We start from the raw sequence: 230686 nt of genomic DNA, 5'->3' as shown, positions 1-230686 counted from the left end.
TTACTAGTGGTTGATGCAATGACTGGACAGGATGCAGTTAACGTGGCTGAAAACTTCGACAATGCTTTAGGAGTCGATGGCATTGCATTAACTAAATTAGATGGAGATGCTCGTGGTGGTGCGGCTTTATCCATTCGTGAGGTAACAGGTAAACCGATTAAATTTGCTGGTATGGGTGAGAAATTAGATGATTTAGAACCATTCCATCCTGATCGCATGGCTTCGAGAATCTTAGGTATGGGTGATGTGTTAAGTTTAATTGAGAAAGCCGAACAGAGCATGGATGCTGATAAGGCTAAAGAATTAGAGCAGAAACTACGTAAAGAAGAGTTTACTTTAGAGGATTTCAAAGAACAGATGGGACAAGTTCGAAATATGGGGCCTTTAGATCAGATCATGGATATGATTCCTGGCATGGGAAAAGTGAAGAAGCTAAAAGGAATGGATATGGATGAGAGCCATTTAGATCAAATTGAAGCAATCATCAATTCTATGACTCCAGAAGAGCGAAGAGAGCCTAGTATTATTAATGGTAGCCGTCGTCGAAGAATTGCTAAAGGAAGCGGTACTAAAGTCCAGGATGTAAACCGTTTATTAAAACAATTTAAACAGACTAAGAAGATGATGAAGCAGTTTGGAGATATGCAAAAAGGCATGAAAAAAGGTGGAGGCGGACTTGGTGGTAAGTTTCCATTCTTTTAGAATAGATTTATTTAGCTAATAATATTCAATCATTTTAAGGAGGTGATAAATATGGCAGTTAAGATTAGATTAAAAAGAATGGGTGCGAAACGGAATCCTTCTTATAGATTGGTAGTTGCTGATTCTCGTAAGCCTCGTGATGGTAGATTCATTGAAGAACTAGGCTATTATAACCCAACGACTGAACCTAAGACAGTTAAGATTGATGAGGAGAGAGCTTTGGAATGGTTGCAGAATGGAGCGAAACCTTCAGACACAATTAAGACACTGTTCAAAAGAGAGGGTATCATGAAAAAATTTGATGAATTAAAGAGGTAGTAGACATCAGTTTGTTACTTTAGGAGGTGTCTGATATTTTGAAAGAATTAGTAGAGTTAATTTCTCGTTCGATTGTTGATAATCCTAAGCAAGTAAAGGTTAATGAAGTCGAGGGTGCTAAATCAGTAATTCTGGAATTACAGGTAGCTGAAGAGGATATGGGGAAAGTTATTGGTAAGAGAGGTAGAATAGCTAAAGCCATTAGAACTGTAGTTAAAGCAGCAGCTACTAAAGAAGGAAAACGAGTAATTGTAGAAATTATTCAATAATAATTACTTAAATGAGAGAGCTAGAGGTAAAACTCTAGCTCTATTAGTCATTAGAGTATCATTTTTTTAGAATAGTTTAAACTAAGTAATGTATTGTAATTAGAATTCAAGAGGTGTTTTTTATGACAGAAGATTTAATTACTATTGGACGAATAACCAAACATCAAGGCAATAAAGGCGAAGTAAGGGTGATGCCTTTAACTGATTATCCAGAGAGATTTGAGTTATTAGAGAGAGTAGTTTTAGAAAAAGATAGTCAACAACAGGAAGTAATTATTGAAAGTTTGCGGTATCATAAACAGTTTGTAATTTTAAAGTTTGTTGGGTTTGATGATATAGGTGCTGCAATTGAATTGAAAGATGCATTAGTTAAGATTGCACCTGAGGAAGCAATTGAACTTCCAGAAGAGCACTATTACTTGCATGATATCTTAGGTTTAGAAGTGGTTACTGTTGAAGGAAGAGTCTTAGGAGAGATTAAAGATATCTTAGAAACTGGCAGCAATGATGTATATGTAGTTAGGTCAAAGCAAGATGAATATCTAATCCCAGCTTTAAAAAAGGTAGTTACAAAAGTAGATTTGGAAACAGGTAAGATGACTATTAAGCCAATTAAAGGTTTATTATAAGGTGATTATTTATGATTAAGTTTGATATATTGAGTATTTTTCCAGAGATATTTAATGGTCCTTTAAATGAAAGTATTCTAAAGAAAGCTCAAGAGCAAAGTTTAATTGATGTAAAGGTTACCGATATTCGTGACTTTGCATTGAATAAACATAAGAATGTCGACGATTATTCTTATGGCGGTGGTGCTGGCATGGTAATGAAGCCCGAACCAATCTTTAGGGCAGTAGAGGCAGTAAAGAGTAGGGATAGTAAGACTATCTTTATGTCGCCGCAAGGTAAAGTATTTAATCAAGATATAGCTAAAAGATTAGCTGAAGAAGAGCACCTAGTTATTCTCTGTGGTAGATATGAAGGGGTAGATGAGAGAGTAAGGAAGGAATTAATAGATGAAGAGATCTCTATTGGAGACTATGTTTTGACCGGAGGTGAATTTCCAGCGCTAGTCTTAATTGATGCTGTAGCAAGGATGGTTCCAGGAGTTCTAGGAACAGAGGAATCTGCTATTGAAGACTCATTCTATCAAGGTATCTTAGACTATCCACATTATACTCGTCCTAGGGAATTTAGAGGGTTAGAGGTGCCAGCAATATTATTAAGTGGGAATCATCAAAAGATAGCTGAATGGCGTCAAAAAGAAGCACTAAAAAGAACTATTATTAGACGCCCTGACTTATTAGAAGATATAGATTTAACTAGTGAAGAGAAAGAGTTATTGAATAAAATTAAAGATTCAAAGGAAGAAAAGGAGCTTGGAGGTGAAATTTAATTTCTAATTTGTATTTAAGCTTAGTACATAATCCAGTTTATAATAAAAATTTTAAAGAGATTACAACTACAGTAACTAACTTAGATTTACATGATATAGCACGAGCTAGTCGAACTTATAATTTAAATAAATATTATATTGTAAATCACCTTGATTCACAACAAGAATTAGTAGCAAGAATGAGAGAGTATTGGGCTAGTGACTTTGGCGCAGAATATAATCCAGATCGGCAAGAAGCCTTCTCTATTTTAGATGTTAAATCTAACGTAGGAGAGGTTATTCAAGATATAGAAGAAGAGGTCGGAATTGAGCCAGTAGTAGTTACTACTGATGCTCGCAAATATGATAATACTATCAGTTATCAGGATTTAAGAGACAGGATTCATAATCAAGATGAACCGTACTTGGTCTTATTAGGAACCGGTTGGGGTTTGACTAAAGAAGTAATGGAGAGTGCAGACTATATTTTAGAACCTGTCTATGGTAGAGGGGAATATAATCATCTTTCCGTACGAAGTGCTGCATCAATAATTTTAGATAGATTAGTAGGAGAAACATGGTGGGACTAATTTAAAATTTTTACTTGTGATTACTAGTCTTTTATGTTATAATATAGGCTGTATGACCACAGACGGTCCTCTATCTTTTAGGTAAGGTACGAACGTCTTAGAGGAAGGAGGGAACATAATGCAAGACTTAATCAAAGCTGTAGAGGAAGAAAATATGAAAGATGATATTCCTGAATTTAAAGCTGGCGATACTGTTAAGGTAGATGTTAAGGTCGTTGAAGGTGGTAAAGAAAGAATTCAGGTATTTGAAGGTATTGTTCTTCAGAGAAAAGGTGGAGGAGTACGAGAGACTTTCACTGTCAGAAAAATTTCTCATGGAATCGGTGTAGAGAGGATCTTTCCTCTTCATTCTCCAAATATTGCTAAGATAGAAGTTGTTAAACGAGGAGATGTAAATCGTTCTAAGTTATTCTATCTTCGTGAGCGTAGGGGTAAAGCAGCTAGAGTTAGAGAAAAGAAGAATTATTAAGGCGAGATAAAGGAGAGGACTGGCGTTATGCTTGTCCTCTTTTATATATTTTAGATTTTGAAAGGATGAAGGTAATGGAGATGTCAAAAGCAGAATTTAAAGAGTATTTAGAAGCAATAATTATTGCTATAATATTATCGTTCTTAATCATAACTTTTATTATTCAAGCTTTCTATATTCCTTCCGGGTCTATGCGTCCTACATTGAAGCCTGGGGACAGACTCTTTGTTAATAAATTCATTTACCGCTTTGAAGATCCAGAACGCCTAGATATTATTGTCTTTAAATATCCGGTCGACCCACGGAAGAAGTTTATAAAGCGAGTAATTGGTCTACCTGGTGATCGGGTAAGAATCGAAGATGGCACAGTCTATGTTAATGGTAATCCCCTCAAAGAGGATTATACTTTAAGTCAAGGGTATAGCGATTATCAAAAAGTGAAGGTTCCGCCCAAGAATTATTTTGTACTTGGGGATAATCGTAATAATAGTGAGGATAGTAGATTCTGGGGATTTGTACCACGCCAGAATATTGTTGGCGAGGCATGGATTAGATTTTGGCCTCTAAATAGAATCGGTTTAATTAATTGAGAAAGCAGGTGACAAAATGATTAACTGGTATCCAGGTCATATGGCAAAAGCAAAAAGAAAATTAGAAGAAAGCTTAAAGTTAATCGATGTAGTAATTGAGTTATTAGATGCAAGAATTCCGATGAGTAGTAGAAACCCTGATATTGATGAGATTTTAGAAGATAAAAAACGAATTATTGCTCTCAATAAGATGGATTTAGCTGATAGAAAGATTACTAAAGCATGGACTAAGCATTTAAGTCAAATAGCTCCAACTATAGCTATTAATTCCCTTAACGGGCAACGAGTCAACTTAATCATTAATCAAGCTCAGAATTTAATGACTAAAAAGTTAGACAAACTAGTAGAGCAAGGAAGGAAGAAACGTGATATAAGAATGATGATTGTTGGTGTTCCTAATGTTGGTAAATCACAGTTGATTAATCAACTTAGTCAAAGAGGCAGCACTAGAACTGGAAATCGTCCTGGGGTGACTCGTGGTCAACAATGGGTGAAGATCAGAGATGGTTTTGAATTATTAGACACACCAGGAATCTTATGGCCCAAGTTCGAAGATGAAGAAGTAGGATTTAAATTAGCAGCTACGGGAGCCATCAAAGAAGACATTTATGATGCCGAAACGATTGCGTATAAATTACTAAAAATTTTAAAGGTAATGATTCCTGATACCTTAGAAGATAGATTTAATTTAGATTATGTTAGTAACGATACCTTAACATTAATGGAAGATATCGGACGTAAACGTGGTTGTTTAATGACTGGTGGTAAAGTTGATCGTGAACGTACTGGTAATATAATTTTACAGGAATTTAGAAAAGGTGAATTAGGTCGAGTTAGTTTAGAACTGCCAGAGGATAGATAACAGACTACAGTTAAGCGAGTATTATAATTGAATTTCGGGCATAAATTTGCAGGCGGTATCAATTAATTATGTAAGAGCCCTAGTTAGAAAATCAGTTTTGGAGTGACTAAATATGAATTTAGAAGATTTATCAATTAAAGAGATTAAAGCTGAATTAAAAAAGAAAGAGTTGAATAGAATTACTGATGATTTAATTGAACAGTTAGAGGCTGATGGTAGAAAAGGAGTTAAGACTCTATCTAAGCGTTATCGAAATAAGAAGTTACGAGCTAAGCAAGAAAAGGAAAAGTTTCAACGGATGCAGAAATTTGAAAAAAAGTTATTTGCAAAAGGATACGAATTAATCGGTGGAGTAGACGAAGCTGGTAGAGGTCCTCTGGCTGGACCAGTAGTTGCTTCAGTAGTGATTCTACCGCAAGATATATTTATTCCGGGGTTAGATGACTCTAAAAAGCTTTCAGAATCAAAACGAGAAGAGTTGTTTGATATTATTCAGGATGAAGCGATAGATATAGGTGTAGGAATCGTTGATTCAACACGCATAGATGAGATTAATATTCGTAATGCTACATTTCAGGCGATGCAAGAAGCAATTATTAGTTTAGAAACAAAGGTCGACTATCTATTAGTTGACGGGGAAGAGATTCCAGGTCTTAGTACTGAGCAGAGGAAGCTAATCGATGGTGATGCTCGAAGCATATCGATAGCTGCTGCTTCAATTATTGCGAAAGTGACAAGAGACCGTATGCTAGTAGAGTACGATAAAGAATATCCAGAGTATGGTTTTACTCAACATAAAGGTTATGGTACTGTGGAACATATTGCTGCTTTAAATGAGCATGGTCCTTGTGAGGTACATAGGTATTCTTTTAGCAAAGTTAAAGAATCAGCTTTGGGAGAAGATTTTTATCTATTCAAGGAAGGTTTAGAAGAAGCCAATTCAATAGTTGAATTAGAAGTGGTTGCTAGTACAATTAAAGACTGTGAAGAATTATTAATAGATGTAGAATTAGAAGAATTGCGCAATATCTTTTTAAGACAGAAGAAAGAGTTAAGGTGATTTAAATGCAGTTAAAAGCTGGAGATATCTTGACTGGTACAGTATTAGAGGTTAAGGAGAAGACGGCGGTAATTAATTTTGGGAATTATGCTTTGGAAGCAAGAGTCTTAACTGATTTAAAAGTGGAAGAACGGGTCAAAGTACAGGTTAAAGGGAAGTATAAGAATACTGTGATATTGAAAGTATTAAAGAGAAATTATGATGGAGAAATAGGTAAAAATTCAATAGATGTTCGTGTTTGAAGCTATATTTGCTTATAAAGCAGGTATAGCTTTTTTGTTAGAGGTAAACAGTTTAATCTTACAATTAAATTCCAAGAATAAGAAGGAAGAGAGGTTGATTTGTTGAAGTTTTAATGTAGTCGTTAACATAATTAAAATGTAATTTTAATCGTGAAAAGAGGTGTCAGTTAGAAATTATATGATTAATAATTTACCAGTTAAAATAGTTGACCGATACATAATTAAAGAGATCTTATTACCATTTCTAGCTGGCGTAGCTATTATTGGAGTTATTATGCTAAGTAGTTTTTTATTTCAAATGACCGATTTAATTATAATTAAGAATGTTTCTTGGGTGGTTGTATTGAAGCTATTAAGTTATCAGTTGCCAGAAATTATAGTACAAACTTTTCCCATTGCTATTCTACTTGCAACTATGGTAGGGCTAGGGAGATTGAGTAGTGATAACGAATTTACAGCATTGCGAATGGGTGGTATTAGTATTTATCGTTTTATTATACCATTACTTATTTTAGGCATCTTAATAAGTGGAATGACGTATTTTTTAAATGAAAGAGTAGTACCTTGGTCAAATCATAAAGCACAAAATATCATTCGTAGATCGATTTTAAAAGAGAGTATGCCTGGTATTGAAGATGATGTCTTCTTTAAAGGGCCTAATAATAGACTCTTTTATGTGAAAGAATATCTTGAAAAAGAAGCTACTCTAAAGAAGATAGTTATCTTTGATTATGGAAAGACAGAGAATTATCCTAAAGTAATTACCGCTGAGACTGGAATTATTAATAATAATAGTTGGCAATTAAAGAATGGTATTATCCATAAATATGATGAAAAAGGACATCTAACCTTAGAGACACAGTTTAAGGTTATGGATATAGAGATAACTAAAGGTGTAGAAAACTTTTTTGGAGAACAGAAGACTCCCTCGGAAATGAGTAGAGCAGAACTAAAGAAAGAAATTGATTTATTTAAAAATAGTGGATTACAAGTAGATTCCTTACTGGTAGATTATCATTTGAAGCTAGCTAAGCCGTTAATTGTTTTTCTTTTTATTTTATTGGGAACACCGTTAAGCCTTAGTACTAAGGACAGTCGCGCAATTAATATAGTCTTAACGATTGCGATTGTCTTTTTATATTATCTAATTCTATCGTTAGCTCGTTCATTTGGGCGTAACGGATTCTTACCACCATTATTGGCAGCGTGGTTACCTAATATAATTTTTGGTTTACTAGGTGTAATATTACTTGTTTGGAGGGATGCCTGCAAATCTTTCTTTAATGGCTTAACTAGTAGAGTATTATCTAGTTTTTTAGTTATTTTAACTTTGATATGTATTATGTAAGTGATTCGAGTGAGTCTAATGGATTGGAGATAATAGATTAGAATGAAGTATTAAATGCTCAACTATTGCACAATAGTTGAGTATTTTTTAAATTAATAAGAGGAAAATAATTATTAAACTAGAATAAAATTACATATAGAGGTGAAAAAAGAATGCTCAATAAGCAAGAATTAGGTAAATACGGTGAAGAAATAGCAACTAAATACTTAAAAGAAAATAGCTATCAAATTGTGCAAAGAAATTATCGTTGTCGATTTGGAGAGATCGATATTATTGCTTATAAAGATAATTATCTTATTTTTGTTGAAGTAAAGACTAAGCAAAATGATAAATTCGGTTCTCCCCAAGCGGAAGTTAATCTTCGAAAACAAAAGAAACTACAGCAGTTAGCCCGTTACTATATTAGTCAAAACCAAGACCAAAATATTGACTTCAGATTTGATGTAATTGGGATTATGTATCGAGGAGTAGAAGATTATAAGTTGTCTCATTTGGAGAATGCATTTTTAGTATAATAAAAAAGGAGTGAAAAAATGATTGCAAAAGTGGTAAGTAGCGCAGTATTAGGTATAGAAGCATATTTAGTTGATGTAGAAATAGATTTAGCTAAAGGATTACCTGCTTTTAATTTAGTAGGATTACCCGATGCAGCAGTCAAAGAAGCACGAGAAAGAGTAAGGGCAGCAATTAAGAATTCAGCATTTCAATTTCCGGTTAAACGAATCACAGCAAATTTGGCACCAGCAGATATTAAAAAGGAAGGAGCTGCATATGACTTACCAATTGCTATTGGTATTTTAGCAGCTCAAGGTATAGTGGAAGAAGAATCATTAAAAGATTATGTAGTAGTCGGCGAGTTATCTTTAACAGGAGAATTGCGAAGCATTAAAGGAGCTTTACCGATGGCTATTCAAGCTAAGGAAGAAGGAAAGGTAGGTATTATATTACCACCTTCTAATGCTAAAGAGGCAGCAGTGGTAGAAGGGATTGAAGTTATTCCAGTCAATTCTTTATTGGAAACGATTGATTTTTTAAATAATAATGAGATTAAGAATAGAATAGATGTTAATTATAGACTGGATTTAGAACCGGATTATAAAGTCGATTTTGCCGAAGTAAAAGGACAAGCAGCAGCCAAACGAGCTTTAGAAATAGCTGCCGCTGGAGGACATAACGTAATCATGATTGGGCCTCCTGGATCAGGAAAGACGATGTTAGCAAGACGGATTCCAACAATCTTACCTAACTTATCGTTAGATGAAGCTATAGAATTAACTAAGATCCATAGTATATTAGGGTTATTATCTACAGATGAAGCTTTAATTAGTCGCCGTCCTTTTAGAAGTCCTCATCATACTACCTCTAATGCTGGTATGATTGGAGGAGGTAGGATCCCACAGCCAGGAGAGGTTAGTCTATCTCACCATGGAGTCTTATTCTTAGATGAGTTGCCAGAGTTTAATCGTAATGTATTAGAAGTCTTAAGACAGCCTTTAGAAGCAAACGAAGTTACGATTTCACGTTCATTAACAACTTTAACCTACCCGGCCAATATAATGCTAGTAGCTGCTATGAATCCGTGTCCTTGTGGTTTTTTTGGCGATGCAAGTCAGAAGTGTAGTTGTAGTCATTATCAAGTTGAAAGGTACTTAAATAAAGTTTCTGGGCCTTTATTAGACAGGATAGATATTCATATAGAAGTACCGCGTTTAGACCCCGATGTACTTGCTAGTTCACCAACTGGAGAGAGTTCAGCTGAGATTAGATCACGGGTTAATCAGGTGCGACAAATTCAGCAGCAGCGATTTGAAGGTGAAGAGATTAATTGTAATGCTGAAATGAGTGGGAAATTATTAGAAGAACATTGTAACTTGACTAAAGAAGGTCAAAAATTATTAAGATCTGCTATTGAGCGATTAAATTTAAGTGCTAGGGCTTATGATCGCATTCTAAAATTAGGAAGAACGATAGCAGATTTAGATAACGAGAGTATGATTGAGGTTGACCATATAGCAGAAGCGATTCAGTATCGTGATTTAGATAGGAAATTATTTGTTAGTTAATATCTTTAAGGGAAGGAATTTTTAGCTGAATACTAAAAAGTATAATATTATTTTGTTAAGACATAAGAGTCGATTAAATTTATTAGATTTAAAAATTATTGACGCAGTAAATTTAGTCTGTTATAATTTTAAATAACATATAAAAATTCATTTATATGTTAAAAGGATAAGAAAGAAATAAACTTTAAATGATAGAAGGAGATAAAAAGATATGAGAGAAAAAAATAAAGTTTTTTCATCCTGTGTAATGTGTCAAGGAGGAAAATGTGGTATAGAGGTTACTATAGAAGACAATAAAGTAATCAAAATTACTGGTAATAAATCACACCCTTTTAATGAAGGCCAACTATGTCCAAAAGGGTTAGCGGGTTTAGAACAACTCTATGATTCTGATCGTCTTTTAAAACCTAAAAAGAAGATTGATAAAAATAACTGGGAAGCAATAGAATGGGATGAAGCTTTGCAAATAATAGTAGAGAGAATGAATCATATTAAAGATAAATATGGTCCAGAGTCTTTCCTTTTTATGTGGGGACCGACGCCACCTTATAAAGAGTTATTCCAAGGTTTAGCTAAATCTTATGGAACTCCTAATCAATTTGCTCATACTAGTATTTGTGATGCTAATCGACGTTTAGCTAAAAAATTAACTTATAATGATTACCGTCCTTTACCCGATTTTAAAAATTCAGATTATATTCTTCTATTTGGAGCTAATCCTTTGGAGGCTCATAAATGGTTTTATTTCTTTAAAGATGTTAAAAATGCTGTAAAAAGAGGTGCTAAGCTAGTAGTAATTGATCCGCGACAGACTAAGAGCGCTAAAAATGCTGATTTATGGGTGTCAGTCAAGCCGGGAACTGATGGAGCATTAGCGTTAAGCTTAGCTCAAGTAATCATTGAAGAAAAGTTATATAATCAGGAGTTTATTGATAAGTATAGTAGAGGCTTTACTAGTTTTAAAGCTGAAGTAATGCAGAAGAAATATAATCCGGAAAATGTGTCACAAATTACTGGTGTTAACACAGAGACGATCTATACTATTGCGCGTCGATTTGCTAAAAGCAAGCGGCAATTGGCTGATTCATGGACTGGATTAGATAATCAAAGACAAGGAATAGATGCTCACCGAGCAGTTGCTTGCTTGAATGCTTTAGTAGGTAGTGTAGATGCACCAGGGGGGATGGTTTTTAGAGAAGAAGGTAGATTAAAATCTCCTAAATTCACAAATAATATTAAAGCTAAACCATTACATGAAGAAGTAGGTTTTAGCAATTTAACGGCCAGTTATGGTTGTAGAGGTTTGATTCCTGAGGCTATTTTAAACCCTGGTCATGTTCCTACAGGGCCGTTATTAGAAGAAAAGATTACTTCTTTATATAATGGGCAGGGAATAAAAGGAGCTTTTATTTACTTTACTAACCCGATATTAGCTGATGCTAATAGTGAAAGATGGAGAAAGGCTCTAAGCCATTTAGATTTTGCGGTAGGTTATGATATTTATCAGACTGATACTCTAGAAGCATTTCCAGTTGGAAGTATTATTTTACCGGATACTACTTATTTAGAAAGACGCGAAGTGGTTAAACAATACTCTAATGGAGCACTTTTAACTATGTATCAAAAGGTTGTTGAACCACAATATAATGCCAAGTCAGGATACTGGACTTTTGTTAAGTTAGGCAAATTATTAGGATATGATTCGTTCCAAAATTTTGATGAAGATGATATAGAATCTTATTTAAAGATGAGGCTAGATATAGAACAAATCGATGGTAGTAGAGTTCAACTAGAAGAACTTAAAAGAAAAGGGATTTGGTTAGCTAATAACTATGATGAACCTAAATATTATCGTTATGGGCGGCTTTTGAATGGTAAGTTTAATTTTACTTTAGATGAAGATATGGAATCTGATTTAGTTAAAGAATTTTTACAGGTCGGTGGTAATCAAGCTCCTGTTTATGAATTGCAAACTGATAATGATAAGCTGAAGTTAATTACTACCGGTAAATTACGATGTCATACGCATAGTACTACTCAAAACTTACCAACTTTGATGAATCGAGAAGGCAAGAACTTTTTGTTGATTAATCCAGAAGATGCAAAAGAACGAGAAATTCGAGATGGAGAAGAGGTAGTAGTTAGCTCCGAAATTGATAGAGTAACTTTAACTGCCAAAGTAACTAGTGAAATTAGACCAGGAGTGGTACAAGCTTCTCATGGATTTGGTCATACTTCCGAAAATTTAAGAGTAGCTAAAGGTCAAGGGGCAAATATTAATCGTTTGGTTGATAATCTTAAGCTTGACCCGATCAGTGGAGTTTCATATTTAAATGAAACAACAGTAACAATTAATTCTATTTAAATGATAAAAACTTAATTTTAAATTTGTTTGACTAAGAATAATTTATATGTTATATTTGTAATAGTTATATAAAAGTTTTTTTATATGAAAGGAAGAAGCCTAACATGAAAGAAGAAGAATTAGTAAAATTTTTAAAAGTATTAGCTGATGAAACTAGATTAAGAATAATTGAACTTTTATCTTGTGGTGAGCTTTGTGTCTGTGAGTTACAAGAAGAATTGGCTATGTCACAGCCAAGAATTTCTCATCATTTAAAAATACTAAAGGAAGCAGAAATGGTGAATACTAATCGAGATGGTAAATGGATTTACTATTCATTAAATGAAAAAATTTTCAAGTTATTTAAAGCCATAGCTCAAAAATCAGGAGAATTAAAAGAAAATTATACTCAGGCTGAACCTAGCCAGAAATGTAGAGAAGAGAAGTAAGAATAGTTTTTTAATGAACATATCAAAGGTGTTTTATATGTAGCTTCTTTTACATTTATAAATTTTATGTGTAAATTTAATACTTTACGAGGAGGAATTATTAAAATGAGTAAAATTAAAGTAGAAGTATATGAACCGCCGATGTGTTGTTCCACAGGAGTATGTGGCCCGGATGTAGATGATGAATTAGTTCAGTTTAATGACGCACTAAAACAGTTAGAAAAGGAAGGGGTTGAAGTAGAAAGAAATTCGATGAATCATAATCCTTTTGCTTTTCAGCAGAACCAATCAATTTTGGATGCAGTAAATAATAAAGGAACAGATGATTTACCGATTACTACCGTTAATGGTAAAATAATTGAAATGAGAGAATATCCAACTTTAGAAAAATTAAGAGCAGAAATCAATAAGATTAGGGAGGAAGAATAATGACTTTAGAGGATACAAAGTATATCTTCTTCTCCGGTAAAGGAGGAGTAGGCAAGACATCTATGGCGTCGACTACTGCTGTTTATTATGCTGATCAGGGATTAGATACTATTTTAGTAACGACTGATCCGGCCGCTAATTTATCAGATGTTTTTGAGCAAGAGATCGGTCATCAAGTAACAGAAATTGAAGGAATTGATAATCTATCAGCGATGGAGATCGATTCTAAAGAGGCAACAGAAGAGTATAAAGAAAAGACTCTAGCTCCGATGCGTGATATATTTAATGAAGAAATGTTAGAAGTAGTTGAAGAACAGTTGAATTCGCCTTGTACTGAAGAGATGGCCTCTTTTGATAGGTTTATTGACTTCATGGATGATGATCAATACGATGTGGTTATCTTTGATACAGCACCAACGGGCCATACAATTAGATTATTGGAATTACCGGTTGATTGGAGTAAGCATATCGAAGAAAGCGCTGAAGGTAGCGGTCAAACCTGCATGGGGCCGGTACAGACTATTCAGGATTCTAAAGAGAAGTATGACCGGGCGATTGAGTTGTTAAAAGATGAGGAAAGAACAGAGTTTATCTTTGTAATGCAGCCTGAAGGCAGCTCCATTCGCGAAACTGCACGTTCCAGTAGTGAGCTATCAGAGATCGGAATTGCTACTAGTTCAATAATCGTTAATGGAATCTTACCAGAAGAAGAGTGTAAGAATCCTTTCTTTAAGAAGCGAGGAGAGATGCAGCAGAAATATCTAGCAGAGATAGATGAAAAGTTTGATTTGCCAGCTAAAAAGATGGAATTATTAGATCAGGAAATTAAAGGAATAGAGGTTTTAAGAAAGGTCGCTAATATGCTCTATAAGGAGGCAGCTTAAATGAAGGAAGCAGCTAAAGTACTATTACCACAAGAGAAAGAAACGCGTTTGCTCTTTTTTGCTGGCAAAGGAGGTGTAGGTAAGACATCTTTATCTTCAGTAACTGCTGTTTATTTAGCACGAGAAGGTTATAAGACTTTGCTCTTAACGACTGACCCTGCTTCACATTTAGAAGATGTTTTTGAACAGGAAGTAAAAGGTGAAGTTACGGAAGTAGATGGCGTTGATAATTTAGACATAGTTAAGATCGATCCCAAAGAAGTAACTGAAGAATATAAAGAGAATGTCTTAGCTGACGCTAAAGAGAAGAATTATTCAGAAGAGATGTTAATGGGACTTAAAGAAGAGCTTGATTCTCCATGTACAGAGGAGATGGCTTCCTTTAATAAATTTATTGATTATACAGAAGCTGATAAGTATGAAGTAATTGTCTTTGATACTGCCCCGACCGGTCATACTTTACGCTTATTAGAGTTACCGATGAATTGGGAGCAACAATTAGAGTTTAAGACCTCGATCAATACAAGTACTGAAGCTGATTTAGAATCACAGAAAAGGTTTAAACGAGTTATTGCTAAATTACAGGATAAAGAACAGACTACTTTTGCTTTTGTGGTTTATCCGGAAACCACTCCGATTTTAGAAGCACACCGAGCAGTGGAAGAGTTAGAGACGGTTGATGTAGAGACCCAATTAGTTATTGCTAATCAGATTTTGCCAAAAGAGCACTGTACTACGCCTTACTTCAAAAAAAGAAGTAAGATGCAGGACGAACAGCTAGAAGTTATGAAAGAGAAGTTTTCTGCTCCGATTATTAAGATGCCGCTTTTAGCTGAGGAGATTCAAGGATTAGAAACTTTAATCGAAGCAGGAGAAAAGTTATATGAAGAATAGGTAAGATTGAATTGAAAAAAGGAGCTTGAATGTCAGTGAAGATTATAATTAGTTCTGAACTGAAAAATTATGCACAAAAGAAAGATTTAGCTTTGATTATAAGAGAACAAAAGATTAATAGCTGTTGTGGAGGAAAGTTGACTTCTGTATCAACTCAGGGGGCTAAGACTCCTCCGCAAGTAATTAAGGGAAGACCAGCGAAAGAAAATTTAGCAGATTATAAAGAGTTAACTAAATCAAATATTATACTTTATATACATCATGAAATAATGGATAGCCATACTAAACTGGAGTTAGATATTAAAAGGTTTTTAGGAATTATCAGATTTATAGTGGAAGGGTCATAAGCATTAACCAGCCGGGGAATTTTCGCCGTTCTAAATTTTCATTAAATGTTAAGGAGGAATAATTATGAGTCAAGAAAAAAAAGAAGTTAAAGAAGAAACAGAAGGATTAGGCTTTTTTGAGAAGTATCTAACGTTATGGGTTGCTATCTGTATAGTTGCTGGAATTTTAATTGGAAAATTATTTCCTGCTTTTCCGGATACTTTAAGCAAGTTTGAGTATGCCCAGGTATCAATTCCGGTAGCAATCTTAATCTGGTTTATGATCTATCCAATGATGGTTCAGATTGATTTTAGCAGTATTTTGGAAGCTGGAAAACGGCCTAAAGGATTAGGTTTGACTTTAACAGTTAACTGGTTAATTAAACCTTTTACGATGGCCTTTTTTGCTTGGTTATTCTTTAAGAATATCTTCGGAGCTTTTATTACACCAGAATTAGCAGATCAATATATAGCTGGAGCGATCTTGTTAGGAGCTGCACCATGTACTGCTATGGTCTTTGTTTGGAGTTATTTAACCGATGGTGATGCTAGTTATACTCTAGTTCAGGTAGCGGTCAATGACTTAGTTTTAGTCTTTGCTTATGCTCCGCTGGTTATGTTACTATTGGGAGTAACTAATTTTTCAGTTCCTTATGATACGGTATTCTTATCTGTAGTACTCTATATTGTGATTCCATTAGTGGCCGGTTATCTGTCTCGAAAGTATTTGATTAAGAATAAAGGAATTGACTGGTTTGAAAATGTCTATCTTAAGAGTCTAGATAACTTTACAATTATCGGATTATTATTAACTTTAATTATTCTATTCTCTTTCCAGGGCGATATTATCTTAAATAATCCGCTTGATATATTATTGATTGCCATCCCGCTTACAATTCAGACCTTCTTTATCTTTGTAATCGGTTATGGTGGAGCTAAGTTGTTGAATTTAGAGCATTCAGTGGCAGCCCCGGCCAGTATGATTGGGGCTAGTAACTTCTTTGAACTGGCTGTAGCTACTGCTATTTCAATATTCGGTTTGCAATCGGGAGCGGCTTTAGCAACAGTAGTTGGTGTATTAGTTGAAGTACCGGTTATGCTAGGTTTAGTTGCTATAGCCAATCGAACTAGACATTGGTTTCCGCAAAAATCAAAAGCATAAGATTATTTATTAAGGACCTACGTTAATGTGGGTCCTTTTCTTATACAAAAAATGAAAATAATGTTATTTTATCTTGACAACTATATTACCATATAGTAATATAGTTGTATAGTAATTAATATCTAATATATCAAGATAATAAAAACGACGAGAGAGGAGTGCTTAAAATTAGTAATAAAAGTATTCATGAATTTCGTGCCAATATAGCTAAAGCATTAGCTCATCGAACTAGAATGGAAATTGTTGATCTTTTAGCTGAAAAAAAAGAAAGATGTGTAGGTGAATTAACAGAAATATTAGATGTTAGTCAATCGGCTGTATCAAAACATCTAAGCACTTTAAAACAGGCGGGGATTATTGCTTCTAGAAAGGAAGGTTTGAAAAATTATTATTACTTAGAAGCTCCCTGTATTGTTGATTTTTTTGCTTGTCTCGATGATATACTTATAAAAGAATTAGATCAAAGAAAAAAAGAGATAAAAAATATAAAAGGATTAAAATAACTAAGTTGTAAGAGAGGAGGGAGAAAACTGAGTATTTATTTAGATTAATGCAGCTACTTCTTTTCCAAAACCAGAGAAAGTTTATCGGGCAATGGATAATTGTCAAAGAAAAATTGGTGTAAGTCCCGGTCGGGGTAGCTACCGGAAGGCAGTAAAAGCTGAAAAAATTGTTCAGGAAACAAGAAAACTTTTAGTTCAACTTTTTAATATTGAAGATCCTGAAAGTGTTGTTTTTACTACTAATGTTACAGAATCTTTGAATTTAGTTCTGAAAGTTTTTTTAAAAGAAGGAGGGGAATTAATATGGGCAAAGTATTTATCGGCTTAGACGAAGATGATCAACTTCAATTGGAAAGAATATGTCTTGATAAAGATCCTCAGGAAGCTTTAGAATTTATTTTAGAAAAAGTTGCTCCCAAGGTTGAAAAACAGGAAAGAGAAAAGATGAAGCATCCAACTACAAGTTAAATTACTTAGGAGGGATTAATTTTGGATGAAATTATCATTTATACAAAACTAGGATGTCCATATTGTAAAAAAGCGATGCAGGATTATAAAAGAAAAGCATAAAGCTACCAAAGTACCTGTTATCATAAAGAATGGGGAATTGCTTTCTGTTGGTTATAATGGTAAAGGTTGAAAAATTTAAATAAAGCCGGCCGTGAGCCGGTTTTTCAATCGTATATGAAATTATGTTTTTCTTTAAATTACGGATAACTTTATTATGGGAGGTTGTTTAAATGTCAAAAAATAAAAAAATTATAATTTTATTTGTGATAACTCTTTTGTTAGTAGGAAGTTATATGATAAAAAAATCATTAAATAATGAAAGTACTTTAGCAGTAGAGTCTTTAAATGATAAAATAGAAAAGGCTTATCAACAGGATTTACCTATGGTCATATATTTTACTTATACAGGGATTATTTAAAGAAGAAGATGCAATTAATTTAATAAAAAAGGCGGTTAGAAATTAATGAACAATCTCATATCACAGAACCCTTCGTATTTATTGGTTTTTTTGGGAGGAATAGGTAGTGGGTTGAGCCCGTGCACGTTACCAACGGTAGCGTTAGTAGTTGCTTACGTAGGTGGATTTAGTAAAAAGAGTAAATTATATTCTTTTTTTCTATCATTATCGTTTGTAATGGGTCTTTCTTTGACAATGGCCGTGATGGGAGTAATTACTAGTGCTATAGGTAGCTTATTAACAGATTATACAGTAATAAATTATGTTGCTGCCTTTATTTCAATTTTAATGGGGATTATTTTGTTAGATGTAATTTCTATTGAATTACCAGGTTTTAAAGGTGCAGAAAGGAATTATAAAGGATTTATAGGGGCATTTTTATTAGGGATTCCTTTTGCTATAGTAGCTTCTCCTTGTACTATGCCAATAACGGCTACTTTACTTACCTATACAGCAGTAAAAGGGAATCTGCTATTTGGAGCTATTTTTATGTTTCTTTATTCAATAGGCAGGAGTGTTCCGTTATTATTAGCCGGTACATTTACTGGATTTTTGAAACGAATTCAGAAATTTGAATCTTTAAGTGTTAAAATACAAAAAGTTAGTGGAGTTATTTTACTTTTATTAGGTTTTTACTTATGGTGGAATGCTATTTGATAATTGAATATCTAAAAACAAATCTTTATTTTAGGATGAATTTACTTGACATATTTCATAAAGTGAATTATACTTATATTAGAATATATTAATATAGTTATTATAATTGAATCTAATCTACTAGCAAAGGAGTTTTAAAAAATGTCAACATTAATTAGCAAACTGACAAGTGAACTATTCAAAGCTTTAGCTCATCCGACAAGAGTTCAAATTTTGAGTCTTTTAAGGAAAGGGGAGTTATGTGTCTGTGATATTTATGAAGCCTTAGAACTTAGTCAATCTAATATTTCTCAGCATTTAAAGGTTTTAAAGGACCAAGACCTTGTTGAAAGTCGTAAAGATGGAGTTATGGTCTTATATAAAGTAAAAGATGATGAAATTTGGGAGATATTAGATTCGGCGAAGAGTCTATTAGTGAAACAGATTAATAAAACGAAACTTGCTTTAGAAGAGGAAGAATAATCTATTCTCACCTAATATATTAGCAATTTATTATATAATGATGTTATTAGTATTATGAAGAATGAGGAGGGGTCTTATGTTAACAGAATTTGCTGATTTAGTAGTCTATAACTGGTTAAATTTAAGTCCAAAGGCACATTTAGCGGAGGCGTTACATTTCTTTATCTATGATACACTTAAAATTATTCTATTATTAAGCGTTATGATCTTTGTGATTTCTATTATTCGTAGTTTCTTTCAACCAGAGAAGGTTAAGAAATTATTAAGTGGGAAACGATTATTTGTAGGTAATGCCATGGCTGCCTTTTTAGGGGTAGTATCACCTTTTTGTTCTTGTTCTACAGTACCGATCTTTATTGGTTTTGTTGAATCCGGGGTACCATTAGGAGTAACATTTTCATTTTTAATTACTTCACCAATCGTTAATGAGATAGCATTAGTATTACTTTATTCAATCTTTGGTTTTAAAATAGCAGCTCTATACTTAATTAGTGGAGTAACTGTAGGAATAGTAGGTGGAATATTAATCGGTTATTTAGGCTTAGAAGAATATGTAGAAAGTTATGTTTATGAAATTGAAATGGAAGATGAAGAAGTTTCAACAATGACATGGAAAGATAGAATTGATTATGCTAAATATCAGGTAAAAGACATAGTAGGTAGGATTTGGAAGTTCGTTATGATTGGAATAGCAATTGGTGGTTTGATTCATGGTTATGTACCAACAGGAGCTTTAGCTAATTATGCTGGCCCAGATAATCCATTTGCTGTTATTGTAGCCGTTATCTTTGGAGTTCCACTCTATTCTAATGCAGTAGGTACGATTCCAATTGTAGAAGCACTGATGAATAAAGGAGTAGCTACAGGAACAGCTTTAAGTTTTATGATGGCAACTGTAGCTCTATCTTTACCAGAAATGGTTATTTTGCGTAAAGTTCTTAAACCAAAATTAATTAAGATATTTGTGGCTATTGTTGGAGTATCGATTATTGGTGTAGGCTATCTGTTTAATATAGTGATTTAGTTAAGGCTAACAATAGTTGATAGTTGAAAGTGGATAGTTGTCTGTGTCAGGATCTGATCATTGACACTGATTGCTGACACTGTTAAAAAGGAGGTGAGTTTAAAGGTGGAGATTAAAGTTTATGGACCAGGTTGTCGTAATTGTGAGAAGTTAAAAGAAAATGTAATTAATGCTTTAGCTGAACTAGATGTTGCTGCTAATGTAGAGAAAGTAGAGGATATGAGTGAGATTGCTAAAGCCGGGATACTAAGTACACCTGGATTAGAGATTAATGGCGAGGTTAAAGTTAAAGGTCAAGTACCTAAAGTAGCAAAGATTAAAGAATTAATTAAAGCTGAACTGTAAATTTAAATTCCTGCCTGTAATGAGCATGATGCAGGCAGGAAAATTTAGTGATTTCTTAAAAAATGATTAGACACAGACTAGAGATTAAGTATAGAATGATTTTAACTGAGGTAAGAAATACATAGAGGATTATGAACTCTTATAAGTAATAGGCTTATTTAGGCGATGATATTCAAAGATTAAGAAAGAGGTGAAATGAGATGGAGGTTTATTTTGATAATGCAGCGACATCTTATCCGAAACCGGATATTGTTTATGATAAAATGTCTGAATTTTTTAAAAATAATGGCGTTAGCGCTGGGAGAGGCGCTTATCAAAAAGCTTTTCAAGCAGAACAGGCTATCTTTGGTACTCGTAAGAGTTTAGCTCAATTATTTAATGTATCAGATCCTACTCGAATTGTCTTTACTCATAACGTCACGGAAGCAATTAACTTGGCTTTAAAGGGGCTTTTAGAAGCAGGCGACCACGTAATTACTACTAGCTTAGAACATAATGCTATTTGGCGACCTTTAAAAGAGCTAGAAAGAGACCGAGGAATAGAGATTACTAAGATTGAATGTAATAGTAGTGGTCAAATTGATATAGATGAAATTGAAAATGAAATTAAAGATAATACAAAGTTAATTGCTTGTTTACATGCTTCCAATGTAGTAGGTACTATATTACCTGCAATCGAAATGGGTAAGATAGCCAAAGGAGCAGGAATTTATTTCTTATTAGATACAGCTCAAACAGCGGGAGTGTATCCTATCGATGTACAAGAAATGAATATTGATTTTTTAGCTTTTACTGGTCATAAAGGGTTGTTAGGACCTACAGGAACCGGAGGACTATATATTAGTGAAGGAATAGATTTAAAACCACTAAAGACAGGAGGTACTGGTAATAATTCTACTTCTGAATATGCACCTAAGGAGCTGCCGAATCGCTATGAGGCAGGCACTATTAATACCGTAGGGTTAATTGGCTTAGGAGCTGGGGTAGAGTATATTTTAGATACAGGAATCAAACAGATTAGAGCAAAAGAAGTAGAATTGATAGAGTATGCTCTAACTGAGTTAGAGAAAATAGAAGGTTTAATACTTTATGGTGAAAAAGGTGTCTCAAAAAGAGTCGGAGTTATTTCTTTTAATTTAGAAGGGTTAGATCATGCAGAGGTAGCTTATAAATTAGATAGTGAATATAGCATTATGGTTAGGTCTGGTCTGCATTGTGCTCCTAATGCGCACAAAACGATTAGTAGTTTTGAATTAGGTGGTGCTGTTAGAATTGGAATTGGTTATTTTAATACTAAAGCAGAGATTGATTACTTAATTAAGGCTTTGCAAGAAATAAAATAGGTGTTAGTGTCGGGGTGAGTGTAAGTAAAAGTAAAGAAACTGAGGTTTATTTAGTTAATAAGATTTTCAGTAGAAAAGAGGGGGAGAGGAGATGTTTTTAAAGAAGATTGAAATAGAAGCGATTAGAAGATGTGGTGCGGATAAAACTAAGATAAGATTTAGAACTCGTCCTTCCACAGATATTAGTGAAATACTACCATATTTAAATGCTACTTATCCAGATAGTATCTATTATGCTAAAAAGCCTAGCTTAGAATTAAAAAAAGATGATGCTGTTATTTTGTTAGAATCAGAAGCAATTGTCTTAAATGAACTAAGTAATACTACCCAAGGGATTAAGTTTGTAGATTGGGTGAAAGATGAGATTAATCGTGTTTATAAAAATAAAGATCAGATAGAACCTGATTATACTTCGAAAGAAAATCTAAGTGTTCCTGAATTATATAAGAACTTACCACAATTAAATTGTGGCAAATGTGGAGAAGTAACCTGTCTAGCTTTTGCTACTAAATTTGTTAAAGGAGAATATCAACTAGAAGATTGTAGTCCATTACTTACAGCAAAATATAAAAAAGTTAAAAAGAGATTAGAAGATTATATTTAAAAATGGTTACATTATTTTTTTTAAGATTAATATTATTATTTCACCATATATAAATATTAAAATTAAAGAGACTTAATTAAAAAAGGAGCGGATAATAGTGAAAAAGAATAAAAAGTTATTATTGCTTATTTTAGGGTTATTAGGTTTTTTAGTACAAGGTGATAATACTGTCGTTTCTCCAATTTTACCAGGAATTGCAGGAGAACTTAGTTTGGATATACCTAAGGCAGCAACAGCAATTACTGCCTATATGCTGCCATTTGGATTGTTTTCTTTAATTTATGGACCATTAGCAGATAAATTTGGCAAATCATATATAATCAATATTACTGCTTTTGGAACTGCTGTATTTAGTAGTTTAAGTGGTTTAGCTTTTTCCTATTTTTCTTTAGTAGGATTTAGAGCAATTAACGGCATCTTTGCTGCGGGAATTATTCCTATAGCCTTATCTTTATTAGGAGATATCTTTGAAAAGAAAGAAAAACAGAATGCTATAGGTGCTTTTATGGGACTTATCTTTTTAGGGCAAGGAGCTGCGACAGCAATTGGTGGTGTTTTAGCTCAATTTGGAAGTTGGCGCTGGGTATTCTTTGTTTATGGAATATTGGAATTAATTGTAGCAATAATGATGTATCGTAAGATTAAAGATAGAAAAAGAATACAGCATAATGAACAAGGTATAATAAATTATTATACTTCAATTTTAAATAAAAAATTAGTTAAACCGATTCTTCTATCAATCTTCTTCGTAGGTTATACTGTTTTTGGTACTTTTTCTTATTTAGGTTCTTATTTAGATGAACAGTTCCATTATAAAGTTTTAACTATTGGTTTAATCTTAACTGGATTTGGTATTGCATCAGTAATTGGTGGTAAAAAATCAGGAGATATTAGAGATAAGATAGGTTTCAAAATTATATTAATTGGTGGGTTAGTTGCTAGTTTATCATTATTTTTATTTAGATACTTAACAAATCCATGGTTATTCTTCTTAAGTTTAGCTGGCTTTGGACTTGGATTTGTCTTCCTACAATCAACTTTAGTAACTACTGCTCAACAGATTGGAGCACCGCGAACAGGAACAGTTATGGCTTTAGTTGCTTTTTGTATGATCACTGGTGGAGGAGTAGGTACTGCAGTTAATGGAATTCTCCTAAATAATTTTGGTTATATGACTATATTTAATATTGCAGCTATTATTTTGGTTTTGTTAGGATTAATTTCTGGTTATATATTAGATAGAAACGAAGAGGAAATTAGTAAAGTTACGATGACTTCTCATGAAGGTTAGAACCTATAAAAGATTAATTATAATTAGTTTGAATTAGAATTTTAATAAAAATGATACTATCTTACAAACTTAGTTTCAATTTTGACATAACCACCGAGGAAATTTTTATTTCTTTGGTGGTTTAATAATTTATTTAACTATTATGTATAACTTATGTTATAATAAAGAAGATAGGGGGAATCTTAAAATGAAGCAGAATAAAATTTCCATTACAGTAATTTTAATATTAAGTTTAATAATAGTTGGTAGTCTTATTTTTGGTTACAAATTTTTAGTTACTGAAAACGATTATCCATTTGTCTCGTTCAATGAGCGAATTGCAAAATCTGATTTGAAATTAGTTAAAGCGAATAATACGAAAAAAAGTGACCCTCTTCGTGTATCACTTGCTTCTATTACGTCAACTAAAGAAAGTGTAACTTATTATGAAGAATTGTTGGTTTTATTAGAGAAAAAATTAAATATGCCTGTTGAGATAGTGCAACGAAAAACGTATAGTGAAGTTAATGAATTATTACGTGCTGGAGAGATAGATATGGCATTTATTTGCACTTTTAGTTATGTTAGTGGTCACGACTCTTTTGGTTTAGAATTATTAGCAGCTCCCCAAAAAGATGGAGTGGCAAAATATTGTTCTTATATTTTAGTTAGACAGGATAGTGGAATTGATAGTTTTACTGATTTACAAGGAAAGCGATTTGCTTTTACTGATCCGATGTCTACTACAGGTTACACTTATCCAATGGCACTTCTTAAAAGAAGAGGAATGAATCCTGAAAATTATTTTAGTTCTTATATATTCACTTATAGTCATGATAACTCAATTAAAGCTGTTACGGAAGGAATAGTAGATGGAGCTGCAGTGGACCATATGGTCTACCAACAGCTTTTAAAGACAAACTTACAAGGTAAAGATAATTTAAAGGTAGTTAAAGAATCTCCAAAATTTACTACACCTCCAGTTGTAGTTAGACCAGGTTTAGATGTGGAAATCAAACAGAACTTACAAGAGTTTTTCATGACGCTAGATGAGTCTCCAAATGGAAAAGAAATATTAAAGAATATGGGTTTAGATGCTTATAAAAAAGTTAGTGATAGTGATTATAATAGTGTACGAAAATTAAGGAGAGAATTAAAAGAATGATAAATCAAATACGTTCTAATTTATTTAAGTCTTTCTTTAACTTAGTAGGAGTCAAAGGTAAAATCATGGGGATTGCTATTATTTTAATTTTGTTATTAGCATCATTATTAATTTTAGAATCAGGAGATATATTTACGCAAGTGTTGAGAAATGATTTAGAGAAGCAGGGAGTTTCCTTGGCTCGATATATGGCAGTTCGCAGTGAGGATTTCTTATTAACTAATAACCTTTTTGGCTTACACCAATTGATTAAAGATGTAATGCAGAACAATCAGGAATTAGCTTATATTTTAGTTATTAACTCGCAAGGAGAATTAGTAGCAGATAGTTTTGGAAGTAAAATTCCTAAAGGATTAATTAGTTTTAATCAGATAAATTCAAATCAAGGTTATAGTAGTAAGACTTTTAAAAATGAAGATGGAATTATTCATGATATAGCAGTACCTATTTGGCAGGGACGTTATGGAATAGTTAGGCTCGGAGTTAGCGAAATCTATATTAATCAAGCATTAATTAAACTAAAATATTTACTTTGGTTTAGTACAATATTGGTTTCGCTTTTAGGAGTTGCTATTGCTTATTTTTTAGCAAATTTAATTAATGAGCCATTAAGTGAATTGGTTATTGCTACAGAAAAAGTTGGGTCAGGAAAGCTTGACTATAGAGTGTCTTTAGATTGGGCTGAGGATGAATTAGGGAAGTTAGGCCAAGCTTTTAATCAGATGACTGTCAAGTTACAAAGAGCAGCTATTGAACGGCAAAAATTATGGAAACAGTTACAGAAAAAAGAGGAAAGAAGACAGTATTTATTAAATAAGGTAATTATGGCTCAAGAAGAAGAAAGAAAAAGAATTGCTAGAGAATTACATGATGAAACTAGTCAAGCATTGACCAGTTTAAATTTAGCTTTAGCTAATTTAGAGAATACTGATGAACAAGAAGAATTTAATGAAAGAATAAAGATGATGAAAAAGACGATAGCTAAAGTCTTAGATGAGATTAATTTGCTAGCTCGGCAGTTGCGACCTAGTATTTTAGATAATTTAGGTTTAGCAGCGGCTATTGAAAATTATATTAAGGAATCATCCGAATATTGGGGTAAAGATATAGGGTTGCATATTAATGGTTTAATTAATACTAAATTTCCAAAAGAAGTAGAGATTACAGTTTATCGAATTGTACAAGAAGCATTGACTAATGCTCTTCGCTATGCAGATGCTGACAATATTAGTGTTATAATGAATAATAATGATGGGAATCTATTGATTATTGTAGAGGATGATGGATGTGGTTTTAATTTAGAGGATTTTAGAACTAGTAATCAAACTCAAGAACATTTAGGTCTTTTTGGAATGCAAGAACGTGCTGATCTATTAGGTGGGGAACTAACAATTGAAACAGGAGAAGGGATTGGAACTACAATTTATGTTAATATACCGGTCGATAATAAATCAGTAATTGAGGAGGAGTTTGATGATTAAAGTTTTAGTAAGTGATGATCATTCATTGGTTCGAAAAGGGATCATGACTCTTCTTGATAATGAATCAGATATTAAAGTAGTTGGGGAAGCTACTAATGGGAAAGAAGCAGTAAAAAAAGCTCGGAAGCTCAAACCAGACGTAATTTTAATGGATCTATCTATGCCTGGAATTGACGGCATGGAGGCTACGCGTAAGATTACTGCTAGTAATTTAAAAAGCAAAGTGCTTATTTTAACTGTCCATGAAGAAGAAGGATACTTTAAAGAAGCCTTAGAAGCAGGTGGTTCAGGTTATATATTAAAGAAAGCAGCTGATGTTGAATTATTGTCTGCTATTAGAGCTGTTTATAGAGAAGAGGTCTTTATCTATCCTTCAATGACAAAAATTTTACTAAGTAATTATTTAACAACAGAAGATAATAATAAAATAAATAAAAAAAACAGAGATCAGAAAGAAAAATGTTTATCTTGTCAACAAGAAAATAAAAATGAAATAGATGAAAATCAAGATCAAGATGATAATTATTCTTTATTAAGTAATAGGGAAAGAGAAGTATTTGAATTAGTAGCTAAAGGTTATACTAATAAACAGATAGGCCAAAAATTAGTAATTAGCGTAAAGACAGTTGAAACCCATAAATTTAGAATGATGAAAAAGTTGGAGTTGAATAAACGTTCTGAAATAGTTCGCTTGGCTATAAAAAAAGGAATATTATAGTTATTAAAGAGAGTTTGTAAGGGAATTCCCTTATAAACTCTCTTTATATATATTATTTAAGTGATTTCACTTACAAAGTTAAATGATTCTCCTTATAAAAATTATTTGTGATTTACTATACAATAAGGTTAAAGAAATAAAAATGACAAAAATCATAAGGAGGGGGCAAAATAAGGATTAATATTATATTCTTTCCTAAATTCTTAAGTTTTTTTATTAACAATGACAAAAATAACTAAGGGGGGACAATTGTGAAATTAACTAGAAGAAGCTTTTTGAAGGTTTCAGCAGCTACTACTGGTGGACTTGCTGCTTTAGGTGCTACTGGATGCAAACGTAATCCGGTTTTGAATTCTTTAACTGAAGACGAGTCAGGTTCAATTGATGGAGGAGAATGGAAAGCTACTACCTGTCAGGGGTGTACTACCTGGTGTCCAGTTGAAGTAAAGGTTGTCGATGGTAGAGCAATTAAAGTTAAAGGGAATAGGTATTCTAAGGCTCATAATGGAAATGTATGTCCTAGGGGTCATATGTCATTACAACAGGTCTATGATCCGGATAGGATTAAAGTTCCAATGAAACGGACTAATCCTAAGAAAGGTAGAAATGAAGATCCAAAATTTGTACCAATCACTTGGGATGAAGCTATTGAAGAAATAGCTGATAAGATGTTAGAACTACGAAAGAATAATGAGACACATAAGTATGTTACTTTTCGAGGTAGATATACTTATATGAGAGATATTTTATATGGAAAGTTTACTAAAATTTTTGGTTCTCCAAATGGTATTTCTCATAGTGCTATCTGTGCAGAAGCAGAGAAGTTTGGATCATACTATACTGAGTCATACTGGGGCTATAGAGATTATGACTTAGAAAATACGAAATATGTATTACTTTGGGGAGCAGATCCATTGGCTTCTAACCGGCAGGTGCCACATTCTATTAATGCTTGGGGAGATGTGCTTGATCAAGCAGGAGTGGCTGTTATGGATCCGAGGCTTTCTGCAACTGCTGCTAAAGCTGATGAATGGTTACCGGTTATTCCTGGTGAAGATGGAGCTTTGGCTATAGCAATGGCACATGTTATTTTAGCGAAAGGCCTTTGGAATAGAGAATTTGTTGGTGATTTTGTTGATGGTAAGAATAGATTTAAGACAGGGGAAGAAGTTGATGAATCTACCTTTAAAGAGAATTATACTAATGGTGTAGTTAAGTGGTGGAATTTAGAACTAAAAGATAAAACACCTCAGTGGGCAGCAAAACGTTCTGGAATTCCTGCTGAACAGATTGAAAGAGTTGCTACTGACTTTGCTAAAGCAGGACCGAATGTTATCTCATGGTTAGCTCCTGGAGCGTCAATGCATGTTCGAGGTGGCTATACTGCTATGGCAGCCCATGCCCTTAATGGATTAGTCGGTTCAGTTGATAATAAAGGTGGAAGTATTAGACATTCAGATATTCCAGTGGATGACTTCCCTGGTTATAAGAAGTATCTTGATAAAGTCGCTAAAAAAGGTTTAGAACATCATAAGATGGACCAAAGAGGATATAAAGAATTTCCTGCATTAAAGAAAGGTAAATCAGGTAAAGGAGTTGTTACTAATAACGCAGCCGATGCTATATTAGATGAAGATCCTTATGAAATTAAAGTAGCAATCGGTTATTGGAATAACTTTGCTTTCTCTTGTTCTGGAACTGATAGATGGGAAGAAGCATTAGCTAAACTTCCTTTCTTTGTTCATATAACAACTAATCCAGCGGAAATGACTCAATTTGCTGATATTGTTTTACCGGCAGCTCAACATAAATATGAGAAATTTGGTTATGTAAAGTCTAAAGCTAATACTTATGCTTATGTGACTATGAATCAGCCAGTTATTGAACCACTTTGGGATGTAAAGATGGATGAAACCGAAGTTCCTTGGCTAATAGCTGAGAAGATGGCTGAAAAAGGTTATGATAAGTTACTTAAGTACTTTAAAGAAGAAATTAAAGACCCAGAAACAGGAAAGTCTCCAACTAATGAACGTGAATTTAGTGAATATGCTCTTAAGATTCGTACTCGACCTTTGTGGGATCCTAAGATTAAAGTTAATGGTGACCAGATAAATGGTTGGGAAGAGTTGAGAAAGCTTGGAGTTTGGAATTCAGAACCATATAAGTTTAAGCAAAATTGGGATGATTTTGGTACTAAAACAGGTAAGTTTGAATTCTATAGTGAGACCTTAAAGAAAGCTTTAGGAAAGCATGCTAAGAAACATCATACTGATATTGATGATATCTTAGAGACATGTAAGTATGAAGCCAGAGGAGAACTAGCTTTTGTTCCTCATTATGAAGAAGCATACCGTTGGGGAGAAGAAAGAGAATATCCATTCATCTTCTTTGAACATCGATCCCGACTTAATCGAGAAGCCCGGTCGGCTAACTGTAATTGGTACCAAGAGCTAAAAGATGTTGACCCAGGTGATGAAGCATGGAATGATGTAGCTAAGATAAACCCTAAGGATGCTAGAAGATTAGGAATTAAGACTGGAGATAAGATTAAACTTATTTCACCAACAGGTGAGATTGAATGTGAAGCTAAATTATGGGAAGGTGTTCGTCCCGGAACAGTAGGTAAATGTTATGGACAAGGTCATTGGGCTTACGGTAAAGTAGCTAGCGAAGACTATAAGAATAAATTGCCACGTGGAGGAAATAATAACGAAATTCTTCCACCAGATTATGAACGATTAAGTGGAAGTACAGCTCGTCACGGTGGAGTTGCTAGAATTAAAATCGAAAAAATATAATTATCTACGGAGGTGAATTAAATGGCTAAATATGTAATGGTAATCGATCTTCATAAATGCGCTGGATGTGGGGCTTGTGTAATAAGTTGTAAGAATGAGAATAATGTACAGGAAGGATTCTATTGGGGACACTATACTCATAAAACCGTTGGTAAATTCCCAAATGTAAGCTATGAATTTATTCCAACTTTATGTAATCATTGTGATAATGCACCTTGTGTAGAAGTCTGTCCTGTAGGAGCTATGCATAAAGATGAGGACGGAACAGGGTTGACTCTTCATGATCCTGATAAATGTATTGGTTGTAAAAGATGTCAAAAAGCAGATCCATATGGAGTTATTAATTATAATAAGACAAAAGCTCATCCATTCTGGAGGGACAACGAAAAAATTATACCAAAGGTAACATCTTCTGGGAAAGAAGTTGCTAAAGCAGTAGGGGAAATTCCTCCATATTATAACCCTGCTCGAGCTAATACTACAGATCGTGGAAAGACGTATGATGGTATTAGAAGAAAAGGTGTTGTAGAAAAGTGTTTACTCTGTGATCATCGAGTTAAGAAAGGTTTAGAGCCGTATTGTGCAACTGCTTGTCCTGCAGATGCAAGAATAATCGGTGATTTAGATGATAAAAATAGTGAAGTAAGTAGATTATTAAAGAAGTATAATTCTTTCCGACTTAAAGAAAACTTAGGAACTAAGCCAAGAGTATATTATATTAGAGATTTTAATGCAAAGAAATAAGTAATTTGTTAGTTATAGTGAGGGGGAGGGAACTCCCCTACTATACTTTCTAGAGGAGGTAATTTAATTGAATTTAAAAGAAGTTTTATCTTTACAGAAAGCTAGGGAGAATACTTATAAACTACTATCTACTCTTTTTTATCTTCCAGAAGAGGATCTATTTGAAAGTCAGGTATTAGATAATTTAATAACTTCAACAGAGGTTATATTTGATGACTTAAGGGAATATGCAGTTTCTTTACAAGATGAGGGGAAAAAGATTTCTAATATTGAAGATTTAAAGGTTGACTATTCAAAGTTATTTGTAGGCCCTTTTGATTTATTTGCGCCTCCTTATGGTTCAATCTATTTAGAAAAAGAACGAAAAGTAATGGGGGATTCCACAATAAATGTATTAAACAAATATAAACAGGCTGGATTGAAGGTTGCAGACGACTTTAAAGACGCCCCTGATCATATCATAATGGAGTTAGAATTTATGTACTTTTTAACTTTTAATCAGATTGAAGCTATAAATTCTTCGGATTTTTCATCTACTTTGCACTATTTAGAAATGCAGAGAGACTTTTTAGGAAATCATTTACGAGTATGGATATCTGAATTTACTGATAGAATATTAAACAATACTAATACTGAATTTTATAAAATTCTGGCTAAGTTAACTGAAAACTTTATAATTAACGATTATGAACAGTTTATAGATAGAATAACTGATGAAGTTGATTTATTAAAGAATAATTAGTAATCATTAATTCGATTTTAACCTAGGAGTGAAGAATGTGTTCTATCTAAACAAGTTATTTGATTTAGTTAGTGATTTAAGTTTTGAAGCAATAAAAGTTAAAAGTCATTTATGTACTAAAGTTCGTTCTCCCCATAGTCAATGCCAAAAGTGTATTGAAATTTGTCCTCAAGATGCTATTACTATAGAACAGAAAGTGAGTGTTGACCAAGAAAAATGTGATAAATGTGGTCATTGTTATAATGTTTGTCCTGTAGGGGTTTTTGTTATTCAAGAAGGTTCTGATTCGAAATTGATTAGTGAAGCTGCAGGTATTGCTGATTTTACTCAAGAACTTATTATCTCTTGTCAGAAAGTAAGAGTGAAACGAAATGAAAGAAAAAAAGAGATAAAAGTTAAATGTTTAGCTAGGTTATCAGAAGAAATTTTAATTAGTATTTTTAAATTAGATTATAGGTATCTATTATTAAAGAATGGAAAATGTGATCAATGTGAATTAAATGGTTTAGAGTTAATAAAGAAGACTGTTAAAAATAGCAATAATATTTTAAGTTTATTTGATAATGAAAAGCGCATTTGGTTAAATGAAATAGAGAATAATCAGATTCCGAATCATATATTAAGATCTTCAATTTTGAATGAAGACGATGTTAAGGGAGATACAAACAAAGATTGTACTAAAGATGCTAATACTGAAGTCATTAATCGAAGACAATTATTTAATGTCTTAAAGTCAGAGATAAAAAAGAGCTTTAATAAGAATAATGAAGATTCTAATAGAGATGAGAGTAGTTTTAGAGAAAAAGAAATTCCAGTAAATAGAAAGATGTTATTAGATTTTATGCAGGAATTTTCTGAAGAACAACTTATAAATTCTACAAAAAAACAGACTATATTTTGGGACTTAGAGTTAGCAGCAGATTGTGATTTTTGTGGGAGTTGTGTCACATTATGTCCAACTTCTGCTTTAGAGATAATTAAGGAAGAAGAAAGAAAAGAAATATTATTTACTCCTGCTTTCTGTACCGGTTGTAAGTTGTGTCAAGAAATATGTGTTTTAGATGCAATTAGACTTTCTAATCAAAGAGACTTAAAAACAATTTTAAATAATGAGCAAGTTAGTGTACAAAAGGGAGTAAAAAAAGTTTGTTCTGGTTGTGGTGATGAATTTTTCGCTACTGAAGATGAAAAGAATAAATGTTTTGGTTGTGCTTATCAAGCGAATTTAATGAATTAAAAACAATTAAATTAAGGAGCATGAGTGAGATAATTTTAATTTAAAGAGGGAGGGATTGATATGTTTGGATTAGGTGTTCCAGAGTTAATATTAATCTTAGTAATAGCTTTAGTTATCTTTGGGCCTAGCAAATTACCTGAAATTGGTCAGTCGGTAGGTAAAGGAATTAAAGAGTTTAAAAAAGCAACCGAAGATGTAACAGAAGAGGTTAAAGAGTTAGATAATGGAGAATAAAAAACAAATTGATATTATGTATAGGTAAGGATAAATGGATTTAAAATTTAATTAATATGGTACAACCACAAAAAGGTCACCTTTCGCGGCAGAATACATTTTTCGAAACATCTAAGGTTCGTATCCGCCAAAAATAAGGCTTCCTAATCTATAGGACGTCCTGTCCTGAGATTAGCTCACCACATCCTGCGACCCAGTCGATTCGGTAGTACTGATGCTAACCATGCGTATTTAAAACGAAAGTATCAGTGAGGTTCGGCCATATTTTCGGCTCCTACTCACCAAGATGTTGACCGAAAAATGTACAAACTTAAACTGTTCTTGTACGTTTTGTTTCAATACGGAGTGCTTGTAGCGAAATTTGCTCAATATGACCTTTTTATGTTCTAACCATTAATATTAATTATCTTTGAATTAAGATTGCCTAAAGGTATAAGTCCCATGGTATCTTAAATGCGATAGGGTATGATGTGAAAAGATTATGCCTCCTAATTTGGAAAGGAGATAGTAATACTTAAATGCTCCTTTTGGTTAAGGAGCATTTTTATTTTGAGAGAAGAAGAAAAGAAGATTCCAGTGAAATTACAGAAATACATTAAAGGAAAAATAGTTTATTTGAAATGATTTTTTACTTTTTAGCAAGTTACTCTACCTTTAGCTAAAAAAGGAATTATTGCTGGGATTTTATTAACTTGGATTAGAGCTATTGGTGAGTTTGGAGCTACTATAATCTTAGTGTATCACCCATATTCTTTACCGATTAAAATTTGGGTACAATTTACCAGTGGAGGTTTACAGACGGCTTTACCATTAGTAATTGGTTTAATTTTAATTGTAATTATAATTTTAATTATTTTAAGATTAATTATTGGTGAATTGAAGTTAAAGGCATTTTAAAGTAGGTGATTAGATGTTAAAGGTTAATGTATATAAAAAATTAGGTGATTTTGAGTTAGATGTAAAGTTTGAATTAAATAATGAAATTTTAGTCTTATTTGGGCCGAGTGGCTGTGGTAAAACTACTACTTTAGAGTTGATTGCTGGTTTAAAGGTACCAGATCGAGGTGAAATATCTAATCAAGAAGTTACTTTTTTTTCTAAGCTAGCAAATAATAGTAAAGAAGATTTACCTATTAATAAAAGAAGGATCGGTTATGTTTTTCAAGATTATAGTCTTTTTCCACACATGACAGCCTTTGAAAATATAGCTTATGGTATTCAGGGTAGTATTTTTTCAGAACAAGAAATTAAAGAAAAAGTTAATGAATTATTGGCGGAATTAAGATTAAAAGGCTTGGCTGATCATTATCCAGAAGAGTTATCTGGAGGACAACAACAAAGAGTAGCAATTGCTAGGGCATTAATTGTTGAACCGGATATATTATTATTAGATGAGCCTTTTTCGGCTTTGGATACTTTAGTGCGAGAGAAACTTAGACAAGACTTATTAAGAATTCATGCTGAATTTGAAATTCCAATTATTTATGTTACGCATAATTTAACAGATGTTTTTGAATTAGCTGATCAAGTGGCAGTTTATAATGAAGGTACAATAGAACAATTTGGGACTAAGGAAGAGGTCTTTTATAGACCCCAAACAAGAAATGTAGCTCGATTTGTTGAAAGTAAAAATATATTTGATATGTCAGTAGTAACAAAATATGATTCAGAAATAGTTTTAAATAATGAAAAATTTTCTATAATAATTCCTGATGATAGTTCTTTGAAAATTGGAGAAGAAGTGATAATTACTATTAGACCAGAGTTTATACAAATTATTTCTAATGACTTAGAGAGAAGGAATAAAAATTTATATGCCGGCCAAATAATTAAAATTTTAAATAAAGGGTCAATAGTGCGATTATTTATTAAAGTTTTTAGTAAAAAAGGCTTTGATTTTATAGTTGATTTTGCTTATGATAGTAATTTCAAGCTTGCAGTTGGAGATAACATTGATGTTTATCTTCCAGCAAATAAGATTCATATTATTTCTAAAAATTAATTCTAAATTAAGAATAATTATAGAGAGTAGGTGCTGACTAATGCAAGACAATTATAGACGAGAAATTGATTATTTAAGAGTGTCAGTTATTGATCGTTGTAATTTAAGATGCTTTTATTGTATGCCAGAAGCTGGAGTTGAATTAAAAGGTTGTAATGATATCCTTCGTTATGAAGAATTATATAAGATAATAAAAGCTGCTACTGAATTGGGAATTAGCAAAGTACGATTAACTGGTGGAGAACCTTTAGTAAGGAAGGAATCTTTGCTAAAGTAATCCATGGGGGTAAAGTACAACCTAGAGATAATATTAAAGTTTTCAAAAATAATTTAAAATAAAGTTATGGATATAAAGAAAGGAGAAAAAATAATGATTGATATTGATATAGCGTTAGAAAAAGTTTTGAATAGAGTTGAAATTAATAATAGCATTAGAGTACCTATTTTAGAATCTATAGGACTTATAATTGCAGAAGAGATATATGCTAATGATACTATACCTCCATTTGATAAATCGGCAATGGATGGTTATGCGGTCAAATATAGAGATACAATTGGGAGCACGAAAGTTGATTCAAACTTATTAAACTTAGTTGGTGAAGTTCCTGCTGGTCACCCTAGTGATTATTATTTAAAATCAGGAGAAGCATTAAAGATAATGACAGGGGCGCCTATTCCAAAAGGAGCTGATGCTGTTTTAAGAAAAGAAAGGGCTCATTTAAAATGTAATCAAATAGAAGTTTTAGCAGAGGTGTCTAAGGGTAAAGATATATGTCCTGCTGGTGAAGATGTAGAGCAGGGAGAGTTAATCTTCTCTCCTGGAACGAAAATAACACCAGCGGTAGTTGGGATGTTAGCAACACTAGGTTATGATGAAGTTACTGTCTATCGACAGCCAGAAGTAGCAATCTTAGCAACTGGTGATGAACTGGTAGATATTAATGATGATTTAAAAGCGGGTAAGATTAGAAATAGTAACACCTATTCTATAGCAGCCCAGGTTAAAACATACGGTAGTAAATTTAAAATTTTAGGAATCGGTAGAGATAATTTGACTAAATTGAAAGAAAAGATAAAATTAGGTTTAGAATCTGATATTTTAATTACTACCGGAGGAGTTTCGGTTGGTGAATATGATCTTATACAAGATGTTTATCAAGAATTAGGGATAGATATATTATTTAAAAAGGTAGCTATGAAACCAGGAAAACCAGTAACATTTGGAGTTTATAACGATAAACTTATTTTTGGATTACCAGGTAACCCTGCCGCGGCAATGGTTGGATTTGAAATTTTTGTTAGACCGACATTACTAAAATTGATAGGGCAACAAGACTTAAAATTAAAAAGGGTTACTGCAAAACTAAAAGAAAATGTTAAAAAGAAAAAAGGAAGAAGACACTATCTTAGAACGGTCCTTACTAAAACAGACAATGAATATTTTGTGAGTAAAGCAGGAACACAAGGTTCTGGAGTACTTCATACATTCGCTAATGCTAATAGTCTAACAGTTATTCCACAAAATATAGAGTACTTAGCAAAGGGTAGTGAAGTAGAAGTACTAACATTAGATAATTGGTTTTGATTTTTGGTTTAATCTAATATATTTTAAAGATGGAGGAATAATTATGTCAGATATACAGATGTCATTAGTTGAACACTTAACTGAATTAAGAAAAAGGTTACTGCTTTCTATTAGTGCTTTAATTGTCTTTTCAATAGGTAGTTATCTATTTGCAGAAAGAATTATAGATATTTTAACTCATCCAGTTGGGAAAGAGTTGGTCTATCTTACTCCTCCGGAAGCTTTTTTTACGCAATTAAAAATTTCTTTCTTCACAGGCTTTTTAGTAGCTCTACCAATTATTCTTTATCAAGTTTGGAAATTTATTCTACCAGGACTTAAAAATAACGAAATGAAATACTTACTGATATTAGTACCGTTATCATACTTGTTCTTTGTAGGTGGTGCAGCTTTTGGATTTTTTGTAGTAATTCCTTTTGGGATTAAGTTCTTTTTAGGTTTTACATCTAATAATTTAGAAGCAATGTTTTCTTTAAGTAAATATATTTCTTTTATTATTAGTATTTTAATTCCATTTGGTGTAGTCTTTGAGTTGCCACTATTAATAACTTTATTAGTTAAACTAAATTTAATTACTTCTGAATTTTTAACTAGTAATCGAAGATACGTAATAGTTAGTATCTTCGTTTTTGCTGCTATATTGACGCCACCAGATATTATTTCACAAACTATGATGGCTTTACCATTGATTTTACTTTATGAAGGAAGTATTATTGTAGCTAAAATAATTGAATAATATTAACTTGTTGAATAAATAAACTTACTTTTAAATGATAATAGAGTGGTGACAAAATTTTATTATAAACATAAAAAACTAAAGGCTTCTAGAATTCATAATTAGAAATTTAGAAGTCTTTTTTATTTTTAACGGATACGAACCTTAGATGTTTTGAAAAATGTATTCTGCCGCGATAGCAGACTTAGATAGCAAAAGTTTTTGGAGGAATTTTCAGACAATTATAGAACTAAGTATATATAACTTCTTTTTTAAAAAAATGTAAGCGGTGGTAATAATTATGATCAAGACTTTAGATGATAAGAAGTATTGGTTAGGGTTAATAAAATTGCAGGGTTTAGGGCCAAGGATAATTAAGAACTTATTAGATTACTTTGGTGATGCTAAAACTATCTGGGAGGCTGGGCGAAAAGAACTCTGTCGAGTAAATCAAGTAGGGAGTAAGCGTAGTAAACAGATAGTAAGAGATAGAGAGAGTATTGATTTAGATTATGAGTTGCAGATTTTAAAAGATACAGGGATTAAATATTTGACATTAACAGATAAAGAGTATCCATTCTTATTAAAGAATATTCATGACCCTCCTCCAGTATTATTTTATAAAGGGAGTATAGAACCAGACGATACTATTAGTTTGGCTGTTGTTGGTTCAAGAAAGTGTACTAATTATGGAAGGACGATTGCTAAGAGGTTAGCTGCTGCTTTAGCAGAAAAAGGATTTACTGTTGTTAGTGGTCTAGCACGTGGTATAGATACTTGTAGTCATCAAGGAGCATTAAGTAAAGGTAGGACTATAGCAGTACTTGGTTCTGGGCTTGATGTTGTATATCCTCCGGAGAATGATAATTTAATGAAAGAAATTATTAATAATGGTGCCGTTATTTCTTCATTTCCATTGGCAACTGCTCCTAATAGGGAGAACTTTCCACAGCGAAATAGAATTATTAGTGGTTTGACTTTAGGAACTATTGTAGTAGAAGCAGCTCAGAAAAGTGGTTCTCTAATTACTGCTAATTTTGCCTTGGAACAAGGCCGAGAAGTATTTGCAATCCCTGGCGATATCACTAAGGAACAGAGCTTTGGTACTAATCAATTAATTCAAAACGGTGCTAAGCTAGTTCAGAATATAGATGATATTTTAACTGAACTACCATTAGAAGATTGGTTAAAAGGCATTAATAGAGAAGAACAAACTATTAAAAGCGAAGAAAAGGCAATTGAGAGTAGAGAAAAGAAATCTGATTTATCAAGTGAAGAAGCAGAAGTCTATAATCAATTAAGTTCCGAACCTCAGGAGTTTAATGAAGTTTTACAAGCAATAGATTTATCACCTGGAAAATTAAATTCAATTCTATTGAAATTAGAACTAAGAGGAATAGTAATTCAATTATCTGGTAATAGATTTAAACATAACTGTTAAAATTCCAACTTAATAAGCCCAGTTATTGTAAATTGGAACGGAGTAGTTTGCAAATATATTAAAAAACTCATATAATATATTTTACAAGTGAATTATAAACTCATATAATATAGTAAGAATAACTTTTAGATTTTAGGGTAAAATCTATTCTGAATATAGGAGGGAGGAACTAGTATAGCTAATTTTAGCTATTACTGGGTTTCTGATGAATGAAAATGTAATTGAAATCGTAAGCTATTTAGTAAAACGAATTATGCATAATGAAGATATAATAGAGAATGAAAAGAAATTAATTCAAAGATTGCTTAATCAGGGGTATGAAATTGATGATATAGATATGGCTTTTGAATTAATTTTTACTTCCGATTTACCTCAAAATGATAATGAAGAAGGTAGATTGGAGTTTAATGATGCACACCGAGTGTTGGATTTTAAAGAAAGGTTTAAGTTATCACTACCGGTGCAAGGAGTATTAATTAGACTTTCTACACTAAGTTTAATTAGTGACGAAGAATTAGAGAAGATATTAGAAAAGACGTTGCACTTTAGAGAACCTGAAATTGGTTTAAAGAATTTATGGCGGGTATTACAAAAAGTCATTAATAATCCAGCACGGTTATCATTAATTATTGAAAATTCACCAGAGTTTAAGTCGATTAACGAAGAACACAAAAGATACATTAATTAAATAGTTGATTTTGGAGGTGGAAATATGGCTAAAAATTTAGTAATTGTAGAGTCCCCAGCAAAGGCTAAAACGATAAGTAAATTTTTAGGTAAAGATTTTAGTGTAGAAGCTTCTATGGGACATGTGATTGATCTTCCTAAGAGTCAATTAGGAGTTAATATAGAAGAAAATTTTGAGCCTAAATATATAACTATTCGGGGTAAAGGAGATGTATTAAAGAAGTTAAGGAGAGCTACTAAAAAGAGCGAACAAGTCTTTTTAGCAACAGACCCTGACCGAGAAGGAGAAGCAATTTCTTGGCATTTGAGTCGCGCTTTAAAATTAGATGATGAAGAGAATTGTCGGATTGAATTTAATGAGATTACAAAGCAAGCGATTCAAAATGCAATTAAAGAACCAAGGAAAGTAGATAAAGACCGAGTTGATGCTCAACAAGCTAGAAGATTATTAGATAGATTAGTAGGTTATAAGCTAAGTCCATTATTATGGAAGAAAGTAAGAAGAGGATTAAGTGCTGGTCGAGTTCAATCAGTAGCAGTTAAGATAATCTGTGAACGTGAGGAAGAGATTGATGCATTCGAGCCAGAAGAATATTGGACATTAGATGCTGATTTCAAGAAAAAAGAGAGTGATAACGGAAAATTTGAAGCTAAGTTATATCGAATTGAAGGTAAGAAGTTTAAACTAAATAATGAAGAAGAAACTAATAAAGCAGTAGAAGAAATAAAGAAGAATAAATTTATTGTTCAAAAGATAAAGGAAAGAAAGAGGCGAAGAAACCCATCGCCTCCTCTAACGACAAGTAGCTTACAACAGCGTGCTGCTAGTAGTTTAGGGTTTAGTGCTAAAAAGACTATGTTTCTTGCTCAACAGCTATATGAAGGTTTAGATATAGGAGCAGAAGGAACAATAGGTCTTATTACCTATATCAGAACTGATTCTACAAGAATTTCAAAAGACGCACAACAAGCAGTAAGGAAGTATATTGTAGATAACTATGGTGCTAAGTATAGACCTAAAAAACCTAAAAATTACAAGACGAAGTCCGGTGCTCAAGATGCCCACGAAGCAATTCGACCTACTTCAGTCTTTAGGTCTCCTAAGAAAATTAAAAAATATTTGAATCGGGACCAATATCGTCTTTACAAGTTAATTTGGGAGAAGTTTGTAGCTAGTCAGATGAGTCCAGCAATTTATAAGACTTTAAGTATTAATATTGAAGCTGGAAAGTATCTATTTAGAGCTAATGGGTCGCAGACTTTATTCAAAGGATTCTTAGCAGTTGACAGTTTTAAAAACAATAAAAAAGATACCGAGTTACCTGAATTAGAAAAAGGAGCCGAAATTAGTCTGTTAAAGTTAAAGCCAGACCAACACTTTACTAAACCTCCTCCTAGATACACAGAGGCTAAATTAGTAAAGACCTTAGAAGAACAAGGAATTGGTAGACCTAGTACATATGCACCAACGGTTGGTACGATTCAAGATCGTGGTTATGTTAATAAAGAAGGTAAGCATTTTGTGCCGACGGATTTAGGGAAGATAGTTAATAAACTTTTAAGTGAACATTTCCCTGATGTAACAGATATTGAATTTACAGCAAGTTTAGAAGAGCAGTTAGATAGAGTAGAGGAAGGGAAAGAGGATTGGAGAAAAGTATTAAAAGACTTCTACCATCCTTTTGCTGATAGATTAGATTCTGCTTATGAAAATATGGAAAAAGTTCAACTTGAAGAAGAAGTTACTGATGAGGTTTGTGAAAAATGCGGTAAGAATATGGTAGTTAAACATGGTAGGTATGGTAAGTTTCTAGCATGTCCTGGTTTTCCAGACTGTAGAAATACTAAACCGTATTTAATTAAAACAGGAGTTGACTGTATAAAGTGTGAGGATGGGGAGATTGTACAAAGAAAAAGTAAAAAAGGGCGTACTTTTTATGGATGTAGTAATTATCCTGATTGTGAATTTATGGTTTGGTATAAGCCAACAGAATATAAATGTCCTGAATGCGATGCCTTTTTAATGGAAAAAACGACTAAAAAGCGTGGAACTGAATATTTATGTGCTGCGGAAGAATGTGATTTTAAAACGACTCCTGATGAATTAAAGGATAACAAGGAAGATTAAATGGTAGTGATTAGTTTTTTTATGTTCTTGCATAAATTTTTATGATATGATAGTATATATTATCAAGAGAATAAATTTGTATTCGATGTAATATAGTTATTAATATAGGTTCTGTTGGGAGAGGGGGAATAAAATGTTTGAAGCTACAACTGTAGTTGCTGTTAAGAAAGGTAATCAAGTAGCGATTGCTGGTGATGGGCAAGTTACTATGCAACATACTGTAATGAAGCATGGCGCTAGAAAAGTTAGGCGATTATATAATGACCAGGTAATAGCTGGTTTTGCTGGTTCGGCTGCTGATGGTTTTACTCTTTTTGAGAAATTTGAAACTAAGATTGAAGAGTTTCATGGTAATTTACAGAGAGCAGCAGTAGAGTTAGCTAAAGAATGGCGAACAGATAAGATGTTAAGAAAACTAGAAGCATTACTTATTGTTGCTAATGAAGATAATCTATTGGTGATCTCTGGAAATGGTGATGTAATAGAACCAGATGATGGAGTGACTGCTATTGGGTCGGGTGGCTCCTATGCATTAGCAGCTGCAAGAGCATTAATTAAGTATTCGGAATTAGAACCAGCTGAGATTGCTAAGGAAGCTTTAACTATTGCTGGTGATATCTGCATCTATACTAATGATAATATTACGGTAGAGGAAGTTTAGGTCTGTAAAAGGAGGTCGGCTTATGAAAGATTTAACCCCTAAGAAGATAGTCCAAGAGTTAGATAAATATATTGTTGGTCAACATGAAGCTAAGAAGTCAGTGGCAGTAGCTTTAAGAAATAGATATAGAAGGCGTCAACTAAAGGATAACCTTAAAGATGAGGTTATGCCTAAGAACATATTAATGATGGGGCCAACAGGTGTTGGTAAGACCGAAATTGCAAGGAGATTAGCTAAATTAGCTAGGGCACCTTTTATAAAGATAGAAGTGACTAAGTTCACAGAAGTAGGTTATGTTGGTCGTGATGTAGAATCTATGGTTCGTGATTTAGTTCAGACTGCTATTAGGATGATAAAAAAAGAAAAGATGGAAGAAGTAGAAGATAAAGCTGCTAAATTAGCAGAAGATCGTATTTTAGAAAAATTACTTCCATTACCTAAGAAAGATAAGGGGGATAATCCTTTAAGCACATTGTTTGGTGGCTTTGGCAGTGAAGAGGAAGAAAAAGATAATGCTGAAAACAAAGAGTATCTACAGCGTTTGAAAAAACGAAGAGAAAAGTTAAGAGAAGATTTAAGAGAAGGCAAGTTAGAGGATAGAATGGTCGAAATAGAGGTAGAAGAGAATAACTCTCAAATGATAGAGATTTTTTCAGGTTCTGGGGTAGAAGAGATGGGAGTTAATTTTCAATACTTGTTTGGCGGAGTCTTTCCTAATCAGAAGAAAGAAAGGAAAGCAACTATCAAAGAAGCAAGGGAAATCTTGCAGCAACAAGAAGCCCAGAAGTTAATAGATATGGATGAAGTATCTTCAGAAGCGATTGACCGAGTTGAAGAAGCAGGAATTATCTTTTTAGATGAGGTTGATAAGATTGCAGGGAATGGTGCTGGTTCCAATCCTGATGTCTCTCGTGAAGGTGTTCAGAGAGATATTTTGCCGATTGTAGAAGGGTCAACAGTTATGACTAAATATGGTCCAGTTAAAACAGATCATATCTTCTTTATTGCTGCTGGTGCTTTTCATGTTTCTAAGCCTACAGATTTGATTCCTGAATTACAAGGGAGATTCCCGATTAGGGTAGAGTTAGAAAGCTTAACAGAAGATAACTTTAAAGAGATTTTGACTGAACCCGAAAATGCTCTAACAAAACAGTATGTAGCATTACTAAGGACTGAAGGGTTAGAGATAGAATTTACAACTAAGGCTATTGAAGAAATAGCAAAAATATCTTTTCAAGTTAATGAAGAAACTGAGAATATTGGTGCTCGGCGCCTACATACGGTCTTAGAAAAGCTACTTGAGGACATTTCTTTTGAAGCACCTGATGTTGATGAAGACTATTTTAAAATTGACGAAATTTATGTTGAAGAAAAATTAGAGGATATAGTTAAAAATAAAGACTTAAGTAAATATATTCTTTAAAGGATTTAGCAAAAGAATTTTATTGTGAACTTTTTCGCATTGATTATCGTTTACTTTAAACTAGTAGTTATAGCTACTATTGGTTATAATAAATGTACAAGCTATTTTACAACTTATAAGATTAAAGTTTTAAAGGGTTAATTAAAAGTTTAAAGGAGGAAGTTACTATGGAGGCATTATTAGAAGAGACACGAAAGATTAATAAGTTGCTACAAAAATCAGCAATACATCCAGTAGATTTTGCAGAAATGGCTAAAGTATTAAGTAAATCTATTAAAGCTAACGTATACGTTGTCAGTCGAAAAGGAAAAATTTTGGGTCATGCATTGATTAATGAATTTGAGTGTGATTTGATGATAGAAGAAGTAATTAACGAAGGGAAATTCCCAGAAGATTACAATCAGTGGATATTAGATATTCATGAAACACAAGCCAATTACGAACAACAATCAGGTAATTGTGCATTTGCAATGGATGCTGAATGTATGTTTACTCAAAAATTAACTACTATTATTCCGATTAATGGTGGAGGAGAAAGATTAGGAACATTAATTATTGCAAGGTTTGATGAAGAGTTCGATTCTAACGACTTAGTATTGGCTGAATACGGAGCAACAGTAGTAGGGATGGAAATTCTGCGAGCTAGAAGTGAAAGAATAGAAGAAGAAGCACGTAAAAAAGCCGCTGTACATGTAGCGTTAGAGACATTATCGTATTCAGAATTAGAGGCTGTAGAACATATCTTTGATGAATTAGATGGAGAAGAAGGATTGTTAGTAGCTAGTAAAGTTGCTGACCGAGTAGGAATTACTCGTTCGGTAATTGTTAATGCATTGAGAAAGTTTGAAAGTGCAGGAGTAATTGAATCCCGATCTTTAGGAATGAAAGGAACATACATTAAGGTTTTAAATGGTCGGTTATTAGAAGAACTAGAAAAGTTAAAGCCTTAAATGATTATCTAAAGTTTAATACTAGATTTAAACGTTAGAAGCTCCAACTTCTCTTGTGAATTTTGAGAAGTTGGAGCTTAATTTGTTATTGATGATAAAAATTAGTTCTTAAATAGTAATTAGGCAGGAGATTAATATGTTTTGTCGAAAAATAATAACAAGGAAATAGTATTGACGAGATGAGATAAGAATTTAGAAATAAATTTGAGATTTTGTTATTTTTCTTATAAATTAAGAAGGAATTAATTTGAAAATGGTAGAAGTATGTAAATGAATAAGTAATGTTTTGTCGATTGGGAAATAATGTGAATACACTCACTAGATTTAGATGAGGGGGGTTAGTTATGAATGATTATTTAAGTAGTCAGACAACGACTATATTAAGCAAGGCTTTAGATGGTATTCAGTTACGACACCAAGCTATTGCCAATAATCTAGCTAATGTTGATACTCCGGAATATAAAAGAAGAGATGTGGATTTTAAGAGTGAGTTAAAAGCAGCATTAGAGCAAGATGATTTAAAATTGAATAAGACAGACAATATGCATCTGACAACTAATAATAAGATAAGTCAGTTCAAACCTAAGGTGCAGGTCGAAAATGATACAAGTATGCGTAATGACAAAAATAATGTTGACATAGATTATGAAATGGCAGCTTTAGCTAAGAATACGCTAGAGTATCAAGCAGTTACAAAATTATTATCTATGAAGTTCAAGAATTTAGGGAATGTAATTAATAAAGTTAAATAAATAAGGGGGTAAAAATATGGGGCTTTTTAATGGTCTTAATATTAGTGCTTCAGGAATGACGGCGCAAAGATTACGAATGGATTTGATTTCTAATAATATTGCTAATATAAATACGACGCGCACTGAAGATGGCGGTCCTTATAAGAAAAAGATGCCAGTCTTTAAGGCTAAAGGTCAGACTAAGTTTAGTTTACCAGAATTAGATACTGATGCTAAAGGAGTAGGTAATGGTGTAGAAGTAAGTACTATTCGTGAAAGTACTAAACCGCCAAAATTAGTCTATAATCCTAATCATCCTGATGCAAACGAAGCTGGGTATGTTAAGATGCCGAATATAAACCTTGCATCACAGATGGTAAATATGATTTCAGCTAGTAGAGCTTATGAAGCAAATGTGACAGCTTTAAACTCTTCTAAGAACATGTTCAAGAGTGCTTTAAAGATTGGGGGGATAAGATAAGAGGAGGGATATTTAGATGAAAGTAAGTGACTTGCAATTAAATAAACTAGCTATGGACTCTAAGTTAGGTCAAAATAATAAATCGAATAGTAATGATACTTCATTTAAAGAAGTATTTAATAACGCTTTACATAAAGTTAATAACTTACAAAAGGAAGCGGATGTAATGGCAGAAAAGTTAGCAACTGGTGAAGTAGATAGTGTTCATCAAGTGATGACTGCTGCTACCAAAGCTAAGCTTTCATTAGATTTAACAATAGAGGTCCGTAATAAGGTTGTAGAAGCATATAAGGATATTATGCGGATGCAGATTTGATACTTTGTTGGGAAATTGAGGTGTGAATATGCTTGAAAATCTAACACAATTAAAAGAGCAAGGTGAAAATACATGGAATAACTTAGACACTAAAGCTAAAGTTATAATTGTCTCTGCAGCTATAGTGTCGATCATTGCTCTATTATTATTGACTAATTGGGCTAGTAATCCTAGTTATGTGACCTTATTTAATAATTTAAATGTTGAGGATGCTGGTGCAATCACCACTAAATTGAAAGAAAAACAGATTAATTATAAAATAGGAAATAATGGGACTAGCATATTAGTTCCAGCTAAAAAAGTACACCAATTAAGATTAGATTTGGCTAGTGAAGGTTTACCAACAGGTGGAGTTGTTGGTTTTGAATTATTTGATAAGACAAGATTGGGGAGTACTGATTTTGAACAGAAGGTAAATTTCTATCGAGCTCTTTCTGGAGAACTAACAAGAAGCATTATGCATTTAGATAATGTAGAGTTTGCTAAGGTGCAGATTAGCGCTCCTAAGGAGAGTTTGTATTTAGATGAAGCGAAGAAAGCTAAAGCCTCTGTGTTACTTAAATTAAAGCCCTATGCTGAATTAGATTTAAAGCAGATTAAAGGTATTACTAACTTGGTTGCTAGCGGAGTAGAAGGCTTAAAAACTAATAATGTTACAGTTGTAGATACAAAAGGAAATTTATTAAGTGCTAAGTTAAATCAGGAAGGTGCGTCTAGCGTTTCTGAATTTAGCTCTAAAAGACTAAAGTTAGAGCAACAGTTCGAAAATGAATTACAGACAGCTTTAACGACAATGTTGTCAAGAGTATTAGGACCTGACAATGTAGTTGTTAGAGTCAATGCTAATTTGAATTTTGATAAAAGAAAGGTGCAAAGCAAGATTTACGAACCAGTTGTTGATGGTGAGGGAATAGTTAGAAGTGAAGAATCAAAGCAGGTAACTTATAGTGGTGAAGATGCTAGTCCACAAGGTGTCCCTGGTATGGAATCGAATGTTCCTCAGTATAAAGCTAGTGAAGAACAAGGTACTAATTATAGTCAAAAAGAAAGCACAATTAATTATGAAATAAATGAAAAAGTAGAAAATTATGTTCAGGCTACTGGTGATGTAGAAAAACTATCAGTAGCAGTCATGGTTAATAAAGATTTATCACCGCCCCAGAAGGAATCTATTCGTCAATCGGTAGCAGCTACTGTAGGCTATAATCAAACGAGAGGGGACCAATTAACTATAACTAGTTTTAAATTTGATAAAAGTTTGGAACAAGAGATTGCAAATGAAATGAAAGCCGCAGAGGCAGCTGACCAAAAGAGATGGATTATTATCGGTATTATTATATTAATAATAATTATTATTGCTTCGTTAATTATTCGTAATATGATGACTAATTCTAAAGTTGAGAAAGAATCTGAAATAGATGTAGTTGTTGGTGATGAGCCAGAAACAGAATCAGCAGCTACCGAAGAAGAGTTATCACCGGAAGAAAAGATGCGCAAAGAGATGAAAGATGAGATTTCCCAGTTGATGAAAAAGCAACCAGATGAAGTTGCAAGATTATTGAAGACCTGGTTGACTGAGGATTGATTTAATAGAAGGAGTGATTGGTTTTGGCCAATATTGATAGACTATCTGGAAAATCGAAAGCAGCAATCCTGTTGGTTTCAATGGGACCAGACCTTTCTGCGGAAGTAATGAAGCATTTAAATGAAGAAGAGATTGAAGAATTAACTTTAGAGATTGCTAACTTAAACCAAGTTTCTTCAGATGTTAAAGATGATGTTTTAGATGAGTTTCATCAAATGTGTGTTGCTTATGATTACTTAAATCAAGGTGGAATCGATTATGCTAAAGAAGTTTTAGAAAAGGCTTTAGGCAAGTCAAAAGCTGAAAATGTGATTAATCGATTAACGGCTTCTTTGCAGGTAAGACCTTTTGAGCAATTGAGAAAGACTGATCCAGCACAGTTGTTGAACTTCATTCAAAACGAACATCCGCAGACGATTGCTTTAATTATGGCTTATCTTGCACCAGATCAAGCATCTAGTATCTTATCAGCACTCTCTTCTGAGCAACAGACTGAAGTTGCAAAACGGATTGCTGTTATGGATAGAACTTCACCGGAAGTAATTAAAGAAGTTGAAAGGGTTCTAGAACAAAAGTTATCTTCTTTAATGACAGATGAATACTCAACAGCCGGGGGATTAGATTCAATAGTTGATATCTTAAACTTAGTTGATCGTGGAACAGAAAAGACAATTTTAGAAGAGTTAGATGAGGATGATCCAGAATTAGCTGAAGATATTAAACAGAGAATGTTTGTGTTTGAAGATATAGTTCTATTAACAGACCGAGCTATTCAAATGGTATTAAGAGAAATAGATATGGAAGACTTAGGTTTAGCATTAAAAACGGTTGGAGACGAAGTTAGTGAGAAAATATTTAGTAATTTATCTAATAGAGCTGCTAATATGCTTAAGGAAGATATGGAATTCATGGGGCCAGTTCGAATTCGTGATGTAGAGGAAGCACAACAGCGAATAGTTAATGAGATTAGACGATTAGAAGAAGCCGGCGATATTGTCATTGACCGCGGTGGAGGAGATGAGTTAGTTGTCTAATGTAATTAAGTCTTTTCAAATTAATAAGAAAGAAGAAGAAAGTGTCCAGTTATTTAAAGAAGAAAAACAGAATAAAGATGCAAAATCAGATAGTAATTTAACGGAGCAAAATCTTCATAACCAAGAACAACAAGTGACTAAACAAGATGAAGAAAAGTTTAAAAAAAGACAAGCAGCAATGACAGCTGAGGCTAAAAGAGAAGCAGAAATGATTATTGAAGAAGCCAAAAAAGAGGCAAAAAGAATAAAAGAAATGGCTCAGCATGAAGCAGAAGAAATAAAGAATGAAGCTTATCAATCAGGTTTGCAGCAAGGTAAAGCGGAAGTGATGGAGCAAGGATGGGACGAAATTAAAAGTTTAATTAATAGATTGGAAAATGCTACAGATGAATTAGAAGCAGAGACTAAGGAAAAGCTAGATGGATTAAGTGATGAAGTATTAGAATTAACACTTGCTATAACTAAGAAGGTAATTAAACAAGAATTAAGTCTAGACCAGACGATAATTAACAATTTAGTAGAAGAAGCTTTAAGTCTTTTAAATGGAGAAAAAGAGGTAATTGTCAAGGTTAACCTAGCAGATTTAAATGTGATTAAAAGTTATAAGGAGAGGTTATTAAGCCTTAATTCTAATTTAGAGGAAGTGAGATTTGTTGTTGATAATGAGATTGAAGTAGGAGGTTGTATAGTAGAAACTGATTTTGGAGGTTTAGACGCTACTATTACTTCGCAATTAGACAAGATAGCTAATAGATTATTGGAAGTGAACAATTATGGGTAAGCTTCTAGATGGTACAAAATTAGCAGCAGAATTGGAGACTATGTCTCCAATTAATAATTTCGGTAAGATTAGGCGAGTAATCGGGCTGATTATTGAATCTCAAGGTCCAAATGTAACTTTAGGTGAGATATGTTTAATTAAATCGCAGTTTAATTCTGAGCCTGTTCAAGCAGAAGTAGTTGGCTTTAAAGATAATAAAGTATTATTAATGCCACTAGGTGAGATGGAAGGGATTGGGCCAGGCTGTAGGGTTGAGGCGACTGGAAAATCACTTAAGGTTAAAGTAGGAGAAGAATTATTAGGTCATGTACTAGATGGTTTAGGGAAGCCATTGACTGATTTGAATTTAGATGAGTTAACAACAGAGTATTCAGCACATAATACTCCTCCTGATCCTTTAACTAGACAGCGAATTACGACACCGCTGCCAGTCGGTATTAGGAGTATTGATGGTTTATTAACTTGTGGTCGTGGTCAGAGATTAGGTATCTTTGCTGGAAGTGGAGTAGGGAAGAGTACTCTTTTAGGGATGATAGCTAGGAATACAGAAGCTGATATTAATGTAATTGGATTGATTGGAGAGCGAGGGCGTGAAGTAAGAGAGTTTATTGAAAAAGACTTAGGAGAAGAAGGATTAGCAAGGTCAGTAGTAGTAGCTGCTACTTCTGACCAACCAGCTTTAGTAAGATTAAAAGGAGCTTTAGTAGCTACTGCTATTGCAGAGTATTTCCGTGACCAAGGTAAAGATGTAATGTTAATGATGGATTCAGTAACTAGATTTGCAATGGCTCAGCGAGAAGTAGGACTAGCTGTGGGAGAACCACCAGCTACTCGTGGTTATACACCATCGGTCTTTGCTACTTTACCTAAGTTATTAGAACGAGCTGGTACTAATGAAGTAGGGACTATTACTGGACTGTATACTGTTTTAGTAGAAGGAGACGATATGAATGAACCAATAGCTGATGCAGTAAGAGGTATCTTAGATGGTCATATTGCTCTAAGTAGAGATTTGGCATCTCAGAATCATTATCCAGCTATTGATGTTTTGGAAAGTGTAAGTCGAGTAATGAATGATATCATTACTAAAGAGCATCAAGAAGCTGCAAAACAGTTAAAAGAGACTTTAGCTACTTATGAAGAATCGAAAGATTTAGTAAGTATTGGTGCCTATGAAGAAGGCACTAATCCTAAATTAGATTATGCTCTTACTAAGTTGGATGAAATTAATAACTTTTTACGTCAAGGTATTGATGAGGATACTGGCTATCAGAATGGAATTGAGGAGTTGAAGTCGATCTTTAAATAAAATTAACCTGATAAATAGGGGTTGATTAAAATGCAAAAGTTTAATTTCAAATTAGAAAAAGTTTTAAGTTATAAAGAACAACAAGAAGAGATGTTCCAACAAGAGTTAGCTCAGATTAAAGTTAAATTAAAGGAAGCGAATGATGACCTAAATAGATTAGTGCATAATAAAGAAGAACTACAGATTAAAATAAAAGAACAAGAAAAAGGCAAGATTGATTTACAAAAAGCTATAAATTATCGGGATTATATTGAAGTTTTGAAGGTTAAGATCAAAGAGCAAGAAGAAGTAGTTAGTGAGATTGAAGCTATTTTAGAAGAATGCCGCCAAAAGCTATTGGAGAAGAAGAAAGAATGTGAGATGCTAAAGAAATTAAAAGAAAGGAAGTTTACAGAGTATCAGACTGAATTCTTCCGCAAGGAACAGAAGAACATTGATGAATTAGCTACTAATAACTTTAATCGTAATGTGGAAGAGATAGAGGCTGTAGGAGGAATTTAAATGAAAAAGAAGATATCTCTGGCTATAATAATTTTAATTATATTAGCAAGTGGTATAGCTTTTGGTCTGCAAAAGTTTGGAGTTATGGATTTAAAGGGAATGGCTTTTAAGAAGGCCAAAACTATTCCTGTAGTTAAAGAGGTTATCGCTAGCAAAGATATTCAAAAAGCCTTGCAAAAAAAGATTAATGCTAGCAAAGATAAATTACAAGAACTTCAAAAGAATAATCAAAGTCTTAAAAGTAAGTTGCAGAGCAAAGAGTCAGAGTTAAAAGCTAAATTAGAAGAGCTTAAAAGTCTTAAACAGAAGCTTAATAATCTACAAGTAAAGAAAGAGAAGGAAGCAAATAAGGTAAAGAATTTAGTCGACATTTATGAAGCAATGAGTTCTCAAAAGGCAGGAGAAGTAATTGTAGAATTGAATGATGAATTAGCAACTAAATTATTAAAGAGATTAGACTCTGAAAAAGCAGGAGAAATATTGAATCAATTATCACCTGAGGATGCAGCAAAATATTCAGAGTTATTATCAAACTAATGGATTAAATTAACTAAATATTTAGAAAGGAGGTGAGAAGTAAAGTGTCGAAAATGGCTCTATTACAACTGAATAGTTCGAATATGACAAATCAACAATCACCAAACGCATCTAGCAAGAATAAGATAAATAAGGATGAAAGCTTTTTAACTCACTTGAATAATATTAACAAACAGAATGATGAAAATGATGAACTAGAAAAGGAAAGAATAGAAGGAGCAAAGAGTGAGGAATTTGATGATGAATTAGGTCCAAAATTAAATGGCCTAAAATTGAATGAAGAAGAAATAGAAGAATTAAAGGAATTATTATCTAAGAATGACATTGAATTATCAACAAAGGAGTTAAAAGGCCTATTAGAGTCTATTGGTAGTCTTTATCAACAACTAATGAATTTAAAAGTGAATCATTTATCATATGAAAATTCATTTTCTCCAAAAGACTTTAAAACCTTAAAGAATGACTTATCTAAATTAATTATGAACCTTAGTAATCAGATTAATAATTTAGAAGGGTCAAACTTTAAAAATCTTAAAGACTTTAAGGTTAAAACGTTACAGCAAATTTTAGAGAAGTTAGTAAAAGTTGAACAACCGCTGAAAGATTTGTTAAATAAGAATCAAAACTCTAAAAAAGCTTTACAGTTCTTTAACAGTCTAAAGAGTACAAAAAGGAAGTTAAATAAGCTATTAAAGAAATATGGAATTTCCGGTAAAGAGGTAGAATTGACTAAAGAAAGTAATCAAATTAATAGTGAAAACAAAGAAACAAGTAATAATCAGAAACTAAAATCTAATAACTCTAAAACTGGAAATAACAGTGGTGAACTAAACAAGCACTCAAATAGTAAAAGTCAAAATAAGAAAGAAGGACAAGTGAATAAACAGAACCAGGTCAATAAGCGTTCAGTATCTACAAATGATTCACTTGAAAACAAGAGCAAAGTAAAGGATAACAAAGCTAAATTTATGAACTTAAATAATAAAGGGAAAAATCAGGATTTGAAAACAGGAATTAAAATGGAGTTAAACAGAGATAATCCAAAATTGAAGTCAACGATGTTAGAAGAGAATAAAGTTAATGTCGAGGAACAGGTTGGACTTAAGCAAAGAGTTTTGAACCAAACTACTTTTAATACTAATAGCATCTTCAATCGGGTAGACCAAACAAAGATCATTAATCAAATTAATCGACAATTAGAGCAGATGCAGTCGCTTGGCAAGAACCAATTAACTCTAAAGTTAGAACCAGAGTTTTTAGGTAAACTGAATTTAAAATTAGTAATGAATGAAGGAATAATGACTGCAAAATTAATGGCAGAAAATAATCAAGTTAAGAAGATTATTGAAGCCCAACTTCCTAGGCTGAAGAGTTCTTTGGCCGAAAAGAATATTGAGTTAGGGGAAGTAGTTGTAGATGTAGGTGCTGAAGATAATTTTAGCAGCTCACAAAGACAACAACAGTTTAATCAGCAACAAGGCTTTAGCAGACAGAGGCAAGATACTAATAGTTTGGATATTGATTCTATACCATTGAATGAAGCAAAAGAGATTCAGAATTTAATGGAGAATAGAAGCATAGGTAGTGATTCTATTGATTATGTTATTTAACTTAGGAGGTGATTAAATGGCAGGAGTAGATGCAGTTTCTGGTAACTATATTGCTGGTGAAAGAACTCAGATTAAGAATGATAGCTCAAAGATGGGTAAAGATGAATTCTTGAAGTTGTTAGTTACTCAGTTGAAGTATCAGGATCCATTAAAGCCGATGGATAATAAAGCATTTATTGCTCAGACAGCACAGTTTTCTTCATTGGAGCAGATGAATAATATGAATAAAAATTTGAATAAATTTTTAGAAATGCAGCAGTTATCACAGGTAGGTGGATTAGTTAATAAGAAAGTTACAGTGCTAGACCCTGACACTGGTGAAGAAGTAACAGGAACTATAGAGAAGATAAGGATGACTGATGAAGGTCCTAAATTAGTGATAGCTGGGAAAGAGTATGATTCCGGAAGTATTAATGAGATTTTAGGTTAAGAATGAAAGGGGGATTAGTAATGAATAATAAAGTATACTCTAATCGACCGATAGCCCCTATTCAAAAACCACAGAAGAAGCAGAATAGGAAGATTGATAAGAAGAATAGCAGCAATTCATTTAATAAGGTATTACAGCAGAAGCTAAAACATAAGAGTGGGATTAAATTCTCGGGTCATGCTAAGAAACGACTAAATTCTCGTGATATTAATTTAACTGCTCAAGACTTAAATAAGTTACAAACAGCAGTTAATAAGGCGGAGAGTAAAGGCGCTAAGGAGTCTTTAATCTTAGTCAATAACGTTGCGTATGTAGTCAGTGTTGAGAATAAGACGGTAATTACTGCGGTTGATGAAGGTAATATGAAAGAGAATGTCTTTACTAATATTGATAGTGCTGTGATGATGGATTAATTTGGAATAATGGCTGGACCTCTAAGAGGAAGCCATTAAGAGTCGTGGACTGATAGAAGCGGCTCAAATACAAGTAAAATACTTTAGGAGGTCGATTAAGTTATGATGCGTTCAATGTACGCTGGTGTGTCTGGACTTAAGGTTCACCAAACTAAGATGGATGTAATCGGTAATAATATTTCGAATGTAAATACAGTTGGCTATAAAGGTAGTCGCGTTACATTTAAAGAGATGTTAAGTCAAACAATAAAAGGTGCATCTGCTCCTCAAAATGGTAAAGGTGGTACTAATGCACAGCAGATTGGGTTAGGAGTTACGTTAGGTAGTATCGATACTAATATGGGACAAGGTAACTTACAATCAACAGGTAAGATGACTGACGTTGCTATTCAAGGTGAAGGCTTTTTTATAGTTAATGATGGACAGCAAGAGCTATATACTAGAGCCGGGGCATTATCTTTTGACCAAGAAGGGAAATTAGTTAATTCAGCTAATGGTTATCGAATTCAAGGCTGGGTAGCTGATGAGAGTGGTGATATTAATAAGACTGGTTCTGATAATATGACAGATATTGCTTTAGACCAGACCATGAATGCTGATGCAACCAAGAATATTGTTTATAATGGTAATCTTAATGCTGCGGCAGAAAATGATTTAGTTGCTAGTCCTGGTAAATTTTTAATAAGTGATGGTGGTGGAAATACTGATAATATAAATGTAGATTTGAAGAAGACAGAAAACTATAATGAATGGAAATTTACACTTACTGCTGATGATGCTACTACTACATTTTCTTCATCAGGTACTAATAAGTTAACTGGATATATAACTTTGGATGAAGAAGGACAAGTTGTTGAAATTGATGATACAAAAGGTGTTGGTGGAACATCATTTACAGGAGCAAGTGGTATTAGTATATCGAGTGTAGCTGGTGGTGGTAATACATCATTAGATTTACCAGTATCCAATGATGATATTAATTCTAATTCAATATTTACAGCTAATAACTCAGGTGAAATTGTTGATGGTAAATATACATTAAACGCTAAGCGAACGATTACTACGGATGTGTTTGACTCCCAAGGAACAAGACATACAGTAAGCCTAACAGCTAAAAAGACAAGTTATAATACTTGGACAATTAAAGAAAGTGATGCCAATGTAAGTGGTGCGACTGCTAATGCAGGTACTGGACAATGGTTTGGTGGTTCTAGCCATACAATTACTTTTGATGCTGAGGGGAACGTAGTAGGTGGCGGAACTGTTGACCTAACTTTTGATCCTAATGGTGGTGCCGCTGATGGTCAGGCTGTTACTTTAGATTTTGCAGAGTTTACTCAGTTTGCTGGCGATATGACAGCTGATTTTGATACTGCAGATGGCTATCCACAAGGAGATTTACAAAGCTTTACTATCGATGGTTCAGGAACTATAACCGGTTCATATGATAATGGTTATAATAAGACATTAGCTAAGGTTGGAATAGCTAACTTCAGTAATCCTGCTGGATTGTCTAAAGAAGGTGATACTCTTTATAAGACCTCTAATAACTCTGGAGAAGCCCAGGTTGGTTTAGCTGGTACGGGAGGTCGTGGAATGGTAGCTCCCGGAACTTTAGAGATGTCAAATGTCGATTTAGCACAACAATTTACAGAAATGATTACTGCTCAGCGTGGATTCCAATCTAATTCAAAGATAATTAGTACTTCAGATCAGATGTTGCAGACTTTGGTTAACTTGAAGAGATAATTGATTAAGTGGGAGTAGTTGAATTAAATTTAAGTACAGTGTGGGTGTCAAGGTGAGGCTAAGGCTGACACCGACACTGACTACTGTCACTAAATAAAAGAGGTGATGTTTTTGATCAAAGTGACTAAGTTAAATGGTGCTGAATTAGTGGTTAATGCGGATTTAATAGAGATGATTGAAGCCAATCCTGATACTGTTATCTCTTTGACTTCTGGACGTAAGATAGTTGTTAAAGAAGATGCAGATTCAATTATAGATAAAGTAATTCGGTATAAGAGAGAAATAGATGAAGGATTTAAGGAGATATGTTCTAGAAATGAGGTGAGATAATGAAACTAGATTTAGCAACTGTAGGTGGCTTTGCTGTAGGATTAGTTTTGATTATCGGAGCAATAATCCTTGGTGGTCAGCCAATTATCTTTGTTAGTTTTAGTTCGCTATTAATTGTAGTAGGAGGAACATTAGCAGCAGCTACAGCAAGTTACTCTTTTAAACATATTCAAGATTTAATTAAGATCTTGAAGATAGCCTTTTATGAACAAAGCATGGACCCACAAGAAGTTATCTCCATTTTAGTAAGTTTTGCTGAAAAGGCAAGAAGAGAAGGGTTATTAGCTTTAGAGGATGAGACTCAAGATTTGGATGAACCATTCTTACAAAAGGGAATTCAATTGGTAGTGGATGGGACAGATTCAGAGCTAGTAAGAAGTATTTTAGAAACAGAATTAGCTTTTTTAGATGAACGTCATGCTACTAGTCGTGGTATCTTTGGTACTATGGCTGAACTGGCACCTGCTTTTGGAATGATGGGAACGTTAATTGGTTTAATTCAGATGTTAAGTACTTTAGATGACCCTCAAAATGTAGGCGGTGGTTTAGCAACTGCCTTGATTACTACTTTTTATGGTACATTTATGGCTAACTTAATCTTTATACCTCTATCTAAAAAATTAAAGATGAAGAGTGAAGAAGAGATTTTAGTAAAAGAAGTAATGATTGAAGGAATTTTATCGATTCAAGCTGGGGAAAACCCAAGAATCGTTGAAGAGAAGTTGAAGGCCTTCTTATCAGGCTCGATTCGTGAAACGTTAGAAGAAGAAGAATTGAATGCAGAAGGAGAAATGGCGGTGGGAAGTAATGCCGCGTCGTAAAAAGAAACGTTCACAGGAAGATAACGGTGGAGGAGATAATTGGTTAGTTACATATGGCGATATGATGACTCTTTTATTAGCATTTTTTGTACTTTTATACTCTTTTTCATCGATAAATGTAGAAAAATTCCAAATGGTTATTGAGGCTCTTAAGGGGAAGTTAGGTGTTTTAGAAGGGGGGAAGACTATCTCTTCAGCGAAATTAATTACTGCCGGGGTTGATAGAAAAGAGATAGGCTTACAACGTTTTAATCAGATTGCCCAAAAGATTGCCCAGTATATAAAAGATGAAAACTTACAAGAAGAGATTAAGTTAGAAATGACAGACCGGGGGTTAACTATTAGATTTACCGGTAAAGTCTTATTTGATTTAGGTGAAGCTAAAATCAAGAAGAATTCATATAATATATTAGATAAGATAGCAGGTATTATTGATAAAGTACCTAATCAAATCATGGTGGAAGGTCATACTGATGACTTGCCTATTAATAATTCAAGGTTTCCTTCGAATTGGGAATTATCGACTGCTCGAGCCACTAATGTAGTTAGACATTTTATTGAAAATAATGGAATTGACCCGGCCAAACTATCGGCAGCAGGTTATGCTAAATATAAACCAATTAAACCGAATACTAATGCTAAAAATAGATCTCTAAATAGAAGAGTAGATGTTATTGTTTTAAAAAAGGAATTTGGTAAGCAAGGTAAGGGAAAAGGGGGCAATGTCAATGAGTGAGGAAGGACAAAACTTTAAATTAATGGTAGTATTAATGGTTGTCTTATCATTAGTTATTGCAGCAGGAACTTCTTACTTTATGTTGAAGCAGTTAGGGGGAGGAATCAAAACGACTGAAGCTAAAAGATCAGTTACTAAATTAGGCCCTACTCATAAAGTAGGAGATTTTATAGTGAATTTAGCTGGAGGAAGTAGATACGTTAGACTAAACCTCTCATTAGAAGTTAGTAATGAAGAAGTAATTAGTGAACTTAAGAAGCGTAAGCCACAGGTAAGAGATGCTATAATTTCAATTTTACGTAATAAAGAACAAGATGACATAAATAGTCAAGCAGGAACTCGTGATTTGAGGGAGGAAATTAGAAAGAGTTTGAATAAGTTTATACCTAAGGGAGAGGTAACTAATGTCTTCTTCACAGAGTTTGTTGTTCAGTAGGGGGTGAAATTATATGGCCAATGATAGGGTATTATCTCAAAATGAAATAGATAACTTGTTAAATGACCTTAATTCAGGTAAGGTAGAGGCCGAAGAGATTAAGGAAGAAAGTAATAAAAAGTCAGTACAGGTATATGATTTTAAACGACCTGATAAACTTTCCAAAGATCAGTTAAGAACATTACGAATGATTTATGAAAACTTTGCTAGGTTAGTAACGACTACACTTTCTACTCAGTTGAGAACAATGGTGCGTATTGAATTAAATTCTATTGAACAGTTATCTTATGATGAATTCATACGTTCTCTTCCTCAACCGACGATTATGAGTGTATGTGATTTCAATCCTTTACCTGGGGAATTTATTTTAGAGGTCAATCCTAAAGTAGGGTATGCCATTATTGAGAGATTATTTGGTGGAAAAGGTACAGCTCCTGATGATATTCGTGACTTTACTGATATTGAAGAGATGGTGTTAAAGAGAGTAATAAAGAATAGTTTAGGTGCTCTAATAGAGGCTTGGGAGAATGTAGTTGAATTAAAACCTAGAATTAAATCTTTAGAATCAAACCCACAGTTTACTCAGATAGTACCTAGTAATGATATGGTTATTTTGGCTACCTTTGATGCTCAAATAGCAGAAGCTGAGGGATTAATTAATGTCTGTATTCCTTATATTGTATTAGAACCAATAGTTGATAAATTGAATGCTCAATATTGGTTTTCAACTGCTAGGGAAGGTAGTAATAAAGAGAGTGTAAGAAAGTTAAAGAATAGATTAAATAAGGCAACATTACCAGTAGTAATTAACTTAGCTAGCACAACGATTACTGTTGCAGATTTATTAGACTTACAAGTAGGAGATGTGATAAAATTAGATGAAAAGGCTGACCAAGAAGCTAAAATAAAGATTGGTAGCAAAGATAAGTTTAAAGGAAGGCCAGGAGTTATAGGTAGTAAGTTAGCTGTAGAAATTAGTGGTGTTTTGGATGAAGGAGAGGAGGGTCAAGATGAGTGATGAGACTCTATCACAAGAAGAAATTAATGCTTTATTGGCATCAAATAATGATGATGAAAATGATGTAGATAGTGAAGATAATGAACGCGATGAAGAAAATATAAATAATGAGGAAGATAAGAATACTGAAAGCAAATCTAATGACGGAAGAGATTATGGTGTAGAATTGACAGATGTTGAGAAAGATGCTATTGGTGAGATTGGAAATATTTCAATGGGGTCGGCTGCTACCGCATTATATAGTCTATTAAATAAAACAGTAGAAATTACTGCTCCTAAAGTGAGTTTGAGCATTCTAAGTGAGTTAATTAATAAGTATGAAAGGCCATGTGTTTTAGTTGATGTAGAATACGTAGAAGGGTTAGAAGGGCTTAACATGCTTATAATTCAAGAGAGAGATGCAGCAATCATTTCTGACCTGATGATGGGAGGAGATGGTAGCGAGCCTGATGAAGAATTAAATGAGTTGCATCTAAGTGCAGTTAGTGAAGCCATGAATCAGATGATGGGTTCTGCTTCTACTTCTATGTCAGCAGTCATGCAAGGTGATAAGGTTAATATATCACCACCTAATGCTGAATTATTAACTTTAAATAGTGATGAAATTAAAGACCGTGATTTTAATGTTGAAGAACCGATAATTAGAGTAGCCTTTGATTTGAATATCGGTGATTTAATAGATAGTGAAATTGTACAGCTAATGCCGGTCGATTTTGCTAAAGAGTTAGTGGAATACTTAGTTAACCCACCTGAGGAAGAAGAGACAGCTTCAGCCCAGGCAGATGCTATAGTTGAGGAGAATGTAGATGAACCAGTTTCTAAGCAGGTTGCAAATAGTAAACAGCAAGAGCAAACAGCAAATACCCAACAACCTGTACAGAATAATCAACATCCTCAACCACAGATGCAGACGAATCAACAAGCGCAGCAGATGCAACAACAGATGGAGGCAAGTAAGAGTGGGGCTGTTAATAGACAAGATAATGTTGATGTCCAATCTGTACAGTTTTCTCAGTTAGGTAATGGACAAGCAACTGGAATGCAGAATAATATAAATCTGATTCAAGATGTACCTTTAGAGGTTACTGTTAGATTAGGAAAGACTAAGATGCTAATTAAAGATATTTTAGAGTTAGGGAATGGTTCAGTAATTGAATTAGATAAATTAGCAGGAGAAGCAGTTGACCTTTTAGTTAATGGGAAACTAGTAGCTAAAGGAGAGGTAGTAGTAATTGATGAGAACTTTGGTTTCCGAGTTACTGATATAGTTAGTCCTATGGAAAGGATTAATAGTTTGTAGGAGGGGTTTGATGAAAAGAACAGTCTTAATAGCTGATGATGCTGCTTTTATGCGGGTAATGCTTAAAGATATACTAGTGGAGGCTGGTTTCGAAGTAGTAGGAGAGGCCGAGAATGGAATAGAAGCTATAGAATTATATAAGAAGTATGAACCTACCTTGGTAACAATGGATATTACGATGCCCGATAAAGACGGAATAACAGCAGTTAAAGAAATTTTAAATGAAGATCCAACTGCTAATATATTGATCTGTAGTGCTATGGGACAACAAGCAATGGTAGTAGAAGCTATTCAAGCTGGAGCTAAAGATTTTGTTGTTAAACCTTTTCAGGCTGAAAGAGTTTTAGGAGCGGTTGAGAAAATATTAGATTAGATAGAGGTGTTAAGATGGATTTTTCCTGGCAATTACTTAAAACACTATTTTACTTGAGCTTCATTATTATTCTATTCTTTATAATTATTAAATTTATTAAAAGCCAGAGTAATTTGCAAGGGTTTAATCAAAACTTAAGAGTTTTAGAAAGGCTTCATTTTAATTCTAATCAATTTCTATGTCTGACAAAGGTCATTAATGAACTTTGGATATTAGGAGTTAGTGAAGGACAGATTGAGTTGTTGGCGAAAATAGATAATCCAGAGGAAGTAGAAGAGATAACTAATAAAGTGGTTAATGGAAAGGGAATGAATTGGCAAGAAGGATTTATGAACTGGTTTAATAGGGATGAAGATAATCATGTTTAAAAATAGAAAGAGATCTATTTTAGTAGTATTAGGATTATTACTATTATTAGTCATTGGTTACCAAGAAGTCGTAGAGGCAGCTCCAACTTTTCAACTGCCAGATATTAGTTTAAATATAGATAATGCTAATAATAATCAAGATTTAGTCTTACCGTTACAGATTCTTTTATTATTAACAGTACTATCATTAGCACCTGCTATTTTAATAATGTTAACTTCATTTACTCGTATTATTGTGGTCCTATCTTTAATTAGAAGGGCTTTGGCAACTCAACGGATGCCTCCTAACCAAGTAATCATTGGGTTAGCAATCTTTTTAACTATATTTATTATGGCTCCAGTCTTTACGCAAGTATATGATAATGCTATACAGCCGTACTTAGCTGATGAGATTAATCAACAAGAATTATATAGACAAGCGATAAAGCCATTGAGAGGATTTATGTTTAAACAGACTCGGGAAAAAGATTTAGCTCTTTTTGTAGATATAGCAAAGGTCTCTAGACCCAAAAATCAAGCAGATATTCCAACTTATGTCTTAATACCGGCTTATATTATTAGTGAATTACGGATTGCTTTTCAAATCGGATTCATAATTTACCTACCTTTTATAGTTATTGATATGATAGTAGCCAGTACGTTAATGTCTATGGGAATGATGATGTTACCGCCAGTAATGATTTCATTACCGTTTAAGATACTACTATTTGTATTAGTAGATGGTTGGTATTTAGTTATTAAATCATTAGTTATGACGTTTAATTAGTTAGTAGAGGGGAGCTTATTAGATGACGGAACAGTTGGTAATTGATTTAGGTAGAACTGCATTAATGAAAGTCTTAATGGTAACAGCTCCTATGTTAGGCTTAGGTCTTTTAACCGGTCTACTAGTCAGTATATTTCAGGCTACTACTCAAATTCAAGAACAAACTTTAGCTTTTATTCCAAAAATTCTTGCGGTTTTAGGAGCAATTATAGTATTTGGTCCTTGGATGTTAAATGTGCTTTTAGATTTTGTTCGGAACTTATTTATAAATATACCTAGTTATGTTGGGTAGTAAAGGAGATAGCTATGGATTTAGCGATTATGCAGATCATATATCAAAGAGTCTTAATTTTGATGAGGGTTACTGGTCTATTTATAATTACTCCTTTTTATGGTAGTCGAACTATTCCTACTCGTATTAGACTCGGATTAGCGTTATTAATAACTTTTATCTTAGGGAATGTGCTCTCTAATAATAATTTAGAACTACCAAGTAATTTAATATATCTAACATTTGATATGTTGACTGAATTTAGTATTGGACTTGTTTTAGGACTTATAGCTCTATTAATATTTGTTAGTATTCAATTAGCAGGTCAATTTATGGATATGCGAATGGGTTTTGCTCTAGCTAATGTAATGGACCCACAGAATGGAAATCCAAGTGCTTTAACAGGGCAATTTAAAAATATTTTGGCTACATTACTCTTTTTGGTAATTAATGGGCACCATCATTTGTTACAGGCTTTAGATAAAAGTTTTCTTATTATTCCTTTAACTAAAGCAGAGTTATCTAATGCGTTATTTATGAAATTGCTAAAGATTATTGGTCAATTATTCCCACTAGCCTTTAAGATTGCTCTACCATTAGTAGCAGTCTGATTTTTAACTGATATAGCTTTTGGCTTAGTAGCTAGAGCAGTACCTCAGATTAATATCTTTGTAGTCGGTCTCCCTACTAAAATATTAGTAGGAATTTTATTGTTATCTTTAACAATGCCGATTTATATTTCACTCTTGAAAGAGTTGTTTAGAGATATGTTTATTAATATGAATGATATAATTAATATTTTAGGTAGTTAAGGGGGGATTAATATGCCAGCTGAAGAAAAGACCGAAGAGGCGACCCCCAAACGGCGTCAAGAGGCTCGAGAAGAGGGACAGGTGGCCAAAAGTCAAGATTTATCTATGGCATTTACCTTATTATTTAGTTTTATTGTCCTTTTCTTTTTAATGAATAGTATGATTGTTGAATTATCAGAATTTATGACTAAGTTCTTGAGTGATTATTTAACTTTAGCCTTAACTGCTCGTAATTTTCATACTTTATTATTAGAAATAATGCGTTTTATTCTTCAATTAATAGCCCCGATTATGGTTGTAACTGCGGTGATTGGTAGCGCTTTAGGAATTTTTCAAACTGGATTTCTTTTTACACCAAAAGCAATTCAACCTAAGATTAGTAAGTTGAATCCAATTTCTGGTTTTAAGAATATGTTTTCTAAAAAGACATTTGTAGAGTTTTTAAAGTCATTATTAAAGATAAGCATTGTTGGAGTAATTGCATACTTGACAATTAAGAGCAGATTATCAGATATATTGTTATTAGGAAAGATGAGTTTAGACCAAGCACTTAGGTTAATTGGCGGGATAGTTTATTCGTTGGCAATTAAGATTAGTATTATATTAATTATATTAGGAGTCGGTGATTTTATATATCAAAAATGGCAGCATGAACAGGATTTAAAGATGACAAAGCAGCAAGTAAAAGAAGAAAGGAAGCAGACTGAAGGTAGTCCAGAGGTACAGAAACGAATTAAAGAGGAACAACAGAAGTTAGCTATGAATAGGATGATGTCTGATATTCCTGATGCTGATGTAGTAATTACTAACCCGACTCATATTGCAGTAGCAATCAAATTTGATATGGATACAATGGAAGCGCCAGTAATAATTGGTAAAGGTAAAGGGGAAGTCGCCCAAAAAATTAAAGAAAAGGCTAAAGAACATGATATAGAGATTGTAGAAGAGAAGCCTTTAGCAAGAGCATTGTATGCAGAAGCTGAAATCGGTCAAGAGATTCCGGTAGAGTTATATCAGGCAGTAGCTGAAATATTAGCTTATGTATACCAATTAAATAACGAAAGGGGGTATTAGATTTGTCTACTCCAGCGGATAGGCTACCTCAAGGTGGCATTAATCAATATAATGATATTATTTTTGCATTGGCTGTTGTTACTATCGTAATTATGTTCATTATTCCGGTTCCTACTTTTTTATTAGATCTACTTTTAACTTGTAACATTGCCTTTGGATTAACGGTCCTTTTGGTCTCGATGTATACCAAGGAACCATTAGAATTTTCGGTCTTTCCTTCGTTATTATTAATAGCAACCTTATTTCGTTTAGCACTTAATGTGTCGACAACAAGACTTATTTTGGGAGAAGGATATGCTGGCGAGGTAGTTGCAAGCTTCGGAGAGTTTGTAGTAGGCGGGAATTATGTAGTAGGATTTGTCATCTTTATTATCCTAGTAGTTATTCAGTTTGTAGTAATCACTAAGGGTGCGGAAAGAGTAGCTGAGGTAGCAGCTCGATTTACATTAGATGCTATGCCAGGAAAACAGATGAGTATTGATGCTGATTTGAATGCTGGCTTAATTACTGAAGCAGAAGCAAGAGAACAGCGAAAGAAGATACGTAATGAAGCTGACTTTTATGGTGCCATGGATGGTGCTAGTAAGTTCGTTAAAGGTGATGCGATTGCCGGAATTATAATTACTTTAATAAATGTTATTGGAGGTTTAGTAATTGGTGTCTTACAACAAGGGATGCCGATTACAGAGGCATTACAGACTTATACTTTATTGACGGTAGGTGATGGATTAGTTAGTCAGATTCCAGCTCTCTTAATTTCAACGGCGACCGGTATTGTAGTGACTAGAGCTGCCTCTGAATCTAACTTAGGAACTGATCTATCTAATCAAATCTTTGCTCAACCGAAGAGCCTATTAATTGTTTCGGGATTATTAGTAATTTTAGCCTTTGTAGGTGGATTACCAACCATTCCGTTCCTAATATTAGCAGTAATCTTAGGTGGTTTAGGTTATGTTTTATATCAGACTGAACAGGAATTAACTGAAGAAATCGCAGCAACTGAAGAGGAAGAGGAAATAGCTCAATATCAAGAACAAGAAAGTATTGATGAACTATTACGGGTAGACCCAATGGAAGTAGAAGTCGGTTATAATCTGATTCCCTTAGTAGTACCCGAACAAGGGGGAGATCTTTTAGATAGAGTATCGATGATTCGACGTCAATGTGCATTAGAATTAGGAATTATTATTCCACCAATTCGTATCCGAGATAATATGCAATTAGAACCGAATCGTTATCGAGTTAATTTACGGGGGATTAAGATTGCTCAGCATGAAATTATGATTAATCATTATATGGCTATGGATTCTGGAATGGTAACTGAGGAGTTAGATGGTATTGAAACGACAGAACCAGCATTTGGTTTACCGGCTATGTGGATAACTGAAGAACAGAAAGAAAAAGCAGAATTAGCGGGATATACGGTAGTAGACCCCCCTTCTGTAGTAGCAACTCATTTAACAGAACTGATTAAGCAACATGCTCACGAATTATTAGGTAGACAAGAAGTAAAGGAATTAATTGATAATTTAAGAGAAGATTATTCGGCAGTAGTTGATGAATTAATCCCAGATCTAATGTCTATCGGTGAAATTCAGAAGGTTTTACAGAACTTATTACGAGAAGGAGTACCAGTTAGGGATTTAGTAACAATCTTAGAGACATTAGCTGACCAAGCACGTAATACAAATGATACTGATATTTTAACAGAGTATGTACGGCAAGCATTATCAAGACAGATCTCCGAACTATATAAAGATGAAAACAATAATATTAATGTTCTTACTTTAGCTCCAGAACTAGAAGAAAAGATTTCTAATTCAATTGAACATACTGAACAGGGATCATATGTAACTATGGATCCTAATGCAGCACAACAATTATTTAATAATTTATCACAGCAGATTCAACAGATGATGTCACAAGGTTATGATCCGATCGTTCTTACTTCGCCGGTAATTAGATATCATTTCAAGAACTTAACAGAACAGGTTGCGTCGGATTTGACTGTACTATCATTTAATGAACTAGAACCAAATTTAAATGTACAAACCGTAGGGATGGTGAGCTTATAAATGGAAGTTAAACGTTATCGTGGTGAGAATATGCAGGAAGCTATGTTTAAGGTTAAAGCTGATTTAGGAGCAGATGCTATTATTCTGCATACTCGCAAGTTCAAAAAAGGTGGTTTTCTCGGTTTCTTTGGTAAGAAGATAGTGGAAGTAATAGCTACTATTGATAAACAAGAAGAGAACCAAAAGTACGAAAAGTTACAACAAGAATTAAATCAGATGAAGCAGATGATGAATAATTTTTTAAATGAATTAGAAAGTAAGCAGTTAACAGCTTCTTACAACCATCTACCCGAATCCTTACAACAGATAACTGATAAATTATTGACTTGTGGAGTTAAAGAAGAATTAGCAACTGAAATTTTACGGTCAATTACCGATGAATTAGAACCACAGGACTTTGGTGATCATAGTAAAACTAAAGAAATTCTAGCCACAGAATTAGAAAAAAGACTAGCTAAGGTATCTCCAGTAGAACTTGATAGTAAGACACCTAAAGTGGTTGCTTTAATAGGACCTACTGGAGTAGGAAAGACAACAACAATAGCTAAATTAGCAGCAAATTTTAACTTGATTAAGAATAAGAATGTAGCATTAATAACTGCAGATACTTATCGAGTAGCTGCAGTAGAACAGTTAAAGACTTATAGTGAAATCATAGGTTCTTCTTTAGAAGTAGTCTTTACGCCCTCAGAGCTCAATCGTTCGATAGATAAGTTTATGGATAAAGATATAGTCTTAATTGATACGGCTGGTAGAAGCCAGAAGAATCAAATGCAGATGTCTGAATTAAATGCATTGATAGATAGTGCTAAGATTGATGAAAAATATTTGGTATTAAGTGCAACTACTAAATTTAATGATATTATTGATATTATTTTAAATTTTGAGAGTATAGGTATAGATAAGTTTATCTTTACTAAATTAGATGAAACTAATAACTTAGGCATTCTCTTAAATGTAGTAGAAGAGTTTGATAAGCCTTTATCGTATATAACTAACGGTCAAAATGTACCAGAAGATATAGAAGTGCTGGATCCTAAAAAGATAGTTGATAACTTTTTAAAGGAGCAATTATGATGAGAGACCAGGCTCATAAATTAAGAGAGTTGGTTAGGGGAAGAGAGAATAAGAAGTCAAAACAGAATCAGCAAGAGAATTTAACCAAAACCTATGCTATTACTAGTGGTAAAGGTGGAGTTGGCAAGACAAATTTTACTGTTAACTTATCATTAGCACTTAAATCAGAAGGAAAGAAAGTAGCTATTATTGATGCCGACTTAGGAATGGCGAATATAGATGTTGTCTTAGGGGTAGCTCCTCAGTATAATTTAAATCATATGATTAGTGGACAGAAAGAAATAACAGAAATTATTATGAAGGGACCTAAAGGATTAGACATCATTCCTGGGATTTCAGGTGTAGAAGAATTAGCTAATCTATCAGATTATCAATTACAAAATTTTATTAAGGGTTGGCAGATATTAGAGGATAAGTACGATATTATCTTAATAGATACTGGAGCTGGAGTTTCTAAGAGTGTAGTTAATTTTATCTTAGCAGCTGATGAAATTATTGTGATTTCTACTCCAGAGCCAACTTCAGTAACTGATGCTTATGGTATTATAAAGGTTATTGCTAAGCGACAGAAGAATTCTCGAGTTAATTTAGTAATTAATCAAATTGAGAATTCAAAAGAAGGAGAGAATGTTTCTAAACGCTTAAGTAAGGTGGCCAAAGACTTTTTAGAGGTTAATTTAAGTATATTAGGGATGATTCCTAGTGATAAGAATGTGGTTAAAGCTGTAAAGAAACAGAAACCTTTTATATTAGAGTTTCCTAACTGTAAAGCGGCTAATGCGATTAATGAGATTAAGAATGAATTGTTAGATATTGAAGTAGAAGAGAAGTCAGGGGGAATTAAAGGTTTCTTTAGTAAATTGATTGGTTTATCTTAGATATAGCTAATGAATACAGGGAGGAATAAGTAGTGGCAAATTTAAAACTGCAGGTTAATCAATCGGTAGAATTACATGTTAAATCTGGAGTGTATAATGGAGAGTATTTAAGCCAAGTAACAAGAATAGATAACCAGGAAATTCAAGTTACATTACCGATTAAGAAGGAGACATTAATACCGTTACCAGTAGGAACCAAATTAGAAGTAATTTATACAGACCAAGTTGCTAAGTATAAATTCGACACGCAAGTTCTGTCAAGGCAGATGGAAGGGAATATAGGCACTTGCAAATTACAATACCCATCTAAAGTTGAGAAGATCCAAAGAAGAGATTTTGTACGTGTCCCTATTAGAGAGACTGTTTACTATCGGCGCTTAATTGTAGATAGTATAAATGGTCAGATAAATGATTTAATAAACTTAGGTTATGATGAAGCGGAACAGAATGATTTTCAAGAAGCTGTAACTGAAGATATAAGTGGGGGAGGAGTATTATTAGTAGTTGATAAGTATATTCCTCTGGATGTATTTATAGAATTGAAATTTGATGTAAAAGAATTAAATTTTCAAAAAGTATTAGGAAAAGTAGTAAGGATTGATGAATTGCCTAATCGTTCAGATAGATTAGGTTTAGGCATTGAATTTATTAATTTTAATCGTTCTAAACAGGATGAGATAGTACAGTGGGGTCTACAGAAACAATTAGAATTACATAGAAAAGGGCTTTTGTAATTTATATCGAATTATATAATAATAAGATTCATTTAATATTGAAATGGAACAATATCAGCTTAAAAGACATTTAGAGTATAATTAACTGATTATGCAAGAGGTTTAGTAAGATGGTGAAGGGGAGGTGAGATTTCGGTGGATAATTCTAAGTATTTAGATGATTTTATAGTTGAAGCAAATGAATATTTACAAATTTTAAATAAATATTTATTAGAATTAGAAGAGGCAGGAGAGAAATTCAAAGAAGTTGATGAATTGTTTAGAGCTGTTCATTCTTTAAAAGGAATGGCTGGAGCTATGAATTTCGGGTTGTTAGTTGATTTGACTCATTCTTTAGAGAATATATTTGATTTAATTCGTAAAGAAGAGATTTTAATTGATTCAGAACTTATTAATATCTTATTTTCTGCTTTAGATCAACTAGAGTTGATTATTCAAGAAATCAGTCAGAATGGCAAGTTTAAACCTGAAAATTTTCAAATGAAGGTTGAAGAATTAATTTCACAACTAGATAATCATGAATGTAAATCGAAATCAAAGGGTCCTCAGAATAAGAATGGGCTTTATTTAGATAAAGAAGATATATTAAAGATTAAAGAAGAATTAGAAGATAATAAGAATTGTTTAGAGATTAATATTGAATTGAATGCAGATACACAATTAAAATCAGCACGGGCTTTTATGATAATTAATCAGATGCAAAGTAGAGGAAGAATTATCAAGAGTGATCCAGAATTGGCATTAATTGAAGCCGGAGAATTAGATTGTTCAGTTTTTAGATTATTATTATCTACACTTAAGTCTACTTCAGAGATAGAATCAGTAATTAGTGATGAAGCTGACCTTGCTAAATTAGAAGTTAATAAATTAGATATAGATGATTTGAATATAGCACAAGATAGTTCAACTGGTACTAATGCTGAAGAAAGAGCAAATAACTTTAACTTAACTTCTACAGTGAGAGTAGATGTTGGTCGCTTAGATGAATTGATGAATTTAGTAGGAGAATTAATGATTAATAAGTCTCAGATTAATGAGTTGAACTATGATTCTAAACATTTACAAGAAAGAGAAGCAATGGAGAATGTAGACCGAGTAACAGATAAATTACATAGAATTATCATGGATTTGCGAATGACTCCTTTAAATAGGGTTACTAATAGATTGCCAAGAATGGCACGAGATTTAGCCAAAGAGATGAATAAAAAGATTGATTTGGAAATTGAAGGACAAGAAACTGAATTAGATAGGGTTATTATCGAAGAGTTAAGTGATCCATTAATACATTTGCTTAGAAACTGCATTGACCATGGTATAGAAACTCCTAAAGAGCGAATAGAAAGAGGGAAAGATGAAATAGGTACTATTTCTATTATAGCAACCCAAAAAGGAAACACAGTAGAAATAGTTATCAAAGATGATGGAGCAGGGATAAACATAGAAAGTATCAAAGAGAAAGTAATTGAAAATGGATTAGTTAACCATGAGAGGTTAACAGAGATGAGTGATAATGAAATTGTTGATTTAATCTTTGCACCAGGGTTAAGTACGGCTCAAGGAGTAACAGATATTTCTGGTCGAGGTGTAGGAATGGATGTAGTAAAAAATACTATTGAATCATTAGGTGGTCAAATTAAAGTTAAATCAGAATTAGGAATAGGAACGGAGTTCATTATTAGGCTACCACTAACTTTAGCTATAGTTGAAGCTTTATTGATTAAAGTTAAAGAAGAGACTTATGTGTTGCCGCTGAGTATTATAGATGAAGTTTATGATCTATCTAAACAAGATATTAAATACATGCAAGGTAAGGAGTTCTTCATCCTAAGAGATGAAATGATTCCTGTAGTTTATTTACATGATAAATTAGGCTTTAAAGAATCTGATTTAAGATCAAAAGATGAATTTCCGATGCTTATAGTCTCAGATGGCGAAGAAAGAGTAGGGATAATAGTAGACGAACTGATTAGCCAGCAAAAGATAGTAGTTAAGCCTTTAGGTGGTTTTTTAGATGCAATTCTCACCAATGTTTCTGGAGCTACAATCTTAGGAACTGGTGAAGTCGTACTAATCTTAGATGTCAGGAATATTGCTAGTTGAAAAAGTTTCAAGCATATTTAACATAGAATTTTTGGCGTCAGCAATTAAGTATGTAATAGTCCTAATCGAGATAAAATTTTATAATTAAATTTTGCGAGGGCTTGAGTTAGAAAGGAGGGGTAGGGTATGCAATTAGTTGCTTTTAGATTGAATGATGAGGAGTATGGAGTTGAAATTTTAGAGACACAAGAGATTATAGAGATGCAGAGAATAACTAAGATACCTAATGCTCCCAATTTTGTAGAAGGGATAATTAGCCTACGTGGTGAGATTATTCCGATTATCGATCTTAGAAAAAGGTTTAATTTGGATATTAGCAATGAAGAAGAACAAAGGATTATAATTGTAGAAACTGAAGGGAATAAAGTAGGGATGATTGTTGATGAGGTAAAAGAGGTATTAAGTATTTCTAAAGATACAGTTAAGCCTCCTCCAAAGATAGCTGGTGGAATTAATAAAAAGTACTTAGAAGGTGTAATCAAAATAGATGATAAGTTATTAGTCTTACTAAATTTGACTAAAATTTTAGATCCAGAAGAGATAAAAGAGATGGAGAAGATTGACTTAGATAAGGAAAAGTTAAATTAAGGAGGTTTGTTAATAATGGACAATGAAAAGCAAACGGAAGTTAAAGAGCTTTCAGCACTCCAGTTAGATGCGTTAAAAGAAGTTGCTAATATAGGAGCAGGGAATGCAGCTACAGCTTTTTCGCAAATTTTAGAGCAGAAGATAGATATGAGTGTTCCAGAAGTCAGTATCTTACCATTAAATGAAGTACCTGAAATTTTAGGAGGACCTGATACTTTAATTGCGGGTATCTTAGTTAAAGTAGTAGGTGATGCATCTGGGAAGATATTATTTGCTTTAGAGGAAGAGAGTGCTGATCGTTTAACAAATATGTTATTGGATGAAAGATTAGCGTTAGAGAGTGAAAATAAGACTGAGAAGATCGAAAATTCTACTTTAGAAGAGATGGGAAATATTTTAACTAATTCTTATTTGAATGCTTTAAGTCAAATGACAGATTTTTCTTTACTGCCTTCAGTACCAGCTTTAGCTTTTGATATGGCAGGGGCAATTTTAGAAGTTGCATTCTTACAGGTAGGTCATATTGGGGATTACGCTTTGGTAGTTGAAACTGAATTTTGGAATGGAGATGAGAGTATAGAAGGACATTTCTTCTTTATTCCCACTCCTGAATCATTGAATAAAATTCTAGCCCAACTTGGAGTTAACTAAATATGAAGAAGATTAGAGTAAAGATGGCAGATTTGAATGTTGGAAAAGAAGATGATATTTTGATAACTTCTGGTTTAGGTTCTTGTGTTGGAATTGCTTTGTATGACCCGCGGACTAAAGTTGGAGGGTTAGCCCATATAATGTTACCCAAAGCCCCTAATAATCGTAAGAATAATAATCCAGCTAAATATGCAGATACAGCAATAAGGCTATTATTAGATGAATTAGAGCGTGCTAGAGCAAGTAAAAGAAGATTAGTTGCTAAGATAGCTGGTGGAGCACAAATGTTTAAGTTTGATAATGCTAATTCTCAAATGCAGATTGGAGCTCGTAACGCTGAAGCTGTTAAAGAGATATTGAAAAAAGAAAAGATAAAGCTATTAGCAGAAGACGTTGGAAAAGATTACGGACGAACTATGGAATTTCATTTGAAAGATAATAAAGTACTAATTAAGACAGTTAAAGGTGAAGACCAGGTTTTATAAGAGGGAGTTGAAAAGGTTGAAAGGCTTAATTAAGCTTTTATCGGTTATGTTTGCTATAGTTGCTTTTTTGTTAGTTGCGATAGTAGCAATTGCAAATAGATTGCTATTCTTAATTATAATTAAAAGAAGTATATTAGCTGCTATATTTTTCGGTGTATTTGGAGGTTTAATTGGTTATTTAGTAATGAAATCAACGACAAGTGACAACCTAAAGAATAAAGATATAGCAAATCAAAATCAAGGGCAACAAGAGGTTAAACCTAAGCAACAGATGAATTCAGTTTCCCAGCAGACAGCTGCTCAACAGTATAATCAACAGAATCGAGATATTGAAGACGAAGAAAGAGAAGATAATTTTCAACCTTTAAACTTAGAAGAGGTAGATTATCAAGAGTTAGAAGAAGTTAATGAATTAGAAGAAGAAGAACTTACAGGACAAGACCCGGAACAATTAGCTCAAATGATTAAGAATATGAAAGATACTTAGTCGCTAAAAAGGAGGGGTAAAGATAGTCAACCAAAGAACTGAGGAAGAGCAAGAATTATGGATTGAGTTTAAAGATAATGGGAACCAGAAAGCAAAAGAGCAACTAATCCTTCGGTTTATACCGTTAGTAAAATATGTTGCTAATCGAGTTGTAATTAATCTACCGGATACTTTTGAATTCGGAGATCTTGAGAATTATGGAGTCATTGGATTAATTGATGCTATTGAAAGATTTGACTATCGTCGACAAGTTAAGTTTTCAACCTATGCTATTGCTCGAATTCGGGGGAGTATTATTGATCAAGTTAGAAGGTTAGATTGGGTTCCTACTTCAGTTCGGCGTAAAGCCAAGAAGGTGGCTAGAATTCATTCCGAATTAGCTAATGAACTAAAGAGAATGCCTACTGATGAGGAGATAAGGAAGAGGTTAAATTTAGATGTAGAAGAGTATAATAAATTAATGAAAGAAGTGAATATTCCCCAGGAAACATCCCTAGATAGTTTTATTACTAGTAACCAAACTGAAGGGATCACTTTAATTGAAGTTATAGCAGATGAAGAGACCGCTAATCCAGAAAAAAGCTTGACCTATGAAGAAATAAAAGAAGTTTTAGGTGCAGCAATCGATAAATTAAAAGATAAGGAACGAATAGTAGTAACTCTATACTACTATGAAGGTTTAAATTTAACAGAAATCGGTGAAGTTTTAGACTTGACGACGGCAAGGGTGTCACAGTTACATACTAAAGCGATTTATCGGTTAAGAGGATATTTAAGTAGAAAGAAAGAAACGTTAATTTAACAGTGTGGATGAGATTAGTAAACTTTTTTAGGGGGGTGATAGAAGTAGTGAGGATTGAAGCCAAAGATCGAGATGAGGCTATAGAGAAGGCGTTAAAAAAGTTGCAAGGTGACGGGCAAGAAGGTTTGGTCGAAGATGATTTAGTAGTAGAGTTGGTTGAAGAGAATAGTGGTTTTCTTGGGATTGGGAAGAAGAAAATATTTGAGATTGATGTGCTTGAAAAGGAAAATAGAAGTGAAGATGGAAGTGAAGATGATGGTGAAGAGGAAGAGATAGAATCAGAAGATGGCAAATTAACTTTTAAGGTGGATGAAGAGGGAATCTTTATTCAAGTTAAACTACCAGTAGGGGATGGAAGTCGGGTTGTTTTAAGAGATATAGAAGAATTATTAGAAGCTAAAGAGATTGAAGATGTAGATTATGATAAAGTTAGTGAGATATTGGCAGAAGGAATTGAAAAGACTGTTAAGGTCGCTCCTCGGAAGCAAGAATTAGATAAAGATGCTGAAATTATAGTAGAAATTAGTAATGACCAGATGGCCGCTCATTTATCAGTAATTACTCCCCTAGGAGGAGAAGAAGCTACTTTAGATAGAGTAGAAACTGTACTAGAAGAAACGGGAATTGAATATGGCCTTAGAGAAGAAAGGTTAAATGAACTTTTTAATGAAGATGGTGTTATAGATAAGGAAATAGAGGAAGTATTAATTGCTGAAGGGACTGAGCCTATAGCAGGAGAAGATGCAGAGATTGATTTTAAATTTGATTTAGAAAGTCAAGAACGAAAGGTTCAGCAATTAGAAGATGGTTCGGTTGATTATCGCAACTTAGGACGGATTAATAATGTAGAAGCTGGAAGTGTATTAGCAACTAAGAGCCCTCCTAAACCTGGAACACCAGGCATGAATGTAAGGGGAGAAGAGGTAGAACCTGAAGCTCCAACTGATCTTAAGATTCCAGGGGGAAAGAATACTACTTTAAGTGAAGATGGTCTTACTTTACGCTCTGATATTGAAGGTCAAGTCTTTTATAAAGGAGATAAAATAGAGGTTATCGAGGTTCATACTGTTAATGGTGACCTAGATCTATCTACAGGAAATGTTAAATTTGTAGGAACAGTCATTGTTAAAGGTGATATTAAGGATAGTATGAAAGTTAAGGCAAAACATGATATTCATGTACAAGGTAGTGTGCATGCAGCCCAATTAGAAGCTGGTGGTGAAGTTACTATTAAAAACGGTTTCATAGGTAAGAATAAAGGTAAGATTGAAGCAGATGGAGATGTTAAGGCTAAATTTATAGAGAATGGAAAAGTAGTTACTGAACAGAATTTAATAGTTAGTGAGGCAATTATGCATAGTGACATTGATGCTGCTGAAGCGATTAAAGTAGTGAACAAAGGATTAATAGTAGGTGGCATGGTCAGAGCAGGAAGGGAGATAGATGCTAAAGTAGTTGGTTCTAATTTAGCTACTAAGACTAAGCTGTTTGTTGGTGTAACTCCAGCTTTGCGCGACCAATATCATGAGTTGACGGAGGAATTGGATAATTACCAAGTAGAACTAGATGAGGCTTTAAAGTCAATTAATTATATTAAAAAGCGCCAGGAAGAGAATGGTGGTCAACTATCGGAGAAAGAACGTGAATTATTAAGTCAGAAGACGAGAATTAGATTTCAGTTGTCGAAGAATATAGAAGATCTAAAGAAGGAAAAGAAGAGGTTAGATAAGCGATTAGAAGAAGGAAGGCATGGGCGAGTAAAAGTACAAGATAAGCTTTATTCAGGGGTAGAAATTACTATTGGTACCGAAGTCAAAAAGATTGGCAAGCAAATTTCTAATGTACAGTACTATGTAGAAGATGGTGAGATTAAAAGAGGATCTTATGCTTAAGTAGGTGGTGTTGTATATGGTAAAGTCAATTAATCCTCATACGCAAATTCCTCGCTCTTTAAAAGCTAGTAAGATACAGCAAATCAAACAACAACAACCACAGGCTCAACAGCAGGAATTAGTTAATCAAATGGCGAAGAATAATGAGCAGAAACAGACTAAAGTTAATGAGTCAGAAGAGACTAGTCAAGAGAAGATAAGAGATGAAGGAGACGAAAGTAAAGGGCAGCAGAAAAAAAGAGATTCAAAAGAGGATCAAGAAGGAACTGAAGATAGAAAGAAGAGCAGAAGAGGAAAGTATATTGATATCAAAGTATAGTTTAGATTAATTTGAGGTGAAAATGTTGGAAGTATTAATCTTTATATTAGGTATTAGCTTTATCTTAGTCTCTCTTTTTTTAACCTATCACCAAGATAAGTTAATTAATGATGAAATACTAACTGACTATATTCAACTTAATAAAGAGTTAAAAAAGAGGGAACAAAAGTTAGAAGAATTGATAAAAGATTTAGATAATAGGTTCGATAATACTTTAGATAAAATAGAGAGTAAAGAGTTAGAATTGAAAAGTTCGCTACAAGAGAAGAGAGCAAATGGAGATAGAGATGAAAAATTTACTGATACTTTAGAATCAAAAATGAATATGCAGTCTAAGCCAAAAAGTCCAGCACAAAGATTAAAAGAATTAAAAGCAGCACAAGATAATGAGCAACCAAAAGAGGAGAATGCTATTAATTCGTCTAATGAACAATATCAACAGATTGCTAAATTGTTTAAAGAAGGATTTGATTTAGCTCAAATTGCCCAAAGATTAGATTTAGGTCAACGAGAAGTTGAGTTAATTTGGAAGCTTAATAATCGAGGTGAAGGTTAATTGTTACAAAGAGTTATCTTAATGCGTAGAGCACTATTAATGGTTGGAATTATTTTAGTCTTGCTTTCATTAGGATTATTTTTAAAAGACAATCCGGATGCTGAATCTAATAAAGATTTATTAGCTAATAATAGATCAGTAATTATCAGAGAAGCTAGGAAGTTAGGAATGGAATTCCCTAATCAGCTTAGCAAAGATGAAGTAAAAAAACAGTTAGAACGATTAGATATAAAAATTGAACAAAATCCTTCTAGTTTAAGATCCGATTTAGAAGAAAAGGAACAGGAAGGTTTTATTACTTTAAAGATTGAGAAAGGAGCAACGGCTAATCAAGTTGCTAGTAAATTACAACAGATAAATCTTATTAAGGATAAAGCGGCATTATTAAAGTTATTTGATAGTCTGAATGTTACTAATAAAATTTTAGCTGGGGAGTACAGATTTAAAAGAAATGATTCTTTAGAGAATATATTATTAACTATAATCGACAGTTAGTCATTGCAAAGAGTTGGCTAATTGTCGATTATTATTTTTTCTAAAATGGTATTGATATTATCTCTTCTTTGTGTTATACTACCTAATGGTGTATGTTAATAATGCACCAAATCACACACACTTTCTGATTTCTATTAGGGTGCCTAGTTATATAAATTAGGTTTAATAGGAAAGTGACGAAAGTGGAGGATTAAAACCGGAGAGGAGGTGTTGTTAATGTCTGTTGTAACGATGAAACAGATGTTAGAATCAGGAGTTCATTTCGGTCATCAAACTAAGCGTTGGAATCCAAAAATGAAGCCTTATCTTTTTACAGAGAGAAATGGTATCTACATTATTGATTTGCAGCAAACAGTTAAGTTAGTTGAAGTTGCGTATAACTTTGTACGTGATCTTGCAAGTGAAGGAAAAGAAATCTTATTTGTAGGTACTAAAAAACAGGCAAAAGAGACTATTAAGCGTGAAGCTGAAAGATGCGGTATGCCTTATGTAAGCGAAAGATGGTTAGGTGGTATGTTAACTAACTATCAAACTATTCGTAAGCGTATTGATCGCTTAAATGAGTTAGAGCAAATGGAAGAAGATGGATTGTTTGAGGTTCTACCTAAGAAAGAAGTGATGGAGTTAGAAAAGGAACGTGATAAATTACTTAGATTTTTAGGTGGAATTAGAGATATGAATGGACTGCCAGATGCTATTTATGTGGTCGACCCTCGGAAAGAGGAGATTGCTGTAGCAGAAGCTAAAAAATTAGGAATTCCAATTGTAGCTATTGTAGATTCAAATTGTGATCCTGATTTGATAGATTATATAATTCCAGGGAACGATGATGCAATTAGAGCTGTTAAATTATTAACTGGAGCTATGGCTGATGCTGTTTTAGAAGGGAATCAAGGCGTACAAGAAGAGCTTGAGCAAACTGAAGCAGTAGAAGCTAATGACGAAGAAGCAGATGTAGAAAATCAATAATTGAATCTAACATAAATAAGGGTGTTATATGAGGGGGAACCCTTATAACGCCCTTTTCTTAAGCCTAATTTTAAAGGAGGGTATAAAGTGGGAATTTCAGCAGCAGATGTTAAGGAATTGAGAGAGAAGACGAACGCTGGAATTTTAGACTGTAAGAAAGCATTGACTGAAACTGACGGTGATATGGATGCAGCTGTTAAGTACTTAAGAGAAAAAGGAATTGCTGATGCAGAGAAGAAGGCAGGACGTACAGCAGCCGAAGGTTTAGTTGATTCTTATATACATATGGGCGGTAAGATTGGAGTATTATTAGAAGTAAATTGTGAAACAGACTTTGTTGCTAAGAACGAAGCATTCAAAGAATTAGTTAATAATATTGCAATGCATATTGCCGCTGCTAATCCAGCTTATTTATCTAGAGAAGATGTTTCAGAAGATGTTATTGCTAAAGAAAAAGAGGTGCTTAAGACACAAGCACTTAATGATGGTAAGCCGGAACATATTGTAGAACAGATAGTGGAGGGTAGATTGAATAAGTTCTATTCTCAAAATTGTCTATTAGAGCAGCCTTATATTCGTGATGATGAGAAGACGGTTCAAGAATTAATTACAGAAAAGATTGCAGAGCTAGGTGAAAATATTAATATTAGAAGGTTTACTCGTTACGAGTTAGGTGAAGGTATTGAAGTTGAAGAAGAAGACTTTGCTGCCGAGGTAATGAATGAAGTTGAAAAGTAAAGAGTAAATTTAATAAAGAGAACACATTAATGTGTTCTCTTTTTAAATAAAATTATACTACAAAAAAAGGGATTTCATTATGCATATAGAAATGTAATGAAAGACTGGGGGTTTTTTGATGGCCAAAGCGAAATTTTCGCGAGTTATTATTAAATTAAGTGGTGAAGCATTAAGTGGTAATCAAGAATATGGAATTGATCCACAGTTTATTAATTCAATTGCTCAAGAAATTAAAGAGGTATTAAAGACAGGAGTAGAGATCGCAATAGTAGTTGGTGGCGGAAATATCTTTCGTGGTGTAGCCGGTAGTGCCAAAGGAATGGACCGCGGTACTGCTGATTATATGGGTATGTTAGCTACAGTAATCAACTCTTTAGCTTTACAGGACGCATTAGAAAAATTAAAGATAGAAACTCGGGTGCAGACTGCTATTAGCATGCGACAAGTAGCTGAACCTTATATTCGACGTCGAGCTATGCGCCACCTAGAGAAAGGAAGAGTAGTTATTTTTGCAGCTGGAACAGGAAATCCTTTCTTTTCTACCGATACAACAGCGGCCTTAAGAGCAGCAGAAATTGGAGCTGATGCCATCTTGATGGCTAAAAGTGTTGATGGGGTTTATGATTCTGATCCAGATGAGAATCCAGATGCTATTAAGTTTAAAGAACTAGATTATATTGATGTAATCAATCGTGGTTTAGGAGTAATGGATTCAACTGCTGTTTCTTTATGTATGGATAATAAAATACCAATAGTAGTCTTTGGATTAAAAGAGATGGAAAATATAAAGCGTGTAGTCTTAGGTGAAGAGATTGGAACATTCGTTAGATAAGATAAAAGTTATTAGCGAGGGAGGATTAAAATGATTAATCAGGTTTTAAAGAAGACTCAAAATCAGATGGATGAAGTAATTCAAAAAACTAAAGATAGTTTTGCTCAGATTAGAACTGGGCGGGCTAAACCGTCTTTAGTAGAAGGAATTACTGTTAATTATTATGGTACACCAACCCCAATTAATCAGATGGCTAAGGTTTCTGCTCCTGAGCCTAGGCAGTTACTGATTCAACCTTGGGATACTAATGGTTTAGAGGAGATAGAAAAAGCAATTTTAAAATCAGATTTAGGTCTAAATCCTAATAATGATGGTGAAGTTATTAGAATCAATATTCCTCAGTTGACTGAAGAAAGAAGAAAAGAATTCGTACAGTTAGCAAAAGAAAAAGCAGAAGATAAAAGAATAGCTATTCGCAACTTAAGACGGGAAGCTAATGATGAATTAGAAAAGTTAGAAAGCAATGGAGAAATTTCAGAAGATAATTATCATCGCGGATTAGAAAACATACAAGAATTGACTGATGAATATATTAAAAAGATTGATGATTTATTAGCAAAAAAGGAAGATGAAATTTTAGAAATTTAATTAGTTTTATAGAGATTAACTACTGTATTATGAAATGATTTAAGTAATCTACATACTAAAAGTTATAGTTAGAACTCCACCTAGCAATAAGTAAGATGATTAAATAATGAATCTAGATGGGTAACAGGCTAGTGATTTTATTTAGTAGTTGCTGATAAAGATTATAAGAAAGGGGGTGGGGTCTAGAATGGCTTTTAGTATTACTGATGAATGCAGTGCGTGTGGTATCTGTGCTGATGAATGTCCAGTAGAGGCTATTGCAGAAGGCGATGATATCTTTAGTATAGATGCAGATGAATGTACTGATTGTGGTGTTTGTGCTGAAGAGTGTCCATTAGAAGCTATTGTTGAAGAATAGACTTAAGTTTATCATAACCCCCTCTAAAGATAGAGGGGGTTATGTTGTCAGTAATAGGAGGTAAGAGGATGCACTCATGGTTTGATAAGTTAAATCAACAAGAACAGGATTTAGAAAGATTACGGGAAGAAGTTTTGGCAGGGAATTTACCAAAGCATATTGCAGTTATTATGGATGGAAATGGCAGGTGGGCAAATGAAAAAGGATTACCACGGACAGTTGGCCATAAAAAAGGAGTAAAAAAATTAAAAGAAGTAATTATGTTAATAAATAAATTAGGTATAGAATATTTAACGGTTTTTGCTTTTTCCACAGAGAATTGGAAGAGACCTAAAAAAGAGGTCAAATTTTTAATGAAACTTTTTAATCAAGCTTTTAATAATGAACTCGATGAATTACATAGTAATGGAGTAAAAGTAAGGGTATTAGGTAGAAGAGAAGGACTACCACCTAATATTAAAGATAAAGTTAGAGAAATTACTGAATTAACCAAAGATAATCAAGGCTTAAATTTAAATATTGCTTTAAACTATGGAGGGCGAGCAGAAATTATTGATGCTGTAAAGAGCTTAGCCTCTGAAGTGAGTGATGGAGAGATAGAATTAACAGAAATAACAGAGGAGAGATTAAATAATAAATTATATACTGAGGGAATGCCTGACCCTGAATTACTAATTAGGTCTAGTGGTGAATTGCGTATTAGTAATTTTTTACTATGGCAGTTAGCTTATACAGAATTCTATTTTACTGATACATTTTGGCCAGAATTTGATGAAAAAGAATTGTTGCTCGCAATAGCAGAATATCAGGAGAGAGAGAGAAGGTTTGGAGGATTAGATGATTAAATCAGATTAGAAAAGAGATAGTAGGTGATATACTTTGTTAAGCAAGAGAGTTATTAGTGCCATAATTGGAATTCCATTACTTATTCTCGTTTTATATCAAGGTGGAATATTACTTTTATTAGCAGTTATGCTATTAGCAGGTCTAGGGTTAAATGAGTTTTATGATTTAGTAAAGGCTAAAGGGGTAACGCCTAATAAGGTTTTGGGGATATTTAGTGGTCTACTTTTGTTGCTCTTTACATATTTAAATAGTAAGCAAGTAATTTTAGATTTTACTCCTTATTTGGGTATAGTTAGTATTTTGATTCTTGGATTAATAATTAATTTATTTATAAATAAGGGTAGAAAATCTTCATCTATTTTAAGTATAGCAACAACTATATTAGGAGTAATATATGTTTCTGGTTTGCTTCTGTATTTAATTTTAATTTATCATTTTAATTGGAATGGTTTAGCAGTAGGTAGGCGTTTAATCTGGTTACCGATTTTATCTACGTGGGCGACTGATACTTTTGCCTACTTTACAGGGATTAATTTTGGTCGCAATAAATTAGCACCTAAGATTAGTCCTAATAAGACTATAGAAGGTGCTTTAGGAGGAATGGTTGGAAGTATATTAGTAGTACTAGTTTATGGAATTTGGGTTCCTTTTGGTTTGGGGAATCGAATTATTTTGGGGATATTACTTGCTGTATCAGCACAGGTTGGCGACTTGGTAGAATCGTCTTTTAAAAGGGATGCTCAGATTAAAGATTCAGGCAATATAATTCCAGGACATGGTGGGGTTTTAGATAGGTTTGATAGTCTTTTATTTGCTTTGCCAATAATGTATTATTATTTGTATTTTTTAGGTTAAAGTATTTGGGGGTTGAAGGCTAGTGAAGCCAATTTATAAAGTAAGCTTAGGAATCATATTTGCTGTTTTATTGAGTGTCTTATTCTTCAAATATGTTTTAATCTATTTATTGCCATTTGTTATTGGGTTTATAATTGCTTCTTTAATTGAACCAATTATTAAGTTGTTAGAAGATAAGACTAATTTAAGTAGAGGGTTTGCTGTTACAATCTGTTTAGGAGTCATATTAATAATTATTATTTTAATTATCACTCTCTTCTTATCGAGATTATTTATTGAATTAGATAAGTTAGCTAATAATTTTCCTGATTTTAAAACTTTAGGTAATCAAGTTGAATGGATTGTAAAACAGAATCAGAATTTAAGTAGAATATTGAATGAATTAAAATTACCTAAAGCAGCTAAGGAAGCAATTACTACAAATCTACAGAATATATATCAACAGCTAAGAAATATGATTAAATTAGGTATTACTTCGTTTTTGAACTTAATTAAAAGTTTACCTAAGTTAATAACAATATTATTTATTAGTTTAATATCTACATTCTTTATCAGTCGTGATAAAGATTTAATTAGTGATACTATTTTGGATGTAGCCCCTAAACCATGGGGTAAGAAGATTAAAAGATTAGAAAATGAAATTATGGATGCTGCTATAGGTTTTATAAGAGCAGAGTTAATTTTAATTTCAATTACTACTTCACTTTCAATTGGAGGATTATTAATTTTAGGTAGTAATTATGCGATTATTTTAGGACTTTTAGCTGGAGTTTTGGACTTAGTTCCAGTAATCGGGCCAAGTCTAGTATTTATTCCTTGGGCCCTTTATGCTATATTTATAGGAAATTCTAATTTCGGAATTGCTTTATTAATTCTTTATTCTTTAATAGTAGTGATTAGACAGTTAACTGAAGCTAAAATTATTGGTGAAAATATTGGTTTACATCCGTTAGCTACGCTAATTTCTATCTATTTAGGAGTACAATTGTTAGGAATAAGTGGATTCTTCATTGGGCCAGCAGTTTTAATTGTTCTTAAAGCAGTAATAAGGGTGGGATTTATATCAATATTAATTGAATAAAAATTGGAGGAGTTGGAATGAAAGCAATTGCTATTTTAGGATCTACTGGTTCTATTGGTACGCAGACGTTAGAGGTGATTAGAAATTTAGAATTAGATTGTGAAATAATAGCTTTAACTGCTAATAGTAATATAGAGAAGTTGGAAGCGCAGGCAAGAGAATTTGAGCCGCAGTTTGCTGTCTTGATGAATGAAGAAGCGGCAAAAGAGTTAGAATATAAATTGTCTGATTTAAAGACTGAGGTATTAGTAGGGCAAGAGGGATTAGTTGAAGTATCAACTTATCAGAAGGTGGATTTAGTTATTAATTCTGTAGTGGGAGCCGCTGGTTTAGTCCCTACTTTAGAAGCGATAAAAGCCAAGAAAAATATTGGATTAGCTAATAAAGAAACATTAGTAACTGCTGGTGAACTGGTTATGTCGGCTGCTGAAGAATATGGGGTGCAGCTTTTACCGATTGATAGTGAACATAATGCCATCTTTCAAGCTTTGAAGGGAGAGAAAGAAAAAGCGGTTGAAAAGTTAATCTTGACAGCGTCGGGAGGTCCATTTAGAGGGAGTACAGCCCAAAATTTAGCAGAAGTAACAGTAGAAGAGGCATTAAATCATCCAAATTGGGATATGGGTGGAAAGATTACTATTGACTCTGCTACTTTAATGAATAAAGGGCTAGAAGTAATCGAAGCTAAATGGTTATTTGGAGTCGATTTTGATGATATTGAGGTTGTAGTTCATCCTCAAAGCATCATACATTCGTTAGTACAGTTTAGGGATAATTCAATCTTAGCAGAGTTAGGCATACCTGATATGAAGGTTCCAATTCAATATGTATTAACTTATCCTGAACGAGTTGCAAATAACTGGGAGCGGTTAGATTTAGCAGAAGTTGCAACTTTAGATTTTGAAAAACCAGATTATGAATTATTTCCTTGCTTAAATTATGCTTATGAAGCAGGTAAGCGAGGAGGAACTTTACCAGCGGTCTTAAATGCTGCTAATGAGATTGCAGTGGCTAGTTTTTTGGCAGGTGACTTAAAGTTTATAGAGATTCCTAAGTTAATTAAGAGAGTGATGAATGCTCATCAGGTTATCAGTCAACCAGATTTACAGACTATATTAAATGCGGATAAGTGGGCTAGAGCGCAGAGTCAAAAGGAGGTTGAGGCTTTTTGCTAACAGTTATATCCTTTATAATTGTAATTAGTATTTTGGTTTTTGTTCATGAGTTTGGGCATTTTATCGTAGCTAAAAAGACGGGAGTCTTAGTAGAAGAGTTTGCTATTGGTATGGGGCCAAAGATAATTGGGGCTCAAAAAGGAGAGACTTTATATTCGATTCGTTTACTTCCTTTAGGAGGATACTGTAAGATGACCGGTGAATTTCCAGTAGACGAAGAGGAAGATGAGATAGAAGATATTCAAAAGTACCGTAAAGCTTATCAAAATGGAAGATGTCTCTTTCAGAAATCAGTCTGGGAAAGAGCAGCAGTTATCTTTACTGGTCCATTAATGAACTTTATCTTAGCTATTTTGGTCTTTGCATTAAGTTTTTCGGTCTTTGGTGTACCGGTGTCTGGTTCATCTTCAACAGTAATTGGGTCAATAGTTCCACAAAGGCCAGCTGAGCAGGTGGGGCTTAAAGTCAATGATGAAATCACTGCAATAAATAACAATCCAGTGGATAGTTGGCAAGAATTAGCTAATGAAATTAATAAACACCCGGGAGAAGAAATTACAGTAACGGTCGAAAGAAAAGGTGAAATAAAAGAGTTTAAGGTTACTCCGGTAAAAGATCCTGACCGAGATGTAGGTATTATTGGTATTGTACCCAAGTTAATTAGAGAAAAAGTAGGATTATTGGATTCTATAAAATTAGGTTTAATGCAGACTTTTAGAGTTACAGTTGGAATTATAAGTGGCGTCTGGGGAATGATTACTGGACAGATGTCTCCGGAAGTAGCAGGTCCAGTCAAGATTGCACAAATGGTTGGAGATGCAGCTAAGATTAGTGTTTTGAGAGTGATGAATCTAATGGCAATTTTAAGTGTTAATTTAGGGATTTTAAATTTATTACCATTCCCTGCTTTAGATGGAGGTAGATTGGTCTTTTTAGGGGTAGAAGTTGTTCGTGGTAAAGCAATCGACCCAGAAAAAGAAGGTTTTGTTCATTTTATTGGATTAGTAGTCTTATTAGCTTTTATTGCAGTTGTAGTTTATAAAGATATAGTAAGTATCTTTTAATTTTTGAGGTGATATTTATGGCTAAGCAGAAGAAACGAAAGGGAAGTAAGTGGTTAGACCCTAATAAAGAAGGGCAGGGCCATGGACGACGTTCTAATAGGTATTGTAAACGCTGTGGGCAGACAGTACAAGAGGTAAGAATATTGAAGCATGAAAATATTTGTGAGGATTGTGTAGAAGAATTAAGAGAGAAGCAAGGTGGCGAATATGCTTGTAAAGGATGCGGTAAAGTAGCTCCGAAACAAGTCCAAGAGAATGATGGTTATTGTAAAGAATGTTGTTGTCGTGCTTGTGGGAAGCCTGATCCAGAATTTGTACAGAAGCATGGTTTTTGTGAAACATGCTTTGAATTAATAGGGACTAATTGTCGGAAATGTGGTAAAGAAGCTCAGGCACAGGTGCAGCGAAATGATGGTTATTGTGATGACTGTGCAGAATAAACTATTAGTTAGTCAAAAGGGGAGGAGGGTTTAATGCTAGAATCTCATGTAACATTAGAGACTTTAATTACTGATAGTGTTGCTAGAAAACACTTGCCGAAAGCGGGTCTGCGCCACGCAGTAGTAACAGCAGAGTATGCCTTTGAACTAGCCCATGAACGGGGGCTATGTCTCGATGTAGCCACAAAGGCTGGCCTTTTACATGACATAGGCCATACTAATTGGGAAAGTCAAGGTGAATGGGATTATGAATCCTATAATTACTATGATATACATACTATTAAAGGGGCTGAAAGGGCTCATGAATTATTGATATTTAAAGAAGAGGATTTGGGGAAAGCTAGAGATATTGCTCTTGCTATTCTCTTTCATAGTGCATCAAGTCCGATTAGTAAGAATATTGCTCTGACTCCGATGCAGCAATTGGTATTTGATGCTGATGATATGGATGAAGCTAAAGATGAAGTAAGGCATAATTTAGAGATAGATTTTGATGAAGCTTTGGAACGAGTACGTAGATTAGATATGTTAATTTATAGACGACTAAAAAACTGTAATCGACAGTGTAAAGACTGTGATGGTAGAGTAGGTGAGTTAAGTAATGGCAAGAAGAGATAGTAAGCAGGTCAGCATGGGTGGCGTTAAGATTGGGGGGGATGCCCCTATCTCTGTTCAATCTATGACTAATACTGATACTAGGGATGTAGAAGCAACAGTAAGGCAGATTCATTCCTTAGAAGAAGTAGGTTGTGAATTAATCAGAATAGCAGTTCCAGATATGGTGGCAGCCAATAAAGTAGATAAGATTAAAGCCAAGATTAATATCCCTTTAATTGCAGACATTCATTTTAACCATAAATTAGCATTAAGAGTATTAGAATTAGGAATCGATGGTTTGCGAATTAATCCCGGAAATATTGGCTCAGAGGAAAAAGTTAGAGAATTAGCTAAGTTGGCTAAAGATAAAGGAGTACCAATTAGGATAGGTGTCAATGCTGGTTCATTAGAAAAAGAGTTATTAGTAAAGTATGGTGCTCCTACAGCAGAAGCAATGGTAGAAAGTGCTTTAAGACATGTAAGGTTACTAGAGGAGTATGAGTTTACGGATATTATAATTTCACTTAAATCTTCTGATGTGTTGATGACTTTAAGAGCTTATCAATTAATGGCTGATAAAGTTGACTATCCATTACATTTAGGAATTACAGAAGCAGGAACAGAATGGGCAGGAACTATTAAATCAGCCGTAGGTTTAGGAAGTATCTTAAGTAGAGGATTAGGAGATACGATTAGAGTCTCTTTAACAGGTGACCCGGTTGAAGAAGTTAAGGTTGGTTATGAGATTCTAAAGTCACTTGGTTTACGTCAAAAAGGACCGCAAATAATTTCTTGTCCTACATGTGGGCGGTGTGAGATTAATTTAATAGATGTGGCCAATGAAGTAGAAAGTAAGATTCGAGATTTAGATACTAATATCAAGGTAGCGATAATGGGTTGTGTAGTTAATGGACCAGGTGAAGCAAGAGAAGCAGATATAGGGATAGCTGGCGGAAAAAAAGAAGGATTGCTTTTTAAAGAGGGTGAAGTAGTTAAGAAAGTTGCTGGTGAGGAGTTAGTGGATACTTTATTAGTTGAGGTTGAGGCTGAGGCTGATGCTAAGGCTAAGGCTGAGGAATAGATTTTAATTGTTTAAACTGACACCGACACCGACACTGACACTGATTATTAAATAGAAATGGTAAAATATTGACAAATACTGTCTTATCTGATAAAGTTGAAATGATAGGTTATAATAATTAGATTAATAGTATTTAACTAGGAATTTAGTTTATAAATTTGATAGTTTTATAGGAGGTTATTGATTTATGAAGATGTCACAGGCTTATATACCAACTTTGAAAGAAACACCGGCGGAAGCGGAGGTAGTTAGTCATCAACTAATGTTAAGAGCAGGGATGATGAGAAAGCTTAGCTCGGGTATTTATACATATTTACCGCTAGGACAAAAGGTAATTCAAAAAGTTGAAGAGATAGTTAGAGAAGAGATGAATAGAGAGGGAGCTCAAGAGTTACTATTACCAGCTTTACAGCCAGCGAAATTGTGGAAGGAATCTGAACGGTGGGAGGATTATGGTCCGGAATTAATGCGTTTAAATGATAGACACAATCGTGATTTCTGTTTAGGACCTACTCACGAAGAGGTTATAACTGATTTAGTTCGTGATGAGGTGCGTTCTTATAAGGATTTACCTTTAAATTTATATCAGATTCAGACTAAGTTTCGAGATGAGATTAGACCTCGTTTTGGTGTTTTAAGAGGTAGAGAGTTTATTATGAAAGATGCTTATAGTTTTGATATAAATGAAGAGGCGTTAGAGGAAAGTTATCAAAAGATGTACGATGCATATAGCCGGATTTTTGCTAGATGTGGTTTAGAATTCAGACCGGTAGCGGCTGATAATGGTGCTATTGGTGGTAGTGAATCACATGAATTTATGGTTTTAGCTGATTCTGGTGAAGATACTGTAGTATTCTGTAATGATTGTGATTATGCTGCCAATTTAGAATTAGCTATATCAGATGTTGAATTTGCTATTGGTGACCAAGAGGTTGCAGAATTAGATAAGGTAGAGACACCAGGAGCAGATACTATTGAAGCCTTAGCTGAATTCTTAGAATGTTCAACGAAGCAGTTGATTAAGACTTTAGCTTATGAAACAGATGAAGGTTATGTATTAGCTTTAGTCAGAGGAGATTATCAATTAAATGAAGTTAAATTAAGAAATGTATTAGGAGTACCAAATTTAGAAATGGCTGATGGTGAAGAATTGTTCTCTGCAACTAGGATTGTAACTGGTTTTGCTGGAGCAATAGATATTCCAAATGATGTAAAGGTGATAGCAGACCCTTCAGTAATGGAGATAGTTAATGGTGTAACAGGTGCTAATGAAGCTGACTATCATTATGTAAATGTCAACCCTCAGCGTGATTTTACAGTCGATGAAGTAGTTGATATTAGAGAGATTAAAGAAAATGAAGCCTGTGTTGAATGTGGAGGAGATTTAACATTAACTAAAGGAATTGAAGTTGGACAGGTCTTTAAGTTAGGAACTAAGTATAGTGAATCAATGGGAGCAACATATTTAGATAATAATGGTAAGGCACAACCAATGGTAATGGGCTGTTATGGTATAGGTATTACTCGTACTGTGGCTGCGGCTATTGAACAGAATCATGATGATTATGGGATTATTTGGCCAGTGGCTATTGCTCCTTATGAGGTTTCTATTTTAGTTTTAGGTGATGGTGAAGTATTAGAGACAGGAGATCAAATTTATAATGATTTACAACAAGAAGGTATAGATGTGCTATTTGATGACCGTAAGGAAAGAGCAGGAGTTAAGTTTAATGATGCAGACCTAATTGGTTCTCCAGTTAGAATCACTATTGGCTCTCGTTCTTTAGCAGAAGGTAATGTAGAATTGAAGGTTAGAAGCACTGGTGAAGAATTAAAAGTTTCAGTAGATGAAGTTGTAGATACTATTAAGGAATTATTATCTAAATTGGGTTAGATTGGGATAGAGTAGCCTTAAATTTGATTTAGGAGGTTGATTAATGGAGATAGCCGCCATTATTCCTGCTTATAATGAAGAGAGAACTATCGCCCAAGTAGTTAATGTAGTAAAAAAACATCATCTTATTGATACAACGATTGTAGTTAGTGATGGGTCAACCGATGAGACTGCTAATGTTGCCCGGGAGCAAGAGGTTAAAGTTATTGAATTGGAGGATAATATTGGTAAAGGGGGAGCGATGAAGGTAGGAGTAGATAGTACTAAAGCTGAATTGATCCTCTTTTTAGATGCTGATTTAGTAGGTTTGACCGAGAAACATATTAACAGTTTATTACGACCATTAATTGAAGAAGATGTAGATATGACTATCGGACTCTTTGCCAAAGGAAGAGTAGCAACTGATCTAGCACAAAAGATTGCGCCATTTTTGTCGGGACAACGTGGTGTTAAAAGAAAGATACTACAGGATATCTCTAATTTGGATATGACAAGGTTTGGGGTTGAGGTTGCATTAACACAATATGTAAAAGAAAATGAAGTGCAGATTAAGGAAGTAGTTTTAGAAGATTTAACCCATGTGATGAAAGAAGAAAAGTTAGGTTTTTTAAAAGGATTTAAAGCTAGAATGAAGATGTATTGGGAAGTATTAAAAAATATTCCTAATCGTAAGAAGAATAAGATAGATTAATAGATGTTGTTGCTTGCTTAATCAAGCAACAACATCTATTAATTTTAGGGAGTGTGATCTAAATTTTAAGCCAAATTGAGATATTTTTGAGATTATTATTAGCAACATTATTAGGTGGATTAATTGGTTGGGAGAGAGAGAGTAATTCAAGACCGGCAGGATTTAGAACTAATATACTGGTCTGTGTTGGCGCAGCATTAATAATGGTGGTGTCGATTGGGTTATATCATCTTTTTCAATCCTCTAGGGCAGCGGACCCCTCGCGAATTGCTGCTCAAGTAGTAAGTGGAATAGGTTTTTTAGGAGCAGGAACGATTATTAGAGAGGGTTTTTCAGTTAAAGGGTTGACTACTGCTGCTAGCTTATGGGCTGTAGCGGGAGTTGGACTAGCAGTAGGAGCAGGTTTTTACTTTAGTGCAATCAGTGGAACTGTTTTGATCTTCTTAACTTTGAGTATTCTAAATACTATTGAGCATAATATTGCTCAAAAAAGTGGCTTGCGAAATTTAAGAGTTAAAGTCTTTGACCAACCAGGAGAAGTAGGTAAGATAGGTTCGGTTTTAGGTGACTATAATGTTCATATTGTTGATGTAAGTATCGATCATATTCGGAATGAACCAAATATTTATGTTAATTTACAAGTGAGAGTTCCAGATGACCTTAACCAAAATCAAGTAATTCAGCATTTAGCTCAAACTACCGGAGTTATTCAGGTAGAATGGAAAGAGGGCGGAAGCTAAAGGAGTGTTCGAATGAGTCGGATATATATTAAGCCAGCTAAAGAGAGTAAGATTTTAAGGGAAGTAATTACTGAATTAGTTAACCAATTTGATGAAGAGGTACTTACACAAATTAAGTTTAAAAAAGTAGTATTACAGCTACAAGATGAAAGATTAGAAATCTATGGTAAAGCGGCTAAATATTTAAGAAAGAAAGGTTTAGAAGAGGTACTAGTTAAACTAATTAAAGCTAGAGTTAATGGTTTAAAGTCGATAGAATGTCGATTTAATTACTTTGAGGCTAATAGAACTTTAAGAGAAAGATTAGAAGATTATTGGGAAGAGTTAGTGCAGGAAGTCAAAAGTAATTTTTCAATGACTAACGGCTGGTTATTAAATGCTAAATGGCAAATTATTGATAAACAAAAATTAATGATTGAAATTAAGAATAAATTAGGAATTGAGAAGTTGCGGAATAAGAAATGTGATCAATTAATTTCTGAATTAATAGCAGATGAATTAGGTTCTAAATTGCAAGTTGAATTTGAGTTAGGCGATTTTAGTGCAGAAACAGAAAGATTAGCTAAAGAACGTCAAAAAGAGAATGATGATTATATTAAGAGTCTAATGGCTGCGGTTGATTCACAGGCACCAGGTGGTTCTAAGAAGAATAAAGCGTCAAAATCGAAGATTGTTATGGGTAAGAAGATTAAGAGTGATAGCACAATTATTAAAGAAATACAGAATGAAGAAAGAAGTGTTACATTAAAAGGGCAAGTTATAGATTTAGAAGTTAGAGAATTGAGGAGCGGTAGAAATTTAGTCATTTTTGCTTTAACTGATACTACCGATTCAATTACTGCCAAAGTATTTGAAGAAAAAGACGGTAAAGTAGCAGCAGAAGTCTCTAAAGGAGACTGGCTCATAATTAGGGGAAGGGCTCAAATTGATAAATATACCCAGGAGTTAACAGTAATGCCTCGAGATATAAATAGATTTAAACCAGAGGTTAAGACTGATGATGCACAAAAGAAGAGGATTGAATTACATCTTCATACGAAGATGAGTGCGATGGATTCGGTAGTTGATGTAGGTGAAGTGATTAATCGAGCTGATGAATGGGGACATTCTGCCATTGCCATCACAGACCACGGTGTTGTGCAGGCTTTTCCTGAGGCTTATAATGCTTCCCAAGGTAAAGATATTAAGGTAATTTATGGTTTGGAGGCCTACTTGGTGGATGATGGTGAGCCAATTATCTTAAATCCAATTGATAAATCAATAATGGATGAGACATTTGTTGTCTTTGATTTAGAAACAACTGGCTTTAATCCTCATAATAATGAAATTATAGAGATTGGGGCTGTTAAATTAAAAGAGGGAGAAGTAGTTGAGTCTTACCAGACATTTATCAATCCGAGACGAGAGATTCCAGATAAAATTACTGAATTAACTGGAATCACTAATGATATGGTAGTTGACGCACCGAAATTGGAAGAGGTAATAGATGACTTTTTAGAATTTATTGGGGACCATACGATCGTTGCTCATAATCTTTCGTTCGACCTTAGTTTTATTGAAGATAAATTAAGAAGATTAGATAGATCTAAATTAACTAATCCAGGTTTAGATACTTTAAATTTATCGCGAGCTTTATTGCCAGAAATGAAGAGTCATAAACTCAATAAACTGGCTGATAGATTTAATAAAACATTAGATAACCATCACCGAGCCAGTGATGATGCTCAAGTCACAGGAGAAATCTTATTAGAATTAATAGCATTAATGGAAGAAGAGGAGATCACTAACTTAATAAAGATTAATCAATTAGTAAGTGAAATTGATCATAAGCGAATCTATCCTCATCACACAACTATCTTAGTTAAGAATCAAAAAGGGCTTAAGAACCTTTATAAATTAGTTTCTAAGTCTCATATAGATACTTTTTATAAAAAACCACGAATTCTTAAGAGTGATTTGTTGGAGAAGAGGAAAGGGTTAATTATTGGTTCAGCTTGTGAGGCAGGACAGCTATATAAAGCTGTATTAAATGGAAAACCGGATAATGAACTTGAAAAATTAGCTAAATTTTATGATTATTTAGAGCTACAGCCGGTAGGTAATAATAAGTTCTTATTAGAAAAAGGAGAGGTCGATTCTTTAGAAGACTTAGAAGAGATTAATCAGAAGATCTATCAACTAGGAAAGAAATTAGGTAAACCTGTGGTTGCTGCTGGAGATGTTCACTTCTTAGATCCAAAGGATAGTATTTATCGACAGATATTGATGGAAGGTCAAGGTTTTGATGATGCAGCAGACCAAGCACCCTTATACTTTAGAACGACAGATGAAATGTTAGATGAGTTTTCATATTTTGATGAAGAAGTGGCTAAAGAATTAGTAATCGATAATCCTAAAAAGATAGCGAATATGACTGAAGAAATCGAAATAATTCCTGATCAACTATTTACACCAACGATTGAGGGAGCCGATGAAGAGGTTAGAAATATGGCTTATGAAAAGGCCAAATTATGGTATGGAGATCCTTTGCCTGAACTTGTGGAAAAGAGATTAGAGCGAGAGCTTAATTCTATTATTGGGAACGGTTATGCAGTTATCTATTTGACCTCGCAGAAATTAGTTAAGAAATCATTAGATGATGGTTATTTGGTCGGCTCTCGAGGGTCAGTAGGTTCTTCATTTGCGGCGACAATGACAGATATCACCGAGGTTAATCCGTTACCACCTCATTATAGATGTCCCGAGTGCAAACACTCTGAATTTATTACGGATGGTTCTATTGGCGTAGGGGTTGACCTTGAAGATAAGGACTGCCCGGAATGTGGTGTTAAGCTTATCAAAGATGGATATGATATTCCGTTTGAGGTCTTTTTAGGTTTTGAAGGAGATAAGGTGCCTGATATTGATCTTAACTTTTCTGGTGAATATCAGCCAGAAGTGCATAAGTACACTGAGACATTGTTTGGCAAAGATTATGTCTATAGAGCTGGAACTATATCTACTATTGCTAACCGAACAGCTTATGGTTTTGTTAAAGGTTATGCTGATGATAACGGCTTGATTCTAAGAAAGGCCGAAACTACTCGTTTAGTTTCTGGTTGTACAGGAGTAAGAAGAACTACCGGACAGCATCCTGGTGGGCAGATAGTTGTACCACAAGACAAGGAAATTTATGACTTTACTCCGGTACAAAAACCGGCCAATGATATGAGCACAGATACTTTGACAACTCATTTTGATTTCCACTCTATTCATGATAATCTCTTAAAGTTAGATATTCTTGGTCATGATGATCCAACCAGTATTAGAATGTTACAGGATATTACCGGAATTGATCCCCAAGATATTCCTTTGGATGATCCGGATACTATGGCGATCTTTTCAGGTTTAGAGTCATTAGGAGTTACGGAAGATGATATCGGAACTACAGTTGGAACTCTAGGAATTCCTGAGTTTGGGACTAGTTTTGTGCGGCAGATGCTAGAGGATACAAGACCTACTACTTTTGCTGAATTAGTAAGAATTAGTGGTCTTTCTCATGGTACTGACGTATGGTTAAATAATGCTCAAGATTTAATTAAAGAAGGTACTGCTGAATTAGCAGAAGTAATCTCCGTTAGAGATGACATCATGAACTATTTAATCCAGAAAGGGGTAGAACCTAATCAAGCTTTCTGGATTATGGAACATGTTCGTAAAGGGAAAGGTTTAACTGAAGAAGAGGAAGCGGCAATGATAGAGCAAGATGTACCACAATGGTATATTAAGTCCTGTAAAACGATTAAATATATGTTCCCTAAAGCTCACGCTGTTGCTTATGTTATGATGGCTTTTAGAATTGCTTACTTTAAAGTGCATCATCCAGAAGCCTTTTATAATACTTACTTTACGATTAAGGCTGATGATTTTGATGCACAGATAGTAATCCAAGGAGAAGAATTTATCAAAAAGAAGATTACAGAGATTAGAAGTAAAGGTAATGATGCTACCCAAAAGGATAAGAATACATTAACGGTATTAGAGATAGTAATTGAAGCGATGCAAAGGGGTATTGAATTTACTAATGTCCATCTTTATGATTCTAAAATAAATGAGTTTAAAATTACTGATGAAGGATTACGACCTCCGCTAATTACTTTACAAGGTTTAGGGTCTAGTGCAGCAGAAAGTATTATTCAAGCTAGGAATGAAGAAAAGTTTACTTCTATTGAAGATTTAAGTAATCGGGCTAGTGTTAGCAAGACAGTTATTGAAGTAATGAAAGAGCATGGCTGTTTAGAGGGTCTACCAGAAACTAATCAATTGTCATTATTTGGTTAATTTGCATTTTGACTTGCAAAGATTTATAGAATATGCTAAAATGTTATGTGGACATAATGTATATATTTTCAGTAGTTTAGGGTAAGAGTGGGAGGTAGGTCAACCCACTCTTTCCTTGTTATATAAGAATTATACCTTGTACATATCATTGATAATATGCTTGTTAGAGCCAGTAGACGTATACCAGAATAATGTAAAGGGTTTAGGAAAGAATAAATAGCAAAGGAGGGAGTAGTCAAATGGGAAGGAAGATGGAAAATTACGTTTTTGATTTGGCTAAGCCAGTTGTTGAAGAGTATAATTTAGAATTAGTAGCTGTTGAATACCAAAAAGAAGGACAAAATTGGGTTTTAAGAGTATTTATTGATGATGAAGATGGGATTACTTTAGACCATTGCCAGGATGTAAGTAAAGAGTTGAGTGCCCAATTAGATATTGAAGATCCAATTAATGAGTCATACATATTAGAGGTTTCATCCCCAGGGTTAGACCGCCCATTACGAAAGGATGAAGATTTTGATAGATTTGCTGGACATTTGGTTGATGTTTCTACATATGCTCCAATTAATGGTGAACGAGACTTTACTGGTGAATTATTAGGTTTAGATGATAGTATGGTTAAGTTAAAGATGGATGATGGCAGTGATATTATTGAAATTCCTAAGGCTAAGATTGCAAAAGCTAATTTAGCTTTGGAATTTTAGGGCTTTATTAAGGGAGGCGTTAGCATGAACGTAGAATTAATTCGAGCACTAGAGGATATTGAGAAAGATAAGGGGATTCCAAAAGAAAGGCTGTTACAAGCGATTAGAGCAGCGCTTGAATCAGCTTATAAGAAGAATTTTGGTTCAAAACAGAATGTTGAAATCGAGATTGAAGAAAATACTGGGGAAGTAAATGTTTACTCCAATAAGCAAGTCGTAGAGGAGGTAACTGATCCTAATTTAGAAATCTCTTTAACTGAAGCACAGAAGATTAATCCTGATTATGAATTAGAAGACGTAGTTGGAATAGAGGTAACACCAAGTAATTTTGGTCGTATTGCTGCTCAGACTGCAAAACAGGTAGTTATTCAGCGAATTCGTGAAGCAGAACGAGAGATTGTTTATGAAGAGTTTGCTAATCTAGAAGGTGATATTCTGACTGGTATCATACAGAGACACCATAATAGTAATGTGATTGTTGATTTAGGAAGGACTGAGGCACTCTTAATTCCACCGGAACAGATTCCTAATGAAACTTATGAGTCAAACGAAAGAATTAAGATTTATATTGTAGAAGTAGAGCAGGGTAATAAAGGACCAAAGATTTTAGTATCACGAACTCACCCTGGGCTTTTAAAGCGATTATTTGAATTAGAAGTGCCAGAAATTCATGATGGGATTGTAGAGATTAAAGGGGTAGCTAGAGAAGCAGGTTTTAGATCTAAAATCGCTGTTTACTCTAATGACCCAGAGGTTGATGCTATTGGGGCTTGTGTAGGTCCTAACGGAATGCGAGTGCAGGCTGTAGTTGAGGAACTAAATGGTGAAAAGATAGATATTATTGAGTGGAATGAAGAACCTAAAGAATTGATTGCTAATGCGTTAAGTCCGGCTGAGGTAATTGGAGTTGCTACTGATGAAGAGGAACAAGTAGCACAAGTAGTTGTACCTGATTATCAATTATCATTAGCAATTGGTAAAGAAGGTCAAAATGCTAGATTAGCTGCGAAGTTAACTGGTTGGAAGATCGATATTAAGAGTGAGTCACAGGTTGGTGAAGAATCACTAGAGGAATTAAAGAAGGATGAGCAGATTGAGGATGAAGTTGAAGGATTTGATTTTACTGAAATCGATTTAAGCGAATACCTTGATTAAGGGGAAGACGCTTTAATATAGATTTTTTGATGTAGATTGTGGTGTGTTTGTCTAAATTAGTTGGAGGTGCGTAAGTTATGGGGAAGATTCGAGTTTATAAGTTAGCCCAAGATTTGGGACTATCTAGCTCAGAAATATTAGATTTATTAAGTGAATTAGGTGTAGATGCGAGTAGTCATATGAGTACAGTAGATGATGAAACAGCTGACTTGCTAACAGAGATGGTCTCTGATGAAAGTCAATCAGAAGCAGCAGCTCAAGAAGGGAATGAAACAGGAGAAATAGATAATAGCGTAGAGCAAGATATAGAAGAAGAGAATATAATTGAAATTGAAGGGACTTTAACGGTTAAAGAGTTAGCCGAAAAATTAGATATAGAGCCTAATTCTTTAATTCAGAATTTAATTGGTTTAGGTATTATGGCTACAATTAATCAAGAACTAGACCAAGATACGATTGAAATTATTCTTGATGATTATGGATACACAGCAAAATTTGGTGTAGAAAGTGAAGAGGAAGAAGAAATTTCTCTTAATGAATTAGTGCAGGATATAGAAGATAAGCCGGAAGATTTACAAGCAAGACCACCAGTAGTTACAGTAATGGGACACGTAGACCATGGAAAGACAACACTTTTAGATGCGATTAGAGAAACAAATGTAACTGAAAGTGAAGCCGGAGGTATTACTCAGCATATTGGTGCTTATCAGGTAGAAATAAGTGGGGATAAGGTTACGTTTTTAGATACTCCGGGCCATGAGGCTTTTACATCTATGCGAGCCAGAGGAGCACAAGCAACTGACATTACAATTTTAATTGTAGCTGCTGATGATGGAATTATGCCGCAAACAGTAGAAGCTATTAATCACGCCCAGGCGGCTGAAGTACCAATTATTGTTGCTATTAATAAGATTGATAAACCTAATGCTCAGCCGGATAGAGTTAAACAAGAGTTGACTGAACATGGATTAGTGCCTGAAGAGTGGGGTGGAAATACTATATGCGTTCCAATCTCTGCGCTTAAGAAACAGAATCTTGATGAATTATTAGAGATGGTAACCTTAGTATCAGAAATGGAAGAGTTAAAAGCTAATCCAGACCGCTTAGCTAACGGAGTAATTGTAGAAGCAGAATTAGATAAAGGCAGAGGTGCAGTAGCTACAGTCTTAGTTCAAAATGGAACTTTAAAAGTAGGAGATCCACTAGTAGCTGGATTGGCTTATGGGCGAGTCAGGGCAATGATTAATGACCAAGGGGCAAGGGTAGAAGAGGCTACACCTGCGACTCCAGTAGAAGTTTTAGGATTTAATTCTGTACCACAAGCTGGTGATCTTTTACAGGTCTTAGAAAATGAAAAAGTAGTTAGAACATTAGCTGAAGACCGTCAGGATATTAAGCGACAGCAAGATTTAGGTAAGAATAAGACAGTTACGTTAGATGATCTCTTTGATCAGATTCAGCAAGGAGAAATCAAGGATTTAAATATCATTGTTAAAGGTGATGTGCAAGGTTCAGTAGAGGCAATCAAAGAAGCTTTATTACAGCTTAGTACTGATGAAGTACAGGTTAATATCGTACATAGCGGTGTTGGTGCGATACGCGAGGCCGATATTATGTTAGCTACAGCATCTAATGCAATTGTAATTGGGTTTAATGTTAGACCGGACAATAATGCACGACATGTAGCAGAGAAGGAACAAGTTGATGTAAGAACTTATCGAGTTATTTATAAAGCTTTAGAGGATATTAGAGCTGCTATGGAAGGGCTATTAGATCCGGATTATAAGGAAGTAATATTAGGAAGAGTAGAAGTTAGAGATACATTTAGTGTACCGAAAGTTGGTACTATTGCTGGTTCTTATGTAACCAATGGTAAAGTAAGTCGTAATGCTAAAGCTAGATTATTAAGAGATGGCGTCGTTATCTTTGAAGGAGATATTGCTTCGTTAAAGCGATTTAAAGATGATGCCAAAGAGGTAGCTGAAGGATATGAATGTGGGATTGGTTTAGAGAACTTTAATGATATTAAAATTGGAGATGTTATTGAAGTTTATGACTATGAAGAAGTGAAACGTACCCTTTAATTTAGAGGAGTTGATTTCTATGGCTAATCACCGTCCCCGAAGAGTAGCAGAACTAATCAAAAAAGAAATTAGTCAAATGTTATTACATGATGAGATTAAAGACCCACGTATTGGTTTTGTAACCATTACTGATGTTGAAGTTTCTGGAGACCTTCGTCATGCTAAAGTATTTGTCAGTGTTTATGATAAGGACCCGAAGGTGAAAGAAGATACGATGGAAGGATTAGAGAATGCCGTTGGCTATGTTCGGCGGGAGTTAGGACAGCGGATTCGTCTTCGTCACACACCGGAGATATTATTTAGGTATGATGATTCTATTAAGAGAGGAACTAGAATCTTCAAAATATTAGAGGATTTAGATCAGGAAAATGAAGAATAAAGGACTTGATTTTTAATGAAAAAGTATCAACATTTAATTAATTTAATAGAGAAGCATGATAATTTTTTGTTAACTGCTCACGTTAATCCAGATGGAGATAGTATTGGTTCTCTCTTAGGATTACAATATCTATTAGAACCCTATGCTCAAAAGATAGATATTCTTTTAGCTGATCCAGTACCACAATATTTAAGATTCTTAAATGGAGCTAACGATATCTATTTAGTTAATGATTTACCAGATGAGATTAAAGCGGAAGATTATGACCTGTATTTCATACTAGATTGTAGTGCTTTAGATAGAATTGGTCAAGTTAAAGATTTCTTTGTTCCAGAAGTAAGGAAGATTAATATTGACCATCATAGTGACAATAGTAATTATGGTGCTTATAATTATGTTGATGCTACGGTTTCAGCTACTGGAGAGTTAATTTATAATTTAGCAGTAGAGTTAGGGAGTAATTTTCAATTTGATTTTGGAATGGCAATTGCTACTGCTATTATTACCGATACTGGTAATTTTAGATATTCTAATACTTCTCCAGAGACACATCGTATTATTGCTGATATGTTAGAGTTAGGGGTGGATACCCAAGAGATAATTAAGAATGTCTATGAGACCGAAAGCTATAGTAGTATGAAACTGAAAGGCAAAGTATTAACTAATCTTGAAGTAACTGCCAATGGACAGGTAGCTTGGACAGTGGTAGATGAACCAATGTTAGCTAAATTAGGAGCTGCTTGGGAGGATACAGAAGGGTTAGTTAATTATCCGCGGAGTCTGAAGGGAGTTGAGGTAGGAGTTCTATTCAAAGGGGTAGAGCCAGAAAAGACTAGAGTTAGTCTTAGGTCAAACAATTATTTTCCGGTCAATGAGTTTGCCCATCAATTTGGGGGTGGAGGTCATCCCCGGGCTGCTGGTTGTACCATTCAAGCTCCATTAGCAGAGGCTAAAGACACTTTGTTAGAAAAGCTACAAATGAAACTTAAGCAGATAAAAGATGATTAATTTGTTCTTTAAAGGGGAGACTAAGATGGAAGTCATTAGAGATGGAAGTATTAAGAATGAAATAGAAGACGTAGTGGTGGCTTTAGGAACTTTTGATGGAGTCCATTACGGCCATCAACAGATCATTAATGAAACAATAACTGATGCAAAGAAATCAAACTGTAAAAGTGCTTTATTTACTTTTGCTCCCCACCCTTTAAGTATTTTAAGTTCTAAAGCGGCTCCAGGTTTAATCACTAATTGGGAACAAAAGAGTAGAATATTAAGCGATTTGGGATTAGATAAAATCTATCTTAAAGAATTTAATTCTGATTTTGCTAAATTAAACTTTCGAACTTTTGTTGAGGATTACTTAGTAAAAGGAGTTAATGCTAAAAAAGTAGTTGTAGGTCAAGACTTTAGATTCGGGTATAAAGGTTTAGGGAATGTCGAACGATTAAAAGAACTAGGTTTAGAATTAGGATTTAAAGTCAAGGTGCTAGGACAAGTAACTGTAGAGGAAGAGATTGTTAGTAGTACTTATATTCGTGGTTTAATTGCAACAGGACAAGTAGAGAAAGTCAAAACTTACTTAACTCGTAATTACTCACTAATTGGGAAAGTCATTAATGGAGACCAGCGTGGTAGAGAGTTAGGCTTTCCTACTGCAAATTTAAAACCGGTAACTGACTATATAACCCCTGCTTCCGGTGTGTATGCAGTTTATGTTCATATAGTAGGTAAGAAGTTAGCTGGAGTAGCTCATCTAGGACCACGGCCAACCTTTGATAACGATGACTTTACAATTGAGGTTCATATTTTAAATTTTAATGATGATCTTTATCAACGGGAGATTGAAGTAGAGTTTATAGAGAGGATAAGGGGAGAATTAAATTTTAATGATCAACAAGGTTTAATTAAACAGATTAAAGATGATATAGCTACAGCTAAGCAGATCTTAATTTAGAAAGCAGTTTACAAGTGAAGTACTTTATGTTAAAATTATATAGGAGTTTGAACCATTGACTAGGGATAACGATTCACCAACGTCGTTCTTGGTTAATGGGGATCATAATTTAAGGAGGTGAAGTTTAATGCTAATTGAAGCAAAGAAAGAGGAAATTATTGAAAAGTTCAGTCGTCATGAAGGCGATACTGGATCTCCAGAGGTACAGGTTGCACTTTTAACAGCTCGTATTGAAGAATTAACTGAGCATTTAAAAGAGCATAATAAAGATCACAGTTCAAGACGTGGTCTATTAAAGATGGTTGGGAGACGTAAGCGATTGCTTAAGTATTTAAGAGAGAATGCTATTGAGAGATACCGAGCTTTAATTGATGAGTTAGGTATTAGAGGTTAATAAATAATTAAGAGCGGGGATTTCCCGCTCTTATTTGTATAAGTATTTTTTGCTATAAATAAAATGTTTAAAAATACATAAAATACTAAGTAAAAAGGAGCGTTGATAAATGAAGAAAGAATGGCAAGTAGAATTCGGTGGTAGGGAATTAACTATCGAAACCGGCAAATTAGCTAAGCAGGCTAATGGTTCTGTTTTAGTTAAGTATGGAGAGACAGTTGTCTTAGTAACTGCTACTATGTCAGACCCTCGGCCAGGAATTAGTTATTTTCCACTAATGATTAACTATGAAGAAAGACTATACGCTGCTGGAAAGATACCAGGTGGTTTTATTAAGCGTGAAGGTAGGCCTAGTGAAATGGCTACTTTGACTTCAAGATTAATCGATAGACCACTGCGACCTTTATTTCCAAAAGGTTTTAGAGACGACGTACAGATTGTAGCTACAGTTTTATCAGTGGATAATGATAATGCACCTGATATAGCTGCTATGATTGGAGCTTCAGCTGCGTTGACTATTTCTGATATTCCGTTTGATGGACCGATTGGTGGGGTTAATATAGGTATGATTGATGGTGAATTCGTAGTTAACCCTACGTTAGAACAGAAAGAGGAAAGCCCACTGGACTTAGTTGTTGCTGGCAATAAAGACGGAGTAATGATGGTTGAAGCTGGTGCTGATGAGGTTAAGGAAGATAAGATGATCGAAGCTATTGAATTTGGACAAGAAGTAAATCAAAAGGTAATTAAATTACAAGAAGAGATGGCAGCCGAGGTAGGAAAAGAAAAAGCAGAAGTAGAATTAGTTACTACAGATGATCCAGAACTTGAAGCAGAAGTTAGAGAATATGTAGGCGATAAAATTAAAGATGCTGCTCAGACAGAAGAGAAGAGTGAAAGAAATGATAATGTTGACCAAGTCAAGGCAGAAATAACAGATTATTTTGAAGAAAAATTTGCTGAAGAAGAAGATAAAGATTATAAGATGCAAGTAGTTCATAATACATTAGATAAGCTTCTAAAAGAGGCTATACGTAGTTTAGTCTTAGATGAAGGAGTTAGAGTAGATGGACGAGCTGTAGATGAAGTTCGACCAATCTGGTGTGAAGTAGGAATCCTACCACGGGCTCATGGTTCAGGAGTCTTTACTAGAGGACAAACTCAAGCTATGACAGTAGCGACTTTAGGTGCTGTTGGTGATGAGCAGATTTTAGATGGATTAGAAAATGCTGAATCGAAGCGGTATATGCATCATTATAACTTCCCATCCTTTAGTGTTGGTGAGACAGGACCAATTAGAGGACCAGGACGTCGTGAGATAGGACACGGTGCTTTAGGTGAGAGAGCATTGAGGCCAATGATTCCAAGTCATGAGGAATTTCCTTATACTATTCGTATGGTCTCTGAAGTCTTAGAATCAAACGGTTCTACTTCTCAGGCTAGTATCTGTGGTAGTACTTTAGCTTTAATGGATGCTGGGGTGCCAATTAAAAAGCCAGTGGCAGGTATAGCTATGGGTCTTATGAAAGAAGGAGAAAAGGTTCAAATTTTATCTGATATCCAAGGAATTGAAGACTTTAATGGAGACATGGACTTTAAAGTAGCAGGAACTGAAGATGGAATCACTGCTTTACAGATGGATATTAAGATTAAAGGAGTCCCTAAAGATATTTTAGTTAAGGCTTTAGAACAGGCTCGTAAAGGACGACTTCATATCCTTAATGAGATGTTAAAAGTCATTTCTGAATCAAGAGAAGACTTATCTCCATATGCACCAAGTATCATAACTATTGAGATTGATCCTGAGAAGATTAGAGATGTAATTGGACCTGGAGGTAAGACGATTAAGAAGATTGTTGATGAGAATGATGTTAATATAGATATCGAGGATGACGGAACAGTCTTTATTTCTGCTGAAAATCAAGAAGGTGGGCAGAATGCTAAAAGGATAATAGAGAAGATAACAGAAGATGTGGAGGTTGGTAAGCTTTATTTAGGAGAAGTAAAGAAAGTTACTAACTTTGGTGCTTTTGTTGAAGTCTTACCTGGAAAAGAAGGTTTAGTTCACATTTCTGAGTTAGCAGATTATCATGTTAAGAAAGTAGAGGATATCTTAGAACTAGGTGATGAAGTGTTAGTAAAAGTAATTGGTATTGATGATAGAGACCGTATTAATTTATCACGAATTGAAGCTATTAAGCAGCAAGAACAAGAAGAAGATAGATAAGTTTTCTAATTTTATCTATCTTTCTCCTTAGACATAAACTGGAGTTATTCTAGTTTATGTTTTTTATGCTTTGCAATCGAACATTCATTCTAATAGGTGAGGTGAAAAGATGAAATTAGGAGCCCATATGTCAATTGCTGGTGGAGTTGATAAAGCAGTAGATAGAGCAAAAGAATTAGGGATAAATACTTTTCAGATCTTTTCTAAAAATCCACGGGGGTGGAAAGGAAAAGAGTTAAGTCAAGACCAAGTTAAATGTTTTAAGAAGAAGGTTAAAACAGGGGAGATATTATCTGTAGTAGTTCATGTGAATTATTTGATTAATTTAGCTACTCCTAAAGACGAGTTACATGAGAAGTCTAAAACAGCACTTAAAGATGATATTCAGCGGGCTGACCTTTTGAATGCTGATTACTTAGTTCTACATCCTGGAAATCATACTGGATCAGGAGTTGGGGCAGGGATTAAGCGAGTCAATCAAGCTTTAAAAGAAGTGATTGCTGAGACTGAACCAGAAGTAAAATTATTATTAGAGAATGTAGCAGGAGCCGGAACAGAAGTAGGGGCTAACTTTGATGAATTAGCAAAGATGGCAGATGGTATTTCTTTAGGACGAGTAGGTATCTGTTTAGATACCTGTCATGCTTTTGCTGCTGGTTATGACTTAAGTACAGAAGAAGGTTTGGAAGATCTTATAAATGAGATTGAAGAGACATTTGGTGTAGAAAACCTATCGGTAATCCACACTAATGATTCTAAAGGAGAATTAGGAAATAATAAAGACCGTCATTATCATATTGGTCAAGGTAAGATTGGTTTAGATGGATTCGATAATTTAGTTAATCATCCACAATTGAGAGATAAAGCCTTTATTATTGAAACACCGGTTGATGAATTTGGTAATGATGAGATAAATCTAAAGCAAATTAGTGATCTAAGAGAATAATTTGGGGTGATTTGATGGAAGTTTTAGATTACTTTACTTCAGAAGTGAAAAATGAATTAAAAGAAGTGATAAAGACGGCTAAAGGGCAGGAAGTTTACTGCATTGGACGTTTGACAGGTGAAAAAGAGGTTATTGATGAAATAGAAGTAGTAGCTAGAGGTAATAAGACGGCTGTTCCAGTACCAGCTGCCAAGTTGAAACCAGGAGAAGTAGTAATTCACAATCACCCTAGTGGTAATTTAAGCCCTTCTCAACCTGATCTTAACCTTGCGGCTAAATTTGGAGCTCAAAGTATTGGTTTTATTATTGTTAATAATTTAGTTGATGAACTTTATGTAGTAGTTGAGCCAGGATTAGAACCTGAAGTGAAGGAGGTCCCAGTATCAGAGATTAGTGATATCTTTGCTACTGGCAACCTTTTAGATAATGCTCTACCTAATTATGAGTATCGCTATCAACAACAGACTATGGCTGAGGTAATAAGTAAAGCCTTTAACCGACAGACCCATCTCTTAGTAGAAGCCGGAACAGGTACCGGTAAGTCTTTAGCTTATTTAATTCCTAGTATCTATTGGGCAACACAGAATGATCAAAAAGTTGTGGTCTCTACTAATACTATTAATTTACAAGAGCAATTAATTAATAAAGATATTCCTTTTTTAAAGAAGACATTAGATTTAGACTTTAAAGCGGTCTTAGTTAAGGGGAGAAGGAATTATGTCTGTCTAAGAAAGGTCTATAGCTTACAGGAGATAGCTGATCAGGTATTCGAAAATAAGGAACGCGATTCATATATTCAACTGCTAGATTGGGTTCAAGATGCTCAAACTGGATGTCGTTCAGAACTTGTCTTTCAGCCAGAATACTCTGTATGGGAGAAAGTTGCTTCAGAGAGCGATACTTGCTTGCGGAGTAATTGTTCCTATCATGGTGAATGCTTCTTTACTAAAGCAAGGATGAAGAGTATTAATGCCGACCTTTTGATTGTGAACCATCATTTGTTGTTTGCTGATATTGCTGTACGTAAAGAAGAAGGTATGGACCTTGAGGTAGCTGTCTTACCGAAGTATAAGCATATTGTATTAGATGAAGCACATAATGTAGAAGAAGTAGCTACTAACTATTTAGGAAAGCGAATTAGCAAGCAGCAACTACTTAAGTATTTATATGATTTACACACTAAAGAGGCGAAGAAAGGAATTCAAGGTTTCTTAATGGAGGTTAGATTTAGAGTTAACCAAGCACGGAGTGAGATTAATAAAGATCGTAGATTAGAGTTACAAAGACTGATTGATAATATATTACAACCATTAGTATTAAAAGTAACCGATCGAACTAATAATTTCTTTAATAGATTAATTAATTTCAAGAAAGGTTTAGAATCTGAAGAGGAAAAAGAGAATAAATTGCGTTTAAAAGATGAATTAACGAGTCAAGATAGTTGGCGAGAAGTGGTTGAGGAGACTGATAATCTTTTATTATCTATGAATCAATTAAGCAGAAAATTGATAGGATTGCAACAGGAACTTGAGTTACTACCTCAAAATGCTATTGATGATTATGAAGGTTTATTATTAGACTTAAATGCAAGAGTAAATCGTTTAAAAGCAATGAACAAAGTCATTGACGCGGTAATTAATGATTCAGATGATAATGTAGTGAACTGGATCGAAATAAATCAGAATAGTAAAGGTGAATTTAGGGCGAATTTGAATTCTGCCCCTATAAATATTGCTAATGAGTTTAGGGAAAATTTATTAATTGAAATCGATTCAATTATTTTTACTTCTGCTACGTTAACTGTTGACCATTCATTTGCTTATATTAGAGAAAGGTTGGGCTTAGAAGAGGATTTAGTAGCCGAATTACAGACCGGAGATCCCTTTAATTATGATGAACAAGCTATGTTAGCAATACCACTAGATATGCCAGAACCTTATACAAAAGAATTTACTACTCAGGCTTTAAAAGTTCTAAAAGAGTTGTTGATTGCTAATCAAGGGCGAAGTTTAGTCTTATTTACTTCATATGGAATGTTAAATACTTTTTATTATAAATTAAAACCACAATTAGAGGATACAAAGATTAATCTATATCGTCAAGGCGAAAAGTCACGTCACTTATTAATCCAGGATTTTAAAGATGATTTAGCTCCTGTAATTATGGGGACCGATAGCTTTTGGGAAGGGATAGATATTCCGGGTCAGAAGTTAAGTTCTGTAATCATTGTTAAGTTACCTTTTCAAGTACCGACTGATCCAATTATTGAGGCTAAAGTTGAAGAATTAGAATCAGCAGGGAAGAATGCTTTTAGTAATTATATGTTACCACGAGCAGTAATTAAATTTAAACAAGGCTTTGGTAGATTAATTAGGTCTAAATCAGATTCGGGTGCAGTAGTGGTTTTAGATAAAAGAATTATCAATAAAAGGTATGGAAAGGCATTTATTAACTCTATTCCTCAGGGATGCCAATTAGTAACAGAGAATCATAAAAAAATAGCCAAAATAATTAATAAATTTTAAATTTAAAAGAGGAATTAAAAGTATTTATCAAGAAATATAAATGTGGTTATATTATAGTTTGTTAATTTTGGGAAGCTTCTTTATTTAGGGGGATGGATATGTGGCGTAAAAGATTGGTTATGGTCTTTATTATTTTATCTATTTTATTACTTGCATTAGTATCAACAGGATTTGCTACACCGCAATTTGAATTATATTATGAGGTTCAACCAGGAGATGCCTTATATACAATTGCTAATGAATTTGGAACTACAGTTAAAAGATTAGAAGAGGTCAACAATTTAGAGGATAAATTCATAAAAGAAGGACAAGAAATTATAATTCCACAAGAACACAAAGCTGGTCAGCAAGTAAAAAAAGATTATGAAATTAATCTATTAAAGGAATTATATGATGAAGAGGAAGTTATGAAGTATAAATTGCATAGAGATAATGGTAAAGTCATTATTAAGTTAAATGATGATTCTACAGAGGATATAGATGTTTCAAATTTGAGAACATTAGATTACTATATTAAATCCGGTGATACTCTTTATGAATTAGCACAAGAATTTAATACATCAGTAACTGTGTTAAGAAAACTAAATAATTTAAACAATACGGATGTAATTAGAATAGGAGATAAAATTACTTTACCAATTAATAATTTAACTCCTAAACAGGTGATTGCTAAGACTATCTCTAAAGAAGAGTTAAATTTATTGGCACGATTAATTAATAGTGAAGCACGAGGAGAACCATTTATTGGACAAGTTGCTGTTGGGGCAGTGGTGTTAAATAGAGTTGTTAGCAATTATTTTCCGGATACTATTAGAAGTGTAATCTATCAACCAGGACAGTTTACTCCTGTTAGTAATGGTCAAATTAATATGAGACCGAGTTGGACAGCCTATCGTGCTGCTAGAGCTGCCTTAGCTGGACAAGACCCATCACGAGGAGCATTATACTTCTATAATCCAAGGACTGCTAAGACTATGTGGTGGTTATCAACAAGAAGCACATTGGTACAGATTGGTGATCATGTATTTGCTGAATAGAACTTAATATCTTTAAAAGTTTCTACAAAGATATATTGACTAGAAGTTATTTATACTTTGAAATTAAATATAGTTATTTATATAATCAAGAAAGACCTACCTTTTTAAGGTAGGTCTTTCTCGGTTATAGGATGATTAAGGAGGAGGTGTCCGTTGATTGTGTTTATTCGCTTGCCGGCAATTAAAAGCTGTACCCCTTCGATCTCTGAAAATTGAGTTAGGGTTTTAACGATAGCGGATAAAGTTAATCTTTCTCCAGTACTTCCTCCCCAGTGATTAGTAATTAAATTTTCACTAAAGTTTACATAAGCAATCTTATTCTTAATCTTCACTCCCAATAGTCTAGTGCCAGTTGGGATAACATGGTAAAGATTTTCTTTACCTTGTGGACCTTCTATTAAATCCTGTACTGATTCATAAGCTAAATTTTCAACTAATGACATATTAGGTCTATTATTTAAGATGTTAGCAACGGTAATCTCCTTACTAACTGGTACTAAGAACTCATTTGCTGGTCTATTTTTGGCAAAATAGAGTTTGAATTGGTTATTATTGATGACTTCTTTAGCAGTATATTTAGTTGATGTTTCTGAAGTCGGAGTATTGTTAGGAGGTAAATGTAACGTATTATTTAGGTAGTTAATAATGCCTTTCTTAATAGCTTTTGCAATTTCTTTTTTAGTTTCATTGTTAGTTAGTCGCTTATAATCTTTTTGATTACTTAAAAATCCTACTTCTACTAATACTGCTGGCATTTCTGTATTCTCTAAAACATAATAAGGGCCGGGTTTTATCTGGCGATAGTTTTCAGGTTGGATGTTGATTAATTCTTCTTGAATAGATTTGGCTAATGCCTTGCTTTTTTCAGAGTTGGGAGTATAAAATGTTTGACCACCAAAAGAACTAGCTCCAGGGAAACTATTTACATGGATGCTGACAAAGAGGTCAGCATTTTTTTTATTGGCTAATTCAGCACGATGGATAATATCTTTTTTGCGGCTGTTTTGGTATAGAGAATCAGCTTTTCTAGTCATAATTGTTTTAATACTACCTTTTTCAAGCATATCCCTTAATTGCTTAGCAATATATAAATTAATATTCTTTTCATGAACGCCATTGCGACTAGTACCATCATCGATACCACCGTGCCCAGCATCGATGATAATTAATTTTTCTAATTTAGAGAAGTTACTATTGTGGGTAATGCCACTAGCTAAGAAACTGAAGGTAAAGAAGATAACTATAATACCAATAGTTAATTGTGGCTTAGAAATGACTAATAATTTTGTTGATTTCATCTTAAGTCTCCTTAAATGACTATCTATAAAAATTATATTAGGCTATTTACTGAAATATGTTCTGTAATATTTACCAAAATAGGATTTTAGTTATATTTAAATTAAATTACGAATAAGTAGTTAGCAGAGAAGGTCATATTGAGGAGGAGTTTAAGTTGAATTTATATTTATCTAAAAAACTTACGTTAACCTTAGTTTTGATTTTATTTGTTGGAGTCTTTATGTTAGGAAATCTAAGTCCTGACTTAAGTCGAACAGTAAGTCTATTAACCTCTAAAAGATTAGTACCAATTTATAAGGTCGATACTCCAGAAAAGAAATTAGCTATTACTTTAGATGGGATGTGGGGGGCAAAGTATACACCGAAATTATTAGAAATCTTTAAAAAGAATGATGTAGAGATTACTTTTTTCTTTGGTGGTAATTGGTTAGAAGATTATCCAGATATGGCAAAGAAGATTGTTGCTAATGGACATGAGATCGGGAACCATACTTATAGCCATCCTCATTTGAATTCGCTGAGCAAGTCAGAGATTAAGGAGGAGTTAACTAGAAATCAGGAGTTAATTGAGAATTTAGTTGGAGAACAACCTAAGTTATTTAGGCCGCCATTTGGTGAATATAGTAATAAAGTAATAAAAGTAGCTAATGAATTAGGTTTTCAAACTATTCAATGGAGTATTGATTCTTTAGATTGGAAAGAACCAGGAACTAATTTTATAGTTAATAGGATTTTAGAGAAAGCAGGACCTGGTGAAATTATCTTAATGCATAATAACGGGGTGCATACCGCTGAGGCATTAGAGATTTTAATTCCTAAATTAAAGGATAAAGGTTATGAAATAGTTAAGTTATCTAAGTTAACATATGATGATAATTATTATATTGAAAGTCATTCGGGTGTTCAAAAGAAGCAAGTTAGCACTAAGGAGAGTGATTAAATGTTTAAAAAATTCAATCGTAAAGTAAAATTTTATTTTATACCCCTACATCGGGGATTATTATTTCTAATCTTAATTTTACTAGTGGGGGTCAGTCTTTTAGCTAATAATTTAACTTCGAATGATAGACCGGTATTTAATGAGATAAAGCCTTATTATCATGGACCTCAAGATAAAGCGGAAATGGCTTTAACTATCAATGTTGCTTGGGGTCAAGAGCATATTCCAGGGATATTAAAGGCTTTAGGTGAAAAAGAAGTAAAAGCTACTTTTTTCTTTACAGGTAAGTGGGTAGAGAAGTTTCCAGAGTTGACAAAGGAGATAGCTGAAGCAGGACATGAGGTGGGGAATCATGGTTATAGTCATCCCCATCCTAATCAACTATCTAAACAAGGATTAATTAATTTAATAAAGAAGAATGAAGAATTATTAATCGAAGTAACGGGGTATCAGACCAAACTATTTGCTCCTCCTTATGGTGAGTATAATGATAGAGTAGTGAAAATCGTAGATGAACTAGGTTACAGAACAATCCTATGGACTGCTGATACTATTGATTGGCAAAGACCAGCTCCAGAAGTAATAATTAATAGAGTATTGAAGAAGGCTAGTAATGGAGGCATTGTACTTATGCATCCTACGGCGCCAACTGTTAAGGCGTTACCAAACCTAATTGATAGATTGAGAGAGAAAGGGTATAAATTAGTAACTGTCTCTCAATTATTATCTGAATAGGGTGGTTAGATGTTAGATAAGCTTAGATTTAAAGTTGTTAAGTTGCAAAAAATCATAATCATCTGTTTAATAATTATAACTTTATTTTTGACAACTAACTTAATAGTTGAAAGGTTGAAACGCCAATTATATGGAGTAGCATCAGAAGTAATTTATGAAAATCAGGATATGAGTTATCTATTTCGGGCAGAAGTTTATGAGATAGTCTATAAAGAAGCTCAGAAGCGGCGAGTTTGGAGTAAAGAAGCAAAAATCGACTCTGATTCAGGTCAGGTAACTTCAGAAAAAGAAGGACAAATTTTAGACATAGAGAGTACAGTTGAGGAGATTATGCTAGCTGATGAAGGTAAAGAAATAAATTCTATTATCTATGAAATCAAACCATATATGACTGAGGAAATTTTAGAGAAGGTTACAAATGTAATCGGTAGCTATCGTACCTCTATCGGTGGTAGCTCTAATCGAGTTAAAAATATAAGAGTGGCTGCTAAAAGTATAAATAATACTTTAGTTTTACCCGGTGAAACTTTTTCTTTTAATCAAGTAGTAGGTCCTCGGACTGAAGAAAGAGGATATAAAGGTGCACCTGTTATTATGAACGGGGTTATAGTAACTGGGATCGGTGGTGGAGTCTGTCAGGTTTCAAGTACTTTATATAACGCAGTGCAGAAAGCTGATTTAGAAGTAGTAGAAAGATATCCTCATTCAAAAAGAGTAAGATATGTACCTCCAGGCCAAGATGCAGCGGTAGCATGGAATTCTTTAGATTTTAAATTTAATAATCAGTATTCTTTACCAGTAATTATTAAAGGCAGCGTTTATGGAAGACAAATACTTATTAAAATTTTAGGTGCTAAAGAGCAGGAATAGAGAACCTTGATAATGAAATAGATTATTGGTTAGTAAACAGAACACTATTGGAGGTAACTAAATGATGAAGATTAAGATTAAACGTTTAGATGAGTCGGTTCCTTTACCAGAGTATAAACATCCAGGTGAAGATGTGGGGATGGATCTTTATTCGCGTGAGGAAGGTGCTTTAGAACCGGGAGAATATAAGCTATTTAAAACAGGAATTGCTATCGCTTTACCACGAGGATATGCTGGATTTGTTAATCCTAGGAGCGGTTTAGCTTTAAATCATGGGATTACTGTTTTAAATGCAGATGGTGTTATTGATCCTGGGTATCGTGGAGAGATAGGGATTACTCTAATTAATCATAGCCAAGAACCTTTTGTTGTCGAAAAAGGAGCAAGAATAGCCCAATTAATTATTCAGAAGTATCAAGAAGTAGAATGGCAAGAGGTAGATGATTTATCAAAAACTAAAAGAGGCGAAGGTGGTTTTGGGCATACGGGTATTGTTGATTAGTTATTAAGTTTTTAATACCTCCCGAATCTTTTGCATAGAATATTAAAGAAAGGATATTAAGGGAGGTATTGATATGAAGTTAAGTGAATTACAAGGAAAAGAGATTATAAATATGCATGATGGTGGTCGTTTAGGAATCATAGGTGAGACAGAATTAATTCTTAATACTTTAACTGGGGACTTAGAATCAATTATTATTCCAAATCAAGGTGGGTTATTAAGTGTATTTGGCGAAGAAAAGTACTTAATTATTCCTTGGCAGGCAGTAAAGAAAGTGGGTTCAGAAGTAATTATTGTTGATTTAGAAGATGGATTACAACCACAGCGAGCTTCTATATAATGTTAGAATAGCCTCCTTTACTTTTGGATATCTTAGTTTTAAAGCAGAATTAAAACTAAGGAGGTTATTGAACTAATTATGGCATCTATAATTGGAGTTTTTAATGAAAGAGAACAAGCTGAAAGAACGGTTAATGAAATCAGAAAGTCAGGATATGAAGAGGAAGAGATATCAATTATAGCTAAACAAGCTCAAGAAGCTACTGGAGAACTGCACAAGGATGAAGGTGACGAATATGGTGATGGCGGTTACTATGGAGATGAGTATGGTCAATCGGTTTATAATCGTGAAGGAAACTATGCTACTGAAGGTAATCAAGCAGAGACAGGAATGACCTTTGAAGACCAGAATTTAACTGATGGGACTGCTACTGGAGGAACGCTTGGTGGACTTGCTGGTTTGGTGGCTGGAGCAGGAGCGCTAGCTATTCCAGGTATTGGTCCAATTATTGCTGCTGGTCCAATTGCTGCTGGATTAAGTGGAGCTGTAACTGGTGGTTTGGCCGGAGCATTAGTCGATTATGGAATTCCTAAAGAAGTAGGACAGAATTACGAAGACCATATACGCCGGGGTAATATGTTAGCAATCTTTGAAGGAGCTGAAAGTGAAGAAGATACTGCTGAAGTAGCTGCTATTATGCAGCGAAATGGTGCGGTAGATGTTGAACTTTATCAGGAATAAGAGTTAAAAGGAGAGAATTTATTCTCTCCTTTTTCTATTAGGACTTGACATTTAGCAAAATTTATTAGAAAATATAATAGAATTGGGTTCAAAAATAAATAGGATTAAGGTTGAGGAGCAATAATTATCAGTACTTATCAGATTTACAGACTAGATTATCTTTTAAGGAAAGGAATTATTGCCGAAATCTAAGTTCAAGCTGGTCATTGGGGTTAGATTGGGTTTGGAGTTAATAGCTTCAAAACTGTCATCATGATAATTGATGGAGGACTATCTTAATCGTTAAAGATGATTAATTATTAACGATTGGTAGTCTTACCAATCGATTTTTAGTATTATCATATTAAAATCCACTAATAAGTTATGAAGAGAAAGGAGTTGTTAACAGTATAATGAAGAAGGTATTAGTTAATGGTGCTTGCGGAAGAATGGGACAAGAAGTAGTAAAGTTATTAGCAAGAACTGAAGATCTAGAGTTAGTAGCAGCAACTGATAAAGTAGACGTTGGGGAAGATATTCATCAAATCTTAGGTTTATCAGAACCTACAGTAAAGATTGAGTCTGATTTGGAAGTAGCTATTGAGGATAAGTCAATTGATGTTATAGTTGACTTTACAACGCCTCAAGTTGTAATCGAAAATATTAAGTTAGGAATGCAGGCTGGTATCGATATGGTAGTAGGAACTACCGGTATTACAGAAGTGGATATTGAAAAGATTGAAGAACTAGCCAAAGCGAATGATACCAATATAATTATAGCTCCTAACTTTGCTATTGGGGCTATATTAATGATGGAGTTTTCTAAAATAGCAGCTAAGTATCTGAATCAAGTAGAGATCATTGAACTACATCATGACCAGAAGTTAGATGCTCCTTCTGGGACTGCAATTAAGACGGCAGAATTAATTAATCAAATAAGAGATAATGAAGAGAATGATTTAGATGTAATTGAGAAGATTCCTGGAGCTAGAGGCGGAGAAGAGGAAGGATTAAATATACATAGTGTTCGTTTGCCTGGCCTAGTAGCGCATCAAGAAGTAATCTTTGGAGGTGAAGGACAGACGCTAAAGATTAGGCATGATTCAATTAACCGTCGTTCCTTTATGCCAGGAGTTAAATTAGCTATTGACAAGCTAGAAGAGATTGATGGAGTTGTTTATGGATTAGATAATTTAATGGAATTTTAAGTTTGACAAGCACTACTTTGGAAGGTTGACCATATAATATTAATGATTAAAAAATATTTTCATTAAAAATTGAGGAAAGGAGGATGAAATGGAATCACAATTAAAGGGAATTAAGATAGCAGTTTTAGGTGGTGACGAGCGGGAATTAGAGATGCTACGTCTCTTAGCAACTATTGGTGCTCAGATTAAGACTTTAGGGGACCCAGGGGTTAAGATTCCTGGTATAGAAGTTAAAGACAGATTATCGACAGTAATTGATAATGTTGATGTAGTTATTGCTCCAATGACTAGTACCGATGAAAATGATTACTTAAAAGCAACTTTTGTTAACAATGCAGTACAATTAACAGAAGAATTCTTTGCCAGCTTAGAATCGAATACTTTATTCTTAATTGGGGTAGCTAGAGGGAGCGTAAATGATTACTGTAATGAATATGATATAAGTCTGATTCAGTTAGCCAAATTAGATGAAGTGGCTATTCTAAATGCAATTCCTACTGCTGAGGGAGCAATTCAGATTGCTATGGAAGAATCAAATATAACTTTACATAGTAATAAATCTATGGTTTTGGGGTTAGGTAGAGTAGGTCTAACTCAAGCACGCATGTTGGCTGGAATCGGTAGTCAGGTTTATGGGGTAGCAAGAGATGCTGGAGATAGAGCGCGAGCTAAAGAAATGGGAATTACTCCTGTTGATTTTGATGAGTTGAAAGAGATTATTTCTGAAATGGACTTTATATTCAATACAGTTCCTGCTTTAGTTTTAGATAAAGAGTTGCTAACTGAGGTAAAATCAGATGCTTTAATTATTGATTTAGCTTCTGCACCTGGTGGCGTCGATTTTGAAGTAGCAAAGGAATTAGGTATTAAAGCCTTATTAAGCTTAGGTCTACCTGGGAGAGTAGCACCTAAGACTGCTGGTCAGATTTTAGGTAAAGTCATTCCTCGTTTAATTGTTGATAGAATGTAGTTTTAACCTTCCAAAGGAGGTGTGTTTATTTGAAATTAAAAGGCAAAAGAATAGGTTTTGCTGTTACCGGTTCTTATTGTACTTTAGATAAAGTAGTTCCTCAATTAGAGCGGATTGTAGATGCTGGTGGAATTGTCTATCCGATCTTATCAGAATCAGTACAAAATATAGATACTAAGTTTGGGAAAGCTGAAAAGTGGATAAGAAGAATTAAAGAGATTACTGGCAACGGATTAAGGTCTAGTATTGTGGAAGCAGAGCCTATTGGACCTAAGAAGTTATTAGATATATTGATTATAGCTCCTTGCACAGGAAATACTTTAGCAAAAGTTGCTAATGCAATTACTGATTCTACAGTATTAATGGCGGCTAAAGCTCATTTGCGAAACAATAGGCCGGTAGTTTTTGCAATTTCTACTAATGACGGCTTAGGTAATAATGCTTCTAATATAGGAAAACTACTAAATACTAAAAATATATATTTCGTTCCTTTTGGGCAGGATAACCCTAAGGAAAAAGTTAATTCATTAGTTGCAAGGATGGATTTAATTCCTGAAACATTAGAATATGCATTAGAGGGAAAACAGATCCAGCCTGTACTTATAGAATATAAAGGGATATGATTCCAGTTGACAGGTGACAGTTTACAGTTGACAGTTGATTTTAACTGTCAACTATACACTGTAAACTGTAAACTAATATACGTGGGAGGTATTATTAATTATGAAGGAATATAATATAGCGATAGTTGGTGCTGCAGGCGCAGTAGGAAGAGAGATGTTAAGTATAGTACAAGAAAGAGAACTACCTTATGCTGAGTTGAAGTTATTAGAAAAGGAAGCAGGAAAGTTTACTACTGAGGATGGCAATGAATATGAAGCAGAAGCAGCTACACCGGAGGCGTTTGAGGATATTGATATTGCGTTATTTAGTGCCGGTAGTGAAGCAAGTAAGAAGCTTGCACCGGAAGCGGCTAAACGCGGAACGATAGTAGTGGATAATAGTAGTGCTTTTAGGATGGATCCAGAGGTACCATTAGTAGTACCAGAAGTTAATCCGGAAGATATTGATAAACAGCAAGGGATTATTGCTAATCCTAACTGTTCGACTATTCAAATGGTAGCTGCATTGAAGCCTATTTATGATAAAGTTGGAATCAAACGAGTCGTAATCTCTACTTACCAAGCAGTTTCTGGTTCGGGGAAGGCTGCGATGGATGAACTATTAGAACAATCTAAGGCAATTTTAGAAGGTAAAGAAGCAAAGGCTGAGGTCTATCCACATCAGATTGCCTTCAATGCCTTACCACATATTGATATCTTTTTTGATGATGGCTATACTAAAGAAGAGATGAAGATGGTTAATGAGACTAAGAAGATCTTAGGTGATGATTCTATTAAATTAACAGCCACTACAGTTCGTATTCCAGTCTTACTCGGCCATGCTGAGTCTATTAATTTAGAATTAGGTTCCGAGTTAGAGGTAGATGAAACGAAAGAATTGTTGGATGCTGCTGAAGGAGTAAGAGTGGTTGACAATCCAGGCAAATGCGAATATCCAATGCAGATCCAAGTAGAAGAAACCGATGATGTGCTAGTAGGTAGGATTCGTAAAGATAATACTGTAGATGCAGGCTTAAATCTCTGGATTGTAGCCAATAACTTGCGTAAAGGAGCAGCATTAAATACGGTTCAGATTGCTGAAAAGCTAATTGAAAAAGGTGTTTGATAGTTAGAAAGAGAGGTGGGGGAATGCGTAATATCTTAATACAAAAGTTTGGCGGTTCTTCCCTTGATACAGAAGAAAAGAGACAGATGGTAATTGAAAAGATAATAAGTAGCATAAATCAGGGCTATAAGCCGGTAATTGTAGTGTCAGCTATGGGGCGCAATGGCGCTCCATATGCCACTGATACTTTAATTAATTTGGCTGAAGATACTTGTGAACATGTCCATCCACGAGATAAAGATTTATTGATGTCATGTGGAGAAATTATTTCTACAGTAGTAGTAGGTCAGGGATTAAAAGCTAGAGGTTATGATTATCATGCTTTAACTGGTGCCCAAGCTGGCATTATCACTGATGATAATTATGGTGATACCCGAATTTTAGAGGTAAAACCAGCTAAAATCTATGAAGCATTAGATGATAATTTAATTCCTATAGTAGCTGGGTTTCAAGGAATGACTAGCAAAGGAGAGATTACTACTTTAGGAAGAGGTGGAAGTGATACAACGGCTTGTGTGTTAGGGGCGGCTCTTCATGCTGAAATGGTAGAGATATATACCGATGTTGAAGGGGTAATGACAGCTGACCCTGATTTAGTACCTAATGCTAGAACATTAAAACATGTTACTTATAATGAAGTTTGTGAGTTAGCTTATCAAGGAGCACGAGTAATTCATCCTCGAGCAGCAGAGATAGCGATGCGTGAAAGAGTACCAGTTATGATTAAATCTACTTTTAGTGATGGTTCAGGTACTGTTATCTCTGATAATTTTAATCAAGAGAACGAGATTGATATAAAAGGAGACCGACCAGTAACAGGAATTACTAGCCGTTCTAATGTAAGTTTGGTTAAGATCATTCCTAGGCAACAGCAGGAATATGCTACTGCTTTAGGCTGTTTTGAGGTTTTAGCTAAAGAAGATATCAGTGTTGATTTTATTAATGTAAGACCAGAGATGATTACCTTTATTATTAATAATCAATTAATGGAAACGACTGAAGAAGTCTTAAGTGAGACAGAATATAATTATGAGATAGGTAATAATTTAGTAAAAATTTCAATAGTAGGTGCTGGTATGACTGGGCTTCCTGGTGTAATGTCAAGCGTAGTCAATGCTTTAGATGATAATGGGATACCAATTTACCAAACGACCGATTCACATACTACAATCTCTTTTTTAATTAAAAAGAGCGATGAAAAGAAGGCGTTATGTGCTTTGCATGATCAATTTAATTTAGCAGAATAATTTATGGAGGTGTTTTGATGGTTGAATTAGGTGAAGTAATAACAGCGATGGTGACTCCTTTTAATGAGGAGTTAGAAGTGAATTATGAAGCAGCAGCAGATTTAGCTAATTACTTAGTTAATAATGGTTCAGACGGTATCTTAGTATTAGGAACTACTGGTGAAGTCCCAACTTTGACTAAAGAAGAGAAGATGAAATTGATAGAAATTGTTAAAGAGGCAGTTGGAGATAGAGCAAAAGTAATTGTTGGAACCGGGTCTTACTCTACTCAAGAAAGTATAAAGATGACTAAAAAGGTAACCGATTTAGGTGTAGATGGGGTAATGTTAGTCACTCCTTACTATAACAAACCACCACAGGCTGGTCTATATAATCATTTTAAACAGGTGGCAGAAGTAACTGACCTACCAGTAATCTTATATAATGTTCCAGGACGTACTTCTAGAAATATTGAACCGGAAACGGTAGCTAAGCTAGCAGATATAGATAATATAGTAGCAATTAAAGAAGCTAGTGGTGATGTGGAACAAGCAGCAACTATTAATCGTTTGACTGATGATGATTTTATGATTTATAGTGGCGATGACGGTCTAACTTTACCTATTTTAAGTATAGGAGGAACAGGAATAATCAGTGTAGCTGCTCATTTAGTCGGTAGTAAGATTAAAGATATGGTAACTGCTTATAAAGCGGGAGAAGTACAAAAAGCAGCGGGATTAAATGCTGAATTAGGTGAGCTATTTGCTAAAATATTTATGACTACTAATCCGATTCCAGTTAAAGCAGCGTTAAATTTAATGGGACAGCAAGTAGGACCAGTTAGACCTCCTTTAGTGGATGCTAATGCAGAAGAAGAAGAAGTCTTAAGATATCTTTTAAAAAGTCATAATTTAATTTAAGAAGATTAGACACGTAACTTTAGGTTGCGTGTCTAGTTTTTTATAGGAAATAGATATGTGATTATTTTGAATTAATATAGAAAACAGATACTAAATTTGCCTTTGAATTGTGAAATATAGGACAAATGACCCGAAAATTTGGGACAATTGACACCTTTTGCAGAAAAGTGATTTATGAGATAATGTATATAAGGTAATAATTTTCAAATTAATTAATAATTAGGGGAGGGAAAATAATGAAAAAGACGTTGTTAATGACTCTAGTAGTACTTTTCACAATTACTTTAGTAAGTACAATGGCTTTTGCTGCTACTAAATCTGTAGAGGATATGTTTAAGGCTAATGCTGGGTGTGGTGTAAGTTGTCACGAGCCAGATAGTGAACATAATCTTAAGAATGAGATTAAAGATATGGCTAGTGCAGGAAAGCATGCGAATGTAGCAGCGATGGTAAGTAATGAAGGTCCTGAGAAGTGTATGGCTTGTCACTCAAGTAACTTTGGGAAGGTATTACACAAAGCTCACTTAACAGGAACGCCTAAGACTAATCATTTCTTAGCAGAAGTGAAGAGTGGTGAAGCTAACTGTATTAGTTGTCACGCACTTAATGCTAAGACAGGTAAGATAGGCTTAGATTAAAAATTAATAAGATTTAAAGTTAGAGAGGGCTTACGCGAGTCCTCTCTAATATTATTTAGAGAGGACTTTTTAAGTTAAGTAGCTTTTAAAATCAAAAAAATAATTAGAGAACTTTTGTTGATTATTTAATTAAAAGAGCCTTCCATGGTTCTTTTTTTCATTTTATCCTTGTGTTAACGGTATAAATCCCTTATAATAATAAATAGAGCAATTTAGAACGGGTTTTGACCGGAGTGATTGGTTGTAGTAAGTTAAATTAATAAAAATAGTAATAATGTTTATAGAAAACATGGAGGTGTTAGTTAATTAAATGGCAACGGTTAAAAATCAAATAGACAAATTATCTTTGATTCCTCTAGGTGGAGTTGGAGAGATCGGGAAAAATATGATGGTAGTGGAAGTAGAAGATGAAATATTAATTATCGATGCGGGAGTTATGTTTCCAGAAGATGACCTATTAGGAATAGACTTAGTAATCCCTGATATTACTTATCTTAAGAAGAATAAAGAAAGAATTAAGGGGGTTGTTCTTACTCACGGTCATTTAGACCATATCGGTGCACTACCATATCTTTTAAAAGAAATTAATGTTCCAGTTTATGGAACGAAGCTTACTTTAGGGTTAGTACGTGGTAAGTTAAAAGAACACGGATTATTAAAGGATGCCTATTTAAAACATGTTTACCCTGGACATTCAGTTGAAATTGGCGATTATTTTAATGTAGAATTTATTCTTGTAAATCACAGTATTGCTGACGCTTGTGCTTTAGCAGTTCATACTCCGGTTGGCGTATTAGTATATGCTAGTGATTTTAAATTTGATCAGACTCCAGTCAATGGTCAGATGGCAGATATTCATCGTTTAGCCGAATTAGGAGACGAAGGTGTATTAGCACTCTTTTCTGATAGTACTAATGCTGAACGTGCTGGATATACTATGTCAGAAAAAGTTGTTGGAGAAGCGATTGATGATATCTTTAGTGATGCACAAGGGCGAATTATTGTAGCTTCTTTTGCTTCTAATATCGACCGAATTCAACAGTTCATAGATTCGGCCTTTAAAAATGATTGCAAAGTAGCAGTTACCGGGAGAAGTATGATTAATAATGTCCATATTGCTAAAGATTTAGGTTATTTAGATATTCCGGAAGGGATGCTAGTAGATTTAGAAGAGTTAAAGCACCTGCGAGATGACCAAGTAGTACTAATAACAACAGGAAGCCAGGGTGAACCGATGGCGGCCTTAACGAGAATGGCTCGTGGGGATCATAGGCATATTAATATTAAGAATGGAGATACTGTCGTTGTTTCAGCGACAGCTATCCCTGGAAATGAAAAGTCAGTAGGCAAGACTATCAATAAGCTCTTCAAGCGAGGGGCAGAAGTTATTTATGAGTCTGTTTCAGGGGTTCATGTTTCTGGTCATGCTAGCCAGGAAGAATTAAAATTAATGTTAAATCTAACTAAACCTAAGTTCTTTATTCCCGTTCATGGTGAGTATCGTCATTTAAATCGTCATGCTAAATTAGCTCAAGAAGTAGGTATTTCTAAAGAGAATATTTTCATTACGGAACCAGGAAATGTTTTAGAATTTAGTAATGATGATAGTCAGACTGCTGGTTCTGTAAAGGCGGGTCGAGTATTAGTAGATGGTTTGGGTGTTGGTGATGTTGGAAATATTGTTTTACGGGATCGTCGTTTGCTTTCTCAGGATGGTATTTTAATTGTGGTCTTAACTATTGATCAAAAAGGTCAGATTATTGCCGGACCAGATATTATTTCTCGGGGTTTTGTTTATATTCGTGAATCAGAAGCATTACTTTCTGCTGCTACTAATAGAGTAGAAAATGCTTTATCAAAGTGTGAAGAGAATAATGTTACAGAATGGTCGGTTTTAAAATCGGAAATCAAAGATGCTTTAGGTAGCTTTATTTATCATAGAATAAAGAGACGACCAATGATTTTACCGATTATTATGGAAGTTTAAAAGTAAAAAAGACGTTAAAAGCATGTGAAGAATTTATATAAATTCTTCACATGCTTTTTTTCTTTATGCATAAATAAAAAGAAATTAATCATACTAACAATAGACTACTTATTTAGGAGCGTGATTAATTTTGGTTAGAGATAATGATTATAGACAGAGAATAAATCCAACGCGAATTTCTAAACCTGCTCGACCAAAGAAAAAATCTCGTAGTAAGAAAAAAAGAAAGAAAAAAGGGAATGCTTTACAGACTTTAAAGCAGTTAGGACAGACTAATTTACCTGAAAGTGCAGAATCTGATATTCATTGTATCAACATAGTTGGACAGATTGAAGGTCATAGAAGTTTACCGCCTAAGAATAAGACTACTAAGTATGAACACTTGATCCCCCAATTAGTAGCTATAGAGCAGAATGATAATATTAAAGGTGTCATTATGATCTTAAATACAGTTGGTGGAGATATAGAAGCTGGATTAGCTATTTCTGAAATGTTAAGTAGCCTTTCCAAGCCGACAGTTTCATTAGTATTAGGAGGAGGACATAGTATTGGGGTACCAATTGCAGCAGCTACTGATAAGTCATTTATTGCAGAAACTGCGACTATGACTATTCACCCAATCAGATTAACCGGAATGGTAATTGGGGTGCCACAAACATATGATTATCTGGATAAAATGCAGGATAGAGTAATTAACTTTGTTAGCAGTCATTCAAATATAAACGAAGATAATTTCAGAAAATTAATGTTCCAGACTGGAGAGTTAGTAAGAGATGTAGGAACAGTCTTAATTGGTCAAGAAGCCGTTAAAGAAGGAGTTATTGATGAAGTAGGAGGACTAAGTGAAGCTATGAGTGAATTACGAAGGATGATTGATAATAATGAAGGTAATCCAAGCTCATCTATTGAATCAGTAGTTGACGATAATTAAATCAGAGGTGGCTAAGATGCTATATTATTCTATAATTCCTGGTGAAGTGATATTTAATGAAGAAGACGAAGAAGTAGTAGGAACAAAAGAAACAGACTTGATAGAAGTAGAAGTTAATGGAATTACTATGCTGGTTAAGCAAACAGAAGTAGATGCTGGAGAAATAGTTAAAGTGATCAGTTCAAATCCTAAAGACTATTTAAATTTAAATTACCAACCAGGTAATGTTGTGCAATTCACTCCGGAATTTTCTATGTGATTTAAAGTCAGATAACTATATATGATCATAACAGGGAGACAAATGATGAATTTGTTTCTCTGTTTTTTATTTTTATAATAATGATTTATTAATCATTTCCTAACATATATATTTAATAGATTGATAAATAGGAGAGATAAATCAAATGATCCTAACAGTTATCTATTTATTCTGTGGTTTAATGGTCTTTGTGTATGGTATGAAAGTAGTTAAGTTAGGCTTAAGCCAATCTATTAATGATCACAATAAGTTTGTATTGAACTATCTGACCGGAACAAAATTGTCTAGTATATTTCTTGGAATAATAATAACTATCTTGATGCAAAGTAGTAGTGCTACTATAGTATTAGTCATTAGCCTAGTAAATGTCAATTTAATAGGTTTAAATCAGGCTTTGGGCATGGTTATTGGAGCTAATATAGGTACTACAATTACTGGACAGATTATTTCTTTTAGTCTAGAAAATTATTTTTGGATCTTTTTTGTAGTGGGTTTTGGACTTTATCTTTTTGGGAAGAAGGATAAGAATAAAAATAAAAATAAAAGTAAAAGGTACATAGCTTTAGCTGAGGCTGCAGGAGGTTTTGGTTTGATTTTTGCTGGATTAATGTTAATGACGAATTCTTTAGTACCATTAGCAGAAACCAAAACATTTTTAGACTTAATATATAAGCTTTCTCATAGTAGTATTAAAGCTTTTATTAGTGGAATTATAGGTACTGCTATGTTACAGAGTAGTAGTACTTTTATTGGGGTTATTTTAACGCTAGCTAGGCAGAATTTGGTTAACTTATCTACAGCAATCTTATTATTATTAGGAAGTAATATAGGCACTTGTATTACAGCCGTAATCGCTGCTATTAATGGTACAAAGACAGCAAAACTAGTGGCTCAAGGACATATTATCTTTAATTTGGGCGGAGCATTAATCTTTTTACCTTTTGTGTCTCTTTATTCCAATATGATTCATTTAACGAGTCATAACTTAGTGCGTCAAATAGCCAATGGGCACACAATTTTTAATATAATAAATGCTTTTTTATTCTATTTAATTTTTGATAAATTTGCTCAACTAATAAGAAGGTTATCCTAAAAAGAAATTTGTTGCTAGGGATGATACTTCAATTATTAGGTGGTTGAGGATTATTTATTTTATGAATGCATCTTTAATGGTGCATTCTTTTTTTACTTGATTTGTGAAAAGCAGGATTATTTGATTGTGATATCGAATACAGGAGATGAGGTGATAAAATTGAAATCAGCATTAATTAAAATATATGAAGAACGCAATGATGAATTATTAGGTATATTCTTAATTGTAATAGCTATTTTATTAGGAGTGAGCCTATATTTCCAAGCTACTGGAGTAGTAGGGGAGATTTTAACTAGAGGATTTAAGGTCATCATTGGGAGAGGAGCTTATATTTTACCTTTTTTATTTTTGTTATATGGAATTAATCTAATTAAATCTGAAAGAATTGAAGTTACAGTAAGAGTTATAGGATTAATTATAATGTTTGTAGTGGTTATAACTATTTTACATTTAGATGTAAAGCCAGGAACGGAGTTTAAGTTTGCTTTAGAAGGTAAAGGTGGTGGAATAGTAGGAGCACTGCTTTTATACATATTGAGACAAGGTTTAGAGGAAGTTGGAACTTATATTGTCTTAGGTGCTTTAGGTTTAATTGGGTTTTTATTAGCGGCTAATCTGTTTTTGGCTAATATTATAAGTCAAATAAGAGATTATATTAAATCAATGGTAGACAAACTTAAGGTAAAGTTTAATAAGATACAAGCAAGATGGACTCAACTTAGAGAACAACGAAAAAAAGAGAAACGAAAAGTAAAGAAAGAAATTGAGGAGGAATTAGATTTACAGGAAGAATTAAAAAAGAATAAGCAGCAGTCAAAGAACAAATTAAAGAAGAGTATTTCTGTTTCAAATCCAAATAGTGAGAATAATAAGATGAAAAGTAGTGAAGTTAAAGATAAAGAAGAAGATGCTAAGAAGCAGGAAACTAAAAATGAAGAACAGATAAGAGAGGGTAATTTTAATGAAGTATCTGAACAGACTGATGATGGATATAATTTGCCTCCATTATCCCTCTTACAACCGATAGAGAATGTAGATAGTTCTGAGGTTAATCAAGCTAATAGCCAAGTTTTAGAGGAAACATTAAGTAGCTTTGGAGTAGAGGCTGAAGTAGTAGATGTTAATTATGGACCCACGATTACGAGATATGAGATTCATCCGGCTCCAGGCGTAAAAGTAAGTAAGATATCTAATCTATCTAATGATATTGCTCTATCATTGGCTGCTTCAGATGTTAGAATTGAGGCACCAATTCCTGGTAAAGCCGCTGTAGGGATTGAAGTACCAAACCAAGAACAAGTTATGGTTCATTTACGAGAAATCTTGGAATCATCTGAATTTACGGAATCTAGTTCTAAATTAAGTGTAGGTTTAGGAAAAGATATAGCTGGTAAGTCGATCGTAGCTGATCTTTCAGCTATGCCCCACCTTTTAGTGGCTGGGGCTACTGGTTCTGGTAAGAGTGTATGTATTAATAGTATTATCAGTAGCCTATTATATAAAGGTAGTCCAGAAGAGATAAAGATGATGTTAATTGATCCTAAGATGGTAGAGCTAGCTATATATAATAAGATTCCACATCTAATTGCACCGGTAGTAACTGATGCTAGAAAAGCAGCTGCTGCTTTGAAGTGGGTAGTAGAAGAGATGGAAAATCGGTATGAGCTTTTTGCTTCTAACGGAGCGAAAGGAATTAAAAGTTATAATCAGCAGTTTTCAGCTGAAGAAGAAACTAAGAAGTTACCATATATAGTAGTAGTAATTGATGAGTTATCTGACCTGATGATGGTAGCTGCTAATGAAGTAGAGGATGCTATCTGTCGTTTGGCTCAGATGGCTCGAGCGGCAGGTATCCATTTAATCATAGCTACTCAGCGTCCATCTGTAGACGTTATTACAGGAGTGATTAAGGCTAATATTCCTAGTAGAATTTCATTTGCTGTTTCGTCTCAGACTGACTCACGAACAATCTTAGATACAGGTGGTGCTGAAAAGTTATTAGGAAAAGGTGATATGTTATTTTCACCAGTTGGGTCACAGAAAGCAACTAGAATTCAAGGAGCTTTCATTTCTGAAAGTGAAGTAAAAGATTTAGTTAAGTATGTAAAGGAACAAGAGAATCCTGAATACGCAGAAAAATTAGAAAAGATTAAGGATAAAGAGATTACAATCGAAACTGAAGATAAAGATGAACTATATGAAGAAGCAGTAAAATTAGTAGTTGATAAGAGAGCCTCAATTTCTATGCTACAAAGACGGTTAAGAATCGGGTATACTAGAGCAGCTAGATTGATAGATACTATGGAGGAAGAAGGTATTGTAGGTGAACATCGTGGTAGTAAACCAAGAGAAGTATTGATTGATGAAGATGACTTAAAAGAATTATTTAATGGTGAAGGAGGATAAGCTATTTATATAGAAATTGAAGTATAAGCGCACATTATATAGTTTAAAGTAGAAATGAGGAGGCGTTAGCGATTTGAACACAAAATTTGCGGAAGAAATTAATGTTGGAATTATTGGTGGAGGAACGGGGGGGTCTAATTTACTAGAAATATTTTTAAAGATGGATTCAATTAACATTAAATATGTTGCTGATATAGATGTGAATGCTCCAGCGATGGTCTTGGCTAAAAAAGAGGGACTTAAAACTACTACTGAAATAATGGATATACTTAATGATAAGCAAATTGATTTAATTATAGAAGTTACAGGCTCTAAAGATGTACTAAAGAAGGTTAATGATAATAAGATGGAGGATGTAGATGTAATTGCTGGTCATGCTTCATTTTTACTATTCAATATTATTGAGGATTATAAAGAGTCCCAACAGAACTTATTAGGAACAGTAACTAATCATTTGACTGAGGTGCATGATGCGATTAGGGATAATTCACAGGATGTAAAACAATCAGTAATTGAAATCGAAAAAGTAACTAGTGATCTAAATATGCTGGCTATTAATGCTTCTATTGAAGCAGCCCATGCTGGAGAATCAGGTAAAGGATTTTCAGTAGTAGCTGGGGCAGTAAAAGATTTGGCTGGGAAGTCTAGTGGCTTAGTTAGTAATATTCAAGAGGTAAATCAAAATATTATTAATCTAAATGAAAATATTACAGATGCTGTTAATAATTTACAAAAACAGAGTTTAGAATTAGAAGATTGATTTTAATGGTGGATTTCGTGAAAAATCACGATAATTCACCATTATTTATTTGACAAACCTTGACAAATAAATTGTCATTTGCTATCATAAAGTTAGTCGTCAGATGTTAGACGACTATACGAATTTTAATTTGTTTGAAAATTTATTAAGTTTAAATAATAAGTTTTAGAATAATTGCTATGATTAATAATATTTATTTAATCAGTCAGGAGGGAGAAGAATGAGTTTAATCAAACAGGATTCTAGACCACTATATATATTAGTTAAGAATAAGCTTGAAGAATTAATTGAAGATGGTACTTATCAGTCCGGGGATCAGTTACCTTCAGAAGCAAAATTATCAGAAAGTTTTGGAGTTAGTAGAGCTACTCTACGCGAGGCATTAAGAGTTTTAGAAGAAGAAGGTCGAGTGAATCGGAGACAAGGAGTAGGAACTTTTGTTAAGGATAATACTCCATTATTTGAAAGTGGAATTGAGGAATTGTCAAGTTTGACAGAGATGATAGAAGAGTTAGGGTTAGAAGCAGGAACTACTTGTTTGGAAAAAAAGCAAGTAAAGGCAGATACAGAATTAGCTGAGAAGTTTGGAGTTAATGAAGGTGATCTATTGCTTAATATCCAACGAATTAGAACTGCTGATGGTGAACCAGTTGCTTTCTGTAATGATTATTTATTAAAAGATGTACTAAATGAGTTAGTTGATGATGAAGATTTTTATGGATCACTCTTTGATTTGCTTGAAAATAAATGTAATGTTTATATTACTCACGCTATAGCAGATATCAGTCCAATTACTACTGATCGTGAGGTGACTAAATTTTTAGATATTGATACTAGAGTACCGTTTTTACTTTTAAAACAGATGCATTATGATAATGAAAATCCAATTCTCTATTCTAAACTTTACTTTAGAAGTGATAAGTTTAAGTTTCAAGTGATTAGACAAAGAAGATAGGAGGTGAATTAATACTTAGTAAGTAGTAAAGATTAATAAGAGGGATTAAATTAATTAAACCTTAAAATCAAGGAGGTAATTTAATGTTAAAATTTAATCGAAAGACAGTTGTATTAGTAGCTATTTTGCTGGTAGGACTATTAGTAGCCGGCTGTGGTGGTGGAAATAATCAGGATCAACAAGGAACTCAGGAAGACCAAAAAGAAAGTTTAAAAGTTGGTATTGTCTTATCTAGTGGTGGTAAAGGAGATAAGTCATTTAATGATTCAGCTATTAGAGGTTTAGAAAGAGCTAAAGAGGATTTTGATATTGAATATAAGTATATTGAGCCAAAACAAGTTTCAGCTGCTGAAAAAGGATTAAGATTTTTAGCCCAAAATGGTTATGATTTAGTAATTGGTGTAGGGTTTATGCAGCAAGATGCAGTTGATAAAGTTTCTAAAGAATTCCCAGATACTAAGTTTGCTTTAATTGATAGTGTGGTAGAAAGAGACAATGTTGTTTCTTTAACTTTTAAAGAGCATCAAGGTTCATTCTTAGCAGGTGCTTTATCTGCTTTATTAACTACTCATGATGAGGTTAAAGGAATTAATGAAGAAAAAGTAGTAGGGTTTTTAGGCGGCATGAATATGCCTTTAATCCATAAATTTGAATTAGGATATACATCTGGAGTAGACTATATCAATGAGCAAGAAGGAATTAATGTAAAGGTTAAAGTCGCTTATGCTGGGACTTCACCGGATGCTTTTAATAACCCAGCTAAAGGGAAAGAAATTGCTTTATCTCAATATAATGCTGGAGCAGATATAATTTATCATGCTTCTGGTGGTACTGGTGGGGGATTATTTAAAGCTGCTGCTAAACAAGGTAAGTATGCAATTGGTGTCGATTCAGATCAAGATTGGGTACAGCCAGGATTTGTTTTAACTAGTATGTTAAAGCGAGTTGATAATGCAGTTTATCAAACAGTTAAAGCTGTTAAAAATGATAATTTTGAATCTGGAGTTCAAGAATTTGGTCTAAAAGAGAATGGGGTAGGCTTAACTCCTTTAACTGGTGTTGGTCCTACAGTAAAGACTGCTAAGGAGTTAGGTGATATTACTGCAGAAGATGTCCAGACTATTAAGGAAATGAAGAATAGAATTCCAGAAGAGGTTAAGCAAAAGGTAAAAGATATTAAAGAGAAGATTATTGCTGGAGAAATTAAAGTACCTAATTATTTAGAACAACAAGGAGAATAGATAAATTAATAGAGTAGTTATCAGTGAGATAGCTGATAACTACTCTTAATAATGACTAATAGGAGGTGGCAATCAATTGGAGCCGATCTTAGAAATGAAAGCTATTACTAAGCGATTTCCAGGAGTATTAGCTAATGATAACGTTAACTTAGATTTATACCAAGGAGAAATTCATGCTTTGATTGGTGAAAATGGTGCTGGCAAATCAACACTAATGAGTGTACTTTTTGGTATGTATACTCCTGAGGAAGGAGAAATATTTTATAAAGGTCAAAAATTAGATATTGATGGGCCTCAAGATGCCATTGAATTAGGAATTGGTATGGTTCATCAGCATTTTATGTTAGTACCAACATTGACAGTGGCAGAAAATATTATTTTAGGTTCTGAACCAAAACGAGGATTGAAAATAGATATTGAAAAGGCTATTGCTAAAGTTAACGAACTGGCTAATAAATTTGGATTACAAGTTGATGCTACAGCTAAAGTTAAGGATATTCCGGTTGGAATGCAGCAAAGAGTAGAAATTTTAAAAGCTCTTTATCGTGGAGCAGAGGTATTAATTTTAGATGAACCAACGGCTGTTTTAACCCCGCAAGAAGTAGAGGGGTTATATCAAATCATGGAGTCTCTAACTGAACAAGGAAAGTCAATTATATTTATTACTCATAAATTAAAGGAAGTCTTACGAATTTCGGATCGGATTACTGTTTTACGTAAAGGGAAAGGAATAGGAACTGTTACAACTTCAGAGACTAATCAAAAAGAATTAGCTAGGATGATGGTTGGACGTGAAGTTCTATTAGAGGTAGAAAAAGAAGAAGCTGATTTTGGTGAAGTATTAGTAGAAGTTTCAAATTTGAGTGCCTTCAATGACCGAGGGATGGAGGCGTTAAATTCAGTCTCTTTTCAAATTAGGGCTGGTGAGATTTTAGGTATTGCTGGAGTGGAAGGAAATGGACAGACTGAGTTGGTTGAGGTCTTGACTGGATTAAGAGAGGCTACTGCTGGTGAGTATAATTTACATGGTGATTCACTTTATAATCATTCAGCTAGGAAAATTAAAGAAGCCAAAGTAGCTCACATTCCCGAGGATAGACATAAGCATGGCTTGGTTTTAGACTATACAGTCGAAGATAATTTAGTTTTGGGTTATCATTATCGTGAGCCATTTGCTAAAGGGATTAATTTAAACTTTAATAACTTGGCTGAGCATGCTAATCGTTTGATTCCAGAGTATGATATTCGACCTCAAAATAAGGAAGCACTAGCACGTTCTTTATCCGGAGGAAATCAGCAAAAGATTATTGTAGCACGAGAGTTTGATTTAGGCCCTGAATTCTTAATTGCCTCCCAGCCGACTCGTGGAGTAGATGTAGGTGCTATTGAATTTATTCATCGACGAATCTTAGAACAGCGCGATGAAGGGAAGGCAGTTCTGTTAGTTTCAGCTGAGCTACCGGAAGTAATTTCATTGAGTGATCGGATTGCAGTTATGTATGAAGGTGAAATTGTTGACATAGTAGATGCTGCAGAGGCGACAGAAGAGAAGTTAGGAATTTTAATGGCTGGTGGTAGTTTAGAAGGAGGGATAGCTAATGGGAGTTGATAAGATTGATATTAAAGAATTAGCAATTGAATTATTAATTCCACTTTTAGCAATTATATTTTCATTTATTATTGGTGCAATTATTGTATATACCTTTGGGTATGATCCTATTGAAACTTATGCGGCACTGTTACAAGGGGCTTTTGGTAACTTGAATCGTTTTGCAGATACATTATTAGCAGCAACTCCATTAATTTTTACTGGTTTAGCAGTTGCTTTTGCTTTTCGTTGTGGTCTATTCAATATTGGAGGCGAAGGTCAGTTATTAGTTGGCGGTTTAGCAGCAGCTTGGGTAGGAACTTTTGATGGTTTATCGGTAGTTGTACATGTGCCATTAGCTGTGTTAGCAGCAGCAATAGCTGGAGCCATTTGGATTGCTATTCCTGCTGTTTTAAAGGCATTTTTAGGTGTGCACGAAGTGATTACAACTATTATGATGAATTATATTGCTTATGCTATGGTTGCATATTTGAGTTTGAAAGTGCTAGCCAATCCAGGAGAGATAAAGACACCGCCAATCGAGGCAAGTGCTTATTTATGGAGATTTTCAAATATTTTAGATATTAGGTCATATATGAATTTAGGATTTATATTAGCTTTATTAGTCTTATTATTTATTTATTATTTACTTTGGAAGACGACTATTGGTTATGAAATTAGAGCAGTTGGAATTAATCCTGATGCAGCGGAATACGGAGGTATTAGTGCTCCTAAAAATATTATTTTAGCAATGTTAATCAGTGGTGCTTTAGCTGGTTTAGGAGGAGCTGAAAGAACTTTAGGTTTATATCACTATTATATTCAGGGGTTTTCACCAGGTTATGGATTTACTGGGATTGCAGTTGCTCTATTAGGAAGGAATCATCCATTTGGAATCTTATTAGCAGGAATCTTATTTGGAGCTTTGTCTAATGGTAGAACTTTTATGAATATGGCAGCTGGAGTGCCGATTGATTTGGTAAATATTATTCAAGCTATTATTATCTTCTTTGTAGCTGCTGATTTAATCTTTAGACAATTTATTCCTAATAAGAGTGAAGGAGGTGTAGCTTAATGGAGATTTTGACACAAATATTTAGTTTAGAGACTTTAAGTTCAACTTTGCGAATGGCTACACCTTTGGCTATTGCAGCTATAGGAGGGCTTTATTCTGAGCGTTCAGGAATTATTAATATTGCTTTAGAAGGGTTAATGTTAGCGGGAGCCTTTATAGCGGTAGTTGTTAGTTATTTTACAGGTATTCCTTGGTTAGGATTATTAGGGGCGTTAGTCTTTGGTGGTCTCTTCGCTATGATCCATGCTGTAGTTAGTATTAAGTACCATGCTGATCAGGTAGTAAGTGGTGTAGCGATCAATATGTTAGCGGCTGGTGGAACGGTATTTATGTTGAATATTATCTTTAATACGTCAGGTACCTCTGAGTCTGTAAATGCTTTGCCTTACTGGGGTCCTTTCAAGCCAACAGTCTATATTGGTTTATTAGTAGTATTTATTGCCCATTATGTTCTATTTAAGACACCTTTTGGGCTGCGAGTTAGGTCAGTTGGGGAACATCCTCATGCTGCTGATTCGGTAGGGATTGATGTAGAAAAGATTAGATATATATGTGTAGGTATTAGTGGAATTTTAGCAGGTTTGGCAGGGGCTCATCTATCTTTAGGTGTATTAGATAGTTTTCGTGAAGGGATGACAGCGGGGCGTGGATTTATTGCTTTGGCGGCAATGATTTTTGGTAAGTGGACTCCATTTGGTGCTTTAGGAGCTAGTCTATTATTTGGATTTTCACAAGCGGTACAGATTAGATTACAAGGGTTGGGAATTCCTACTGAATTCGTGCAGATGATTCCATATATCTTTACAATTATTGCTTTAGCAGGAGTTATAGGAAAATCGACTCCTCCTACAGCTATTGGGGAACCATTTGAAAAAGGTAAGAGATAAAGTAAAAAATCAGCTGCTTATAAGCAGCTGATTTTTTATTGTTAATACTTTAATTATTCTCTTCTACTGTTTCATCTTTGAAGAGGAGGATAATAGAATAAAGACCGGCTAAGCCCACTAAAGAATAGATTGTTCTACTAAGGACAGAAGTTTGTCCACCAAATAAAGCAGCAACTAGGTCATATTGAAATAATCCAATTGCTCCCCAATTTAGAGCACCAATAATTACTAAAATGAGTGCTAATCTATCGAGGGTGTTCATATTAAATCAACTCCTTTATTACTTATTCTGTAAATATAATAGTAATAATATACAATTATTTTTATTATTTATAATTTTTCTTATATAAATTTAGAAGATTTCTTTAAATTTAATCGATTAGGCAGGAATGAGAAGTCTACTTAAAGAAAGGAAATAAGTGTGATGAGGTTACTGACCTTTAAAATTTTATGATTTAATTCTGTATAAGGTAGTGAAGAAAATCATAATTTATATATTGAAGTTAGGAGGGAAAAAAGATTAGCTCTATCAGTCAATATTATCAAGATATTTCACATGATATTCTTTCAAAAGAGGAAGAAGTTGTTTTAGCTAAAAAAGCTAAGGCTGGGGATTCAGAGGCTAAGGATAAGTTAATAGAACATAATTTGCGTTTGGTTGTAAGTATTGCTAATAAGTATCAAGGTAAAGGTTTGGATTTGCAGGATTTAATACAAGAAGGGAATATCGGTTTGATTACAGCGGTAGAAAAGTTTGATCCTGATAAAGGGTATCGTTTTAGTACGTATGCTTCTTGGTGGATTAAGCAACGAGTTACTAGGGCGATAGCAAACCAAGGTAAGACCATTCGTATTCCGGTTCATGTCTGGCAAAAGACCAATAAGATATTTAAGATTAAAGGTAAATTACAGAATGAATTAGGACGAGAACCAAAGGCAGAAGAGATATCTGCTGAAACGGATATTTCGTTAGAAAAAATAAAAGAAGTCTTGCAGATAGTTACTGACCAAAATCTTGCTTCTTTGAATCAATTAGTAGGTGATGACGAAAATACTGAGTTAGGAGAATTAGTTGCTAGTAATGAGGTTGATGACCCTGTAGAGGGGACTAGTCAACAGTTGTTAAAAGAAGACTTAGAGGAACTATTGACTCAATTATCTGATCGAGAAGCTGAAGTTATTAGATTGAGGTTTGGATTAAAAGATAGTAGACCAAGAACCTTAAAGGAAGTAGGACAAGAATTTGGAGTAACCAGAGAAAGAATAAGACAGATTCAAATTAAGGCTCTTAACAGATTAAAACATCCTACTCGTATTAAACAGTTAGAAGGCTATTTGAGGTGATACAATGGTAAGTTATAGGCGAACTTCTTATGCTAATCGAGGAAAACAATTAGAAGTTGAATTAGAGACTACTAATCAATATTATAATTCACATGGGATAGCAATGGTTCAAAAGATTCCTATTCCAGTAAAAGTACTAAATTTAGATCAAAGAACTGGCAAGATCACTAGTGCATTTTATGAGAAGAAATCGACAGTTGACTATATTGGGACTTATGAAGGTAGAAGTATAGTCTTTGATGCAAAGGAGACTAATGTAGAAACACGGTTTGATCTTAAAAATATAAAAGAACATCAATATCAATATTTAAAATCTCAGCACCAGTGTGGTGCTATTGCTTTTTTATTGGTTAGATTTAAGAGTTTGGATGAAACCTATTATCTTCCATTTGAGTTATTGGCTCAATATATGAAGAATAAGAAACAAGGTGGAAGAAAGAGCATTCCATATGATGAAATAGCTAAAGGGAGATATAAATTAAGTGCTAAAGGGCTAGCATTATTAGACTATTTGAGTATAATAGATAAGATTATAGATGGTTAACAATAAAAAGATTATGAAAAGTTAATTTTAAGTAATTAATGTAAAAATATCCTCTCACCTATGATTTAACTAGGAATATAATAAAGTGGAAGAAAGAATAGTTTAAGGGGGGAGGAAGTTGATAAATTACTTAGAAAATTATAACTTAGTAGTAATAGGTTTGTTAACTAGCTTAGCGGCTGGGTTAGCAACTGGAGTAGGAGCGATGCCTATTCTATTCACTAGAAATATTAGTAAGAAACTATTAAATATACTCTTAGGATTTGCTGCGGGGATTATGTTAGCTGCAACTTCATTTAGTTTAATAATTCCGGCTATTGAGTATGGTGGAGGTGGAGTTAAGGGTGCTGCCATCACCTTGCTTGGTATTTTGCTAGGAGGAATATTTTTGGACCTTATTGACCATTTCTTCGATGATACAAATTTACTGAACAACTCTACAGACCAAAATTCTAATTTAAGAAAGATTTGGTTGTTTGCGTTTGCTATAACTCTACATAACTTTCCTGAAGGGTTAGCAGTAGGAGTTGGTTTTGGGAATGGTGATATTTTAAATGGTTTGACTATAGCGATAGCAATAGGTTTGCAGAACTTACCGGAAGGCTTAGCTGTAGCGTTACCTTTTGTGAGGGAAGGATTACCACCATGGAAATCGTTTTTAATTGCATTGATGACAGGCTTGGTAGAGCCGATAGGAGGCTTGTTAGGAGTAAGTTTAGTACAGATTACAGCATCTATCTTGCCTTTAGCATTGGCTTTTGCAGCAGGGTCTATGCTATTTGTAATTAGTCATGAGATCATTCCTGAAAGTCAAAAAGATAATATGGCATCTAAACTTTCTACTCACGCTTTATTATTAGGATTTGTGATTATGATGTTTTTAGATAATACTCTAGGGTAGAAGCTATATATATTAGAAAAATATTTATTTAAAATAATCAAAAAACCCCATCTAAATATTGCATTTAGGTGGAGCAGTTGACATATAATAAAAGGATAATACCTATATTACTAAGAGATACTTATTAATCTTAGGGATATAGGTATTTTTTTGTGAATAATCTTACTTATTGAAGGGGATATAAGTTGTTATATAGAATAACTATTAAGTGAAGGTTATTAAAATGTTTATTTTGAATATGATAAAATATAAATAATTAACTCTTTAATTAAAGGGTGTGAATATTTTAATGTCTATATTAGAAAGTATTATTCTGGGAGTAGTCCAAGGGATTACGGAATTTTTACCTATTAGCAGTTCAGGTCATTTAGTCATTTTCCAGAGGTTATTAGGAATTACAGAACCGCAATTAATTTATAATGTATTTTTTCATTTAGGGACTTTAATAGTGGTGGTTAGCTTTTATTGGGATGACCTTAAGAGGCTATTAAATTTTGACCCTCAACATAATAAAGAGCGATTATTGATTCTTATTGCGTCTATACCTACTGCTTTAATTGGTTTTGGCTTTAAAGACCTCTTTGAAGAGTTATTTGGTTCAATTACAGCTGTAGCTATTGCATTATTAGTAACTGGGGTTTTACTTTGGTTAGTGGAAAATATAAATATTAGTTTTAATAAGAATATGTCAGATTTAAGTTGGATGCAGGCAATATTGATTGGCATTGCTCAAGGTCTAGCAATTACTCCTGGGGTCTCTCGTTCAGGGACTACTATTGTAGCTGGTTTACTATTAGGAATGAATAGAGACTCAGCGGCCAGATTCTCATTTTTAATCTTTATTCCGGCTGTATTGGGGGCAAATTTATTAGAAGTCTTAGATGTTATTCAGGCAGGAGTAATTAATGTTAATTATTTAGCTCTGTTAACAGGAACATTAACTGCAATTGGTATTGGATTTTTAGCTATTAAGTTTTTATTGAAAGTGTTAGAAGAGAATCGTCTTAATTATTTTGCTTATTATGTTTGGGGATTAGGCCTTTTGATTTTAACGCTTAATTTTATCTAAAAAGAGATAATGCTGTGCTAGAAATTGTCATAACATTTGCATACTACTTTAATTAATAAAAATAGTTACAGTACTTATCATGATAATATAATAACATCAAAGGAGGACAAAGCCAATGGAGGAGGTAGGGGAAAGAATAAGACAAGCACGGTTGAAGAAAGGTCTTAAAATCGAAGATGTACAGCAAGCTACTAAGATTCGTAGTAAATACTTAAGGGCTATTGAAGAGGGAAAGTTTGATGTGATTTCAGAAGAGGTTTTTTTAAAAGGATTTTTGCGAGTGTATGCTAATTATGTCGGACTTGATGGACAGGAAATATTGGCTGAGTATAAAAGAAAGAATAATTCGAATATAGACCCAGGAGTAAATGATGAAGATTCTAAAGAAGAATTACATCCACTACTAGAAGATATATTAGATCTATTACATAGAAATTGGAAAAAGGGTGTAATTGCCACTTTAATTGTAGTGATATTATTAACGATGGGAATAGGATTATATAGAAGTAATCTTTTAGTTAGGATAACTCAGAAGATTCGGGGTATACAAGAAGGGTCAGTTAAGAAAGAAAAATTACGTTTAAAAGAGGTTAAGGTTACATCAAAAGTTAGAAGAGAGCTAAATCAAGAAAGTAAAGAGTCACATGAAATAAATAGACCTGAAAAGATTAAGAAGAAAAATAAAAATAAAGTTAAAGATAAAGATTTATTAGCAGATAACTTAAACTTTACAATTGAGGCTTTAGAGGCATCATGGGTTAAGGTAGTTGTAGATGGCAAGGTAGTATTCGAAAAGATATTAAATTCTGGGGAAAGCAAAAGTTGGCATGCAGACCAAAAACTTAAATTACTAACATCTAATGCAGCTGGAATTAGAATTGTTTCTGAGGATAGAGTCTTGGGCCCATTTGGCAAACATGGTGAGGTTATAGAAAAAGAGTTTACGCTGAAATCGAAATAAGATTTAGACTCTAAAGTTAAGGTATATTTAAGCTTAGACTGTTGGTCTAGGTGTAGATATATCTTTTTCTTTTTTAAATATATCTGCGTAGGAGGAAGGGCGATGGTTAAGAAGACTGATGAAGGTCAAATCTTTTGGAATGGTGAAGACTTATTATTGATTATTCTAATCACCTTATTTGTTACAATAACATTCGGAACCATATTAACCTTTGTAGTTCAGAATTTTAATCTAGTAGGAGAATCGATCCTTACTTATAAGCCTATTCTAGTTAATTTTTTGCAATTTATTACGCTTATAGGTGCTAGTTCATATATTGTTATGTATAAGTATGATTTAAATTTAGAATATTTAGGCTTAAAAATAACAGACTGGAAGAAGATAATTATTTTTGGTTTAATAGGTGGGATAGTCATCTTTATAATGATTATCTTAACTAACTTAGGAATACAGAGGCTTGTTGATAAGTGGTGGGAGGTTACCATCCCTTCTCAATCGATAGTCACTCAGTTAATTAATAGTGAAAGTCTTTTGTTCTTTTTCATTTATAGCAGTTTAGTAATTATTATTGGACCTATTGCGGAGGAAATATTTTTTCGTGGTCTATTATACCAATATTTAAAAAGTAGATTAGGATTAATTAAAGGAGCTTCTTTAGCAGCAGTTATATTTGGGTTAGCTCATTTAAACCCATGGACATTCTTAGCTACTTTTTTAGGTGGATTATCTTTGATTATTATTTACGAGTTAAGTGAATCATTATATACTAATATTATTGCACATATTACTTGGAATTTAATTGTAGTTATTATTATTTATCTATTATGGCAAAATAGTAGTATATAAAATAAAAAAAGCCTGATTAAGGTCAGGCTTTAATGGCAATTAAAGTTATGTTAATTTCATTAAAATAAATGGTGGACCCACTAGGATTCGAACCTAGGACTACTCGGTTATGAGCCGAGTGCTCTGACCAACTGAGCTATGGGTCCAAAATGGTCGGAGCGAAAGGATTTGAACCTTCGACCCCCTGGTCCCAAACCAGGTGCGCTACCAAACTGCGCCACGCTCCGTAGCGACAATTTGTAGTATAACTTATATTCATAAAGATGTCAAGAATCATTAAACTACATTATTTATCTTTAGAATAGATAAGCTAATCTAAACGAGTTAATACTTCATTTTAAAGGTTAATATAAAATATAAGAGAAGGAGAGAGATGGTAATGAAGATTATGGTAACGAATGATGATGGAGTCTATGCTGATGGAATCCAACACTTAACTAAAGCTTTAGAAAAAGACGAGGAACACGAAATAATAGTAGTAGCACCTGATAGAGAGCAGAGTGCTACTGGTCATGCTATTACTTTGCGGAGGCCTTTACGTGTGGCTGAAATGAATTATAAAGATATTAATTCAAAGGTATTATCTGTTGATGGCACTCCTGCTGATTGTGTTAAGTTAGGAGTAGAAGCAATCTTAGATGATGAGCCAGATTTAGTTATTTCAGGAATTAATCGAGGACCTAATTTAGGCTGTGATGTTCTATATTCCGGAACTGTCTCAGCTGCTTTTGAAGGCCTATTATTAGGAATTCCCTCGATAGCTGTTTCATTGGCAACTTATGAAGATTGGAACTTTTCGTATGCAACTGAATTTATGAGGGGGTTAGTAAAGAGTTTAGACCGAGATGATTTAAGATCAGATGTTCTGTTGAATATTAATATTCCCCCTCTTGATAAAGAGCAATTAGAAGGAGTGAAGGTTACTAAATTAGGAAATAGAAGTTATACTAATATGTTTGATCAACGAATTGATCCTCGAGGAGAAGAGTATTATTGGTTAGCAGGAGATATAATCGAAGAAGGTAATGATGAACAAACAGATGTAACAGCTATTAACCAAAATCAAATTTCGATTACACCTATTCGACTCAATCTAACTGATTTTGATACTATTAAAGAGTTAGAATTAAAAGGATTGGAACTTTTTTAGAATAATTTAAATAAAATGAACATAAATTTACCTCCTATGAATAATTTATAATAACATTATTCTATAGGAGGTTTCTTTATGTCTAAAAATTATGGGTCAGATGCGAAAAGTTTATCGTTAGATTTCAAAATTATTGCGTGGGGAATATTGGTTAGTTTTAGTCTCTTATTGTCAGGGAGCATTATTATTGGTTGCTTGATTACTTTTACTAATATTAATAAACTTGTGGTTCAAAGATTGCTAATTATTTTTAACTATATTTCAATCTTAATGGGAGCAATTTTGACAGGAAGCAACGTAAAGAAGAAAGGTTGGTTAAATGGAAGTATAGTGGGGTTTGGGCATATGTTATTAATATTTATAATTAGTATGCTTTGGTTAGACGCTTTATTTAATACTAGTATTATAATTATGGCAATGATAGGTTTAATCACAGGTGTAATAGGTGGCATGTCTGGTATAAATATTGTAAGTAAGTAGAGAGGTGATTAAAATAAATAAGAAAAGAATAGATTTAAAAGGAAAAGAATTAGATGAAATTAAAGAGACTATTGATCGAGAATTAAGCATAATCTATGAAAACTACAAATTAGAGACTATTGATTTAGGTGGAATTGATTGGCTGCCGAAAATTATCAGTTTTTCATTAGGTGCGGTTACGAGTGGAATCTTAAAAGAGATTGGAAAAGAAGTTTGGTATAAAATTAAGGGTTTATTAATTGAGTCAAAGAAGAAAAGCCATGCACCTAAATTTGAATTTGAATTTGAGTATCAAGGGATTGAGATTATTGCTATAGTTGAAAGCGATGATCCAAAGGAATTAAAGCAAGCCTTTAATAATTTAGGAGATATGTGGGATAAAATAGTGGCTTTAACTGAAAGTGAAGATACAGATAGAGATAGAGATAAAATAAGGTTGATGCTAGACTTAGAAGAAGGGGGTTGGAAGAATAAAAACTTATAATTAGGACAATTACTTTCTTTTCTGTATTAAACTACCGTTATTATAGAGACTAGAAGTGGATATTCTAAATATATATGAAGTCTGAATGCAGAAAAGGAGTGAAATCAATGGTAGTTAAGCAAGAGGCAATCGATAATAACTTATTGGTAATAGATGAATTGAGTGAATTCTGGTCTAAGAATAATTTCGGTTTATATCCGCATCAGATAGAGACGGCTAATCGAGTAATTAATGAATTAGATGGAAGAGCATTATTGGCTGATGAGGTAGGCTTGGGTAAGACAATTGAGGCTGGCTTAATTATAAAAGAATATCTCTTAAGAGGAGAAATTGATAATTTTTTAGTTTTAACACCAGCCTCTTTAGGCTACCAATGGTGGGTAGAATTAACAAATAAATTTGATATAGATCTATTTAATAATCGTAAAGGCAAGGGGTGGCATTACTTTAATAATCAGATTGCTTCTATCGATTTAGCAAAGAGAGAGCCTCATTGTAACTATATATATGACCGTGGTTTTGACATGATCATAGTTGATGAGGCACATAAATTAAAGAATAACAAGACTATGAATTGGAAGTTTGTTAATAATCTCTCTCCTAAATATATGCTATTTTTGACTGCTACTCCTATTCAAAATGAATTAAAAGAACTTTATAATTTAATCTCTCTTTTAAAGCCGAAATTATTTAAGAATTATAGTGATTTTAAAACTAATTTTGAAAGACAAACACCAAAATATGAAGTTTTAAAGGATAAATTATCAAATGTTATGATTAGAAATAAAAGAGTAGAGTCTAAATTGGATTATACTGAGCGTAAGGTAAAGCTAATTCCTCTTAAGTTATCACCTTCCGAACAACGACTTTATGATGGGCTTACTGACTTAATTAAAGCAGAATATCAACGTTGTGTTTCGGAAAATAAAAGTATTTTACATTTAGTTACTTTGCAACGAGAGATCTGTAGTAGTTCCTTTGCGGTGATTAATACTTTAAAAGACTTTATGGAGTCTGCATCAGAAGAAATTAAACCACAATTAAGAAAACTATTAAATTTAGCTAAAGGTATTACAATTAATCAAAAGGTCAAGATAGTGGAAGAAATACTAAAGAAGGTCGACGGACAAGCAGTTATTTTTACTGAATACTTAGCTACTCAGGATTATATCTGTCGCTATCTTTATAATCGAGGGATTATGCCGGTTAAATTTGATGGTAGCTTGACAGATACACAAAAAGAATGGGCTAAGTATAGGTTTGCTGAAGCGGGAGATGTTTTAGTTAGTACTGAAGCTGGAGGACAGGGTATCAATCTACAATTCTGTAATGTAATTATTAATTATGATTTGCCATGGAATCCAATGAAATTAGAACAACGAATTGGGCGTGTTCATCGATTAGGGCAGAGCAGGGATGTAGAGATCTATAATCTCTCTACTAGGGGAACTATTGAAGAGAAAGTATTGAATCTCCTTTATCAAAAGATAGGACTTTTTGAATCGGTTATTGGCGATTTAGATAAAATAGTGAATGATTTACAAGATGAGAATATATCAGAGAGTGATATCTTTAAAATTATAATTAATACCGGCGAAGAAAAATTAAAAAATAATTTAGAAGAGTTACCTCATGACCATATTATGCAGAAATCATTTTGATAGGAAAGTATAGATCCTTAAGGAGCTAGATATAATATATTTAACCAGCCTTAGAAGGAGGGGTGTGAATGTCAGAAGAAAGAAATAATCCAGAAGTAAAAGGTGATAGTTTGAGTTTACTAGTCAAAGATAAGTTAGCTGATGATTTAGAGGTAGGAGCTTTAGAAGTGATTCAAAATCTTATTAGTAGTGTAAAGGGAATTAAAGGCCTAAATAATGGGATTAAAGTGACCGGTAAGAAAGGTTCTAAGGCAGAAAAATAAAGACAGATGCCTAGGAGAGAAAGGCATCTGCTTTAAGAGTAACACCTAAGGAATTATAAATGCTTAGTATGTTACTCGCATTAATAGTATGTGAATTCATTCAAGATTTATTCAAATTCATAATACCAAATTTTCAAAAAAGAAGGGAAGGTTTATGAGAGAAAAGTGGTATAAGTTAAAGATTGAAGATGTGATTAATCAACTAAAGACTGATATTAAAGTAGGATTGAATACTAATGAAGTACAAAAAAGGAAAGATAAATATGGCGAGAACACAATTGAAGAGACTAATCGACGTAGTATTTTTCAGATGTTAATAGACCAATTTAAAGATTTTATGATTATAATCTTATTATTAGCTGCTTTGGTTTCTGGATTTTTAGGAGAACTTAAAGATTCAATTGTTATTCTAATCATTATTATTTTAAATGCAGTGTTAGGAGTAGTACAAGAAAATAAAGCAGAAAACTCTTTGCAGGCTTTACGAGCATTGGATACTCCTAGTGCTCAAGTACTTAGAGATGAGAGATGGATTGAGATTGATTCAAGAGATTTGGTACCTGGTGATATAGTTAATTTAGGAGTCGGTGATGCAGTCCCAGCTGACCTTAGAATAATCTCTAGTGATGGATTAGAAGTACAAGAGGCAGCTTTAACTGGTGAATCAGTGGCTGTGCAGAAGGATGCTGATGTAATTCTTGAAGATGAAGTAGCTTTAGGAGACCAGACTAATATGTTATTTAAAGGAACGACTGTGCAATCAGGGCAGGCGAAAGCATTAGTTGTGGCTACGGCTATGGATACTGAATTTGGTAAGATAGCGGAGATGATTCAAGCGGTTGACCAACAACAGACTCCTTTACAGAAGCGTTTAGAAAGGCTAGGTAAGAAGCTAGGAATTGGAGCTTTGTTCTTGAGTGCTATTGTTTCTATATTGGGGATCATTCAAGGGGAAGAGCCATTTACTATGTTTATGACTGGGGTTAGTCTAGCAGTAGCCGCAATTCCAGAAGGATTGCCTGCAATTGTAACTATTGTTTTAGCCTTAGGAATGCAGAGAATGATTAAGAATAATGCAATAATTAGGCGGCTTCCAGCAGTAGAAACTTTAGGTTCAGCTACAGCTATCTGTACTGATAAGACTGGAACGTTAACTCAAAATAAGATGGTAGCTAGGGAGGTGACTTTACCTGATTATGAAGAAATAAAGGTTGGTGGTGATGGTTATGCTCCTAAAGGTAGCTTTACAGTTGATGGTAAAGAGATTAATTCAGACTTTAAGTTAAGCTTAAAATTACTATTTAAAACTTGTCTACTTTGCAATAACTCTAAGTTAAGTAAAACTGAAAAAGGAGACTGGCAAGTATTAGGAGATCCTACAGAAGGAGCATTATTAGTCTTAGGTAGTAAAAGTGGCATAAACAGAGAAGAATTAATAAATAGTTATGATAAGAAGAGAGAGATAGAATTTAATTCAAAACGAAAGATAATGTCAGTTATCTATCAGACGGAAGCATCAAAAGTAGAAGTCTATACTAAGGGAGCACCAGATGTTATTTTAGAGAAAGCTAATCTAATCTACACAGCTAATGGCATTGATAAGCTTAGTGATGATAAAAGAGAAGAATTGCTAAAGTTAAACGAAGAATTAGCTAGCAAGGGGAGAAGAATCTTAGGGATAGCCTGGCGTCAATTAGACGATTATTCTTCAGACTTAAAGGATGAAGAGATTGAAACAGACTTAGTCTTTGTTGGTTTTGTTGCTATGATTGATCCACCGCGACCAGAAGTTAAAGAAGCTATTGATCAATGTAAAAGGGCAGGAATTAAACCTATAATGATTACAGGTGATCATAAAGCTACAGCATTGGCTATTGCTGAGGAGATAGGTTTGACTAATAAAGGTAATTTAGCATTGTCAGGTCCAGAATTAGAAGAGATGATTACTGCTGAATTTGAACAAAGAGTAAATAAGGTTAGAGTTTATGCTCGGGTTTCACCAGAACATAAGGTGCGAATAGTGAAGAATTTACAAAAACGAGGTAATGTAGTAGCAATGACTGGTGATGGAGTTAATGATGCTCCGGACCTCAAGAATGCGGATATAGGTACAGCAATGGGTAAAAAAGGAACAGATGTAGCAAAAGAAAGTGCGGATATGGTGTTGACTGATGACAATTTTGCTACGATTATTACAGCAGTAAAAGAAGGTAGACGTATCTTTGATAATATCAAACGTTCAATTCAATTCTTGCTTTCTTGTAACTTAGGAGAAGTCTTTACTTTGTTGGTTGCTTTAATTATTGGCTTTCAAAGACCCTTAATTCCTATTCAAATATTATGGATTAATTTGGTAACTGATAGTTTGCCAGCAATATCTTTAGGTTTAGAAGAAGCAGAGCAAGAAATAATGGACCGTCCGCCACGAGCTCCAGATAGTGGTGTCTTTTCAAAGCAAGATACTTATAGTACTATAGCCCAAGGAGTCTTGATAGGCACTTTGGCTTTATTGGGTTATTGGATAGGTTTACAACGAGGTGGATTGGTTAAAGCACAGACAATGACATTTGCGACTTTAGCATTTGCTCAGTTATTTCATACTTTTAATTTAAGGTCTAAAGCTTCACTAATAGAAATAGGTTTCTTTAGTAACCGATATTTAGTCATTGGAGTAGTAGTTTCGATTCTATTACAGCTAGCAGTCCTATTAGTTCCATTTTTGCAAAAGATATTTGAAGTTATAACTTTGAGCGGAATTGATTGGGTAATAATTGGAGGGCTAGCTATTCTTCCAATTATTATAGTTGAAATATTTAAACAGTTATTGTAATTATCCATCTTAGCTTGCCTTAGTATCTTTTGGTGTAGGTACTTTGGCTCTTTTTTATGCTCTTAGGTTTGTAGTAAAAATATTTGCATTTTTATTCGTATTTATGTATAATTATAATCAATGCTGTTTTTATTAATAAATTAGGTAAAATAATAATAGATAGTAATAGATAGTAATAGATAGTAATAGATGTGAGGTGAAGTTAATGATTAAGGTAGGAATAATTGGTGCAACTGGATATACAGGCTTAGAATTAGTAAGACTATTGACTAGACACCCAAAAGTAGATTTAGAGATGATAACTTCAAGAAGTTTTGCAGGTAAGAATATTGCAGAAGTTTACCCTAGCTTACAGGGAATTGTGAATCTTAAATGCGAAGCATTAGAAGTAGAAAGGTTAGCTAATAGAGTAGAGGTTGTCTTTACTGCTTTACCGCATGGAGTTTCGATGTCTATCGTACCAAAATTATGTAAAGCAGGAGTTAAAGTAATAGATTTGAGTGGGGATTATCGGTATCAAAGACAGAAATTATATGAGGAATGGTATCAACAAGAACATACAAGTCCTCAATTATTAGAAGAAGCAATCTATGGCTTGCCGGAGATAAATCGAGAACAGATTAAAGAAAGTAGTCTAGTAGCTAATCCTGGTTGTTACCCAACATCGTCGATTTTGGCTTTGGCGCCGGCAATCAAGAAGAAGTTAGTTGATTTAAACTCAATTATTATCGATTCTAAATCAGGGGTAACAGGAGCGGGAAGAGAACCTAGTCGAGTTACTCACTTTACTGAGGTTGATGAAAGTTTTAAGGCATATAAAGTGGCTCAGCATCGTCATACATCAGAAATTGAGAATGGATTAGAATTTCTAACAGAGGAAGAAGTTATACTTTCATTTACTCCTCATTTAGTTCCAATGAAGCGAGGGATTTTAAGTACAGTTTATGCTAATTTAGATCAAAATAGTGATCTTAATACTGAAGAGATTATAAAATTATATCAAGAATTTTATAGAACTCATCCTTTTGTTAGAATTCAGGATATTAATAAGATGCCAGATACTAAATATGTGGCTGGATCGAATTATTGTGATATTGGTTTAAAGGTCGATTTAAGGACTAAGCGAATAATAATTGTTTCAGTTATAGATAATTTAATTAAAGGTGCAAGTGGTCAAGCAATTCAAAACTTTAATTTAATGTCAGGGTTTGCGGAAGAAACTGGTTTGAAGTTTGCAGGAATATTTCCATAAAGTAATGAATGTAGTTATAAATAAGGAGGTATGATTATGGTAAGTAGTTTAGAAGAGATTAATTTTAAAGATATTTCTGGTGGGATTACTAATACTCCTGGGTTTTCAGGAGCTGGAATTAACTGCGGTTTAAAAGAATATGAGAAAGATTTAGCTTTAATATATAGTGAAGAAGAAGCAAAGCTAGCAGCTGTTTTTACTAAGAATCAAGTTAAAGCTGCACCGGTAGTCATTGGAGAAAGATTACGGAGTAATGGTAGAGCTCAGGCTTTAATTATTAATAGTGGTAATGCTAATGCTTGTACAGGAGCACAAGGTTTTAAAGATGCAGAAGAGATAGTTGAATTAACAGCACAGCATTTAGGAATTGCTCCTGATTTAGTATTTCCAGCATCAACAGGGGTAATTGGTGAAACTTTGCCAATAGAATTATTGAAAGCGGGGATAAAAGAGATTACAGGATATCTTCACCCTGCTGGAGGTAAGAGAGCAGCAAGAGCAATCATGACAACTGACACTTATCCTAAGGAGATAGCGGTTACCTTTGAAATAGATGGTCAAGAGATAATTATTGGTGGTATGGCTAAAGGTTCAGGTATGATTGAACCAAATATGGCTACTATGCTATCATTCTTAACGACAAACTTGAATATTTCACAGCAGTTATTACAGGAAGCATTATCAACAGCAGTTAACTCTTCATTTAATCGGATTACTGTCGATGGAGACCAAAGCACCAATGATACAGTAGCTATTTTGGCTAACGGAACAGCGGGTAACTCGTTAATTAATTGTAAAGATGATAATTATTATAAGTTCTTAGGTATTTTAGAGGAAGTAACTAAGAATCTAGCACAACAGATTGTTAAGGATGGTGAAGGTGCTACTAAATTTGTAGAGATCGAAGTAATCAATGCCTTAACTCTTAGCGATGCCGAGTTGATTGCGAGAGCAATTGCTAATTCTCAATTGGTTAAAACCGCTTTATTTGGTGAAGACCCAAATTGGGGTAGAATAGTAGCCGCTGCTGGTTATTCTGGTGGTCAAGTAGAGTTAGACCGATTAGGGATTGAGATTAATGGATTAAAGTTATTAGTTGATGGACAGAAGACAGAGGTTGATAGCGATCGATTAAGAGATTTATTAGCTCAAGATGAGATTAATATTAAAGTCAATCTTAATCTAGGGCAAGGGAAGTATAGAGTTTGGACTTGTGATCTTTCTTATGAATACGTAAAGATTAACGCGGAATATCATACATAAGCTCAGAAAAGAGCTTTCGAGTTAGAAGCAGGGGTGTTGTTGAGGCTGAGGTTAAGGTTAAGGGTATACGGAATATTAGTTGATTTATAGTAGAGGTGATGGGGAATGGATGATTTAATTAAGAAGGCTGATATATTGGTTGAGGCGTTACCATATATGCGTAAGTTTCGTAATAAGACGATTGTGATTAAGTATGGTGGTAATGCGATGGTTAATGATGAAATTAAAAGATCAGTTTTAGAGGATATTACGCTTTTAAAGTATGTGGGGGTTAATCCGGTGATTGTTCATGGTGGAGGCCCAGTGATTAGTGAGACTTTAGACCGTTTTGAGATTGATAGTGAGTTCTATCAAGGTTTGAGAGTCACTACTGAAGAGATTATGGAAATAGTGGAGATGGTTTTAGTAGGAAAGATTAATAAAGAGATTGTCTCTTTAGCTAATGCATTTGGAAGTCAGGCAATAGGCATCTGTGGTAAAGATGGTAATTTGATTGAGGCTGAAAGTTATGAATTAGAGGCTGATGAAGATGTTGACCTAGGATATGTAGGTCAGGTGAAAAAGATTAATTCTCAAGTTTTAGATAATTTAATTGAAGATGACTTTTTGCCGATAGTTTCACCGATTGGAGTAGGTAATAAAGGAGAAAGTTATAATATTAATGCTGATTTAGTTGCTGGTCATTTAGCGGCTGCTTTAGATGCTGATAAATTAATCTTATTAACTAATGTTGAAGGAATCTTAGCCGATGAAGAAGATAAAAGCTCTTTAATTTCATCATTAAATATTAGTGATGCTAAGGTAATGATGGAGAAAGGTAGAATTGCTGGAGGTATGATTCCTAAGGTTAATTCATGTATCAATGCTTTAGAGCAGGGAGTTAGGAGAACACATATCTTAGATGGTAGAGTAACCCATGCATTATTATTGGAGATATTTACAGATAAAGGGATAGGCACAATGGTGACTAAGTAAGGGAGGAAATAGTATGAATAAGGAAGATATCATTCAATCTGATGAAGCTTATTTTATGAATGTCTTTGGTGGTCGGTTACCGATTGTAGTTGATAAAGGAGAAGGGATTAAAGTTTGGGATGAAGAAGGAAATGAATACTTAGATTTTTTAGCTGGAATTGCGGTTAATGCTTTAGGACATAGCCATCCTAAGGTTAATCAAGCTTTAAAGGAACAGATTGATAAGGTCATTCACTGTACTAATATCTATTATATTGAACCACAAGCTAAATTAAATAAGTTATTGGTAGAGAACTCTGCTGGTGATAGAATCTTTTATGGTAATAGTGGTGCAGAAGCTAATGAAGGAGCAATTAAGTTGGCTCGTAAATACTTCAAGGTAAGAGATGAGGAACGATATGAGGTAATTACTACGACTAAGTCATTTCATGGACGAACCTTAGCAACAATTGCTGCTACTGGACAAGAGAAGTATCAGAAACCTTTTACACCTTTACCGGAAGGTTTTAAAGAGGTACCGTTTAATGATTTGGCTGCCTTAAAAGAAGCTGTTTCTGATAAAACTTGTGCAATTATGGTAGAGCCGATTCAAGGTGAAGGCGGCATTAATGTAGCTGATCAAGAGTATTTACAAGGTGTTAGAAAGCTATGTGATGAAGAAGGTATCTTACTTATTTTAGATGAAATTCAGACAGGGTTAGGTAGAACGGGTAAATTTTTTGGTTATGAGCACTACGGGATTGAACCGGATATTTTCACGTTGGCTAAAGCGTTAGGCAATGGAGTTCCGGTCAGTGCTTTCTTAGCTAAGGAAGAAGTAGCAGATGCCTTTGAACCTGGTGATCATGGTTCCACTTTTGGAGGTAATCCATTAGCTTGTATAGCGGCTTATACGACGGTTAAGACTATTTTAGAGGAAGATATAGTGCAGCATACTGTTGAGATAGGAGAGTATTTTGAAGAAAAGCTAAGTGAATTAATTAAAAAATATGATTTTGTTAATAGTGTACGTGGAAAAGGATTAATGCTTGGATTAGAAGTAGACTTAGATGCTAAAAAATTAGTTCATGAGGCATTAGAGAAGGGATTATTGATTAATGCAGTTAGTGAGACGACTCTACGATTTTTACCGCCATTAATCGTGGAAAAAGGTGATATTGATAATGTAATTGATATCTTGGATAGAATATTTGCAAAGTATTTATAATAGAAATAATTTTTAAGAGGCAGGTCAAAAGACCTGTCTCTTATGGTTCATAGAATTGCAGATAGAATAATCATTTTATACATTGACGTTTACGATAGGGTTTGCTATAATATAATTAGTATATTTTTTGAAGATGTTTCTTTTATTTGAATAAGTTAGGAGGAGGTGAAAGGCTATAATGGCAGAAATTAAAGAGCGAGAAGAGTGTCCAAATATTGAAGTTAATGATATAGACTGCAACTGTGAAGCAGATTGTGAACGTCATGGAGTTTGTTGTGCTTGTATTGAAGCACATCGCCAGTTAGGCAACCTGCCAGCATGTCTTGCGTAAGTCAGAAGAGGCTTGCTTGAACATAATGTAACGATCTCTAAAGACCGTTGTAATGACGGTCTTTTTTATTATACATAGGAAATTATGCTTAATTTCAAATTATGGTTATATTGGTTTTATTCTTTAGCTTTGTATATAATTTAAGAAAGGCACATAAATTAGTATAGCATTAATTTTTAGTTTTCCTAAATAGTAGGCAGGTGAAATAGGCTAAACAGAGAAATAATAAGATGAATGGGGTGAGAATATTTATGACACAGATGGTAGAGATATATACAGATGGCTCCTGCTTGGATAATCCAGGCCCTGGAGGTTGGGGTGTTGTCTTATTATTTGGAGATAATATTAAGAAGTTAAGTGGTTCAGTGCAGGATACAACTAATCAGCAGATGGAATTATTAGCTGCAATTAAGGGGTTAGCCGCTTTAACAAAACCAGTTAAGGTTAAACTCTATTCCGATAGCGCATATTTGGTAAATGCTTATCAACAAGGTTGGATCGATGGCTGGAAAAGAAAGAGTTGGAAAAAAAGCAAGGGAGAATTAAAGAATAAATTCTTATGGATCTGTCTTGATGATTTAGTCAACAAACATGAAGTAGAATTTGTAAAAGTTAAAGGACACTCTGGTAATAAATGGAATGAAGTCTGTGATGATCTAGCTCAAGAGGCAGCAGGTAAGATTAGGTAACGATAATTGACAGTGAAGCCCAGAAAAGAGCTTTCGAATTAGAAGCAGAGTCTATCGTAGGCTTGCGACCAACTTATATAAATATACGATTATTGTTGATAATATTTTAGTGAATTTGGGGGGATAAGATGAAAAATCTTAGTTGTATGAGTCAGTTGTCAATTTTTGAAGGCTTATCTAATAAGGAGTTATTGATGATTCCTTCATTTGCTCAAGGAAGGTTATATGAGAAAGGGGAAATTCTCTTTAACGAAGGAGAAGAAATGGAGGCTATCTATTTAATTAAGAGCGGCCAGGTTAAACTTTCTAAAGTATTTAAAAACGGGAAAGAGATTACTCTGCAATTAATTAATAATGACCAAGTATTAGGGGAAAATGCCTTGTTTAGTGATACCACACATTCTTTTACTGCTAAAGTAGTTGAGGATGCTTTTATATGTGCTTGTACTAAAGAAGAGTTTGAGAGGGTAATTACTGAGCACCCTCAAGTAGGGATGAAGATCATTAAAACTTTAGGGCAAAAGCTATCACAATTGACTGAGCGAGTAAATAGCTTAACAATTTATGATGTCAAGGGAAGATTAGTTAATTTACTCTTTCACCTAAGTGAAGAGTATGGGATTGAAACATCACAAGGAGTTAAGATTGATTTAACATTAACGCATCAAGATTTATCTGAATTTGTTGGTGCTTCACGGGTGATGGTAACTAAAGCTTTAAATCAGTTAACCGGTATTGTTAAGCAGGATAAGAAATTTATAATTAATGAACCGGATTCTTTACTAAGTTTGATTAGTTAGAGTTTACTTGGATGATAGACTTAGCCTAGTAGCTATATTTTTAATTATATATTGACGTTAACGTAAAGATAATAGAGTAAAGGAGTTGAACTGCTATGAAAGATCTAAGTAAAGAGATCATTAAGTTCGCAGAACAAAAAGGTGCTGACTTAGTAGGGATAGTTGATATAAGTAAAATTAACTTCCCTAAAGGACATCATCCGACGGGTTATTTATCTGGAGCTAAAAGTGCAATTTCTATTGCTTGTAGTTTAAATAAAGGTGGAATTCTAAACTTACCAACGAGTAGAAATAGTTATATGTTAGAGTTTAATCTTGCTAATCGAAAACTTAACTTAATTAATCATCAAGTAGGTAGGTTCTTAGAAGAAAAAGGATATTTAGCGTTAGGGGTACCAGGAACAGCTAGCATTGGTGATGCTAAAAGATTGGCAGCAGACTTATCTCATAAACATATTGCAGTAGCTGCTGGCTTAGGAAAGTTTGGTCTTAATAATTTAGTCATTACTCCTGAATATGGACCTAGAGTACGCTTTACAACGATTATTACTACTGCTGAACTAGAACCGACGAACTATGAAGTAGAACAAGTCTGCAATGAATGCTTGCAATGTGTAAAAGAGTGTCCAACGAATGCCTTAGATGATTGGGAAGATAATTATACTTCACAAGAAGGGTGGCGAATGGATAAGGAAAGATGCTATCATAAAATCTTTGTTAAATTAGGCGGGAATAGATGTGGGATTTGTATAAAAGCTTGTCCATTTACTGATTAAGTGAATTCAGTTTGCCGAATTTAGCACATAAGTAGTTAAAAGTGTTGCCGTACAAGGCTCCTTTTGATATAATGAATTCAATGGTAGGAAGTAGTCTTTAATTAAGGAGGCCTTAATGTGGGGAGAAATAAACAAGAATTATTAAAGATAGGTGAATTGGCTGAAAGGGCTGGAGTGACTAAACGAACTATACGTTATTATGAAGAGTTAGGTCTATTATCCCCTTCTGAAAGAAGTGAAGGAGGATTTCGATTATATAACGAAAATGATTTATCTAGACTTCTATTTATAAATAGGTTTAAGGAGATAGACTTTCCATTAGATAAAATAAAAGAGTTAATTGATTCTATAGAAATTGGTGATGATAAGTCAGGAAGAGTCTCAGCTAGTCTTTCATTGCTTGGCAAACAATTACAACAGGTCGAAGAAGAGATTCAAAGTTTAAGAGATACAAAAGCGAATATTAAGAGTGCAATAGATTCTCTGAATCAGTGTAAGAATTGTGAGGTCGATAAATGTCCTCCGGGATGTGAACATAAGAATGCTATGCTATAGGAATATTTGAATATAGCTGGAGATTGATAACCAGTAGCTATCGATTAAAGAAGATGGCTTTACTGGTTATTTTATTTTTAATTATGAAGAAATTCTAATTTAATTACAGTTTTAGTTAAATATTTTACAGAATTAAACTAATCATTCTTATATACTTAATTTAACGAAAGCAAGAAAGGAGGGAAAAATGAATCAAGATATTGGTCTTGTAGCTTGTGGAATCTTAAAGGAAGAGTTAGAAGCAGTATGCCAAGCTGAAGATATAGGATTAACAAGGTACTACGTAAATCCAGCATTACATGTAGATTTAGATAGATTAGAAGAAGGATTAGTACAAACCTTAGAAGAGGCTGCACAGAAACACGAAGAATTACTAGTAGTTTTTGGAAGTTGCCATCCAGATATTGATGCAATAATTAAAGAATTTGAGGGAGAAAGATTAGCTGTAAAAGATTGTATTGGTGCTTTACTTGGTGAAAAACGACAGGAATTAGATAAGGAAGCAAATACTTTTTATTTAACTAGTGGCTGGCTTAATAATTGGCGGAAGATATTTATTGAGGGCTTAGGTTGGGATGAAATAGATGGGAGGCAAAACTTTGGTTTTTATGATCGAATATTATTAATAGATACTGGAGTTAGAGAGATTCCAGATGAAGAAATACTAGAATTCTTTGAATATGCTCAGGTTGCTATTGAACCATTTACAACTGACTTGAGTCATTTTGAAAGATTAATTTTAAATAAGTTAGACTGATGATTAAGTCTAACTAAATAAAAATAACAAGGAGGAGTTATTATGTCAGTAAAAGAAGAGATTAAGAGTCAAATTGTTGGTGCTTTAAAGGGAGCTGAATTTCCAATTGAAACGCCAGAAGCATTGCTAGGAGCATTTCCACAAGGAGCTGATACCACTTGCAAAGCTGGTGATGTGGAGATGACTGCTGGAGAAGCAGGAGAATTATTGACTGGCGATGATTTTCCATTTACAAGTGCTGAAGATGTTGCTGATACAATATTAGATAAGGCTGGTTTATAGTAAAGGAGGAATAATTAAATGCCAAAATTATTAGGAATTAGCGGAAGTCCAGTTAAGAAGAGTAATACAGACCGGTTAATAGAATTAATATTAAAGAATAGTGGAGAAGACTATGAGTTAATTAAGCTATCCGATTATGATTTAAATCCTTGTCAAGCGTGTTTAGGCTGTGCATCAGATAATGTCTGTAAACAAGATGATGAGTGGTCAGAAGTTGCACCTAAGATTAAAGAAGCGGATGGTTTTGTAATTGGTGGTTATGCGCCTTATAATGCAATAGATGCAAGAACAAAGATTTTGATGGAAAGAATGTATTCTATGCGGCACCAGAAAGTTATGAACCAAGGTAAACCAGCTGTGGCAGTTGCTGTAGGAATGAAAGGAATGGGTAGCGTAGAAAATGCAGTAAATCAGATTGCAACATTTGCTGAAATGGAACAGATGAATCTCTTAGGAACAGTTATGGCTGATGGGAATGTTACCTGTCTTTCTTGTGGCTACGGAGAAGAATGTGAGGTCAGTGCATTGCCTATGTTATTTGGTGAAGATTGTGAGATCACTGATGATAAGTTTACGTCTATTGAAGAGCAAGATGAAGTAACTGATAAGGCTAAAGAATTAGCTCAAAAATTCAGAAGTGAACTATAAAGGTTGGATATGATTTATACACAGTTGAGGAAATGAAAAATATAGTTAATTGTTAATAAGAAAGGGAGATAGATACTATATGAATTAGGAGGGGTTTATTATTATCCCTCCTAATTATTAAATATCTTTTAATTTTTTAACTGCATTTTCTACTTGCGATAGAATTTGAGGATTGTCTTCCCAGGCATTAAACATATCTTGAGTAATATCCATGTCAAATACTTCTTCTCCGTATTTATGGTAAGCTCCTCCAATTTTACATTCTTGATGACGACCACATTTAAAACAAGGCATTATTCCTGATTCATATTTAACAAACTCAAGAATTTCAACATCGAAGGGGTCCAATAATCGATTAAACTGTTCCTCTATTTTTTCAAGGAATCCGCCTCCAGAAACTGCTAGAACAAAGGGTTTACCAGCAATGGTGTTGTTTACATGTCGATAGCCAAAGAATCTTTCTAAAAAGCTTATAGTCATTGCATTAATTGAACCAAAGTAAATAGGGCTTCCTACTACTACTGCATCTGCTTCTTTGATTTTTTTGTAGTAAGGGTAGAGGTCATCCTTAAGTCGACATTCCTGAGGTTCAGCACATAGATTTGCACATCCTTTACAGCCAGAATAATTCAAATCAGTAAGCTTTACGAATTCAGCCTCAAATCCACTTTCATCCATAATAGTTTTAACCATTCGGTCAACATTTGTTTTCCTTCCAATTGCTCCGGCACTAAAACCTATAATTTTCACTCTTTTACCTCCTTAATATGTAATCTGTGTTTTATTTTACCACCTTACTCACAATTATAACTAACTCTTACGTAATTGTAAAGTATTAAATATAAATGATTCTTAATAAATTAGAAATCTAACTTGGTAGTAATGAATGGTTATAGCTCAATTCATTAGTGATTTTCAGCACATAAATTGCAGGTAAATATAATTTAATATAGAATTATATAGTAAAGCAAAGTGAAAAGGTTATTGTTTGTATAGAATACATAAAATGAAAATAGAGTTTTAATTTGTAGCAATGGGGGTTGACAATAATGTATTTAGCCGAAGTTACAAAGTTAGACCCTGGCGTTAAATTAGCTAAGGATATATATACTGCTGATGACAAAATTTTACTTAAAAAAGATATTAAATTAACCAAAAATTACATAGAAAAATTAAAGGAATTAAATATAAATTATATTTATGTTAAAGATAAGAAATTAAAAGATGATATAGAAGTTGAAGAAATAGTTTCGGATAAAATCAAACGTGAAGCAGTAGTTATAGCTAAAGAGTGTTTAAAAAATGTTAATTTGAATAAAGAGTCTCGTAGATTAATTCAACCTGAAAAGATTATCAATTTAGTTGAGGAAATTTTAGAGGATATCAGGAATAATCGTGATATAATTATTAATTTGCGAGATATTAGAAAGTTAGAAGATGAGTTATTCTTTCACTTAGTTAATGTTACTATCTTTTCTTTAATTCTTGGGGAAAGTTTAAATTATACTCAAGAGGAATTGAAATTATTAGGAATAGGTGCTTTTTTGCATGATATCGGTAAGGCGTTAGTGCCGGCTGAAATTTTAAATAAACCAGCGAAGTTATCAGATGCAGAGTTTGAGGTAGTGAAGAAGCATACTGTTTATGGATATAGTCTTTTAACAAAGCATACTGATATTGATGAATTATCAGCACGTATTGCTTATCAGCATCATGAGCGATGTGATGGTTCGGGTTATCCTTTAGGAATTGAGCAAGAAGAGATTCATGAATTCGGAAGAGTAGTTGCTATTGCTGATGTCTTTGATGCTATGCGCAGTGATAGAGTTTATAGACCTGCTTGTAGTATAAGAGAAGTGATTGAATATCTATATACGATGATAACTAAACAGCAACTAGATGATAGATTGATGGAAGAGTTTTTAAATTATTTAACTCCTTATCCGGTTGGGACAAAAGTTAAGTTAAATAATGGGTATGAAGGTGTAGTTATTAAAGCTAGAAAACATGCTAATTCAAGACCGGTAATTAAAGTTTTAAAGCATGATGATGAAGAATTACCTGAGCCAATAACAATTGATTTAAATGAAAAGGTTGATCTTATTATTGAAGAAGAGATAGTTTAGTAATAAACGGGAAACAAGTTTATAATTATAAATAGATTTGAATAAAAAGATGACTTATGTTATCATTAATATCATATAATTTTTATTTTAGCAGGGAGGAATAAAGAAGTATGATTAAGATGCAGACTTTAATAACATTTATATTTTATTTTATCTTTTTAATGGGAGTTGGACTTTATTTTTATAAGAAGACAGTTGATATTGAAGATTACTTATTAGGTGGACGAGGCATGGGTAGTTGGGTGACTGCTTTATCTGCTCAGGCAAGTGATATGAGTGGGTGGTTATTAATGGGGCTACCTGGCGCTATATACATAGGTGGAATGGGACAGGCATGGATAGCTATCGGTCTATTTATTGGAACAGCTTTAAATTGGAAGTTTGTTGCTCCTAGGTTGAGAATGTATACTGAAAAGACAGATTCAATGACTTTAGCATCATTTTTTGAAGACCGTTTTAAAGACCCAACAGGATTATTAAGAATTATAGCAGCGATTATAACCTTATTATTCTTTACAATTTATACGTCGTCTGGATTAGTAGCTGCTGGTAAGCTATTTGAATCGATGTTTAGTATTGATTATACTTTAGCGGTACTTATTGGCGGATTAATAATTGTTTTATATACTTTTTTAGGTGGATTTATGGCAGTCTGTTGGACTGATTTTTTCCAAGGATTACTTATGTTTGGTGCGATAATAGTTGTGCCTTTTTTAGCTTATAATTATGTAGGTGGAGCGACTGAAATTACAAGTGCAATGAATCTTAAAGGTGTTTCAACTAGTTTATTTGGTAAAGAGTTTTCTATTATGGCTACTATTTCAACTATGGCTTGGGGATTAGGATATTTTGGACAGCCACATATTTTAGCTAGATTTATGAGTATTGAATCAGTTAAAAAGCTTCCAAAAGCAATGACTATTGCTGTTGTTTGGGTCTTTATCTCTTTAGGTGGGGCAGTGATTATAGGGCTTATTTCGATTCCTATGTTTGAAAATTTGGCTAGTGGAGATAATGAGAAAGTATTTATCTATATGATTGAGCAATTATTTAACCCATGGATTGGTGGTATCTTATTAGCGGCTATTTTATCTGCAATTATGTCTACTATAGATTCACAGTTATTAGTTTCATCTTCTACTTTGACTGAGGATTTTTATAAAAAAGTTATAAATAAGGAAGCGTCGGAAGAGAAATTAATGAAGATTGGTAGAATCTGTGTAATCTTAATTGCGATAGTAGCTTTATTCTTAGCTTTAAATCCTAATAATACCGTCTTAGGTCTTGTTGCCTATGCTTGGGGAGGATTTGGGGCTGCTTTTGGTCCGATAGTTTTATTTGCGCTCTTTTCTAAAAAGACAAGTTGGAAATCTGCTTTAGCAGGAATGGTTACCGGAACTATTGTTTTGGTAGTTTGGAAGCAGATCGGTTTAGGTGCTACTATGTACGAAATAGTACCTGGTTTTATTATTAATGCTTTGACTATTTTGATTGTTAATACTTTTGTTACTCAAGAAGATGAAGAGATTTTAGATGAATTTGAAGAAGTAACTAGATTAGCTAAAACTGATGAATTAATGGAAGAAGATAGTATGGAAATAGCTTCATAATAATATATCATTAATGTAAAAGACGAAGGTAGTATGCCTTCGTCTTTTTTAATAAAGAAGTTATTTAGTAGTAGCTCTTTGACCTAGATAAACTGTATAAGCGACTATTATTCCAAATAGTAAAAACGCAGTTAATGAGATGATTAAGTTTGTTCCTTGCATCCAAGTAGTAGTTATCGTTCCTTGGCTGGCGGCAATAGGTAAGACAATTACCCATACTAAAAAACCATATATTATACCTATTAACCATTTGCTTAAAGAGGCGATAGATTTAACATTATTGACTAAATAAACTAGAATCCAACCTGCGATTTGTCCAACGATAATGTGTATTAAAAGTTGACCTAATGAAAACTTAGGGTTTAATGTTGATATATTAAGACTTTCACCAGTAAAAACTATTCCTGCTTGTGCTAATGATGCTAATAGAAATCCAATAAAATAATTCATTATCATTTTTAGCTCCTTCTTTTTTAGATGTTATTATTATTCTCCTTATAAATTTATAATTCATACAAGGATAAATTTACCTAATCTCTGTGATATTCTTCATAGAAAATAATTCTAATTTAAGATAATATTATTTAAAAGATTAGGGAGGAGATAAGATGTCTACAACGGATCTGTATAGAAGTGAGGTTGAGCGTATTACAGAAATAATTAAAGAAGAGTATGAACCGGATAAGATTATTCTTTTTGGAACTAATCAGGTTATGATTAATATGTTAATTGTTAAAGAAACTGAGATGAGGAGTTATGAACGTGGAACAGTAGTTTCTAATTTAATTACTAACCGTAAATTGCCTTTTAATCCTTTTGTATTTACTCCTGATGAACTAACTCCTGAAACTAGATTAGGACCTATGCTTTATAAAGAAGTCTTAGAAGAAGGAGAAGTACTGTATATAAGAGAAGATTAATTGTAGGAGAGGAAATTATTGTAAATTAGGCTGACTTATCAATTAAAGTGGCAAGTTATTATGGCGAGAAAATAAATTTGAATATTTTTTAGTTGTAATTTATTAATAATATATAATTAAATATTAGAATAGAGGACACCAGTTCAGTGGTGTCTTTTTATTTTTGTAAAAATTTAATAATACGTTTGCATCTTTATACATTATGATGTATAATTATTAACAACAATTAATAAGCAATAACCAATTCTGTTAAAAACTTAACTTAAATAGATGGAGGGGATAGTATGAAGGCGATTTTAGCTTTAGAAGATGGCACATATTTTATTGGCGAGTCATTTGGTGCTACTGGTGAGGTAGATGGTGAGGTAGTATTTAATACTAGTATGACCGGTTATCAGGAAGTGATGACTGACCCATCTTACCGCGGTCAAATTGTGAATATGACTTATCCATTAATCGGTAACTATGGGATTAATGATGAAGATAATGAATCTAAAGAACCACAAGTTAGTGGTTTTATAGTTAGAGAGAGTTGTAATTATCCTAGTAATTGGCGTTGTCAAGAGACGGATGAAGAATTTTTAAAGCATCATAATGTGGTTGGCATTCAAGGAATTGACACTCGCTCTTTAACAAAGCATATTAGAGATCATGGAATGATGCAAGCAGTAATTTCAACTGAGGACTTAAATCCAGAAAGCTTAATTCAGAAAGCAAAGGCAAGTAGTTTAGGTAGTGATTTAGTTTATGAAGTTACTACTAATGAGAAATACTCCTTAGATGCTATTACTGACCAAGCTAAATATCATATTGCAGTCTTAGATTTAGGAGTTAAGAATAATATCTTAGAGTCGTTTAGAAAGTGTAATGTTAAGCTAACTGTCTTACCAGCAGAAACATCGGCTGATGAGATTTTAGAAATTAATCCTGATGGTGTTTTCATTTCTAATGGTCCAGGCGACCCTAAAGATGTACCAGAAGTTGTAACAGAAGTAAAGAAGTTAGTTGGGAAAGTGCCGCTATTTGGGATCTGTTTTGGACATCAGATTCTTGGTTTAGCTTTAGGGGCTGATACTTATAAACTTAAGTTCGGACATCGAGGAGCGAATCATCCAGTTAAAGATTTGAGTACTGGGCAAGTATATATTACTTCCCAGAATCATGGTTATGCTATTAAAGCAGATTCGTTACCGAAAGAAATTATAGTTACCCATAAAAATTTAAACGATGGGACGATAGAGGGGATGAAGCATAGACAGCTACCTATCTGTTCGGTGCAGTATCATCCAGAAGCAGCACCAGGACCGAATGATTCAGAGTATTTGTTTAATGAATTTATTAAACTACTAGTTGATTCAGCAGCTTAGGAGGGGATTCTTTATGCCAAAAAATAAAAGTTTAAATAAAGTATTAGTCATTGGCTCCGGTCCAATTATTATTGGGCAGGCAGCCGAATTTGACTATTCTGGAACACAAGCCTGTAAAGCATTAAGAGAAGAAGGAATAGAAGTAGTATTAGTTAATAGTAATCCAGCGACAATTATGACAGATACTGATATAGCAGATAAGGTTTATGTAGAACCGATAACTATAGATTTTGTAGAGAGAGTAATTGAAATTGAAGAGCCTGATGGTATTTTACCGACTTTAGGAGGGCAGACCGGACTTAATTTAGCTGTAGACTTAGCAGAGGCTGGAGTTTTAGAAAGAACAGGAGTTAATCTATTAGGTACTTCCTTAGATTCTATTCAAAAGGCTGAAGACCGAGATAGATTTAGAAGTACCATGCAGAAGATTGGAGAGCCGGTGGCAGAAAGCGAGATAATAGGTAGCCTAGAAGAGGCAGAAGAATTTGTAGCAAAGATTGGTTATCCAGTTATAATTAGACCAGCTTATACAATGGGTGGTACCGGCGGAGGAATCGCTGATGATCAAGAACAGTTAGAGAATATAGTGAGTCGAGGTCTAAATAATAGTCCGATTAGTCAGGTCTTGATTGAACGAAGTATTAAAGGCTGGAAAGAGATCGAGTATGAGGTTTTAAGAGATGGTAATAATAACTGCATTACCGTTTGTAATATGGAGAACTTTGATCCAGTCGGAATTCATACCGGAGATAGTATAGTGGTAGCACCTAGTCAAACCTTAGCAGACTTAGAATATCAGATGTTACGTTCAGCTTCAATAAAGATAATTAGAGAGTTAGAAATTGAAGGTGGGTGTAATATTCAGTTTGCTTTAAATCCTAATAGCTTAGAATATTGTGTAATTGAGGTTAATCCACGAGTGAGTCGTTCTAGTGCTTTAGCATCAAAAGCAACCGGATATCCGATCGCTAGGGTAGCAGCCAAGATCGCTATTGGGTTGAGATTAGATGAAATAGAAAATTCAATTACTAAGGAGACTACTGCTTGTTTTGAACCAACTTTAGACTATGTAGTAGCTAAGATTCCAAGATGGCCGTTTGATAAGTTTAGTTTTGCTGATCGAGATTTGGCTACTCAGATGAAAGCAACTGGCGAAGTAATGGCAATTGGGAGAAATTTTGAAGAAGCTATGATGAAAGCGATTGATTCGTTAGATACCGATATTGATTTAATCTCTGCTGATTTTAGTCATTTATCCGATGACGAGATTAAAGAGGAGTTAGCAGTACCAACTGATGAAAGGCTATTTATTATTGTAGAGGCTCTTAAGCGAGGATTTGATTTACTAGAGATATTTGAAATTACCGAAGTCGATAAATTCTTTCTCTTTAAAGTAGCGTATTTAGTAGAGGAAGCAACTAACTTAAAGAATACTACCTTAGAAGAATTAGATAAAGATAAATTTAGAACACTGAAGCGGAATGGTTTTTCTGATGCTTATATTGCTGACTTAATAGGCTCTAATGAGGAAGAGGTATCAACTAAACGAAAAGAGTTAGAAGTAGAAGCGGTATTTAAAATGGTAGATACCTGTGCAGCAGAGTTTGAAGCTGCTACCCCTTACTATTATTCTACTTATGAGTTAGAAGATGAGACTTTCGATTCTAAGAATGATAGTGTATTAGTAGTTGGTTCTGGTCCGATTAGGATCGGACAAGGAATAGAATTTGATTACTGCAGTGTCCATTCGGTAAAGGCTCTATCGGAAGAGAATATAGAATCATTAATTGTTAATAATAATCCAGAAACTGTTAGTACCGATTATGATACTTCAGATAAGTTATTCTTTGAACCGATAACCCCGGAGCACTTAATGAATATCATCGATAGAGAAGACCCGAAAGGAGTAATCTTACAGTTTGGAGGACAGACAGCAATTAATGTAGCTAAACCATTAGCTGAAAGAGGAGTAAAAGTTTTAGGAACTTCCGTAGAGAGTATAGATTTGGCAGAAGATAGACAGAAGTTTGGTGAAGTGTTAGATGAATTAGAGATTAGGTATCCGGAAGGTTCTACAGCTACTTCAACTGATGAGGCTTTAGAAATTGCAGAAGATTTAGGCTATCCATTATTAGTTAGACCTTCTTATGTACTAGGTGGGCGCGCTATGGAGGTTGTTTATAAAGAGCAAGAACTTCTAGAATATATGGAGTTAGCAGTAGAGGCTTCTCCGGAGCATCCAGTCTTAATTGATAAGTATATTCTTGGTAAAGAGGTAGAGGTAGATGCAATTGCTGATGGTGAGAATGTAGTGATCCCTGGAATTATGGAGCATATTGAGAAAGCAGGGGTTCATTCAGGCGATAGCATGGCTGTTTATCCTCCACAGACCTTAAGTCAGAAGCAGATTGATGAGATTGTTGATTATACGGTTAAGTTAGCAAGAAGGTTAGAAGTACAAGGGTTAGTAAATATACAATTTGTTATCGACCAGGAAGGTAAGCCTTATGTATTAGAAGTTAATCCAAGGGCTAGTAGAACGATTCCAATCTTAAGTAAGGTTACAGGAGTGCCGATGGTGAAACTAGCTACTAAAGCGATGTTAGGGAAGAAACTTCCGGAGTTAGGTTACGAATATGGCTTAGTACCAGAATCAGAATTAATCACTGTTAAATCACCAGTATTTTCTTTTGAAAAGTTAGCTGATGTAGATATCTTTTTAGGTCCGGAGATGAAGTCAACTGGGGAGGTAATGGGAACTGACACTACTTTCTCAAAAGCATTATATAAATCTATCTTATCAGCAGGTTTTAATCTTCCACAGGGAGGAAAAGTGCTATTATCAGTAGCTGACAGAGATAAGGAAGCGACTATTGATTTGGCAAATGAGCTTATTGAATTAGGTTTTAGTTTAATTGGGACTACTAATACGGCTAAGAAGTTATTTGAAGTAGGGATTGAAATAGAAACTGTACTTAAGCATAGTCAGGGTGAAGATGTTTTTGACTTGATTAAGGAGAATGAGGTCGATTTAGTAATCAATACTCCTACTAGAGGTAAGATTGCTAATAGAACTGGGTTTCAGATAAGAAGAACAGCAGTTGAATATAATGTTCCGTGTTTGACTTCGATTAGTACGGCTAAAGCTTTAGTAGAGATGTTAAAAGAAGACTTAGATAACTTTCAGGTCTTATCATTGGATAAATATTTAGCTTAGTCTATAAGCAAGTGTCAGTAAATTAAAGCAAGAGAATGATTGAAAATATTATAATCATAATTTGAAACTCCTGGTTTCTAACCAGGAGTTTTTTGATATGATTAACTTAAATCTGTTTTAGGTGTGAAAGTTTTGCATGCAGTATCATCTGAAGTACTAATCATATGATCTTGCATTCCTTCTTTCACTTGAATTGTAGAAGCTTGGCATAAGTCACTTGTATTATACTGACATTCTTCTACATTGCATTTGATTTTAGACATCGAGGCCACCTCCTTCTTACTTTTAGGTCTCTTTTATTTTTTTCTAAGTTATAAATTTTTATGTAAGTAAATTTTATAATTTTAGTTTCGGTTTTATAATGTCTAAAGGAAATTTGGTAAAGATTAAAGAATAAATCATAGTAGTGTTAAAATAAGGGAGTTGATATTTCTAGTTATGGAAGATATAGTAGTAGAATTCTATAATTTATATAAAGAGACGCGAATAAGACTATTTAAACATTTAAAAGAGTATAATTCTAATTGTGACGAAGAGGTTTTATTAGAAAAATCCCAAAAAGTACTAGATCGGATTATTTTTATCTGTTTTTGTGAAGACTTAGGATTATTACCAGCTAATATTTTACAAAAAGTAATTCAGAGAGCTAATAATTCCTTTACAATCAGCAAGACACCGGTTTGGGATGAGATTAGAGGACTTTTTAAAGCTATAGATCAAGGAAGTTCAGAATATAATATTAATGCTTATAATGGAGGATTATTTAAAGAAGATAAAGTTTTAAATGGATTATTAATTAAAGATGATTTTTTTGAACTAATAGAGCAAATTGCTGATTATGATTTTAATAATGATTTAGATGTTAATATCTTAGGGCATATCTTTGAGCAGTCTATTACTGATATTGCAGAGCTAAAAGCTAATATTTTCAGTGATGAAGACGAGGTTAAGGCTACTCAAAAGAAGAAGACAGGTATCTTTTATACGCCAGAATATATTGCTAAATATATAGTAAAGAATTCGATTGATGTATATTTGAAGAAAGTTAGAGAAGAGTTAGGAGAGAGTGATTTACCAGATGTTGATTCTGCATCTACAGCTCAGTTAAAAGAAAAGTATAAAGCAGCACATTTAGAATTTTATAGAAAATATGAAGAGCAGCTAAAGAAAGTTAAAGTCTTAGATCCCGCTTGTGGATCAGGGGCTTTTTTAACTCAAGCTTTTGATTATTTATTAGAAGAGTATCAAAAAGTTTATGAAAAGATTGACTTTCTTAGGAATGAATATGGACAAAGAAGTATCTTTAGTTTAACTCCTTTACAGAAAGAAGTTTTACAGAATAATATTTATGGTGTAGACCTTAATGAAGAAGCAGTAGAGATTACTAAGTTATCCTTATGGTTAAAAACAGCAAGCCAAAATCAATCTTTAGCTAGTCTTGATAGCAATATTAAGGTTGGGAATTCGCTAATTGAAGATGAAGAGATAGCTGGAGATAAAGCTTTTAAATGGAATCAGGAATTTCCTCAAATTATGGATAATGGAGGCTTTGACATAGTTTTAGGGAATCCACCTTGGGTCTCTCTAACTGGAAAATTTGCTAATCAAATTTCTGAAGGTGAAATAGATTACTTAATAAACAGATATGAATCTAATACTTATATGCCGAATTTATATGAGTACTTTGTTAAATTATCACTACAGTTAACAAAAGATGGGGGAGTTCATTCTTTTATTGTGCCAGATCGACTAGGGTTTAACCAACAATTTGTTAATTTGCGAGAAAAAATATTAAAGAATTATACTTTAATGAAATTAATGTATAGGGTTGACTTCCCAAGGATTACGACTGATACAATGGTTTATACTATTAAAAAGTCAAAACCTGAAAAAGATCATATAATTGAAGTAAAATCATACGGAAATGATTACTTAAAGATTCAACAGCAAGATTATTTATGTCATGATAATTTTACGTTTGATTATTTTGATAACCAAGAAGCTTATAATATTATCTGTAAAATGGAAGAGAATAAAAAAAGCATCTTGTTAAGTTCTATTGTTAAATCTACTTCTGGTTTCGGAGGAAAAGCCTTTAAAATAGCTGAAACAAAAGAATCTAAAGAACAGCTTAAAGTTTATAAAGGAGAAGATATAGGTCGATATCAGATTAAAGGATGTCATTATTTTGAATTTAAAGATGAAAATATTACTGGAAGAACAAGAGATGAAGAAAAATTATCATTTCCAGAAAAGGTACTCTTAAGAAAGACAGGGAGAAGTATTATTGCTACTTATGATGATAGTGGGGTTTTCCCTGAACAGTCTCTATATTTTCTTTATGAGCCTAAACAAGAATATGACTTAAAATATATATTAGCTTTAATGAATAGTAGATTATTCAGTTTTTACTATACAACCCGATTAGTTACTAATTTAGAGTCAATGCCACAGTTAAAGAATCATCATTTAGAGAAGTTTCCTATTTTGGAATTGGAAAAAGAGAAGCAAGAAGAGTTTGTTAATTTAGTTAATAGGTTATTAGAGCTATATGAGGTATTAAATAAATTAAAGAATACCAGCTTTATAGATTTAATTAATGGACACATTTCTAAAGGTGGTTTGCAATTAGCAGATATAGTAGGAAAGGATAATTCGTTTTATGATAAAGTTTATTCTGGTCGGGCAAGTAAAGTTAGAGCAATGACGATTAATATTGAAGATTCTATTTTAACGCTTTATGCTGATAAAACGAGTAATAGGAAGTATGAGCTGATAAAATTTGAAGTTCAAGATGAAGCTAAACAACAGTATATTAAGTATTATTTTGAGAACTTGAGTGATGAGAAGCTAGAAGAAGTGAATAGATTTAGTGGGGGTTTAATTCAAAAAATTTTACAGATTGAAATATCTAACTATAATCAAGATGAGATAGTAAAAAGAATAGTTAGTGACTGGAATGAGACCCAAGAGAAGATTAAAGAATTAGAATTTAGTATTGAGAAGATTGAGCAACAGATAGAACGAATGGTTTATAATATTTATGAATTAACAACAGAAGAAATTGATGTAGTTTCAAAATAATAGAGTAATATCAGTTAAATAATTAGTTTATAAGTATAATCAATTGAAGATGCAAGCAACTTGAATGATGAATAATAAGGAGTTGAAACAAACAATGAAGCAAAAGACAAAGTTACTTTTAACCGGGGCAACAGGATTTATTAATTCTCGTTTACAACGATATTATGAAGATAAGTATGAGATAGTTGGTTTAACTAGGAAAGATGCCGATATTACTGATTTCAAAAAGATAGAAAGAATTTTGAAAAAAGAGAATCCAGATATTATTTTACATGGGGCAGCAATAGCGGCTACTGATACCTGTGAAGAGAATCCTGATTTAGCTTATCGAGTTAATACCAAAAGTGCGGTTCATATCGGTAGGATAGCAGCAGAAATTGGTGCTAAATTAGTATTCTACTCGACAGAGCAAGTCTTTAATGGTAATCAAAAGACTGGCCCTTATATAGAAGAGGATAATCCTGTGCCTAATACTACATATGGAAAAACAAAATTAAAAGCAGAAGAAAAACTACGTGAAGTTATAGATGAATTATGGATTTTAAGATTTAATTGGGTTTATGGTGCTTATGAACGTAAGATGCCGATGGGGAGTAATATATTTAGTCAAGTCTTCAATGCTATCTTGAGGAATGAAGGGATTAAGGTTGCTGTTAATGAATATCGAGGAATGACGTATGTATACGATTTGATTGGGAATATTGAAGAAGTTTTTAAATTACCTTATGGTGCCTACCACTTTGGCAGTGAAAATGAATTAAGTAGATATGAAACTACTAAGTTGATTTTTGAAGAGTTGCAAATGCCAGAAGAGAAGACTGAAAGAATATTGATTCCTGATTATGAAAAATATAGTGCTAATAAGCCAAGAGACCTTAGGTTAGATTGTAGCAAAGTAAAGAGGCAGGGTATTGATTTCCCAAAAACAAGAATTGGAGTTGAAAATTTTATTAATGAATATAATTTCAAATAAAATCATAAAACCCCTTGCATAATTATTCTATAGCATGTATAATTATAAAAAAGCTAGATGCAAGGGGTGAAAGGTAATGAAGAATCATTTATTAACAGTTGCGGATTTGACAGTTGAGGATATAGAGGGAATATTTGAATTGACAGATAAACTAAAGGAAGAAGTAAAGAATGGAGTTGATCATCCAATCTTAGCAGGTAAGGCTTTAGGGATGATCTTCCAAAAATCATCAACAAGAACTAGAGTTTCTTTTGAAACAGGTATGTTTCAATTAGGGGGGCATGCTTTATTCTTAAGTTCTAACGATATTCAGTTAGGAAGAGGAGAGTCAATTAGTGATACGGCTAAGACTCTATCTAGATATATTGATGGGATTATGATTAGAACTTATGACCATAGTGATGTAGAGGAGTTAGCTGAAGAGGGAACAGTTCCAGTTATCAATGGATTGACTGATCTCTTACATCCTTGTCAGATTTTAGCTGATTTATATACTATTCAAGAGAAGAAAGGGAATTTAGAAGGCAAGAAGCTAGCTTATCTTGGCGATGGAAATAATATAGCTAATTCATTATTATTAGGAACTACTAAAGTAGGAATGGATGTTGCCATAGCAACTCCAGATGATTATAAGCCTAATTCAGAAATAATCGCTAAAGCGAAGAAACAAGCAGAGAAAAGTGGTAGTAAAGTAGAGATTATTGACGATCCAGAGGCAGCAGTTAAAGATGCTGATGCAGTCTATACCGATACTTGGGCTAGTATGGGGGATGAAGATGAGAAGGAAGCTAGAATGAAGGATTTTGATGGCTATCAAGTAACTACAGAGTTAATGAGTACAGCTAAAGATGATGCTATATTCTTGCATTGTTTACCTGCTTATAGAGGACAGGAAATGACTGATGAAGTTATCGACGGACCACAATCAGTTGTTTTTGATGAAGCAGAGAATAGAATGCATGTACAAAAGGCAATAATGGCAAAATTAATGGCAGATAATGAAGGAAAAGATCTATAATTAATGAATAGATTAGAAGAGATAGATAAAATATAATAATATTCAAGGAGGAGTCATAATGAGTAAGAAAGATATTAATAAGATTGTTTTAGCGTATTCAGGAGGGTTAGATACATCGGTAGCAATTAAATGGATTAAAGATGAATATGATGCCGAAGTAATTGCATTTGCCGCTGATGTAGGACAGAATGAAGATTTAGAGCCTTTAGAAGAGAAGGCATTGGCTACAGGTGCCAGCAAGATATATATTGAAGATTTAAAAGAAGAGTTTTTGAAGGACTATGCTTTTAAAGGGCTTAAAGCAGGAGCTAAGTATGAAGGGAAATATCCATTAGCTACAGCTTATTCACGACCATTAATTGCTAAGAAGATGATTGAGATTGCTAAGAAGGAAGGTGCAGATGCTGTTGCTCACGGCTGTACAGGAAAGGGTAATGACCAGGTTAGGTTTGATGTGTCATATCATGCTTTAGATCCAGATATCAAGATTGTTGCTCCATTACGAGAATGGGAATTTGGCTCTAGAGAAGAAGAGATCGATTATGCTAATGAGAATGATATTCCAGTAGGAGCTACGAAAGAAAATCCATATAGTATTGATCGTAATTTATGGGGGATTAGTATTGAATGTGGAATTTTAGAAGATCCATGGGCTGAGCCACCTGCAGAGGTTTATCAGATTACGGCTGCTCCAGAAGATGCTCCAGATGAAGCAGAATACATAGAGGTTACGTTTGCAAATGGTGAGCCAATAGCACTTAATGGCGAAGAGTTAGGGCCAGTTGAATTAGTAAATGAGTTAAATGAGATTGCTGCTAAACATGGTGTTGGTCGAGTAGATATGGTTGAAAATAGATTAGTAGGAATTAAGTCGCGTGAAATCTATGAAGCACCAGCGGCAGAGGTTTTATTAGATGCTCATAGACATTTAGAAGACTTAGTTTTAGATCGAGAGACTTATCATTATAAAGAATTAATTTCTGAAAAGTATGCAGAGTTAACATATTATGGTCAGTGGTTCTCACCTTTACGAGAAGCATTAGATGCATTTATTGATAGCACTCAGCAGTATGTAAACGGTACTATTAGAGTAAAATTATATAAAGGAAATGCTACAGTAGTTGGTAGAAAATCTGATAACTCATTATACCAAGAGAACTTAGCTACTTATGAGAAATCAGATACATTTAATCACGATGCGGCAATCGGTTTTATTGAATTATTTGGGTTGCCATTAAAGGTGCATGGTAAAGTCAATAATGAATAATAGTTTAAACTTTAAAATAAGGAGGGAAGAGAGCATGGATATTAAAATTAAGAAAGCAGAGCTAGCTGATAGCGATTTGGTATTTAACTTAACTAAACGAGCTTTTCAACATTATAATGATCCATCTCTCTTTCCGACTACGCCAGCTTTATTGGAAACTAGAGAAGATGTAAAAAGAGAGATTAAAAAGAAAGAGATATTAATTGCTTATTTAAATAATAAACCTGTTGGTTCAGTTCGTTATCATTCATCAGATGGAGAGACATTTTATTTAAGTAGGCTAGGTGTATTAGCTAAATATCAAAATCGAAATGTTGGTCAGAGGTTAATTAATGAAGTAGAAGCAAGAGTTAAAGCTAAAGGCGGCAAGCGAGTTACTCTATACTCTGCTTATAGATTAAAAGGTTTACTTGATTTTTATAAAAGTTTAGGTTATAAGGTTGTTGATTTAAAAGAAGATGCTGATTACACAAGAGCAGTAATTAGTAAAGAATTGAATACTGAAGGTTCCGAAGATGATAAGGAGGAAGAAGGATATGAAATTATGGGGAGGTAGATTTGAAGCAGAAACAGACCAATTAGTAGAAGAGTACACTTCCTCAATTGGGTTTGATAAACGATTATATAGATATGATATTCAAGGAAGCATTGCTCATGTAAAGATGTTAGCCCATTGTGACATCTTGACTGAAGAAGAAAAAGACCAAATTATCGCTGGATTAAAAGAAATTTTAGAAGAGATTGAAGCCGGTGAATTTGAGTTTGAAGTTGCTTTAGAAGATATTCATATGAATATTGAAAAGAGGTTAACTGATAAGATTGGCGCGGTAGGAGGAAAGTTACATACTGCTCGGAGTAGAAATGACCAAGTAGCTCTCGATATGCGTCTTTATCTTAAAGATCGAATTGAGGATATTAAAGGATTAATTGAGAAATTACAAAAAGTATTATTGAACTTAGCTGAAGAGAATGTTGATGTTATAATGCCAGGCTATACTCATTTACAACGAGCCCAGCCAGTTAGAGTAGCACATCATTTATTAGCTTATTATAGCAAATTAAAACGAGATTATGAACGTTTTATTGACTGTTATAAAAGGACTAATGTTTTACCCTTAGGAGCAGGTGCTTTAGCTGGAACAACTTTTGATATTGACCGTCAATTTGTAGCTGATGAACTAGGATTTGATGGAGTGAGTCAGAATAGTTTGGATACAGTTAGTGACCGAGACTTTGTAATTGAATTTTTATCTGCATCTTCAATATTGATGATGCATTTAAGTAGGTTTAGTGAAGAATTAGTTTTATGGACTTCACAGGAGTTTAATTTCGTTAATATTGATGATGCATTCTGTACAGGTAGTAGTATTATGCCACAAAAGAAGAACCCCGATGTTCCTGAGCTAATTCGAGGTAAGACGGGGCGAGTTTACGGTCATTTAATGCAACTTTTAACCGTGATGAAAGGATTACCACTAGCTTATAATAAAGATATGCAGGAAGATAAAGAAGGATTATTTGATACTGTAGATACCTTAACCGGAGCGTTAGAATTATTTGCTCGGATGTTATCTAAAACAACATTTAAGAAAGAAAGAGTAGAAGCAACAGCTGAAGATGGATTTACTAATGCAACTGATGTAGCTGATTATTTAGTTGAAAAAGGTCTACCATTTAGAGAAGCCCATGAAGTGGTAGGGAAGACGGTTCTCCATTGTGTAAAAAAAGAGAAGAAGTTATCTGATTTAAGATTAGATGAATGGCAGCAATTTTCAAATCAGTTTACTAGTGATATTTATGATAAGATTGCTTTAGAGGCTGTTGTAGATGCAAGAAGTTCTATAGGTGGTCCGGCAAAAGAAGAAGTTTTACGAGTGATTACAAATGAAAAAGAAGCTTTAGGATTAGATTAATCAAGGGTAGATATGCTCAATTAAGCATATCGCCCTTGATTTGTTTTTATTATACTCCTTTTAATGCATGCCAGGGTCATTAAAAGTATGGGTTTGAGTATCGCCTTGTGGGTCACTGAAAGACGGAGGAGTAGGGTTAGGATTATCAAAATATCTACCTGGGGTAGATAAGTCAAAGTAAAGCCTAGAGTCTTCAGTAACTCCAAAGTCATAGTTAGATGAATTTTGATTCTGTTGTACTTTATTTAGTGCTTCTCTAAATAAAGCATTATGAGCCTCTTCACGATTAAGCAAGAAATCAATAGTCTCTCTTACTCCTTGATCGTCAATTTGGCGATAGAGGTACTCATAAACAACTTTAGCACGCTGCTCAGCTGCAATATTAGATAAAATATCAGCAGCAATGTCACCAGTAACGTTAATGAAGTTGCCAGTAAAAGGGGTTCCAGAAGCATTAGCTAGCATTGGGGAAAGACCACCAAGAACTTGTGATTCGATTTGGCCAACGGTATCATTAGTATTAGCCACATCATGTCCATTTAGCATAGTAATCATTTGAGCAACCATTTCAGCATGACTGAACTCTTCAGCAGCAATATCTAAGAAAACATCTTTAATCTCTGGGTCTTGAATACGGAAACTTTGTGAGAAATACTGTAAGCCCGCTTTTAGTTCTCCATTTGCGCCTCCTAACTGCTCCTGTAACATAGCAGCATAAGCAGGGTTAGGTTGGTCTACTTTAACTTCGTGTAGTAATTCCTTGTCATGATTAAACATAAAATTTTCAACTCCTTTTTTATTGATATTCTAACATTATTCTTTGGAGAGTTAATAAAATTAATACTGGTAATTTTTCGACAAAATTAAGCAGGTAATTGTTTATTATATATAGAAATATACATATGCTAGGTATCATGTGCGTTAATTTAAGTATAATTAATTATGTGAAAGCTTTATCATACTAGTTATATATGATAAAATTTAGTATAAATAAAATTATTGGTTAGGAGACTATTGCGAAAGGAGTGATAATTTTGGGTGGGAAGTACCGAATTAATAAGATAAAACAAGAACATACTATAATTGAAGATATACTACCTTTATTAGAAGATTTAGCGACTTTAAAAACAATTAAAAGTATTATTCCAGGACGTATTAATCGACGTAGTGGTAGTGGAATGGAGCCTTATTTACAATTAAAATATAATACACCAACAGGAATTAAAGTCTTGGCTAAGACTAGTTCTTCGGTCCAAGAAGTCTTTGTTGTTACGGATCATCCTGATAAAACTATGCATTTAATGAAAGAGGAGAAAATGGTAAAATAGAAATTAGGATATAGGAGGGAGGACTTATGTTGAAGGATCTACAGACTGGTATTAGGGAGAAGCGGACTGTAAAGATGGTTTACAAGAATACACAAGGCGATATTCGCTATCAACAAGTAGATCCATATAAAATGACAGATAAAAAATTATATGGTTACTGTCATTTACGTAAACAAGAAAAGATGTTTAATATAGAAGATATTTTAAGTATTCAATTAACAGATGAGAACTATGATAATCACATAGATTAATCCCTCTTTTTTATTATTTTTCCTCCTAATAATTGTCCAGTAAATGCTGCTAGAACCATAAGTGGAATAATTTTGAGTCCATATCCAGATTTAATTCTCATTAAATAAATAAAAGGTATTGGAATGTGAATAGATAAAAACCATTTTAATGAGAATTTTTTAGTCTTAGTTCGATAAGCACCGAAAGGTAGATTAATTAATATCGTAATTAATACTAAAAAGATTAATTTCATTTGCTTTTCACTCCATTTGAAGTATATTAGTCTATATAAGATAAACTTTAAGGAGAAGAGGTTGAAATCCTTCTTTTATTTGCAATTATTTTGCTAATTAGTCATACTAGTGAATAATAGCAATAATTGTGATAATTATCATTGTAATCTTGTATTAGACTTTATACAATAGAGCCTATAGAATGAATAGATAGTGAATTATATTGTAGGAGGAAAAGCAAAGATGCTTGAGCAAATAAAGAAACAGAGGCTAAGCCAGGAGATTTCAGAGTTACGCAGTAAATTAAATCAATACGAAGCCAATTTTACGACTGCTAATTTGAAAGAAAAAGTAATTGACTTAAGTAGGACTTTAGATGAAAAGATAATTGCTTATCAAAGGCTAACTAAGAATAAATAAAATTGAATAAAAAGAAGGATGAATATTATATGAATATCCACCCTTCGCTTAAATTTAACTTCTTTAATGTTTCTGTTCGGTATCTTCAATCATTCTTAAAATTAATTTGGCCAAAGTAGATTGTTCTTCTTCTGAAGCTACTGCCCATAATTCTTTTAAAATCTTTTCTTCTTTATTACGAGGTTCTACATTGTCGGCTAGAAAATCAGCAAGTCGATTAGTCGCTTTACTTAATGAGTTATCAGAAACTCCCATCTTTTCTGCCATACCCACCTGTTTAGCAAGGAAGTTACGAAAACTTTTAAAAGATTCTAACATATCTAATACTTCACTCCTTTGATTATCTTGTTATGAATATAATATCCTAAATATTTAAAATAATGTATTTAGATAAGAGTTATTCATAATATTTATTAACATCTTCAGCGTCAAAAACAGCATAGGGGATATGATTAGTATCCTCAACAGTAACTTTTTGTGGTGCTTGTAGTTCATTATAGTCTAAAAGCAAGGTCTGTAACTCTTCTTTTAATTTCTTCTCTGTATGTTGGTTGATGTCTTTATCTGTTAATCTTTTCTTTACTTCTTTAATTCTAGCCTGAAGTTCATCTTTATATTCCATATTTCACCTCCCAACTAAGGATTCAAGTTATATTTCTATTGTTTCCAGCATAAGAGATAATCATGTACAATTCTTAAGAAAATATATAACTTGTAAAGAATAATATGATAGTATAATCTTAGTTTTAGCTGCGAATATTATTAACTAGATAATCTCACTAAGAGGTGAATGAAAATTTTAGAAGTCATTATTTTATTATTAGTAGTATTTATATTAGGGATTTATGAATTTAGTAATTTAAAATTAGCTTTGATAACGACTATGAAGCTTGGAAATCGTTATGCAGGGTTATTGTCTATTTTAACTAGTTTGATATTAGCTTATGCTACCTGGAAGTATGTAAAAATGGGGGAGAAGACATTAAATTTTATGAAAGAATCCTTTGAAAAAGAATATGAAGAGGATATTAAATTTATGTTTATTGAAAGAAAAAGGGATGAGGTTAAAGAGGAGTTTATAGAAAACGAAGATTTATTAGTCGGTGAATTTGATAATGATAAACAATTTATGTCAGTAGCTCCGGATGAAACTTATCTATATATCAATCTTTTTAATTCAGGAAGACGACTAATCTCCCACATCCAGCTTAATTATGAAGTTAATATTATTAATCCTAGAACTGAATCAGTATATAATACTTATCAATTTAAAGTAGTCATTCCAGCAACTATTCAGCCTAATGACTACATTTCTTATCCTTTAGTTTATATAAGAGAGTTTCCTGAGGTTGAGATAATCATTAAATCATTACGAAGTTTTAATGGATTAGGGAAAGAACAACTATTTAATTCACCTAAAAAGAGTTTAAAGTATAAGAATAAAAATTTAATAAGTCCGTGAATTCACGGACTTATTTTGTTCTTTGAATTCTTCCAATCAACAAGTAAAACCCAGCAATAATGTTGGAAATTCCACAATTTTTACTTAATTTTTTAGACTTATGCATCTTTATTTCTCTTAGTAGTTTAGTCGCTTCTTGTAAGTATAGTTTGCTATGTTTTCTCAATATCTACTACCCCCTCTAGTTATTAATAGTTTTTATTTATTATCATATAAAGTAGTAGAATTAATACATCTAGTTTACAGTTCTTTAGCAATTCCACTTAAGCTCCATAGAGGAACACTACCTACGAATGCTAAATCTTCCGCTGATAAATAAGATGCTACTGAAGCATCAAATAATACATTTCCTGATGGGGGAAATTCATCATCTCCTTCCCAAATAACAAAGGTAACAGGGATATTAGGGAAGACAGGAATAGAAACACTATAATCGCCAACTTCTGCTATTTCTCCGTTTAAATGTTTGCTAGCCTCAATTAAAGTCTTTGGTCGTTCACCAAAAGTTTTAACTAGGGGGTCGATTGCTCTTCGTTTAAAAGGGCCGTAGTAAATTTCTCCACCTTCTGGAATTTCACGATAGGATATTAGCTTATCTTCTAATGGTTGTCCACTGGCTTCAGTTAAGTAATGAAGAATTAAGACGTTAATTGGGAAGTGTACGTCCTTACCTTCTGCTGTTCGTATTTCTCCATCAGGATAACTTATGAAATGCTTTTTGCCCATCATATTTAATTCAAATCTACTTTTTTCTGAGTTAAATTTAGCACCAGTTTTATCTGCTACTTCTTCTGGATTTAACTTACTTAATTTTTCTTGTGCCTTTTGGTATGCTATAATATCATTATCCTGTTCATATTCTTTAGCAAGTTCTTTTAAATTCGGGGTTTCCATAAATTAAAAGCCTCCTTAGAGTTATTATTCTTCCAATTAATAGTTATATTATATATAATTATCTATTGTTAATGAATTTCCTTGTTGAAAGAGAATTAATTTTTAAAAATATCTGAATAATAGAACCATAATTTAGTAATAAAATTGATTTTGAGCAGGAAATTCTAGATTAATGGGGAAATATATTATTAAGGATATTCAGTATATGAAATACTATAAAAAGATAATTGCGGAGGGAGAATTAATTATGGTAGATAGAGATAAAATTAGAGAAGCAGTAGAAATGATTTTAGAAGCTATTGGAGAAGATCCAAAAAGAGAAGGACTACAGGAGACACCAGATAGAGTAGCTCGAATGTATGAAGAAGTATTTAGCGGATTACACAAAGACCCATCAGATGATTTACAGATATTCTTTACCGAGGAGCATGAAGAATTAGTTTTGGTTAAAGATATTTCTTTTTATTCTATGTGTGAACATCATCTTTTACCATTCTATGGGAAGGCACATGTCGGTTACATTCCTAAAAGTGGTAAGGTGACTGGCTTAAGTAAGTTAGCACGAGTTGTTGATTCGTTTGCTAAACGACCACAATTACAAGAAAGGTTGACAAGCCAAGTTGCAGACCTTATAATGGATAATATAGATGCTCGTGGCGTAATTGTTGTGATCGAGGCCGAACATATGTGTATGACTATGAGAGGGATTAAGAAGCCTGGTTCATTTACTACTACTTCAGCTGTAAGAGGAATCTTACATAAAGACCAAGCTGTTAGAGCTGAGGCCTTAAAGTTAATTAAGGATTAATTTTTGGTATAATCTAGTTTCATTAATAAATTTTTATTAAATAATGCATTCTATTTAGTGAGAGCATCAATTATTTCAGTCGTTGAAGGAGGAATTTTTTTAATGAGTAAAGTATATTACACAGATATGAAAGCAAAAGATAAGGATAGTAATTTAATTAATAAGTTATCTAAGTTATTTAATGAAGCTGGCTTTGATAAACTGATTGAAGAGGATGAACTATTTGGAATCAAACTTCATTTTGGTGAGGAAGGAAATACAGGTTTTATTAGACCAGTATTTATTAGAAGGTTAGTTGAAGAGATTAAGAAGGCCCAAGGAAAACCTTTTTTAACTGATGCTAATACTCTTTATTCTGGAACAAGGTCTAATACGGTAGACCATTTAAATACTGCAATTGCTAATGGATTTGGTTATTCGACAGTACAGGCTCCTTTAGTTATTGCTGATGGTTTAAAAGGGAAGAACTATAGAGAGATTGAGATTAACCAAAAGCATTTTGAGCAAGTAAGAATTGGTAGTGAAATTTATAGTGCTGATGGTATGTTTGGTATAGCTCATTTTAAAGGCCATGAATTAACTGGTTTTGGTGGCGCTATCAAGAATGTAGGTATGGGATTAGGTAGTAGAAGTGGTAAACAGATGATGCACGCTACGGTTAGTCCAGAAGTAGTTGATGAAGAGTGTGTTGCTTGTGGAAAGTGTAGTGAATGGTGTCCAGCAGACGCATTTGTTATTGGAGATGTTAGTCAATTAGATTCTGAAAAATGTATAGGCTGTGGTGAATGTATGGTTACTTGTCCAACCGATGCTATTACAGTACAGTGGGACGATGCCCCGGTAGCAGTACAGGAAAGAATGGCTGAGTATACATTAGGAATTTTGAAAGATAAAAAAGATAAAGTAGGATTTATTAACTTTGTTATGGATATTAGTCCGCTTTGTGATTGTTGCGGTTGGAGTGACCGACCGATAGTCGATGATATCGGGATTTTAGCTTCAAAAGACCCAGTAGCAATTGACCAAGCATCAGCTGATTTAGTTAATGAACAATTAGGGCGTAAGAATAGCGCACTACAGAAGAATTTTAAGCCTGGTGAAGATAAATTTAGAGGTGTTCACCCTAATGTTGATTGGACAGCTCAATTAGCTCACGGTGAAAGAATAGGTTTAGGAAGTAGAGACTACGAATTGATTAAGATTGATTAGATTAATTATCAAATTCTAAACATAATTGAGTTTCAAATCTAATTATAAAATATTTAAAATTATTAATAAATAGTCAATATATCTCTGAAATTTTAATGAGTCATGAGATATATTGACTATTTTCGTTTTAATAAAGGACTTTCAAACGGTATATTGAATTAATTATAAAGAAAGATAGATAGGCTCTTTAGAATATAATAGTCTTACTGATAAATAATAAGTATATGGATAATTTAAATATTAATAGTAGTTAACTAGAAGAATATGTATTAAATTAACGTACATGAGATAGTCATTATTGTAATATCTGAAGTAGTTGTGAAAGGAGAGAAATTAATTAATGTCAAGTGTCGGTTTAGTAAGTTTAGGCTGTCCTAAGAATCAAGTTGATTCAGAAATTATGATTGGCTTGGTAGAAGAGGCAGGTTTAGAGTTGGTTGATGATTATGAAGAAGCAGAGGTTTTAATTGTAAATACTTGTGGCTTCATTGGTGATGCCAAAGAAGAGTCAATAGAGGCTATTTTACAGTTAGCTAAATATAAAGAAGATAATTGTGAAGTCTTAATTGTAACCGGATGTCTAACTCAGCGTTATCCTGAAGAGTTAAAAGAAGAGATTCCAGAAATAGATGCTATTTTAGGAACAGGTAATTTTGATGAAATTGTAGAGGTAATTAATGAGGGTTTAGATGGTAGGAATAAATTTGAAGTTACTGATCCTAATTTTGATTATCAAAAAGAGTTACCTAGGAAGAGGTTAGATGTAGGATATACTACTTATGTTAAGATAGCTGAAGGATGCAATAACCGTTGTAGTTATTGTGTGATTCCCAAGCTAAGAGGCGATTTGCGTAGTAGAAAGATTGATAATATAGTTAAAGAAGTGAAAGGGTTAGCTAAGCAAGGAGTAAAAGAGGTAAATATTATTGCTCAGGATATTACTAAATACGGAATTGATCTATACGGTGAGTCTAAATTAGTAGAATTATTAAAAGAATTGGTTAAGATAGAAGATGTTAAATGGTTCAGATTATTATATGCTTATCCTAATGATTTTAGTGATGAGCTAATAGAAATGATAGCTAAACATGAACGAATCTGCAATTATATTGATCTCCCAATTCAACATGCTGATGATAGAATAAGAGAAGAGATGGATAGACGAGGAACTAAAGAGGAGATTCTAACTTTAATCTCGAAGTTAAGAGATAGAATTCCTAAAATGACGATTAGAACCTCTTTGATTGTTGGCTTTCCTGGTGAAACAGAAAAAGAGTTTAAAAATTTATTAGATTTTGTTCAGGAGGCGCAGTTTGATCGTTTAGGAACTTTTAAATATTCTCAGGAAGAGGGTACTTTAGCAGCTAAGATGCCTAATCAAGTTGAGGAAGATGTTAAGGAAGAAAGATACGAAAGGGTTATGGAGCTGCAAAAAGAGATTGCTTTAGAAAGAAATCAAGCTTGGATTGGTGAAGAAGTAGATGTTTTAGTCGAAGAGATACAAAAGGAAGCAGGGGAGACTTTAGTTATCGGTAGGACTGAACGGGATGCTCCTGAAATTGATGGTTTTATTTATATTAAGGATGTAGATGCTAAGTCAGGTGATTTGATAAAGGTTCAAGTAACAGATGCATATGAATATGATTTAATAGGAGAGAAATTAGAATGAATTTACCTAATAAATTAACGCTTTTAAGAATTTTATTAGTACCTATCTTTATGTTCTTCTTATTATTTAGACCAGAAGGTGAGTATTCAAGTTATACTCGATATTTTGCTGTAGGTACGTTTATTTTAGCAGCGGTTACTGATGGTTTAGATGGTTATATTGCTCGCAAACAAGGGTTAATTACTAAATTAGGGAAGTTTATTGATCCATTAGCTGATAAGCTACTCATTTCTGCAGCGTTAATTGCTTTAGTAGATATGGGCGAAATTACAGCTTGGCCGGCTATTATTATTATTGGACGCGAGTTTGCTATTACTGGTTTACGAGTGGTAGCTGCTTCCGAAGGGATTGTAATTGCTGCTAGTAAGTTAGGTAAGTATAAGACTACTTTACAGATTATAGCTATTATTGCGGTAATTATTAATCTACCGTATAGTATGAAACTACTTTGGCTAGCAGTATTACTAACTATTGCTTCTGGATTGGATTATTTGTGGAAGTCTAAGCAGGTGATAAAAGCAGATGGAGAAGGATAAAGTAATTAAATTTTTAGCTACGGGATTCTATAGTGGATTGAGTCCTGTTGCTCCGGGGACTATTGGAACTATAGTTGCTATGATTTTAGCTTTAATTTGGCTGCAAAAATATACGATAGGTTTACCTATAGTAGTAATTTTAACGGTGGTAGGGATAGTAATTTCTCACTGGGCGGAAGATATTTATGGAGAAAAGGACTGTCCTAAGATAGTGATTGATGAGTGGGCTGGTTATTTTGTGGCTATGTTCGGGTTAGGGATTAATATGTTAATTCCTGCTTTTATTCTGTTTCGTATCTTCGATATAGCAAAACCACCTCCAATTAAAAACTTCCAGGAGTTTCATGGTGGTTTAGGCATTATGTTAGATGATATTGTAGCTGGAATTATGGCGAATCTATTAATAAATTTAATACTATTTTTTACGTGATAAAAGAACCTAGGAGACTAGGTTCTTTTTTTTATGAATGTTAATTTTACTACTGGATATAATAGCATTTAGGAGGTGATAAGGGTGAATGAAACTCTAGTGGTAATATTTAGAGGAATAGTTGCTTTTACTACTTTATTAATTTTTACTCGAATATTAGGAAAACAGCAAATAAGTCAATTAACTTATTTTGATTATATTTTAGGAATTACGATTGGTTCAACAGCATCTTCATTGACCACAGATTTAAGTATTCGGCCTTGGGCTCACTGGGTTGGCTTATTCATCTGGTTTTTAGCAGCTATAATATTACAAGTTATTACATTAAAATCAAGAAAAGTTTCCAAATATTTTGATGGTGAGCCAACAATAGTCATTATGAACGGTAAAATAATGGAGGATGCTATGCGTAATATGCGTTATAGAATCACGGATCTTTTAGAACAATTAAGAATTAAAGGAGTCTTCAGCCCATCTCAAGTTGAATTTGCTATTTTGGAGACTAATGGTAAGTTATCAGTGCTCAAAAAGTCTCAGTATCAAAATTTAACTCCTAAAGATATGAACCTAGATACTAAGTATAAAGGTTTACCTGTTGAATTAATTTATGATGGTATAATTCTTGAACAGAATCTTGCTCAAGTTGGACTTGATGAAGAATGGTTAAAATCTCAGTTAAAGAATTTACTTAATATTGAGGATCCTTCAGAGGTTAATTTAGCTTTATTAGATACACAAGGAAAGTTATACGTTGATAAGTATGATGAAGAGGTAGAAATTCCAGTCAATGTTAGTGACTATCCAGGAGCAAATTAAGGGGTGAAATTAATGAGAAATATTACAGGATATATGGTTCCAGTTATTATTCTTATTATCTTTGCTGTTTTAATGCTTTCAATCTCTTATTTGAAGCAGCCTTTAGCTAAATCAGATGATATGATGCAGTATGTAAAATTAATTAAAAGCGATATAAAAGCTAAGAAATGGAATCAAGCTGATGAGAATTTTAAAAGACTTAAAGAAGCATGGAAGAAAGTGCGTAGTAGAATACAATTTGCTGCAAGTAATGGCGAGATTGAAGACTTAAGTAATAATTTAGCTCGCTTAGAAGGGGCAATTGAAGCCAAAGATAAATTGTCATCTTTAATAGAATTGAGTGAGACAAAGAACCATTGGAAGAGTCTAGGCAAGTAAAGGTCTTTACCTACCTCTAGGACAAATCTGCACACAAATGCCGCAGCTACGACAGCCAATCTTATCTTTGATCTTATTTCTATATTTTTCACATTTTTGGAATTTATATCTTACTTCTCGGGGTTCATTTATATTAAAGCTTTTGCCAGTAAATGCTTTAGATGGACAGTTATCAACACAAATACTACATTGACCACAATTATCTCGTAGTGGCTCATTATTAGGTAACGGTAAGTCAGTTAGCACTGTACCTAAACGCAATCGTGGTCCAAAGTCGGGAGTAACTAATAAACAGCTTTTACCAATCCAGCCTAATCCCGATAAATGAGCAGCTAACTTATGAGAGAATATTCCTTTAAGGTTAGTTTCATCTGTACGATGAGAACTAGGGATTGGTAGTGCATTAAAGCCATAGCTTTGAATCTTCTGTGCTAATCTAGTAGTGATTCTATCTAAAGTAGGGTTGACCATATTATAGACTATGTAATCATAGGTGAGTAAGTTCTGTACATTTTCAGTATTTGATAACTCATTAACCACTGGCTCAGGTAAATGGATAGCAATGCTAATAGCATAAGGTAATTGGACTAAATTTTTATCTCCTTGTTTGGCAATGAAATCTTTAGCTTCATGTAAAGAAGTACTACTTACTAAATCGACTCCTAATTCTTCTGCTAATTTCTTTAATTCATTAAACCTCTTTTTAGTTACTGACATTTTATAGTTTCCTCCTTAATTATTCTTTTTTATTTTTTAGTTTGGTCTGTGTTAGTCTATATCTAATCTTTCCTCAGCCTTAGTCTCAACCTTAATACTTCAACACCAACTCCTGAACTCCTTCATCCATTAATCAACTACCACTATTTACATATTTATAACAGTTGTTACCTGCAAGAAGGTATGCTATAATAATCAGTGCTACAGAAAACGGGAGAGTAAAAACTAAAAGTCATATATATTTAGTAATAAATCATACTAGAGAGGAGTGGAAAGAGATGAAGATTAAAGGAGTTAAAGTAGAATTAGTCGTTATAGTACTGATTATTTCTTTAGGATTATTCTTTGGTACTCAGTACTATTTAAACAATTATCGATTAGAAAACTCATTGACAGAAAAGTTAACAGTAATCAACGGAGTGGAGAAAGTAAAGATTGAAGATGCAAATAAGGGTAAAGAGATTAATCTAACTTTAGTAGCAGTTGATGATTTACAAAAGACTTATCAACAGATAAATGAAGTTCTAATTAATTCTATTGGTAAGAATAATTATAGCGTTAAATTAAATAATTCTAATAATGAAAAATTGAATAGCTTATATCGTAGAATGCATTTATCTATTTATGAATCAATGATGACTGGTGAATTTACAAAGATGGCTAGTCGATTAGATACCATTAGTAATAAATTAAGGGTAAAGAAAGCTGAAGTTAGTGTTGATCAGAATAATATCTACTTGCAATTAAGTGATAATCAAGATTATTTCTATAAAGTAATTGAACGTGAATATCCTGGATTAAACAAGGTTACTTTCCAAGGAGGTGGGGTTAATGGTTAAAGAACTTAGTTTAGGTATTGGACTTGCGTTAGTTATCTTTTTAGCTTTTCAAGGTATTAATGTAGCCCCTATCTTCTTCTTCGGAATTTTGGGTTATGTTCTTTTTGAAGTTGTAGGGAAACAAGGAATAGGGAATAATAAAAGTTTTAATACCTATAGTGGTAAAAAAGATGATGTTCCGGAGGTTAAGTTTGAAGATATTGGTGGACAAGATACAGCTAAGAATGAATTGTTAGAAGCATTAGAGTTTGTAAAAGATGTAAGAACTGTTAAAGAACTTGGGATTAGACCGTTAAAAGGCATTATGCTTAGTGGTCCGCCAGGAACTGGAAAGACTTTAATGGCTAAAGCTGCTGCTCGTTATATAGATTCAGTCTTTATTTCTACTTCCGGGAGTGAATTTATTGAAATGTATGCTGGAGTAGGAGCTAAAAGAGTAAGAGAGCTTTTCAAAAAAGCTAAAGACCAAGCTAAGAAAGCTAATAAGTCTAATGCGGTTATCTTCATTGATGAGATTGATATTTTAGGAGGTAAGCGTGGACAACATTCTAGTCATTTAGAATATGACCAAACGTTAAACCAATTATTAGTAGAATTAGACGGAATGTCTATTGATGATGATGTTAATGTATTAGTAGTTGGTGCGACTAACCGAATTGATATTTTAGATGAAGCTCTTTTACGACCAGGGCGTTTTGATAGAATTGTTAAAGTAGACTTGCCAGATAAAGATGGTAGAAAGAAAATTCTAGAGATTCATACTAATAATAAGCCGTTAGCTGAAGAGGTAGACTTAAATAAGATTGCTAGAGAGACTTTCCGTTTTTCTGGAGCACATTTAGAGAATTTAGCTAACGAAGCGGCTATTATGGCTATGCGTGAAGAGTCTACTAAGGTTATGGCAAAGCATTTTAAAGAAGCCATCGATAAAGTGATGATGGGTGAAAAACTAAATCGTCGCCCAAAAGATGAAGAACTAAAGCGGGTTGCTTATCATGAGACAGGTCATGCCTTAATTGCAGAAAAAGTAAAGCCAGGTTCTGTGTCTACAATTACTATTACTTCTCGTGGTAAAGCATTAGGTTATGTTCGTCATAATCCAGAAGATGACTTCTATCTACAGACACTAGACTATCTTGAAGGTCAAATTGCGGTATGTATTGCTGGGGCTATTACTGAAGAGATTATCTTAGGAAACCGTAGTACTGGAGCCGCTAATGACTTTGAAAAGGCTACTAAATTAGCTAAAAAGATTATCTTTTCTGGTATGTCTGAATTAGGAATTGTAAGTAAAGATGATCTACCAAAACAGAAAGTTCATGAAGAGATTAATAAGATCATTGAAGCGGAAGAAAGAAGAGTAGAAGAGATAATTACTAATAATCAAGATTTTATGACTGAGGTAGTAGAAGAGCTATTAGATAAAGAAAGTATAGAAGGAGAAGACTTTAGAAGAAAACTTGGAATCAAAGCAGGTGAAGAAGCTGCATAAAAGAATAAATAAATCTAAGTGAAGTGGGTTGTAGATAAAATTACAGCCCACTTTTTTTATGTCTAAATTGACATATCGCATCTAGGAGGTAATTGTAATTTGTTATAGAAAAAATACATAAATGTATAAATGTGGGTGAGTTGGGTCTAAAACAAAAAAGGAGGAGTTTCTGTGCAAAAAACTTTATTAATTAATCCCAAGAAATGTACTGGTTGTAGAACGTGTGAATTAGTCTGTTCTTTAGAGCATGAAGGGGAATTTAATCCTAGTTTATCACGAGTGACTATGATTAACTTCCCAGAGGAGATAGTTACTATTCCCGTAACTTGTTTTCATTGTCAAGAACCAAGCTGTCGACAGGCTTGTCCAGTAGGTGCAATTGAGAAGGATGATGAAATTGGCGCAGTAGTGATTGATGACAATCAATGTATCGGTTGTAATATGTGTCTTATGGTCTGCCCGATTGGTGTAATTAGTATGGCTGGCAGTAGTTCTAAATCTCATCATGCTAAATGTAATCTTTGTGATGGAGAGCCAGAGTGTGTTGACTTCTGTCCAGGTGGTGCTTTAGAGTATGGTCGTCCTGATGAAGTGTTATGGGAAAGAAAGAAAAAGATGGCTAAACACTTACGCAACTTACTAGAGGAGGCGATATAATGAGTGGCTGGATGGGACAAATTTTAAGAATCGATTTAGATAATGAGCAAGTGACCGTAGAAAGACTAGACCGACAGTTAGCAAAAGATTATATTGGTGCACGAGGATTAGGTACTAAACTCTTTTATGACGAAGTTGACCCAAAAGTTGAACCTTTAGCTCCGGAGAATAAGCTTATCTTTGCTACCGGCCCTCTAACTGGTACAGCAGCTGTATCCGGAAGTAGATATAATGTAGTAACTAAGTCACCTTTAACTGGTACAATTGCTGCTTCTAATTCAGGTGGTTACTTTCCGAGTGAATTAAAATATGCAGGCTATGATGCAATTGTCTTTGAAGGGAAAGCAGAGAAACCAGTTTACATAGTGATTGATGATGATCAAGTTGAAATTAAGTCTGCAGATAATTTATGGGGTAAGACTACTCTAGAAACTGATAATTATTTAAGGTCTGAGTATAGCGATAAATTTAAGACTGCTACCATTGGTCCGGCGGGAGAAAATTTAGTTAAGTTTGCTTGTATTATGAATGATCGTGAGCGAGCCGCTGGTCGTTCTGGCGTAGGAGCTGTAATGGGTTCTAAAAATCTAAAAGCAGTTATGGTTAGAGGAACACAAGGAGTACAAGTAGCTAATAAGGATAAATTTAAGCAAGTATTAAAAAAATCTTTAGATAAGATTAAAGAATCAGGAGTAACTAATGAAGGATTACCAGCATTAGGGACTGCGGTATTGGTCAATATTGTAAATGAACATGGGAATCTACCGACTCGTAACTTTCAAGAAGGGATTTTTAAAGAAGCAGAGCAGATTAGTGGTGAAAGCTTAGCTGATGAATTATTAGTTAAGAATAAGGCTTGTGCAGGATGTCCTATAGGTTGTGGTAGAGTTTCCTTAGTTCCAGATGGTGAATATGAAGGCTTTGGTGAAGGACCAGAGTATGAGACAATCTGGGCCTTTGGTGCAGACTGTGATATTGATAATTTAAAAGCAATAACTAAAGCTAACTTTATCTGTAACGAATTAGGCTTAGATACTATTACGATGGGAACGACCATCGCTTGTGCAATGGAAATGTATGAAGATGGAGTGCTTACAGATGAAGAAATAGGATTAAATTTAGAGTTTGGGAATGCGCAAGCAATGGTAGAAGCTGTAGGACTAACCGGAAAGCGAGAAGGAATAGGTGATTTATTAGCTGAAGGTTCATATCGATTAGCTGAAAGGTATGGTAAGCCAGAATACTCAATGAGTACTAAGAAACAAGAGTATCCAGCTTATGACCCGCGTGGTTCACAAGGTATGGGGTTAGAGTATGCTACTTCTAATCGAGGTGGGTGTCACGTAAGAGGTTATATGACTTCTCCTGAAATATTAGGCGTCCCAGAATCTCTCGATCCATTTACAGTTGAAGGTAAAGCAGAATGGACAAAGATATTCCAAGATTTAACTGGAGTGGTCGATGCTAGTGGAATTTGTCTATTTACCACTTTTGCTTTAGATGCTGAGGATATTTATAAATTATTAGAATCAGTAACGGGAGCTGGTTATACAGAGGAAGAGATGATGCAGGCTGGCGAAAGAATTTGGAACTTAGAACGAGTATTTAATGCTAAAGCAGGTATAGAACCTGATGAAGATAAATTAGCCAAGCGATTAGTAGAAAAACCGATGCCAGAGGGACCAGCCGAAGGTAAAGTAGTAGATTTAGAGACTATGTTAGATGAGTATTATGAATTGCGCGGCTGGAGTTCTAATGGTGAAGTTACAGAGGAAAAGATTGCTGAATTAGGAATTTAGGTGATCAAAAATGAAGGTGCGATTATTAGCAACGCTACGTAATATAACTGATTGTAAAGGAGTAGAGTTAGAAGCAGAAAATTTACAGCAAGTAATAGATATTCTAATCGACAATTATGGTAAAGATATGGAAGATGAACTGTTAGAAGATGGAGAGTTAGATGAGACAATAACTATATTAATTAATGGTAGAAATATTCTCTATCTTGATGGGTTAGAAACAGAATTAAATAGTGATGATAAAGTGACTATCTTCCCACAGGTTGCTGGAGGATAATATGATTAAGGAGGACCGGTGTATATCGGATGATTACGATATACACCGTTTTTTTGTTCTTAACAAACTTGTGAAATTTAGTATTATGCAGGGAATTAGGTAGTGTTGTAGAAATATTTATATAGTTGGTAGAAAATTTTTAATTTTTGTACGTAATCAAGTGCTATGTTGTGATTGTGGTCAAGTATTATGTATCAATTAATAGTTATACAAATTAAAAAAAGGGGGAGTTTTACTTGATCTTATTTCATGAAAAGCTTGATTCAGGTGATAGCTTAGTTATATGTAAAAATGAAAGTAATAAAAGGCAGCAGAAGTTTAAATTTAATTCTAATAAAAATTTTAAAAAGTGTAGTGATTGTTGGCGTAAATGTACTTTTATATATTGTAATTCTAACGGAGAGTTAGCTTTAGAATTTAATGTTAACAATGGTGATGGAGCTTTATCAACTGAAATTTGGTATAGTTTTGATGATATTAATGATAGTGGGATTGTCCACTAAAACAAAATAAAAGTACTTGCCGCACCTAAAAATTGGGTGCGGTTTTTTCTTTACTTTAATATTACATAAAGCAATTTAATCCCAAAGTATTCTAAATATTGTATGTATAAATCCACTTTAGCACGGTAATAATGATAATAGAAGATAACACTTGGCAATAAATGGAGGGGTTGAATTGGGAAATAAAGTAGATATTTGCGGCGTCAATACATCAGAACTACCAGTATTATCTAATGAAGAAATGCGAGAATTATTTAAGAAGATGCAAAATGGTGACCGACAAGCAAGACAGACTATAGTAGGCGGCAATCTAAGATTAGTATTAAGTGTTTTGCAGCGGTTTAATAATCGAGGCGAACCAATTGATGATCTATTTCAGGTAGGTTGTATTGGGTTAATGAAGTCAATTGATAACTTTGATTTAAGTAAGAATGTTAAGTTCTCTACTTATGCGGTACCAATGATTATCGGTGAAATTCGTCGGCACTTAAGAGATAACAACCCAATTCGAGTAAGTCGTTCCTTAAGAGATACAGCTTATAAAGCATTGCAAATGAAAGAAACATTATTAAATAAGAAATCGGAAGAACCAACTTTAACAGATATAGCAAAAGAATTAGGTATCCCTCGCGAAGATATTGTTTATGCGTTAGATGCAATTCAAGATCCTATCTCTCTCTTTGAACCTATCTATCATGACGGTGGTGATCCTATTTATGTTATGGACCAGATTAGTGATGATGAAAGTGAAGATGAATCGTGGCTAGAAGGCATTGCAGTTAGAGAAGCATTATGCCAATTAGAAGATAGGGAAAAGTTAATCTTAAGTTTGAGATTTTATAAGGGTAAGACCCAGATGGAAGTTGCAGATAATATAGGTATTTCACAGGCACAAGTATCACGTTTAGAAAAAGCAGCTTTAAAGAATTTAAAGAAGCATGTTAGTGAATAAGGAGAGGGATGATTCGAATATGCAATGTAGAGAACGAATTAGATTGATAACGGTTACAGTGGTAGCGTTAGTTATTTTAGCAGGCTTAGGGTCTTCCTCGGCAATAGTAGTTAATAAAGAGTTAAAGACTACTGCTTATAATAGTGGTAACCTATTAAGATTGCATGTGATTGCTAATAGTAACTCATTAGAAGACCAAAAGCTAAAACGACGAATTAGGGATAAAATTATTGCTCAAACTGAGGGATTATTTAAAGAAGTTAATAGTGCAAAGCGAGCCCAGGAAGTAGTTAAAAAGAATTTGGGCTACATAAAAAAGGTTGTAGAATCTGAATTGGATAAGATGAATAGTGAGTATAAAGTTAGATTAAATCTAGATAATTTTCATTTCCCTAAAAGAACTTACGGTAATGTAACTTTACCAACCGGAGATTATGATGCTTTAAGAGTGGTTCTTGGCGAAGGAAAAGGGGAAAACTGGTGGTGCGTTCTATTTCCTCCGCTCTGTTATATAGATGCAGTTAATAATGAGAGTAAGAAACAGAAAGTAGCAGATGTTGAAGCTGAGGATATAGAAATTAAAGTGGAGTCCAAATTATTGGAATATATAGAGAGTAATCAGCAGTTAATTAAAAAGAAAGAAAAAATAAAACGCCTATTAAGAGTTTCAATTACTAATTTAAATAATCTGTTTGCTAACAATGTCCCAAATGATTAAGATAAAGAGTTATATTGAACTTAAGATAAGCTTTTACGTTTAAATTATATATTCAGTTTTAAAGCTCCTATTAATAGGAGCTTTTTTTATTCGGAGTCAGTAACATAATTAATCTTTAAAACATATATATATAATGAACAAGCTTCTTTATAGAGGAGGGACCTAAAATGATTAAGACTTCAGAATTACAAGCAAAAGAAGTGATTAATATTAATGATGGGCAGAGATTAGGAATGATTAAAGATATAGAGTTGGATTTAGCAAAGGGAAAGATTAAATCAATCGTTGTACCAGGTGAGAGAAAGTTCTTGAGCATCTTCTCGGGTAAGAATGATTTAGTTATTAATTGGAGACAGATTGAGAAGATAGGACAGGATGTAATTTTAGTTGATTTAAATGATTTTATTCATCCAGATAATAATCAAATTGAATAAATTACTATATTTACAGGAATTTTTTATTAATTTCGTGAATTCTATATTAGTAACTAAAAGCAATTATGAGTAACTAAGGTTGAAGTCCATCAGTTAAATATGAAAGGAGGCAATAGAATGGAATTGAATGACGCTAAATTAAAGCAAGCGGTCGATTTTCATGGGCATCTCTGTCCAGGTCTAATGATTGGCTTTAAAGCTGGGCAAGTAGCATTGGAGGAACTAGGAGTAGCGAGGTCAGCGGATGAGGAACTAGTAGCTATTGTAGAAACAGATGCATGTAGTATAGATGCTATTCAGACATTAACCGGTTGTACAGCTGGGAAAGGTAACTTTTTAATAAAAAATTATGGTAAACAGGCCTTTACAGTTGGTAATCGTAATAATGGACAAGCAATTAGAGTAGCTTTAAAGTATGGTGCTTTAGATTTTGAGGAAAATGTGGATAAAGAGGTTAGAGTAAAGGAATTATATAATAAGCCAGCTGAAGATATATTTACAGTAGAGAAATTAGATATTGAACTTCCTCCTAAAGCTGCTATTCGGGATTCAGTACAGTGTGCCAATTGTTCAGAACCAGTTATGGAAACTAAAGCAAGGCTAAAAGAAGGAGAAGTGCTATGTATTTCTTGTTTTAAAGAAGGTAGTTAAATTAGGTTTAAAATTTAATCCTGAAACTAATTTTAATAAAGATAGGTGATTAATGTGAGTAATAACTTAGTTAGATTTGGTATCTCTATGAACGAAGATTTATTAGATACATTCGATGATTTAATAGTAAAAAAAGGATATTCAAATCGATCGGAAGCAATTAGAGATTTAATCAGAAACAGGCTAGTAGAGAATGAATGGGAGGATGAAGAAAGAGAAGTAGCTGGGACAATTACTTTAATTTATGATCATCATGTGCGTGGTTTAAGTGATGAACTTAATGAACTACAACATGATTATCATGATCTATTCTTGTCTACAACCCATGTCCATTTAGACCATCATAATTGTTTGGAGGTCTTAGTAGTTAAGGGTAAAGCAGGTGAAACTAGAGAAGTAGCTGAAAGATTAATTGGAATTAAAGGAGTAAAGCATGGGAAGTTAACTATCACTTCGACTGGGAAAGATTTGTCATAATTTTCATTTACAAAAGCCTTGTAGGAATACCTTCTACAAGGCTTTTGTAAATTTTATTCATAATTAATTATGAAATAGTATTAATTAGGGTATTTTCGATCTTCACTAATGTAATTAGTTAATAGTCCTATTAAGACTAAAATTAGTGCTCCAATTAAGATTGGTTTAAAGATAAAAGCGAAATTTTGTTCTGTATAAACAGCTATAAAAGCAGTAGCACCTCCAGGTGGATGTGCTGTATTAGTACTTAGCATCAATGTAATAGCTAAAGAGACGGCTAAGGTAATAGTTAACCAATTTAGACCAAATAATTGATAGACTATTACTCCTACAAGAGCAGAAATTAAATGACCGCCAATTACATTTTTAGGTTGGGCCATAGGAACTTCACACGCACCATAAATTAATACCGCTGAGGCTCCAAATGAAGGGGCCAGTAGAGTAATATTATGGGTATAGGTTAGATAGGTAATGGCTCCAATTCCTAAAAAGGCTCCTAAGAACGACCAAAAAAGATCTAATAGTTTAGTATTAATTATGTTAATCTCTAGTTTAGAAATCATTGTATTATATAATTTATTAAATGTATTTTTCGAAGAATTGGTCAATGATAAATCTTTTTCAAGCATCGAATCACTCCTTTCTGTAGTAATATTATATCTTAAATGGAATAATTAACAATGATATTTATCATTTATTGTTATTTAAATTAAAAGGAGGAGTATTAATGTTCAAATTAGCAACTAATCAAGAGTTAGAGTATTATATTATAGAGGAGTTTAAAGCGACTGATTTAGTTAATCATGCTTTTTCGACACGAAAAGGAGGAGTAAGTGAAGGGGATTTTGCTACTTTAAATTTAGGTTTTCATACAGGAGATGATCAAGAAAGAGTAGTAGAAAATCGCAAATTGATATGTGATGAATTAAGAATAAATTACAAAGAGATAGTGGCTGGTGAACAGATACATTCTGATGCTATTAAGATAGTAACTAAAGCAGACATAGGGAAAGGAGCTTTAGATTATGAAAGCTCAATTTCAGGTACAGATGCCTTAATCACTGCAGAAAAGGGAGTAGCTTTAACTTCTTATTATGCTGATTGTGTACCTATAATTATTTTAGACCCTAAGCAAGAAGTGGTGGCATTAGCTCATGGTGGTTGGAAGGGAACAGTTAAAAAAATTGGACAGAAGACGGTAAAAAAGATAGAAAAAGAGTTTAACTCGAAGCCGAAAGATATTCTAGTAGGGATAGGTCCTTCAATAGGTCCTTGTTGTTATGAAGTTGATGAATATGTGGTAGAACCTTTAAGTAATAATTTTGATTATTGGCAGGATTTAGTGGCTAAAACTGACGAAAAAGGCAAGTGGAAGTTAGATTTATGGCAGACGAATAGTCGACAGTTGCAGGATATAGGGGTTTTAGAAGAGAATATTATACTAAGTGAGCTTTGCACTTTCTGTAATGTAGATCAATTTTATTCTTATCGTAAGGAAGATGGGACTACTGGCAGAATGGCTAGTCTAATTCAGTTAAAATAAATTAATGATGGGGTGTCATTATGGAGGGACAGAAGATCTTAGTTGTAGATGATGAAGAGAATATTGTAGAATTAATTAAGTTTAACTTAGAGAAAGAAGGATACGAAGTTTTAGTGGCTTATGATGGACAAACTGCATTAAATAAGGTTCGGGAAAGAGGAGTTAATCTATTGGTCCTTGATTTAATGCTGCCTAAGATGGGTGGTTTAGATGTTTGTAAGGAGATTAGGAATGATGAAGAATTGAATGAACTTCCTATTATTATGTTGACTGCTAAAGAGAAAGAAGTGGACCGTGTTTTAGGGTTAGAATTAGGTGCAGATGATTATGTTACAAAACCATTTAGTCCTCGTGAATTGGTAGCAAGAGTTAAAGCGATTTTGAGGCGGGCTAATTTTCGGTCAAAGAAGAAAAATGATAGACAGATCAAAGTGGGAGAGATTAAGATAGACTTAAATAAACATGAGGTCTTATTAGCAGGTAAGAAAGTGAGTTTTACACCAAAGGAATTTGAATTACTCAAATTATTAGCTGCTGCTTCAGGGAAAGTATTAACTCGTGGTTCTTTATTAAAAAGAATTTGGGGATATGAGTATAGTGGTGATACAAGAACGGTAGATGTTCATATTAGACGTTTGAGACAAAAACTAAAGAGTAATATTAGTGAGGGGCACAAATATATTGAGACCGTTAGGGGAGTTGGATATCGGTTTAAGGAGTTGGACTAAGCTATGTTTAAGAGTATTAGGTGGAAGATTACTGCTTTATATTTAATTCTGATACTAGCTGCTTTGATACTATTTAGCTTTACTTTAAAAGGTTTTTTAGAAAATTATTTTATAAATAAATTTGAAACTAATTTAATTAGAGAGACGAAGTTAGTTAGAAGGTTGTTAGAAGATGAAGTGTTCAATGATGAAAAGGTTGAAGTTATTGATAGATTGGCAGGTGAATACAGTAAAGATATTTCAGCTCGGATAACTATTATTAAAGTAAATGGAAGAGTATTAGGAGATTCGGCTAAAGATCCAATGCAGATGGAAAATCACCTTCAGCGTCCTGAGGTACAGGAAGCTTTAAAGGATGGAGTAGGCAAATCGACTCGATACAGTGAAACCTTGCAAATAGATATGAAATATGTAGCTTTACCAATTACAGACCGGAATAAAGTAGTTGGTATAGTTAGATTAGCGTTGTCTTTAAGTCAGGTGCAAAAAGTTCTTTCACAAATATTATGGAAGCTAATTAAGTCAGGTTTAATAGCAATTTCTATTTCTTCATTATTAGTCTTGATATTGACTAAAAGAATTAGTAGTCCTATTGAAAAGATAACTTATGTAGCTGGACAGATGGCACAAGGGTTTTTAGACCAAAGAATCAGAATTAATTCCCAAGATGAATTAGGGAGATTAAGTCAAGCATTTAATAATATGGCTGATAAATTAAAGAATAAGATTAATGAGATTTCTAGTGAAAAGAATAAAATTGAGGCTATTTTAAGTAATATGGCTGATGGAGTGATTGCAGTAGACCAAACTGGTAAGATTATTCTTTTTAATCCAACAGCTGAGAAGATGTTTAGAGTTAATGAGGAAGATACTTTAGGGAAGTATACTATGGAAGTGACTCGAAATCATAGGCTGGATGAGGTGATTATGAGTTCCTTCAATAATGAACAAGAGGTTTTGGAAGAAGTTGAGGTTATTTATCCAAATGAAAGAATTATTCGCATTCATGTAACCCCAATTAAGAGTAAAGATAACGATAAACAAGGTGCAGTAGCCGTTTTACGTGATGTTACAGAATTGAGAAAGTTAGAACAGATGAGAACTGAATTTGTAGGTAATGTTTCTCATGAATTAAGAACTCCATTAACTTCAATTAAAGGTTATGTGGAAACATTATTAGATAGTGATGATTATGAACCATATATTTTAAAAAGATTTTTGCAGATTATTAAGGATGAGGCCGATAGATTAGAACAATTAATTGTTGACCTGTTAGATTTATCACAGATTGAAGCTATGAGTGATGGTTTAGATAAGGAAGAGATTAATTTAAATGAGGTTATTGAAGAGGTATTAACAATTATGATTCCTAAAGCCATGGATAAAGATATTTCATTGAAGGTTAATGTACCAGAAGAGTTATCTACAATTATTGGTAATGGAAGTCAGGTTAGACAACTATACATTAATTTAGTCGATAATGCTATTAAGTATACCCCTGATGGTGGCAAAGTTGAAATTAAGGTCAATGAAGACGAAGAAGAGGTTTGGACTGAGATTATTGATACAGGCATGGGGATTCCTAAGAAAGATTTAGAACGAATATTTGAACGTTTCTATCGGGTTGATAAAGCTAGGTCTCGTAAATTGGGTGGAACTGGTCTAGGATTATCTATAGTAAAGCATATTCTAGAAGGGCATAACGGTAAAATTGAAGTAGAAAGTGAAGTTGAAGAAGGAACTAAATTTATTTTTTCTCTTCCTAAATAAAAAAGATATTTTTCGACATATCTTGACGATGTATTTGAAATGTTTTATAATAGTAATTGAGTTAATAATTAAAAAATAAATAGCACTTACTTTATTTATCTTCGAATTAAGATAACCTAAAGAATTTAATGGCTATGGTATCTTAAATGCGATAGGGTATAATTCGAAAGGATTATGCCTCCCTACTTGGAAAGGAGATATCATGGTATATCTATGCTCCTTTTCAGTAAGGAGTATTTCCTATTTTAGGAGGAGAAATTTTATGAAGAAATTATGGGTTCTTATATTAATTTTAATCGGCTTAGTACTTATTACTTCGATAACTAACATTAGTCTATTTATTACAGAACAAAATTTGAAAGAGATATATGCTGGTTCACTACTAAACGTAATGGAGAATAAGGTTAATCCAGCGTTGGAGCAGAATTTGAATTTGAAGGTTGTTGGGGAGAGTCATGGTTCGGTTAGTGGGGCTAGAATGATCAAGGAGGGATTACGTTACCCAGATATTTATTTAAGTGCTGACCCAACTGTAAATGAACAGCTTTTATTTGGTGATAAGAATGATAACTTAATCGATTGGTATATATCATTTTTGAGTAATGAATTAGTGATTGCTTATAATTCAGGTAACAAATTTGGAGATGAAATCAAACAAGTTGAATCAGGAGATATAGCATGGTATAAATTATTATTAAATGACGAATTTCGTTTAGGTAGAACTGATCCTAATTTAGACCCGAAAGGATACCGAACCTTATTTATGCTTGATTTAGCAGCTAAATATTATAATGAGCCAAATTTAAAAAGACGAGTTTTGAATACCAATAATCAACAGTTAATCTTTCCTGAAACTGAATTAATGGCTATGCTAGAGACTGGACAGATTGATGCAGCTGTAACTTATAGGAATGAGGCAATTGAGAGAAACTTATCGTATATTAGCTTGCCAGACCAGGTTAATTTAAGTAATCCGAAGTTTGCAGAATTATACAATCAAGTTAGTTATAAGACTGACAAAGGAGAAGTCTTTAAGGGGAGACCAATTTTATATACGATTACCATTTTGAATAAAGTAGAGAATAAGTCGGAAGCAGTTAAGGCAGTAGAATATACCTTATCTCAAGAAGGGCGAAAATTATTTAAAGAGAATGGCTTTAATTTGGTTCCTATTCAACTTAAGGGGAAAAAGAAAGTACTTCCAACAAAATTAAAAAAATATATCGAAGGAGAAATAGACTTTGAGTAGAGATAATAGCTTATTTGAAATTTTTCTTTATGTTTTGGCAACTATAGCTTTATTATTTATTAGTTTACCTTTATTTAATCTAATCTTAAGAAGTTTATCTTTAGATATATTGACTAATATTTTAACTTCTGATTTTTATAATGCCATTCGAGTTTCGTTAATTGCTTCTTTAATAACCTTAACAATTAATATTTTGTGGGGGATTCCAGTGGCTTATCTATTGGCTAGAAAGGAATTTCCAGGTAAAGGAGTTGTACAAGCTTTAATTTTCTTTCCAATAGTTATTCCTCCAATTGTTAGTGGTATCTTATTATTGATGATTTTTGGACCGCGGACTATAATCGGAGGAGTATTAGCTAGTCATGGTTTGCGTTTTACCGGCACTATTTGGGGTACGATCTTAGCGCAAACTTTTATTACTGCCCCTTACTTAATTATTACTACTAAGGTAGCTTTTGAAAAAGTAGATAAGAAGCTAGAAAATGTTTCATTATTATTAGGTAAGAGTCAAGGACAGACTTTTTGGCAAGTAACCCTCCCCTTAGCAAAGAAAGGGATTATTGCTGGCATCTTATTAACTTGGATTAGAGCTATTGGTGAGTTTGGGGCTACTATAATTCTGGCTTATCATCCATATTCTTTACCGATTAAAATTTGGGTACAATTCACTAGTGGAGGTTTACAGACGGCTTTGCCATTAGTAATTGGTTTAATCTTAGTTGTAATTTTTATCTTAATTATTTTAAGATTAATAATTGGGGAATTAAGACTAAAGGCATTTTAAAGCAACTATAAGGTAGGTGGTCATATGTTACAGGTTGACGTATATAAGAGGTTGGGTGACTTTGAACTTGATGTAAAGTTTGAATTGGATAATGAAATCTTAGTCTTATTTGGACCTAGTGGTTGTGGTAAGAGTACTACTTTAGAGTTAATTGCTGGTCTAAAAGAGCCGGATAGAGGAAGAATATTTAATCAAGATTCTACCTTTTTTCATAAGGTCGGGAAAGATATTAAAGTAAATCTACCTATTAACAGAAGAAGGATCGGTTATGTGTTTCAAGATTACAGTCTTTTTCCGCATATGACTGCTTTTGAAAATATAGCTTACGGTATTCAGGATAGCATATATTCAGAAAAAAAGATTGAAGGAAAAGTTGATCAACTGTTAAGCGAGTTAAGGTTAAAAGGATTAGCTGATCATTATCCTTGTGAGTTATCTGGAGGACAACAACAGAGAGTAGCAATTGCTAGGGCATTAATTGTGGAACCGGATATATTATTATTAGATGAGCCTTTTTCAGCCTTAGATACTTTAGTGCGAGAAAAGCTTAGGCAGGATTTATTAAGGGTTCACGCTGAGTTTAAAATTCCCATCATTTATGTTACTCATAATCTAACAGATGTTTTTGAGTTGGCTGATAAAGTAGCAATTTATAATGAAGGAAAGATAGAGCAGTTTGGTTCTAAAGATGATGTCTTTTATCGACCGCAGACTAGAAATACGGCTCGCTTTGTTGAGACCAAGAATATATTTGATTTAGTAGTAAGTAAATGTTCTGATTCAACAGTTGAAGTAAAGAATGATAAATTAAAGTTGACAGTAGAGACAAAACAGGATTTAAATGTTGGAGATAAGGTGATAGCAACTATAAGACCTGAATTTATTGATCTTTTAATTGAAGATTCTAATTTTAAAGGAGATAATATCTATTCTGGCATTTTAAGAAGAGAGCTTTGTAAAGGAGCAGTTACTAGGTTATTTATCAACCTTTTTAATCAGAAAGACTTTGATTTAATTGTGGATATTCCTACTCTATTAGCAGAAAAACTAAAGTTAAATGAAGAGGTAGTGGTTAATCTGCCAAAAGAAAGTATGCATATAATTATTTAATTATATAATAAAAGCTTGCTATGATATCATAGCAAGCTTTTTTGCATAAAAAAAGAGGGTATCTGCCTTATAATAGATAGACAGATACCTTTACTTATGAAGAAGAGAGGGAGAGGAAAAATTATTAACAAGTTTTTAACTCACAAATTTATTATACTATATTTTAAGCTAGTTGTAAATATGTGTAAGTGAAATAAATAACTTTGTGACAAATGTCCTACTCAAAACAGAGTGTCGATAGGGCATATGCACTATATTATCAGCTTCATATTTTTTAACATGGATTTAATAAAGATTTAATCTCTTTGTAAAAAAGCTATGCTATACTTTATTTAAAGTTAAAATAGTGAGACAGGTTAGATGTCTCGGCTAAATAATATTTTTAACATTCTAAGGAGGAGATTAAATGTTTAAAAAGAAAGGAATTGCATTAACTTTAGTATTATTCTTAGCGGTGGGAGTTGTATTTGCTGCGACTGGACAAGCAGATGCGTGGTGGATCTTTGGTGATGATAAGAAAGGGGATACAGTATCAGGAGAAGTTAAAATAGATGGTTCTTCCACTGTTTATCCGATTACAGCAGCAATCGCAGAAGAGTTTAGAAAGCCGTATCCAGATGTACGAGTTTCTGTTGGGGTATCTGGAACTGGTGGTGGATTTGAGAAGTATGTAGTAGGTGAGACTGATATTAATGATGCTTCACGACGAATTAAACCCGAAGAACGTAAGTTAGCAGAGCAGAATGGTATTGAATCTATTCCCGTAACGGTAGCTTATGATGGAATTTCTGTAGTTGTTAATCCGGAGAACACATGGGCTAAAAGTATGACTGTAGATGAATTACGTAAACTTTGGCAGCCAGGAAGTAATGTTGAAACTTGGAGTGACATTCGACCTTCATGGCCGGATAAGAAGATAGACCTATATGGACCTGGAGCTGATTCTGGAACTTTTGATTACTTTACTGAGGCAATCGTTGGCGAAGAGGGCGCTAGTCGGACTGACTATACACCAAGTGAAAATGATAATGTATTAGTACAAGGAATTGCCGGGAACAAGTATGCTTTAGGTTACTTTGGCTATGCTTATTATGAAGAGAATAAAGATAAATTAAATGTTGTAGGAATAGATAGTGGTAATGGTCCAGTTAAACCTTCAATGGAGACTATTGGCAATGGGACTTATAAACCATTAGCAAGACCACTATTCTTTTATCTCAATCAAGCATCTTTAAAGAGACCAGCAGTAGAGAAGTTTGTAAAATTTTATTTAAATAATGCAAAAGTAATCGTGCCACAAGTAGGGTATGTTCCCTTATCAAGTAGCAAGTATCAAGAACAACTTAAAAATATAGAGTCAATAACCCAATAACATACTGTATATGTAGGCGCCTTCCAAAGATTGGGGGCGCTTATGTATATATAATTGAATTAATTTGAGAGGGAGGAATTTAATTGCTCAATTCACAAGATAAGAGTTTATTATATGCAAAAGAAGAAATAATAAAATGGATTCTTCGATTTTTTGCATCTGTTTCTATTTTAACAACATTAGGCATTATTATAATCTTATTTAAAGAAACTTTTGCCTTTTTTAATGAAGTATCTATTATTGAATTTTTTACTAGTGCTACTTGGGCTCCAATGATTAAACCAAGAAGTTTCGGAATTCTACCTTTAGTGGTAGGAACATTAATGATTGCTGTTGGTTCGAGTATTATTTCTATCCCTATTGGATTAGGAAGTGCAATCTATTTAAGTGAGTATGCTTCTAAGGAATGGAGTAAGGTTATTAAACCGATATTAGAGATTCTAGCTGGGATTCCTTCGGTTGTATATGGTTTTTTTGCTTTAACCTTTATTACTCCTTTAATTCAAAAGATACTTCCTCAGACTGGAGTATTTAATGCAGCGAGTGCAAGCATTGCCGTAGGAATTATGATTATTCCGATGGTTGCTTCTTTAAGTGAAGATGCTATGCGTTCGGTTCCTGATTCTATTCGCCATGGGGCGTATGCTTTGGGAGCTACTAAGTTTCAAGTGGTAGTTAAGACTGTTATTCCAGCGGCATTTTCGGGGATTATATCTTCATTTATTCTAGGGATTTCGCGGGCTATTGGTGAAACCATGATTGTTGCTATTGCTGCGGGGGCTAGTAGTGAACTAAATTTAAATCCATTACAGAGTATACAGACGATGACTGGTTTTATGGTTAATGCTAGTTTAGGGGAAACTCCTAGAGGAACGATTGAATATAAAACACTTTTTGTCGTTGGTGCCTTACTCTTTGTTATGACTTTAATTATGAATCTATTTGCCAAGTTAATTGTGCAGGCTCATGAGGAGGGGTATTAATGGAAGAGCAAATAAAACAAAAACAAGTTGATGAACCAAATATAACTAAGTTTCAGATAGATAAATCAGAAAAACGAAGAAGATTAAAAGGAATGTTATTTGAAAAGATTCTATTTTTATGTACAATTTTTGGAGTTGTTGTGCTAGTAATCTTGTTATTTGATGTCTTCCGGACAGGATTTAGTTGGTTAGATGCAGACTTTATTAATAGTTTTCCTTCTCGTTTTCCTAAAAATGCAGGGCTTAAGTCAGCGCTTGTTGGTAGCATCTGGGTTATTGGACTTGTTACATTAATTTCATTTCCATTAGGTGTAGGAACTGCCATCTATTTGGAAGAGTATGCGGATAAAAATTCTTGGTTTTTTCGAATTTTAAAATTAAATATAGCTAATTTGGCTGGTGTTCCTTCGGTTGTTTATGGTATGTTAGGGTTAGCAGTATTTGTTGAATTTTTAGGTTTTGGGAGGAGTATATTAGCAGGAGCAGCTACTTTGAGTCTACTTATCTTGCCGGTAATTATTGTTGCTGCTCAGGAAGCAATTAGGTCAGTGCCGAGCAATATTAAAGAAGGAGCTTATGCTTTAGGAGCAACAAGATGGCAAGTGATTAAAGGAATTATCTTACCATATGCGGCACCAGGAATATTTACGGGTGTTATCTTAGCTGTTTCAAGAGCAATGGGTGAAGCGGCACCATTGATTTTGGTAGGAGCAGTAGGTTATGTACCTTTCTTACCTCGAGGTCCTATGGATACTTTCACAGTATTACCGATCCAAATTTTCAATTGGGTTTCAAGACCACAGGCTGAGTTTCAAAATGTTGCAGCAGCAGGAATTATTGTCTTATTAGTCATACTATTATCAACTAATGGATTTGCAATCTTTTTAAGAAATAAATATCAACGATAAAATTAAATATTAAAGGTCATTTCAAAGTGGGAAGGAGACCATAGTAGTGACTTTTATTTCACAAGAAGTTACTATATTAGCAAATAAATTAGTTAAAATGGCTGACAATTTGAATGAATTAATTCAAGAATTCAATCTTTAATAGAGGCGATTAGATAAATCTAAGAGATTAGGAGGCACAAGTGATGTTAAATAGAACCAAAAATATATTAAAGTGGTTCCTAGATGATGAAGTTTGTGTCTGTTCACAAAAAAGTTTAACTAATGAATTAACAGGTTTTCCCGTGATTCCTGCATTTTATGGTCAATTACGTAAGTATTTGAAAGAAGAAGAGAAAAATATTGGGGTTATTTATTTAGATATTGTTGACTTTAGTCAAATTGAATTAGAATATGGCGAAGAAATCTGTGAAAAGATATTAGCTAGTTTAAGTAAAATTTTACGAAATATATCTACAAATACATTGAGGAAAGAAGACAAGATAGGGATTAGTAATCAGGGTGGAGATGATTTCGTTATTTTTCTAGCGGGATTAGATGATGAATTTTTGAGGGCAGAAAAAGAATTGATAGTTATAGCTAATCGTATTAAATCTGCAGTAGTAACTAGGTTAAATAAGCAACTTCATGTTCAAGAAGTCTTAGATTTACATTTAGGTCATGCAGTAATTGTAGGTAAAAAAGTAAAAAGAGTAGAAAATTCAGTCTATAAAACAATTAAAGAAGCAGCACAAGTAGCTAAAGATAAAGAATATAATAAATGGCGACGCAAAAGAGATATTTTAGCTGAAATAATTGCTAATGAGGAAATAAGAATCTTATTTCAGCCTTTAATTTCTTTGCAGTCAGGAGAAATAGTTGGGTATGAAGCTTTGACTCGTGGTCCTAAAGATAGTTACTTTGAGAGACCAGATCAATTATTTGATTTTGCCAAAGAAACGAATCTATTATTAGACTTAGAACGACTTTGTCGTAAACAAGCTTTAGTGAAGGCAGAATCATTTTTAGCAGGGAAGAAACTATCTTTAAATGTTAGTCCAGAAGTAATCGAAGCAAATGATTTTAAAAAAGGTGTTACTCAGGAGATAATTTCTAAGTTAGGGATCGAGAAGCAGAATATAATTTTTGAAATTACTGAAAAGACGGCTATTAATAATTTTGATATTTTCCATAAGACACTTAAGCATTATTATGAACAAGGCTATCAGATAGCAGTAGATGATGTAGGAAGTGGATATGCTAACCTACAGACTATATCTAAATTACACCCCCAATATATTAAATTAGATATGTCATTAATTAGAAATATTAATTTAAATTCCACTAAAGAGGCTTTAATAAGAGCACTAATTGATTTTGCTCATCAAGTTAATACTAAAGTGGTAGCTGAAGGGATAGAAACTTACGATGAATTGGAGAAATTAATCGAATTAGGCGTAGATTATGGTCAAGGTTATTTAATTCAACATCCTGTAGGACATCCTGAACCGATAACTGATAAATTAAGAAGATTTATTACTTGGAAGAATAATAGATTAGAAAGTAGATTCAGTATTAATGAGTTAAATATAGAAGATATTGTTCGACATGATGCTACTTTACAGAAAGAAGATTTGGTAGAAGAGGCAGTGAAATATTTTGAAGAAGATCCCTATTTAAATGGAATAGTAATTGTTGATGAAAAGGATTATCCTATTGGTTTAGTAATGAAAGATGAGCTGTATTATCGTTTAGGTAAGAGATTTGGTGTTTCATTATTTATAAAAAAGCCTATTAAATCAGTAATGGATAAGCATCCATTAATTGTAGAAGCCAATGATTCAATTGAACGAGTTTCTAAAAAGGCTATGAGTAGAGATGAAAATAAACTGTATCATTATATTATAGTGACTAAAGATGAGAAATATATAGGTACTTTATCAGTAAGAAGGTTACTGGAGAGTATGACAAAATTACAAGTAGATATAGCACAAAATTTAAATCCATTAACTGGGCTGCCAGGTAATACTTTAATTCAACAACGATTAGATAAGATTTTAAAGAAAAAACAACCATTTGCCATACTTTATATCGACCTTGATAATTTTAAAGCTTTTAATGATCATTATGGTTTTGAAAACGGAGATCAATTAATTAAATTAACAGCTAATATTTTAAACGAAGTAGCTGATGGTGAAGATTTTATAGGTCATATTGGTGGTGATGACTTCTTAATAGTAACGACTCCTAAGAAGGGAGAAGAATTATCTAAAAGAATAATTAAACGTTATGAAAGAGAAGTTGCTCAAGAATTAATGGTTAATGAAAACTTAACAACTAGATCTTCAGTCAATACTTCACAGAATCAAGCTTTACTTTTGCATCAACCGACTATATCTGTTGCTGTAATTACTAATCAGGATTATGATTTAAAGACAAGATTTGAAGTAGGTAGATTAGCAGCTCAGCTAAAGGATAAAGTAAAGAAAATTGAAGGTAGTAATTATTTAATTAATAGTTAATCGAATTTTATAATTATGTAAGAGTCTTAGCTAGCTAACTGTTAACAAAATATTAATGGTACAACCACAAAAAGGTCACCTTTCGCGGCAGAATACATTTTTCGAAACATCTAAGGTTCGTATCCGCCAAAAATAAGGCTTCCTAATCTATAGGCCGTCCTGTCCTGAGATTAGCTCACCACGTCCTGTGGTTCGGCCATATTTTCGGCTCCTACTCACCAAGATGTTGACCGAAAAATGTATAATTTGCTCAATATGACCTTTTTGTGTTCTAATCATTAATAATTATTTAATATTTTCGTAATCTAAATTTGATATGATTAAGATGTAAGAGATAATAGTTACTTCCCTCCCTGAGGTTAAATAGATTGGTAGGCCCAGCTATCAATAGATAGGCTGGGTTTATCTATGTCTTAAAATTTTAACGGAATATTAACATTTATCTAAAGTTTTTGTAACATAAATATGAGATAATTCTATTAAGAAGTAGGTAGGGAGGTTAAATAGATGAGTGAAGAAAAAATTCTAGTAGTAGATGATGAAGAGAATATTTTGGAATTAATTAAATATAATTTAACTCAAGATGGATATCAAGTCTCTTTAGCTTCTGATGGGCAGCAGGTTCTAGAAAAGTTAAAAGAAGGTCTTCCTGATTTAATTATTTTAGATATTATGTTACCGGGATTAGATGGGTTTGAAATTTGTAGACTTTTACAAGACAAGAATCTGATACAAAAGGTTCCAATTGTATTTTTGAGTGCTAAGACTGAAATAGAGAATAAAGTACGAGGGTTAGAATTAGGAGCTACAGATTACTTAACTAAACCTTTTAGCCCGCGGGAATTAACTTCTAGAGTTCGAGCAATCTTTAGGAGATTAGATTTAAATAATTCAGTACTTAAGGGGTCTTTTATTGAGTACGGAAGATTAACTTTAGATTTAGAAGGGTATAGGGTCTTAATCGATGAACAAGAAGTAGAGATGACAAATAAAGAGTTTAGTCTACTGACTTATTTAATTAATAAATTAGGTAAAGCATGCTCAAGAGATGAATTGTTAGCAAAAATTTGGGGTTATGAGACTTTAAGTAGTATTCGGACAGTGGACGTTCATATTAGAATGCTGCGTAAAAAGTTTAACAATTATGATATTAAAGCGTTAACAATTGAGACTGTACGAGGTGTCGGTTATAAATTAATTTATAACCGGGAAGGATAATTAAAGCTTAAGTCGACATTTGTTAACATAAATTTAACATTCTTGTAATATAGCTTTAACATTTGCTTGTTATAATAAAAGTGGATACAGATGTGACTTAATTAACAAAATTTTAGGAGGTTGGATAATGGGAAGGTTACTTAACAAAAGAGCAATTATTTTAGTAAGTATTTTAACAATGGCAGGTCTATTTCTCGTAGGTTGTGGGGGAGCTCAAAACCAGGGAGAAGGACAGCAAGGTTATGTACAAGTTAAGGGTTCTGATACAATGGTTAATATGGTACAAGTCTTAGCAGAAGAGTATATGGCACAAAATGAAGGAGTCTCTCTTTCTGTAACCGGAGGAGGATCCGGAACAGGAATTGCAGCTTTAATTAATGATAAAGTAGATATTGCTAACTCTTCACGAGTGATGAAAGAAGAAGAGATTAAACAGGCAGAAGCAAATGGAGTAGATGTTAAACGATTTGTAGTTGCTATGGATGGATTATCAGTTATCGTTCATGAAAGTAATCCAGTAGAAAATCTAACGGTTGACCAGATTGGTGATATTTTCAAAGGTGAAATTACTAATTGGAAAGAGGTTGGAGGGCTAGATAAAGAGATATCTCTTTATGGGCGTCAAAGCAACTCTGGAACATTTGTTTATTTTAGAAATAATGTATTAAAAGGTGATTATTCTGCTAATATGAAGCGTATGAATGGTAACGCTCAAATTGTAGAAGGAATTAAAGCAGACGAAGCCGGAATCGGTTATGTGGGAATTGGTTATGTAGTAAATGATAATGATAAAGAAATAGAGGGATTAAATATACTTAATGTAGCTAAGGATGCTAATTCAAAGCCAGCTAGTCCTCTTAAGCCAGAAAATGTTAAAACGGGAGATTATCCACTAGCTAGACCGTTAAATCAATATACTAATGGAGTACCAACAGGACAAGAATTAGAATTTATTAAGTATGAGTTAAGTGATGAAGGACAAGCAATTGCCGTTGAACAGGGTTTCTATCCTGTAAGTCCTAAGTTTAAAAAGATTAATGAGAAAAATTTAGGTAAGTAAGTTGCTATTTAGCTAATACATTAATTATAAATATAGTTAAAAATAGAGTAAAATATGAAGATAATAAATAACTGGAGATTCTTAAATTTTATCGAAAATAATCATAAGGAATCTCCGGTTGTTTTTTGGTTAATTTATTGACAGGAGGGTTTTAATTGCAGAAGCGGGGCAAATTGTCGAAGTTTAAAGAAAAGGCTATCGAATGGTTCTTCTTCGGTAACGGTATTCTAGCTATTATAATTTTAATTGGAATCTTTACCTTATTATTAAAAGAAGGATTGCCAACTTTCCAAGAAGTTAGTATTAAAGAGTTCCTAACTTCCACTGATTGGAATCCTACTTCTTATTCTAATCGTAGTTATGGGATTGTAAGCTTGGTTTATAGTACTTTATTAGTGACTGTTGGTTCTTTAATATTTGCGGTACCGCTAGGAATAGCTTGTGCTGCTTATTTAGCAGAGGTGGCTCATCCTAGAATGAGAGAAATTCTAAAGCCGACTGTTGAGATATTAGCGGGAATTCCATCGGTAGTTATTGGGTTTTTAGGAATTGTTTTAGTTGGACCAATGATTGCTAAGGTTTTTAATTTAAGTAATGGTCTTAATGCAATTAATGGTTCGATTTTATTAGGTGTTATGGCTTTGCCAACGATTATTAGTATTTCTGAAGATGCTATTTCTGCTGTTCCAGAAGAGTATAAACAAGCGTCTTTGGCTTTAGGAACGAATGAGTGGCATACTTTAATTACAGTTACTTTACCCGCGGCTTTATCAGGAATTATAGCAGCAGTTATGTTAGGAATGGGACGAGCTATTGGTGAAACGATGGCGGTTTTAATGGCTACAGGAAATGCACCAGCTTTTCCAGAAAGCATCTTTGATTCTGTGAGAACTATGACAGCTACTATAGCTGTTGAATTAGGAGAGGTTCCTTATAATACTACTCACTACTATTCTTTATTTGCGATTGGATTAGTACTATTCTTAATGACTTTCGTAGTGAATTTAATCTCTGATTTAGTTCTCCATAAGTATGGGGAGGGTGAATAATGGAATCTAGTAATCTTAAACAGAAGATAGGTTTTAATATATTACGGTTATCAATGTTAGTAATCCTACTAATTTTAGGTGTTATTCTATATGATATTATTAGTAAAGGGATTGGAGTAATTAACTGGCAGTTTATTACTGCCGCACCTAAGAATGGAATGACAGAGGGTGGTATTTGGCCAGCAATTGTTGGAACGTTTTATGTAACAGTAATCACAGCGGTAGTTGCAGTTCCTTTAGGAGTCTTTGCAGCTATTTATTTAAATGAATATGCTAGACAAGGAAAGATAACGAGATTAATTCGGATGGCTATTCGAAATTTAGCTGGGGTACCATCGATTGTATATGGTCTATTTGGCTTGGCTTTATTTGTTAATGTATTAGGTTTTGGAACTTCTATCTTATCGGCTGGTTTAACTTTAGGCTTAATGACTTTACCAGTAACTATCACAGCTAGTGAAGAGGCATTAAAGGCAGTGCCTAATTCTTATCGCCATGGTTCTTTAGCTTTAGGAGTTTCTAAGTGGCATAGTATTCGGACTAATGTCTTGCCGTATGCGATTCCAGGAATCTTGACCGGTACTATTTTAGGCTTAGCAAGGGCAGCAGGAGAAACGGCACCGATCTTATTTACAGGGGCAGCCTTCTTCTTACCGTTTTTGCCACAGTCACTTTCTAGTCAGTTTATGGCTTTGCCGTATCACTTATATATTATGTCAACTCAGCACCATGATATAGCTAAGGTGAGACCTTTAGCTTATGGGACTGCTTTAGTCTTGATAGTTTTAGTATTATCTATGAATCTAATCGCTATATTGTTGCGTTCTTGGTTAAGAAAGAAGAATAAATAACTTATTATTTTTAATTGGGAGCAGGAGGTAGAAAGAATGACTAACAGTACACATAAGATTATAGTAGAAGATTTAGACTTTTATTATGATGATTTTCAAGCATTAGAGAAAGTTTCTCTAAAAGCACCAGCTAATCAGGTAACTGCTTTAATTGGGCCTTCTGGTTGTGGGAAATCGACTTTTTTACGGACACTAAATCGTATGAACGACTTAATTGAGGGTACACAGGTAGAGGGGAAAGTATTAATCGATAACGAAGATATATACCAAGATGATTTAGATGTAGTTAGTCTTCGTAAGCGAGTAGGGATGGTCTTTCAAGATCCTAACCCATTTCCAAAGTCTATCTATGACAATGTGGCTTATGGACCTAAAGCTCATGGAATAAAAGATAAAGATAAGCTAGATGATATTGTGGAAAAGAGTTTAAAGAGAGCGGCTTTATGGGATGAAGTTCATGATAGATTGGATAAATCGGCAATTGGGATTTCTGGTGGTCAGCAACAGAGGTTATGTATCGCTAGAGCTTTAGCAGTTAATCCTGATGTTATTTTGATGGATGAGCCTACTTCAGCCTTAGATCCAGTGGCTACTGCAAAGATTGAAGAGTTAGTTGAAGAGTTAAAGGAGAATTATACAATTATAATTGTGACCCATAGTATGCAGCAAGCAGCAAGAATTTCAGATTATACAGCCTTTTTCTTAACTGGGGAAATAGTAGAAGCAGGACCGACTGAAAAAATCTTTGAAAGACCTGAGGATCAAAGGACAGAAGATTATATTACTGGACGGTTTGGATAATTTATAAATGAAGAGAGGAGTGGAGAGTAGATGGTAAGAAAAAACTTTGATCAAGAGCTAGAGAAGCTTAATCAAGAACTATTAAAGATGGGTAGTATGGTAGAAGAAGCAATTCATAAGGCAGTTACTTCGTTAGCAGAGAGTGATGTAGAGTTAGCTAAAGAAGTAAAAGAAAATGATGATGCGATTGATGATTTTGAAGTTGATATCGAAAAAAAATGTATTAGACTAATTGCTTTACAGCAACCGGTAGCTAAAGATCTTAGAACTATTGGGATGATTTCTAAAATAATTACTGATTTAGAACGAATGGGTGATTATGCTTATAATATTGCTCGTATTACTACAGAGATAGCCAATGAGCCGTTAATTAAACCATTAGTAGATATTCCACGGATGACTAAGATTACACAAGAGATGGTACGAGAGTGTTTGGATGCGTTTGTTAATTTAGATATAGAGAAAGCTAAAGAAGTAGCAGCAATGGATGAAGAAGTAGATAGGATTAATGACCAGATTTTAAGGGAACTATTAACTTATATGATGGAGGATGCTTCAACAATTACTCAGGCTACTCGTCTGATGTTTGCTGGTAGATATTTAGAAAGAATTGCTGACCATGCTACTAATATCTGTGAACGAATTGTGTATATGGTAACAGGGGAAAGAGTTAGCTTATAATTAAATAGAGATTTAAACACTAAACCTCCTAAATATTTAGGAGGTTTAGTGGCTATTATAAAGGAATTTAGTTACTGTATATAGAATGTTACACATATAGGCTATTGATGCTATATAATAATGAATAGCTTCTATTATTAATGTGTTGTTAAGAGGAATGATTAAGTAATGACAATGAATTCAATGCAGAGACAGAAGAGGAGACGGAAGCGGGATAGATCTTCTAAATCTAAGAATAAGAAAAATAAAAACTTTAAATTTACTAAAGGTATAATTATCTTTATTCTTATTATTTTTGCTTTATCATTTTTGTTTAATCTGTTCATTCATACTACCAGTAAAACGGTATTAACTGAATATGGTCAGGTTACAAAGTCATTAGAAGGAGAAGGATTATTTATCAGGGATGAAACGACAGTGATTACCCCTATATCTGGTCTATTAAAGATTGAAGTGCCTGAAGGTAAAAAAGTTAAAGCTAGTACTTTGGTAGCTAAAGTAGAGAATAATAATCGAGAATATAAATTATATAATCACGAAAGTGGTTTGATTAGTTACTATGTAGATGGTTTAGAATCAACTTTAAATCCTAAAGAATTGGAACAATTAACTTATAGATATTTTCAAAAGATACGATATAAAATTAATCAAGTTCAGAATGGAGATAAATTAAATAGTGGTAGACCAGTATTTAAAGTAATCAATAATTTTTCCTTATATCTAGTAATGCCTATTTCTAAAACTAAGACTTATTTATTTGAATCTGGTATGGGGGTTAATTTTAAATTGACTGAATACAGCAATAATAAATTTAATGCTCATGTGAAGGAGATTATTACCAGTCAAGATAAGAATTTATTAGTTTTACAGGTTAAAAAGTTTATACCTCTCTTTGCTAAATTACGTAAAATAGATGTAAAATTAATTCGTTCTTCATATAATGGTATTGTAGTTCCTGTTTCAGCACTAGTCAACAAGAATTCTAAAACAGGTGTTTTAGTCAGTAAGAATGATACTTTCACATTTAATGAAGTAAAGGTTTTAAGTAAGAACCAAGAAAGAGCTATAGTAAAAGGAATAAGCTTAGGAGTTAAAGTTCTTAAGGAACCTAAAGAAAAGATGGGAGGCTAACTATGAAAAAGACTTATGTTTTAGATACTAATGTTTTGCTTCATGACCCTACAGCTATCTTTGCCTTTGATGATAATCATGTTATAATTCCGATTGTAGTTATAGAGGAGATAGACTCACAGAAGAAAAGACAGGACTCAGTAGGGAGAAATGCTCGTTAAGTTTCTCGTTATCTAGATGATTTAAGAGATAAAGGGAAGCTTTATGAAGGTGTTGCTTTAGAAAAAGGTGGCACGCTTAGAGTAGAGTTAAATCATCAAGATGGAGACTTGCTTCCTTTAGGTTTAGATAAGAAAAAACCTGATAATCGAATTTTAGCTACAGCTATTGGGTTAAGTCGTGATCCTGAAATAGAGAAGCCTGTAATATTAGTAACTAAAGATATTAATATGCGTGTTAAATCAGATGCTTTAGGGTTAGAAGCTGAAGATTATGAAACTAACAAAGTAAATATTGATGAATTATATGTTGGCTTAACTAATTTAAAGGTTGATTCTAAACTAATAGATAAGTTATATTCTGAGAAAGAAATAAATTTAGAACAAGATTTTTATCCTAATGAGTTTATATTGTTAGAAGATAATTTAGGTAGTTCTCAGTCAGCATTATGTAGATATGACGATAAAAGCGGTGTAGTTAAACCTTTAATCTTTCAGAAGCCAGAGTGCTGGGGAATTAAGCCTAGAAATAAGGAGCAACAATGTGCTTTTGATCTGTTATTAAATGATGAGATTAAGTTAATTACTTTGGTGGGTAAAGCAGGAACAGGGAAGACATTATTAGCATTGGCAGCAGGTTTAGAGAAGGTTGTAGAGGAGAAATCGTTTAAGAGATTATTAGTAACTAGACCAATTGTACCAATGGGTAATGATCTAGGTTATTTACCAGGAGATAAAGATGAAAAACTACGACCTTGGATGCAACCAATCTTTGATAATATGGAGTTCTTAGTTGGGGGGCAAAGAGATGAAGATGCCTCTGATATAATTCAAGATTTACAAGATATGAATCTAATAGAGATGGAGGCCTTAACCTATATTAGAGGGCGAAGTATTCCACAGCAATTTATTATAGTTGATGAGGCTCAAAATTTAACTCCTCATGAGATTAAGACAATCATAACTCGAGTAGGAGAGGATACTAAGATAATCTTAACTGGGGATCCTTATCAGATTGATCATCCTTATTTAGATAGTAATAGCAATGGCTTGACCTACTTAGTAGAACGATTTAAAGAAGAGAAGATTGCTGGTCACATCACACTGCATAAAGGAGAACGTTCTACTTTAGCAGAGTTGGCGGCATCAGTTTTATAGATTTTTTAAGGAATACAGCCTTGGGGTTGTGTTCCTTTTTTAATCATTAAAGAGAGAATAAAAGAAGAAGGATAGTTAATCTATATCACGAATTTAATAAAGTAAGGAGGTTTGTAATATGTCTGAAATAGTTGAGGACTTACAACAAGTAAAGCATAATATTGCGGTAGCAGCAAAGCGAGCAGGTCGTGATAGTGATGAAGTAAAATTAGTGGCTGTTACTAAGACACGAGGTTTAGGAGAGATTAATGAAGTTGTAGATGCGGGGATAATCAATTTAGGAGAGAATAGGGTCCAAGAGATGCAGGATAAATATGGAGAAGTAAGTTCGAGAGTTAATTGGCATATGATTGGCCATTTACAGCGTAATAAGGTTAAGTATATTATGCGTATGGATAGATGTAATTTGATTCATTCGGTTGATAGTCTACGGTTAGCTAAGGAAATTAATAAGCGGGCTGGTAAGAATGGTCGAGTTATGAATATTTTAGTGCAGATTAATGTTGCTGGAGATGATAATAAGTTTGGCTTAAAACCGGAAGAGACGATCGAATATTTAGAGAAGGTTTCAAGTTTCGAAAATATTAAGGTTAAAGGGCTAATGACCATGGTTCCTTATGTAGAGGATACTGAAGAAGTGCGTCCTTATTTTAGAAAGTTAAAGAAGTTATTTGATAGAGCTAAGGAAGAGGTGATTCCTAATATTGAGATGGAAGAACTTTCTATGGGAATTACTAATGATTATGAAGTAGCAATAGAAGAAGGGGCAACTATAGTTAGAATCGGTTCAGCTATCTTTGGTCCGCGGCAATATTAAGAGAGATTGATGTATTCGGTAATAAACTGTAGTTAATAATAGAGAGTATGAGGTGAGATGATAGATGGCTGAAGTGAAGATAGGATTTATTGGCGCTGGGGCGATGGCGGAGGCTTTAATTAGTGGTTTGATTGCTAGTGGTAAGTTGAGTCAAGATGAGATTATTGCTAGCGATATTTCTGAAGGAAGAAGAAATTTACTAAATGAAGAATATGAAATTAAGGTAACAGATGATAATCTTCAGGTAATAAAAGAGAGTAATTATATCTTTTTAGCGGTTAAACCACAGATAATAGATGAAGTGTTAGCAGAAGTTAGTGATTCTATTACTGAAATACAGAAGGTGGTCTCTATTGCTGCGGGAGTAAGTACGATTAAGATTGAAGAAGCAATTGAAGCTAAGCAGGTACCAGTAGTACGGGTGATGCCTAATACGCCTGCTTTAGTTAATGAAGGAGCTATTGCTTATGCTCTAGGAAGTTATGCTAAAGACGAATTAGGAATCGAGATAGAATCACTTTTAAGTCCGATTGGAAGTGTAGTTCAGGTTAAAGAAAAGTTAATGGATGCTGTAACTGGATTGAGTGGTAGTGGTCCAGCTTATATATTATTGGTACTTGAAGCTTTAGTAGCTGGTGGGGTCAAGATGGGGCTTGCTCAAAAAGAAGCTAAAGAATTAGCAACTCAGACTCTACTTGGTACTGCTAAATTGGCTGCGGAAAGCGATCAACATCTAGCCGCTTTAAGAGACCAGGTTACCTCACCGGCTGGGACTACGGTAGAGGGATTATATGAATTAGAAAAGAATGGAGTACGAACTGGACTAATAGAAGCAGTAATTGCTGCCACAGAGAGATCAAAAGAGTTATAACTGAGAGAAGGAGTGGTTTAATGTACTTGTTAATTAGGTTGATTGATATGGCGTTTACGGTCTATAACTATATTTTAATTGCTAGGGTTGTGGCTTCATGGGTGCAGCCACCAACTCACCATAAGACAGCTCGAAAGATTTTGCGATTCATCTATGAGATGACAGAACCAGTATTAGGACCGATTCGAAGAATGTTGCCTACTAGTGGTATGGGAATTGACCTTTCACCGATCGTTGCTTTCATAGCTTTAAGTATTATTCATAGCTCAGTAATTAATATCTTAGTTAGACTACTTTAATATATTAATTCTGTTTTAGACTTTGGAGGGATTTCTTTGTTTGACCGAGAGAAATTGATGTCACATATAGAAGATGAAGAAGAAGAGATAACTTTGGCTAGTGCTTTAGATAAAGCGGAGTATGCTTTAAGGAGACATGAACCTACTTTTACTAACTTTTTAAATCCATATCAACGAAGTTTGTTAATACCACTGTTAGATCAGATTTATGACTTAAAGTATCATTCTTATGGTGGTTTTAAACAATCAGAACGTAAAAGGGTTGGGTTAATGCCGGACTACTATATGTTAGAGATAGTAGAGGAACCGCTTGTCTATTTAGAAATAAGCGGTAATTTTGATTTTGTTTCAGTTAGCCACCGTGATTTTTTAGGGGCCATCTTAGGAACGGGAATTAAAAGGGAGATGGTTGGTGATCTGGTAGTCAATAAGAATGGCTGTCAAGTCATTGTTGCTGAAGAGATTAAGGATTATTTAATGTTAAATTTCAAACGAGTACACCAAGTGCCAGTGCAAATTGAAGAGATTACTGCTGAAGAATTAGATGTAGAGCCAGAAAGGGTAAAAGAGTTAAAGAGTACTGTAGCATCTTTAAGATTAGATTCAGTAGCTAGTTCTGGTTTCTGTACTTCGCGAACTAAGATGGCAAAGAAGATTAAGTCGGGTAAGGTAAAGTTGAATTGGAAAGTGGAGACAGACCCAGCACAGATGGTTGATATGGATGATATCATTTCTATTCGCGGCCAAGGCAGGGTAGAGATAGATGAAAGGTTAGGAAAATCAAATAAAGGTAGGATTAAGTTAATATTAAAACGATTTATTTAGTTCGAGGAGTAAAAACAGGAGGTGCTAGATATGGAAGATTTAATGACTCCATTAGATATCTATAATAAGGAGTTTAATAAAACTTTTTCTGTTTGGTCGTATAATGTGGATGAAGTAGACGAATTTTTAGATTTAGTTGGTGAGGCCTATGAGTATATATATTTAGAAAATGAAGAGTTAAATAAAGAATTAACTGAGTTAAAAGAACGGTTGCGAGATTATAAAGAAAGAGAAGAAACATTAAGTAAGACGATAGATACAGTTAAAACTACGGCTGATAATCAGCAACAGAATGCTAAACAGGAAGCTGAAGCCATAATCAGAAATGCTCAATCTAAAGCAGAATTAATCATTGAAAAAGCAGAGGTGCAAGCTGAAAAAGTTCTGAAAGAAGCAGATAAACAGATAGCAGAGAAAAGAAGAGAGTATAAAAACTTAATAGAACATGAGCAGTTATTTACTATTAAGTTTAAGACTCTTTTAAATACTTATTTAACAATGCTAGAAGATAAAGAAGATATGGATGATTTAAAAGAAGAATTTAATGAAGAATTTGAAGCAAATCTAAAAGAAGATTTGGATGAAGATGATTTGCAGACTCTTAAGTTTAGTCAAGAAGAGGTTGCGACTATTGAAGAAGCTTAGATGGGATAGGAGGAGATGGCATGGAAAATAGAATAGCAGTAGTAGGTATTTTAATTGAAGAAAGAGAAGAGATTGCCCATCAGGTAAATGATATCTTAGCAGAACATGGAGAGATTATTGTAGGAAGGATGGGAGTGCCCTATAAGGAGAAAGGGGTCAGTATTATTTCTTTAATTGTAGATGGAACTAATGACCAACTTGGTTCTTTGGCTGGAAAGTTAGGGAATCTGTCTGGGGTTAAGGTTAAATCTGCAGTTACAGCGTAAAAATATAGTTGGAGAGTGGTAGAGATGAAGATTGGTATTATTGGTGCTATGGACGTTGAGATTGAACTATTAAAAGAGGATTTAGAATTAGAGAATACAGTTGAGAAGGTTAATATGAAGTTTTATGAAGGAAGATTAAATAATAAAGATGTAGTCTTAGTTAGAAGTGGTATTGGCAAGGTGAACGCAGCTCTTTGTGCTCAGATATTAATTGATAATTTTGCAGTAGATAAGGTTATCTTTACTGGAGTAGCAGGGGCTATAGATGAAGATTTAGATGTAGGCGATATCGTAGTTTCTACTGATGCTATCCAACATGATCTTGATGCTTCGGTAATAGGCCATGAATTAGGTGAAGTACCTAATATGGATAAGATAGTCTTTGCAGCCGATGAAGAATTAATTCTTTTAGCCGCAGAGGCAGGAAAGAAGTTAGTGGCAGATGGTGCTGATATTAAGGTTGTGAAAGGTAGAGTTTTATCTGGAGATCAATTTATTGCGGACTATGAGAAGGTGGCTTGGTTACGAGAAACTTTTGCTGGCTATTGTGCAGAAATGGAAGGAGCAGCGGTAGGACATGCTTGCTTTTTGAATGATACTCCGTTTGTTATTATTCGTTCTATGTCAGATAAGGCTGATGGTAGTGCTGAAGTTGACTATCCTACTTTTATGAAGAAAGCGGCTAATAGATCTTATGAGATAGTTGAGGAAATGCTTCGTAATATTTAGATTATGCTTGAAATTTGATTATTAATCAAATATTTTCTAATTAAGCTTGACGGGGGTACAATATTATATTATAATACGGTATTAGATGAACTATAGTTAAATATGTTAAAATAGATAATAATTTTAACTACGATGACAGAGAAGAGTAAGTAAGCAGGAGATTTTTAGCGAGTCAGGGGCGGTGAAAGCCTGATAATCGAAAGCTTATTGAAGATCATCTCTTAGTAGTCAATCTGAAAAAATATTCAAGTAGGATTGACCGGTTGACAGCCGTTATCTGTTTTAGAGATAGAGATATTAATTGTTAGGAGTAATATTAGCAAATTAATATTTCTAAAATAGGGTGGTATCGTGAGGTAAAAAACCTTGCCCCTGACCAGGGGCAAGGTTTTTTTAGTTTTAAGTTTATATTTATATTAATTTGGAGGTGCAGAAGTTAATGGATTATAAGGAAACATTGAATTTACCACAGACTGAATTTCCTATGCGTGCTAACTTATCAGAACGGGAAGAGGATTTTCAGCAATTTTGGAGAGAGAATGAGGTTTATGAAACAGCACTTAAGAAAAGAGAGGGAGCAGAAAAGTTTATATTACATGATGGGCCACCGTATGCTAATGGAGATATTCATATTGGTCACGCTTTAAACAAGATTTTGAAGGATATTGTGACTCGTTACAAAACTTTACAAGGTTATCAATCGCCATATATTCCTGGTTGGGACACTCACGGGTTACCGATTGAACACCAAGTTACTAAGGAGTTAGGAGCAAAGCGAAAAGAGTTAAGTACTGCCGAATTGAGAGAGCAGTGTGAGGAGTATGCGTTAAAGTATGTAGATAGACAGAAGGAACAGTTTAAGCGGTTAGGTATCTGGGGGGATTGGGATAATCCTTATATTACTCTTAAACCAGAGTATGAGGCAAAACAGATTGAAGTATTTGGTGAAATGATTAAGAAGGGTTACCTATATAAAGGATTAAAACCAGTACATTGGTGTCCGGACTGTGGTACTGCTTTAGCTGAGGCTGAAGTAGAGTATGATGATTCGCGAGGACCTTCTATTTATGTTAAGTTCCCGGTTAAAGAATCCTTTACAATTGGTAGTACTGAATTAACTAATGAAAGAAGTTATGTTGTTATTTGGACTACTACTCCATGGACGATTCCATCTAATATGGCGATTTCGGTGCATCCTGATTTTGAGTATGTAGTAGTTGAAGCAGAAGGAGATTTATTAGTAGTTGCTAAAGAACTATTGGATGAGATGATGGAGACTGTAGGTATTGATGAATATGAAATTATTGAAGAAGTAAAAGGTGAAGATTTAGAAGGATTAGTTACAAATCATCCTTTCTTTGATAGAGAATCACAACTTATTCTAGGAGATCATGTTACATTAGAACAAGGTACTGGTTGTGTGCATACTGCTCCGGGACATGGTCACGAAGACTATGTAATTGGACAGAAATATGATATTCCGGTCTTTGCACCGATGGATGACAACGGAGTCTTTACTGAGGAAGCTGGACCATTTGCTGGTATGTATTATGATGATGCTAATATTAAAGTAACTGAAATGTTAAAAGAAGATAATCTGCTTATGGACTTAAGCTTTATTGATCACTCTTATCCTCACTGCTGGAGATGTAAGAGTCCGGTTATCTTTAGAGCTACTGAACAGTGGTTTGCTTCGGTTGATGCAATTAAAGATGATGCTTTGGAAGCAGTTAAGGACGTAGATTGGTATCCAGAATGGGGAGAAGAACGAATTTCGAATATGATTAGAGATCGTGCTGACTGGTGTATTTCCCGTCAGAAGGTTTGGGGAGTCCCAATTCCGATCTTCTATTGTAAAGATTGTGGAGCAGATTTAGCTACTGCTGAGACATTAGATGTTGTTCGTGACTTATTTGCTGCGGAAGGTTCGAATGCTTGGTTTGAGAAGTCAGCATCTGAAATCTTACCGGAAGGAATATCTTGTGAAGAGTGTGGGGCAGTAGAATTTGAACAAGAATCGGATATTATGGATGTATGGTTCGATTCGGGTGCTAGTCATGCTGCTGTATTAGAGACCTATGATGAGTTAGAGAGACCTGCTGATCTATATTTAGAAGGTACTGATCAGTATCGTGGTTGGTTTAACTCTTCATTATTAACTTCTATTGCTTATAAAGGAGAAGCGCCGTATAAAGCGGTTGTTACTAACGGATTTACTGTTGATGCTAAAGGTAAGAAGATGTCTAAGTCGGTTGGGAATGTGGTATCTCCACATGAAGTAATCGATCAGTTTGGTGCTGATATTTTAAGGTTATGGGTAGCTTCTTCTAACTTTAAAGAAGATGTAAGAATTTCTGATAAGATTTTAAAGCAGAATTCAGAAGTTTATCGACGAGTTAGAAATACCTTTAGATATATCTTAGGTAATTTAGAAGACTTTAATCCAATCGATCATTCGGTTGCTTATGATGACTTATTTGAGATTGATAAGTGGGCGCTACACAAACTACAGAAATTAGTAGATGAGGTTACTAATGCTTATGATGAATATGAATATCATAAATTATATCATCTAGTTCATAACTTCTGTGCTGTAGAGATGAGTGCTTTTTATTTAGATGTATTGAAAGATAGATTATATACTTCGGGTACTAAGTCTAAGATTAGAAGAGCAGCACAATCAACTATGTATGAAATCTTTACTACATTGGTCAAGCTTTTAGCTCCAGTCTTAGTGCATACAGCTGAGGAAGCGTGGCAGCACTTACCAGAAGTTGGTAAAGAAGCAGCGAGTGTATTCTTAACGGAATGGCCAGAGATTACTGAAGATTATTTAGATGAAGAATTAGAAGCTAAGTGGGATAGATTATTAGCAATTAGAAAGGATGTCTCTAAAGCATTAGAGCTAGCTAGAAGTGAGAAAGTTGTGGGACATTCTCTAGATGCAGCGGTAGAGATCTATTCGTCAGAGAAAATTTATGACTTCTTAGCTCAATTTGAGAATCTATCTGATCTGTTCATTGTTTCTAAGGTTGAATTATTTCAACAAGAAGATGATGTAGGAGAAGATGCTTATTCTGGAGAAGAGACTGCTATTAAAGTAGTAGTTAAGCCAGCACCAGGTAAAAAGTGTGAACGGTGCTGGAAATATAGAGAGAGTGTTGGAGAAGATGAGGAACACTCTGAAATTTGCGCTGAATGTTTAGAAGTAGTAAATACTATGTAATGAAAATAGAATGAACAATTAATTTAAGCCTTATCTGTTATAGATTTTGTAACAGATAGGGCTTTTTTAATCTCCCCCTATTGATATTAAGCTATAAATAAATTAGGGGGAGATTATTAGTCTTGATTATTTATTATTTCAAATAAGATGATAATTATTAATGCAAAAGCACCAAATCCGAATACACTATTTATGTTGGATATATTTGCTTGTAAGTCTAAGTTTAAGGATTTATTTTTCATAATTTCGTTTTTATTATTAATCAAAATTAGATTTCACTCCTCTCAATAATTTTTAATAGAATATAAAGAAGGATAATTTAAAACAAAAATAATCAAGGCTATAATAGAGTAGCCTTGATTATTCTGATTAAGTCCTAATTCTTTTTATTTTAAATTTAAGGTTGTAAGATTCCATCAAGAGCTTCAAATAAGAATTGGATGATGAATATAGTGATGATTAGATTAATTAAGTTTTCAAGAGAAGTTGGTGTTTGCTGAGAGATATTAGGCATAAGAATCACCTCGCTTTTGCTTTAAGTTTCTATAACTCTGATAGGTCTATATCATTTTGTTCGGCTAATAAGCATATTAATTCTTCTAACTCCTTAGGGTTTGCATGATTAATTCCGCCGGCGGATTCGATTTTATCTATAATCGTTGTAAATACTTTAATATTTTCTTCTGATAATGCACCTTCAAAGTTATTAATAAGAAACTTAATATCATTTAGAGAATTAGGTTTTGGGATCCCATTCATAACTATTTATTAACCTCCTTAGTTACTCTTCGGAAGAAGTTGAGAACATTCCACCGAAGATTCCATTACCACTTCCACCTCCAAAGATTCCATCTCCACCACCTAAAGCAGAGAATAAGAACTGAATTATAAAGATGGTAACGATTACATCAATAAGCCCAGTAAGACCAGTTTCTTGAGAAACATTAGCATCTTGGTTAGATAAGTTTAACATTCTAAGTTATGCCTCCTTTCATTATTCATAATTCTAATAAAAGATTTAATTTAAGTAATCACAAAGGTGTATTTCTTAATATGTGATTTGTAGTTATATTATGTTCTTACCGTTGCAAGTGTGAAGAATTTCTGCAAATAATAACTTTTTGATTATATTTTGGTCGTATAAATTTTATTAACTATATTAGTTTAGCTACATATAATATTTTATAAAGGAATAATTTTAATAAAAAAGAACATTTTTAAACGAGGTGATTAAATTGGTAACTATACCAGAGAGAACGGTAGCTGAGGCTTTTGCTAATTTAGCTACTGAAGTTATAGATGAAGTGGTTTTTTTAGAATCTATTAAAGAACTTAATCCAGATGTAAGGACTTTATCCAATATTAACCCTAAAAATAAATAGAATCTAAGCTTAGGAGGGATCAAAATGTCAGATGATCAGTTTAAAGATGAGAGTATAATGCCTTCAATGACTAGTGATTTTAATCTCTTAGCTCAAAGCTTCTCTTCTTTAACTAATTCTTACCGTCTTTTTGTTGGTGCTGCTGAAGAGCTGACTAGAACGCCATCGGTTTCTGAGGAGACTATTAATGCTGCTATAGCAAGAAGCTCTCGTTTAGGTAATATTTTAGATATATTACTTCTTCTTCAACTAATATCTATTATGGATAATTTAGGGGATAATTGAGGTGAACGTTCACATTTTTGCAAGGTTATACATATTATATTATGATATTACTTTTCTTGTAATTAAGGAAAGGAGGGTTGAATATGGCGGGAATCTCTCAGCAAACTTCTTTAGGTAACCTTATTAACTTAATTATTACTATCTTTATTATTCAGTTCTTATTTGAAGCACTTGAAGGTATTTTAACTCCACCAACAGTTTAAAGATGTGGCTAGCAAAAAATATTATACAAACTATAAAAACGTTCTCTCTACCTTTATGACTAGAGAGAACGTTTTTATAGTTGATCTAAAATATCTCTTAAATATCGTTCAAGTTCCTCTTCTAATTCCTCGTCAAAAGGCTAAGAATTCTGCTACGTGATGTTTTTCATCGTTAGCCACTTCTAAAAAGAGTTCTTGTGCTTCAAAATTATCGGTTATTCTAGCGTATCTTTCATATTGGTTAATAGCTTCTAACTCTCCACAGATACTTAACCGTAATATTTCACGTAAATTTAAATTATTATTTCCGTTTCCGGAATATAATTGTATATTATTTTTTCTTTTATACAAGGGGGACACCTCTAATACTTGTTTTATAATTCATTCTATTAATTAATTGAGAAGTTTGTGTAAATGGAGTTTTATGTTTTAATCATTAGTTCTAGATTTATTCAATAAGATTTGCATTATTACTTGCATTAAGATGTTATTTGGTGAGGATTCATTTGATTTGGAGTTAGTAGAGGTTAAGGATTTTAAAATTAGTTGGTTAAAGTTATTCTGATTATTATTTTCTTTATTAGATTTAGGTAAAGAGTTTGCTTTATATTTAGGGTTGTGGGATTTTGAGGATTTATAATTTCTTTTTGAAATTTTATTTTTAAGGGCTAATAACTGCTCTACACTATTTACTAGTTCTTCTATATTATTAGCAACTTTTCTTAATTCGGGGGTTAAATTTTTTAGATTATAACATGTTTGCATAATTGCGCTTGGTTTAAAGATTTTTTCTTGTGAATATTTTTCTTTCTTAGCTTTGTTAGTATTTTGGGGGCTGATTTTATTAAGGTTATCTTTAGATTTAGTTTTAGCTATAGGCTCTTTTTTAGAAGAATCATCGGTTAGAGTCTTAGTTGGTGAATCATCTTTTGGGAATTTCTTATTTAGTTCTTTCTTTTCTTTATTTCGAATTTTAAGAGAGGAAGAATCATGTTGGTTATGATATTTTTCACGCCATTTTTTAAATTTAGACTTTCTAAATTTAACTTTTGACCTGCCTTTTTTAAATTCATCAGAAACCATATATTGCACCTCCTTGCTGTAATTCTATGTCTATATTTTTTGTTATATGTTCTATCAATAAATTCCCATTTTAGCAATAGATTACATAGTATATATTAGATTAGGGATTTAAGGAGGTAAAGTTTATGAATATAGGCAAACTTTTAGAATTAATTTTAGCGACAAACTTATTAAAGCAATTACAACCTAATCGGGGCAAGGATGATGTTGTGGATGAAAGTATTACTCAATATATTATTTTTGCTGATGAAAAGATTGATGAAAGTAAATTTAAACAGCAGATAGAAAAGAGAGGAGGAAGGCTAATAAAGAAATTAAATTTAGTTAATGGATATGTATGTCAATTTCAAGAAGATAGAGATACGGTTAACCTCCAATCAATTTCTGAAATTGAAAGAGTGGATGAAGATGTAGTTTTAAAAGTTAGTTCTTCCGAGGATAGAATACCTTGGGGCTTACAAGCGACTAGTGCGTTAGAGGCTTGGGAGTTCTTTCGTAAAGTAAAAGTAGGTGTTATTGATACAGGAGTTGATTTAGACCATTATGACCTTATGCCTGTGCATAATGGAATCAATGTGATTAATTCTAGACGGTTACCCTATGATTTTCATGGACATGGAACTCATGTTTCAGGAACTATAGGAGGTAGGAAGAATGGTAAAGGGGTATTAGGAATACTGCCAGACGTTGAACTTTATCCTATTAAAGCTTTTGATAGGAGAGGTAATGGTCGTTTGTCTTCAATTGTTGAAGGGATAGAGTGGAGTATTGATAATGATATCCAAATTTTAAATATGAGTTTTGGAACTACCGAAGATAATTCTACTTTGAAAGATGCGATTGCTAAAGCCTATGAAGCAGGGATTACAATGATAGCAGCCGCAGGGAATAATAGTAATAATAAAATAGATTTTCCGGCAAAATATCCAGAAGTGATAGCGGTAGGTGCCATAGATAAGAGTAAAGAAGTAGCTGACTTTAGTAACTATGGTGAAGAGCTAGATATTTTGGCTCCAGGAGTTAATATACTATCTACTTGGCGTAATAATAGATTAAGAACTCTTGATGGCACATCAATGGCTACAGCTCATGTGACTGGAATTGTTGCTTTAATGCTTAGCGTTTTTAAAGGGCTGACTCCTAAAGAAATTAAAAAATTATTATTAGAGGGTGCTTCCCCTTTATCCTCGGTAGCAAAAGAGAAGCAGGGAGCTGGTTTAGTAGATGTGTTGAAGACAATGCAGTTAGCTCAGAAGATAGTTAATAAAAGAGATTAAATAACAAAGGCGGTAAGGTTAAGTTGAAATTGACCTTACCGCAAAACTCATAATTTAATATTAATCATTATTAGGCATTAATTGTTTTAATAATGATTGCATTACTACTTGCATTAATATGTTATTTAGAGATGATTTATCTAGGCTTCCAGATTGTGAAATTAAGGATTGTAGATTCGAATTATTATTTTGCTTAGAATTATTCTCTTTTTTAGTTGAATTATCAGAGCTAACTTTTAATTTATCTCTTATTTCTTGTTGAGAATAAGGTGTAGCATCTTTATTAGCGAGTTGAATCATTGGCTCTACAGTATCTACCAATTGGTCGAGATCATCAGCAAAGGTACGTAACATACAAGCAGTATCTTTTAGACTAGAGCAGGTTGAAATTACAGGACTAATATGGGCTTTTTTATTATTTGCTTCTTCATCATTAATATCTTCCTTATCTGTCTCATTTTCATTTAGTTCTTCAGGTAGGTTGATTTTATCATCTGTATCATTATCTTTCTCTTTTTTAATTTGTTCTGTTTGATTTGATTTTTCGTTTGGTTCCGTTGTAGATTCTAATCCATCATCTATAGAGGTATCTTTATTAGAAGAACCTTTGTTGTTTAGTCTTTCTTTCATAAAAATAATCCCTCCTTTTTGAAATTTTATTCATTAATCTTAATTTCTATGTTTTACTTCTTTAAGTATTCACATTTTTTTGTTAAGCACATATTATATTGTGATATTACTTAATTTGGGTAATCAATTAATGAAAGGTGGTGACATATTATGGCGGGTATCTCTCAAGAAACTTCTCTTGGCAACCTTATCAATCTAATCATTACTATCTTTATCATCCAATTCTTGTTTGAAGCTCTTGGAGGTGTGTTAACTCCACCTGAAGTCTAAAATTATAAGAGCTTTCTAATTTAATACATTAAAATGTTCTGCCTGTTATCACTCTTAGTTGAGTGTCAGGGAGAACATTTTTTTGTTGAATAAAAAAGAGTGTTGATAGTTAAATTAATAGTAATTAATCTATTCTAACAGGGAGTTTTAAATAATGTTAACAGATTGGATAGATATATTAGAGAAGTTCAATATCGGACCAACTTTAAGTTTAATTGCTATCGCTCTATCGGTAATTGCCGCTTTTTTATCGGTTCATGAGACGAAAAAGAGTCGAAAAGCACAACTGAGGCCTTGTTTATATATTATAGGAGTAGATCCCAAAGTAGAAGCTAGAAGTGAAGAAAATGATATATTCATTCATAGACCATCAGTAAATTTGAGTATGGATGATTCAAATTTAGATTCACAAAGATCGATTGCAGAACCTTTGAAGTTATTTATCAAGAATGTAGGAAGTAGACCAGCTTTAAATATTAGATTAATATCATTTGGAGAAGTACCATTTGATTTAAAAGGTGAGAGTCAGTTTGAAAATCATTGGTTTGCGTTAGCACCACAAGAATCAGCTATCTTTGAAATTAATTTATATTATCAAGAAGAATTAGATTTAGAAGATGAAGTACCGATCAAATTCATCTTTCAAGATGTTGACGGTACTTCCTATGAGGCAAAGGTAACTGCTAGTATTAAACAGTCTTCGAAAGAATCAAAATATATATTACGGGTTATTAGAAGACTCCCTAATAAAAGGTGGAGGAATAGAATTTTTAGTCGTATTAAAAGTAGATAGATATTTGAAAATAATAGAATACTTTAAATCAAATTACTAAATTGCCGATTTAAAGCCTTTAAACAGGCTTTCCCTGTAGCTAAAGGAAGGTTATGATCGACATACGAAGCTCCTACTAAACGTTGTTGGTTACCAAATTTACCACCTTGATGTAAGATGATTTGTACGATGATTAATTCGTCATTAAGACCAGTAGTAAAGATATTCTCAATACGTAACTTTCCTTTGAAGTTTATATAACGTTCTAGAATTCTTAATATCCCTTCGGCAGCTATAAACTTTAACTCAGCTTCAGTTTCACCTTGGATATCTTCTTCAATTAAGTTATCATTAATCTTTAATTTGAAATGACAGGTAGGTGAATTATTCTCTTTATAGATAGAGATCAGTTCAACTCTATTTTTAGCTTGGTCAGGACTACCATTATTAATTTGAGCAATACTTATCTTTTTATGATCTATCTTTTCATCGACATTAACTAAAGTTATTGTCTCTATATCACGAACAATGCGTTTAGGTTTTCTACTTTTGCTAGCTACAATATGTATTTCATCAATTTCATCTTTTCCAGTAACTTTACATGAGATCACTCCATCTAACTCTTCAATTTCTTTTTCTATTTTATCAAACATTGAGTTTCCTCCTCTATTATTTTGAATATTATCTGCTAAATTAATATAATCTTAACCTCAGTCTTAACTGTAGCCTCAATTAAAATTAACGGCTACATCATATTCTTCTTCATATTTCTTAATATTATCTTTAAATATATAATCAAATTCTCCTGCTTTAATTAAGTTAATCATTAACTTGCTAATTTGAGGGTCAAACTGAGTACCAGAGCATTCTTTAAATTCGGCGAGTACTTTTTCTTTGGTCATCGGTGGTTTATAGAGTCGACCGTTAGTCATAACTTCAAAAGCATCACAAGTAGCTAAGATTCTAGCACCTAGAGGGATATCTTTGCCTATAAGCCCTTCGGGATATCCTTTTCCATCATAGTGTTCATGATGATAACGGATAAGGTCTAGGTTACTACTTATTAACTCGATATCTTGTAATAGTTCATAGCCATAGTTAGAATGACCCTTCATCTTCTCATACTGATCATCAGTTAAATGTCCGGTAGCTTTTAAAATAGAATCGGGGATACATATCTTTCCGATATCATGGATCTTAGCCATCTGTACAATTTGATTAGTTTTCGAAGGCTTTAACTGCATCTGTCGACACACGATTTCTGCATATTCAGAAACTCGTTCACAATGTTTCTTGGTATAGTTATCTTTGGAGTCAATCACTTTCAAAAAGCTTTCTATAATTTGTGTGTAATGATTTAGCCGTTTAATATGAGCGTATAATATGTCTTTGCTAAAGTAGATAAGGACTATTCCTAAGATTAGGAAGCTTTGTCCTAGGTTGATGTATGTATAATAGAATAATAGTCCAAGAAAATATACAATGGGTATGTTTTTTGTTAATTTAAGAAAGTATAATAAAACTGAGAAGTCTTGATTATAGTTTTCAATTAACATAACTAAAAATACTGAACCATTATTAATTACAAAAAATATTACATTAGCAATTAATAATGGTAAGAAAAAATAAGGAGTGGATAAAAAAGATTTAGTTATTTCAAAGGTTAGGGCAGCACATCCTGTTGCTAGAAAAAAGATTGTTTGATTAAAAATAAATTTATACCATACAAAATTATTTTTAAGTTTGGTAATTGGAATCGTACCTATTAGGGTAACTAAACTCGACCAAAATGGACCTAAAATTATAATAGCGGGAATTATTATTGGAATTCCAATTTGAGTAGTTATTTTATTGCTTGTATTTATAAAAACACTTAGATTACTAAGTATGAATAATGTTAATGCAAAAAATATAAATTTACTAATAGATAGTGGTTGTTGATTAAATTTATATAAAAAAACAAAGGAAAGAATGAACAATACGTATTCTAAGGTTAAAAATAATTTTAATCTTAATTTCATTTGAGGTCCCCCCTTTGTTAAAAATATCTGGTGGCAGAGTCTATTTATCTGTTACCATCTACTCAGGCTAGCAAATGTAGACAAACTAGAAAGAATAGTAAATAAACCTGTTAAAATAGCAATCCATAACTTTTTCATAACTTTTCAGCCTCCTTCGTTGTTTATTTCTAGGCTGAAACAAACGAAGGTAGGCTAAGCTCGAATTTTTTAAGCTAGTCTTCTGTTAAAACTTGCCACCAGATATCCTCTCATATATAAATATAATTGTACATGTTTTAGTGATTTACCTGCTTAAATAGAAGAGAATATGTTAAATATAAGTAAAAATATGGTGAAATATTTCACGATTTGAAGTTGAGGGCAATTTATAGTTGACAGTTGACAGTTGACAGTTGACAGTTGACAGTTGATAGTTGACAGTTGATAGTTGATAGTTGATAGTTGATAGTTGATAGTTGATA

Annotated in this window: 246 protein-coding genes, 2 tRNA genes, 3 pseudogenes, 3 riboswitches and 1 other annotated feature (1 of these 255 cut by a window edge); of the genes and pseudogenes, 229 read left to right on the top strand and 22 right to left on the bottom strand. The window is 33.5% G+C overall.

Annotated features, from left to right (window positions below; translation table 11 throughout):
- From ffh to BM077_RS00695, 118 genes and pseudogenes are all read left to right on the top strand, one after another.
- Positions 1 to 702: the 3' portion of a signal recognition particle protein gene (gene ffh, locus BM077_RS01270; RefSeq protein ID WP_089747316.1), read on the top strand. The gene continues 651 nt to the left of window position 1, outside the view; the window shows 702 of its 1353 coding nt (coding positions 652-1353); the start codon falls outside the window, past its left edge; the stop codon is at positions 700 to 702.
- A 51-nt stretch (positions 703 to 753) separates the two neighbouring features.
- Positions 754 to 1020: a 30S ribosomal protein S16 gene (gene rpsP / locus BM077_RS01265; RefSeq protein ID WP_089747314.1), complete on the top strand. Its 267-nt coding sequence runs from the start codon at positions 754 to 756 to the stop codon at positions 1018 to 1020.
- Between the two features lie 38 nt (positions 1021 to 1058).
- Positions 1059 to 1289: a KH domain-containing protein gene (locus BM077_RS01260; protein WP_090095094.1), complete on the top strand. Its 231-nt coding sequence runs from the start codon at positions 1059 to 1061 to the stop codon at positions 1287 to 1289.
- 122 nt (positions 1290 to 1411) lie between these two features.
- Positions 1412 to 1918, top strand: coding sequence for a ribosome maturation factor RimM (rimM, locus tag BM077_RS01255; protein ID WP_089747309.1), 507 nt, complete (start codon positions 1412 to 1414; stop codon positions 1916 to 1918).
- 11 nt (positions 1919 to 1929) lie between these two features.
- Positions 1930 to 2685 carry a tRNA (guanosine(37)-N1)-methyltransferase TrmD gene (gene trmD / locus BM077_RS01250; protein WP_089747305.1) on the top strand — a complete coding sequence of 252 codons (756 nt, stop codon included), beginning with the start codon at positions 1930 to 1932 and terminating at the stop codon, positions 2683 to 2685.
- On the top strand, positions 2685 to 3254 hold the full coding sequence (locus tag BM077_RS01245; RefSeq protein ID WP_090095092.1) for an RNA methyltransferase: 570 nt from the start codon (positions 2685 to 2687) through the stop codon (positions 3252 to 3254). Before trmD ends, BM077_RS01245 begins: the two co-directional genes overlap by 1 nt.
- Positions 3255 to 3372: 118 nt before the next feature.
- Entirely contained in the window at positions 3373 to 3723 is a 351-nt protein-coding gene (rplS, locus tag BM077_RS01240) for a 50S ribosomal protein L19 (RefSeq protein ID WP_089747301.1), read from the top strand.
- 74 nt (positions 3724 to 3797) lie between these two features.
- Positions 3798 to 4313, top strand: a complete 516-nt coding sequence (gene lepB, locus BM077_RS01235) for a signal peptidase I (protein WP_089747300.1) — start codon at positions 3798 to 3800, stop codon at positions 4311 to 4313.
- 16 nt (positions 4314 to 4329) lie between these two features.
- Positions 4330 to 5175 (top strand): ribosome biogenesis GTPase YlqF, encoded by an 846-nt coding sequence (gene ylqF / locus BM077_RS01230; protein WP_090095090.1) that lies wholly within the window; start codon positions 4330 to 4332, stop codon positions 5173 to 5175.
- A 112-nt stretch (positions 5176 to 5287) separates the two neighbouring features.
- The gene (locus BM077_RS01225; RefSeq protein ID WP_089747296.1) at positions 5288 to 6235 is read left to right on the top strand and encodes a ribonuclease HII; all 948 of its coding nucleotides are present in this window, start codon (positions 5288 to 5290) and stop codon (positions 6233 to 6235) included.
- 5 nt (positions 6236 to 6240) lie between these two features.
- Entirely contained in the window at positions 6241 to 6477 is a 237-nt protein-coding gene (locus BM077_RS01220; RefSeq protein WP_089747295.1) for a hypothetical protein, read from the top strand.
- Positions 6478 to 6655: 178 nt separating this feature from the next.
- On the top strand, positions 6656 to 7825 hold the full coding sequence (locus BM077_RS01215) for an LptF/LptG family permease (protein WP_089747294.1): 1170 nt from the start codon (positions 6656 to 6658) through the stop codon (positions 7823 to 7825).
- A 152-nt stretch (positions 7826 to 7977) separates the two neighbouring features.
- Complete coding sequence (locus tag BM077_RS01210) at positions 7978 to 8340, top strand: YraN family protein (protein ID WP_089747291.1); 363 nt, start codon at positions 7978 to 7980, stop codon at positions 8338 to 8340.
- Between the two features lie 18 nt (positions 8341 to 8358).
- Positions 8359 to 9888 (top strand): YifB family Mg chelatase-like AAA ATPase, encoded by a 1530-nt coding sequence (locus tag BM077_RS01205; RefSeq protein ID WP_089747289.1) that lies wholly within the window; start codon positions 8359 to 8361, stop codon positions 9886 to 9888.
- 211 nt (positions 9889 to 10099) lie between these two features.
- The gene (locus BM077_RS01200) at positions 10100 to 12253 is read left to right on the top strand and encodes a molybdopterin-containing oxidoreductase family protein (RefSeq protein ID WP_089747287.1); all 2154 of its coding nucleotides are present in this window, start codon (positions 10100 to 10102) and stop codon (positions 12251 to 12253) included.
- A gap of 104 nt (positions 12254 to 12357) precedes the next feature.
- Positions 12358 to 12681, top strand: a complete 324-nt coding sequence (locus BM077_RS01195) for an ArsR/SmtB family transcription factor (protein WP_089747285.1) — start codon at positions 12358 to 12360, stop codon at positions 12679 to 12681.
- 105 nt (positions 12682 to 12786) lie between these two features.
- Positions 12787 to 13110 carry an arsenite efflux transporter metallochaperone ArsD gene (gene arsD, locus BM077_RS01190; RefSeq protein WP_176941576.1) on the top strand — a complete coding sequence of 108 codons (324 nt, stop codon included), beginning with the start codon at positions 12787 to 12789 and terminating at the stop codon, positions 13108 to 13110.
- On the top strand, positions 13110 to 13994 hold the full coding sequence (locus BM077_RS01185) for an ArsA family ATPase (protein WP_089747281.1): 885 nt from the start codon (positions 13110 to 13112) through the stop codon (positions 13992 to 13994). The genes arsD and BM077_RS01185 overlap by 1 nt, the downstream gene beginning before the upstream one ends.
- Entirely contained in the window at positions 13995 to 14888 is an 894-nt protein-coding gene (locus BM077_RS01180) for an ArsA family ATPase (RefSeq protein ID WP_089747280.1), read from the top strand. It abuts the gene before it with no gap.
- A gap of 29 nt (positions 14889 to 14917) precedes the next feature.
- Positions 14918 to 15235 carry a hypothetical protein gene (locus BM077_RS01175; protein ID WP_089747279.1) on the top strand — a complete coding sequence of 106 codons (318 nt, stop codon included), beginning with the start codon at positions 14918 to 14920 and terminating at the stop codon, positions 15233 to 15235.
- Between the two features lie 64 nt (positions 15236 to 15299).
- Positions 15300 to 16376, top strand: coding sequence for an ACR3 family arsenite efflux transporter (gene arsB / locus BM077_RS01170; protein WP_089747277.1), 1077 nt, complete (start codon positions 15300 to 15302; stop codon positions 16374 to 16376).
- Between the two features lie 158 nt (positions 16377 to 16534).
- Positions 16535 to 16879, top strand: coding sequence for an ArsR/SmtB family transcription factor (locus tag BM077_RS01165; RefSeq protein WP_089747275.1), 345 nt, complete (start codon positions 16535 to 16537; stop codon positions 16877 to 16879).
- A gap of 91 nt (positions 16880 to 16970) precedes the next feature.
- Positions 16971 to 17207 carry an aminotransferase class V-fold PLP-dependent enzyme gene (locus BM077_RS14155; RefSeq protein ID WP_089747272.1) on the top strand — a complete coding sequence of 79 codons (237 nt, stop codon included), beginning with the start codon at positions 16971 to 16973 and terminating at the stop codon, positions 17205 to 17207.
- A complete protein-coding gene (locus tag BM077_RS13655; RefSeq protein ID WP_176941575.1) occupies positions 17183 to 17347 on the top strand; it encodes a hypothetical protein in 165 nt (54 codons plus the stop codon). The genes BM077_RS14155 and BM077_RS13655 overlap by 25 nt, the downstream gene beginning before the upstream one ends.
- Positions 17348 to 17619: 272 nt before the next feature.
- Complete coding sequence (locus BM077_RS01155; RefSeq protein WP_089747269.1) at positions 17620 to 17808, top strand: hypothetical protein; 189 nt, start codon at positions 17620 to 17622, stop codon at positions 17806 to 17808.
- Positions 17809 to 17853: 45 nt separating this feature from the next.
- Positions 17854 to 18504: a cytochrome c biogenesis CcdA family protein gene (locus tag BM077_RS01150; RefSeq protein ID WP_089747267.1), complete on the top strand. Its 651-nt coding sequence runs from the start codon at positions 17854 to 17856 to the stop codon at positions 18502 to 18504.
- Positions 18505 to 18645: 141 nt separating this feature from the next.
- Positions 18646 to 18966, top strand: coding sequence for an ArsR/SmtB family transcription factor (locus BM077_RS01145; protein ID WP_089747264.1), 321 nt, complete (start codon positions 18646 to 18648; stop codon positions 18964 to 18966).
- A gap of 76 nt (positions 18967 to 19042) precedes the next feature.
- The gene (locus tag BM077_RS01140; RefSeq protein ID WP_089747262.1) at positions 19043 to 19990 is read left to right on the top strand and encodes a permease; all 948 of its coding nucleotides are present in this window, start codon (positions 19043 to 19045) and stop codon (positions 19988 to 19990) included.
- A 105-nt stretch (positions 19991 to 20095) separates the two neighbouring features.
- On the top strand, positions 20096 to 20335 hold the full coding sequence (locus tag BM077_RS01135) for a thioredoxin family protein (protein WP_089747261.1): 240 nt from the start codon (positions 20096 to 20098) through the stop codon (positions 20333 to 20335).
- A 200-nt stretch (positions 20336 to 20535) separates the two neighbouring features.
- A complete protein-coding gene (locus tag BM077_RS01130; protein ID WP_089747259.1) occupies positions 20536 to 21678 on the top strand; it encodes an aminotransferase class V-fold PLP-dependent enzyme in 1143 nt (380 codons plus the stop codon).
- 91 nt (positions 21679 to 21769) lie between these two features.
- On the top strand, positions 21770 to 22282 hold the full coding sequence (locus BM077_RS01125) for a (Fe-S)-binding protein (protein WP_089747257.1): 513 nt from the start codon (positions 21770 to 21772) through the stop codon (positions 22280 to 22282).
- A 97-nt stretch (positions 22283 to 22379) separates the two neighbouring features.
- A complete protein-coding gene (locus BM077_RS01120; RefSeq protein WP_176941574.1) occupies positions 22380 to 23573 on the top strand; it encodes an MFS transporter in 1194 nt (397 codons plus the stop codon).
- Positions 23574 to 23760: 187 nt separating this feature from the next.
- Complete coding sequence (locus BM077_RS01115) at positions 23761 to 24717, top strand: substrate-binding domain-containing protein (RefSeq protein WP_176941573.1); 957 nt, start codon at positions 23761 to 23763, stop codon at positions 24715 to 24717.
- Positions 24714 to 26198, top strand: a complete 1485-nt coding sequence (locus BM077_RS01110) for a sensor histidine kinase (RefSeq protein WP_089747251.1) — start codon at positions 24714 to 24716, stop codon at positions 26196 to 26198. The genes BM077_RS01115 and BM077_RS01110 overlap by 4 nt, the downstream gene beginning before the upstream one ends.
- Entirely contained in the window at positions 26191 to 26916 is a 726-nt protein-coding gene (locus tag BM077_RS01105; protein ID WP_089747249.1) for a response regulator transcription factor, read from the top strand. The genes BM077_RS01110 and BM077_RS01105 overlap by 8 nt, the downstream gene beginning before the upstream one ends.
- A 251-nt stretch (positions 26917 to 27167) precedes the next feature.
- Positions 27168 to 29714, top strand: a complete 2547-nt coding sequence (locus tag BM077_RS01100) for a molybdopterin-dependent oxidoreductase (protein ID WP_090003379.1) — start codon at positions 27168 to 27170, stop codon at positions 29712 to 29714.
- A gap of 21 nt (positions 29715 to 29735) precedes the next feature.
- Complete coding sequence (locus BM077_RS01095) at positions 29736 to 30458, top strand: 4Fe-4S dicluster domain-containing protein (protein WP_089747245.1); 723 nt, start codon at positions 29736 to 29738, stop codon at positions 30456 to 30458.
- Between the two features lie 67 nt (positions 30459 to 30525).
- Complete coding sequence (locus tag BM077_RS01090) at positions 30526 to 31200, top strand: TorD/DmsD family molecular chaperone (protein WP_089747244.1); 675 nt, start codon at positions 30526 to 30528, stop codon at positions 31198 to 31200.
- A gap of 37 nt (positions 31201 to 31237) precedes the next feature.
- A complete protein-coding gene (locus tag BM077_RS01085) occupies positions 31238 to 32437 on the top strand; it encodes a 4Fe-4S dicluster domain-containing protein (RefSeq protein WP_176941572.1) in 1200 nt (399 codons plus the stop codon).
- A gap of 60 nt (positions 32438 to 32497) precedes the next feature.
- Positions 32498 to 32671 carry a twin-arginine translocase TatA/TatE family subunit gene (gene tatA / locus BM077_RS01080; protein WP_089747241.1) on the top strand — a complete coding sequence of 58 codons (174 nt, stop codon included), beginning with the start codon at positions 32498 to 32500 and terminating at the stop codon, positions 32669 to 32671.
- A 395-nt stretch (positions 32672 to 33066) separates the two neighbouring features.
- Positions 33067 to 33190, top strand: a riboswitch (molybdenum cofactor riboswitch).
- A gap of 216 nt (positions 33191 to 33406) precedes the next feature.
- Entirely contained in the window at positions 33407 to 33568 is a 162-nt protein-coding gene (locus BM077_RS13650; protein ID WP_176941571.1) for a hypothetical protein, read from the top strand.
- Positions 33569 to 33581: 13 nt separating this feature from the next.
- The gene (locus BM077_RS01075) at positions 33582 to 34673 is read left to right on the top strand and encodes an ABC transporter ATP-binding protein (protein ID WP_089747239.1); all 1092 of its coding nucleotides are present in this window, start codon (positions 33582 to 33584) and stop codon (positions 34671 to 34673) included.
- A 40-nt stretch (positions 34674 to 34713) separates the two neighbouring features.
- A pseudogene (locus tag BM077_RS01070) lies at positions 34714 to 34932 on the top strand (radical SAM protein); the annotation flags it as partial.
- 111 nt (positions 34933 to 35043) lie between these two features.
- Positions 35044 to 36258, top strand: a complete 1215-nt coding sequence (locus BM077_RS01065; protein WP_177175525.1) for a molybdopterin molybdotransferase MoeA — start codon at positions 35044 to 35046, stop codon at positions 36256 to 36258.
- Between the two features lie 43 nt (positions 36259 to 36301).
- The gene (gene tatC, locus BM077_RS01060) at positions 36302 to 36994 is read left to right on the top strand and encodes a twin-arginine translocase subunit TatC (RefSeq protein ID WP_089747231.1); all 693 of its coding nucleotides are present in this window, start codon (positions 36302 to 36304) and stop codon (positions 36992 to 36994) included.
- Between the two features lie 280 nt (positions 36995 to 37274).
- The gene (gene dprA / locus BM077_RS01055) at positions 37275 to 38414 is read left to right on the top strand and encodes a DNA-processing protein DprA (RefSeq protein ID WP_089747229.1); all 1140 of its coding nucleotides are present in this window, start codon (positions 37275 to 37277) and stop codon (positions 38412 to 38414) included.
- Positions 38415 to 38619: 205 nt separating this feature from the next.
- Entirely contained in the window at positions 38620 to 39102 is a 483-nt protein-coding gene (locus BM077_RS01050; RefSeq protein ID WP_089747228.1) for a DUF494 family protein, read from the top strand.
- A 24-nt stretch (positions 39103 to 39126) separates the two neighbouring features.
- Complete coding sequence (gene topA, locus BM077_RS01045) at positions 39127 to 41229, top strand: type I DNA topoisomerase (RefSeq protein ID WP_089747226.1); 2103 nt, start codon at positions 39127 to 39129, stop codon at positions 41227 to 41229.
- Positions 41230 to 41362: 133 nt separating this feature from the next.
- The gene (gene hslV, locus BM077_RS01040; protein ID WP_089747224.1) at positions 41363 to 41890 is read left to right on the top strand and encodes an ATP-dependent protease subunit HslV; all 528 of its coding nucleotides are present in this window, start codon (positions 41363 to 41365) and stop codon (positions 41888 to 41890) included.
- A gap of 22 nt (positions 41891 to 41912) precedes the next feature.
- Positions 41913 to 43313, top strand: coding sequence for an ATP-dependent protease ATPase subunit HslU (gene hslU / locus BM077_RS01035; RefSeq protein ID WP_090095087.1), 1401 nt, complete (start codon positions 41913 to 41915; stop codon positions 43311 to 43313).
- Between the two features lie 167 nt (positions 43314 to 43480).
- A complete protein-coding gene (gene codY / locus BM077_RS01030; RefSeq protein ID WP_089747220.1) occupies positions 43481 to 44263 on the top strand; it encodes a GTP-sensing pleiotropic transcriptional regulator CodY in 783 nt (260 codons plus the stop codon).
- A gap of 344 nt (positions 44264 to 44607) precedes the next feature.
- Complete coding sequence (flgB, locus tag BM077_RS01025) at positions 44608 to 45015, top strand: flagellar basal body rod protein FlgB (protein WP_089747218.1); 408 nt, start codon at positions 44608 to 44610, stop codon at positions 45013 to 45015.
- 16 nt (positions 45016 to 45031) lie between these two features.
- Positions 45032 to 45475, top strand: a complete 444-nt coding sequence (gene flgC, locus BM077_RS01020; protein WP_089747216.1) for a flagellar basal body rod protein FlgC — start codon at positions 45032 to 45034, stop codon at positions 45473 to 45475.
- A gap of 16 nt (positions 45476 to 45491) precedes the next feature.
- Positions 45492 to 45791, top strand: coding sequence for a flagellar hook-basal body complex protein FliE (gene fliE / locus BM077_RS01015; RefSeq protein WP_089747213.1), 300 nt, complete (start codon positions 45492 to 45494; stop codon positions 45789 to 45791).
- A gap of 28 nt (positions 45792 to 45819) precedes the next feature.
- Complete coding sequence (gene fliF / locus BM077_RS01010; RefSeq protein WP_089747211.1) at positions 45820 to 47376, top strand: flagellar basal-body MS-ring/collar protein FliF; 1557 nt, start codon at positions 45820 to 45822, stop codon at positions 47374 to 47376.
- A gap of 23 nt (positions 47377 to 47399) precedes the next feature.
- Positions 47400 to 48410, top strand: a complete 1011-nt coding sequence (fliG, locus tag BM077_RS01005; RefSeq protein WP_089747209.1) for a flagellar motor switch protein FliG — start codon at positions 47400 to 47402, stop codon at positions 48408 to 48410.
- Complete coding sequence (locus BM077_RS01000) at positions 48403 to 49191, top strand: FliH/SctL family protein (RefSeq protein WP_089747207.1); 789 nt, start codon at positions 48403 to 48405, stop codon at positions 49189 to 49191. Before fliG ends, BM077_RS01000 begins: the two co-directional genes overlap by 8 nt.
- Positions 49184 to 50500 (top strand): flagellar protein export ATPase FliI, encoded by a 1317-nt coding sequence (fliI, locus tag BM077_RS00995; RefSeq protein WP_089747206.1) that lies wholly within the window; start codon positions 49184 to 49186, stop codon positions 50498 to 50500. The genes BM077_RS01000 and fliI overlap by 8 nt, the downstream gene beginning before the upstream one ends.
- A 30-nt stretch (positions 50501 to 50530) precedes the next feature.
- Complete coding sequence (gene fliJ, locus BM077_RS00990; RefSeq protein WP_089747204.1) at positions 50531 to 51001, top strand: flagellar export protein FliJ; 471 nt, start codon at positions 50531 to 50533, stop codon at positions 50999 to 51001.
- A complete protein-coding gene (locus BM077_RS00985) occupies positions 51002 to 51538 on the top strand; it encodes a MotE family protein (protein ID WP_089747202.1) in 537 nt (178 codons plus the stop codon).
- Between the two features lie 53 nt (positions 51539 to 51591).
- Entirely contained in the window at positions 51592 to 53148 is a 1557-nt protein-coding gene (locus BM077_RS00980; RefSeq protein WP_255361525.1) for a flagellar hook-length control protein FliK, read from the top strand.
- A 16-nt stretch (positions 53149 to 53164) separates the two neighbouring features.
- A complete protein-coding gene (locus tag BM077_RS00975; protein ID WP_089747199.1) occupies positions 53165 to 53578 on the top strand; it encodes a flagellar hook capping FlgD N-terminal domain-containing protein in 414 nt (137 codons plus the stop codon).
- 20 nt (positions 53579 to 53598) lie between these two features.
- Entirely contained in the window at positions 53599 to 53991 is a 393-nt protein-coding gene (locus BM077_RS00970; protein ID WP_089747197.1) for a TIGR02530 family flagellar biosynthesis protein, read from the top strand.
- Positions 53992 to 54093: 102 nt separating this feature from the next.
- Positions 54094 to 55740 (top strand): flagellar hook protein FlgE, encoded by a 1647-nt coding sequence (locus BM077_RS00965; protein WP_089747195.1) that lies wholly within the window; start codon positions 54094 to 54096, stop codon positions 55738 to 55740.
- Positions 55741 to 55845: 105 nt separating this feature from the next.
- Positions 55846 to 56070, top strand: a complete 225-nt coding sequence (locus BM077_RS00960) for a flagellar FlbD family protein (RefSeq protein ID WP_304441010.1) — start codon at positions 55846 to 55848, stop codon at positions 56068 to 56070.
- Positions 56070 to 56891 (top strand): motility protein A, encoded by an 822-nt coding sequence (locus tag BM077_RS00955; protein WP_089747191.1) that lies wholly within the window; start codon positions 56070 to 56072, stop codon positions 56889 to 56891. The genes BM077_RS00960 and BM077_RS00955 overlap by 1 nt, the downstream gene beginning before the upstream one ends.
- On the top strand, positions 56848 to 57627 hold the full coding sequence (locus BM077_RS00950; RefSeq protein ID WP_255361516.1) for an OmpA/MotB family protein: 780 nt from the start codon (positions 56848 to 56850) through the stop codon (positions 57625 to 57627). The genes BM077_RS00955 and BM077_RS00950 overlap by 44 nt, the downstream gene beginning before the upstream one ends.
- Positions 57620 to 58063 (top strand): flagellar basal body-associated FliL family protein, encoded by a 444-nt coding sequence (locus BM077_RS00945; protein ID WP_089747188.1) that lies wholly within the window; start codon positions 57620 to 57622, stop codon positions 58061 to 58063. The genes BM077_RS00950 and BM077_RS00945 overlap by 8 nt, the downstream gene beginning before the upstream one ends.
- A gap of 13 nt (positions 58064 to 58076) precedes the next feature.
- Positions 58077 to 59081: a flagellar motor switch protein FliM gene (fliM, locus tag BM077_RS00940; RefSeq protein WP_090003376.1), complete on the top strand. Its 1005-nt coding sequence runs from the start codon at positions 58077 to 58079 to the stop codon at positions 59079 to 59081.
- Positions 59074 to 60381 carry a flagellar motor switch phosphatase FliY gene (fliY, locus tag BM077_RS00935; RefSeq protein WP_089747186.1) on the top strand — a complete coding sequence of 436 codons (1308 nt, stop codon included), beginning with the start codon at positions 59074 to 59076 and terminating at the stop codon, positions 60379 to 60381. Before fliM ends, fliY begins: the two co-directional genes overlap by 8 nt.
- A 10-nt stretch (positions 60382 to 60391) precedes the next feature.
- A complete protein-coding gene (locus BM077_RS00930) occupies positions 60392 to 60754 on the top strand; it encodes a response regulator (protein ID WP_089747185.1) in 363 nt (120 codons plus the stop codon).
- A 14-nt stretch (positions 60755 to 60768) separates the two neighbouring features.
- Positions 60769 to 61122, top strand: coding sequence for a flagellar biosynthetic protein FliO (locus tag BM077_RS00925; RefSeq protein WP_089747183.1), 354 nt, complete (start codon positions 60769 to 60771; stop codon positions 61120 to 61122).
- Positions 61115 to 61888: a flagellar type III secretion system pore protein FliP gene (gene fliP / locus BM077_RS00920; protein ID WP_089747181.1), complete on the top strand. Its 774-nt coding sequence runs from the start codon at positions 61115 to 61117 to the stop codon at positions 61886 to 61888. Before BM077_RS00925 ends, fliP begins: the two co-directional genes overlap by 8 nt.
- Positions 61889 to 61910: 22 nt before the next feature.
- Positions 61911 to 62180, top strand: a complete 270-nt coding sequence (gene fliQ / locus BM077_RS00915; RefSeq protein WP_089747179.1) for a flagellar biosynthesis protein FliQ — start codon at positions 61911 to 61913, stop codon at positions 62178 to 62180.
- Between the two features lie 14 nt (positions 62181 to 62194).
- Positions 62195 to 62971 (top strand): annotated as a pseudogene (fliR, locus tag BM077_RS00910) (flagellar biosynthetic protein FliR).
- A gap of 12 nt (positions 62972 to 62983) precedes the next feature.
- Positions 62984 to 64045 (top strand): flagellar biosynthesis protein FlhB, encoded by a 1062-nt coding sequence (flhB, locus tag BM077_RS00905; protein WP_089747175.1) that lies wholly within the window; start codon positions 62984 to 62986, stop codon positions 64043 to 64045.
- Positions 64046 to 64047: 2 nt separating this feature from the next.
- On the top strand, positions 64048 to 66120 hold the full coding sequence (gene flhA, locus BM077_RS00900) for a flagellar biosynthesis protein FlhA (protein WP_089747173.1): 2073 nt from the start codon (positions 64048 to 64050) through the stop codon (positions 66118 to 66120).
- Entirely contained in the window at positions 66121 to 67197 is a 1077-nt protein-coding gene (gene flhF / locus BM077_RS00895; protein WP_089747171.1) for a flagellar biosynthesis protein FlhF, read from the top strand.
- Complete coding sequence (locus BM077_RS00890) at positions 67197 to 68075, top strand: MinD/ParA family protein (protein WP_089747169.1); 879 nt, start codon at positions 67197 to 67199, stop codon at positions 68073 to 68075. The genes flhF and BM077_RS00890 overlap by 1 nt, the downstream gene beginning before the upstream one ends.
- 32 nt (positions 68076 to 68107) lie before the next feature.
- Entirely contained in the window at positions 68108 to 68809 is a 702-nt protein-coding gene (locus BM077_RS00885) for a flagellar brake protein (RefSeq protein WP_089747167.1), read from the top strand.
- Between the two features lie 135 nt (positions 68810 to 68944).
- Positions 68945 to 70909 (top strand): chemotaxis protein CheA, encoded by a 1965-nt coding sequence (locus tag BM077_RS00880; protein WP_089747164.1) that lies wholly within the window; start codon positions 68945 to 68947, stop codon positions 70907 to 70909.
- Between the two features lie 126 nt (positions 70910 to 71035).
- Positions 71036 to 71497, top strand: a complete 462-nt coding sequence (locus tag BM077_RS00875; RefSeq protein ID WP_089747161.1) for a chemotaxis protein CheW — start codon at positions 71036 to 71038, stop codon at positions 71495 to 71497.
- A gap of 15 nt (positions 71498 to 71512) precedes the next feature.
- Positions 71513 to 72148 carry a chemotaxis protein CheC gene (locus tag BM077_RS00870; protein ID WP_089747159.1) on the top strand — a complete coding sequence of 212 codons (636 nt, stop codon included), beginning with the start codon at positions 71513 to 71515 and terminating at the stop codon, positions 72146 to 72148.
- Between the two features lie 2 nt (positions 72149 to 72150).
- Positions 72151 to 72633, top strand: coding sequence for a chemotaxis protein CheD (locus BM077_RS00865; protein WP_089747157.1), 483 nt, complete (start codon positions 72151 to 72153; stop codon positions 72631 to 72633).
- 16 nt (positions 72634 to 72649) lie between these two features.
- A complete protein-coding gene (locus BM077_RS00860) occupies positions 72650 to 73120 on the top strand; it encodes a DMT family transporter (RefSeq protein WP_089747155.1) in 471 nt (156 codons plus the stop codon).
- A gap of 22 nt (positions 73121 to 73142) precedes the next feature.
- Entirely contained in the window at positions 73143 to 73922 is a 780-nt protein-coding gene (locus BM077_RS00855) for a FliA/WhiG family RNA polymerase sigma factor (protein ID WP_089747153.1), read from the top strand.
- 47 nt (positions 73923 to 73969) lie between these two features.
- A complete protein-coding gene (locus BM077_RS00850; RefSeq protein ID WP_177188336.1) occupies positions 73970 to 75814 on the top strand; it encodes a FapA family protein in 1845 nt (614 codons plus the stop codon).
- A 16-nt stretch (positions 75815 to 75830) separates the two neighbouring features.
- The gene (locus BM077_RS00845) at positions 75831 to 76133 is read left to right on the top strand and encodes a hypothetical protein (protein ID WP_089747147.1); all 303 of its coding nucleotides are present in this window, start codon (positions 75831 to 75833) and stop codon (positions 76131 to 76133) included.
- 22 nt (positions 76134 to 76155) lie between these two features.
- Entirely contained in the window at positions 76156 to 76689 is a 534-nt protein-coding gene (locus BM077_RS00840; protein WP_089747145.1) for a DUF2802 domain-containing protein, read from the top strand.
- Positions 76690 to 76710: 21 nt separating this feature from the next.
- On the top strand, positions 76711 to 77184 hold the full coding sequence (locus tag BM077_RS00835) for an endolytic transglycosylase MltG (protein WP_143018594.1): 474 nt from the start codon (positions 76711 to 76713) through the stop codon (positions 77182 to 77184).
- A gap of 216 nt (positions 77185 to 77400) precedes the next feature.
- Positions 77401 to 78153, top strand: coding sequence for a 30S ribosomal protein S2 (rpsB, locus tag BM077_RS00830; protein WP_089747141.1), 753 nt, complete (start codon positions 77401 to 77403; stop codon positions 78151 to 78153).
- 87 nt (positions 78154 to 78240) lie between these two features.
- The gene (gene tsf / locus BM077_RS00825; protein ID WP_089747139.1) at positions 78241 to 78891 is read left to right on the top strand and encodes a translation elongation factor Ts; all 651 of its coding nucleotides are present in this window, start codon (positions 78241 to 78243) and stop codon (positions 78889 to 78891) included.
- Positions 78892 to 79009: 118 nt separating this feature from the next.
- On the top strand, positions 79010 to 79723 hold the full coding sequence (gene pyrH / locus BM077_RS00820) for a UMP kinase (RefSeq protein ID WP_089747137.1): 714 nt from the start codon (positions 79010 to 79012) through the stop codon (positions 79721 to 79723).
- Positions 79724 to 79753: 30 nt separating this feature from the next.
- Positions 79754 to 80311 carry a ribosome recycling factor gene (gene frr, locus BM077_RS00815; RefSeq protein ID WP_089747135.1) on the top strand — a complete coding sequence of 186 codons (558 nt, stop codon included), beginning with the start codon at positions 79754 to 79756 and terminating at the stop codon, positions 80309 to 80311.
- A gap of 187 nt (positions 80312 to 80498) precedes the next feature.
- A complete protein-coding gene (locus BM077_RS00810; protein ID WP_089747133.1) occupies positions 80499 to 80669 on the top strand; it encodes a DUF362 domain-containing protein in 171 nt (56 codons plus the stop codon).
- 68 nt (positions 80670 to 80737) lie between these two features.
- Entirely contained in the window at positions 80738 to 81514 is a 777-nt protein-coding gene (locus tag BM077_RS00805; RefSeq protein ID WP_218124618.1) for an isoprenyl transferase, read from the top strand.
- 34 nt (positions 81515 to 81548) lie between these two features.
- Complete coding sequence (locus BM077_RS00800; RefSeq protein WP_089747128.1) at positions 81549 to 82370, top strand: phosphatidate cytidylyltransferase; 822 nt, start codon at positions 81549 to 81551, stop codon at positions 82368 to 82370.
- A 22-nt stretch (positions 82371 to 82392) separates the two neighbouring features.
- Positions 82393 to 83451: a sporulation integral membrane protein YtvI gene (gene ytvI / locus BM077_RS00795; protein WP_089747126.1), complete on the top strand. Its 1059-nt coding sequence runs from the start codon at positions 82393 to 82395 to the stop codon at positions 83449 to 83451.
- Positions 83452 to 83468: 17 nt separating this feature from the next.
- Complete coding sequence (locus tag BM077_RS00790; protein ID WP_089747124.1) at positions 83469 to 84626, top strand: 1-deoxy-D-xylulose-5-phosphate reductoisomerase; 1158 nt, start codon at positions 83469 to 83471, stop codon at positions 84624 to 84626.
- Complete coding sequence (rseP, locus tag BM077_RS00785; RefSeq protein WP_089747122.1) at positions 84620 to 85690, top strand: RIP metalloprotease RseP; 1071 nt, start codon at positions 84620 to 84622, stop codon at positions 85688 to 85690. Before BM077_RS00790 ends, rseP begins: the two co-directional genes overlap by 7 nt.
- 17 nt (positions 85691 to 85707) lie before the next feature.
- The gene (locus BM077_RS00780) at positions 85708 to 86130 is read left to right on the top strand and encodes a hypothetical protein (protein ID WP_089747120.1); all 423 of its coding nucleotides are present in this window, start codon (positions 85708 to 85710) and stop codon (positions 86128 to 86130) included.
- A 33-nt stretch (positions 86131 to 86163) separates the two neighbouring features.
- A complete protein-coding gene (locus BM077_RS00775) occupies positions 86164 to 86748 on the top strand; it encodes an HD domain-containing protein (protein ID WP_089747118.1) in 585 nt (194 codons plus the stop codon).
- Complete coding sequence (ispG, locus tag BM077_RS00770) at positions 86732 to 87808, top strand: flavodoxin-dependent (E)-4-hydroxy-3-methylbut-2-enyl-diphosphate synthase (RefSeq protein WP_089747116.1); 1077 nt, start codon at positions 86732 to 86734, stop codon at positions 87806 to 87808. The genes BM077_RS00775 and ispG overlap by 17 nt, the downstream gene beginning before the upstream one ends.
- 187 nt (positions 87809 to 87995) lie before the next feature.
- Positions 87996 to 89702, top strand: a complete 1707-nt coding sequence (locus tag BM077_RS00765) for a proline--tRNA ligase (protein WP_089747114.1) — start codon at positions 87996 to 87998, stop codon at positions 89700 to 89702.
- Between the two features lie 43 nt (positions 89703 to 89745).
- Positions 89746 to 90393, top strand: a complete 648-nt coding sequence (locus tag BM077_RS00760; RefSeq protein WP_089747112.1) for a glycosyltransferase family 2 protein — start codon at positions 89746 to 89748, stop codon at positions 90391 to 90393.
- An 86-nt stretch (positions 90394 to 90479) separates the two neighbouring features.
- Entirely contained in the window at positions 90480 to 91133 is a 654-nt protein-coding gene (locus BM077_RS00755) for an MgtC/SapB family protein (RefSeq protein ID WP_255361515.1), read from the top strand.
- 12 nt (positions 91134 to 91145) lie between these two features.
- Positions 91146 to 95453 (top strand): PolC-type DNA polymerase III, encoded by a 4308-nt coding sequence (locus BM077_RS00750; protein WP_089747108.1) that lies wholly within the window; start codon positions 91146 to 91148, stop codon positions 95451 to 95453.
- A gap of 239 nt (positions 95454 to 95692) precedes the next feature.
- Positions 95693 to 96157 carry a ribosome maturation factor RimP gene (gene rimP / locus BM077_RS00745; RefSeq protein ID WP_089747107.1) on the top strand — a complete coding sequence of 155 codons (465 nt, stop codon included), beginning with the start codon at positions 95693 to 95695 and terminating at the stop codon, positions 96155 to 96157.
- Between the two features lie 24 nt (positions 96158 to 96181).
- Positions 96182 to 97312, top strand: a complete 1131-nt coding sequence (gene nusA / locus BM077_RS00740; protein WP_090095085.1) for a transcription termination factor NusA — start codon at positions 96182 to 96184, stop codon at positions 97310 to 97312.
- Positions 97313 to 97389: 77 nt separating this feature from the next.
- Positions 97390 to 99396 (top strand): translation initiation factor IF-2, encoded by a 2007-nt coding sequence (infB, locus tag BM077_RS00735; protein ID WP_089747103.1) that lies wholly within the window; start codon positions 97390 to 97392, stop codon positions 99394 to 99396.
- A gap of 19 nt (positions 99397 to 99415) precedes the next feature.
- A complete protein-coding gene (rbfA, locus tag BM077_RS00730; RefSeq protein ID WP_089747101.1) occupies positions 99416 to 99775 on the top strand; it encodes a 30S ribosome-binding factor RbfA in 360 nt (119 codons plus the stop codon).
- A 15-nt stretch (positions 99776 to 99790) separates the two neighbouring features.
- On the top strand, positions 99791 to 100783 hold the full coding sequence (locus BM077_RS00725; RefSeq protein ID WP_089747099.1) for a DHH family phosphoesterase: 993 nt from the start codon (positions 99791 to 99793) through the stop codon (positions 100781 to 100783).
- A gap of 25 nt (positions 100784 to 100808) precedes the next feature.
- Positions 100809 to 101729, top strand: coding sequence for a bifunctional riboflavin kinase/FAD synthetase (locus BM077_RS00720; RefSeq protein WP_177175523.1), 921 nt, complete (start codon positions 100809 to 100811; stop codon positions 101727 to 101729).
- 127 nt (positions 101730 to 101856) lie between these two features.
- Positions 101857 to 102123, top strand: coding sequence for a 30S ribosomal protein S15 (rpsO, locus tag BM077_RS00715; protein ID WP_089747095.1), 267 nt, complete (start codon positions 101857 to 101859; stop codon positions 102121 to 102123).
- 109 nt (positions 102124 to 102232) lie between these two features.
- The gene (gene pnp / locus BM077_RS00710; RefSeq protein WP_089747094.1) at positions 102233 to 104350 is read left to right on the top strand and encodes a polyribonucleotide nucleotidyltransferase; all 2118 of its coding nucleotides are present in this window, start codon (positions 102233 to 102235) and stop codon (positions 104348 to 104350) included.
- A gap of 109 nt (positions 104351 to 104459) precedes the next feature.
- Positions 104460 to 105296: a deoxyribonuclease IV gene (locus BM077_RS00705; protein WP_089747092.1), complete on the top strand. Its 837-nt coding sequence runs from the start codon at positions 104460 to 104462 to the stop codon at positions 105294 to 105296.
- 14 nt (positions 105297 to 105310) lie between these two features.
- On the top strand, positions 105311 to 107821 hold the full coding sequence (locus BM077_RS00700) for a helicase C-terminal domain-containing protein (RefSeq protein WP_089747090.1): 2511 nt from the start codon (positions 105311 to 105313) through the stop codon (positions 107819 to 107821).
- Between the two features lie 98 nt (positions 107822 to 107919).
- Positions 107920 to 108858, top strand: a complete 939-nt coding sequence (locus BM077_RS00695; protein ID WP_089747089.1) for a cell wall hydrolase — start codon at positions 107920 to 107922, stop codon at positions 108856 to 108858.
- Positions 108859 to 108962: 104 nt separating this feature from the next.
- Here the strand turns inward: BM077_RS00695 and BM077_RS00690 are convergent, their stop codons facing one another.
- A complete protein-coding gene (locus BM077_RS00690) occupies positions 108963 to 110156 on the bottom strand; it encodes an N-acetylmuramoyl-L-alanine amidase (RefSeq protein WP_089747087.1) in 1194 nt (397 codons plus the stop codon).
- Positions 110157 to 110311: 155 nt separating this feature from the next.
- Here BM077_RS00690 and BM077_RS00685 point away from each other — a divergent pair, with 155 nt between their 5' ends.
- The 24 genes from BM077_RS00685 (at position 110312) to BM077_RS00570 (ending at position 134076) form a co-directional block, all read left to right on the top strand.
- Positions 110312 to 111097, top strand: coding sequence for a polysaccharide deacetylase family protein (locus BM077_RS00685; RefSeq protein WP_089747085.1), 786 nt, complete (start codon positions 110312 to 110314; stop codon positions 111095 to 111097).
- A complete protein-coding gene (locus BM077_RS00680; RefSeq protein WP_089747083.1) occupies positions 111098 to 111832 on the top strand; it encodes a polysaccharide deacetylase family protein in 735 nt (244 codons plus the stop codon).
- A gap of 9 nt (positions 111833 to 111841) precedes the next feature.
- Complete coding sequence (locus tag BM077_RS13945) at positions 111842 to 112702, top strand: VanW family protein (protein ID WP_089747081.1); 861 nt, start codon at positions 111842 to 111844, stop codon at positions 112700 to 112702.
- Between the two features lie 64 nt (positions 112703 to 112766).
- Complete coding sequence (gene dut, locus BM077_RS00670) at positions 112767 to 113204, top strand: dUTP diphosphatase (protein ID WP_089747612.1); 438 nt, start codon at positions 112767 to 112769, stop codon at positions 113202 to 113204.
- A 73-nt stretch (positions 113205 to 113277) separates the two neighbouring features.
- Entirely contained in the window at positions 113278 to 113544 is a 267-nt protein-coding gene (locus tag BM077_RS00665) for a YlmC/YmxH family sporulation protein (RefSeq protein ID WP_089747079.1), read from the top strand.
- A gap of 78 nt (positions 113545 to 113622) precedes the next feature.
- The gene (locus BM077_RS00660) at positions 113623 to 114225 is read left to right on the top strand and encodes a general stress protein (protein ID WP_089747077.1); all 603 of its coding nucleotides are present in this window, start codon (positions 113623 to 113625) and stop codon (positions 114223 to 114225) included.
- Positions 114226 to 114327: 102 nt separating this feature from the next.
- A riboswitch (Lysine riboswitch) is annotated at positions 114328 to 114506 on the top strand.
- Between the two features lie 111 nt (positions 114507 to 114617).
- Positions 114618 to 115412 (top strand): 4-hydroxy-tetrahydrodipicolinate reductase, encoded by a 795-nt coding sequence (gene dapB, locus BM077_RS00655; RefSeq protein ID WP_089747076.1) that lies wholly within the window; start codon positions 114618 to 114620, stop codon positions 115410 to 115412.
- 88 nt (positions 115413 to 115500) lie between these two features.
- Entirely contained in the window at positions 115501 to 116382 is an 882-nt protein-coding gene (dpsA, locus tag BM077_RS00650) for a dipicolinate synthase subunit DpsA (protein ID WP_089747074.1), read from the top strand.
- A 29-nt stretch (positions 116383 to 116411) separates the two neighbouring features.
- Positions 116412 to 117005, top strand: a complete 594-nt coding sequence (locus BM077_RS00645; protein WP_090003373.1) for a dipicolinate synthase subunit B — start codon at positions 116412 to 116414, stop codon at positions 117003 to 117005.
- Between the two features lie 100 nt (positions 117006 to 117105).
- Positions 117106 to 118110, top strand: coding sequence for an aspartate-semialdehyde dehydrogenase (locus tag BM077_RS00640; protein WP_089747069.1), 1005 nt, complete (start codon positions 117106 to 117108; stop codon positions 118108 to 118110).
- Positions 118111 to 118133: 23 nt separating this feature from the next.
- A complete protein-coding gene (gene dapG / locus BM077_RS00635; RefSeq protein ID WP_089747067.1) occupies positions 118134 to 119357 on the top strand; it encodes an aspartate kinase in 1224 nt (407 codons plus the stop codon).
- Positions 119358 to 119374: 17 nt separating this feature from the next.
- Positions 119375 to 120256 carry a 4-hydroxy-tetrahydrodipicolinate synthase gene (dapA, locus tag BM077_RS00630; protein ID WP_089747065.1) on the top strand — a complete coding sequence of 294 codons (882 nt, stop codon included), beginning with the start codon at positions 119375 to 119377 and terminating at the stop codon, positions 120254 to 120256.
- A gap of 236 nt (positions 120257 to 120492) precedes the next feature.
- The gene (locus BM077_RS00625) at positions 120493 to 120894 is read left to right on the top strand and encodes a hypothetical protein (RefSeq protein WP_089747061.1); all 402 of its coding nucleotides are present in this window, start codon (positions 120493 to 120495) and stop codon (positions 120892 to 120894) included.
- A gap of 310 nt (positions 120895 to 121204) precedes the next feature.
- Positions 121205 to 122881: a ribonuclease J gene (locus tag BM077_RS00620; RefSeq protein ID WP_090095082.1), complete on the top strand. Its 1677-nt coding sequence runs from the start codon at positions 121205 to 121207 to the stop codon at positions 122879 to 122881.
- Positions 122882 to 123011: 130 nt separating this feature from the next.
- Positions 123012 to 123812 (top strand): ClpP family protease, encoded by an 801-nt coding sequence (locus tag BM077_RS00615; RefSeq protein ID WP_304441009.1) that lies wholly within the window; start codon positions 123012 to 123014, stop codon positions 123810 to 123812.
- 16 nt (positions 123813 to 123828) lie between these two features.
- Positions 123829 to 124071 carry a YlzJ-like family protein gene (locus BM077_RS00610; protein ID WP_089747057.1) on the top strand — a complete coding sequence of 81 codons (243 nt, stop codon included), beginning with the start codon at positions 123829 to 123831 and terminating at the stop codon, positions 124069 to 124071.
- Between the two features lie 145 nt (positions 124072 to 124216).
- The gene (locus BM077_RS00605; RefSeq protein ID WP_090003371.1) at positions 124217 to 125164 is read left to right on the top strand and encodes a Na/Pi cotransporter family protein; all 948 of its coding nucleotides are present in this window, start codon (positions 124217 to 124219) and stop codon (positions 125162 to 125164) included.
- A gap of 150 nt (positions 125165 to 125314) precedes the next feature.
- Positions 125315 to 127570: an FtsK/SpoIIIE family DNA translocase gene (locus BM077_RS00600; protein WP_320408941.1), complete on the top strand. Its 2256-nt coding sequence runs from the start codon at positions 125315 to 125317 to the stop codon at positions 127568 to 127570.
- Between the two features lie 73 nt (positions 127571 to 127643).
- The gene (locus tag BM077_RS14120) at positions 127644 to 128330 is read left to right on the top strand and encodes a methyl-accepting chemotaxis protein (RefSeq protein ID WP_304441008.1); all 687 of its coding nucleotides are present in this window, start codon (positions 127644 to 127646) and stop codon (positions 128328 to 128330) included.
- A 220-nt stretch (positions 128331 to 128550) separates the two neighbouring features.
- Positions 128551 to 129285 (top strand): GntR family transcriptional regulator, encoded by a 735-nt coding sequence (locus BM077_RS00590; RefSeq protein ID WP_089747054.1) that lies wholly within the window; start codon positions 128551 to 128553, stop codon positions 129283 to 129285.
- 83 nt (positions 129286 to 129368) lie between these two features.
- The gene (locus tag BM077_RS00585; protein WP_089747052.1) at positions 129369 to 130526 is read left to right on the top strand and encodes a BMP family lipoprotein; all 1158 of its coding nucleotides are present in this window, start codon (positions 129369 to 129371) and stop codon (positions 130524 to 130526) included.
- 76 nt (positions 130527 to 130602) lie between these two features.
- On the top strand, positions 130603 to 132135 hold the full coding sequence (locus BM077_RS00580) for an ABC transporter ATP-binding protein (protein WP_089747050.1): 1533 nt from the start codon (positions 130603 to 130605) through the stop codon (positions 132133 to 132135).
- Complete coding sequence (locus tag BM077_RS00575) at positions 132125 to 133189, top strand: ABC transporter permease (RefSeq protein WP_089747048.1); 1065 nt, start codon at positions 132125 to 132127, stop codon at positions 133187 to 133189. The genes BM077_RS00580 and BM077_RS00575 overlap by 11 nt, the downstream gene beginning before the upstream one ends.
- A complete protein-coding gene (locus tag BM077_RS00570; protein WP_090095080.1) occupies positions 133189 to 134076 on the top strand; it encodes an ABC transporter permease in 888 nt (295 codons plus the stop codon). Before BM077_RS00575 ends, BM077_RS00570 begins: the two co-directional genes overlap by 1 nt.
- Positions 134077 to 134125: 49 nt before the next feature.
- Here the strand turns inward: BM077_RS00570 and BM077_RS00565 are convergent, their stop codons facing one another.
- Positions 134126 to 134338, bottom strand: a complete 213-nt coding sequence (locus BM077_RS00565; protein WP_089747045.1) for a DUF378 domain-containing protein — start codon at positions 134336 to 134338, stop codon at positions 134126 to 134128.
- Positions 134339 to 134595: 257 nt separating this feature from the next.
- On the opposite strand from BM077_RS00565, the gene BM077_RS00560 reads away from it, so the two are divergent.
- The 6 genes from BM077_RS00560 to BM077_RS00535 all read left to right on the top strand — a co-directional run bounded on the left by BM077_RS00560 (position 134596) and on the right by BM077_RS00535 (position 139741).
- Positions 134596 to 135420, top strand: a complete 825-nt coding sequence (locus tag BM077_RS00560; RefSeq protein WP_089747042.1) for a sigma-70 family RNA polymerase sigma factor — start codon at positions 134596 to 134598, stop codon at positions 135418 to 135420.
- A 4-nt stretch (positions 135421 to 135424) separates the two neighbouring features.
- Positions 135425 to 135964, top strand: a complete 540-nt coding sequence (gene recU, locus BM077_RS00555) for a Holliday junction resolvase RecU (protein ID WP_089747040.1) — start codon at positions 135425 to 135427, stop codon at positions 135962 to 135964.
- A 118-nt stretch (positions 135965 to 136082) separates the two neighbouring features.
- The gene (locus tag BM077_RS00550) at positions 136083 to 136865 is read left to right on the top strand and encodes a ZIP family metal transporter (protein WP_089747038.1); all 783 of its coding nucleotides are present in this window, start codon (positions 136083 to 136085) and stop codon (positions 136863 to 136865) included.
- Between the two features lie 289 nt (positions 136866 to 137154).
- Positions 137155 to 137934 carry an undecaprenyl-diphosphatase UppP gene (gene uppP / locus BM077_RS00545; protein ID WP_089747036.1) on the top strand — a complete coding sequence of 260 codons (780 nt, stop codon included), beginning with the start codon at positions 137155 to 137157 and terminating at the stop codon, positions 137932 to 137934.
- 115 nt (positions 137935 to 138049) lie between these two features.
- Positions 138050 to 138895: a helix-turn-helix domain-containing protein gene (locus BM077_RS00540; RefSeq protein WP_089747034.1), complete on the top strand. Its 846-nt coding sequence runs from the start codon at positions 138050 to 138052 to the stop codon at positions 138893 to 138895.
- A gap of 102 nt (positions 138896 to 138997) precedes the next feature.
- Positions 138998 to 139741: a CPBP family intramembrane glutamic endopeptidase gene (locus tag BM077_RS00535; protein ID WP_089747032.1), complete on the top strand. Its 744-nt coding sequence runs from the start codon at positions 138998 to 139000 to the stop codon at positions 139739 to 139741.
- 69 nt (positions 139742 to 139810) lie between these two features.
- Here BM077_RS00535 and BM077_RS00530 read toward each other — a convergent pair.
- Positions 139811 to 139887: transfer RNA gene (locus BM077_RS00530), tRNA-Ile, on the bottom strand.
- A gap of 4 nt (positions 139888 to 139891) precedes the next feature.
- Positions 139892 to 139968 (bottom strand) — tRNA-Pro (locus BM077_RS00525).
- A 152-nt stretch (positions 139969 to 140120) separates the two neighbouring features.
- Between BM077_RS00525 and surE the strand changes: the two genes are divergently transcribed.
- The 18 genes from surE to BM077_RS00440 all read left to right on the top strand — a co-directional run bounded on the left by surE (position 140121) and on the right by BM077_RS00440 (position 156144).
- On the top strand, positions 140121 to 140891 hold the full coding sequence (gene surE / locus BM077_RS00520; RefSeq protein WP_089747030.1) for a 5'/3'-nucleotidase SurE: 771 nt from the start codon (positions 140121 to 140123) through the stop codon (positions 140889 to 140891).
- 78 nt (positions 140892 to 140969) lie between these two features.
- Positions 140970 to 141371: a TIGR04086 family membrane protein gene (locus tag BM077_RS00515; RefSeq protein WP_089747028.1), complete on the top strand. Its 402-nt coding sequence runs from the start codon at positions 140970 to 140972 to the stop codon at positions 141369 to 141371.
- Positions 141372 to 141375: 4 nt separating this feature from the next.
- On the top strand, positions 141376 to 141855 hold the full coding sequence (locus BM077_RS00510; RefSeq protein ID WP_090095077.1) for a hypothetical protein: 480 nt from the start codon (positions 141376 to 141378) through the stop codon (positions 141853 to 141855).
- Between the two features lie 107 nt (positions 141856 to 141962).
- Positions 141963 to 143516 (top strand): DEAD/DEAH box helicase, encoded by a 1554-nt coding sequence (locus BM077_RS00505; protein ID WP_089747023.1) that lies wholly within the window; start codon positions 141963 to 141965, stop codon positions 143514 to 143516.
- Positions 143517 to 143584: 68 nt separating this feature from the next.
- Positions 143585 to 143779: a hypothetical protein gene (locus tag BM077_RS00500; RefSeq protein WP_089747021.1), complete on the top strand. Its 195-nt coding sequence runs from the start codon at positions 143585 to 143587 to the stop codon at positions 143777 to 143779.
- Positions 143780 to 143933: 154 nt separating this feature from the next.
- On the top strand, positions 143934 to 146609 hold the full coding sequence (locus BM077_RS00495; protein WP_090095074.1) for a cation-translocating P-type ATPase: 2676 nt from the start codon (positions 143934 to 143936) through the stop codon (positions 146607 to 146609).
- A gap of 205 nt (positions 146610 to 146814) precedes the next feature.
- Positions 146815 to 147861, top strand: coding sequence for an N-acetyl-gamma-glutamyl-phosphate reductase (gene argC / locus BM077_RS00490; protein WP_089747017.1), 1047 nt, complete (start codon positions 146815 to 146817; stop codon positions 147859 to 147861).
- A gap of 36 nt (positions 147862 to 147897) precedes the next feature.
- Complete coding sequence (gene argJ / locus BM077_RS00485; protein ID WP_089747015.1) at positions 147898 to 149124, top strand: bifunctional glutamate N-acetyltransferase/amino-acid acetyltransferase ArgJ; 1227 nt, start codon at positions 147898 to 147900, stop codon at positions 149122 to 149124.
- Between the two features lie 105 nt (positions 149125 to 149229).
- Positions 149230 to 150099 (top strand): acetylglutamate kinase, encoded by an 870-nt coding sequence (argB, locus tag BM077_RS00480; protein WP_089747013.1) that lies wholly within the window; start codon positions 149230 to 149232, stop codon positions 150097 to 150099.
- Positions 150100 to 150112: 13 nt separating this feature from the next.
- Positions 150113 to 151306 (top strand): aspartate aminotransferase family protein, encoded by a 1194-nt coding sequence (locus BM077_RS00475; protein WP_089747011.1) that lies wholly within the window; start codon positions 150113 to 150115, stop codon positions 151304 to 151306.
- Positions 151307 to 151484: 178 nt separating this feature from the next.
- Positions 151485 to 151637 (top strand): hypothetical protein, encoded by a 153-nt coding sequence (locus tag BM077_RS13645; RefSeq protein WP_176941567.1) that lies wholly within the window; start codon positions 151485 to 151487, stop codon positions 151635 to 151637.
- 251 nt (positions 151638 to 151888) lie between these two features.
- A complete protein-coding gene (rnhA, locus tag BM077_RS00470; protein ID WP_089747009.1) occupies positions 151889 to 152326 on the top strand; it encodes a ribonuclease HI in 438 nt (145 codons plus the stop codon).
- A 128-nt stretch (positions 152327 to 152454) separates the two neighbouring features.
- The gene (locus tag BM077_RS00465; protein WP_089747007.1) at positions 152455 to 153126 is read left to right on the top strand and encodes a Crp/Fnr family transcriptional regulator; all 672 of its coding nucleotides are present in this window, start codon (positions 152455 to 152457) and stop codon (positions 153124 to 153126) included.
- A gap of 95 nt (positions 153127 to 153221) precedes the next feature.
- Complete coding sequence (locus BM077_RS00460; RefSeq protein WP_089747005.1) at positions 153222 to 153902, top strand: 4Fe-4S dicluster domain-containing protein; 681 nt, start codon at positions 153222 to 153224, stop codon at positions 153900 to 153902.
- Between the two features lie 117 nt (positions 153903 to 154019).
- Positions 154020 to 154457 (top strand): helix-turn-helix domain-containing protein, encoded by a 438-nt coding sequence (locus BM077_RS00455; protein WP_089747003.1) that lies wholly within the window; start codon positions 154020 to 154022, stop codon positions 154455 to 154457.
- Positions 154458 to 154644: 187 nt separating this feature from the next.
- Complete coding sequence (locus BM077_RS00450; RefSeq protein ID WP_089747001.1) at positions 154645 to 155214, top strand: DUF1638 domain-containing protein; 570 nt, start codon at positions 154645 to 154647, stop codon at positions 155212 to 155214.
- Between the two features lie 42 nt (positions 155215 to 155256).
- Positions 155257 to 155496, top strand: a complete 240-nt coding sequence (locus tag BM077_RS00445; RefSeq protein ID WP_089746999.1) for an MTH865 family protein — start codon at positions 155257 to 155259, stop codon at positions 155494 to 155496.
- Between the two features lie 18 nt (positions 155497 to 155514).
- Entirely contained in the window at positions 155515 to 156144 is a 630-nt protein-coding gene (locus BM077_RS00440) for a flavodoxin family protein (RefSeq protein ID WP_090003370.1), read from the top strand.
- Positions 156145 to 156261: 117 nt separating this feature from the next.
- Here the strand turns inward: BM077_RS00440 and BM077_RS00435 are convergent, their stop codons facing one another.
- Entirely contained in the window at positions 156262 to 156894 is a 633-nt protein-coding gene (locus BM077_RS00435; RefSeq protein ID WP_089746995.1) for a flavodoxin family protein, read from the bottom strand.
- Positions 156895 to 157193: 299 nt separating this feature from the next.
- Between BM077_RS00435 and BM077_RS00430 the strand changes: the two genes are divergently transcribed.
- Both BM077_RS00430 and putP read left to right on the top strand, forming a co-directional pair.
- Complete coding sequence (locus BM077_RS00430) at positions 157194 to 158270, top strand: HD-GYP domain-containing protein (protein WP_089746992.1); 1077 nt, start codon at positions 157194 to 157196, stop codon at positions 158268 to 158270.
- Between the two features lie 110 nt (positions 158271 to 158380).
- Positions 158381 to 159880 carry a sodium/proline symporter PutP gene (gene putP, locus BM077_RS00425; protein WP_089746989.1) on the top strand — a complete coding sequence of 500 codons (1500 nt, stop codon included), beginning with the start codon at positions 158381 to 158383 and terminating at the stop codon, positions 159878 to 159880.
- Between the two features lie 60 nt (positions 159881 to 159940).
- Here putP and BM077_RS00420 read toward each other — a convergent pair whose 3' ends face one another.
- On the bottom strand, positions 159941 to 160330 hold the full coding sequence (locus BM077_RS00420) for a hypothetical protein (RefSeq protein ID WP_143018593.1): 390 nt from the start codon (positions 160328 to 160330) through the stop codon (positions 159941 to 159943).
- 158 nt (positions 160331 to 160488) lie between these two features.
- On the opposite strand from BM077_RS00420, the gene BM077_RS00415 reads away from it, so the two are divergent.
- From BM077_RS00415 to carB, 3 genes are all read left to right on the top strand, one after another.
- Positions 160489 to 160800, top strand: coding sequence for a hypothetical protein (locus BM077_RS00415; protein WP_089746986.1), 312 nt, complete (start codon positions 160489 to 160491; stop codon positions 160798 to 160800).
- Positions 160801 to 161084: 284 nt separating this feature from the next.
- Positions 161085 to 162167 carry a glutamine-hydrolyzing carbamoyl-phosphate synthase small subunit gene (gene carA / locus BM077_RS00410; RefSeq protein ID WP_089746984.1) on the top strand — a complete coding sequence of 361 codons (1083 nt, stop codon included), beginning with the start codon at positions 161085 to 161087 and terminating at the stop codon, positions 162165 to 162167.
- Positions 162168 to 162180: 13 nt separating this feature from the next.
- Entirely contained in the window at positions 162181 to 165384 is a 3204-nt protein-coding gene (gene carB / locus BM077_RS00405) for a carbamoyl-phosphate synthase large subunit (protein ID WP_090003369.1), read from the top strand.
- 101 nt (positions 165385 to 165485) lie between these two features.
- Here carB and BM077_RS00400 read toward each other — a convergent pair whose 3' ends face one another.
- Positions 165486 to 165647, bottom strand: coding sequence for a DUF1540 domain-containing protein (locus BM077_RS00400; protein ID WP_089746980.1), 162 nt, complete (start codon positions 165645 to 165647; stop codon positions 165486 to 165488).
- Positions 165648 to 165822: 175 nt separating this feature from the next.
- Here BM077_RS00400 and BM077_RS00395 point away from each other — a divergent pair, with 175 nt between their 5' ends.
- The 6 genes from BM077_RS00395 to argH all read left to right on the top strand — a co-directional run bounded on the left by BM077_RS00395 (position 165823) and on the right by argH (position 173639).
- The gene (locus BM077_RS00395; protein ID WP_089746979.1) at positions 165823 to 168468 is read left to right on the top strand and encodes an Eco57I restriction-modification methylase domain-containing protein; all 2646 of its coding nucleotides are present in this window, start codon (positions 165823 to 165825) and stop codon (positions 168466 to 168468) included.
- Positions 168469 to 168562: 94 nt separating this feature from the next.
- On the top strand, positions 168563 to 169441 hold the full coding sequence (locus BM077_RS00390) for an SDR family oxidoreductase (RefSeq protein ID WP_176941566.1): 879 nt from the start codon (positions 168563 to 168565) through the stop codon (positions 169439 to 169441).
- A 76-nt stretch (positions 169442 to 169517) separates the two neighbouring features.
- Positions 169518 to 170459, top strand: a complete 942-nt coding sequence (gene argF, locus BM077_RS00385; RefSeq protein WP_089746975.1) for an ornithine carbamoyltransferase — start codon at positions 169518 to 169520, stop codon at positions 170457 to 170459.
- Between the two features lie 58 nt (positions 170460 to 170517).
- The gene (locus BM077_RS00380; protein WP_089746973.1) at positions 170518 to 171726 is read left to right on the top strand and encodes an argininosuccinate synthase; all 1209 of its coding nucleotides are present in this window, start codon (positions 170518 to 170520) and stop codon (positions 171724 to 171726) included.
- A 34-nt stretch (positions 171727 to 171760) separates the two neighbouring features.
- Positions 171761 to 172282 carry a GNAT family N-acetyltransferase gene (locus tag BM077_RS00375; protein WP_089746971.1) on the top strand — a complete coding sequence of 174 codons (522 nt, stop codon included), beginning with the start codon at positions 171761 to 171763 and terminating at the stop codon, positions 172280 to 172282.
- On the top strand, positions 172263 to 173639 hold the full coding sequence (gene argH, locus BM077_RS00370; protein ID WP_089746968.1) for an argininosuccinate lyase: 1377 nt from the start codon (positions 172263 to 172265) through the stop codon (positions 173637 to 173639). Before BM077_RS00375 ends, argH begins: the two co-directional genes overlap by 20 nt.
- A 60-nt stretch (positions 173640 to 173699) precedes the next feature.
- Here argH and BM077_RS00365 read toward each other — a convergent pair whose 3' ends face one another.
- Complete coding sequence (locus BM077_RS00365) at positions 173700 to 174416, bottom strand: manganese catalase family protein (protein WP_089746966.1); 717 nt, start codon at positions 174414 to 174416, stop codon at positions 173700 to 173702.
- A 257-nt stretch (positions 174417 to 174673) separates the two neighbouring features.
- On the opposite strand from BM077_RS00365, the gene BM077_RS00360 reads away from it, so the two are divergent.
- Entirely contained in the window at positions 174674 to 174967 is a 294-nt protein-coding gene (locus BM077_RS00360) for a DUF2103 domain-containing protein (RefSeq protein WP_089746964.1), read from the top strand.
- A gap of 26 nt (positions 174968 to 174993) precedes the next feature.
- Positions 174994 to 175218, top strand: a complete 225-nt coding sequence (locus BM077_RS00355) for a WYL domain-containing protein (protein WP_089746962.1) — start codon at positions 174994 to 174996, stop codon at positions 175216 to 175218.
- Here BM077_RS00355 and BM077_RS00350 read toward each other — a convergent pair.
- Positions 175215 to 175451 carry a hypothetical protein gene (locus BM077_RS00350; RefSeq protein ID WP_089746960.1) on the bottom strand — a complete coding sequence of 79 codons (237 nt, stop codon included), beginning with the start codon at positions 175449 to 175451 and terminating at the stop codon, positions 175215 to 175217. The two genes, BM077_RS00355 and BM077_RS00350, sit on opposite strands and share 4 nt — an antisense overlap.
- Positions 175452 to 175674: 223 nt before the next feature.
- On the opposite strand from BM077_RS00350, the gene BM077_RS00345 reads away from it, so the two are divergent.
- On the top strand, positions 175675 to 175851 hold the full coding sequence (locus BM077_RS00345) for a Spo0E family sporulation regulatory protein-aspartic acid phosphatase (RefSeq protein WP_089746958.1): 177 nt from the start codon (positions 175675 to 175677) through the stop codon (positions 175849 to 175851).
- A gap of 63 nt (positions 175852 to 175914) precedes the next feature.
- On the opposite strand, the gene BM077_RS00340 is transcribed toward BM077_RS00345, so the two are convergent.
- Positions 175915 to 176169 carry a DUF3243 family protein gene (locus BM077_RS00340; protein WP_089746956.1) on the bottom strand — a complete coding sequence of 85 codons (255 nt, stop codon included), beginning with the start codon at positions 176167 to 176169 and terminating at the stop codon, positions 175915 to 175917.
- Positions 176170 to 176248: 79 nt separating this feature from the next.
- On the bottom strand, positions 176249 to 176473 hold the full coding sequence (locus tag BM077_RS00335; RefSeq protein WP_089746954.1) for a hypothetical protein: 225 nt from the start codon (positions 176471 to 176473) through the stop codon (positions 176249 to 176251).
- 168 nt (positions 176474 to 176641) lie between these two features.
- Here BM077_RS00335 and BM077_RS00330 point away from each other — a divergent pair, with 168 nt between their 5' ends.
- Positions 176642 to 177313, top strand: coding sequence for a hypothetical protein (locus BM077_RS00330; protein ID WP_090095072.1), 672 nt, complete (start codon positions 176642 to 176644; stop codon positions 177311 to 177313).
- Between the two features lie 10 nt (positions 177314 to 177323).
- Here BM077_RS00330 and BM077_RS13640 read toward each other — a convergent pair whose 3' ends face one another.
- Together BM077_RS13640 and BM077_RS00325 are read right to left on the bottom strand one after the other, a co-directional pair.
- Entirely contained in the window at positions 177324 to 177479 is a 156-nt protein-coding gene (locus BM077_RS13640; protein WP_176941565.1) for a hypothetical protein, read from the bottom strand.
- A gap of 74 nt (positions 177480 to 177553) precedes the next feature.
- Positions 177554 to 178207, bottom strand: a complete 654-nt coding sequence (locus BM077_RS00325) for a DUF3786 domain-containing protein (protein ID WP_089746951.1) — start codon at positions 178205 to 178207, stop codon at positions 177554 to 177556.
- A gap of 247 nt (positions 178208 to 178454) precedes the next feature.
- Between BM077_RS00325 and folE the strand changes: the two genes are divergently transcribed.
- The 7 genes from folE (at position 178455) to BM077_RS00290 (ending at position 184053) form a co-directional block, all read left to right on the top strand.
- Positions 178455 to 179015 (top strand): GTP cyclohydrolase I FolE, encoded by a 561-nt coding sequence (gene folE, locus BM077_RS00320; RefSeq protein ID WP_089747603.1) that lies wholly within the window; start codon positions 178455 to 178457, stop codon positions 179013 to 179015.
- A 102-nt stretch (positions 179016 to 179117) separates the two neighbouring features.
- A complete protein-coding gene (locus BM077_RS00315; RefSeq protein WP_089746949.1) occupies positions 179118 to 180224 on the top strand; it encodes a DUF362 domain-containing protein in 1107 nt (368 codons plus the stop codon).
- Positions 180225 to 180564: 340 nt separating this feature from the next.
- Positions 180565 to 181893: a 30S ribosomal protein S12 methylthiotransferase RimO gene (gene rimO / locus BM077_RS00310; RefSeq protein ID WP_089746947.1), complete on the top strand. Its 1329-nt coding sequence runs from the start codon at positions 180565 to 180567 to the stop codon at positions 181891 to 181893.
- Positions 181890 to 182429: a CDP-diacylglycerol--glycerol-3-phosphate 3-phosphatidyltransferase gene (pgsA, locus tag BM077_RS00305; protein ID WP_089746946.1), complete on the top strand. Its 540-nt coding sequence runs from the start codon at positions 181890 to 181892 to the stop codon at positions 182427 to 182429. Before rimO ends, pgsA begins: the two co-directional genes overlap by 4 nt.
- On the top strand, positions 182416 to 182859 hold the full coding sequence (locus BM077_RS00300) for a phosphatidylglycerophosphatase A family protein (protein ID WP_089746944.1): 444 nt from the start codon (positions 182416 to 182418) through the stop codon (positions 182857 to 182859). Before pgsA ends, BM077_RS00300 begins: the two co-directional genes overlap by 14 nt.
- 84 nt (positions 182860 to 182943) lie before the next feature.
- On the top strand, positions 182944 to 183675 hold the full coding sequence (locus tag BM077_RS00295; protein WP_089746942.1) for a DUF421 domain-containing protein: 732 nt from the start codon (positions 182944 to 182946) through the stop codon (positions 183673 to 183675).
- A 12-nt stretch (positions 183676 to 183687) separates the two neighbouring features.
- Positions 183688 to 184053: a DUF4363 family protein gene (locus BM077_RS00290; protein WP_089746940.1), complete on the top strand. Its 366-nt coding sequence runs from the start codon at positions 183688 to 183690 to the stop codon at positions 184051 to 184053.
- A gap of 6 nt (positions 184054 to 184059) precedes the next feature.
- Here BM077_RS00290 and BM077_RS00285 read toward each other — a convergent pair whose 3' ends face one another.
- Positions 184060 to 184770: a 4Fe-4S double cluster binding domain-containing protein gene (locus tag BM077_RS00285; RefSeq protein WP_089746938.1), complete on the bottom strand. Its 711-nt coding sequence runs from the start codon at positions 184768 to 184770 to the stop codon at positions 184060 to 184062.
- A gap of 278 nt (positions 184771 to 185048) precedes the next feature.
- Here BM077_RS00285 and BM077_RS00280 point away from each other — a divergent pair, with 278 nt between their 5' ends.
- The 11 genes from BM077_RS00280 to nikR all read left to right on the top strand — a co-directional run bounded on the left by BM077_RS00280 (position 185049) and on the right by nikR (position 193569).
- The gene (locus BM077_RS00280; RefSeq protein ID WP_089746936.1) at positions 185049 to 185609 is read left to right on the top strand and encodes a hypothetical protein; all 561 of its coding nucleotides are present in this window, start codon (positions 185049 to 185051) and stop codon (positions 185607 to 185609) included.
- Positions 185602 to 187101, top strand: coding sequence for an AAA family ATPase (locus tag BM077_RS00275; protein ID WP_089746933.1), 1500 nt, complete (start codon positions 185602 to 185604; stop codon positions 187099 to 187101). The genes BM077_RS00280 and BM077_RS00275 overlap by 8 nt, the downstream gene beginning before the upstream one ends.
- Before the next feature lie 171 nt (positions 187102 to 187272).
- The gene (locus BM077_RS00270) at positions 187273 to 187758 is read left to right on the top strand and encodes a 4Fe-4S dicluster domain-containing protein (RefSeq protein ID WP_089746931.1); all 486 of its coding nucleotides are present in this window, start codon (positions 187273 to 187275) and stop codon (positions 187756 to 187758) included.
- Positions 187758 to 189557, top strand: coding sequence for an aldehyde ferredoxin oxidoreductase family protein (locus tag BM077_RS00265; RefSeq protein WP_089746928.1), 1800 nt, complete (start codon positions 187758 to 187760; stop codon positions 189555 to 189557). Before BM077_RS00270 ends, BM077_RS00265 begins: the two co-directional genes overlap by 1 nt.
- A 10-nt stretch (positions 189558 to 189567) precedes the next feature.
- Entirely contained in the window at positions 189568 to 189834 is a 267-nt protein-coding gene (locus tag BM077_RS00260) for a ubiquitin-like small modifier protein 1 (RefSeq protein WP_089746926.1), read from the top strand.
- A gap of 236 nt (positions 189835 to 190070) precedes the next feature.
- Complete coding sequence (locus BM077_RS00255) at positions 190071 to 190337, top strand: hypothetical protein (protein ID WP_089746924.1); 267 nt, start codon at positions 190071 to 190073, stop codon at positions 190335 to 190337.
- Positions 190338 to 190512: 175 nt separating this feature from the next.
- Positions 190513 to 191289 (top strand): RNA polymerase sporulation sigma factor SigG, encoded by a 777-nt coding sequence (gene sigG, locus BM077_RS00250; protein WP_089746922.1) that lies wholly within the window; start codon positions 190513 to 190515, stop codon positions 191287 to 191289.
- A 19-nt stretch (positions 191290 to 191308) separates the two neighbouring features.
- Positions 191309 to 192007 carry a stage II sporulation protein R gene (spoIIR, locus tag BM077_RS00245; protein WP_177175522.1) on the top strand — a complete coding sequence of 233 codons (699 nt, stop codon included), beginning with the start codon at positions 191309 to 191311 and terminating at the stop codon, positions 192005 to 192007.
- Positions 192008 to 192174: 167 nt separating this feature from the next.
- A complete protein-coding gene (locus tag BM077_RS00240; protein ID WP_090003367.1) occupies positions 192175 to 192441 on the top strand; it encodes a YlmC/YmxH family sporulation protein in 267 nt (88 codons plus the stop codon).
- Between the two features lie 117 nt (positions 192442 to 192558).
- Entirely contained in the window at positions 192559 to 193092 is a 534-nt protein-coding gene (locus BM077_RS00235) for an FmdE family protein (RefSeq protein WP_089746918.1), read from the top strand.
- 54 nt (positions 193093 to 193146) lie between these two features.
- Entirely contained in the window at positions 193147 to 193569 is a 423-nt protein-coding gene (nikR, locus tag BM077_RS00230; RefSeq protein ID WP_255361509.1) for a nickel-responsive transcriptional regulator NikR, read from the top strand.
- Positions 193570 to 193649: 80 nt separating this feature from the next.
- Here nikR and BM077_RS00225 read toward each other — a convergent pair whose 3' ends face one another.
- A complete protein-coding gene (locus BM077_RS00225; protein ID WP_089746916.1) occupies positions 193650 to 194198 on the bottom strand; it encodes an HPP family protein in 549 nt (182 codons plus the stop codon).
- 98 nt (positions 194199 to 194296) lie between these two features.
- Between BM077_RS00225 and pgeF the strand changes: the two genes are divergently transcribed.
- The 26 genes and pseudogenes from pgeF to ileS all read left to right on the top strand — a co-directional run bounded on the left by pgeF (position 194297) and on the right by ileS (position 222302).
- On the top strand, positions 194297 to 195112 hold the full coding sequence (gene pgeF / locus BM077_RS00220; protein WP_089746914.1) for a peptidoglycan editing factor PgeF: 816 nt from the start codon (positions 194297 to 194299) through the stop codon (positions 195110 to 195112).
- A 20-nt stretch (positions 195113 to 195132) separates the two neighbouring features.
- Entirely contained in the window at positions 195133 to 195840 is a 708-nt protein-coding gene (locus BM077_RS00215) for a response regulator (RefSeq protein WP_089746912.1), read from the top strand.
- Positions 195841 to 195843: 3 nt separating this feature from the next.
- Positions 195844 to 197610 (top strand): two-component system histidine kinase PnpS, encoded by a 1767-nt coding sequence (pnpS, locus tag BM077_RS00210; protein ID WP_089746910.1) that lies wholly within the window; start codon positions 195844 to 195846, stop codon positions 197608 to 197610.
- An 87-nt stretch (positions 197611 to 197697) separates the two neighbouring features.
- A riboswitch (molybdenum cofactor riboswitch) is annotated at positions 197698 to 197822 on the top strand.
- Positions 197823 to 197872: 50 nt separating this feature from the next.
- On the top strand, positions 197873 to 198859 hold the full coding sequence (locus BM077_RS00205; protein ID WP_176941563.1) for an extracellular solute-binding protein: 987 nt from the start codon (positions 197873 to 197875) through the stop codon (positions 198857 to 198859).
- Entirely contained in the window at positions 198852 to 199643 is a 792-nt protein-coding gene (locus BM077_RS00200) for an ABC transporter permease (protein WP_089746908.1), read from the top strand. The genes BM077_RS00205 and BM077_RS00200 overlap by 8 nt, the downstream gene beginning before the upstream one ends.
- A gap of 24 nt (positions 199644 to 199667) precedes the next feature.
- Positions 199668 to 200753: an ABC transporter ATP-binding protein gene (locus BM077_RS00195; RefSeq protein WP_089746906.1), complete on the top strand. Its 1086-nt coding sequence runs from the start codon at positions 199668 to 199670 to the stop codon at positions 200751 to 200753.
- A gap of 406 nt (positions 200754 to 201159) precedes the next feature.
- Complete coding sequence (locus BM077_RS00190; RefSeq protein WP_089746904.1) at positions 201160 to 202125, top strand: PstS family phosphate ABC transporter substrate-binding protein; 966 nt, start codon at positions 201160 to 201162, stop codon at positions 202123 to 202125.
- Between the two features lie 83 nt (positions 202126 to 202208).
- Positions 202209 to 203108 (top strand): phosphate ABC transporter permease subunit PstC, encoded by a 900-nt coding sequence (pstC, locus tag BM077_RS00185; protein ID WP_089746902.1) that lies wholly within the window; start codon positions 202209 to 202211, stop codon positions 203106 to 203108.
- Positions 203108 to 204016, top strand: a complete 909-nt coding sequence (gene pstA / locus BM077_RS00180; protein WP_089746900.1) for a phosphate ABC transporter permease PstA — start codon at positions 203108 to 203110, stop codon at positions 204014 to 204016. The genes pstC (BM077_RS00185) and pstA (BM077_RS00180) overlap by 1 nt, the downstream gene beginning before the upstream one ends.
- Positions 204017 to 204201: 185 nt before the next feature.
- Complete coding sequence (locus BM077_RS00175) at positions 204202 to 206517, top strand: EAL domain-containing protein (protein ID WP_089746899.1); 2316 nt, start codon at positions 204202 to 204204, stop codon at positions 206515 to 206517.
- A 507-nt stretch (positions 206518 to 207024) separates the two neighbouring features.
- On the top strand, positions 207025 to 207735 hold the full coding sequence (locus tag BM077_RS00170; RefSeq protein WP_089746897.1) for a response regulator transcription factor: 711 nt from the start codon (positions 207025 to 207027) through the stop codon (positions 207733 to 207735).
- 127 nt (positions 207736 to 207862) lie between these two features.
- Positions 207863 to 208795, top strand: a complete 933-nt coding sequence (locus BM077_RS00165; RefSeq protein WP_089746895.1) for a PstS family phosphate ABC transporter substrate-binding protein — start codon at positions 207863 to 207865, stop codon at positions 208793 to 208795.
- Between the two features lie 155 nt (positions 208796 to 208950).
- Positions 208951 to 209844, top strand: a complete 894-nt coding sequence (gene pstC, locus BM077_RS00160; RefSeq protein ID WP_089746893.1) for a phosphate ABC transporter permease subunit PstC — start codon at positions 208951 to 208953, stop codon at positions 209842 to 209844.
- On the top strand, positions 209844 to 210695 hold the full coding sequence (gene pstA / locus BM077_RS00155) for a phosphate ABC transporter permease PstA (protein WP_089746891.1): 852 nt from the start codon (positions 209844 to 209846) through the stop codon (positions 210693 to 210695). The genes pstC (BM077_RS00160) and pstA (BM077_RS00155) overlap by 1 nt, the downstream gene beginning before the upstream one ends.
- A 36-nt stretch (positions 210696 to 210731) precedes the next feature.
- Positions 210732 to 211496 (top strand): phosphate ABC transporter ATP-binding protein PstB, encoded by a 765-nt coding sequence (gene pstB, locus BM077_RS00150; protein WP_089746890.1) that lies wholly within the window; start codon positions 210732 to 210734, stop codon positions 211494 to 211496.
- A 30-nt stretch (positions 211497 to 211526) separates the two neighbouring features.
- Entirely contained in the window at positions 211527 to 212177 is a 651-nt protein-coding gene (phoU, locus tag BM077_RS00145; protein WP_089746888.1) for a phosphate signaling complex protein PhoU, read from the top strand.
- A gap of 168 nt (positions 212178 to 212345) precedes the next feature.
- Complete coding sequence (locus BM077_RS00140; RefSeq protein ID WP_090003366.1) at positions 212346 to 213308, top strand: HlyD family efflux transporter periplasmic adaptor subunit; 963 nt, start codon at positions 212346 to 212348, stop codon at positions 213306 to 213308.
- A 2-nt stretch (positions 213309 to 213310) separates the two neighbouring features.
- Positions 213311 to 214624: pseudogene (locus tag BM077_RS14150) on the top strand (PhoH family protein).
- Between the two features lie 118 nt (positions 214625 to 214742).
- Positions 214743 to 215441 carry a YggS family pyridoxal phosphate-dependent enzyme gene (locus BM077_RS00130; protein ID WP_089746880.1) on the top strand — a complete coding sequence of 233 codons (699 nt, stop codon included), beginning with the start codon at positions 214743 to 214745 and terminating at the stop codon, positions 215439 to 215441.
- A 64-nt stretch (positions 215442 to 215505) separates the two neighbouring features.
- Positions 215506 to 216312: a pyrroline-5-carboxylate reductase gene (gene proC, locus BM077_RS00125; protein ID WP_089746877.1), complete on the top strand. Its 807-nt coding sequence runs from the start codon at positions 215506 to 215508 to the stop codon at positions 216310 to 216312.
- Between the two features lie 20 nt (positions 216313 to 216332).
- Complete coding sequence (locus BM077_RS00120) at positions 216333 to 216611, top strand: YggT family protein (RefSeq protein WP_089746875.1); 279 nt, start codon at positions 216333 to 216335, stop codon at positions 216609 to 216611.
- A 36-nt stretch (positions 216612 to 216647) separates the two neighbouring features.
- Complete coding sequence (locus BM077_RS00115) at positions 216648 to 217436, top strand: YlmH family RNA-binding protein (RefSeq protein WP_089746872.1); 789 nt, start codon at positions 216648 to 216650, stop codon at positions 217434 to 217436.
- Positions 217437 to 217466: 30 nt separating this feature from the next.
- Complete coding sequence (locus BM077_RS00110) at positions 217467 to 218081, top strand: DivIVA domain-containing protein (protein ID WP_089746870.1); 615 nt, start codon at positions 217467 to 217469, stop codon at positions 218079 to 218081.
- Positions 218082 to 218101: 20 nt separating this feature from the next.
- Entirely contained in the window at positions 218102 to 218347 is a 246-nt protein-coding gene (locus BM077_RS00105) for a TM1266 family iron-only hydrogenase system putative regulator (protein WP_089746868.1), read from the top strand.
- Positions 218348 to 218371: 24 nt separating this feature from the next.
- Positions 218372 to 219076, top strand: coding sequence for a 5'-methylthioadenosine/adenosylhomocysteine nucleosidase (locus tag BM077_RS00100; RefSeq protein ID WP_089746866.1), 705 nt, complete (start codon positions 218372 to 218374; stop codon positions 219074 to 219076).
- A gap of 123 nt (positions 219077 to 219199) precedes the next feature.
- Positions 219200 to 219453: a binding site (T-box leader), on the top strand.
- Positions 219454 to 219515: 62 nt separating this feature from the next.
- A complete protein-coding gene (gene ileS, locus BM077_RS00095) occupies positions 219516 to 222302 on the top strand; it encodes an isoleucine--tRNA ligase (protein WP_089746864.1) in 2787 nt (928 codons plus the stop codon).
- 543 nt (positions 222303 to 222845) lie between these two features.
- Here ileS and BM077_RS00090 read toward each other — a convergent pair.
- Both BM077_RS00090 and BM077_RS00085 read right to left on the bottom strand, forming a co-directional pair.
- Positions 222846 to 223061 (bottom strand): hypothetical protein, encoded by a 216-nt coding sequence (locus BM077_RS00090; protein WP_089746863.1) that lies wholly within the window; start codon positions 223059 to 223061, stop codon positions 222846 to 222848.
- Between the two features lie 22 nt (positions 223062 to 223083).
- Positions 223084 to 223275, bottom strand: a complete 192-nt coding sequence (locus BM077_RS00085) for a hypothetical protein (protein WP_089746861.1) — start codon at positions 223273 to 223275, stop codon at positions 223084 to 223086.
- A 262-nt stretch (positions 223276 to 223537) separates the two neighbouring features.
- Between BM077_RS00085 and BM077_RS13635 the strand changes: the two genes are divergently transcribed.
- Positions 223538 to 223684, top strand: a complete 147-nt coding sequence (locus BM077_RS13635) for a hypothetical protein (protein ID WP_176941561.1) — start codon at positions 223538 to 223540, stop codon at positions 223682 to 223684.
- 24 nt (positions 223685 to 223708) lie between these two features.
- Complete coding sequence (locus tag BM077_RS00080; protein ID WP_089746858.1) at positions 223709 to 223969, top strand: hypothetical protein; 261 nt, start codon at positions 223709 to 223711, stop codon at positions 223967 to 223969.
- 335 nt (positions 223970 to 224304) lie between these two features.
- On the opposite strand, the gene BM077_RS00075 is transcribed toward BM077_RS00080, so the two are convergent.
- Positions 224305 to 224523 carry a ferritin family protein gene (locus tag BM077_RS00075; protein ID WP_176941560.1) on the bottom strand — a complete coding sequence of 73 codons (219 nt, stop codon included), beginning with the start codon at positions 224521 to 224523 and terminating at the stop codon, positions 224305 to 224307.
- Between the two features lie 78 nt (positions 224524 to 224601).
- Entirely contained in the window at positions 224602 to 225255 is a 654-nt protein-coding gene (locus tag BM077_RS00070; RefSeq protein ID WP_089746854.1) for a hypothetical protein, read from the bottom strand.
- 125 nt (positions 225256 to 225380) lie between these two features.
- On the opposite strand from BM077_RS00070, the gene BM077_RS00065 reads away from it, so the two are divergent.
- Positions 225381 to 226532: a S8 family peptidase gene (locus tag BM077_RS00065; RefSeq protein WP_089746853.1), complete on the top strand. Its 1152-nt coding sequence runs from the start codon at positions 225381 to 225383 to the stop codon at positions 226530 to 226532.
- Positions 226533 to 226592: 60 nt separating this feature from the next.
- Here the strand turns inward: BM077_RS00065 and BM077_RS00060 are convergent, their stop codons facing one another.
- Positions 226593 to 227162, bottom strand: a complete 570-nt coding sequence (locus BM077_RS00060; protein ID WP_089746851.1) for a hypothetical protein — start codon at positions 227160 to 227162, stop codon at positions 226593 to 226595.
- Between the two features lie 424 nt (positions 227163 to 227586).
- Between BM077_RS00060 and BM077_RS00055 the strand changes: the two genes are divergently transcribed.
- On the top strand, positions 227587 to 228225 hold the full coding sequence (locus tag BM077_RS00055; RefSeq protein ID WP_089746849.1) for a hypothetical protein: 639 nt from the start codon (positions 227587 to 227589) through the stop codon (positions 228223 to 228225).
- Between the two features lie 23 nt (positions 228226 to 228248).
- Here the strand turns inward: BM077_RS00055 and BM077_RS00050 are convergent, their stop codons facing one another.
- A complete protein-coding gene (locus BM077_RS00050) occupies positions 228249 to 228857 on the bottom strand; it encodes a hypothetical protein (protein WP_089746847.1) in 609 nt (202 codons plus the stop codon).
- A gap of 75 nt (positions 228858 to 228932) precedes the next feature.
- Positions 228933 to 229526, bottom strand: a complete 594-nt coding sequence (locus BM077_RS13630) for an HD-GYP domain-containing protein (RefSeq protein ID WP_255361521.1) — start codon at positions 229524 to 229526, stop codon at positions 228933 to 228935.
- Positions 229527 to 230686 lie beyond the last annotated feature (1160 nt).

It is taken from the genome of Candidatus Frackibacter sp. WG13, assembly GCF_900114655.1.
Classification (GTDB): Bacteria; Bacillota; Halanaerobiia; order Halobacteroidales; family Acetohalobiaceae; genus Frackibacter.
The sequence above is the reverse complement of the archived record's forward strand: the minus strand, read 5'-3'. Positions and strand labels throughout refer to the sequence as shown.

What these genes read in the sequence shown, in the direction of transcription:
- rpsP (WP_089747314.1), top strand. Translation starts at nt 754, where the DNA reads ATGGCAGTTAAGATTAGATTAAAAAGAATGGGTGCGAAACGGAATCCT.
- rimM (WP_089747309.1), top strand. Translation starts at nt 1,412, where the DNA reads ATGACAGAAGATTTAATTACTATTGGACGAATAACCAAACATCAAGGC.
- trmD (WP_089747305.1), top strand. Translation starts at nt 1,930, where the DNA reads ATGATTAAGTTTGATATATTGAGTATTTTTCCAGAGATATTTAATGGT.
- rplS (WP_089747301.1), top strand. Translation starts at nt 3,373, where the DNA reads ATGCAAGACTTAATCAAAGCTGTAGAGGAAGAAAATATGAAAGATGAT.
- lepB (WP_089747300.1), top strand. Translation starts at nt 3,798, where the DNA reads ATGGAGATGTCAAAAGCAGAATTTAAAGAGTATTTAGAAGCAATAATT.
- ylqF (WP_090095090.1), top strand. Translation starts at nt 4,330, where the DNA reads ATGATTAACTGGTATCCAGGTCATATGGCAAAAGCAAAAAGAAAATTA.
- BM077_RS01225 (WP_089747296.1), top strand. Translation starts at nt 5,288, where the DNA reads ATGAATTTAGAAGATTTATCAATTAAAGAGATTAAAGCTGAATTAAAA.
- BM077_RS01220 (WP_089747295.1), top strand. Translation starts at nt 6,241, where the DNA reads ATGCAGTTAAAAGCTGGAGATATCTTGACTGGTACAGTATTAGAGGTT.
- BM077_RS01215 (WP_089747294.1), top strand. Translation starts at nt 6,656, where the DNA reads ATGATTAATAATTTACCAGTTAAAATAGTTGACCGATACATAATTAAA.
- BM077_RS01210 (WP_089747291.1), top strand. Translation starts at nt 7,978, where the DNA reads ATGCTCAATAAGCAAGAATTAGGTAAATACGGTGAAGAAATAGCAACT.
- BM077_RS01205 (WP_089747289.1), top strand. Translation starts at nt 8,359, where the DNA reads ATGATTGCAAAAGTGGTAAGTAGCGCAGTATTAGGTATAGAAGCATAT.
- BM077_RS01200 (WP_089747287.1), top strand. Translation starts at nt 10,100, where the DNA reads ATGAGAGAAAAAAATAAAGTTTTTTCATCCTGTGTAATGTGTCAAGGA.
- BM077_RS01195 (WP_089747285.1), top strand. Translation starts at nt 12,358, where the DNA reads ATGAAAGAAGAAGAATTAGTAAAATTTTTAAAAGTATTAGCTGATGAA.
- arsD (WP_176941576.1), top strand. Translation starts at nt 12,787, where the DNA reads ATGAGTAAAATTAAAGTAGAAGTATATGAACCGCCGATGTGTTGTTCC.
- BM077_RS01185 (WP_089747281.1), top strand. Translation starts at nt 13,110, where the DNA reads ATGACTTTAGAGGATACAAAGTATATCTTCTTCTCCGGTAAAGGAGGA.
- BM077_RS01180 (WP_089747280.1), top strand. Translation starts at nt 13,995, where the DNA reads ATGAAGGAAGCAGCTAAAGTACTATTACCACAAGAGAAAGAAACGCGT.
- BM077_RS01175 (WP_089747279.1), top strand. Translation starts at nt 14,918, where the DNA reads ATGTCAGTGAAGATTATAATTAGTTCTGAACTGAAAAATTATGCACAA.
- arsB (WP_089747277.1), top strand. Translation starts at nt 15,300, where the DNA reads ATGAGTCAAGAAAAAAAAGAAGTTAAAGAAGAAACAGAAGGATTAGGC.
- BM077_RS14155 (WP_089747272.1), top strand. Translation starts at nt 16,971, where the DNA reads ATGGATAATTGTCAAAGAAAAATTGGTGTAAGTCCCGGTCGGGGTAGC.
- BM077_RS13655 (WP_176941575.1), top strand. Translation starts at nt 17,183, where the DNA reads ATGGGCAAAGTATTTATCGGCTTAGACGAAGATGATCAACTTCAATTG.
- BM077_RS01155 (WP_089747269.1), top strand. Translation starts at nt 17,620, where the DNA reads ATGTCAAAAAATAAAAAAATTATAATTTTATTTGTGATAACTCTTTTG.
- BM077_RS01150 (WP_089747267.1), top strand. Translation starts at nt 17,854, where the DNA reads ATGAACAATCTCATATCACAGAACCCTTCGTATTTATTGGTTTTTTTG.
- BM077_RS01145 (WP_089747264.1), top strand. Translation starts at nt 18,646, where the DNA reads ATGTCAACATTAATTAGCAAACTGACAAGTGAACTATTCAAAGCTTTA.
- BM077_RS01140 (WP_089747262.1), top strand. Translation starts at nt 19,043, where the DNA reads ATGTTAACAGAATTTGCTGATTTAGTAGTCTATAACTGGTTAAATTTA.
- BM077_RS01130 (WP_089747259.1), top strand. Translation starts at nt 20,536, where the DNA reads ATGGAGGTTTATTTTGATAATGCAGCGACATCTTATCCGAAACCGGAT.
- BM077_RS01125 (WP_089747257.1), top strand. Translation starts at nt 21,770, where the DNA reads ATGTTTTTAAAGAAGATTGAAATAGAAGCGATTAGAAGATGTGGTGCG.
- BM077_RS01115 (WP_176941573.1), top strand. Translation starts at nt 23,761, where the DNA reads ATGAAGCAGAATAAAATTTCCATTACAGTAATTTTAATATTAAGTTTA.
- BM077_RS01110 (WP_089747251.1), top strand. Translation starts at nt 24,714, where the DNA reads ATGATAAATCAAATACGTTCTAATTTATTTAAGTCTTTCTTTAACTTA.
- BM077_RS01105 (WP_089747249.1), top strand. Translation starts at nt 26,191, where the DNA reads ATGATTAAAGTTTTAGTAAGTGATGATCATTCATTGGTTCGAAAAGGG.
- BM077_RS01095 (WP_089747245.1), top strand. Translation starts at nt 29,736, where the DNA reads ATGGCTAAATATGTAATGGTAATCGATCTTCATAAATGCGCTGGATGT.
- tatA (WP_089747241.1), top strand. Translation starts at nt 32,498, where the DNA reads ATGTTTGGATTAGGTGTTCCAGAGTTAATATTAATCTTAGTAATAGCT.
- BM077_RS01075 (WP_089747239.1), top strand. Translation starts at nt 33,582, where the DNA reads ATGTTAAAGGTTAATGTATATAAAAAATTAGGTGATTTTGAGTTAGAT.
- BM077_RS01065 (WP_177175525.1), top strand. Translation starts at nt 35,044, where the DNA reads ATGATTGATATTGATATAGCGTTAGAAAAAGTTTTGAATAGAGTTGAA.
- tatC (WP_089747231.1), top strand. Translation starts at nt 36,302, where the DNA reads ATGTCAGATATACAGATGTCATTAGTTGAACACTTAACTGAATTAAGA.
- dprA (WP_089747229.1), top strand. Translation starts at nt 37,275, where the DNA reads ATGATCAAGACTTTAGATGATAAGAAGTATTGGTTAGGGTTAATAAAA.
- BM077_RS01050 (WP_089747228.1), top strand. Translation starts at nt 38,620, where the DNA reads ATGAATGAAAATGTAATTGAAATCGTAAGCTATTTAGTAAAACGAATT.
- topA (WP_089747226.1), top strand. Translation starts at nt 39,127, where the DNA reads ATGGCTAAAAATTTAGTAATTGTAGAGTCCCCAGCAAAGGCTAAAACG.
- hslV (WP_089747224.1), top strand. Translation starts at nt 41,363, where the DNA reads ATGTTTGAAGCTACAACTGTAGTTGCTGTTAAGAAAGGTAATCAAGTA.
- hslU (WP_090095087.1), top strand. Translation starts at nt 41,913, where the DNA reads ATGAAAGATTTAACCCCTAAGAAGATAGTCCAAGAGTTAGATAAATAT.
- codY (WP_089747220.1), top strand. Translation starts at nt 43,481, where the DNA reads ATGGAGGCATTATTAGAAGAGACACGAAAGATTAATAAGTTGCTACAA.
- flgB (WP_089747218.1), top strand. Translation starts at nt 44,608, where the DNA reads ATGAATGATTATTTAAGTAGTCAGACAACGACTATATTAAGCAAGGCT.
- flgC (WP_089747216.1), top strand. Translation starts at nt 45,032, where the DNA reads ATGGGGCTTTTTAATGGTCTTAATATTAGTGCTTCAGGAATGACGGCG.
- fliE (WP_089747213.1), top strand. Translation starts at nt 45,492, where the DNA reads ATGAAAGTAAGTGACTTGCAATTAAATAAACTAGCTATGGACTCTAAG.
- fliF (WP_089747211.1), top strand. Translation starts at nt 45,820, where the DNA reads ATGCTTGAAAATCTAACACAATTAAAAGAGCAAGGTGAAAATACATGG.
- fliI (WP_089747206.1), top strand. Translation starts at nt 49,184, where the DNA reads ATGGGTAAGCTTCTAGATGGTACAAAATTAGCAGCAGAATTGGAGACT.
- fliJ (WP_089747204.1), top strand. Translation starts at nt 50,531, where the DNA reads ATGCAAAAGTTTAATTTCAAATTAGAAAAAGTTTTAAGTTATAAAGAA.
- BM077_RS00985 (WP_089747202.1), top strand. Translation starts at nt 51,002, where the DNA reads ATGAAAAAGAAGATATCTCTGGCTATAATAATTTTAATTATATTAGCA.
- BM077_RS00980 (WP_255361525.1), top strand. Translation starts at nt 51,592, where the DNA reads ATGGCTCTATTACAACTGAATAGTTCGAATATGACAAATCAACAATCA.
- BM077_RS00975 (WP_089747199.1), top strand. Translation starts at nt 53,165, where the DNA reads ATGGCAGGAGTAGATGCAGTTTCTGGTAACTATATTGCTGGTGAAAGA.
- BM077_RS00970 (WP_089747197.1), top strand. Translation starts at nt 53,599, where the DNA reads ATGAATAATAAAGTATACTCTAATCGACCGATAGCCCCTATTCAAAAA.
- BM077_RS00965 (WP_089747195.1), top strand. Translation starts at nt 54,094, where the DNA reads ATGATGCGTTCAATGTACGCTGGTGTGTCTGGACTTAAGGTTCACCAA.
- BM077_RS00960 (WP_304441010.1), top strand. Translation starts at nt 55,846, where the DNA reads ATGTTTTTGATCAAAGTGACTAAGTTAAATGGTGCTGAATTAGTGGTT.
- BM077_RS00955 (WP_089747191.1), top strand. Translation starts at nt 56,070, where the DNA reads ATGAAACTAGATTTAGCAACTGTAGGTGGCTTTGCTGTAGGATTAGTT.
- BM077_RS00950 (WP_255361516.1), top strand. Translation starts at nt 56,848, where the DNA reads ATGCAGAAGGAGAAATGGCGGTGGGAAGTAATGCCGCGTCGTAAAAAG.
- BM077_RS00945 (WP_089747188.1), top strand. Translation starts at nt 57,620, where the DNA reads ATGAGTGAGGAAGGACAAAACTTTAAATTAATGGTAGTATTAATGGTT.
- fliM (WP_090003376.1), top strand. Translation starts at nt 58,077, where the DNA reads ATGGCCAATGATAGGGTATTATCTCAAAATGAAATAGATAACTTGTTA.
- fliY (WP_089747186.1), top strand. Translation starts at nt 59,074, where the DNA reads ATGAGTGATGAGACTCTATCACAAGAAGAAATTAATGCTTTATTGGCA.
- BM077_RS00930 (WP_089747185.1), top strand. Translation starts at nt 60,392, where the DNA reads ATGAAAAGAACAGTCTTAATAGCTGATGATGCTGCTTTTATGCGGGTA.
- BM077_RS00925 (WP_089747183.1), top strand. Translation starts at nt 60,769, where the DNA reads ATGGATTTTTCCTGGCAATTACTTAAAACACTATTTTACTTGAGCTTC.
- fliP (WP_089747181.1), top strand. Translation starts at nt 61,115, where the DNA reads ATGTTTAAAAATAGAAAGAGATCTATTTTAGTAGTATTAGGATTATTA.
- fliQ (WP_089747179.1), top strand. Translation starts at nt 61,911, where the DNA reads ATGACGGAACAGTTGGTAATTGATTTAGGTAGAACTGCATTAATGAAA.
- flhB (WP_089747175.1), top strand. Translation starts at nt 62,984, where the DNA reads ATGCCAGCTGAAGAAAAGACCGAAGAGGCGACCCCCAAACGGCGTCAA.
- flhF (WP_089747171.1), top strand. Translation starts at nt 66,121, where the DNA reads ATGGAAGTTAAACGTTATCGTGGTGAGAATATGCAGGAAGCTATGTTT.
- BM077_RS00890 (WP_089747169.1), top strand. Translation starts at nt 67,197, where the DNA reads ATGAGAGACCAGGCTCATAAATTAAGAGAGTTGGTTAGGGGAAGAGAG.
- BM077_RS00875 (WP_089747161.1), top strand. Translation starts at nt 71,036, where the DNA reads ATGCAATTAGTTGCTTTTAGATTGAATGATGAGGAGTATGGAGTTGAA.
- BM077_RS00870 (WP_089747159.1), top strand. Translation starts at nt 71,513, where the DNA reads ATGGACAATGAAAAGCAAACGGAAGTTAAAGAGCTTTCAGCACTCCAG.
- BM077_RS00865 (WP_089747157.1), top strand. Translation starts at nt 72,151, where the DNA reads ATGAAGAAGATTAGAGTAAAGATGGCAGATTTGAATGTTGGAAAAGAA.
- BM077_RS00845 (WP_089747147.1), top strand. Translation starts at nt 75,831, where the DNA reads ATGGTAAAGTCAATTAATCCTCATACGCAAATTCCTCGCTCTTTAAAA.
- BM077_RS00840 (WP_089747145.1), top strand. Translation starts at nt 76,156, where the DNA reads ATGTTGGAAGTATTAATCTTTATATTAGGTATTAGCTTTATCTTAGTC.
- BM077_RS00835 (WP_143018594.1), top strand. Translation starts at nt 76,711, where the DNA reads ATGCGTAGAGCACTATTAATGGTTGGAATTATTTTAGTCTTGCTTTCA.
- rpsB (WP_089747141.1), top strand. Translation starts at nt 77,401, where the DNA reads ATGTCTGTTGTAACGATGAAACAGATGTTAGAATCAGGAGTTCATTTC.
- pyrH (WP_089747137.1), top strand. Translation starts at nt 79,010, where the DNA reads ATGGCCAAAGCGAAATTTTCGCGAGTTATTATTAAATTAAGTGGTGAA.
- frr (WP_089747135.1), top strand. Translation starts at nt 79,754, where the DNA reads ATGATTAATCAGGTTTTAAAGAAGACTCAAAATCAGATGGATGAAGTA.
- BM077_RS00810 (WP_089747133.1), top strand. Translation starts at nt 80,499, where the DNA reads ATGGCTTTTAGTATTACTGATGAATGCAGTGCGTGTGGTATCTGTGCT.
- BM077_RS00805 (WP_218124618.1), top strand. Translation starts at nt 80,738, where the DNA reads ATGCACTCATGGTTTGATAAGTTAAATCAACAAGAACAGGATTTAGAA.
- BM077_RS00790 (WP_089747124.1), top strand. Translation starts at nt 83,469, where the DNA reads ATGAAAGCAATTGCTATTTTAGGATCTACTGGTTCTATTGGTACGCAG.
- BM077_RS00780 (WP_089747120.1), top strand. Translation starts at nt 85,708, where the DNA reads ATGGCTAAGCAGAAGAAACGAAAGGGAAGTAAGTGGTTAGACCCTAAT.
- BM077_RS00775 (WP_089747118.1), top strand. Translation starts at nt 86,164, where the DNA reads ATGCTAGAATCTCATGTAACATTAGAGACTTTAATTACTGATAGTGTT.
- ispG (WP_089747116.1), top strand. Translation starts at nt 86,732, where the DNA reads ATGGCAAGAAGAGATAGTAAGCAGGTCAGCATGGGTGGCGTTAAGATT.
- BM077_RS00765 (WP_089747114.1), top strand. Translation starts at nt 87,996, where the DNA reads ATGAAGATGTCACAGGCTTATATACCAACTTTGAAAGAAACACCGGCG.
- BM077_RS00760 (WP_089747112.1), top strand. Translation starts at nt 89,746, where the DNA reads ATGGAGATAGCCGCCATTATTCCTGCTTATAATGAAGAGAGAACTATC.
- BM077_RS00750 (WP_089747108.1), top strand. Translation starts at nt 91,146, where the DNA reads ATGAGTCGGATATATATTAAGCCAGCTAAAGAGAGTAAGATTTTAAGG.
- rimP (WP_089747107.1), top strand. Translation starts at nt 95,693, where the DNA reads ATGGGAAGGAAGATGGAAAATTACGTTTTTGATTTGGCTAAGCCAGTT.
- nusA (WP_090095085.1), top strand. Translation starts at nt 96,182, where the DNA reads ATGAACGTAGAATTAATTCGAGCACTAGAGGATATTGAGAAAGATAAG.
- infB (WP_089747103.1), top strand. Translation starts at nt 97,390, where the DNA reads ATGGGGAAGATTCGAGTTTATAAGTTAGCCCAAGATTTGGGACTATCT.
- rbfA (WP_089747101.1), top strand. Translation starts at nt 99,416, where the DNA reads ATGGCTAATCACCGTCCCCGAAGAGTAGCAGAACTAATCAAAAAAGAA.
- BM077_RS00725 (WP_089747099.1), top strand. Translation starts at nt 99,791, where the DNA reads ATGAAAAAGTATCAACATTTAATTAATTTAATAGAGAAGCATGATAAT.
- BM077_RS00720 (WP_177175523.1), top strand. Translation starts at nt 100,809, where the DNA reads ATGGAAGTCATTAGAGATGGAAGTATTAAGAATGAAATAGAAGACGTA.
- rpsO (WP_089747095.1), top strand. Translation starts at nt 101,857, where the DNA reads ATGCTAATTGAAGCAAAGAAAGAGGAAATTATTGAAAAGTTCAGTCGT.
- pnp (WP_089747094.1), top strand. Translation starts at nt 102,233, where the DNA reads ATGAAGAAAGAATGGCAAGTAGAATTCGGTGGTAGGGAATTAACTATC.
- BM077_RS00705 (WP_089747092.1), top strand. Translation starts at nt 104,460, where the DNA reads ATGAAATTAGGAGCCCATATGTCAATTGCTGGTGGAGTTGATAAAGCA.
- BM077_RS00700 (WP_089747090.1), top strand. Translation starts at nt 105,311, where the DNA reads ATGGAAGTTTTAGATTACTTTACTTCAGAAGTGAAAAATGAATTAAAA.
- BM077_RS00695 (WP_089747089.1), top strand. Translation starts at nt 107,920, where the DNA reads ATGTGGCGTAAAAGATTGGTTATGGTCTTTATTATTTTATCTATTTTA.
- BM077_RS00690 (WP_089747087.1), bottom strand. Translation starts at nt 110,156, where the DNA reads ATGAAATCAACAAAATTATTAGTCATTTCTAAGCCACAATTAACTATT.
- BM077_RS00680 (WP_089747083.1), top strand. Translation starts at nt 111,098, where the DNA reads ATGTTTAAAAAATTCAATCGTAAAGTAAAATTTTATTTTATACCCCTA.
- BM077_RS13945 (WP_089747081.1), top strand. Translation starts at nt 111,842, where the DNA reads ATGTTAGATAAGCTTAGATTTAAAGTTGTTAAGTTGCAAAAAATCATA.
- dut (WP_089747612.1), top strand. Translation starts at nt 112,767, where the DNA reads ATGAAGATTAAGATTAAACGTTTAGATGAGTCGGTTCCTTTACCAGAG.
- BM077_RS00665 (WP_089747079.1), top strand. Translation starts at nt 113,278, where the DNA reads ATGAAGTTAAGTGAATTACAAGGAAAAGAGATTATAAATATGCATGAT.
- BM077_RS00660 (WP_089747077.1), top strand. Translation starts at nt 113,623, where the DNA reads ATGGCATCTATAATTGGAGTTTTTAATGAAAGAGAACAAGCTGAAAGA.
- dapB (WP_089747076.1), top strand. Translation starts at nt 114,618, where the DNA reads ATGAAGAAGGTATTAGTTAATGGTGCTTGCGGAAGAATGGGACAAGAA.
- dpsA (WP_089747074.1), top strand. Translation starts at nt 115,501, where the DNA reads ATGGAATCACAATTAAAGGGAATTAAGATAGCAGTTTTAGGTGGTGAC.
- BM077_RS00640 (WP_089747069.1), top strand. Translation starts at nt 117,106, where the DNA reads ATGAAGGAATATAATATAGCGATAGTTGGTGCTGCAGGCGCAGTAGGA.
- dapG (WP_089747067.1), top strand. Translation starts at nt 118,134, where the DNA reads ATGCGTAATATCTTAATACAAAAGTTTGGCGGTTCTTCCCTTGATACA.
- dapA (WP_089747065.1), top strand. Translation starts at nt 119,375, where the DNA reads ATGGTTGAATTAGGTGAAGTAATAACAGCGATGGTGACTCCTTTTAAT.
- BM077_RS00625 (WP_089747061.1), top strand. Translation starts at nt 120,493, where the DNA reads ATGAAAAAGACGTTGTTAATGACTCTAGTAGTACTTTTCACAATTACT.
- BM077_RS00620 (WP_090095082.1), top strand. Translation starts at nt 121,205, where the DNA reads ATGGCAACGGTTAAAAATCAAATAGACAAATTATCTTTGATTCCTCTA.
- BM077_RS00610 (WP_089747057.1), top strand. Translation starts at nt 123,829, where the DNA reads ATGCTATATTATTCTATAATTCCTGGTGAAGTGATATTTAATGAAGAA.
- BM077_RS00605 (WP_090003371.1), top strand. Translation starts at nt 124,217, where the DNA reads ATGATCCTAACAGTTATCTATTTATTCTGTGGTTTAATGGTCTTTGTG.
- BM077_RS00590 (WP_089747054.1), top strand. Translation starts at nt 128,551, where the DNA reads ATGAGTTTAATCAAACAGGATTCTAGACCACTATATATATTAGTTAAG.
- BM077_RS00585 (WP_089747052.1), top strand. Translation starts at nt 129,369, where the DNA reads ATGTTAAAATTTAATCGAAAGACAGTTGTATTAGTAGCTATTTTGCTG.
- BM077_RS00575 (WP_089747048.1), top strand. Translation starts at nt 132,125, where the DNA reads ATGGGAGTTGATAAGATTGATATTAAAGAATTAGCAATTGAATTATTA.
- BM077_RS00570 (WP_090095080.1), top strand. Translation starts at nt 133,189, where the DNA reads ATGGAGATTTTGACACAAATATTTAGTTTAGAGACTTTAAGTTCAACT.
- BM077_RS00565 (WP_089747045.1), bottom strand. Translation starts at nt 134,338, where the DNA reads ATGAACACCCTCGATAGATTAGCACTCATTTTAGTAATTATTGGTGCT.
- recU (WP_089747040.1), top strand. Translation starts at nt 135,425, where the DNA reads ATGGTAAGTTATAGGCGAACTTCTTATGCTAATCGAGGAAAACAATTA.
- uppP (WP_089747036.1), top strand. Translation starts at nt 137,155, where the DNA reads ATGTCTATATTAGAAAGTATTATTCTGGGAGTAGTCCAAGGGATTACG.
- BM077_RS00540 (WP_089747034.1), top strand. Translation starts at nt 138,050, where the DNA reads ATGGAGGAGGTAGGGGAAAGAATAAGACAAGCACGGTTGAAGAAAGGT.
- BM077_RS00535 (WP_089747032.1), top strand. Translation starts at nt 138,998, where the DNA reads ATGGTTAAGAAGACTGATGAAGGTCAAATCTTTTGGAATGGTGAAGAC.
- surE (WP_089747030.1), top strand. Translation starts at nt 140,121, where the DNA reads ATGAAGATTATGGTAACGAATGATGATGGAGTCTATGCTGATGGAATC.
- BM077_RS00515 (WP_089747028.1), top strand. Translation starts at nt 140,970, where the DNA reads ATGTCTAAAAATTATGGGTCAGATGCGAAAAGTTTATCGTTAGATTTC.
- BM077_RS00505 (WP_089747023.1), top strand. Translation starts at nt 141,963, where the DNA reads ATGGTAGTTAAGCAAGAGGCAATCGATAATAACTTATTGGTAATAGAT.
- BM077_RS00500 (WP_089747021.1), top strand. Translation starts at nt 143,585, where the DNA reads ATGTCAGAAGAAAGAAATAATCCAGAAGTAAAAGGTGATAGTTTGAGT.
- BM077_RS00495 (WP_090095074.1), top strand. Translation starts at nt 143,934, where the DNA reads ATGAGAGAAAAGTGGTATAAGTTAAAGATTGAAGATGTGATTAATCAA.
- argC (WP_089747017.1), top strand. Translation starts at nt 146,815, where the DNA reads ATGATTAAGGTAGGAATAATTGGTGCAACTGGATATACAGGCTTAGAA.
- argJ (WP_089747015.1), top strand. Translation starts at nt 147,898, where the DNA reads ATGGTAAGTAGTTTAGAAGAGATTAATTTTAAAGATATTTCTGGTGGG.
- argB (WP_089747013.1), top strand. Translation starts at nt 149,230, where the DNA reads ATGGATGATTTAATTAAGAAGGCTGATATATTGGTTGAGGCGTTACCA.
- BM077_RS00475 (WP_089747011.1), top strand. Translation starts at nt 150,113, where the DNA reads ATGAATAAGGAAGATATCATTCAATCTGATGAAGCTTATTTTATGAAT.
- BM077_RS13645 (WP_176941567.1), top strand. Translation starts at nt 151,485, where the DNA reads ATGGCAGAAATTAAAGAGCGAGAAGAGTGTCCAAATATTGAAGTTAAT.
- rnhA (WP_089747009.1), top strand. Translation starts at nt 151,889, where the DNA reads ATGACACAGATGGTAGAGATATATACAGATGGCTCCTGCTTGGATAAT.
- BM077_RS00465 (WP_089747007.1), top strand. Translation starts at nt 152,455, where the DNA reads ATGAAAAATCTTAGTTGTATGAGTCAGTTGTCAATTTTTGAAGGCTTA.
- BM077_RS00460 (WP_089747005.1), top strand. Translation starts at nt 153,222, where the DNA reads ATGAAAGATCTAAGTAAAGAGATCATTAAGTTCGCAGAACAAAAAGGT.
- BM077_RS00450 (WP_089747001.1), top strand. Translation starts at nt 154,645, where the DNA reads ATGAATCAAGATATTGGTCTTGTAGCTTGTGGAATCTTAAAGGAAGAG.
- BM077_RS00445 (WP_089746999.1), top strand. Translation starts at nt 155,257, where the DNA reads ATGTCAGTAAAAGAAGAGATTAAGAGTCAAATTGTTGGTGCTTTAAAG.
- BM077_RS00440 (WP_090003370.1), top strand. Translation starts at nt 155,515, where the DNA reads ATGCCAAAATTATTAGGAATTAGCGGAAGTCCAGTTAAGAAGAGTAAT.
- BM077_RS00430 (WP_089746992.1), top strand. Translation starts at nt 157,194, where the DNA reads ATGTATTTAGCCGAAGTTACAAAGTTAGACCCTGGCGTTAAATTAGCT.
- putP (WP_089746989.1), top strand. Translation starts at nt 158,381, where the DNA reads ATGATTAAGATGCAGACTTTAATAACATTTATATTTTATTTTATCTTT.
- BM077_RS00420 (WP_143018593.1), bottom strand. Translation starts at nt 160,330, where the DNA reads ATGAATTATTTTATTGGATTTCTATTAGCATCATTAGCACAAGCAGGA.
- BM077_RS00415 (WP_089746986.1), top strand. Translation starts at nt 160,489, where the DNA reads ATGTCTACAACGGATCTGTATAGAAGTGAGGTTGAGCGTATTACAGAA.
- carA (WP_089746984.1), top strand. Translation starts at nt 161,085, where the DNA reads ATGAAGGCGATTTTAGCTTTAGAAGATGGCACATATTTTATTGGCGAG.
- carB (WP_090003369.1), top strand. Translation starts at nt 162,181, where the DNA reads ATGCCAAAAAATAAAAGTTTAAATAAAGTATTAGTCATTGGCTCCGGT.
- BM077_RS00400 (WP_089746980.1), bottom strand. Translation starts at nt 165,647, where the DNA reads ATGTCTAAAATCAAATGCAATGTAGAAGAATGTCAGTATAATACAAGT.
- BM077_RS00395 (WP_089746979.1), top strand. Translation starts at nt 165,823, where the DNA reads ATGGAAGATATAGTAGTAGAATTCTATAATTTATATAAAGAGACGCGA.
- BM077_RS00390 (WP_176941566.1), top strand. Translation starts at nt 168,563, where the DNA reads ATGAAGCAAAAGACAAAGTTACTTTTAACCGGGGCAACAGGATTTATT.
- argF (WP_089746975.1), top strand. Translation starts at nt 169,518, where the DNA reads ATGAAGAATCATTTATTAACAGTTGCGGATTTGACAGTTGAGGATATA.
- BM077_RS00380 (WP_089746973.1), top strand. Translation starts at nt 170,518, where the DNA reads ATGAGTAAGAAAGATATTAATAAGATTGTTTTAGCGTATTCAGGAGGG.
- BM077_RS00375 (WP_089746971.1), top strand. Translation starts at nt 171,761, where the DNA reads ATGGATATTAAAATTAAGAAAGCAGAGCTAGCTGATAGCGATTTGGTA.
- argH (WP_089746968.1), top strand. Translation starts at nt 172,263, where the DNA reads ATGAAATTATGGGGAGGTAGATTTGAAGCAGAAACAGACCAATTAGTA.
- BM077_RS00365 (WP_089746966.1), bottom strand. Translation starts at nt 174,416, where the DNA reads ATGTTTAATCATGACAAGGAATTACTACACGAAGTTAAAGTAGACCAA.
- BM077_RS00355 (WP_089746962.1), top strand. Translation starts at nt 174,994, where the DNA reads ATGTTGAAGGATCTACAGACTGGTATTAGGGAGAAGCGGACTGTAAAG.
- BM077_RS00350 (WP_089746960.1), bottom strand. Translation starts at nt 175,451, where the DNA reads ATGAAATTAATCTTTTTAGTATTAATTACGATATTAATTAATCTACCT.
- BM077_RS00345 (WP_089746958.1), top strand. Translation starts at nt 175,675, where the DNA reads ATGCTTGAGCAAATAAAGAAACAGAGGCTAAGCCAGGAGATTTCAGAG.
- BM077_RS00340 (WP_089746956.1), bottom strand. Translation starts at nt 176,169, where the DNA reads ATGTTAGAATCTTTTAAAAGTTTTCGTAACTTCCTTGCTAAACAGGTG.
- BM077_RS00335 (WP_089746954.1), bottom strand. Translation starts at nt 176,473, where the DNA reads ATGGAATATAAAGATGAACTTCAGGCTAGAATTAAAGAAGTAAAGAAA.
- BM077_RS00330 (WP_090095072.1), top strand. Translation starts at nt 176,642, where the DNA reads ATGAAAATTTTAGAAGTCATTATTTTATTATTAGTAGTATTTATATTA.
- BM077_RS00325 (WP_089746951.1), bottom strand. Translation starts at nt 178,207, where the DNA reads ATGGAAACCCCGAATTTAAAAGAACTTGCTAAAGAATATGAACAGGAT.
- folE (WP_089747603.1), top strand. Translation starts at nt 178,455, where the DNA reads ATGGTAGATAGAGATAAAATTAGAGAAGCAGTAGAAATGATTTTAGAA.
- BM077_RS00315 (WP_089746949.1), top strand. Translation starts at nt 179,118, where the DNA reads ATGAGTAAAGTATATTACACAGATATGAAAGCAAAAGATAAGGATAGT.
- rimO (WP_089746947.1), top strand. Translation starts at nt 180,565, where the DNA reads ATGTCAAGTGTCGGTTTAGTAAGTTTAGGCTGTCCTAAGAATCAAGTT.
- pgsA (WP_089746946.1), top strand. Translation starts at nt 181,890, where the DNA reads ATGAATTTACCTAATAAATTAACGCTTTTAAGAATTTTATTAGTACCT.
- BM077_RS00300 (WP_089746944.1), top strand. Translation starts at nt 182,416, where the DNA reads ATGGAGAAGGATAAAGTAATTAAATTTTTAGCTACGGGATTCTATAGT.
- BM077_RS00290 (WP_089746940.1), top strand. Translation starts at nt 183,688, where the DNA reads ATGAGAAATATTACAGGATATATGGTTCCAGTTATTATTCTTATTATC.
- BM077_RS00285 (WP_089746938.1), bottom strand. Translation starts at nt 184,770, where the DNA reads ATGTCAGTAACTAAAAAGAGGTTTAATGAATTAAAGAAATTAGCAGAA.
- BM077_RS00280 (WP_089746936.1), top strand. Translation starts at nt 185,049, where the DNA reads ATGAAGATTAAAGGAGTTAAAGTAGAATTAGTCGTTATAGTACTGATT.
- BM077_RS00275 (WP_089746933.1), top strand. Translation starts at nt 185,602, where the DNA reads ATGGTTAAAGAACTTAGTTTAGGTATTGGACTTGCGTTAGTTATCTTT.
- BM077_RS00265 (WP_089746928.1), top strand. Translation starts at nt 187,758, where the DNA reads ATGAGTGGCTGGATGGGACAAATTTTAAGAATCGATTTAGATAATGAG.
- BM077_RS00260 (WP_089746926.1), top strand. Translation starts at nt 189,568, where the DNA reads ATGAAGGTGCGATTATTAGCAACGCTACGTAATATAACTGATTGTAAA.
- spoIIR (WP_177175522.1), top strand. Translation starts at nt 191,309, where the DNA reads ATGCAATGTAGAGAACGAATTAGATTGATAACGGTTACAGTGGTAGCG.
- BM077_RS00240 (WP_090003367.1), top strand. Translation starts at nt 192,175, where the DNA reads ATGATTAAGACTTCAGAATTACAAGCAAAAGAAGTGATTAATATTAAT.
- BM077_RS00235 (WP_089746918.1), top strand. Translation starts at nt 192,559, where the DNA reads ATGGAATTGAATGACGCTAAATTAAAGCAAGCGGTCGATTTTCATGGG.
- BM077_RS00225 (WP_089746916.1), bottom strand. Translation starts at nt 194,198, where the DNA reads ATGCTTGAAAAAGATTTATCATTGACCAATTCTTCGAAAAATACATTT.
- pgeF (WP_089746914.1), top strand. Translation starts at nt 194,297, where the DNA reads ATGTTCAAATTAGCAACTAATCAAGAGTTAGAGTATTATATTATAGAG.
- BM077_RS00215 (WP_089746912.1), top strand. Translation starts at nt 195,133, where the DNA reads ATGGAGGGACAGAAGATCTTAGTTGTAGATGATGAAGAGAATATTGTA.
- pnpS (WP_089746910.1), top strand. Translation starts at nt 195,844, where the DNA reads ATGTTTAAGAGTATTAGGTGGAAGATTACTGCTTTATATTTAATTCTG.
- BM077_RS00205 (WP_176941563.1), top strand. Translation starts at nt 197,873, where the DNA reads ATGAAGAAATTATGGGTTCTTATATTAATTTTAATCGGCTTAGTACTT.
- BM077_RS00195 (WP_089746906.1), top strand. Translation starts at nt 199,668, where the DNA reads ATGTTACAGGTTGACGTATATAAGAGGTTGGGTGACTTTGAACTTGAT.
- BM077_RS00190 (WP_089746904.1), top strand. Translation starts at nt 201,160, where the DNA reads ATGTTTAAAAAGAAAGGAATTGCATTAACTTTAGTATTATTCTTAGCG.
- pstA (WP_089746900.1), top strand. Translation starts at nt 203,108, where the DNA reads ATGGAAGAGCAAATAAAACAAAAACAAGTTGATGAACCAAATATAACT.
- BM077_RS00175 (WP_089746899.1), top strand. Translation starts at nt 204,202, where the DNA reads ATGTTAAATAGAACCAAAAATATATTAAAGTGGTTCCTAGATGATGAA.
- BM077_RS00170 (WP_089746897.1), top strand. Translation starts at nt 207,025, where the DNA reads ATGAGTGAAGAAAAAATTCTAGTAGTAGATGATGAAGAGAATATTTTG.
- BM077_RS00165 (WP_089746895.1), top strand. Translation starts at nt 207,863, where the DNA reads ATGGGAAGGTTACTTAACAAAAGAGCAATTATTTTAGTAAGTATTTTA.
- pstA (WP_089746891.1), top strand. Translation starts at nt 209,844, where the DNA reads ATGGAATCTAGTAATCTTAAACAGAAGATAGGTTTTAATATATTACGG.
- pstB (WP_089746890.1), top strand. Translation starts at nt 210,732, where the DNA reads ATGACTAACAGTACACATAAGATTATAGTAGAAGATTTAGACTTTTAT.
- phoU (WP_089746888.1), top strand. Translation starts at nt 211,527, where the DNA reads ATGGTAAGAAAAAACTTTGATCAAGAGCTAGAGAAGCTTAATCAAGAA.
- BM077_RS00140 (WP_090003366.1), top strand. Translation starts at nt 212,346, where the DNA reads ATGACAATGAATTCAATGCAGAGACAGAAGAGGAGACGGAAGCGGGAT.
- BM077_RS00130 (WP_089746880.1), top strand. Translation starts at nt 214,743, where the DNA reads ATGTCTGAAATAGTTGAGGACTTACAACAAGTAAAGCATAATATTGCG.
- proC (WP_089746877.1), top strand. Translation starts at nt 215,506, where the DNA reads ATGGCTGAAGTGAAGATAGGATTTATTGGCGCTGGGGCGATGGCGGAG.
- BM077_RS00120 (WP_089746875.1), top strand. Translation starts at nt 216,333, where the DNA reads ATGTACTTGTTAATTAGGTTGATTGATATGGCGTTTACGGTCTATAAC.
- BM077_RS00110 (WP_089746870.1), top strand. Translation starts at nt 217,467, where the DNA reads ATGGAAGATTTAATGACTCCATTAGATATCTATAATAAGGAGTTTAAT.
- BM077_RS00105 (WP_089746868.1), top strand. Translation starts at nt 218,102, where the DNA reads ATGGAAAATAGAATAGCAGTAGTAGGTATTTTAATTGAAGAAAGAGAA.
- BM077_RS00100 (WP_089746866.1), top strand. Translation starts at nt 218,372, where the DNA reads ATGAAGATTGGTATTATTGGTGCTATGGACGTTGAGATTGAACTATTA.
- ileS (WP_089746864.1), top strand. Translation starts at nt 219,516, where the DNA reads ATGGATTATAAGGAAACATTGAATTTACCACAGACTGAATTTCCTATG.
- BM077_RS00090 (WP_089746863.1), bottom strand. Translation starts at nt 223,061, where the DNA reads ATGAATGGGATCCCAAAACCTAATTCTCTAAATGATATTAAGTTTCTT.
- BM077_RS00085 (WP_089746861.1), bottom strand. Translation starts at nt 223,275, where the DNA reads ATGTTAAACTTATCTAACCAAGATGCTAATGTTTCTCAAGAAACTGGT.
- BM077_RS00080 (WP_089746858.1), top strand. Translation starts at nt 223,709, where the DNA reads ATGTCAGATGATCAGTTTAAAGATGAGAGTATAATGCCTTCAATGACT.
- BM077_RS00070 (WP_089746854.1), bottom strand. Translation starts at nt 225,255, where the DNA reads ATGGTTTCTGATGAATTTAAAAAAGGCAGGTCAAAAGTTAAATTTAGA.
- BM077_RS00065 (WP_089746853.1), top strand. Translation starts at nt 225,381, where the DNA reads ATGAATATAGGCAAACTTTTAGAATTAATTTTAGCGACAAACTTATTA.
- BM077_RS00060 (WP_089746851.1), bottom strand. Translation starts at nt 227,162, where the DNA reads ATGAAAGAAAGACTAAACAACAAAGGTTCTTCTAATAAAGATACCTCT.
- BM077_RS00055 (WP_089746849.1), top strand. Translation starts at nt 227,587, where the DNA reads ATGTTAACAGATTGGATAGATATATTAGAGAAGTTCAATATCGGACCA.
- BM077_RS00050 (WP_089746847.1), bottom strand. Translation starts at nt 228,857, where the DNA reads ATGTTTGATAAAATAGAAAAAGAAATTGAAGAGTTAGATGGAGTGATC.